We start from the raw sequence: 230,686 nt of genomic DNA, 5'->3' as shown, positions 1-230,686 counted from the left end.
GCACCCGTATTTTTTCGGTGCGGCCGACCCACGATCGCAAGCGGAGTCCAGCCGCAACCTCCGCGCTGATGCGCACGTTTTCGAACACCGTGAGTTCGGGAAAGATCTCGGTAATCTGGAACGTGCGGGCGATGCCGCTCGCGACGCGCCGATGCGCCGGGACAGCCGTGATGTCCTGTCCGTCGAACAGGATCGATCCCGTGGTCGGCGGGAAAAAGCCGCTGATGAGATTGAAGAAAGTGGTCTTGCCGGCGCCGTTCGGTCCGATGACGGCGCGCAATTCGCCTTCGTCGACGGTGAGCGAGACGTCGCGCACCGCAGCGAGGCTGCCGAAGCGCTTGCTCACGTGCCTGACTTCGAGAACGCTCATGAATCGCTCCTGCGCCGGACAAAGCCGAGCAGACCGCGGGGGAAGAACAGCACGATCGCGATGAACAGCATGCCGACGAACGACATCCAGTTGACGGTGATACTCGACAGATAGTCCTGCAGCACGACGAACACCGCGGCGCCGAGAAGCGGCCCCCACAGGCTGCGCATGCCGCCCATCACCGCCATCATCACGAAGTCGCCAGACTGGCTGAAATGCAGCCCGCGCGGATCGGCGAAATTGTTCAGGAGAGCATAGAGCGCACCGGCGAATCCCATGAAAAAGCAGGAGAGCGTGAAAGCGATCCAGATATGGCGATCGACGGGAATGCCGAGAAAGCGCGCGCGCCGTTCATTTTCGCGGATTGCGATCATCGTGCGCCCGAACGGGGAGCGCAGGATGAAGCCCATCAGACCCACTATCAGCGCGAGGCAAAACAGCACGAAGTAATAGAAGGCATTGGCATTCGAGAGGATGTCGATGGTGGTGATGCCAAGGTGAAGCGGAACGCGCGAGAATCCGCGCAAACCGTCGTCGCCGCCTGTCAACGAACTCCATTGGAATGCGATGTAGTAGAAGACCTGTCCGAAGGCGATGGTGACCATCGCGAAATAGACGCCGCGCCGCTTCGCGCAAAGCGCACCGAGCAGCGCGCCGGCGATCCCACCGAGCAGCGTTCCGCACAGAAGAGCGAGCAGCGTGCTCGGCGCAACGAATTTCAGCGCGAGGCCAGCGCCATACGCACCCAGCCCGAAATACGCGGCATGACCGAAGGACAGCACGCCGGTAAAGCCGAGCAGAAAGTTGACCGACATTGCGGCGAGACCCAGCACGAGCACCCGTGTGCCAAGCGCGGTGTAGCCGCCGAGCGGCGGCATCCAGTACGGGGCGAGCAACAGCACGGCCCAGATCGCCGCGAGCGTCAGCAGTTTGCGGTGCCTCGTCTGTCGCGCTTCGCTCATGTCAGCATGCCCTCCTCGCCGAGCAGGCCGCGTGGGCGCAACAGCAGCACGACGGCCATCATCACGTAGATGATCGCTTCGCTTGCCGCGGGCAGAAACACGGCCGTGATGCCGGAGGCGACGCCGATCAGCAAGCCGCCGAGCAGCGTGCCGGTGAGGCTGCCAACTCCGCCGACGATGATTGCAATGAAGCTTGGCATCAGGAGCCCCGTTCCCATCGTCGGCTCCAGGCCAAGCTGGCCGGCGGCGAGCACTCCGCTCAGACCGGCGAGAAAGGCGCCGACGGCGAAATTGAACGAGCGCAGCCTGCCCACGTTGATGCCGAGCGCTGCCACGGTTTCGAGGTCGAGGGTACCGGCGCGGATACGGATGCCGAGCCGGCTATAGCGTAGCAGGACGAAGAGCAGCGCCACTGTCACCGCCACCGTGGCGACCATGAAGAGGCGATAGCCGGTGATGAAGAAAAGCGTGTTGCTCAAGGGCTGGGACAGCACGGACGGAATGGTCACCGGTTTGCCTTGCGCGCCCCAGATGAAACGGGTGCCGTCCTCGAAGATGAAGGCAAGACCGAACGTCAGGAGCAGGCTGTAGAGCGGGTCACGCCCGTAGACTCGCCGGATCAGCAGCCGTTCGATGGCCAAACCGATCAGCGCGATGCACGGCGGCGCGATCAGCAGCGCGCCCCAGAAGCCTACGTAGGGCGTGATCGTATAGGCAACGTAGCCGCCGGCGACGAGGAATCCGCCGTGAGCGAAGTTGATGACATTGCTCAGGTTGAGAATGAGCGATAAGCCGAGAGCCATCAGCACGTAAAACGCGCCGATGATCAGCCCGTTGGTGACGTTGAACAGCAGCAGTTGAGTCATCGCCCACCATTCTTGTTATGACGCCCGACGATCCCGCCTGGGCGTTTGCGCTATCAGGAGGGCCACTGCAGCTTGCAGCCGGTTTCACTCTCGGGAGGTGCGGTCTTGTCACCCGCAACCACGCGTTCTACGCGGAACAGGTCTTCCGGGTCGCCGGCCGGCTGGGATAGCGCTTCGCCCACGAACGACGACGTCATCAGCTGGTGATCCCCCTTGCGGTAGTAGCACTTGTTCGGCTGCAACTTGACGTCGTCTGCCAATTCGAAGCCGCCTAGCGCTTCGGCGAGCTTTCTGGCGTCGAGCGTCTTTTCCTTGTTGGCGATGGCGGCAAGAGTATGCACCGATGTATAGCCGAACCAGTGACGCGCGGTGGGAACCTTGCCGCCGTTCACCTTGCGGATGTCGCTCACGAACTTCTCGACTCCCGGCACACCCGGCTGCTTCCAGTACCACTCGAACATCCAGATGCCGACACGCGCCTCCGGCGGCATCGCCTCGAGCGATTCGAGTTCCTGCTGCAGCCCGGCGACGTGAATATCCTTGCCGATCCCGAACTGGGCAATCTGCTTCAGGCAGTTGACCATGTCGGAGCCTTGCGGGAGTACGAGCAGGACGTCGGGATTCGCCGCGCGCGCCTTGATCAGATAGGCGGAGAAGTCAGTCGTGCCGAGCGGGGTGAGCTCGTTGCCGGTCATCGTGCCACCGAGCTTCTGCAGATCCGCGGCCGCGGCTTTCTGCAGCGTGTGGCCAAACGCGTAGTCCGGTGTGATGAAATGCCACTTCTTGCCGTACTTGGTGAACAGCAGGTTCGCGACGGCGTTCGCCTCCATGCTGGTCGTGTTGCAGACGCGATAGACGTTCCACTTGCAGTCGACGCCCGTGATCGTATCGGTGTGGCCGCCCGAAACGATATGCAGCACCTTCTTCTCATTGCTGACCTGGGAAATGGCCTGGGCGATACCGGAGTTCACGTCGCCGATGAGGAACGTGACCTGATCACGTTCGATCAGCTTGCGCGCCTTCTGCACGCCGGTGCCGACGTCGTTTGCCGAGTCTTCAACCATGAGCTCCACGGGCCGTCCCAGAATGCCGCCCTGGGCATTGATCTGCTGAACGGCAAGCCTCGCGCCCGTCACTTCATTCTGTGCTACCGCAGCATAAACGCCCGTCATCGGATCGACCATGCCGATTCGCAACGGAGCCTCGCCGCGTGCCTTGATGATGAAGGGCGCCGCCAACTGCAGTGCGGCTGTTGCAGCAGTCGCCTTGAGTACGGCGCGCCGACTGAAAGCGGGGACACGACTTGGTGTTGTCATAGGGTTCTCCCTCACCGTGATGTCGAATCTTTCTAACCGCTGAATGGTTGATCTGCGCGTGCGGAACACGAGCAATTCGATCTTGAACGCGTTCGAGAGAATCCACAATACGGCATTTTCCCATTCACAGATGCGCGACAGCGTGAAGCTCATTTGTTAGTAACGCTATCTATATCAATTGGAAGGTTGCGCTTTGTGTGAGCATCAGACGTTGGAAATCTGAATGCATGTACAACGAATTTCTTAAGGCGTTGAGCCCGGTAGCGGCCGCTCGTCACCCCCAGGCATTTCCCTGATTAACATTATTTCTATATTGTAGAAATATTGCTGAATTCCTATATCGGCCAAATATCGTATGGTGAATCAGCGCGCGCGGACCCAGCCCGAAGTCGAAACAGTCGACGAATCCCAGGGGAAGAACTCGAGCCTGGAACGCATGCTGTCGTTACTCGATCAGTTCACCGGGAGCAGCCCGGTGTGGTCCGCGGATGAACTCGCCGACGCGCTCGGTTTCACGCGCTCGGCCGTCTATCGCTACATCCGTGAGCTTTCCGCGTCAGGGCTGCTGGCACCGGTCGCGACCGGGCGTTACAGCCTGGGGCCGCGCATCATCCAGCTCAATCGGCAGTTGGAGGAGTCGGACCCGATGCTGGTCGCGATGCAAACCGTCGAAGCCGATCTGCCGCCCTTCGCCGCCGCGCAAAAGTGGCACCTGTGCCGGCTTTTCCGCGACCGTGTCGTCGCAATCGGCGAATACGGTCATCTCGACAAGGATGTGAGCTATCGACGCGGATGCCCGACGCCGCTCCTGCGCGGCGCGACATCGACAGCCGTGCTCGCTTGGCTGTCCGACCGGCAATTGATGCGCCTCTACCTAGAGAACCAGGAAGAGGCGCGAACCCCGACGCTCGGCGCGAGCTGGCCGGAATATCGAAAGGCGCTCGCCGGCATTCGCAAACAGGGCTATGCACTCGCGCTCGCCGAGTTGGACGAGGGCGTGTTCGCGATCGCCGCACCGGTCTTCGCAGCAGACGGCAAGGTGACCGGGAGCATCAGCGTGGTGCGCTCGCTCGACGATTACAGCGCGCAGCGTGTGCAGCAGGAAGGCGCGATGGTCGCCGATATCGGACGCCGCATTTCGGAGACCATCCAGCAGATGGCTGTCGCGCAACACAAGACTGCAACAACTAAAACGAGCCGCAAACGGCACAAGGAGACAAGATGAATACGCAACACGAGGCGGGCAATACCCGCAGGCTGGTCTTACATGACCTGATCAATGAACGGCGGTTATCGCGGTTTCAGGTGGTCACGTTCCTGCTTTGCTTTGCGATTCTGGTACTGGATGGCTACGACACGGTGGTGGTCGGTTACATCGCGCCCGCGTTGAAGGCTCACTTTGGCGCGGCTCCCGCGCAGCTCGCACCGATGTTCGGCGCGGGTCTGTTCGGCCTCACGCTCGGCTCTTTCATCTTCGGTCCGGTCGCGGATCGCTTCGGACGCAAGCCGACGCTCATCGCATCGATCACGGTGTTCGCGCTGTTCAGCCTGCTGTCCGCGAAGGCCGACTCGATCGGCATGCTGATCGCGCTGCGCTTCCTGACTGGCCTCGGGCTTGGCGGCGCGATGCCGAATGCGTATACGCTCGCGGCCGAATATTGCCCTGACCGTCTGCGCTCGACGCTGGTTGCGCCGATCGGCTGCGGTATCGCGGCGGGCGGCGCGCTGGGCGGGCTGTTCGCGCCGCGCATGATCGGCGCGTTCGGGTGGGAGTCGATGCTCGTGCTCGGCGGCGTGCTTCCGCTCCTGCTTGTCGTGGTGCTCGCGCGCTGGCTGCCCGAATCCGTGCGCTACCTGGTCGCTCGCGGCGGCAAGCAGGAGCAGGCCCGCGCGATTCTGAAAAGGATCGCGCCCGACGCCGATCTCGAGAACGTCACCATCACGCTTGAAGAGCGACGGGTGCAAGGCTTGCCGATCAAGCAATTACTCGGTCGCGGTATCGGCGGCGGCACGCTGCTGCTCTGGACCACCGCGTTCATGGCGCTGCTAGTCATCTATTTCCTCGGCAACTGGCTGCCGATCCTGATCCAGCAAAGCGGCGTGTCGTTCCATAACGCTTCGTTGATGACGGCGCTCTATCTGACCGGCAACAGCCTTGGCGCCATTCTGCTCGGCGTGCTGATGGATCGGATGAACCCGCAATATGTGCTGTGCGGCGCGTTCGTCTGTGCATCGATCAGTCTCGCATCGTTCGGCCATCTCTCCGGCATGCCCGGCCTTGCTTTGCTGGCGCTCTTCGTGACCGGGGTCGGCACCGGCGGCACGATGACCGGCACCAACATTCTGTCGGCGGGCTATTACGCGACCGCGAGCCGCGCGACAGGTGTGGCGTGGACGCTGGGCATGGGACGCGTCGGCTCGATTGTCGGCTCGATGATCGGCGGTGCGATGCTGGCCGCGCACTGGGAAGCAAAGATGATTTTCGGCGCTGTGGCGGTGCCGGTGGTTATCGCGGCGACCAGCGTTTTTGCGCTGGCCATCTACCGCTCGCGTCATCCCGCGAGGGCCACCGACTCCGCTCCCGTCCAGATCGGATCGGCCGCTCATTGAGCCGGCCATTGGAAAGAACATTCAACTATCAAAGGAACACGATGAAGCTGCCTCTCACCGTCGCGTGCTGGGACTACGACCGCACACGCGCACTCTTCGATGGCCGCATCGGGATCGAAGGCTGCGACCCGAACTATCTGCCGCTTCCTGTCGAGGAGACCTTCTTTCGCGCATTGCGATCGTCCGAATTCGATGTCGCAGAGCTATCGCTGAGCAGCTACACGATGTTGCGCTCGCGCGGGAAGTCGCCCTATACGGCGATTCCGGTGTTCCTGTCGCGGATGTTCCGTCATTCCGCGATCTACGTGCGGCGCGATCGCGGCATCACTGCGCCGCGCGACCTCATCGGTAAAACCCTTGGCGTGCCCGAGTTTCAGCTGACCGCGCCGGTGTGGGTGCGCGGCATTCTGGAGGACGAGTACGGCGTGCGATCGTCGGATATCCATTGGCGAACCGGCGGTGTCGAGGAGCCTGGACGTCACGAAAAGGTGGCGATGCAAAACAATGCAGGGATCGACATCCAGCCGATTCCGTCGGACGCCACGCTCAACCAGTGGCTCGTCGAAGGACGGATCGACGGCATCGTGGCGCCGCGCGCGCCGAGTGCGTTCATCAACGGCCACCCCGATATCGTGCGTCTGTTTCCCGACTTCCGCGCAACCGAGAAGTTCTATTACGCAAAAACGGGCATCTTTCCGATCATGCACGTCGTCGGCATTCACAATGAACTGGTCGAGCGTCATCCCTGGTTGGCCGCGAGCGTCTTCAAAGCGTTTACTCTGGCCAAGAACCACGCGCAGCGGGAACTGAGCGAACTCGCCGCGTTGAAGACGACGCTGCCCTGGCTTGCGAGTGAATACGAAGAGACCGTCGCCGTGCTTGGCAAAGACTTCTGGCGCTACGGTGTACCCGGCAATGAAGCCGTACTCAACGCATTCTTGCGCTATCACCATACGCAAGGACTGTCTGAACGGCTAATGACCATCGACGAACTGTTTGCGCCTTCCACGACAGCGCAGTTCGTGATTTGACGCCACACGCGGAGTGAGATTTCCGCGCCGGCGCAGGTATAACGCCGAGGAATTGCGCCGCCTTCCTGCGCGCGCTCCTCGGCGTCAGTTCACGCCGCTAGCTAGTGCTTACGATGCATCCAGCTCATATGGTGTGTGTCGAGCCACTGGCTCATGCTCTCTCCCGGGTGATCGCGCCTGTAGCGACGGGTCAATGCCAGGGCGATGACAGCGAGAACGACAATGCCAACCCAAAAGCTAATCACTGACTGAGTCATGGCAGCCTCCTTCTGGAATGCGACCATGCTCATATTCTAGTCATTGTTAGCCGATCTGGCGCTCCGTCAGAAACGCCCGAAATTCAATTTCCCACGTCGCGTCGCGCAAATCGATTTCGATGCCTGCGAGTCGTCTCAGTTCGCCGCTCAGGCACACCACGCGCAGCGATCGAGGCGGCACGCCTTGCTTGAAACAATGGCCGTCGGCGTCGAGAAGCAGACGCGGATGGTGCCGCAACCGCGCACTGGCAACCGAAATCGGATCCATGACATGCCGGCTCGATTCCCTCGGATAGACGAGCGCCAGATGGATGCCCGCCGCTGCGAGCTGTTCTCCCACGTCATGAAGGCGGTGAACCATCTGGAATCCTCGTTCGCCGCCACGCCCGACGCCCGCGACAACGAGGCCCCGGCTTCCCGCGATTTCCCGCAGCGTTACAGGGCGCCGATCTGGCAACAGTAACGCGCCATCCATCTCAAACATGTCGACATTCTCAGCGATATTGCCCCCAATTCCGATTAAAGGCGGTGAACGTCAAATTATAATCGAGGGGCAAGAGCATGTGTATTGCATTATAATAATGTGTGCGCTGCTGGACCGCTGGCACGGCGGCCGGCTCTGGCGAGGCGGATTGCTCGCCTGTTTTCTTACTGACTGACTCGAAATGTTCCAATGGAAGCTGCAATGAACGCTGCCCCTTCATGCCCGCAATGCGCAATGGAAAACACCTACCCGGACGGCACGCTGTATGTGTGCGCGGACTGCGGTCACGAATGGCCGGCGAACGCTGGCGCCGACGCGGGCGATGAACCCGCGGGTAACGTCGTCAAGGATGCCAACGGCAACGTGCTGTCGGACGGTGATTCGGTCGTGCTGATCAAGGATTTGCGCGTCAAGGGCTCGTCGATCACGCTGAAGATGGGCACCAAGGTGAAGAGCATCCGGATCGTCGGTGGCGATCACGAAATCGACTGCAAGACGGACGCCGGCAGCTTCATGCTCAAGGCCTGTTTCCTGAAGAAGGTCTGATTGGCTACCCGAGCATACTGAGAATGGCTGAGGATCGAACATCTTACGACGCGTTCGTCAAATTCCTGTCGACGCCAATCAGTGACGGGCAACCAGTTGTGCTGGAGACGCAGCACGCAGTGTCATTGCACTTCGATCACTTCGCCACTCAGAGCTTCATGTCGCTCAGGAATCCCGAGAGGCTCACGCTCGGCTATACACGCGCGATGATGGGGTTTTTGCTGCTGCATCCGGCACCCAGGCAAATCTGCATGATCGGGCTGGGCGGGGGATCGCTGGCGAAGTATTGCTATCGGCATCTGCCCGAGGTCGCGATCGAAGCAGTCGAGATCAGCCCCGAGGTGATTGCGCTGCGTGATGTGTTCAGGATTCCGGCGGACGACGCGCGGTTCAAGGTGGTGTGCGCCGACGGCGCGGACTACGTGACGCAGGACGACATCCGGACCGATGTCATCCTGCTTGACGCCTTTGTTTCGGAAGGGATGGCGAGCCGATGTGCGGACATCGCATTTTTCTCCGCCTGTCGCGAGCGCTTGACCGAGGCGGGCGTCCTCGTGATCAACTTCACGGACGATGATCCGGCGCTACCGCAGCACCTCGAGCGGCTGAAATCCGTATTCGGCGCTTCGTATACGATCGTTCGGTGCGGCGACGACAGCAACTTCGTCGCGTTCGCCTGGAAAAGCGCGCATCGTTTGCCATCCAGACGAGTCCTGTCCGAGCGCGCCCTCTCGTTTGCCTTTTCCGGCGAACTCAAGCTGTCCGCCACTGCCCGGCACCTGAAAGAAGGAGAGCGCCTCGATCCGAAGCGGCTGATCTGGCATGCGCAAGGGCAAGCGCACTGGGAAATCGGCGATTGATCGGCGCGAGGCCTCAGCCCGCGCTTCACTTCACCCGTTTGGTGAGCGGGCTCTTGGTCTTGTAGGTCACGCCGTGACGCTCGAGATATTCGCGGATCAGCTGCCGTACGACTTGTGATGGCGTCAGATCCTGCGCCGAGCAGAGCATTTCAAATGCTTCTTTCTTGGCGGGGTCGATCAGGACGGTCAGGCGTGCGGTTTTCGTTTCCATTGCGGGGACGGGTCGGCGAATATGCTAACCAAATTATAATGCATTTGCTTTCGACGGCACGGTGAGAAGGTGGCGCTTGGCCGCTTTCGCGGCAGGATTCGCCCCACCTCGCGTCAAATCATTGCCGACGGTCAAACCGATAGAGATAGGTCAGCACATCATCGACGACGGGCACGATCGCGAGTGTGACAAGTGCGCCGGCGAGCGGCACGGTCGCCACGTAGCCCACATGCTTGAAACCGATTGCACCGATCAGGCCGCCCACGAAGAACGACGCGAGCATCGTGCCGAGGATCTTCAACTTCGCGCGGTTGGCGATGACCGCGTGCGCGTCGGCAACGAGCGTCGATCGATTCCAGTAAAACAGCTTGCCCAGCTCGATGCCGAGGTCCGTCACGATGCCGGTCATGTGCGTCGTACGGATCTCCGCGCCCGACAGCTTCGTGATCATCGCATTCTGCAGACCCATGATGAAGCACAGCAGGATCACGGTGACGGGGACGAAGAACGCTTCCCAGAGCGCGAGGTGGCTGCCGAGCAGACCGAACAGGAGGAGCAGCGCGGCCTCGACCAGTAACGGCAGGACGTACTGGCTTTGCAGGCTTTGGCGGCGCCCCCAGTTGACGAGCACTGCCGAGCATCCCGCTCCGACGAGAAACGATGCCAGCGATCCGATGCCGGCCAACACAAGCCGGATGTCCCCGAGCGCCGCCTGGTCGGCGATCGCCGACACGATGCCGCTCATGTGGGACGTGTATTGCCTGACCGCGAGGAAGCCGCCGGCATTGGTGGCGCCGGCGACGAACGCAAGAGAAAACCCGAGCTGACGGTTTGCCGTCGCGCTGCGGTGTTTTCCCGTCAGGCTTCGAAAGTACTGCGCAGGCATAGGATCTTCACTCAATCGCTCGGAGCGGCAGCAAGGACAAGGCGGATAGGCGGTTCGCGCACCGCAGGGCCGCCCGATTTCCTCGAACATGTGGTTCACATGATAACGCCATTATCATGTCCTGTTATCCAGATTGGTCTTTCGATGCCATAATGCGCATGCAATGAGCCCGCGATACCGGGCTCATTCCAGGTTCCTCGTCCAATCAGAGCGTATTGGAGACATTCCGGATGGCACCCGTGACGGTGGTCCATTTCGTCCTGCTGATCGTGGCCGGCTGGCTCGCGATCGGCACGCTGGGTCTCGGGGTTCTACATCGCACGCGGTTCGTTGCGCACGGGCTGTTTCCGCTCGGTGCGCTGGGAGGGCTGCTGCTGGGTGCGGCGGGGCTCGCCGGCATCTTTGCCGAACCGACCACCACGGTGCTGCCGATCGGGCTGCCCGGCTTGCCATTCCACCTGCGCGTTGACGGTCTATCCGGCTATTTCCTGTTCGTGCTGGGCGTCGTCAGCGCGGGCGTCGGCGCCTTTTCCGCCGGTTATTTCCGTAGGGGCGAAGGGGCTGCGCCAGGGCTCATCTGTTTCGAGTACCACCTTTGTATCGCGAGCATCGCGCTCGTGCTCATTGCCGACGATGCGTACGTGTTCATGGTCGCCTGGGAGACGCTGACGCTGTCCGCGACGTTCCTCGTGATGACCAACCACCGGATCGGCGAGATCCGCCGCGCAGCCTACCTGTACTTCCTGATCTCCCACGTCGGCGCGCTCGCGCTGCTGCTTTGCTTCGGCATTCTGCAGGCGCGCACTGGCGACTACACGTTTGCCAACATGCGTGCGCAGTCGCCTGACGGGTTCTGGGCATCGCTCGCGTTCCTGTTCGCGCTGGTCGGATTCGGCGCCAAGGCGGGGCTGTTCCCACTCCACGTGTGGCTGCCGGACGCTCATCCCGCCGCGCCGTCACCCGTGTCGGCGCTGCTCAGCGGATTCGTGCTGAAGGTCGGTTTGTACGGACTGCTGCGCACCGTGTTCGACCTGCTGCACGTGCAGATCGCATGGTGGGGCGTGCTGCTGATCGTGCTCGGCGTCGGGACCGCGCTGCTCGGCGTCGTGTTCAGCACGATCCAGGTCGACATGAAGCGCCTGCTCGCGTATTCGTCGATCGACAACGTCGGTCTGATGATTGTCGCGCTCGGGCTCGCGGTGCTGTTTCGCGCGTATGGGATGACGGGCTTATCTGCGCTCGCGCTGACCGCGATGCTCTACCAGATCGTCGCGCATGCGGCATTCAAGAGCCTGCTGTTCCTCGGCACTGGGGCCGTGCTGCACGCCACCGGAGAGCGCAATCTTGGCAAGCTCGGCGGCCTGATCCGCTTCATGCCGTGGACCGCGTGGTGCGTGCTCGCGGGCGTCGCAGCCAGCGCTGGCTTGCCGCCCCTGAGCGGTTTCGTTGGTGAGTGGCTCCTGCTGCAGAGTTTCCTGTTCACACCCGCTTTGCCTGATTCGGTGCTTGCGATGACGGTTCCGATCGGGGCTGCGCTGATCGCGATGATCGCTGCGCTCGCCGGCTACACGATGGTCAAGTTCTTCGGCATCGTGTTCCTCGGACAGCCGAGAGAAGCCAAACTGAGCCGCGCACGCGATGCGAATGCATGGGAACGGTTTGCGTTCTGCTGGTTTGCGGCGGCCGGTGTGCTGCTCGGGCTGATGCCCGCGCAGGTCGTCAAGGTGCTGGACCGGGTCACGCGCGTGCTCGTCGGCGCCGGTATCGGCGCGGACAACCACGGTTGGCTGCTGTTCGTGCCCGTGAACGCCGCGCGGGCCAGTTACATGCCAGCCGTGTTCATGCTGTTTTTCATCGCCTGCTGCGGGCTCGCGTGGGTGCTGGTGCGGCGCTTCTACCACGGTCGACTGCGACGGGCAGTGCCGTGGAGTTGTGGATTCCCGTTCACGACCGCGCGGATGCAGGACACGGCGGAAGGGTTCGGACAGCCGATCCGGGAGATCTTCGCGCCGCTGCTGCGTATCGAACGGCAATTGCCGTCGCCGTTCGATACGCAGCCGGCCTACCGGGTCTCGGTCACTGATCGCACGTGGCCCGCGTTCTACGAGCGCGTCGCGGCGCTGACGCAACGCGCGGCAGAATGGGCGGGCCGTTTGCAGACGGGCAAGATCGCCGTGTACCTGACCTACAGCTTCGCCGTGCTAATCCTGCTCCTGATGCTGGTGAGACGATGGTGACCGTGTCCGGCGCGATATCGCAATCCCTCGAGATCGTGGTGGCGCTGGGCGCCGCGCCACTGCTCACGGGTTGGATCAACCAGTGCCGCGCCTGGTTGCAGAATCGGCGCGCACCCAGCATCTGGCAGCCGTACCGGATGCTCCACAAGCTGTTCAACAAGGAGTCCGTCGTCGCCTACGGCGCAAGTCCGGTGTTCCGTGGCGCCCCCTATGTCGTGTGGGCGGCGATGACGCTCGCCTGTGCGATCGTGCCGACGCTGTCGACCGAATTGCCGCTGTCGCCCGCCGCGGACGCGATCGCGCTCGTCGGCCTGTTTGCGCTCGCGCGCGTGGCGCTGTCGCTCGCGGCGATGGACGTCGGCACTGCGTTCGGCACGCTCGGCGCGCGTCGCGAAATGCTGATCGGTTTTCTGGCGGAGCCGGCGTTGCTGATGGTGTTGCTGTCGGCCTCGCTGATCACACAGTCGACGCTCCTCACGAGCATCGTCGCGACGCTCGGGCACAGCGAACTGACGATCTATCCGAGCCTCGCGTTCGCCGGCATCGCGTTCACGCTGGTGTCGCTCGCCGAGAACGCGCGGCTGCCCGTCGACAACCCGACCACCCACCTCGAGCTGACCATGATCCACGAGGCGCTGATCCTCGAATATTCGGGGCGGCACCTCGCGCTGATGGAGTGGGCGGCCAGCCTGAAGCTGTTTGCGTATTCATGCATCGGCCTCGCGCTCTTCATGCCGTGGGGGATCGCCGCAGCGGGTAATCCGCTTGCGCTGGTGCTCGCGGTGCCGGCACTCTTCATCAAGCTGATGGTGGGCGGGGCCGCGCTCGCCGTGGTCGAGACCGCCAACGCGAAGATGCGGATTTTCCGGGTACCGGAGTTCCTCGCGACCGCGTTTCTGCTTGCGGTGATCGGGATGCTCGTCCACCTGCTGCTGGGGGCGTGAATGTACGGCTACGCGACGCAACTGATCAATTTCCTCGCGGCGGTGCTGCTCATGTTGTCGTTCGCGATGCTGAGCCAGCGACGGATCCTGTCGCTGATCCACCTCTATACGCTGCAGGGTGTCGCGCTCGTTCTGGCAAATCTGATCCTCGGTTTCGTGGCGGGTGATCCGCACCTGTACGTGTCGGCCGGACTGACGCTGGTGCTGAAGGTCGGCGTCATTCCGTGGATCCTGTACCGGCTCGTGCGCAGGCTCGACATTCAGACAGACGTCGAGCCGCTCATCAACATTCCGACGACGCTGTTGATCGGCATCGTGCTCGTGATCGTCGCGTTCAACGTCGCATCGCCGATCAGCCAGCTCGCGACGTCGGCCGCGCGCGGCACGCTCGGGATTGCGCTCGCGTGCGTGTTGTTGTCGTTCATGGCGATGATCACGCGCGCGAAGGCGATTCCGCAGGTGATCGGCTTCCTGTCGATGGAGAACGGGCTGTTCTTCGCCGCGACGGCCGCGACCAACGGCATGCCGATGATCGTGGAACTCGGCATCGGTCTCGACGTGCTGGTCGGGATTCTGATCCTGGGCGTGTTCATGTTCCAGATCCGCGAGCAGTTCGACAGCCTGGACATCCATCACCTCGAGAAGCTCAAAGATGAATGACGCCCACGTCGTACTCGCCGTGCTCGGCATTCCGCCCGTGGCCGCCGCGTGTCTTGCGTGCGTGCGGCCCAGTCATGTCGCGCGCAACCTGAACGTCGGCTTCAGCTTACTGACGTTCGCGGCGACGCTCGTGCTCGCCGCACGCACCGTCGAGCACGGACCTTCGTTCGCGTTCGGACGCGCGTTCTTCGTCGATCCCCTCAACGTGTACCTCGTCGCGCTGACGGCGTTCGTCGGCTGGACGACGTCACTGTTCTCGCGACCGTACATGCAGATCGAGGAAGCCCGCGGCCGGATGACGGCGACGCGAATGCGGCTCTATCACAGCATGTACCAGCTCTTCATGTTCGCGATGCTGCTCGCGCTGCTGACCAATAACCTTGGCGTGCTGTGGGTCGCGATGGAGGCCGCCACGCTCGCGACCGTGCTGCTCGTCAGCGTCTATCGGACCGCCGCGAGCCTGGAGGCCGCCTGGAAGTACTTCATCCTGTGCGGTGTCGGCATCGCGCAGGCGTTGTTCGGCACGATCCTGCTGTACCTCGCCGCGAGCCGGCAACTGACTGATGGCGATGCGCTGCTGTGGACGAGCCTGGCCGCGGTCAGGACACACCTCGACCCGACCATCGTGTCGATCGCCTTCGTGTTCCTGCTCGTCGGCTACGGCACGAAAGTCGGACTCGTGCCGATGCACAACTGGCTGCCGGACGCACACGCCGAAGGCCCAACACCGATTTCGGCGGTGCTGTCCGGGCTTCTGCTGAACGTCGCGCTGTACGCGGTGCTGCGTTGCAAGGTGCTCGCGGACGGCGCGCCCGGCAATGGTCTGCCGGGGCGGTTGCTGGTCGGGTTCGGGCTCGTGTCGGTGCTGATTGCGTCGTTCTCGCTGTTCCGGCAGAAGGACGTCAAACGGCTGTTCTCGTATTCGTCGATCGAACACATGGGGCTGATGACGTTCGCGTTCGGGCTCGGCGGTCCGGTCGCGACGTTCGCCGGGCTACTGCACATGACCGTCCATTCCCTCGTCAAGTCGGCCATCTTCTTCACGGTTGGCCATGCGGCGCAGAAGGCAGGCACGCAGACGATCGACGGCATTCGCGGGTTGCTGCAGGTCAGCCCGACGGTCGGCTGGGGAATGATGCTCGGCGCGCTCGCGATTCTCGGCCTGCCGCCGTTTGGGGTATTTGCGAGCGAATTCCTGATCCTGACGACCGCGATGAACACGATACCGTGGACTGCGCCTTTGCTGCTGCTCGGCCTCGCCGTCGCATTCGCGGCGATCTTCGCGCGCGTCCAGCGAATGGTGTTCGGTGAAACGACCACAGCAAGACCGCTTGAGCATCGCCCCGCATCGCTGCCGGTATTCGTGCATCTAGGATTGGGGCTGATGCTTGGGCTCTATGTCCCACCATACCTGGCTATGTGGTATCGCCAGGCCGCGACCATGCTGGCGGGGTGAAGCATGCGACTCGAATCGATGCAACTTGCCGTCACCCGACTCACGCGCTGTGCGGGGCAGATTTCAGTGGGCATCGTTGACGCCGACGAATCGGGCTGGCTCGAGCTTGCGCGCACGGCGCGCTCAGAGCAGCGGCGCCTCATTGCAATGTGGGGCAGCGAAGCAGTCGAAGGCGCTTTTTCGATGAACGTTGCGTACGAATGCGAAGACGGCATTCTGTGGGTGCGCCTTGCGATCGGGCATAAGCAGGATGCCCGTGGGGACTATCCGGATCTCGTCCCCGTCTTCCCGTGCGCGATTCGCATGCAACGGGCGATCTTCGATCTGATCGGCCTGCGCGCGCAAGGCGCCGAGGACACACGTCCGTGGCTCAATCACGGCAACTGGCCCAGCGATTATTTCCCGCTGCAAAGGCAGGCGACGGGTGTCGAAGCATTCGAGTCGAGCGAGGCGGACTATCCTTTCGTGCAGGTTGCGGGCGATGGCGTGCACGAGATCGCGGTCGGGCCGATCCACGCCGGCATCATCGAGCCGGGGCATTTCCGGTTCTCGGTCGTCGGCGAGAAGGTGCTGCGCCTCGAAGAGCGTCTCGGCTACGTCCATCGCGGGGTCGAGCGGCTGTTCGAGGGTACTCCGGCGTCGCGCGGTCATCGGGTTGCCGCCAGAATTGCGGGCGATTCAACCGTCGCGTTCTCGTGGGCCTTTTGCATGGCGCTCGAGCAGGCCACCGGCACGACACTGTCGAAGCGGGCACTGTATCTGCGCGCGCTTCTGCTGGAACGCGAGCGCGTGGCCAACCACCTTGGCGACCTCGGCGCGCTCGGGAACGACGCCGGGTTCGGATTCGGACTCGCGCAGTTCTCCCGGCTCAAGGAGGACTGGATAAGGATGAATGCCCGCACATTCGGACATCGATATCTGATGGACCGGATCGTGCCGGGCGGTGTAGCGCTCGACGTTCGCCCCGAGGACGCGGCTGTCCTGGCGGAGCAATGCGAACAGATCGAACGCGAAGTCCACGTCATGCGCAAAGTCTACGAGGACCAGTCCGGGCTGCAGGATCGATTCCTCGGCACGGGAAAGTTGACCGCCGCAGTGGTCGAGCATTTCGGCGTGCGGGGCATGGCGGCCCGCGCAAGCGGTCGAACGTTTGACGTTCGCGCGAATTTGCGACCCGCTCCGTATGACGAACTGGCCGTCAAAGCGATCAGTGACGCGCGTGGCGACGTTGCCGCGCGCGTTGCCGTGCGCTTTGCCGAAATCGATGAATCCTTGCGCCTGATCCGCACGCTGCTGGCTGATCTTCCGGATGGCCCCATCGTTGTCGGCATGACGCCTGCAACGGCGACCGCGCGAGGGGTCGGCTGGGTGGAAGGGTGGCGAGGAGACGTGTTCGTCGCGCTCGACATCGCAGCGGGTGACGTCATCGCACGGTGCCATTGCCACGATCCGTCGTGGCAGAACTGGCCGGCGCTCGAGCACGCGATCATCGGCAATATCGTTCCCGATTTTCCGCTGATCAACAAGTCGTTCAACCTGAACTACGCGGGGCACGATCTCTGATGTGGCAACTCATCCGGCAATTCGCGCGCACCGATTTTCCCGACGAACCTGCGCCGGCGGCGGAAGACGCGTGGCACCACGAGGAGCGGCAGATTCGCCAGGACATTCTCGATCTGCTCGGGCGCGCGCTGTGCATCCGGCAGATCGACGCGGGCTCATGCAATGGGTGTGAGCTGGAGATCCACGCGCTGAACAACCCGTACTACAACATTGAAGGGCTCGGAATCAAGTTCGTCGCGAGCCCGAGGCATGCAGACCTGCTACTCGTGACCGGACCAGTGACGCTGAACATGCGGGCGGCGATGCTCGCCGCGTATGACGCGACACCCGCCCCGAAACTCGTCGTTGCGGCAGGCGAATGCGCGTGCACGGGAGGCATTTTTGCCGACAGTTACGCGGTGTGCGGCCCTGTTTCGTCGATCTTGCCGGTCGACGTGATGATCCCTGGATGTCCGCCGCCACCGGTTGATTTGCTGCGAGGCATCCTGGCAGCTTGCCGGGCGCGCTGAGCACGCACCACGCGGCAACGCGCGGAGGCTCCGCGCGCTACGGGTCTGGAGTGCTGGCACTTCTGTGCCGAGGCAGGGAATGTACTGAAGGTGGCGGACGCCACCTTGTATGAGGAAGTGTTGCGACGATCATTGGCTACCGTTCGCAGCTCGAATCGTCGAGCCCGGGCAACTTTATTGGGCGGTATGCGCTGCGCCGGCCTGCGTGGTGCCAGGTTGTGCCGATTCGGCCAAGGCGGCGCTCGCGCGGTTGCGGGACTCACTGACCGACTCGTTGCGTTGCTGCCGTGCCTCGCGTGCTTCGGCCCTGAACACCTTTCTGGCTTCCGCTCTCTGGGCACGTTGTTCGCGGTTGGCCTCGCGAATCTCCATTCGCTTCTGAACGATCGGATCGTTGTGTACAGTCGCCGGTGCAGAAGCGGCCTCGGCAACCTGGGGTGCCGCCGTGGCCGGCTGCTCGGCGAACGCAGCGCCGGAGGTCAGCAGCCCGAACGCGACGAAAGTTGCGGCGATTCCGTTGGTAAGACGACTCATGATCTTCTCTCCATTAAAGTAGGTGTACTGAATAACGATGACTGCCTTTGAAATTTGCGTGAGGTTGTCAGCCAGTTGAGGTTGCCTCCGGTACAGCGAGGCGCAGATGAATTCTTTCGGATTCGTCCTAGAACGGGAGTCATTCTAACGAACGTCCCGTTTATTTCAAATAGCTTTCAGTGCGTTTTTCCAGGGTAAACCCTCTATTGCGAGATAGCGTATCGCTGATGCGTCATCTCGTCATATTGACTGCGCGATGTCACCACGTGTACCGCAATCCGATGTCGCCCCAGACACCCTTGTGGCTACCCGTCGCCGAATCGTTGATCGAAAACTGGTAGCCGAACTGCCCGTACAGGCTCATGCGCGTGTCGAGCTTCGCGGTCACGCCCACGGCGAAGTCCATGCGCGTGGATTGCTGGGCGAGCGGTACATGGTCGACCCCCGAGTACGTCGTGGTCGCCCCCGCTCCCCAGTCGCGCCAGAGATTGGCGCGCACGTACGGCTGCCACAGCTGTCCGTTGGTGCGCTCGATGGTCCACTCCCCGAGCACGCCGAGCCGCCCGCTGACACCCGAGGTCGAGCCCGGATCGACCGGGCCCAGCCCGTCGTTGTCCTCCGAGAGCCCGACATGCTGCCAGATGATCTGCGCCTGGGGTTCGAGCACGAAGCCCGGCCCAAGCGGCAGACTGAACGGATAACCCGCTTCGAGCGACGTGGCGAACCCGGATCCTGAGATCGGCAGACGGGCGTTCTGTGTCGTCGCGTCGCCGTTGTAGTAGGTGCCCTGCAGGATCGCGTCGATGTACCATCCGCCCGGGCCGTAATGGGTCCAGTACGCGCCGCCCGAATACGCGTTGAGGTTCACCTTGCCGGTGTGGCTCAAGACATAGGCGGTCGCATCCGCGTTGGTGACGAGGCCGTCCACGTCGACGTTGCCGTTACCGTACGCGAAATAGACCCCGGCTGCGTCGCGGTGGCCGGGCAGGAAACTGCCGCGCCACACATCCAGGCCGGCCTGCACGCCAAGCACCTGGCCGTGCGCGCGGGCATCGGTATAGGTCTGGTAGCGGTTGTCGACCTGCTGGCCGAACATCCGGACCCAGGCCGAGTGGGCGAGCCCTGCGCTGCCCGTGCCGCCCCCGGCGTCGGTGAGCGTGTCGCCGATGCGCTCGTGCATCGTGCCGAGCATGGTGAGGCCCAGTTGCCGCGCGAGCGGTTGCACGACCGAGTAGGTGGCAATCTCCGGCCCCAGGATCGGGTACAAGCCTGGAGGCAGGACGGACGGCGGCGGATTGAGCGGAAGTTCTTCAACGTCCGGGAACGCAGGCTCTTCCGTCACCCCAGACTCCCCAGGGTGCCCAGGTTCCTCAGACTCCGGCTCAATGACCATATCCGAGCGCAGGAACCAGTCTTCGGGTTCGGAGCCGGCCATCCCTCCCCGAAAAAGATAGTAGGTGAACATGCCACCGCGCACTTCATGGGCGAGCGTGAATTTTTCTTCCTCCGTGCTGCCGCCGTTGATTGCCTCCACAACCGGGATGCCGTCGGATACCGTCAGCCCTCCAGGACCGCCAGAATTGGTGACCAGCATCCTGGTCGTACCGGTGGCCGTGCCTCCGTCGAGGATGAGCTTGTCCGAGGGCGCAAAGTCGCCGGCGAGGTAGGCGCTGAGGGCAATCGTGCCGTTCTGGCCGACATAGTTGTGCGCGATCGCCTCGGTTCCCGGATCGCCGGAGACGCGAATGAGGCCCGCATTGACAACGCTCGCCACGTGCTGGTTGAAGCCGCGCAGATCCATCGTTCCGCCAGACTCGACGGTGTAGTCCGAATTCTCGCTGAAGACGTTGGCGGCACCCGCCGCCAGGACGCCGCCGGCGACCGTGGTCGGGCCGCTATACGTGCTTGCGCCGGTCATCACCGTTTCGCCGCTCAGGACATTGACCGTGCCAGTGCCGGTAATGGCGGCAGGGAACACGTAGTTGCCACTCGTGTTGTTGTGGTTGAACACGAGCGTGCCCGTACCGGCGCCAAACGTCAGCGTGCGGGCATCGAGTGTGCCCGGCGTGACCGGTGCCGCGCCGGCGGGGGCGCCAATATTCAGCGTCCCGACAGAGCCGGCATTCTCCGCAACGGAGACGGCGTTCGCTACGACCTCTGCGCCGTTCTCAATGGTCAGCGTCCCCGGGCCAAACTGACCGACAGTGAGCGACGTGCCCGCGTTCAGCACCGAACCGGAGTCGGTAACCGTGACGGTGCCGGAACCTCCCTGAATCGGCGTGCTACAGAAAGATGTCAGTCCTGCGCCACACTGCCCCGCGATGAATGTGCCGCCACTGCCCGTCACGTTGACGGTTCCCTGATTAGAGACCGTCATCGTTCCATTACCCTGCCCACCCACGATCAGGTCGTTTTGCACGTTGAGGGTCGCGCCCGGACCGCTGACCTCGAGCGAACTCGACCCAGCGACGGCGCCAACGATGGTTCTCCCGCTGATCGTCACGGCGCCGTTGGACTGGATGTCCAGATCCGCGGGGCCCCTGGTGCCGACCACGAGAAGCGGTGAAGTGAGCAGTCCGCCGTTCGACACAGTGATGGTTCCTGTCGAAGCGGGCACGCTACCCGAGGCGCCGTTGAAGGTGAGATAGGTTCCGCTTCCGCTCGTGGCCATGCCGCCGTCGGTAATCGTCAGAGTGCCGACACTGCCAGGACTGACACCGACGCCTAGAAAGGTTCCAGCGCTGAGGCTGCTATTGGTTCCGCTCACAAGCGCAGTCGCAGTCGAGCTGCCCCCGATCTGCAGCGTGCCCCCCGGACTGGAGACCGCGCCGCCGTTGGTCACGTTAAGTTGCGCGGGGCCGCCGTTTCCAAGGACGAAGAAGCCCGTGTTCGTGTACTGAGACCCGTGGCCATCGACTGTGAGCACACCGCTGCTGCCCGAGTTGTAACCGACGTAGCTTTGAGAGAGGCCGGTGACAGTACCGCCGTTGCTCACCGTGAACGTTCCGGAGCCGTTAAAGCCGATGTAGTACTGGGATTGGGGGTTCGTCGTACTGATCGACCCGCCATTCACTTCGACGAGCCCGGTACTCCCAGCCGCCTGGCCGATATGGATACCGCTGAGTATGACGTTTGCACCGGCCGGAACGATGAATGTCCCGCCCGGAACTCCACCGACTGTCCCGCTATTGAATCCCGCAACGACGGTAGCAAACGACGACGTCCCGGCGGCCGCGGTCTCCGTGGCATTGCCGTCAATGTGAAGATTCGACTGAGCGAAGCCGACCCTGGGAACCAGCATCGCTCCGAAGACAAGGAGCACGACTTCAGCCCCGACTGATTTCCTGGCGTTTCTTCGGCGCCTGATGAACTTGTCAGATCCAGGTGCAGATCCGGGAGTCTCAATCATCCGGGTCAACTTCACCGTCAGTTGCCGTCGAGGCAACCAGCGAAACGGCAAAAGACTCGAATATGTCGCCTGGTTTGAACGCGTGAACGGTCTCATAACAACCCCACCGGACAACGGACTAATTCGAAACGCTGCAACTGAAATATGTTTGCCGAGATTGATTTGTCCTTCGCCAATCTCAAACAGGTGCGGTCCGAAGGAAAAATATATAAATTGATTTACTTCCTGTTTTGCGAAATTTTCTCTTCCGTTGATCCCCAGCGCCTTCTTGGGGCCCTTTTTTAAAGAGGATAATTAACGAACGGAGGCCGGCTTGAGAAAACAACTCGATAATGACCGCACCAAAACCTTGAATTCGGAGAAGCGGCTGGTAAAACCTCGGCCCCGAGTATGAGCGCTATAAGAAACCAGGCTTCAGTTCCAGGCTCGACCCCTTGTATTGCTTCAGGCGCACTCGAAACAGATTAATCAAGATGACGCTAAAATTCCAGTTTTAACCGTAAAGTGGACGTTTGATAACGGGAATTCGAAGGGCGAGACGACGGAATATGCATTTTACATAAAATAACCGAATTCCAAATCGGCACATGGAGTAATTTTTACGTAGCGGTGTGCGGATTTTCGTGGCCATCGCGTTTATAGAATTCCTTGGGCTTATTCAGGACGCGTGTGGCATTAGATAACGATTTTCACCCGCATCGCCCATGCGCGTATGCATGCATCGCAAGCGAATACTATGCGCATTATTTCGCCGGCAACCGTCGCAGCACATCGTTATGTTCCAGGTTGATCGCGCGGCACTCCTCATCGGCTTGCCGCATGGGTGCCGCGCAACCCGTGCGCCTGACGCGCCCGGTTCCGGCTCGTCTTCACGCAGCAATGATTCTTTCCTATGCTTGAAGCAACGGCGAGCCCGCCTGAACCGCCATCGCCGGGTCTTAGGGTTCTGTATGGCAACGTTGGGACTGCCGGACAAACAAACGGAGCATGGCGATGAAGCGGCGCGATTCACCCCAGCCGGTCACGATGTTCGAAGCACTGATTCCGATCGCTGGCCTCGTTTTTCTCGTCGGGGTGTCCTTCTACCTGTTCGGCGATGGCGGTGCGAACGGGCCGAACCAGGTGGCGCTCGTCGTGGCGGCCATGCTAGCCGTATTTGTGGGCTGGCGTCGTGGTCATTCGCTCGCGTCGCTGGGAGAGGCCGCGAATGCAAGCATCAGTTCCGGTATTGGCGCGATTCTCATCCTGTTGGCGGTCGGCGCGCTGATCGGCACGTGGGCGCTCTGCGGCACGATCGTCGCCATGGTCTATTACGGACTGAAGTTGCTGAGTCCGGACTACTTTTATGTCACGGCTTGTGGAATCTGCGCGTTGATCTCGTTCGCCATTGGGACATCGTGGACTGTCGCGGGCACGATCGGAATCGGCCTGATGGGCATTGCGCAGAGCATGGGTCTGAGCCCGGCCATCACGGCCGGTGCAGTGATTTCCGGCGCCTATTTCGGCGACAAGTCTTCGCCGCTTTCCGACTCCGCGAACCTTGCGGCCGCTGCCGCGGGCGTTGATCTGTATCACCACGTGCGTGAGACGCTGCTGACATCACTCGTCGCGATTGTCGTCACGCTGGCTGTGTTTTATCTGCTTGGCCGCCCCGGCGAATTCGATGCGAGCGCCGAGGTTGCTGCAATGCAGAGCGCGTTCTACATATCGCCGGTGCTGTTCCTGCCGCTCGTTCTTGTCGTCGCGCTGACGCTGTTCAGGCTGCCGCCTTTTACCACCATCTTTCTTGGTGCACTGGCGGGCGGCCTGGTTGCCGTTTTCGTCGAGCCCGGGCGAGTCATCGCATTTGCCTCAGCTCGAGAGGGCGTGCCGGTCCCGATCGCGCTGCTCAAAGGGGTCTGGCTGGCGCTTGCGAGCGGCTACAAGTCTACGACCGGAAATCCAGTGCTCGATACGCTCCTCACTCGCGGCGGTATGGACAGCATGTTGAATACCATCTGGCTGATCATCACGGCACTGGCATTCGGAGGGGTGGTCGAGAAGTGCGGGGTGATAGAACGCCTCATCACTCCGGTAGTCGGTTGGGCGAAGAGCGGTGGAGCGCTGGTCGGCTCCCTGGTCCTCGCGACCATTGCGACGAACATCGTCACGGCGGACCAGTTCATCGCAGTCGTGCTGCCCGCCCGGATGTTCAAAACTGCATTCGCGGCACGCGGCTACGCGCCCATCGTATTGTCGCGTTCCGTGGGTGATTCGGCCACGACCACGGGCTCGCTGATACCCTGGAACAGTTGCGGGGCGTACATGGCAGTGACCCTTGGCGTGTCGACACTCAGCTACGCACCCTTCGCCGTATTTTGCGTGTTAAGTCCACTGCTGACAGTGGCGATCGCCTTCGCGGGTATCCGCATGCCACGCGTGCCCCCAGCCCAAACCGAGACTTCAACGGGAGGCGGACCGCCAACTCCAGTTCATGGAGGCTCCAAACCAAATTGACGTGTTTTATCCCGCCAGTCGTCAGGCCTGCGCGCGCTCGGCGGATCTGCTGCCCGCGCGAGCGGGCGCTACCGGGAGCGCGATGCGTTTCCGGCCTATCGCAAGCCTTCTTCCGTCCGACGGTCCGGGCACGCAGTTTCGCCCAAAGTCGGCAATTACTGTAAGGAGCAGTCACGATGGAAATGCAACGCAACGCTCCCCGGATCGCGTCGGCCATGCTTGTCGCGGCGTTCGCGCTCGCTCAGGCAGGCAGCGCAGTGGCGCAGACCGCCGCTCCACAGGCCGCCAGCGAGATCCACACAACCGGCATGCCAGCGACGCAGCAGCAAGGCGACATATCGTTCGTGACGGGCGGAGTCGGTCACGACGAGTGGACTGCAATGCGGCAGGCACGCAGGCAGTGGCCGCTGTCGCTGCAGTTCACCGGTCCCGATGCGGGCTATCTGGCCGACGTCCAGGTGCAGATTGCCAAAGCTGGCGGCACGACCGTGCTTGATACCACTTCCAAGGGGCCGTACCTGTTCGTGCGGCTGCCTCAAGGGCGCTATACGGTCACTGCCACTTACAGCGGCGTGACCAGAAAGGAGACCGTGCACGTTCGCGGTAACGGCAGCGCGCGCGCGACCCTATCGTTTCCGGCCGGCGCCCACTGAGCGCGGTTCCCGGCGTCGCGTCGAAGGGCGCGCGCCGGGTTCATTGGGTAACACCGAACGACGAAACGTCAGTCGTCTCTCACATCCGCCTCGCCTTGGCGTTGACCGTGAAGTAACGGAACCCGATGGTAGTCCGGGCTTCAGGAGCCGCAGCGACGGAGTACCGGACACACTAAAAGTTGAACGGCGATGCGCATTCTCGTGATCGAAGACGAGCCGAAAACGGGTGCCTACCTGAAGAAGGGCTTCGAGGAATCCGGCTACGCGGTTGACGTTGCGCCGGACGGCGCGGAAGGCCTGATCCTCGCGAAGGAAGAGGCATATGACGTGATCGTGCTCGACGTGATGCTGCCTTCCATGGACGGCTGGACGGTGCTCAAGACGCTACGCGCCACGCACACTACGCCCGTGCTGTTCCTCACCGCGCGCGACGACGTCATCGACCGCGTAAAAGGCCTGGAGCTGGGGGGCGACGACTACCTCGTCAAGCCGTTCGCGTTCGTCGAACTGCTCGCGCGCGTGCGCACGCTCGCGAGGCGCGGCCCGCCGCGCGAAAGCGATGTGCTGACGCTTGGCGATCTCGAAGTCGACGTCACGCGCCGGCGCGTGAAGCGCGGCGCCGCGCGCATCGACCTCACGCCGAAGGAATTCTCGCTGCTGCAGCTGCTGGTGCGCCGCCAGGGCGAAGTGCTCACGCGCACGCAGATTGCCTCATACGTGTGGGACATGAACTTCGATAGCGACACGAACGTCGTGGAAGTCGCCATTCGCCGCCTGCGCGCCAAGATAGACGACGAATTTCCCGTCAAGCTGATCCACACGGTGCGCGGCGTGGGCTATGTAGCCGAAATCAGAGAGCCCGCCTGATGGCCGTGCGTTCGCTCACCGCCACCCTTGCGCTGAGTTTCGCCGGCACGACGCTGGCCGTGTTCGCGCTGGTAGGTAGCACGCTCTATTTCACGCTCGGCCGCGAGGTCAAGCGGCAGGACGATCTCGACATCGTCCTGATCTCGCGGCATACGCGCCGCCTCGCGCAGGAACTGCAGAGCGTGCAGGACGTGCGCGGGCACGCCGAGCGACTGACGAGCCAGGTGCTCGGCAATTCCCCGCTTTCCATGGAGATACTCGACGCCGCTGGCATGCAGCTGGTCGAGCACAACACGCAAGGCATCGCCGATGCGGCGTTTCCGCAGGCCGCGCTCGCGCGACGCCTCGGCTCCACGCAACGCATTACCGAAGGCGACGTGGTGGAGTGGCACAACGTGCGCGGCGTTCCGGTGCGCGGACTCGCCACGCAAGCGACGCTTACCGACGGGACGCCGGTTACGATCGTCGTCGCGCGTGACATGACCGACCGCTGGCTGCTGCTCGACCGTTATCGCGAGCGGCTTTACGCGTTCGGCTTCGCGGGCATGCTGCTCGCGTTCATCATGAGCTGGCTGCTGGTGCGCGAGTCGCTGCGCCCGCTGCGCGAGATGGCGGCGCGGGCCGCCACGGTCACGGTCGACCGGCTCGATACGCCCATCGAAATCGAGCACGCGCCGAGCGAGCTGCAAGCACTCACGAAATCGCTCAACGCGATGCTCGACCGTCTGCACGGCGGCTTCGAGCGCATGTCGCAATACACCGCGGATCTCGCGCATGACATGCGCACGCCGCTCGGCAACCTGCGCGGCGCGACCGAAGTCGCGCTGACGCGCACGCGCAGCACCGCCGAATACGAGGCGCTGCTCGAATCGAATCTGGAAGAGTGCGAACGGCTTTCCCGCATGATCGAGAACGTGATATTTCTTGCGCGCGCGGAGCACCCGCAGTTCATGACGACGCTCGCCGAGTTCGACGCCGGGGAGGCGCTCGCGCAGATTGCCGACTATTTCGAAGGTCTCGCGGACGAGGCGGGCGTCCATATTCGCGTCGAGGGCCGGGGGCGCCTGCGCGCGGACAAGGAGCTGTTCAGGCGCGCCGTCGGCAACCTGCTCGCCAATGCGTTGCGCTATACGCCGTGTGGCGGCGAGATCACGATGAGCGTTGGCGAGACGCAAGCGGCGGTCGAAGTCACCGTGACGAATCCGGGTGCGCCGATCGACGCGGACCTGTTGGAGCGCATCTTCGACCGCTTCTATCGCGCCGACGCTTCGCGGCACAACGAACCGCGCACCGGCGCTTCGGCCGGGCTCGGGCTTGCCATCGTGCGCACCATCATGGGCCTGCACGGCGGTTCGGCGCGCGCGGAAAGCGATGCGGCGGGCACGCGATTCATCCTGACGTTCGCGCGGCTCCAGGCGTCGCATTGAGGTTGGCCAAAGCCGCGCGATCCCATCCGCCGCCCAGCGCCTGGAGCAGACGCACGCTCGCATCGAGCCGTCGCCCCGCGATCTGCTCTTCGTTGCGCTCGTTCGTCAGCGCGATGCTCTGGGCCGTCACCACGTCGAGATAGTCCACCGCGCCCGCCTGGTACCGATTGGTCGTGAGTTTGAGCGAGAGTTGCGCGGCGGCCGTGGCGCGTTGCTGGCTGTCGGCTTCGCCGGCGAGCGTGTTCAGCGCGCTCAGGTTGTCTTCGACCTGCTGGAACGCCGTGAGCACGGTCTGCCGGTAGCCGGCCACCGCCGCTTCGTATTGCGCGTTCGCGCCCTTGAGCGTGGCGTCGCGACGGCCACCGTCGAACAGCGTGCCCGCGAGCTGCGAGCCGAGCGACCAGAAGAGGCTCGGTGCCGTGAGCCACGGCGCGAAGAACGTGCTTTCGAGCCCGGCCGACGCGGAGAGCGTGAGGTCCGGATAGAAGGCGGCACGCGCCTCGCCGATTCTCGCATTGGCGGCCGCCACGCGCCGCTCGGCCGCGGCGATGTCGGGACGTCTTTCGAGCAGCGCCGAGGGCACGCCCGCCGGAATCTGCGGCGTGACGACGGGCTCGACTTGCGCCGGCAGCACGAACGACGAGGCGGGCACACCGATCAGCGTCGCGATGGCGTGCTGGCGCTGCGCGCGTTGCACGTCGACGTCGCTGTCCGCCGTGCGCGCACTTTCGAGCTGCGTTTGCGCCTGAGCGACGGCAGAGGCGTCGATCGCGCCGTCGGCGAGCTGCTGTTGCACGATGCGTAGCGCGGCGGCGTAGGCCGTCACGGTGTCGTCGAGCAGTCTTTTCTGGCGATCCAGCGTGCGCAAATCGAAGTAGTCCGTAGCAAGCTGGGTCGCGACCGAAAGGCGCACCGACTCGAGATCGGCCGCGCTGGCTTGCGCGTTGGCATGCGCCTCGACGGTGGCGTCCTTCACGCGTCCGAAGAGGTCCGGCTCCCAGCTTGCCGTCACGCCCACCGAATAGTCGGGAACCGTCTTGCCCGCGAGCGAATGGTCGATGAGATTCTGCGAGGTGCGGTAACGCTGCGCCGCCACGCCAGCCGTGACGGTGGGGGCGTAGCCCGCGCGCTGGTAATCGATCATCGCGCGCGCGGCTTCGAGGTTGGCGACGGCCTGGCGAACGGTCTGGTTCGACACGTCGACGCGCGCTTCGAGCTGGTCGAGTTCGTTATCGCCGAAGAGCGTCCACCAGGGACCGCGCGGGTTGGCATCGGCGGGCGAAGCGAGCGCCCAGCCAGAGCTGGCCGATTGCGTCGCATAGTGAGCGGGCACTTCGACCGACGGCACGCTGTAATGCGGCAGCGTGGTGCACGCCGCGAGCGAGGCCAGTGTGCCTACGGCGACGATTTTTCGCAGTGAGGTGAAAGGGCTGTCGAACATGTCGGACCTCACCGCCTAAGCTTTGCTGCCCGCGACGGGCGTTGCCGCCACGCGCACGCTCTGGCCGCTGGCGATGGCGTCGCCGGGATTGTCGATCACCCGATCGGTTGCTGCGAGTCCCGTGGCGACCTCGACGTAGGTGCCGAAGTCGCGGCCTATGGTGACCTTGCGAAGCTGCACCTTGTCCTCGCCGTTCACCACGGCGATCGTCACGCCGTCGGGGCGGAACAGCAGCGCGCTTGCGGGCAGTTCGAGCGCGGGCGTCGCCGTGGTGAGCGCGAGATGCACCTGCGCGTAGGCGCCGGGCATCAATGCGCCGTCGTGATTGTCCACATCGACTTCCACGCGCAACGTGCGGCTCACTGGGTCGATCACGTTCGAGCTGCGCGCGACGCTAGCCTCGAAGCGGCGGCCTGGATACTGCTGCGTCGTCACCCACACCGACGTGCCGGGTGCGACGAGGCTCGCGTCGTCCTGGGGAACGTCGACGTAGATGCGCAGCCGGTCGGTTTGGGCGATGTGGAACAGCTCGCCCGGCATCGTGGCGAGGCCGGGTGTGCCGCCCGCCGTGACGAGCGCGCCGACCTGCACATTGCGCGCCGTGATGACGCCGTCGAAGGGCGCCGTCACGTGCTGGTACGAAACCAACTCCTGCAGACGCGCCACATTGGCCTGCGCCGCCTGGAGCGTGGCGAGCTTCGCGGCGGCGTCGCTCGTTTTCGCCTGCGCGTCCTGCTGCGAGACCGATTGCGTCTGCAGCATCGTTTGCCAGCGCTGTGACGTGCTGCTCGCGAAGCGATAGTTCGCCTCGGCAGTCGCTTCGTCGGCGCGCGCCTGCTGAAGCTGCGCGTCGAGCTCGGGGGTGTCGATCTCGGCGAGCGTCTGGCCGGCCTTCACGTGCGCGCCGATATCCGCGTACCAGTGCTGGACATAGCCGCTCGTGCGCGCATAGATCGACGCGTCGGCCCAGGACGTGATCGAGCCGGGCAGGAGCATATCCTGGGTCGTCGGCGCGCGCGTAGGTCCGAGGGTCGAGACGATCAGCTCACGTTGCGTCGCGAGCTGTTGTGCCTGGGCCGTGCGGGCTTCGAGGCGCGGCACGATGCCGGCGGTGAGCAACGCCACGGCGAGGCCGACGGCGATTGCTGTCCGACGTGCTGTGGATCCGGCGCGCACGGCTTGCTGTGCTTCGGCGTCGCGATCCTCGGACGGGATTTGCGGGTTCATCGGGGATCCTTATTCAACGAGAGCGGTTGCATCGGCGCGCGCGTCGTCCTTGGCCTCGCGCGCGGCGCGGCGCTTTGCGAGCCAGCCGTGCACCATGCCGAAGACCACGGGGACGAACACGAGGGTCGAAAGCGTGCCGATGGCGAGACCGCCGATCACGGCGCGCCCAAGCGGCGCGTTCTGCTCGCCGCCGTCGCCGAGACCGAGCGCCATCGGCAGCATGCCTATCAGCATGGCGAGCGCCGTCATCAGCACGGGGCGAAAGCGATTGAAGCCCGCGTCGAGCGCCGCGGCGAGCGGCGCCATACCGGCGGCGAGCGACTCGCGCGCCGTGTTGATGACCAGAATGCTGTTGGCCGTCGCGATGCCCACGCAGAGGATCGTGCCCGTCAGCGCCGGTACGCTGAGCGTGGTTTGCGTGACGAACAACATCCATGCGATGCCAGCCAGTGACCCCGGCAGGCCGCTCACGATGATGAGCGGATCGAGCCACGACTGGAAGTTCACGACCATCAGCAGGTAGACGAGCGCAATCGCGAACACGAGGCCTGCGGCGAGGCCGCTGAACGAGGCGTTCATCGACTGCACCTGGCCGCGCATGACGATCGACGAGCCCGGCGGCAACTGCGCCCGCGCGGCATCGACGAGGCGGTTCACGTCCGAGGCGACGCCACCCAGGTCGCGTCCCTGCGTCGACGCAAAAATGTCGAGCACGGGCTGCACGTTGTAGTGCGAGACGACCGCCTGCTGCGAGCTGCGCGAAACGGTTCCGAGCGTGCCTAGCTGGTTCTGCGGGTTGACCGACACCGCTTGCGTGGTCACCGGAATATTGGCGAGCGTTTGCAGCGAGTGGATGTCGTATTGCGGGACCTCGGCCATGAGCGGATAGCTCACGCCGTTCTTCGGATCGAGCCAGAAATTTGGCGTGGTCTGCGAGCTGCCGGAAAGCGCGATGAGCAGGTTCTGGGCAACGTCGCGCTGCGTGAGGCCGGCCTGCATGGCCTTGGTGCGATCGACGTTCACGTTGATCGTGGGCTCGTCGCCGGGCTGCTGGATGCGCGCGTCGACGAGCCCGCGCACGCCGCGCATTTCATCGAGCAGGTGGTTCCCGACGAGCCGGTTCTGCGCGAGCTTGTTGCCGACGATCTGCACATCGATGGGCGCGGGCAGGCCGAAGTTCAGGATCTGGCTGACGATGTCGGCGGGCAGGAACGCGAAAGTCACGCCCGGAAAGGCCGCGTCGAGCACATTGCGCAGCTTCGCGACGTATTGCGCGGTGGGCTTGTGCTTCGGTGCGAGCGTGATGAGGATGTCCGAGTCTTCGGGGCCGATTGGGTCCGAGGAATCGTAGGTGAGGTTGATGCCGCTGACCGGCACGCCGATGTTGTCGAGCACCGCGGCCTGTTCGGCGGGCGGAATGACGCTGCGGATTTTCGCTTCGACTTCATCAGTGATGCGGGCCGTTTCCTCGATGCGCGTGCCGGTGGGCGCACGCAGATGCAGGCGGATCTCGCCGGTATCGACCGCCGGAAAGAAGTCACGACCGGTGAACGGCAACAGCACGAGCGAGCCAAGACAGAGCGCGAGCCAGAGCACGACGAAGCGGCGGCGCTGCGCGATGGCGGCCTGCAAAAGCGCGCGATAGCCGTTGCGCAGGGCCTCGAAGCGCTTTTCGAAGCCCGCCTGGAAGCGCGTCAACGCACCGCTTATGCCGCGCTTAGGTGCAGTGTTCCGGGAGCGCGCGCGCAGCAGATACATCGCGAGCGTCGGAATCAGCGTGCGCGAGAAGAAGTATGAGGCGCACATGGCGAACACCACCGCCTCGGCCATCGGCACGAACAGATAGCGCGCGACGCCGGAGAGCAGGAACATCGGCACGAACACGATGCAGATCGCGAGGGTCGAGACGAACGTCGGCACGGCGATCTCGCCGGAGCCATTGAGGATGGCGTCGTGCAGCGGGGCGCCGCGTTCGAGATGGTGCGTGATGTTCTCGATTGCGACCGTGGCGTCGTCGACGAGTATGCCGACGGCCAGCGCGAGCCCGCCGAGCGTCATGATGTTGATGGTTTCGCCGAGCGTCGAAAGCGCGATGAGCGACGTGAGCACCGCAAGCGGAATCGTCACCGCAATGATGAGCGTGGCGCGCCAGCTGCCGAGAAAGAGCAGGATCATCGCGGCGGTGAGGCACGCGGCGATGAGCGCCTCACGCACCACACCCGTGATCGCCGACTTAACGAACACCGACTGATCGCCGAGCGGCGTGATCCTGAGCGCGTGAGGCAAGCCCGCTGCGATCTTCGGCAGCATCGCCTTGACCTGATCGATGATCGTGAGGGTCGAGGCGCTACCGGTCTTCTCCACCGTGAGCAGTGCGGCGCGCTTGCCGTCGGCGCGCACGATATTGGTTTGCGGCGCGTAACCGTCGATCACGTGCGCGACATCGCGCACGTACACCACACTGCCGTTCACGGTCTTGATGGGCAGATCGTTGAGCGCAGCCACCGTTTGCGTGCTGCCGTTCATCTCGACGTTGTACTCGCGCGAGCCGATTTTCGCGGTGCCGCCAGGCAAGATCAGGTTTTGCGCGTTGACGGCGTTCACGACGTCGATAGGCGCGAGCCCCTTCGCCTGGAGCGCCTTCGGGTCGAGTTGCACCATGATCTGTCGAATCTTGCCGCCGTAGGGCAGCGGCACGGCCGCGCCTTGCACCGTGGCGAGCTGCGTGCGGATGAAGCTGTTGCCGAGGTCGTAAAGCGACTGCTCGGGCAATGTCGTGCTGGACAGGCCCAGTTGCAGCACGGGCACCGTCGAGGCGTTGTACGTGATGATGTTGGGCGGCAGCGTGCCCGGCGGCAGGATGCGCAGAATCGACGCGGAATTCGAGGCCGCCTCGGCAATCGCGCGATTGATGTCCGCGCCCGGATGAAAGAACACCTTCACGACCGAAACGCCATTGAGTGACTGCGATTCGATGTGCTCGATGTCGTCCACGTCCGAGGTGAGGGCGCGCTCGTAGTTCGAGGTGATGCGCTGCGCCATGTCCTCGGCGGAGAAGCCGTTGTAGCTCCAGACGATGCTGACTACGGGAATGTTGATGTTCGGAAAAATGTCCGTGGGAGTGCGCATGACGGCGAGCGGGCCGAGGATGAAGAGCAGCACGGCGAGCACGATGAACGTGTAAGGCCGTCTGAGAGCCAGTTTGACGATCCACATGACTTGTCCGGGTTGAGGCAGGGAGGGCCGCGCCTGAGGCGGCGGGGTTGGAGCAAGTATCGGGATTGCGCGCTTACCCGGTGCTGTCCTCGATATTACGGATCTGTCATCTCTGGCGTGGCGCCCAGATAACGAACTCGTAATCAACGGGTCAGCTTTGGGTCAGCGCCGCGCGACCAGAATCCAGTCAACCTTCGCGACATCGCCGAGGGCGGCTGAAGCGGCATCACTTTCGATGCAGCGGCCATTCATCGAGAGGTGAACATCATGAAAGCACTCGTTTCCGCAATGCTCGTTGCCTGCGCGCTGGCCGCGCCCGTTGCCGCGTTCGCACAGACCGCCAACGCGCCGGTGACGCACGCCCAGGTAGTGGCCGATCTCGTTCGTTTGGAGCAGGCGGGTTATCGGCCTACGGCTTCGGATCCCTACTATCCTGCCGACATTCAACGTGCCGAGGCCATCGTCGCGCAACAGCAGGCTCAGAATGCTGCGCCGGGAAGTGCCGCCGTTGGCGGCGTGTCGATGAAGGGCAGCGCGGATTCGGGCGCGCCGGTTGCGGCCTACCCTGGCGAGCATTCAATTTATGCGGGGCACTAAGTGTGAGGGCGCGGCAGGTCTGACTACGAGGCCAGCTGCCGCGCTTTTTCCCTATGTCCCCGATGCGAAAAGACAAGGGGAATTGCGCCGATCGACTTGAGCGCGCAAGAGACCGTACGAAGCACTATGCTTAAGCACGGCACCGCGATTGGCACACCGCCGGAGACCACCGACGTTTGCATCGCCCGCCGGCTGTAGCAGCAGGGCCTTTTTATCATGCGCATCATTCAAACGTTGCTGTTCATCGCGGCGTTTTGCTCAGGCATGGCCGTCAATCCGTCGACGTGCCTCGCCGCCCCAGGTGCCGCGGCGCAGCCGGTCGCCTCGGCCGCCCTCCCGGCATCCCCAGCTACCCCCGCGTCGGCTCCCGGCGCGCGCCGTATCGATCTGGGCAATCAACCGCGGACGGGCGATTTCGACGCGATGCTCGACCGGCGTCTGATTCGTGTACTGGTTCCCTACAGTCGAACACTCTATATCAATGACCAAGGTCACGAGCGTGGGCTGACTGCCGGCCTCATGCGCGACTTCGAGCGCTATGTGAACAAGAAATACCAATCAACGCTCGGCAAGCGTCCGCTCACCGTGGTCATTATTCCGACAACTCGCGACCAGTTGCTCCCGGGGCTCATAGCGGGCCGAGGCGACATCGCCGCGGGCAATCTGACGGTCACCGAGACCCGCCTGAAGCAGGTCGACTTCGTGGCGCCGCGTGACCGGAAACCCGTACGCGAGGTGGTCGTGACCGGGCCCAAGTCGCCAGCCCTCGCGAAGCTCGACGATCTCAGCGGAAAGGCGGTCCATGTCCGACCCAGCAGCAGCTATTACGAGAGCCTGAAGGCGCTCAACGCGCGTTTTCTCAAGGAGCGCAAAGCCCCGGTGAAGCTCGTTCCGCTGCCCGATGCACTCGAGGACGAGGACGCGATGGAGATGCTCAATGTCGGGCTGCTCCAGATCCTCGTCGTAGACGACTGGAAGGCAAAGATATGGGCGCAGATACTGCCTGGAATCGTCGTGCACAACGACATCGCGGTGCGTGACGCAGGCTATACCGGTTGGGCGATCCGTTTGAAGAGCCCCCGGCTCCAGGAGGCGATCAGCGACTTCTACCTGAATTACGTGAAGAAGCAGAGTGTCACGGAAGTCCGTCTCCAGCAGGAAATGAAGCGCATCAAGCAGATCTCCAACAATGCGGACTCAGAGGATCTGAAACGGTTCAGGCAGACAATCGCCCTGTTCGAGAAATACGGCGCGCAGTACCACTTCGATCCACTGTTGCTTGCGGCACAGGGTTATCAGGAGTCCCAGCTAGACCAGAATGCGCGCAGTCACGTTGGTGCGATCGGGATCATGCAACTCATGCCAGCGACCGGCAAGGAACTCGCGGTCGGCGATATTCGAGTGGCGGAAGCCAATATCCATGCCGGAGCGAAGTATCTCGACGTCCTGATGTCCCGCTATTTTCCGGACGCACACTTCTCCGATAGGGACCGCTCGCTTTTCGCATTCGCGAGCTACAACGCAGGACCCGCAAACATCGCCAGGATGCGCAAGGAAGCGGCGGCGCGCGGTCTCGATCCCGACAAGTGGTTCAACAATGTCGAGATCATAGTCGCCGAGAAAATTGGCATCGAACCGACGACGTACGTGCGCAACGTATTCAAGTACTACGTTGCCTACCGGCTCGTGCAGGAGGCCGCCGCAACGCGTGAGCGCGCGCTCGGGCAAATGCGCAAGCCGGGCGGAACGTGACAGGCAGTCGAGACGAATCTTCTACGCGTGCACATAATTCGGACAACATATGTACGTTAGCGCACAGTGGTGATGCCTTTCCGGCAGTGATACTGGACGCTACCGCGCATGTGATCCGCGATACAAAAAGACCTGGACCCCGCATCAACACCTGGGCGACCCGAAGATGGCAGACAAGAGAAAACCATCGCAGATCAATAACAGAAAAATCGATAGTCTACTGATGAAATTCGGTAGGGTTGCATTCTCGTTGTTTGTATTCTTTGTTTCTCTGAATGCTTGCAATGCGATTTATGCAGTTCTGATTCAACACTTCCCGCGGAACAGCATAGATAAAATTACCAAGGACATCGCGGATGTTTTCAAGCTGCACACTCTTTTTTCGGATCTAAGCGTTGTTCTGCATCTGCAAGTCAATTCTTCGAATCTTATTATATCGACCATCATGTTCGTTCTCGCGTGGATCCGTTTCTGGCCACGCATTGCGTTCTTCGGCCTTTCCGGAAAAGACCGTGAGGTGCTGGGCGAGATCAACGAGCGCGCGAGAGAATCCTACTTCTTTCTGGATGAGGCTTTCGGTTTGGAGACGCAGCTCCCGAAGCAACTGGATTCTCCCCGGATTCGTCGCCAGCTGTGGCAAGCGGTGAGCGACCCTGTCCGGAGCCATGCGCTACGTACCAGGGCCGTGGAAATCGCCGGTTTGTTGATGAGCAGGGGCATGGCTTTCATCGGCGTGCTATCAGGCAAATTCGCCGCGTTTGCCACTCGCTGGTTTCGGTGGGATATCGGCCAGGTCGAGAAACATCGCGTCGCTTTGCGTGAGTGGCGTCCGCGGTGCCCGACCATGATGCTCGTGGATTTCTCGTCCGCTGATGATGCCAACGAGATCAAAAGCCAGATCGCCACGACCGAGGCGGAATATGCTTATCCGGTTCAGCTGTTCGGCTTCGGAGCCTGGCCTGATGTGCGCGCCGAACTGAATAGTCCCGGAGCGTTCCAGGTCAGTTACAGCGAAGAGGAGTTTGAAGCGCGTCAGTGGCTGGTCACCGAACTGAAGCACGGCGTCAGAGACTTGGTCACCCGGCAGAGGGAACATTGTGGCGTCCTTGCGCTAAGAGCCCCGATGGGCTGGGGAAAAACGGCCTTCTCGCTTGGCCTTGTCGACCAGTCCAGGCAGGGGACCAGAATCGTCAATTCGCGGGAATGGCTCGAGGCGCGTCAAGCGATATGGTCCCAGCCCGATGCTCTTCACGTCGACGGCTGGGCGTTCGCGCGACGGGAGCGCAATGAGCAGCGTAAGCTCAACCGTCTGAGCTTCGAGCTTCCTACGGTCGTGCTACAGCTTGACAAGTGCACCCGTGCGCGTCTGGGACCAGAATTGGAGCGCGCCAACGGGGAGGCCGAGGCGTCCGCATCCGCAATCATGGCGAACCTCATTCGTGACTGCTCGAATCTCTATAGGAAGAAACAGAAGGGCGATCCGGCTTTTGCACCAATCGTCTTACTGCTCGATGCCTTCGACGAACTTCATCTCGCCATCCAGGGCACCGACTCCAACGTTGAAAGTTTTCTACCAGGCGATCTGGCCACGGGTGTGGTACTAGTGCTGACGACGCGGGACTGGGTACTACGATCGGGTAACGAGATGGGTTTCGGCAAGTGGCCTTCAAAGAAGATCGATTTCTGGATTGAGGATAAGAAAGATCTAAGCGCCAAGGATCACGAATATCAGGACCATTGCAATGCTGACCTGAAAGGATTCATTGCAAGAAGGCTAAGAACCATCGACAAGGAATGCAACACGAGGCTGGAGGACAATCACGACTTATGCGAACACATTTTCGCGGCAGCGAAAGGGTACTTCATCGTCGCGGCTGGTCTGCTCTCACCCGACTCCGAGGCAAGTGAGCGGCCAGATGAACGCAAGGCCAGCTTTGAGGCGCGCATGAAGAGGTGGGACACCCAGCACAGCTATCGTGACGATCTGCCTTCCGGTCCGAGCGACTATTTCAAGCATCAGATCGAGGAGAAGATCAGGTATCTGGGGAGTACGCTGCCGAATTTGCCGGATGGAGGCCCCATCGAGGCGGAAGCTATCGCATGCCGCGTGAAAGCTCTCCTTTACCTGGCAGCATGGACAGACCAGCCTCTTCCATTCAACGCGTTTCTCGATGCGATCGAGTTGATGCACGAAGGCCTGCGAAACGGAGATGGTAAGGCTCGCGAGGCGTGGCGCAAGCTTTGGCACGAGGAGATTGAACCGAGCTGCGATCGTCCCATGCTGGACCGATATCTTCGCGGTCTGCGCGGCGTTCTGGTGACCCCTTCAATGCTGCGTCTCATCCCCCACAAAGGCCATCATTCCGGTTTCGCCCACCCTCAGATCCGCGAATCGCTAAGGGAGGAACTCTATGAAGGGCAACATGAAGACGAGCGCCGGGCGGTACGAGCGCATTGGTCCGCGCTGGCTAAACGTTATCTCGATTGCCCGGGTAGTGTGGCCACCGCAGATGAATTCGGCACGGATCTGAAAGCCTATCTGGATCGGTACGGCGTCAGTCACCTGATCGACGCGGGTGAACTGGCAGGGGCGATCAAGTTACACAACAAGCTGGCGGAGACGCTGCCCGAGGACTCGCCCGACCTCGCAGCGCAGGTGCGAGAGATAGCCACGGCCATCTCAGCCGCAGCGAACGAGGACGACAGTAGCGTGTCGGCCACCGAGGACGGCAGGCGAAAGGTGCGGCAGTGGTCCGAGCAGTTACCTCAAATCGAAGGCAAAGATCTATTCAACTTTCTGAAGCACCGGCTTTATTTGACCGGGTTGTACACGGCAGTGCTCATCACCCTGCTTAGATACAGTCATAGACCAGAAGGCTGGGGCGATCTCGCAACGTCGTTCGACGCCTGCGCCGCGAGCTCAGACCTCGTGCTGCGACACGATTGGGGGGAAGCGTTCGCCAGCGTCTGGCGCGACAGCAGCCGCCGCAAGGAAATCGAGGACGAACTCGAACGGATGCGGACCGAAAACGCCTCGCCGGAACAACCCGATCTGGTTGCTTACCTGCGTGAAATCGCGGGATATGCGCTGAAGCACCTATGGGGCGACGATACGCAGCCGGCCCAGGTGGACGCAGCGGATTCCACCCATGGTCTGGGACACTACAGAGCTGACGTGATTCGCGATTACGGTGGGGAAAAAGACGGCTATTCCTCGCCGACTGACCGCATGATCGCGACAGAATTGCTGCTTGCGCATGCGATCGCCCACGATGACGCCAACCCACTGACTGACCTGACAGATGAGCTGTTCCGTCCAAAGTGGGACTATCACCTTTGCGACGTGCTCGAACTCGGCTACGTCGTGGCCGCACGCAATGAAGAAAGTCTGCGACGATACCGGGAGTGCCCTGACGCGTTCCCTGGTCCCGAGGCGGTTCGTGAGCGGTGCTACGGTAACCACCGCAAGGTCCTGGACATGGGGTACAAGCTGCGGAACAGCGAATTCGCCAGCCGACACCCAGGCCTCGCGGAATTGTTCGAATCGGGTCCAGGCGGCGCCAGGTCGTACCAGATGCAGTTGCTGTCAGCTAATACGGACCTCGAAAGCCGGATCAAAAGCCTCGGTCACGACCTGGAGGAACTGTGCAGAAGCAAATCTCTCCCGCAAGACGGAGAGGGCTGCAACGGGCCGCTCGACGCGATCAAGGTCCTGCTGTCCCATCCGTTGTGGAACGTGACCGAGATCGTGACAACCGCGCTGACGGACATCTCTTGGGGGTGGCCGCCATCGGCGCAAGCCAGGCTGATCGATAACCTGCTCGACCCAGACAACTGGAAGGTGCGGTATGGCGCGGTGGACCTTGCATTCAACCTTGGCGAGAGGAGTGGATACGACTATGCACACTTTCTCCGCGTGGTGCTGGAGCTCCATGCACGCAATGAAGCACAGTGCCGCGTCGTGGGCCTCGTCACCGAGGAGGTATTGAGCTGGCTGAGCAATCCGTGGAGCGGGCCCGTTGCCCAGCGTTGGCTCGACAGCGACGATCACGACGCGGCTATGCTGCGCAGCGTGATCACCTCCTGGGTCAGCAAGCCAGCCGGCCTCACGCTGCCGGAAGGGTGGCAGCGTGACAGTTGGCAGCTCGAAAACATCTATCTCCTGTTCTCGATGCTCAAGGACAAAAACCCGCAGTTGATGAACAAACTGCTTCCGCGCGAGCAGGAAGACTGGAACCCGGTATTGCTCGGAGACGAGCTGTTCTACCAATTGGGGCACACGGCGTTCCTGCGCAGGATCGAATCCAACTGGACGGGGCCCGCGGTGGGCACGGGCGCGCTGTGACGGAGCGGCAGATGGGTCATTCAATCAGAGAGTTTCTCAACGATCTGCGCACGGACTTCAACACCGCGCCGACCTGCTACAAGGACAGTGCCGGCGACTTTGACACCACGCAATCTTGCCCGGCGTCCGTGGACGTTGCCGTAGTGGGTGGAGGGTTGCTCGGCCTGTCCACAGCACTCGAAATTGCTGCGGCCGGCCGCACGGTCGCGGTTCTCGAAGCGGGGACGATCGGCGGCGGGCAATCGATGCGCAGCGGTGGCCAACTGTGGCCCGGCTTTGACATCCCGCTGTCCGTACTGGTCGAGATGTTTGGTGAAACGACCGCAGCCGATGCATGGCATCGCGTGCACGACGCGCTTGATACTGTGCATCAGCGTGCCGCGACAGCCGGCGGTTGTGAGTTTCACCCCGGCCTGCTGCTCGTGAGCAAATCGGACTCGCAAGCCAGATGGATCGAAAAGGAAGCACGGCTGCTCGAGCGGCTCGGAATCGGCTGGGGCACCTATGTCGGCACCGGCGATTTGCGCGCAAAGCATATTAATTCTCCGCTCTACAACAACGCGCTCTATTTCCGCGGCGATGACATCGGACCGCAGTACGGCCACTTTAATCCACGCTCTTTCACGTCCGCCGTCGCTCGACTGGCTGGCGCCGCAGGCGCAGTACTCTGCGAGCAATGCCGGGCCACCGGCTTGAACCGCGATCCGGCCGGGGGATACTGCTTGCAAACCACCTCCGGTAGCGTTAAAGCCGCGCAAGTCGTCATCGCCACTGGAATCGGGGGGATTCGCGGCGCGGGTCTGCCGCGCGCCATTGTGCCCGTGCAGACGCTGATTCTTTGCACCCGGCTTATTAGCGCTGAACTTGCCGACGAGTTGTTACCGGGCGGCGCGTGCTTCTGCGATGCATCCGAGATAGCGATGAACTATGGACGGCTGATCGAAGCAGGCGACGGCAGCGGTCGATTCCGGCTCGCGTTCGGCGGCGCGGACGCGCTTGTCCAGTTCCAGTTGGCGCTGAATGTCCTTCGCATACGGCGGGAAATCAGCGTGGTCTTTCCCCAACTGGCGGGAATCGAGATCGAGTCGGCCTGGGGCGGACAATGTGACCTGAGCCGCAGCGGCCTGCCCATGTTGCTCACTCCTGAAGCAGGCCTGTACTATGCCGCTGGTTTCTCAGGGCAGGGAATGGTGACCACCACCTTATATGCATCGGCGATAGCACAGGCGGTGACGGGACGCTCACGCGAAGGTCTCGAGACCTTAGGTGCGCTCAACCCATCGCCCTATGCACGCAGCGCTCTGGTGGCGATGGGACAGGCGGCGTTCGCCACATTCAGGACGGCCCTGTCGGGATAGCCCGGCGCCGATGGGTCGGCCTCACGGAAGCGAGCGCATCGGTTCGGTCCTGAAGCTGTTGCAGGACTTGGCATAAAACCGAATCTGGTCGATATTCGCTCTGAATGGGGCAAAAAGGGAGGATCACTCATGCGCCTTGCTGATCACGTAAAGCCCATCAGCTACCTGAAAAGCGACGCAGCGCAGATCGTCAAGGATCTGACGGCTTCCGGCGAGCCGCTGCTCATCACACAGAATGGTGAAGCCAGGCTCGTCGTTCAGGACGTGCAAAGCTATGAGGACACACAGCAAACGCTGGCTTTCCTCAAGATTCTCGCTCTGGGTCAGAAGGACATCGAACAGGGGAAATTCAAGGATGCGGATGAGTTTCTCGCGGAACTCGACGACCTTGACCGGAAGGAACAGGCCGGCTGATGGCGCCGACGAAGTTCAAGCTCCTGATTCTCGACGAGGCGCAAGAGGATACAGAGGATCTGCGTTGGTACATCCTCAGGACATGCGTCCTTGCTGTCGGACGACTGCTCACTTTTCGGACTGCGCGACGACCGACGGCGTGTTCACGTTGTCGTCGCGCGTCGTGAACCCCCAAGTAAGGTCGAAGGGCGCGACGCTGCCCAGTTGCGTGACCTTCCCGATCGCACGCACTGTATAGTGCGTGCCAGTTCGAAGCGGTTCAAAGGGTGTACAGATGGCGGTGTTGCGCGCGACGTCCGCCGCAGTCAGCGGCGCGATCTTGCACTGCACCTTCTTGCCACGCTGGTCCCGCAACTCGAAGCTGCGCAGCTCGATGTGCGCATTCGGTCCGCCTGAGAGAGTGATGGGATAACCCAGGACTTGACCACGATATCGACCGTCGGCTCCCATGGGGTCAGGCTGCTCATTGTTCACCCATGCGGTGGGTACCAGGCGCTGACCGTCGTACGGCCAGGCGACAAGTTCTGTGTCGGCAAGGGCGCGAGCGATGTCCGCAAAATCGACGACGGTCACAGAACTGGATCCGACGATCGACGCTTCACCCGCGCGCGCCCAGTCAAACAGGATCGCGCCTCGATGATAGGGTGACGCAAAAATATCCTCGACCGGTGTCTCAACTGATCGAGGGCCGCCGAACACCGCGAGTACTTCACTCGCGCCATAAGCCGGCGTATGCAGCCGCACCCGCGTGATCACGTCCACGCCGGTGAAGCCGGGTCTACCTTCAATTTCGTCGTGGGTGCCAACCCGATTAAGGTCGAGATAGCGGGCGTGGGCAGCCGCAGCTTCGGCTAGCTTGTCGTCGACCGCAATAAGCGGCAAACCGGCCTCCTGGCGACGGGCATTCACATATTCAAGCGCCGTTGTTTCGCCAACCCGGATGGTGGCAGAGGGGCCGGGCGCATACCGCAACCGCACGATGGGGCCTTGGTAGGGCGGATCCGGGTTTTCGACTTGGACGACTTTCGTTGCGCACCCCGCAAGCGCGGTGATTGCAACGAAGCATGCGGCAATTGTTGTTCGGTGCATCAGGTTGTGCCGATAGTTCAGGTGCCAACCCGTATTTATCGGCGACACATGGCGAAAGTTGAGCTTGCTCCGCAGATCTGACGACCTGAGCAGAAGCGAGCGCATCTATTCAGTTCTGACGCGGACGGCCGCCCGCGCATTGTTCAGCCACGCTTGCCAGTCTTTTCAGGAGACGATGCTTTTTCCGAGGCGAAACCACACTTAAAATGCGAGACTTCAACCTCGCGTCGGCGTAGTCGTCCTCATGCAAATCAATACACCTTCAATACCCGCCTCCCTGGAAGGAAATTCAACGTCCGCGGGTCAATGGCTATCCGTCATTGCGGTAGCGGTCAGCGCGTTCGCGTTCGTGACGGCTGAGTTTTTGCCTGTGGGACTGTTGCCGCAGATCGCGCACGACCTTGGCGTGTCGCCCGGTGTCGCCGGTCTGACGGTCACCACGCCTGGCGTCATGGGCGCGATATTGGCGCCGACGCTCATCGTCAGCGCGGGCCGCATGGATCGCCGGTACGTTTTTCTGCTTCTCACCGCGGCACTGCTGATCGCGAACGTCGTCTGTGCAGCCGCACCGAACCTTGCCGTCATGCTGGCAGGGCGGGCATTGCTCGGCGGCGCGTTAGGCGGCTTCTGGACTCTGGCGACGGCGGCTGCCCCGCGACTCGTGCAGGCAAAGGATGCCGCAAAGGCGACCGCGACCATTCTGACCGGCGTGACCTGTGCAACCGTGATCGGTGTGCCGCTCGGGACATTTATCGCGTCGTTCGCATCGTGGCGAATGGCGTTCGCTGCCACCGCGGGGCTGGTGTCGCTTGCCTTATTGGCGCAGGCGTTTCTCGTGCCTTCGTTGCCGTCGGCGTCGGCGTTGCGGATCGCCGACTTCAGGACACTGCTTGGCCGGCCGCATACGAGGTTGAGCATGGTGATGGTCGCGCTTGTCTTTGGAGCGCACTTCTCGACCTACACGTATATTGCTCCGCTGCTCGAGCACGACTTCTCGTTGAGTGCCATCACGCTGTTGCTGTTCGGATTCGGCCTTATCGGCTTCTTCTCCAATGCGTTGACGTCGATGGTGATTTCGGACCATTTGAAGAAGTCTGTCGCCGCGATGGTTGTGCTCCTATTGGGCGCGATGTCTTCGATGTTGCTGCTGGAACGTTCGCCCATCGGCGAGACTGCAGGGATGCTGCTTTGGGGCATCGCGTTCGGAGCGCTCCCGCTTTGCTTCAGCGTATGGATTCAGCGCGGCACGACCGACCTGCCCGAAGCAGGGTCGGCCATGTTCGTCTGCATTATCCAGGTGGCGATTGCCGTGGGTTCGGCAGTGGGGGGCACGATTGTCGATCGGGCGGGTGTCCACGCTGACTTTACGCTGGGACTTGGACTCGCGCTGTTAGGCCTCGTGACACTGCAACGGCTTGCCGTGCTGGAGCGACCGTCCACGCCATCTTCTCTTGAATGCGCATGCGACCCGTCGGCTGACTGACGCAATCCCTCACACAGCCGCCTTCACGAATTTGGGTTGAAACGGGGCATTGAGCTGCACGTCGCCAGCGGCCTCGGTGCGTGCTGCGCTCGTCGACAGATAGCGCAGGCAGCACACGCGCAAAAACGATGCGAAATTCAACGGCTCTTCGCCGCGCAAGGCGAACAGTTCGTCGTGGAGCTTCACCGCGAACTGGGTCGTCGTCATGTTCTCGCGGTTGGCGATTTCCTGAAGCACATCCCAGAAGAGATTTTCGAGCCTCACCGTGGTTACGGCGCCATGAATGCGCAGAGCGCGCGTACGCGACTCATAGAGGATCGGATCAGCGTCGACATAGACATTGCACATTCGATTACCCTCCCTCTCAAGTGATGACGTCGCGGGGCGCGCCTCGCGCCCCTTCAATGCGTGATGCGCGTGCCGAGCAGGGCGAGGAACTGCGCGAGCCAGTTCACGTGCGAGGTCCACGCGGGCGCGGTCACGAAGTTCTCGTCGGTGATCGCGTCAGGCCAGTCGAGCGCCACGTACTGCGCGCCCGCGAGCTTGACTTCGGGCGCGCAGGCCGGATACGCCGAAATACGCCGGCCTTCGATCACGCCCGCCGCCACCAGCAGTTGCGCGCCGTGGCAGACGGCGGCAATCGGTTTTTTCGTTTCCGCGAAATGGCGCACGAATGCGATCACCTTGTCGTTGAGCCGCAGATATTCGGGTGCGCGACCGCCGGGCACGAGCAGCGCGTCGTAGGCCGCAGGATCCACCGACGCGAAGTCGGCGTTCAGCGTGAAGTTGTGGCCGCGCTTTTCCGTGTAGGTCTGATCGCCTTCGAAGTCGTGGATCGCGGTGCGAATCGCGTCGCCCGCGCGCTTGTCGGGCGCAACGACGTCCACCTTATGTCCGACCGCCGCAAGCGCCTGGAACGGCACCATCAGCTCGTAGTCTTCGACAAAATCACCTGCGATGATAAGAATCCGCTTGGACATGTTTCGTTTCCTCTCGAATCGGGTGGGGAACGGCAAGGCGGACGCGCTGTTGCTGCGCGCACAAGATGGCGGCCGCTGTGAAGCACTATAACGGGCGATGTGGTGGGGGAGGTAATACGCGGCTAAATGCCGACCAGGGATTTCACTGAGCTTCCACGCGCATGCGACGATGCCGCCGAAGCTGTCCGCGATCGGCGAACGCCGCCGATGCGGCGCAAGGTCCACTCAAGCGCGCAGATTGGACACGCATCGCTGCAGCACCTTGCGCAGCGTATCGACCGGGATTTCCGTCATTCCTTCCAGCATGGACGCCTCGAGCGCGTCGATCGCCGAATCGCATTCCTGCAGTACCCGACGCCCTTCGTCGGTCAGAAACAGATGAATCAGGCGACCGTGGGTAGGGTGCCCAACGCGTCCGACCCAACCGTTTGCTTCCATTGTCTTGACGACCTCGTTGGCCGATTGCGGCGTGATGAACGAGCGTTCAGCGAGTTTCGCGTTGGTCATGGCGCCGCTGGCGCTGATCACGGAGAGCGCGGTGAACTGAGGCAAGGTCAGCCCGAATTCGCCGAGAACATCGATAAAACTGCGTTTGAGCAATCGGTCCAGCTGGCCGACCACATAGGAAACACGGGCGGTTGGCGCACCTGCTTTCGTTGAACCGGCCTGTCTGGCAAGGGGCGTTCGCCGCTTCTCCGTTGTCTTGATCATTATTGGTTGCCTTAGGTGTTTCTACCGAGCACATCATATTCTACTTTCAATGTCAGGCGTCCTGAGACTAGACTCATCGTCAACCCACTGGCAGTTAAATCAAAGGTGAAGGAGACGTCATGTCGAGCATTGCTAATCGGTCGAGTGCCGCAGGTTCCAGTACTGCACTAACGTTGGCGCTGTGCCTTCTTGTCGCGGTACTGGAGGGCGTCGACCTGCAGTCCACCGGCGTTGCGGCGCCTCGAATGGCGCACGAGTTCGGCTTGTCGGTCAGCCAGTTAGGGTTGGCTTTCAGCGCCGGCATGTTCGGGCTTTTGCCGGGAGCCATGATCGGAGGAAGACTCGCCGACAGGATCGGCCGCAAGCGCGTTCTGATGATCTCGATGGCGGTATTCGGCATCTTCTCGATTGCGACCGCGCAAGTCTGGAGTTTCGAGAGTCTGCTGATCGCTCGCGTGCTGACGGGCATTGGACTCGGCGGCGCGATGCCGAACCTGATCGCGTTGTCCTCGGAGGCGGTCGATCAGCGTCACCGCAACATGGCGGTCAGCGTCATGTATTGCGGCATGCCGCTCGGCGGCGCGCTTGCCGCAATGATCGGCGTGCTGAGCCCGGGTGATACGGCGTGGCGTCATATCTTCTACGTAGGCGGCGCCGGACCGCTGATCATCATTCCTCTGCTGATGATGTTGCTGCCGGAGTCGCGTGAATTCGCGACCGGCTCGCGGGAAACGACGACAGCGGACAAGCCGCTTCTTTCGACGCGCGAAGTCCTGTTCGGCGAGGGACGCGCCGCGGCGACGATCGGCATCTGGATCAGTTTCCTGTGCACGCTGATCGTGCTTTACTTCCTGCTGAACTGGCTGCCTTCGTTGACCGTGGGGCGCGGCATGAGCCGCTCGCAGGCCGGCATCGCGCAGATTTTCTTCAACGTGGGCAGTGTGATCGGCGTGCTCGGCATCGGTGTGTTGATGGACCGGTTCAGGCAAGCCTTCAGCGCCGCGGCAATCTATGCCTGCATCGTCGGTGCATTGATCGCGCTTTCTCAAGTCGCCAGCATCGAGACGCTATCCGTTGCCGTGCTGTTTGCCGGCATGGGCGTCGTCGGTGCGCAGTCGATGCTGTATGCGCTGTCCGCCGCCAGCTATCCGACCAGCGTGCGTGGTACGGGTGTCGGCGCTGCGGTGGCGGTGGGACGCGTCGGCTCGATTGTCGGACCCGTTGCCGCCGGGCAATTGCTTTCGATGGGCAAGAGTTCTGCACTGGTCATCGGCGCGAGCGTGCCGGTGACGATCATCGCGGCGATTGCGGCACTGCTCGTCATCCACTCGAACGCCGCAAAGCGCTAAGTCGTCGTTGCTGGACCAGCGTGGCCCGGCGTTCTCGCGCCGGGCCATTTGTCATGCGTCATGCCTGGGCCCGCAGCCCCAGCAGCGTGACGGCGTTTTCTTTCAGAACGAGCGGCTTCACCTCGGGCTTGATGTCGAGCGTCTCGAAGTCTTCGAGCCAGCGGTCAGGACGGATCAGCGGGAAGTCGGACGCGAACAGCACCTTGTTGCGCAACAGCGTATTCGCATACTTGACCAGTTCGGGCGAGAAGTACTTCGGCGACCAGCCCGACAGATCGATATACACGTTCGGCTTGTGCAGCGCGATCGACAGCGCCTGCTCCTGCCACGGCCAGGACGGATGCGCGATCACGATCTTCATGTCGGGAAAGTCGACGGCGACATCGTCGAGGTAGATCGGCTCCGAATACTTGAGGCGCAAGCCACCGCCGCCGCGCATGCCCGAACCCATGCCCGAGTGACCACTGTGAAACACCGCCGGCAGGCCGTGCTCGGCAATCACTTCGTAGAGCGGGTATGCCATGCGGTCGTTGGCGAAAAAGCCCTGCATGGTGGGGTGAAACTTGAAACCACGCACGCCGTGCTCCTCGATTAGCCGCCGCGCTTCGCGCGCCCCGAACTTGCCTTTGTGCGGATCGATGCTCGCGAACGCAATCATGATGTCGGAGTTTTTCTGCGCGAACTCCGCGACCTCCTCATTCGAAATACGACGGCGCCCGATGTTCGCTTCGCAATCGACCGTAAACATCACGAACCCGATCTGGCGTTCCCGATAGTGCTCGATCGTTTCGGGAATGGTGGGGCGGCGCCCTTGTTTGAGGACGGTGCCGAAGTATTTGTCGGCTGCCTCGTCGAATTCTTTTGCAAACAGGTCGGGCGGTTGGCAGCACGACACCTCGGCGTGAACGTGGGTGTCGATGGCCTTCAGTTGATCGATGTTCAATTGCGTCTCCCAGGTGTAATTGAAGCTGACGCGGTCAGGCCGCGCGAAGATTGCGCACGCACGTCAACAGCAGGTTTTGCGGCATCTGTGAGCGGCAGCGTGCTTTCTCGTGGTCGTCGGCATAGGCGTTTAGGGGTTTCTACCAAGGTATGTATATTGTACTTTACTTATCAGGGCGCCTGATATTAAATTGAGCTCAAGCCGCGAGGGCGGCATTGATACGGAGATGCAGATGAGTTACGAAGGACGCTGGAACACGGTCAAGGTCACGGTGGAAGGCGGAATCGCCTGGGTCACGTTCAATCGTCCGGACAAGCGCAACGCGATGAGCCCGACGCTGAACAAGGAAATGATCGACGTTCTCGAGACGCTCGAACTCGATGCCGACGCCCAGGTTCTCGTGCTGACCGGTGAAGGCAGCGCGTGGACGGCCGGCATGGACCTGAAAGAATATTTCCGCGAAGTGGATGCGGGCCCGGACGTGCTGCAGGAGCGCATTCGCCGCGACGCGAGCCGCTGGCAATGGCAGTTGCTGCGCATGTACTCGAAGCCGACCATCGCGATGGTCAACGGCTGGTGCTTCGGCGGCGGCTTCTCTCCGCTCGTCGCCTGCGATCTCGCGATCGCCGCGGACGAAGCCGTGTTCGGCCTGTCCGAAATCAACTGGGGCATTCCGCCCGGCAACCTCGTGAGCAAGGCCATGGCCGATACTGTCGGTCATCGTGAAGCGCTGTACTACATCATGACGGGTGACACGTTCACGGGTCCGCAAGCCGCGAAGATGGGCCTCGTGAACAAGAGCGTGCCGCTCGCGCAACTGCGTGAGGAAACGATCGCTCTTGCGGCGAAACTGCTGAACAAGAACCCGGTCGTACTGCGCAACGCGAAGCACGGCTTCAAGCGCTCGCGCGAACTCACGTGGGAGCAGAACGAAGACTACCTGTACGCGAAACTCGACCAGGCGAACCATCGCGATCGGGAAGGCGGTCGCGAAGAGGGCTTGAAGCAGTTCCTCGACGACAAGAGCATCAAGCCGGGCCTCCAGGCCTACAAGCGCTAAGCGGCGCGCTTCAGCGGGACGGACCGAGGAGACGAACCTATGCATGAAACGAACCTGTTGATCGGCGGCGCGAAACGTGCCGCGTCGAATGGCAAGACCTTTGAGCGCATCAATCCGGCGACGGGCGCGGTTGCCACCCGTGCCGCGGCGGCCACTGTCGAAGACGCCGATGCAGCCGTCGCTGCCGCGGCGAGCGCGTTCCCGGCATGGGCGGCGCTCACGCCGACAGAACGCCGCAAACGCCTGCTCACCGCCGCCGACCGAATGGACGCGCGCACCGCCGAGTTCATCGCGATCGGTGCGGCCGAAACGGGCGCGATGGCGAACTGGTACGGCTTCAACGTGATGCTCGCGGCCAATATGCTGCGCGAAGCCGCGGCGATGACGACGCAGATCGACGGCGCGGTGATTCCATCGGACGTGCCGGGCAGCCTCGCGATGGCCGTGCGCCAGCCGTGCGGTGTCGTGCTTGGCATGGCGCCGTGGAACGCGCCCGTGATTCTCGCCACGCGTGCGCTGGCGATGCCGCTCGCGTGCGGCAACACGGTCGTGCTCAAGGCATCGGAAGGTTGTCCCGGCGTGCACGCGCTGATCGGCGAAGTGCTGAACGAGGCAGGTCTTGGCGAGGGCGTCGTGAACGTGCTCACGCATGCGCCGGAAGACGCGCCCGCGATCGTCGAGCGCCTCGTCGCCAATCCTGCCGTGAAGCGCGTGAATTTCACGGGTTCGACGCGGGTCGGCCGCATCGTCGCCGAGCTGTCGGCGCGCCATCTGAAACCCGCGCTGCTCGAACTGGGCGGCAAGGCACCGGTGCTCGTGCTCGACGACGCGGACCTCGACGCTGCCGTCGAAGGTATCGCGTTCGGCGCGTTCTTCAATCAAGGGCAGATCTGCATGTCGACGGAGCGCGTGATCGTCGATCGCAAGATCGCCGATGCGTTCGTCGAAAAGCTCGTCGCGAAAGCGCGCACGCTGAAGGCAGGCGATCCGACGCAGCCGGGCTCGATTCTCGGCACGCTGGAAAGCGAGGCGTCGGCGCGGCGCATCCGAGCGCTCGTCGAAGACGCCCGCGAAAAAGGTGCGAAGCTGCCGCTCGGTTGCGAGGTGAACGGCGCGATCATGCAGCCGGTGATCGTCGAAAACGTCACGCGCGAGATGAAGCTTTACGCCGACGAATCGTTCGGCCCCGTGGTGACGGTGCAGCGCGTGGACGGTGACGAAGAGGCGCTGACGGTCGCGAACGATAGCGAGTACGGCCTGGCGGCCGCCGTGTTCAGCCGCGATGTCGGGCGCGCGATGAACGTCGCGAAGCGCATCGAGTCGGGCATCTGTCACATCAACGGTCCGACCGTGCACGACGAAGCGCAGATGCCGTTCGGCGGCGTGAAATCGAGCGGATATGGACGCTTCGGCAGCAAGGCGTCGATTCCCGAGTTCACCGAGTTGCGCTGGATCACGGTGCAGACGAGCCCGCGTCACTACCCGATCTAGGCGTCGGCTTGCGGCCGCAACGATTGCGGCCGCCCCATCCTCGCATGAAAAAAGCGATGCCGTTTCTCCCTGCTGCGCAGGAACGGGAGAAACGGAACATACAGGAGACAAGTTTTGGAATCGGAGCACAGCCACGCAAGCGCCCTGGCGGCCGGATACCGGAGCGTTGCCATCGGAGCGCCTTCATCGCGTATCGAGAAACGCGGCGACTGCTGGTACCTCGAGACACTTGAGCCTCTGGGCCCGTTTCCCGAGCGCTTTACCGACCGCTTGCTGAGCGGCGCACGCGCACATCCCGACCGGCTGCTCGTCGCGCGACGCGATGCGAGCGGCGCGTGGCAAGGCATCACCTATGCACAGATGCTCGAGCGCGCGCGTGCGATCGGCCAGGCGCTGCTCGATCGCGACCTCAGCGCGGACCGCCCGTTGGTGATCCTGTCGGGTAACAGCGTCGAACACATGCAGCTCGCGCTCGGCGCGATGTGGGCGGGTATCGCTTACGCACCGGTGTCGCCGGCCTATTCGTTGATGTCGGGCGACTACGGCAAGCTGCGCCATGTCCTCGAACTGCTCAAACCCGGTCTGGTCTTCGCGGACGATATCGGCCCATACACCACCGCGCTCGATGCCGCGCTCGGCAGTGACGTCGAACGCGTCAGCGCAGCGCCCGCACCGGACGCGCCCAGGGTCACGCGCTTCGATGCGCTGCTCGACACCACGCCGCGCGACGTCGATGCGGCCAACGCGCGCGTGAATGGCGACACGATTGCGAAATTCCTCTTCACGTCCGGTTCGACGAATCTGCCGAAAGCCGTGCCGACGACGCATCGCATGCTGTGCGCAAACCAGCAGATGCTGCTCGAAACCTTTCCGCAGTTCGGCATCGAGCCGCCGGTCCTCGTCGACTGGTTGCCGTGGAATCACACGTTCGGCGGCAGCCACAACGTCGGCATCGTGCTGTACAACGGCGGCACGCTCTATATCGACGACGGCAAGCCCGTGGCCGGCAAATTCGACGAGACGCTGCGCAATCTGCGCGACGTCGCGCCGACCATCTACTTCAACGTGCCGAAGGGTTGGGAAGAACTGACCAGCGCGCTGGAAAAAGATGCGGCGCTGCGCGAGCGGTTTTTCTCGCGCGTGAAGATGTATTTCTTCGCGGGAGCCGGTCTTTCGCAGGCAGCGTGGGAGCGTCTCGAACGCGTCACGCTCGAGCATTGCGGGGAACGCATCCGCATCATGGCAGGGCTCGGTATGACCGAGACCGCACCGTCCTGTCTGTTCACGACAGGACCGGTATCGGGCGCCGGCTATATCGGCTTGCCGCCGCCGGGATGCCAGGCCAAGGTCGCGCCCGTCGATGGCAAATTCGAAGCGCGCTTTCGCGGCCCTCACGTGATGGATGGCTACTGGCGCGCGTCGCCGACGCTTCAAAGCAGCGTGTTCGACGACGAAGGCTACTACCGCACCGGCGACGCCGTGCGTTTCGTTGATCCAGGACGTCCCGAACTGGGCCTGATGTTCGATGGCCGCATCGCGGAAGACTTCAAGCTCGCCTCGGGGACGTTCGTGAGCGTCGGGCCGATGCGCGCGCGCATCATCAGCGAAGGGGCGCCCTACGTTCAGGATGCCGTCATCACGGGGATGAATCGTGACGAAGTGGGTGTGATGATTTTCCCGCGGCTCGACGCGTGCCGGTCATTGGCGGGCTTGCCCGCGGACGCCAGCACCGAGGACGTGCTCAACGCGGCCGCTGTGCGCGATTTTTTCAGTGAACTCGTGGCGCGGCTCAATCGGAGCGCAACGGGGAGTGCCTCGTTCATTGCCCGCATGCACCTGCTGAGCGCTCCACCGTCGCTCGATCTCGGTGAGATTACCGACAAAGGGTCTATCAATCAGCGCGCTGTGCTCCAGCACCGGGCCGCACTCGTGGAAGCGCTGCACGCGGCCGGCGCGGCCGACGCGACGGTCATCCAAGCGCGCAAAAGCAGCTAGTCCGGAAACAGGAAGAAATGACGTTGATTTATAAGGCACCGCTGCGCGATATGCGCTTCGTGATGGACGAATGGCTCGATGCCGCTGCGTGGTGGCGCGACGTGCCCGACTGGCAAGACCTCGACTCGCAGATGGCGCAGCAGGTGCTGGACGAGGCGGCGCGTTTCGTCGAGGAGCGCATCGCGCCGCTCAACGCGAGCGCGGATCTCGAGGGATGCCATTTCGACGCGGGCAAGGTGACGACGCCCGCGGGTTTTCGCGAGTCGTACGCGCAGTACGTCGAAGCGGGTTGGCCGACGTTGTCGCTCGATACCGAGCACGGCGGACAGGGCCTGCCGCAGCTTCTCGACGTTGCGCTTCAGGAAATGCTGGCGGGAGCCAACCATGCATGGTTGATGTCGCCCGGGCTGACGCACGGCGCGACTGCCTGCTTGCAAGCGTATGGCAGCGACCGCGTGAAAAGAGAGTTGCTGCCGAAAGTCGCGAGCGGTGAGTGGCTATCGACGATGTGTCTGACCGAGCCTCAGGCCGGCAGCGATGTCGGCCTGATCCGTTCGCGTGCGACAGAAGCACCCGGCACCGATGGATATTTCGTCGACGGCAGCAAGATCTTTATCAGCGGCGGCGCGCACGATCTGACGGAGAACATCGTTCATCTGGTGCTCGCCCGGTTGCCCGATGCGCCGCCCGGCACGAAAGGGCTTTCGCTTTTCGTCGTGCCGGAATGGCTCGAAGGCGGCGACGCCGGGCGCTCGCGCAATGGGGTCTATTGCGAAGGCATCGAGAAGAAAATGGGCCTGAAGGGGAGCCCGACCTGCACGATGCGTTTCGAACGCGCATTCGGTTGGCTCGTTGGTGAACCGCATCGCGGCCTTGCCTGCCTGTTCGTCATGATGAATGCGGCGCGCCTGCAGGTCGCGATGCAAGGCCTGGGGCATGCGCAGAGCGCGTGGCAAGGCGCGCATGCTTATGCGCAGGAACGCGTGCAGATGCGTGCGGTCAGCGTGCCGCCCGGTGCGACAGTCGCGCCGGGGCAGGCTTCGCCGATCGCGGTCCATCCGGCCATGCGGCGGATTCTGATGGAGTTGCGGGCGATCGCCGAGGGCGAGCGCGCGATCGGTTACTGGACCGCGCATTGGCTCGACATCGCCGCACGTCATGCCGACGCCGCCGAGCGGGAACAGGCCGCGCAGATCGCATCGCTGCTCACACCGATTGCGAAAGCGTTTTTTACGGCCAACGGCTTCGACGCTGCATCGAACGCGCTGCAGGTGTTCGGCGGCTATGGGTACATCCACGAGTACGGCATTGAGCAGACGTTGCGCGATAGCCGTGTGTCGATGTTGTACGAAGGCACCAACGAAATCCAGGCGATCGATCTGCTGGTTCGGAAGGTGCTGCCGGACGGTACGCGGGCCCTGGACGTACTGCTTCGCCACGTGCGCGCGGAAGCGGAGTTGTGCCGGGAGTCCGATCCGCTGGTTCGTTCCGCCGGCGTGAAGCTCGAAGAACTCGCGCAGAAGATCGAGCTGACGACACAGGCGATCAAGACACGCCAGACGCAAGACCCGGAGACGGCCTACCGGGTCGCGGACGACTATCTCGCGATGCTTGGCTGGATGCTGCTGGCGTTCGCGTGGGCGCGCACGCTGCGAATCGCGACGCCACAACGCGATACCGATGCGTTCTATGTGGAGAAGCAGGAGACTGGACGCTTCTTCTTCGACTATCCGTTGGCGGCTTTTGACTATCGCCGAAGCCTCGTTGAAGCCGGTTGCGAGGCAATGCTGCCGTATGTCTGAATTCCGAAGATGTATGCGGGCATCGTCAAGCTCGCGCTGCCCGGTAAAGTTGGCCTAAGCTTAGGCAATGAAATCGTGCCGAAGGGGACTGCCATGACTGAAGCTGCCGGAAACGCGACGAACACGCGTGTCGCGTGGATTGCCGGGGTGGGCGCGAGCGCCGGACTAGGGGCGGCCCTCGCGCGCCGTTTCGCTCGCGAGGGCCTGCGCGTCGCCGTGACGGGGCGCTCGCGCGATCGGCTCGATACGATCGTCGACGAAATCCGGCGTGCCGGAGGGCAGGCCGATGCGTTGCCCGGCGATGTCACGAGCGAGAGCGAGCTCGCCGCCATTGCGCGCCAACTGTCTGAGCACGGCACGCTCGAAGTGGCGATCTTCAACGCCGCCGGCGCAACGCGTGGGCCGACCCTCGAACTGAGCGTCGAGCAGTTCGAGACGGCATGGCGCGTCACGACGCTCGGCGGTTTCCTGTTCGCGCGAGCGTCGTTGCCATCGTTGCTGGCGGCCGGACGCGGTTCGCTGCTGTTCACGGGCGCCACGGCTTCGCTGCGCGGGCGGCCGCCGTTTGCCGCGTTCGCTGCTGCCAAAGCCGGCTTGCGCTCGCTCACGCAGAGCCTCGCGCGCGAGTTCGGGCCGCGCAATATTCATGTCGCGCACGTGGTGGTGGATGGTGGCATCGACGGCGAGCGTCTGCGTACGTTCGCGCCGCAATACGTGGCCGAACGCGGCCCGGACGGCCTGCTGAATCCTGACGACATCGCCGACGCGTACTGGTACCTGCATCAGCAGGGACGCAGTGCATGGTCGCAGGAAATCGATCTGCGGCCGTTCAACGAGTCGTTCTAGCGTGGTGAGCAACACCGCGCCGATCAATACCTCTCGGCCACATATTTGTACGGATGGTCCGGTTCCTTATAGCCGTCCGCCTTTTGCCGTTTCGGCAGCGTAATCTTCTTGCGCGCAGGCTGCTTATACGGAATTCTCTGCAGGATATCGCTGATGATGTTCAGCCGCGCGCGACGCTTGTCGTTTGAATTCGCTATGTACCACGAAGCAAAATCGGTGTCCGACGCCGCGAGCATCTCGTCGCGGGCCCGCGAGTAGTCATACCATCGGCTATAGGATTTCAGGTCCATCTCGGTCAGTTTCCAGATCTTGCGACCGTCGGTGATGCGCTCCTCGAGGCGGCGGGTCTGTTCCTCGGGGCTGACTTCCAGCCAGTATTTGAGCAGGATGATCCCGGAGTGGACGATCGCTCGCTCGACGAGCGGCACGGCCTTGAAGAAGCTCCGCACGTCCTCCTCGGAGCAGAAACCCATCACGCGCTCCACACCCGCGCGGTTGTACCAGCTTCGGTCGAAAATCACGATTTCGCCCGCGGCCGGCAAGTGCGGCACGTAGCGCTGGATATACATCTGGCTCTTTTCGCGTTCGCTCGGCGCAGGCAGCGCGACCACGCGGAACACGCGTGGACTGACGCGCTCGGTCAGCGCCTTGATCGTGCCGCCTTTACCCGCGCCGTCGCGTCCCTCGAAGACGATGCAAATCTTGCTGCCCGTTTGCACGACCCATTGCTGCAGCTTGACGAGCTCGACATGCAGATCGAAAAGCGCCTTGCGATACGCCTTGTACGACAGCGTCCGCTCTTCCTCGGGCGGCTCGTTTTCCGACTTTGTTCTGGCCATATTCGTCTCCCCAGCGCGTGCCTTTCCAGGGTATTTCGCAATGATCCATTCCCAAGGTAAAGCGGTGCGCGAAAAGGGGCCATACGACCTTGGTCCAATATCGTCGGCGCACGGCGCGCTGTAGGCTGTGGGCGTCTGCTCGCGCGTGCCCGATCCGACTGGCGTCGCCGTGCCCCATCGGTATGCCGGCGAAGCGCGCGGGTTCGATCAACGCTATCGCCGCGGGAGGCCTCATGGGTGCCACCGATCTGACGGAGCAGAAAAGCGTCGGCGACAGGGAGCGGGTTCTCGATGTCGTCGATCGCGTGTGCGAGCTGTGTTTCGGCCTCTTCATGGCGCTCACGTTCGTCGGCACCGTATCCGCGGTGGGCGCGGGTCTGGACGCGGGTCACAAGATGTTCTTCACCGCGCTTGGCTGCAATCTTGCATGGGGTCTCGCAGACGCGGTCATGTACCTCGTGCGTACGCTGGTGGCCCGCGGCAGGCGTGTGACGCTTGCGCATGCCGTGCGCAGCGAGCCGGATGCGGCCGCGGGCGTTCAGACGCTTCGCGATGCGATGGCGGGCTGGCTCAAACCACTGATCGGCGATACCGAGCTCGAGTCCATCCGCAGGCGTGTTACCGCGCGGCCCGATGTGCCGCAGCGCGCCGTGTTTGCGCTCGACGACTTCATCGGCGCGGTGGGCATCTTTCTGCTCGTGGTCGTCGCGACATTTCCGGTTGCGCTGCCGTTCCTGCTGATCGCGAACGTCGCGACGGCGTTGATCGTCTCCCGTGTATTGACCGTTGCGATGCTATTCGGCAGCGGCATGGCGCTGGGTCACTACGCGGGATTCAGCGGCTGGCAAGCCGGCCTTGCGATGGCGGCGCTCGGCATCCTGCTTACGATCGCGATTATCGCGCTCGGCGGATGATCAATGCCGATGAGGCCAGGCCGCGTCGCTGACATCGCTTTTCGTGCATCGACGTCCCGCTAGCTGTAAGACTAAAGTCCGATTCCGCAACTTCTGCAGCGTGACATCATGTAACTGCAAGCGTTGCAGTCGTCGCTCCAGTGGTCTTTGAGCCGATGCTTCCAGGGCTCGCGACGTGCGGCCATGGCGCTTCACGGTAGAGAAAAAAGATCGGGGCTTCCAGACATCAGGACTGGCGAATCGCACCGTAACCGGAACGGAGGTCGATAGTGAACAGACGGAACTTTGTGCACACGCTCGCGCTTTCAACCATGGCCGCGAGTCTGGCTTTGGCGGGTTGCACGACGACGGGAGGCAGCGGCGAGAGTCCCGCTACCGATGCCGCCAAACGGCAGGAGATCGACGCGGCCGTGGACGGTACGATGTCGAAACTGTTCAGTACGGTGCAAGGCTCGCACGAACTCGTATCGAAGGCGCAAGGCGTGCTGGTGTTTCCTTCGGTGAAGAAGGCGGCGTTCCTCGTCGGTGCTGAATACGGTGAAGGTGCGTTGCGCGTCGGTGGAAAGACGGTCGGCTATTACAGTACCGCCGCGGCTTCGTTCGGATTGCAGGCAGGCGCGCAGTCGACCGCCGTGATCTTCCTGTTCATGACGCAGAATTCGCTCGAGAAATTCCGCAATTCTGCGGGCTGGTCGGTGGGCGGCGATGTCTCGGTTTCGGTCGTGAAAGTCGGGGCTACCGGCACGATCGATACCACGTCGGCAACCTCCGAGGTCATTGCGATGGTCTTGACCAATGCGGGCCTGATGGCCGACGTGTCGCTGGCCGGCACCAAGGTCACGCGGATGAACCTGTAGCAGGGCGCGGCAAAGAGCGGCATTGAGTCGTCATTGTGCTGTCACCTGGCGGCACGACGCGGTGCGTCGTCGCTCTTTACAGCTTGCATCGGTATCCGTATTGAGCGCGACTGTTCCATCGCGTGATATCGCGGCTTCGTTACAGCGAAGCCGCGCGACACGCTTCGCATGTCCCCACCTACGGCGATCCCCATCGTCGTTCCCATCGACTGTCCCCGCGAAACGCTGCGAGCCCCATGCGGGCGCTCTCGCCGTTGTACTGCGTTGAGCGATGCGTCTGGCATAAATCTTTTTTGTTGCCGAAGAATGATAATGATTCGCACTGAAATAACAGGCGTTAAAATACGTCGGCTGCGGATAAATGAATCTGTTCACCGATGAATTAATGCGATCCGCGAATTAGCGTTGTCATATTTGCTGTTTTTGTGATTCGCGAAATATTTAAGGCCGTGCGTATTCATTTGAAAGCGCTACCATGGTGTGACATAGTACGTTTGCTAACGTTTTTTTCGCGCGAATGCGCCGACACGGATGCCACTCGCGATGAAATAATTAACCGCCTACCAAATACTGTCGTCAATTGGCGAGCAATGGCGGACAATGCATAAGTCTATTGAGTATTTTCCCGAGTAAACGGCACGAATCACGCTTGCCCGCCGGTAATTGATTACAGATAGCCTATACTGAGTTCCAGCCACCAGACGTGCGAAGTACTGATTGTGAAGTCAATTATGTGGTTCGAAGCCCAAAGATAAAGACGTCGCAGTTGTACAGAATCCGTTCGCACTGGACTTGGAGGTGCCAATGATAAATCTGATCATGCACGGCAGACACCTGGCGATTGGGGTAGCGGAAATTTTCACGACGCTGTACGCGCAACCGCGCGATGCGGTCCGGCACCACACTTCACAAGCCGACACCGCATGCACCGACGGTCCTCCACTATCCGGGCACGACCCTTCCAGACAGTCTTCACCCAGGCGTCACCGTTTTCAGCGCCTTCGCGGCATACCTGGCACGTCGAGCCGACAGAGGATCCGCGATACCCATGAGCCGCCGCAATCACGGCCGACATGGGAGCGTTATGTGGTCGCGTGCACGGCGTGGCTGCGAGGCGACTACGATCGCATTGCGCGACGCACGCTCAACACGAGAACCCCGCTGCGGGAGACGCTCGAAATGTTGCCGGTCCCGATCGTCACGGTCGATCAGCGGGACCAGATCATCTTCGTGAACGCGCGCGCTGCGCAACTGTTCGGCTATACGAGGGAAGAGCTGATCGGCGCGCCGGTCTCCAGGCTGTTTCCGACCGATGGTTTCAACGGCGATCGTCCAGAGCTCGGCGATCATGGCACGAAAATACAAATCCCCGGCGTTTCGACTACGCAGACATTGATGGCGCGGCGGCGCGACGGCGGCGGCTTTCACGCGCAGGCCGAAACCACGCGATGCCGCGTGCGCAATCAGGAATTGCGGATCGCCGCGATATCGGATTGCAGTGCCTGCGGCGAAGTCGATGGCAATACCAAAGAACTCGTGCATCTCTCCCGGGTTTCTTCATTGGGCGAACTGGCCGGATCGCTCGCGCACGAGCTGAAGCAGCCGCTTACCGCGATCCTGTTCAACGCACAGGCCGCGCGCAAATTCATGGATGCGGAGACGACCAACGTAGTGGAGCTGCGCGAAGCGCTCGAAGATATCGTCGCCGACGATTGCCGCGCCAACGACGTGCTGCAGAAAATCCGCGCCTTGGTACGCAAAGGCGATGTCGAATTGCAGTTGCTGGACATCGGCAACGTCGTGCGCGACGTCGAGATGCTCGTGCACAGCGATGCGTTGACGCGTGGCGTGCGTACGAGCTTCGACATCCCCGACAGTCTGACGCTGATTTGCGGCGACAAGGTGCAGCTTCAGCAAGTGATCCTGAACCTGCTGCTCAACGCTTTCGACGCGGTCAAGGATTGCCCTGCAGCGGACTGTGTCGTCGAAACAATGGTGCGCGAGCAGCCGGGCGGACTGGTACGGATAACGGTCAAGGATCGCGGGCAGGGCCTCGCCGTCGAAAGCATGGAGCGGATTTTCCGGCCGTTTTTCACTACCAAGCCGCAGGGGCTCGGCCTGGGTCTTTCCATCAGCCGTACGATCGTCACCGCGCACCGCGGCCAGTTGTGGGCGGAAAACAACGAGGGCAAAGGGGCGTCCTTTCACGTCGCGCTGCCCGTGGCGACTGATATCCGACAGGGACGGGCGCCCTGAACATCATGAACCAAACCACCACACGCGTATTTATCGTCGACGACGAGGACAGTGTGCGCAGCGCGCTCGCCCGATTGCTGCGCGCCTCGGGCTATCAGGTTGAATGCTTCGACAGTCCCGAAGCTTTTCTCGACCGGGCCGATCTGACGAGCATGCCGGCCTGCCTCGTTCTCGATCTGCAGATGCCGGGCATGACGGGACTCGAAGTGCAGCGCAAGCTCGATCAGCTTCTGCCGATCGTATTTCTGACCGGACATGGCGACATCAGTTCGAGCGTCGACGCGATGAAGGGCGGAGCGGTGGACTTCCTGCCCAAGCCGGTGCGCGACTCACTGTTGCTCGCCGCGGTGGATCGCGCGCTCGCGCGCGCGTGCGTCGAAAGCAGGCGGCGCCACGAACGCGAGGAAATCGAAGAGCGGATGCGGCATCTGACACGCCGCGAGCGCGAAGTCATGGAACTCGTCGTCACCGGCCGCCTGAACAAACAGGTTGCGAGCGATCTGGGCGCGGCCGAAAAGACCATCAAGATTCATCGGGCCCGCGTGATGGAGAAGATGAAAGCCCGATCGATCGTTGAACTCGTTCGACTGGTGCAGAAGGCCGGCGTTTGTACCGCCGACGAAGAATAATCGCCCGAATCGGGTGCGCATTCCCGCGTTGCCTCGCGACTCTGGTCGGCGCTGGGCGATACCGCTAGTGGACCAAAGTCTTATATCTCGTTTGGCTTTCGACCATTACGCTAAGACATCAGTGGTCTACTTTCCGGAGCGGCTGCGCGCTCGCGGCGTCATATGGTCAACCCAAACCAATTTGTTGCGGTGGTCGACGATGACGACTCGGTGTGCCGAGCCATCAAGCGTTTGCTGCACTCCGAAGGGATCAGGGCGGAGACGTTTTACAGCGGCGACGAGTTCTTGAATGCGCTTGCGGCTATTCCGTCGTATCGGCCTGCCTGCGTGATTCTGGATGTGCAGATGCCGGGCAGCAACGGCCTGGAAGTCCAGCGTCAGCTCGCGCAAATGGGTGTACCCGTCATCGTGATCACCGCCTACGACGATATCTCCGTACGCCAGACCGCGCTTGCGGCGGGCGCGGCCGCGTATCTGCGCAAGCCGTTCACCAGCGCGATCCTGTTCAAGGCGGTCGAGATGGCCATCGGCGGTCCGCCGACACCCTGAAGGCGCGCATTCTCGCCGGATGATATGAGACCAAGGTCCGATTGTCGCCGTTTCTGCGGGCCACCAAACTGAACTGAGCCAAGGCGTCGAACCGAACCGTTCGCGGCAGATGCCTGCCTTTGCGCGCGCCATTCGCTGCGCGCAGGGCTGCGGCGTTCAAGGAAAGAAGGGGGAGCGCACGTGATGAAATCAAGCCCGCTGTGTCTCGCGATTCTTCTCAGCACCGTAGCGTTGCAGGTCGGCGCGGCGGACTTCGACGGCAGCAAGCGGCTGATCTGCGCGACCATTGATGCGCACGCCTGCGATCCGGGCATCGCCTGCACGCGCTCGTTGCCCGCAGATGTCGGTGCGCCGCGATTCCTGACTCTCGACTTCGACAAACGCGTCGTCATTGGTCCCGCGCACACGACGCCGATGGTCTCAGTCAACAAGGATCCTAATCAGGTCCTCATCCTCGGCACGGAGATGGGCTTTGGCTGGACGCTGATCGTCGATGCGGTGGACGGTGAGATGACGTTGACGATCGCGAACAGAGACGACGCCTTCGTGCTGTTCGGCAATTGCACGCCCTTGTGATCTGGCGGAGTGCGCGATGAAAGCCGTCCCCGTGTCCTGTGTTTCGCCGCGGCCGGATTCTCGCGGCGCTCTCACGCTGCCCGTCGTCGTCGCGGCGCTGGCGCTGCTCACACTGCTCGCGTCGTGCAAGAAGGCTGCCGCGCCGCCGGTCGCCGCCGCGCCCGAAGTGACCGTGATGACGGTCGCGCAGCAGGACACGCCGGTCGACTTCGAATTCACCGCGCAGACGCAGAGTTCGCGTGAAGTCGAGATCCGCACGCGGGTGGACGGCTTCCTCGACAAGCGCCTGTACACCGAAGGCACGCTGGTCAAGACCGGACAAACGATGTTCCAGATGGACCGCAAGCCGTTCGAGGCCGCGCTGCAGACGGCGAAAGGGCAACTGGCCCAGCAGCAGGCGCGTCTCGAAGTCGCCAAGGCCAATCTCGCGCGCGTGGAGCCGTTGGCGGCGCAGAACGCGCTGAGCAAGAAGGATCTCGATGACGCGGTCGGCAACGAGAAGCAAAGTGCCGCCGCGGTGATCGCCGCGCAGGGCGAAGTCGACACCGCGCTCCTGAACCTCGGCTACACGACGATCAAGTCGCCGCTGAACGGCCTGTCGAGCTTCGCGCGGCAGCAGGATGGCAGCTATGTGACGGCAACCGCGAACGGCCTGCTGACCTACGTGTATCAGCTCGACCCGATGTGGGTGAACTTCAGCATCTCCGAGAATGAGATGCTGAAGTACCGGGACGACATCGCGGCGGGACTGTTGCGATTTCCCCCGCACAACGATTTCTCCGTGCATCTGATTCTCGCCGACGGCACACCCTATGCCGAGCAAGGCGAGATCGACTTCGCGAACCCGGCGTTCAACACGGAAACGGGGACCTTCCTCGTGCGCGCGACCTTCGCCAATCCGAAGGGCACCTTGCGCCCCGGCCAGTTCGTGCGGGCCCGCGTTTCCGGCGCGATCCGGCCCCACGCGACGCTGGTGCCGCAGCGCGCGGTATTGCAGGGGGCGAAGAGCCACTTCGTGTGGGTCGTCGGTAACGACTCGAAGGCGCATCAGCGGGTCGTCGAAGTCGGGGAGTGGCAGGGCGAAAACTGGTTCGTGTCGGATGGACTCAAGGCGGGCGAGCGGATCGTCGTCGATGGCGCGCTGCGCGTCACCGCGGATTCGTCGCTGAAGATCGTCAAAACGGTGCCGTCCGTCGTCGGGAGCGGCTCGGCGGCTGCGGCGGCGCCTGCCGCCGAGTGACGGGACAGTCCCATGAATATCTCGCGCTATTGCATCGACCGGCCGATTTTCGCGTCAGTCATCTCGATCGTCATCACGCTCGGCGGCGCCATTGCGATGTTCGCGCTGCCGGTCGCGCAATACCCCGACATCACACCGCCGCAGATCACGGTGTCCGCCACCTATCCGGGCGCCAGCGCCGAGGTGGTCGCGAACAACGTCGCCGCGCCGATCGAGCAGCAGGTCAACGGCGCGGACAACATGATCTACATGAACTCGTCGAGTTCGTCGACCGGCAATGTCACGCTCAACGTGTACTTCCAGATCGGCACGAACCCCGAACTGGCCCAGGTCGACGTGCAGAACCGCGTGAATCTCGCGCTGCCGCAACTGCCGCAATCGGTACAGGCGCAAGGCGTTCAGGTACAGAAAAAGTCGCAGGCGTTCATGATGGTGATCGCGGTCTATTCGCCCACCGACCGTTACGACGCGACCTATATCGCGAACTTCACGAACATCTACGTGCTCGACGCGATCAAGCGGATCCCCGGCGCGAACCAGTCGAGTATCTTCGGCACGCCAGACTACGCGATGCGGATCTGGCTGAAGCCCGACCGGATGGCGCAGCTGGGCGTGACGGCCGCCGACGTGCAACGGGTCGTCGCGAACCAGAACCAGCAGTTCGCGGTGGGCAGTATCGGACAGTCGCCGACCGGCTCAGCAGTTCAGCAGTCGTTCGCGGTCACGACCACGGGGCGCCTCGCCGAGCCTTCGCAGTTCGACAACATCATCGTGCGTGCCGCGAGCGGCGGCGCGGCGATCGTGCGGCTCAAGGACATCGGCCGTGCCGAGCTTGGCCAGAAAGACTACTCGATTCGCAGCCGCTTCCAGGGTAAGCCGGCCACCGTGCTCGCCGTGTATCAGCAGCCGGGCGCCAATGCGCTCGACGTGGCGAAGCAGGTGCGCGCGACACTCGCGGAGCTGAAGAAGTCGTTTCCCGAAGGCATGACCTACGAGATCGCGATGGACACGACCGAGTTCACGCGAGCGTCGATCTCGGACGTGATCCATACGTTCTTCGAAGCGCTGGTGCTCGTCGTGATCGTCGTGTTCGTATTCCTGCAAAGCCTTCGCGCGACGCTGATTCCGATCATCGCGGTGCCGGTGTCGATCGTCGGCACCTGCATGTTCATGCTGCTGCTGGGCTTCTCGATCAACATGCTGACCTTGTTCGGCATGGTGCTCGCGATCGGTATCGTCGTCGACGATGCGATCGTCGTGATCGAGAACGTCGAACGCAACATGACGGTGCACAAGCTCTCGCCGAAAGAGGCCGCGAAACAGGCGATGGACGAAGTCGCCGGGCCAGTCGTGGCGATCGTGCTGGTGTTGTGCGCGGTGTTCGTGCCGGTCGCGTTTCTCGGCGGCATCACCGGGCAGATGTACAAGCAGTTCGCGATCACGATCGCGATTTCGGTGGTGCTGTCCGGCATCGTCGCACTGACCTTGTCACCGGCGCTCGCCGCGTTGCTGCTGACTAGCTCGCACCACGAGAAGAAGGGCTTTTTCCGCTGGTTCGACAATCAGTTCGCCCGCATGACGTCGGGCTATACGCGCACGGTCAAGCTAATCATCAAGCGTTTCATCATGGGGCTCGTGTTCTTCGTCGCGATGATCGTGCTGGCGGTGCTGATGGTGCGCTCGATTCCGTCGGCGTTCCTGCCACCTGAGGACCAGGGCTATCTCCTCGGCGCGGTCATCATGCCGGACGCCGCGAGCCTCGACCGCACGGGTCGGGTATCGCAGATCATCACCGACTACTTCATGAAGCAGGAAGCGGTCGGCAGCATCACCACGATCGATGGTTTCAGCCTGCTCGACAGCCAGAACAAGAACAACGCGGGCACGTTCTTTGTCGGCCTGAAGAGCTTCGACGAACGCTACACGCGGGCCAACATCAGGACGCAGAATGCGCGCGCGGTGCTGCTCGACGCGTATCGCTACTTCGCGAACGTGCAGGAGGGCATCGTGCTGCCGGTGAACCCGCCGTCGATTCCGGGGCTCGGCACGACGGGCGGCACGGAGGTGTGGATTCAGAGCAAGGGGGACGCTTCCATCGCCCAGCTTGCGGGTGTGGCTGACCAGTTCGTCCAGAAAGCGCGGGCGCGCAAGGAGCTGACCCGCGTCACGACGACGTTCAATGCGGCGTCGCGGCAACTGCTGGTCGACGTGGATCGCGACAAGTCGGAGACGCTCGGCGTGCCGGTCGAAGACGTCTATAGCGCGATGCAGACGATGTTCGGCTCGCTGTACGTCTCGCAGTTCAACCGTTCGAGCCGGCTGTGGCAGGTGATTCTCCAGGCGGAGCCATCGTATCGCCTGAAGCCCACCGATCTCGACCAGATCTTCGTGCGCAGCACCAACGGCACGATGGTGCCGATCAAGTCGGTGGCGACCTACCGCTATGTGACGGGCCCAGACCTCGTCACGCGATTCAATAACTTCCCGGCCATCAAGATCACGGCGAATGCCGCGCCGGGCTTCAGCTCCGGGCAGGTGATCTCGACGCTGGAAGAACTCGCCGCGCAGATGCCGGACGGCTACGACATCGCGTGGAGCGGCGAGGCGTTCGAAGAACGCCAGTCGGGCGGCACCTCCGGGCTCGTGTTCGTGTTCGGTCTCGTGATGGTGTTCCTGATCCTCGCCGCGCAGTACGAGAAGTGGTCGTTACCGGTCGGTGTGCTGATGGCGGTGCCGTTCGCGCTGTTCGGCGCGCTGCTCGCGATCTTGCTGCGCGGTCTGTCCAACGACGTCTACTTCCAGATCGGCCTGACCATGCTGGTCGCGCTCGCGGCGAAGAACGCGATCCTGATCTTCGAATTCGCGGTGCTCAATCGCGAGACGGGCGCATCGGTATTCGACGCGACGATGACCGCGGCGGAAGAACGGCTGCGGCCGATCGTGATGACCTCGCTCGCGTTCATTCTCGGCTGCGTGCCGCTCGCAATCGCGACGGGCGCGTCGGCCAACAGCCGCCATTCGATCGGCACTGGCGTGATCGGCGGGATGCTGGGCGCGACGGCGATCGCCGTGTTCTTTATCCCGATGTTCTATTACCTGCTCGAATCGATGTCGTCGCGCTCGAAAGGAGGCACGAAGCCGACGCCGGGCGTCGAGCCTGGCGGACCCCCCGCGATGCCAGGGCCCGGCGCGTCGACCGGTGCGCCGTCCGCGCCGCGGGAAGGGGAGTGACATGCGCCGGACGGCACTCGCGCGATTGCTCGCATCCGTCCTGCTGCTCGGGCTGGGCGGATGCCTGCTCGGCCCCAATTACGAGCGCCCGGCGGTCGACGTGCCGGCCACCTATCGCTTTGGCCAGGGCGAGGCCGCGGGCATCGCGAATGCCACATGGTGGGAGCAGTTTCAGGACCCGGTGCTCGATCAGCTGATCGCCACCGCGCTGCAGGACAATCGTGATGTGAAGGTCGCGGCCGCGCGGGTCGACGAGTTTCGCGGACAGTTCGTGACGACGCGCTCCGCGTTGTTTCCGCAGCTCTCGGCAAGCGCCGACGCGTCGCGTCAACGGGCCTCGCAGGACGCAGGCGTGCCGATACCGAAAGGCGTGAACCCCGTCTATAACCAGTTCGACGCGTCGCTGGCGGTGTCCTGGGAAGTCGATCTGTTCGGCAAGGTGCGCCGCGAAACCGAGGCGGCGCGCGCGAATCTGCTTGCGAGCGAAGAGGGCCGCCGCGCGACCATCCTGACGCTGGTCGCCTCAGTCGCTTCGGCCTACATCAATCTGCGCAGTCTGGACCGGCAGCTCGAAATCGCGAAGGAGACCGTGGAGAGCCGCGCGGAATCGGTGCGTGTTTTCGAGGCGCGCTTCAAATATGGCGAGGTTTCGCAGATGGAACTCGCGCAAAGCCAGTCGGAATATGAAGCCGCGCGGGTCACGGTGCCGCAGATCGAACAACAGATCGGCCAGCAGGAAGACGCGCTGTCGGTGTTGATCGGCACGAATCCCGGCGCGATTCTGCGCGGGCGCGAACTGTCGCAGATGGGTACGCCGCAGATTCCCGAGGGGTTGCCGTCCGATCTGCTCGAACGCCGCCCCGACCTGCTGGAGGCCGAGCAGTCGCTGGTCGCGCAAAACGCGCTGATCGGCGCGGCGCGCGCGTTGTACTTCCCGTCGATTTCGTTGACCGGGCTGTTCGGTTCGGTCAGCGCGCAGTTCTCGAATCTGTTCACCGGTCCGGCGCGGGTGTGGTCGTTTGCCGGCAACATCACTCAGCCGATCTTCACGGCGGGAAACATCACGGGCCAGGTGCATCAGGCCGAGGCGCGTCAGCAGGAAGCACTGTACTCGTACGAAAAGGCGATCCAGGTGGCGTTCCAGGAGGTCGAGGACTCGCTCATCTCCGTGCAGAAGACCCATCAGGCACTCGATTCGCTAGGCAGCCAGGTCGAGGCGCTGCACACGTACGCGCACCTCGCACGGCAGCGTTACGAAGGCGGCTACACGAGCTACATCGAAGTGCTCGATGCGGAGCGCAGTCTGTTCAATGCGCAACTCAGCTATACGCAAACTCAGGGTGCCGAGCTGACCTCGTTCGTCACGCTCTACAAGGCGATGGGTGGCGGCTGGGTGACCGAGGCGGAAAAACTGACGGTGCCCCCGCCCGCGCCGCGAACGCCGCCTGGGATGGCGCCGGTCTCGCAGAACGCGCCCGCGCCAGGCGGACCTGCGGCCGCGGTGGAGGCGAGATGACTCGCAACGAGCTCATCGCGTGCGAAGAGTGCGACCTGCTTCAGCTCGGCGCGCCGCCCGCCGCAGGCCATGCTTTGCGTTGCCAGCGATGTCGCGCGGAACTCAGACGAGGACGCTCGAACGGGCCGGAGTATGCGCTCGCATTCACGTGCGCGTCCGCCGTGCTGCTCGTTATCTCGAACCTGTTTCCGATCGTCGGTCTGTCGCTGAACGGCCATGTCGTGCAGACGACGCTCGCGGGTGCGGTGCGCATGCTGTACGTGTTCGGAACGTGGCCGCTCGCATTGCTGGTCGGCCTCACGACGATCGTCACGCCGGTCCTGCAGACCGTGGCGATGCTCTGGCTGCTGCTGCCGCTGCACTTCGGGCGCATACCGTGGCACGCGGCCGAGGGCTTTCGTCTGTTTCAGCTCGCGCGGCCGTGGGGCATGACCGAGGTGCTGATCCTCGGTCTGCTGGTCGCGCTCGTCAAGCTCGCCCATATCGCGAGGGTGGTGCCGGGCACCGCGCTGTGGTCGTTCATCGCGCTGATGCTGCTGCTCGCGGCCGCGGCGGCGATGTTCGATCCGCACGAGGTGTGGACGCGCATCACGGCAATGCGTGGCGCGCACACATGGCAATTGCCGCCAATCCGCTTTCGCCGCAACGCCATCACGGCGTCGGCCTACGGACTCGCGCTGTGCGAAGAATGCGGCCTGCTGGTCAAGCAGCCCGGCGGCGCCGGCAAGCATGTCTGTCCGCGCTGCAAGGCGCCGTTGCATCTGCGCAAGCCGGCGAGCCTGTCGCGGACCTGGGCGTATCTGGTGGCCTCGATCGTCCTCTACATTCCGGCCAACGTGCTGCCCGTGATGGACACGAGCTCACTGTTCGGCACCCAGAAGGACACGATCATGAGCGGCGTGGTCTATCTGTGGGTGTCCGGCTCGTGGCCGCTTGCGCTGCTCGTGTTCATCGCGAGCATCGTCGTGCCGATGCTGAAGATTCTCGGCCTCGCGTATCTCGCGCTGTCGACGCAGCTTCGTTCGCAATGGCTGCCGGGGCAGCGCACGCGGATCTATCGCATGATCGAGCTGGTCGGGCGCTGGTCGATGCTCGATATCTATGTGATCACGATGCTGGTCGCGCTGGTGCAGTTTCAGGCGCTGGCGACGATCAAGGCCGGCCCGGCGGCGATCGCATTCGGCGCGGTCGTCGTGCTGACGCTGCTCGCCGCGATGTCGTTCGATCCGCGCCTGATGTGGGACGCGTTGGAGACAAACCGTGTCCACTCCGAATGAAGATCCCGAGCTGCCTGCCGCGGAGCCGGTGCCGCGCTCGCGCTTGCGGGTGCAACTGGTCTGGCTGGTGCCGATCGTCGCGATACTGATCGGCGGCTGGCTGGCGGTGAAGGCGGTGATCGAGCGCGGCGAGCAGATCACCATCAGCTTCAAGACGGGTGATGGTCTCGAAGCGGGCAAGACCAAGCTCAAGTTCAAGGACGTCGATATCGGCGTGGTCGAAGCGGTCTCGCTGTCGCCGGACCACAAGCGCGTGGTGGCCAAGGCCGAAGTCACGCGCGACGTGTCGGACCTGCTCGTCGACAACACGCGCTTCTGGGTCGTGCGTCCGCGCATTTCGGGCGGCACGGTGTCGGGACTCGGCACGCTGCTGTCGGGCTCGTATGTCGACGTCGATGTCGGTAATTCGAACAAGGCGCGCCGCAGTTTCGTCGGTCTCGAGGAGCCGCCCGTGATCGCGAGCGACGTGCCGGGACATGAGTACACACTGCACGGGATAGGACTTGGCTCACTCGACGTGGGTACGCCCGTGTTCTTCCGCAGAATTCAGGTGGGCCAGGTCGCGTCGTTCCATTTGGACCCCGACGGCCGCGGCGTCACGGTGAAGGTCTTCGTCAATGCGCCGTACGACCGGTTCGTGAGAACCGACACGCGCTTCTGGCACGCAAGTGGTGTCGACATGGCGTTCGACAGCAACGGCGTGCGCATCGAATCGCAGTCGATCGTGTCGATCATCATTGGCGGCGTCGCGTTCGAATCGCCGCCCGATTCGCAGGTTGAGACGAGCGCCGATACCAACACCCCGTTCGAGCTGTACACCACACGCGCCGAAGCGATGAAAATGCACGATCGCCTCGTCGACAAATTCGTGGTGAACTTCACGGATTCGGTCCGCGGTTTGACGGTCGGCGCGCCAGTCGATTTTCGCGGTATCGTGATCGGCGAAGTGACGGCGATCTATACCCGCTTCGACCCGAACGCCCGCCGTTTCAGCATTCCCGTCGAGATCAATCTCTATCCGGAGCGCTTCACGTCGCGCTATCAGAACGACGGCAACGGCGGACGGCTCACCAATGACCCACACGCTCTCGGGAACTACCTCGTCGAGCACGGATTTCGCTTCCAGTTGAGAAGCGGCAATCCGCTGACCGGCCAGCTCTATCTCGCGGCGGACTTTTTCCCCGATGCGCCGAAGGCGTCGATCGACTGGAGCAAGTCGCCGCCCGAAATACCCGCGGTCCCGCGCACGCTGCAATCGCTGCAGGACTCGATCACGCGTTTGCTGACCAAGCTCAACAACATACCGTTCGAGGACATCGGCAACGACGCGCGCTCGACCCTGCGCACGACCAACGCGATGATCGCGCAGCTCAACACGCAAGTCATGCCGAAAGCGCGCGATACGCTGAGTTCGGCGCAAACCACGCTTGACTCCGCGAATGCCGCGCTGCAGCCGGACTCGTCGCTGCAGCAATCGACGGAGGAGGCGATGCGTGAATTGACCCGCACCGCGGCCTCGCTGCGTACGCTGGCCGACTATTTGTCGCGACACCCGGAATCGCTCGTGCGCGGCAAGTCGGAGGACAAGAAGCCATGAGACATGCGACGCCCCGCTTCATCGCCCGCTTCATAGCCCGCCTCACGGCCCGCTGCACGGCCTGTCTGATGCTCGCGCTCGCCGGTGCTTTGCTCGGCGCCTGCAAGTCGCCAGCGACGAACTTCTACACGCTGAGTCCCGACGAATCGTTGAGCAGTACCGGTGCGAGCCGGCCGATCGCGGCGGTAATCGGTCCGGTAACGATACCCGCGGTGGTGGACCGGCCGCAGATCGTCACGCGGATCGGCGACAACGAGGTCGCGGTCAATGAGTTCGACCGCTGGGCGGAGCCGCTTGGTGGCGACATCGGCCGCGTGATCGCGGCCGATGTCGGCGCCCTGCTGAACTCGCAGGAGATTTCGTTGTACGATGCACTACGCGATCCGTCCGTCGTCTGGCATGTGCGGATCGACGTAATGCGCTTCGAATCCGTGCCCGGGCGCGACGTCACCGTCGACGTGCTCTGGGCCGTGCGCCCGCCGGGCAAGGGCCGTGCCGTCACCGGCCGATCGGTCGCGCACGAGGCCGTGTCCGGTCCGGGTTTCGAGCCGCTCATCGCCGCGCACGATCGCGCGCTCGCTTCGGTGAGCCGCGATATCGCTTCCGCTGTGCAGGCGCATCCGCCTGATTGACGTGTCGAGCACCTTTCAGGAGTCGCCCGATGGACGCTGAAACGCTGTTGTCACAAAGCCAGGATATCACTGCGAAAATCACCCACGTGCTGCAAAAGCGCACGCAAAATGCCCAGCGGCACCTGAACGAACGGGTCGTCGGCACGCTGGGGCTCGATCACGACGACAGCGTGCCCGCAAGCGCGGCGCCCGCGCCGTTCAACCCGCTCAACGCGTGGCAATACACCGTGGACGCCGCGCAGCGCTCGCTGCTCTTCTGGGACACGCTGTACCGGCGCGGCAACGAGTTCGTCGAACGCAGCGCCAGCGGTCCCGCGCCGGTGCTGCATTTCGATTACGACATGCTGCTCGACGGCCGCACATTCGAGCGGCCGGTCAACTATGCGCTGCTGCAACTTCGTCCGCTCGAAGGCGTGGGCGTCGACGTGCGCAAACGTCCGTATCTGATCATCGATCCGCGCGCGGGGCACGGCCCCGGTATCGGCGGCTTCAAGGACGATTCGCAGGCGGGCGTCGCGCTGCGCGCGGGCTATCCCGTCTACTTCGTGGTGTTCTTTCGCGATCCCGAGCCCGGCCAGACCCTGCTCGACGTGTGCAACGCCGAGCAGCGATTCGTGCGCAAGGTGCGCTCGCTGCATCCCGACAGCCCGAAGCCCGCGATCATCGGCAATTGCCAGGGCGGCTGGGCAGCGATGATGCTCGCCAGCTCCGACCCCGACGACACCGGCCCGATCGTCATCAACGGTGCGCCGATGTCGTACTGGGGCGGAGCCTGGAGCGAAGGCGAGGGCGACAATCCGATGCGCTACGCGGGCGGCATGCTGGGCGGCGCGTGGCTCGCGTCGTACGCGGCGGATCTCGGCAACGGCAAGTTCGACGGCGCGTATCTGGTGCAGAACTTCGAGAACCTGAACCCCGCCAACACGTTCTGGGACAAGTACTACCACCTGTACTCGAACATCGACACCGAGCCGCCGCGCTTTCTGGAATTCGAGCGCTGGTGGGGCAGCTACTACCTGATGAATCGCGAGGAGATCGAATGGATCACGAGCAACCTGTTCGTCGGCAACAAGCTGTGGTCGGGCGGGGTGAAGAACAGTGGCGGCCAGACGTTCGACCTGCGTGAAATCCGCTCACCGATCATCCTGTTCGCGTCGATGGGCGACAACATCACGCCGCCTCAACAGGCGTTCAACTGGGTGGCGGACCTGTACGGCAGCACCGAGGAGATCAAGGCGCGTGGTCAGGTGATCGTCGGTCTGACGCACCAAAGCATCGGTCATCTGGGCATTTTCGTGTCCGGCAAAGTCGCGAAAAAGGAGCACGCGCAGATCGTCTCCGTGCTCAACACCATCGAAACGTTTCCGCCGGGGCTCTACGGCATGACGATCGACGAGGTCCGGAACGCGGCCGGGGAGATCGAGTATGAGGTGGAATTTCATGAACGGCGGCTCGAAGACATATCCGCGCATTTCAACCGCTTTGGCCGCATCGACGAAAAGCCGTTCGAAGCGGTCGCCGAGGTGTCCGCGTTGAATCAGCGTATGTACGAACTGTTCGCGCAGCCGTTCGTGCAGGCGATGTCGAACGAAAGGGGCGCCAGCATGCTGCGCCAGTTTCATCCGCTGCGCTGGCAGCGCTGGGCCGTTTCCTCGATGAATCCGTGGCTTGGCTGGCTGCCGGCGGCCGCGCAGTCGGTTCGCGACAATCGCCAGCGGGCCGGCGCGGATAACCCGTGGAGCAAGCTCGAAGAGAGCGGCTCGCAAATGATCAGCGCGTCGCTCGATTATTTCCGCGACATGCGCGACGCGGCGACCGAGGCCAGCTTCTTCAGCGTGTACGCGAACATGTATGCGACGTTCCTCGGCAAGGCGCCCGCCGACGGTGCGCCCGCGCAAGCCGGCGCGATCAATCCGCGCGAGTTGCCGTTCGTGCGCACCGCGTTGCAGGCGATCGGCGACGGCGGCTACACGGAGGCGCTCGCGCGTGCGGCCTTCCTGCTGTCGCGCAAGGGCGAGTCGTTGCCGCTCTCACGCTTCGAGCTGCGCAAGGAGATCGCCGAAAGTTACACGGAGTACCTCCCCGACATCAGTTCCGACCACTGGCGGCGCATTCGGGGCGAGCAGGAAATCATCGTCAGCTTCGAACCGGACGAGGCAATTGCCACGCTGCCGAAGCTGCTCTCCCATAGCGAAGATCTCGAGCGCTTTCTGCAACTGCTCGACAAGCTGATGACCGACGAGCGCGTGTTGAACGCCCCGCCCGACGCCGCGCTCAAGACGGCGGTCGAACGTATCCGCGCGGTGCTGGGTTCGCGTGTGAGCCGCAAGCGCTCCGCGCGTTTGCCGGACGGGACCCGCACGTGAGCGGCCGGCACGCTGCGCAACCGGAGGTAAGCACGACGCAACCGTCGACACGGCGCGAACCTAACGCGCCGCACACACGAGGAATACGCCGATGGAAAAGCACGCAAAGTATGATCGTCTGATCGAATACAGCCGCACGCTGCCGCCATTACCGACCGCGGTTGCGCATCCGTGCGACGAGAGTTCGCTCAGAGGCGCGGTCGAAGCGGCCGAAATGGGACTGATCACGCCGCTGCTCGTCGGGCCGCGCGCGCGCATCGAAGCGATTGCCGCCGAACACGGCATCGACATCTCGGACTTCCCGATCGTCGATGCGCCGCATAGCCACGCCGGCGCCGCGCTGGCCGTGCAACTCGTGCGCGAAGGCAAGGCCGAGGCCCTGATGAAAGGCAGCCTGCACACCGACGAGCTGATGGCCGAGGTGATTCGCCGCGATACCGGCCTGCGCACCGCGCGGCGCGTCAGCCATTGCTTCGTGATGGACGTGCCCGCGTACGACCAGCCGTTGATCATCACGGACGCTGCGATCAACATCGCGCCTACGCTCGAAGAGAAGGTCGACATCCTGCAGAACGCGATCGACCTAGGGCACGCGCTGAAGTTGGAAGAAGTGCGCGTGGCGATCCTGTCCGCGACCGAGAGCGTCAATCCGAAAATTCCATCGACTGTCGAAGCAGCGGCGCTGTGCAAGATGGTGGACCGCAGGCAGATTACCGGCGGCCTCGTGGACGGTCCGCTCGCGCTCGACAACGCGATCAACATCGAAGCCACGCGCATCAAGCACATCGAGTCGCAGGTTGCCGGACGCGCCAATGTATTGATGGTGCCGGACCTCGAAGCGGGCAACATGCTCGCGAAAAGCCTGTCGTTTCTCGCCGGCGCGGACGCGGCCGGTATCGTGCTCGGCGCGCGTGTGCCGATCATTCTGACGAGTCGCGCGGATTCGGTGACGACGCGTCTCGCGTCGTGCGCGGTCGCGGCGATGGTGGCGAAGGCGCGGCGCGAAGCCGGCAAGGTGATCGGGTGACGCCATGGCGGATGTGATCCTCGTTCTGAACGCCGGTTCGTCAAGCCTCAAGTTCAGCGCCTTCGACGCGCAAAACGCGCAGCTCGAACTCATTCTGCGCGGCCAGATCGAAGCCCTCTACACGAGCCCGCGCTTTCGCGCGACAGATCGCGACGGCACTGCCAGTTCGTTCGAGTGGGGCGATGACTATCGCCTCGGTCATGAGGGCGCGATCGAATATCTGGGCGGCTTTCTGCGCGAGCACGGCGGCGGCCATCAGTTGATGGCGGTCGGGCATCGCGTCGTGCACGGCGGGCAGCGCTTTACCGGCCCCGTTATCGTGACCTCCGCCGTGCTTGACGAGCTGGACAGCCTGAGCCCGCTCGCGCCACTGCATCAGCCGCATAACCTGAAGCCGATCCGCATTCTCGCGCAACTGCGTCCCGACCTGACCCAGGTCGCGTGCTTCGACACCACGTTTCATCGCACCCAGACCGAGATCGCGCAGGCCTATGCGCTGCCTGCGTCGATTACCGCGCGCGGCGTGCGGCGTTACGGTTTTCACGGGCTCTCGTACGAATACATCGCGAGCGTGCTGCCGGACATCGCGCCGGCCGCGGCGGCGGGGCGTACCGTCGTCGCGCATCTGGGCAACGGCGCGAGCATGTGCGCGATGGTCGCGGGCAGGAGCGTGGCGAGCACGATGGGCTTTACGGCGGTGGACGGCCTGCCGATGGGCACGCGTTGCGGCAGCCTCGATCCCGGTGTGATGCTTTATCTGCTCGACGAGCTGAAGATGGATTCGCAGGCGATCGCGGACCTGATCTACAAAGGCTCGGGTCTGCTCGGTATGTCGGGCATCTCGGGCGACATGCGCGTGCTGCTCGACAGCGACGCCGCGCGCGCCCGCTTTGCCATCGACGTCTACACCTACCGTATCGGACGCGAACTAGGCAGTCTCGCCGCGGCGATGCAGGGTCTCGACGCGCTGGTGCTGACGGCCGGCATTGGCGAGCACGCCGTCGCGATCCGCGAGCGGATCGTGCGCGAAGCGGCGTGGCTCGGGGCCGAACTCGACGAGGCCGCCAATCGGGCGGGCGGCCCGCTGATCAGCCGCGCTTCGAGCAAGGTGCCGGTCTGGGTCGTACCCACCAATGAGGAACTGATGATCGCCCGCCATGCGCGCGCGATTGCCTAGGGTCTGTTTACAAACGGAACGCACGTGCGAATCCTGGAGGAGTTTCACCATGCCGATCGAGCAACCGCGTTTGATTCTGAAAGGAGCGAAGGCCCTCGTGACCGGCATCGCCAACGAGCATTCGATTGCCTACGGTTGCGCGAAAGCGTTTCACGAAGTTGGCGCGAGCGTGGCGCTCACCTATGCTAACGACAAGGCGAAACCCTATGTGGAGCCGATCGCCAAAGCACTCGATGCCGAGATATTCATGCCGCTCGACGTAACAGGCGAGGACGAAATGGAAGCCGTTTTCGAGCAGATCGAGAAAACGTGGGGACGGCTGGACATTCTCGTTCATGCCATTGCCTGGGCGCCGAAAGCGGATCTGCACGGCGGCTTGTTGCAATCGTCGCGCGAAGGCTTCCTGACCGCCATGGACATCTCCTGCCATTCGTTCGTGCGGATGGCGCGTCTTGCCGCGCCGCTGATGAAAGACGGCGGCACTATGCTGACGATGAGCTACTACGGCGCGGACAAGGTCGTACCGAACTACAACGTGATGGGCCCCGTCAAGGCGGCGCTCGAAGCCTGCGCGCGCTATCTGGCGTTCGAGCTGGGGCCGAAGGACATCCGCGTGCACGCGATTTCGCCGGGGCCGCTGAAGACCCGCGCCGCTTCGGGCCTGAAGGATTTCGAGCTGCTGCTCAACGAAGCGGTGCAGCGTGCACCGCTCGGCGAACTGGTCGACATCATGGACGTCGGCTATACCTGCGCGTTTCTGGCCACGTCATACGCGCGGCGGCTTTCCGGTTCGACGTTGTATGTCGACGGCGGATTGAACATCGTCGCTTAGAGGAGTAAGCATCATGGCTGAGCTCTTTCTTGGAAATGTCGAGGAAAGCGTCTCCGACGAAGAAATCGGCGAGTTCCTGATACGGTATGGCTTCCCGCGTTTCAGCTCGATCCAGCGGGTGCCCGGCACGGGTTCGCGTCCCGGCGCGGTGGTCGTCTTCGACGATGTGCCCACGGACGCACTGCGCGTTCTGCAAACGCGCGTCCATAATCTGTTCTGGAAGAACCACACGATCGTGGCGCAACTGCTGCCGGAGCACGACGAATCGTGACGGACAACGGGAGCCGGGCATGGGACTGCTGTCGCGGTGGCTGACCAAGCGCGCCGCGCCGGAAGAGAGCGACGATCCGCAGGCGAAGGCGATCGTCGAGCGGATCGTCGGGCTCTGTCCGTCGTTGCGGCTCGCGCGCAATTACGCGTCGCGCCTGCTGCCGGCCGTGCAACACACAACCGCCTATCTGGGCCGGCTCGTCGATGAAGTGCCGCCCGCGCGCGAAGCGAGCGCGGCGGCCTGGGCGACGGACCCGTATATCCACGCCTTTTTCGCCACGGCCGACGACGTGTGCCGGCCCTTTAGCCGCTCGCAGGCTCTGAACGAATTTTTCAGCGATCATCCCGCCGCTGATGAAGCCTTTGCCGTGCTCGGCATGGCGATCGACGAGCGGCATATTCTAGGTGTCGGGCAATACGGCGAGGAGACGCATACCGACATTGCGCAGACGACCATCAACTTCAGCGATCACCAGGTGCGCGTGTGCGGCGAATCCGAAGCCGCCTTGCGGCAGCAAATCGTGTTGCGGATCGTCGATCAACTGGTGCTCGAAGGCATTGGGAAAATCGAGGCCGACACCTCGCGGCAGGATGCACTGCAACGCGAACGGGCGATCCTGAACACGCGTCTGATGATTCTCGAACGGCAGGGGGCGGGCGTGCGCTCGTTGCTCGGCAGCGACGCGTCGTCGAACTACTCGGAAGTGGCCAAGCTGCAGGCGCTGATCGAGGAGAACGATCAGGCGATGGCGCAGTTGGGCCTGAAAACCGAAGCGCTGGAGCGGCATCTCGATGTGATTTGCGGCGTACTGGCAGCGCCGGATGCGCATGTCTACGTGTTGAAGAGCACGTTCAGGCTCGACTGGATGAACGTGGTCGTGGAAGAGGGGGATTCGCGGCGCGCGCACGAAGTAGAGTTTCGCCTTGCGCGTCTGCCGGCGAGTCCTGATGCGATACGGGTCTTCTCGACGGTGCGTTTCCGGCGCGCCGACTTTGCGCCCCCGGAGAGCAATCTGGCGCAAGCGCACCGCCTGATTTGACGGCGAGCCCGCCCGCTATTTGCCGGCGACCGGCTCCACGGAGATGGCCACTGCCTCGGTATAGACCACTTCCATCTGGTCGCCCTTCTTGATCAGCTTGAGCTGTTCGGGGTCCTGCACGACTACGTCCACCGAATTGCCTTGCGGGCCTTTCAGCGTGATCACGCTGCTCTGGTGATTGACGGCGGTGACGTTCGCCATGATCGTGACCTGACGTGCGGCCGCGCCGCCGGGCTTCGCGCCCGCCGGCGAGCGATCGAGCGTTGCCGTTTCGTTGGCGGTCAGCGGCGCGCTACCTTTCTTCAGCGTGATGGTCAGAGCCTGCGAATACTCGGCTTTGACCGTGTCGCCGACCCTGATCTGATCGAAGTTGCGTGCTTCCTCGCCGACCACGACCTGCACGACCTTACCCTTCGGATCCTTGAGCCAGACGGTGCGCGTTTCCGGCTCGATGCCGACGACCGTCGACGTCGTTTTGACCGTTTCCGACATGGTGACCTTGCCGGGCTCGCGCTTGACCACGACCGGCGCGTCCGTCTGAGCGAACCCCGTATTCGCGAGACACACGAGCGCCGCTGCGATGATGAGTTTGCCGACTGTCATGCTGTTCTCCTTGAAGGGTTCGAATAGATACCCGCTTGCGCGCTCAATTGACCGTGTAACCCCGGCCTGACATACACGCGGCGAATGCGCGATTGAACGTGTCCATCGAGCCCTGCGTTTGCGCCTGCGACTGTGCCGCGGCCGCGCGCCGGTTCTGTCGCGCGCGCGATCCGCCGACCATCGTGCCGGTCGCCGCGCCGATCGCCGCGCCCTTGCCGGCATCGCCCGCGATTGCGCCGATGACCGCGCCGCCGGCCGCGCCGCGCGCGGCGCCTTGCACGCGCTCGCCGCCCCCCACCGCGGGGCCGGATGGCGGGGGTGGCGCGTTGGCGACCGCAGTCGGATCGATGCCGGTATTGCTCTTTGCCCACGAATAGCAGGCGCCTTCGTCCTGCTGCTGTTGCTGCGGGCTTTGCCCTTTGGCCGGATAGGCGATCGGCCTCGATTGCGCCATGCCCTGCAGCGACAGGGACGCGGTCAACGCGGCGACAATGAAGTATTTCGTCGAACTATTCACGACAGCTCCTTGCGTGAGCACGCGCGGGTGCGAGTCACCGGCTGCCTGTTCGCTCAGGCATGAGGGCACAACCGGCACCCGTGAATGGAAGTTCTGGTGGGACCGGTTGCCGCGCGGTGGTTGCGCAGCAATGGCAGGTTCGCTTTCATCTTGGCGTTGCGGGCCTGTCACGCGCAATCGGACCAAGGTCGTATTTGCAACACCGCCCGTGGTTTCCAAACTGTAGTCATGCAATTGGTGCATGTGGTTTCCATTGCTTCGGACAACTGTCTGTCAAACATGGCGATCCGGAATTGCCGCGCGGCATGGCAATCCGGGAGGCGTTGACGAAGCGCGAGGGGAAGCATCGATGGACCGCGAATCGCGTGCTCATGCACGCATCATTCCGTTTGCAACGGCGGTCGACAGGCGGCGGCACATGCTCACGCTTTGCGACGAGCCGAGGCGCGCGCGACGTGTCAGCCGTGTGCTGAGCGCCGCGCTTCTGGCGTGCTGCGGCGCGTTCTCCATTTCGTTGTCGCTGGCACAGGCGCCGGCCGCGAACGCCCCGGCGAACGCCGCCCCGAACGCCCCCATTCCCGCGGCGACGCTCGACAAGCTCGTCGGGCCGATCGCGCTGTATCCGGACGATCTGGTCGCAATCATCCTCCCTGCCTCCACCTATCCCGTGGAAATCGTGCAGGCCGACCGCTTTCTCGATCAGTACAAGAACGACAAGTCGCTGAAGCTCAACGACGCGTGGCACGACCCGGTGAAGGCGCTGCTGAATTACCCCGACGTCGTCAAGAAGATGAGCACCGAACTCGACTGGACCATCGCTCTCGGCGAAGCCGTCGTGACCGATCAGGGCTCGGTGCTCGAAGCGATTCAGCGCTTCCGGCGGCAAACGCAGTCGGCGGGGCATCTGAAATCCGACGACAAGCAGGTCGTGGTCGTCGAGAAAGAAGTGATCAAGATCCAGCCGGCCGATCCGCAGGTCATCTACGTCCCGCAGTACAACCCGCAGACCATCGTCGTGGCCAGTGCGCCCGTGACCTACGCGTACGCGCCCACGCCGTATCCGGCCTATTACTATCCGTACGCGCCCGGCGCCGCGCTCGCGACAGGGCTGATCTGGGGCGCGGCACTTGGCGCCGCCTGGAACGGCGGACACTATGAAGCGCATTACGGAGGCGGCGGCAACAACAACATCAATATCAACCGCGAAAGAAACGTCGAGCGTGGCGACAGAAACGTCGAGCGCGGTGACAGAAACGTGGAGCGCGGCAACATCAACACGGGCGACATCAATCGTGGCGGCGGTCGCGGGCAGGGCGGGGGCACCTCCGCGTGGACCCCCGACAAGAAGCCGGGCCAGGTCAGCGGCGTCGCGGACCGCTCCGCGCGCGCGGAACGGGTCGGCGATCCACCCTCTCGCGGAGGGGGCGGGGGCGGCGGTGCTGGCGGCGGCAACTTCGGAGGTAGAGGTACCGGCGGCGCAGGCGGCGCGGGCGGCGCAGGCGCAAACTTCGCGGGCGGCGCAGGTGGCGCAGGAGGCGCGGGCGGGCAAGGGCGGCCGCAGGCGAGCCAGCGTCCGGCGGCTTCACCGAACACACGGCAAGCGGGTCCGAGCGCGGCGCAATCGCGCGGCGGCGATGCGTTCAGCGGCTACGGGTCGGCGCGCGACACGCAGGCCAACAGCGCGCGCGGCGCGGCAAGCCGTCAATCGGCCTCGACGCGCGGCGGCGGCTACTCAGGTGGCGGCGGATTTTCCGGCGGCGGCGGACGCGGCGGTGGCGGTGGCGGTGGTTTCACGCCACGGGCCGGCGGCGGCGGGCGCGGCGGCGGACGGCGATAAGGAGCAGCCATGAGTGGGCAGAGCATCACCGGAAAGCGCGCACGCGACGATTCGCGGCGACGTGTCGCGTCATCGTGCCGACTGTGCGCGATGGTGCTCGCGCTGTCGGTTCCGTTGGCCGCGTTCGCCGAAGGGCAGCGAACGTTCGCCACCCCGGAAGACGCGGTCGCTGCGCTGTCCAGCGCGCTGAAAACCGACGACGAAGCGTCACTCGTCGCGATCTTCGGCGAAAAGCACAAGAGCCTGGTGGTATCGCCGGATCAGGCGGAAAACGAGGCGAACTGGGCCACGGCGAGCAAGGAGCTCGAAGCCTATCGCGTGCTCGACGAGAGGGGGCCGGACAAGCGGATTCTGCTGGTCGGCGACGAGGCGTGGCCGATGCCGATACCGATCGTGAAAGAGGGTGGCAGCTGGCGCTTCGCCACGGAGCAGGGCGAAGAAGAGATGATCAATCGACGGATCGGCTCCAACGAGCGCGAAGCGATCAAGGTGCTGCACGCTTACATCGACGCGCAGCGTCAATACGCGTCGCGCGACCGCAACCACAACGGGCTGCTCGAATACGCGCAAAAACTGGCCAGCACGCCGGGCAAGCAGGACGGCCTCTACTGGCACACCGACGAAAACAGCGACGAGGAGGAGAGTCCGTTCGGTCCGCTCGTCGCCGCCAGTTCCGAATATCTGAAAGGCCACGCGGCGGGTGATCCTTACCGGGGCTACCAGTTCCGCATTCTGACGCGGCAAGGCAAGAGCGCGCCGGGCGGGGCGTTCAGCTATGTGATCAACGGCCACATGATCGCGGGCTTCGCGATGGTCGCTTATCCGGCGCAGTACGGCACGAGCGGCGTGATGACCTTCGTCGTCAACAACAACGGCGTGATCTACCAGAAGGACCGTGGCGAGCATGCGCCGCCCGTGACCGAGTTCAATCCGGATCACACGTGGCAGCGCGTCAAGGATCCGCTCTGAGCCGCTCCGGGTTGCGCACAAGCGCTTGCCGCACAGCGCGCCCGTGCTTCCGTCCAGTCTGCTTGCGTGCGTGAGGCACTACGTTGAACAACCCATCCCGCGTTACCGGCCTCGCGTCGTCCGCGCCGCCCGTACGCGGCTGGCGTGCCGCGTTTCCTCCCGCGCAGTGGCTGCGCAGCTATCAACCGCGATGGCTCGTGAAGGACGCGGTCGCCGGAGTGACGCTCGCGGCTTACGGCATTCCGGTATCGCTCGCGTATGCGTCGCTCGCCGGTCTGCCACCGCAATACGGCATCTACGGCTATCTGGTCGGCGGTCTCTGTTACGCGCTGTTCGGCTCGTCACGCCAGCTCGCGATCGGCCCGACCTCGGCGATCTCGATGCTCATCGGCGTGACGGTCGCGCCGATGGCCGGCGGCGACCCGGCGCGCTGGGCTTCGATCGCGGCGCTCACGGCCGTGTTGATCGCCTGCATGTGTGTGATCGGCTGGCTGCTGCGGTTGAGTTCGCTCGTCAGCTTCATCAGCGAGACGATCCTGCTCGGCTTCAAGGCGGGCGCCGCACTGACGATCGCGATGACCCAGTTGCCGAAGCTGTTCGGCGTGAAAGGCGGCGGCGAGTTTTTCTTCGAACGGATTGCCGTGCTGTGGGGGCAGATTCCGCTCACCAACGTCAGCGTGCTCGGGTTCGGCCTCGTTTGCATCGCATTGCTGCTGCTCGGCGAAAAGTTTCTGCCGGGGCGTCCGGTGGCGCTCGTCGTCGTTGCCGCTTCGATCGTCGTGTTGTCGGTCACGCCGCTGGCGAGTCGCGGATTCACGCTCGTGGGCGCGCTGCCTCAGGGCTTGCCTGAATTCCGTCTACCGGGGCTGCGGCTGCGCGATGTCGACGGCATCGTCCCGCTCGCGTTCGCGTGCCTGTTGCTGGCCTATGTCGAAAGCGTTTCGGCCGCGCGCGCACTCGCGCAGGTGCACGGCTACGAGATCGACGCTCGCCAGGAATTGCTGGGTCTCGGAGCGGCCAATCTGGCCGCGGGATTGTTCCAGGCCTTCCCGGTCGCGGGCGGGCTTTCGCAATCGACTGTGAACGACAAGGCCGGCGCGAAAAGCGCGCTTGCGCTGGTATTCGCATCGGTCGCGATCGGCTTCTGTCTGATGTTCCTCACCGGGCTGCTCGCAAATCTGCCGAACGTCGTGCTGGCAGCGATCGTGCTCGTGGCCGTGAAGGGCCTCGTCGATGTCGGCGAATTGCGTCATGTGTGGCGCGTGAGCCGCTTCGAATTCGCGATTTCGATGGTGGCGTTCGCGGCGGTGCTGTTGTTGGGCATCCTGAACGGCGTCATCGTCGCGGTGCTCGTGTCGATGCTGCTGATCATTCGTCGCGCCGCGCATCCGCATGTCGCGATGCTGGGGCGTATTCCCGGCACACAGTATTTCTCGGATCTCGAACGTCATGGCGAAAACGAGACGATTGCGCAGGTTCTGGCGGTGCGTGTCGAAGCGTCGCTGCTGTACTTCAACGTTGAGCATGTGCGCGAGACGATCTGGCGAATGATCGACGCCGCGCCCGAGCCGGTCCGGCTCGTGATCTGCGATCTGTCCGCGTCACCGGTCGTCGATCTGGCGGGCGCGCGCATGCTCAGGGCGCTGCAGGGGGCGCTTCAGGCAGCGGGCGCCGCGATGAAGGTCGTCGGCGCCCACGCGGAGGTGCGCGACATGCTGCGCGCCGAGGGACTCGAAATTCGTGTCGGCCACATCGGCCGGCGCAGTTCGGTCGCGGACCTCGTCGACGCGTTCCAGCAAAACAGCGATCTCGCGGACGGCGCGGACCGCAGTTGATATCGAGGAGATACCCATGTCACGTCAATTTCATCCCGGCGCGTGCGCATTCACGCGGTGGCTCGCGGCGGCGCTGCTCACAGGTCCCGTTCTGTGTCATGCCACGAACCTGAACTTCCTGAAAGACACGCCCATCACGTACATGCGTGACGCTGACCGTAAAGCGCTCAACAATGCGGCGCAAAAGGCACTCGATACCAAACAGGATGGCGAATCGCTCGACTGGAGCAATGCGGGCACCGGCAACCCTGTTTCGATCACGGGCACGGTGACGCCGCAGAGTACGACGAAGGACGGCGATCGAACCTGCCGGACCGTGACGCTCGTCGCGGTCGCGAAAGGACAGACCCAAAGCTGGATGCCGGTCGCCTGCAAAACGGGTAATGGGCTGTGGAAGGTTCTCAAGAAATAGGGAGGCACGCATCAATCAGCGCGCTGATCAGACGCCGTTTCGTGAGACCAAGGTCGTATTGTTATGCCGCCCCGGAAGAACCATTGTATGCACCGGAATGGAGCGATTCTGAAGGTCGGCTGACCTCTGGAAACAACCCGGCAGCCGCTACCCATTTACAACAGGCCCGCTCTCACATCGGTGCCGACGGGCGAACCGCAGACGAGGACGACCATGGAATGGCTCGTTACTACCTTACGACAATATCCCGAGATCGCGATATTCCTGTCGCTCGGCATCGGCTATTGGATCGGCGGCAAAAGCTACAAGGGTTTTAGTCTCGGTGCTGTCACCTCGACGCTGCTAGTCGCCATTGCAATCGGACAGCTGCACATCACCGTGTCGCCGAACGTCAAATCGGTGTTCTTTCTGATCTTCCTGTTCGCGGTGGGCTATGGCGTCGGACCACAGTTCGTGCGCGGCCTCGCGAAAGACGGCTTGCCGCAGGCGCTGTTCGCCGCCGTGCAGGCCGTGCTGTCTCTGGGCGCGACGATTGTCGCGGCGAAGATAGCGGGCTACGACCTGGGTTCCGCGGCTGGGCTCTTTGCCGGATCGCAGACGATCTCGGCTTCGATGGGGCTCGCGACGGACGCGATCAACCGGCTGTCGCTACCAGCAGACGAGACTAAAGCGCTGCTCAATGCGATGCCGACCGCGTACGCGGTCACCTACATATTCGGCACAGTCGGCTCCGCGGTGATTCTTGCGACGCTCGGACCGAGGCTGCTGCGCATCGACCTCGTGGCGGCCTGCAAGGAATACGAGGCGACGATGGGCGGCACGAAGGAAATGGGCGGCGAGGGCCAGGCGTGGCACCGCTACGAGCTGCGCGCCTACCGCGTTCTCGCGGATAGCCCGGCTTGCGGCCAGATGGTGAGCCAGGTCGAAGCATTGCAGCCGCAGAACACGCGCCTCTTTGTCGAACGGATCAGACGCGGCGGCAAGGTCGAAGAGGCGAAGCTCGACATGGTGCTGCAAGCCGACGATGTCGTTGCGATAGCGGGCCCGCGTGACCAGTTGGTCTCGGTGCTCGGGGCCGGCACCGGGACAGGCGATGACGGCGGCGATCACTCGGTCGCGGTGCGCCGCGCACGCGCGCTCGAAGTAGACGACCCCGAACTGCTCGCCGTACCCGCCGAGGGCGTGGACGTCTACGTGACGAGCAAGGTGGTGGATGGCAAGACATTGACGGAGCTTGCGGGCATGCCGCTCGCACGCGGCGTGTTTCTGCGCAGGATCAAGCGCGGGCCCACCGAAACGCAGATCCCGATTCTGCCGAACACGAAGCTGCATCGCGGCGACACCATCACGATCGTCGGGCGCACACAGGACACGAGTGCCGCCGCCAAAGTGCTCGGCGTGATCGACCGCGCGACCAATGTGACCGACGTCGCGTTCATGTCGCTCGCGATCACGGTCGGCGCGCTGGTGGGCGCGATCGTGATCAAGGCCGCGGGCGTTCCGATCACGCTGTCGACGGCCGGCGGCGCGTTGATCGCCGGTCTCGTGTTCGGCTGGCTGCGCGCCATTCATCCGACCTTCGGCCGGATTCCCGAGCCGACCGTGTGGTTCATGAATTCAGTGGGCCTCAATGTGTTCATTGCCGTGATCGGGCTGACGGCGGGGCCCGGCTTCGTCTCAGGCTTGCAGCACCTTGGCGTCGGCCTGTTTCTGTGGGGCATCTTCGCCACCACGGTGCCGCTGATCCTCGGCATGTTCATCGCACGCTTCATCTTCCACTTTCATCCGGCCATCCTGCTCGGCGTATGCGCCGGTTCGAGAACGACGACCGCGGCGCTCGGCATGGTCTGCGATGCCGCGCAAAGCCAGATCCCAGGGCTCGGCTATACGGTGACCTATGCGGTGGGCAATACGCTGCTGACGATCTGGGGCATGGTCGTCGTGATGATTCTGGCTTGACCCGGGGCGTCGCTGCCGGCGATGCCGTATCGGAGCACTGCGCGTGGAACACCGTGCGCACGACATGGTTCAGGAGGAAACATGAGCAAGCGGGACAAGCAGGACGCCGACAAAGCGAAGCTGGCGGCACTCAGTCCGTTCGAACTGAAAGACGAGTTGATCAAGGCGGCGGGAGGCGGTGCGGTCGAGCGGCCCGCGAACCTCGCGATGCTCAACGCCGGGCGCGGCAATCCCAACTTCGTCGCGACGATCCCGCGCCACGGGTTCTGGCAACTCGGCCTCTTTGCGATGCGCGAGTCCGAGCGGTCGTTTGCCTATATGCCCGAAGGCGTCGGCGGTTTCCCGAGGCGCGACGGGCTCGTCGAGCGCTTCGACCTGTTCGTGCGTGAGAACAAGGGCGTGCCGGGCATCGACTTTCTCGCGAGCGCAGTCTCGTACGTACGCGATCAGCTCGGACTGTCCGCGAACGACTTCCTGTACGAAATGTGCGAGGGCATTCTCGCGTCGAACTATCCGGTGCCCGACCGGATGCTGAAGCTCTCCGAGATCATCGTCGGCCAGTATCTGCGACGCGAGATGATCGGCAAGCATCCGTTCCTCGGCGAGTTCGACATCTTCGCGGTCGAAGGCGGCACTGCCGCGATGACCTACATCTTCAATACGATGCGGCAGAATCATCTGATCAAGGCAGGCGACACGATTGCGCTCGGCATGCCGATCTTTACGCCCTACATCGAGATCCCGGCGCTGAACGACTACCAGCTCAAAGTCGTCGCGGTGAACGCCCATGTCGAAGATGACTGGCAGTACTCGAAGAAGGAACTCGACAAGCTGCGCGATCCGAAAGTGAAGGCGTTCTTCCTCGTGAATCCGAGCAATCCGCCCTCGGTGCGGATCAGTGACGAGAGCCTGCAGTATGTCGCCGAGATCGTGAAGGAACGGCCCGATTTGATCCTGCTGACCGACGACGTGTATGGCACGTTTGCCGACGGGTTCGTGTCGCTGTTCGCGCTCGCGCCGAAGAACACCATCCTCGTGTATTCGTATTCGAAGTACTTCGGCGCGACCGGCTGGCGTCTCGGCGCGATCGCCACGCACCGCGACAATATCTTCGATCGGCTGATCGGCGAGTTGCCGAAGGACGTGAAGACAGAACTGCACCACCGCTACGAGTCGATCACGACCGAGCCCGACAAGCTGAAGTTCATCGACCGGCTCGTGGCCGATAGCCGCACGGTCGCGCTGAATCACACGGCAGGACTCTCGACGCCGCAGCAGGTGCAGATGGTGCTGTTCTCGCTGTTCTCGCTGATGGACACGCCCGACGCGTACAAGAATGCGCTGAAGCGTCTGATTCGCAGCCGTAAGCGCGCGCTGTACGACGGGATTGGCGTTACCTTCGACGACGTCGACATCAACCAGGTCGACTACTACACGATTCTCGACATGGAGTATCTCGGCGAGCGCGCTTACGGACGCGAGTTCGTCGAATGGCTGCTGAAAAATACCGAGCCGTCCGAGTTGCTGTTCAGACTCGCGCGGGAAGCGCGCGTGGTCTTGCTGCCGGGACGCGGCTTCGGCACGCAGCACCCGTCCGGCCGCGTGTCGCTTGCGAATCTGAACGAGGCCGATTACCGCAAGATCGGCCAGGCGATCCGCGCTTTGCTCAGCGATTACGTCGACCGCTACAACGCGGCGACCGGCAGCACCCTCGACAGGAGCAAGGTCCTGTAGATATCGAATCGGAGTCAGATTGAGGAGCAGAAGATGACGACGTCAATCGAAAAGATCACACCGTATGATGAGTTTAACTACGCGATTCCAGAAGACGAATTCCCCAGGGACGGCATGTCCGCGCGCGCGGCGGCGGCCATCGCCATCAGCTCGGAATGGACCGATGCGAACCCGATGCTGAACATGTCGTCGTTCGTCACGACGTGGGCCGAACCCGAAGCGGCGGAGACCGCGAAGCGCAACATCTTCAAGAACTATATCGACCATGACATGTACCCGCAGGCGTTCGCGATGGAAACGCGCATGGTCAAATGGCTGCATGAACTATGGAATGGGCCCAAGGGGGTCGAGCCGTACGGCACCGCGACCGTGGGTTCGTCGGAGGCCTGCATGCTGGCCGGTCTCGCGCACAAATGGAACTGGCGCAAGAGCAGGCAAGCGCAAGGCAAGGACGGCAGCAAGCCGAACATGGTCACGGGCGGCAACGTGCAGATCGTGTGGAAGAAATTCCTTCGCTACTTCGATGTCGAACCGCGCATCGTGCCGTTGACGCCAGGCAACTACCGGTTGACGGCCGAACATCTCGACAAGTACGTGGATGAAAACACGATCGCCGTCGTCGCCATCGCGGGGCAAACCTTCACCGGCGAGGACGACGATATCCAGGGCATTCACGACTGGCTCGACGACTACGAGAAGCGCACCGGCATTTCGATTCCGATGCATATCGACGGCGCGTCGGGCGGATTCGTCAATCCGTTCCTTTATCCCGACTACAAATGGGATTTCCGGCTGCCCCGCGTGCAGTCCATCAACGCATCGGGGCACAAATACGGGCTCGTGCCGCCGGGTCTCGGCTGGGTCGTGTTTCGCGAACGCAAGGTGTTCAATGAAGAGCTGGTTTTCTACGTGAACTATCTGGGCGGCGAAATGCCGACTGCGACGTTGAACTTCAGCCGCAATGCCTTCCAGGTGGCCGTGCAGTACTACATGTTCCTCAGGCACGGCTTCGAAGGCTATCGGAGGATCATGCAGCACACGCTCGATAACGCGATCGCGTTGCGGGCCGTTCTCGTCGAAAGCGGGTACTTCACGATGATGAACGAATCGCAGCGGATTCCGGTCGTGGCCGTGACGCTCGACAGCAAGATCAAAAACTTCAACGAGTTCGACGTCTCGAACAAGGTACGCGAAAAAGGCTGGGTGCTCTCGGCCTATTCGATGCCGCCCAACGCGGAATCGGTCAACAGCCTGCGGGTCGTGGTGAGGCCGCACGTGAACCGCACCGTGGCGGAACTGCTTGCCAACGATATCGTCAATGCGTGCAAATACCTCGAACAACATGGCGGCAACGCGACACCGCCCGAGTTGCACAAGCATCCAGCGGCGCAGGAGACGCCAACCAAATGCTGAGAGGCGCGGGCGGCGCTGGAGCGCCGCCCGCGAACTGTTTGCCCTGTTGATGCATAATTTGTCGAGCGTTTCGCGGCTCATGCACAAGGCAAACACATGGAACACTCTTACGCTAACGACGATACCGGCAACCTGATCCTGCTCGAGCACGTCAACCTGAAGATTCCCAACCAGATTCTCGCAACCGCCTTCTACGTCACCGGCCTTGGGCTCACGCGCGATCCGTTCGTGATGACCGGTGTCGACAACATGTGGATCAACATCGGTCGATCGCAGATTCACTTGCCGCACGGGGCAGCGCAACGTTTGCGCGGCAGTGTCGGTCTCGTGGTCGGCGATCTCGAAGCACTCGTGGCGCGTCTGCGCGCGGTCGAGCCACTGCTCGCCGGCACCGGGTTCGGATGGACGGAGCGCGCCGGCAGCATCGAAGTGACCTGTCCGTGGGGCAACCGCTACGAGTGTCTCGATCCGTCCAGCCGATCCGCGTCGGCTCCCTGGTCGGAAATCGATCTCGGCATCGCGTTCGTGAAGATGGACGTACCGGTCGGCAGCGCGTTGCCGATCGCGCGCTTTTACCGCGATATGTTCGATGCGACCGTCGATATCGAAGAGCAGCATGGATTGCATCGCGCGGTGATCGACGTCGGCACGCATCAGCAGCTGCTGTACGCGGAAACGACCGAGCCGATTCCTGAATACGACGGGCACCACATTGCCATTTACACCGCTGCTTTTTCGGGGCCGTACGAGCGCCTTGACGCAAAAGGCCTCGTATACGGAGAAGAACCACACCAATACCGGTTTGCCGACCTCCTCGATCTGTCTTCCGGGGAGCGTTGCTTCAGGCTCGAACACGAAGTGCGAAGCCTGCATCATCCGCTCTACGCGCGAGCGCTGGTGAACCGGAATCCGGAACAGACCAACCGGAACTATCTGAAAGGTGCCGATTCGCGAGGCGGCCGTTTCTGATCGGCGCAATGCGCGGCGGGGAGTGGGGCGCGAGCCCACGCGCATTCCCACTCCTGAAAGATTTAATCTAGAAAATCCACATCCCATCGCCTACCCTTAATCGAGCCGGTTTTCCGCGGACTCGTGCATCACTTCTCTCCGCTCTGCGAAGCCGACCCGTCCTGACAAAGCTGACAACGATTCGAAGTCGTACGCTTTTGCCGTCTGCGAGGGTTGCGCCATCGTGCTTTTTCACGCTGTCGTCCGCGTGGATCAATGCCGCACTCCTGCGCTGCAATTCATAGGAACAATAAAAAGCAAGGAGACGCTCATGTCATTCAACCGTATTCAAGGAATGGTCGGCCTGCCACTGCTCGCCATTGCCTTCGGCTTGCCGGTGGCCCACGCCGCCGACGAAGTGCAGAACACCTCGACCACCACCGCCGCGGCGATGCCCGCGAGGCTTCAGCCCGTGAGCCAGGATCAGCTCGATCGCGCCGGCGGCACGACGACAGCCTGGCTGCATCCGAACGGGTCGTACGCGCAGACGCGCTTTTATCCCGGCTCGCAGATCAACAGGACCAACGTCGCGAAGCTCAGGCCGGCGTTCATCTTCCAGACCGCCGTCGACGAGTCGATGGAAACGGCGCCGATTGTGCAGGACGGCGTGATGTTCCTGACCACGTCGTTCAATCACGTGTACGCGATCGACGCGACGACGGGCAAGGAGTTCTGGCATTACAAGCACAAGATGGGTCCGGTCACGACGTTCTGTTGCGGGCCCAACAATCGCGGCGTCGCGATCTCGGGCGACCGGCTCTATATGGGCACGCTCGACTCCAAGCTCGTCGCGCTCGACGCCAAAACCGGCAACGTGCTGTGGCAAAGCCAGATCGCCAATCCCGACGAGGGCTACTCGGAAACGATGGCGCCCACGGTCGTCGACGGCAAGGTGCTGATCGGCACGAACGGCGGCGAGTACGGCATTCGCGGTTTCGTGAAGGCGTATGACGCGAATTCCGGCCAGTTGCTGTGGACCTTCTACACGATTCCGGATAGCGGCCAGGAAGGCGTGTGGGCCACCAAAGACGCGACCGGCCGCGACGAGAAGCGCGACATCGCCGCGGAGAAGAAGCAGCTGGCCGACAAGGGCGGCGACTTCTACAAGACGCTCGGCGGCGGCGTCTGGATGACCCCTGCGGTCGACCGGAAGACGAATACGGTGTACTTCGTGGTCGGCAATCCGTCACCGGACCTGTACGGCGCGGTCCGGCCGGGAGACAACCTCTATACGGACTCGCTCGTCGCGATCGATCTCGACAGCGGCAAGTACAAATGGCACTACCAGTACGTGCCGCACGACGTCTGGGATCTCGACGCGGTGAGCCCGCCGGTCCTGATCGACGTGCGCGACAACGACGGCAAGATGATCCCCGGCATCGTCCATGCAGGCAAGACCGGTCACGTCTATGTGCATGATCGCGCGACCGGCCGTCTGATCCGCTTCTCGCAGGCGATGATTCCGCAGGAAAACATGTGGACCTTGCCAACCGCGGCCGGCGCGCGGATGCTGCCGGGCGCGAACGGCGGCGTCGAGTGGTCGCCGATCGCGTTCGATCCGCAAACGCGCCTCGTCTACGCGGCCAACCTGCATCAGCCGATGACGTATCAGGTCGAGGACGCCGCCTATCCGGGCGGCAGCAAACTGTGGCTCGGCGGCGCGTTCAAGAACATCCCGGGCGAGGAGCAATGGGGCAAGCTGTCGGCGGTGAACGTCGACACCGGCAAGGTCGCGTGGGACTACAAGACCGACCAGCCGCTGATCGGCGGCGTGCTCGCGACGGCGGGCGGTCTCGTGTTCAACGGCGAAGGCAACGGCCTGTTCCGCGCGTTCGATGCCGCCACCGGCAAGAAGCTGTGGGAGTACCAATGCGGCGCGGGTGTCAACGCACCGGCTGTGTCGTATACGGTGAACGGCAAGCAGTACATCGCGGTCGCGGCGGGCGGCAACACCCAGCTCGACTTCAAGCGCGGCAATAGCGTTGTCGTGTTCGCGGTGCCATGAGGCGGCCGGCGCTGCGGGGAGCGCCGGGGGTGGTGCGCGCTGCATGGGTGGCACTGCTGTGCGGCGGGTTGATCGCCGCATGGCTGCCGTCGGGTGCGCGCGCCGACGCCGAGGCGGGTAAGGTGAAAGCGCAGGTGTGCGTGGCCTGTCATGGGCCGATGGGGAATTCGGCCAACCCGGACTATCCGATTCTGGCCGGGCAAAACGCACGCTATCTATATCTGGAACTGAAGGACTTCAAGCAGGGACGGCGCGGCCATCCGCCCATGTCGCCGATGGCCGAGAACCTGTCGAGCGAGGACATGCAGGACCTCGCCGACTACTTCGCCGCGCAGACGCTCGTGCCGGTGCGGATCAAAGCGGATGGCGCGAGCATCGACGCAGGCCGCAAGAAGGCCGCCGAGGTGCTGTGCACGATGTGCCACCAGGGCGGCTTTTCCGGGCAGAACGAGATTCCGCGCGTTGCGGGTCAGCAGTATCAGTACATCGTCAAGCAGTTGCAGGACTTTCGCTCGCACACGCGTACTAACGATGCGGGCAACATGGCCAGCGTGACGCGCAATCTGACCGACGATGACATCCATCATCTGGCCGCCTATATCAACAATCTGCAGTAGCACGGGGACGACACCATGAGAGATAGGTTCATCCGGCCGCTTGCGACCGCCGTTCTGTTTGCCGCCGCATTCGGTGCTGGCGCACCCGCGCTCGCGCAGGACCAGGGGGAAATCAACCGCCAGCTGCTCGCGGCCGCGAAGGACGACGATCAGCAGTTGGTCGTGGCGGCGTTGCAGCGCGGCGCCGCGGTCGATGCGATGAACCGGATCGGCGACACCGCGCTCGTCACCGCGTGCAAGAAGGGCGATACGGCGATGGCGCGCACGCTGATCGAGCGCGGCGCGAACGTGCAGCATTCGAACGCGCCGGGCGACACGCCGTTGATGGCCGCCGCCTACGGCGGCTTCGACGAGATCGTCGCGCTGCTGCTCGCGCATGGCGCCGATCCGCTCGTGACGGATCGCGTCGGCAAGACCGCGATGGAATACGCGGCGGGGCAGGGGCAAACGAAGGTCGTCGCTCAGTTGCTCGATGCCGGCGTCGACGTGAACCGCACCTACAAGAACGATTTGACCGCGCTGATGTGGGCGGCGGGATACGATCGTGCGGAGACCGCCCAGTTGTTGCTCGCGCGCGGCGCGAACCGGTCGCTGAAGGATAACCGGGGGATGACGGCGAAAGATATCGCGGTGCAGACGAAGTCGGAGCGCGTGGCGGGCTTGCTGTCGACGAGTTAGGCGCTCGCGTCGGTGTTCTCGTTTGCATCGCCGGCCGGGCATAGCTGCGCCAGAATTGCAGGCAATGCCTCGAACGAATCAATCAGTGCGTCGCAGCACGGCATGCCCGTGCCGTTCGCGCTGCCATAGCCATAGCTCACGATAAAGACCGGCAGACCGGCGGCGCGCGCCGCCGCGATATCGACGGATGAATCGCCGACCAGCGCGCTATGTTCGGGCTCGACGTCGAGCAGCCGGCACGCGTGCCAAAGCGGCTCGGGCGACGGCTTCATGCTCGCCAGGGTGTCGCCCGCGACCAGCACGTCCAGATGAGCGGCAAGCCCCGTTTTCTCCAGCAGTGCTGCCGCCAGCGGTTGCGGCTTGTTGGTCACGCACGCGCAGCGGTATCCGTGTTGCCGCAACGCGCGCAACCCGGCCGTCACGCCAGGAAATACCCGGCCCAACGTCGCGTTGGTCACCGCATAGTGCGCCTCGAACACAGCCTGCGCGTGTTCGAGGCCGACGCGCTCTGCGAGACCCGCCGCGTCGAGCGAGCGTCGCACGAGCTTGCGCACGCCGTTGCCGATGAAGCCGGTCACCATGTCGAACGGCAGCGGTGCGGCGCCAAAGTCCTTCAGCATCAGGCCGACCGCCGCGACGATGTCCGGCGCGGTATCGACCATCGTGCCATCCAGATCGATCAGGACTGCGTGGCAATCGCGGTTCAATGCCATGACGCGTTCGCGCTCGATTGATCCGCGCTCGACGTGCTGCGCGAAGTCGCGTCGGGACGCCGCGCGGCATCTTCATGCCAGCGGCGCAGCGTCGCCAGATCCACCCAGCGATGCCATTCGCCGCGCACCATCTGAAGAATCGGCGCGAGCGGATCGCCGAGATGAGGCAGCACAGCAAGCGCGCCATCGAAGTCCTCATGCGCGGTAAACGCGGACGGCGTGACGACGACCGGCACCCGCGCGGCGCGAGCCGCCAACAAGCCGTTACGCGAGTCTTCGAAGGCGAGGCAGGCCGCGGGCTGCAAACCGAGCTGTTCGAGTACGTGTCGATAGACGTCGGGGGCGGGCTTTTTTGCCGACGTGGTGCTGGCGTCGCCGATCGCCGCGAAGCGATTGCGCCAGCTTGCGCCGAAATGCACTTGCAGCAGCGCGTCGAGATTGGCGGGCGTGGTGGTCGTCGCGATCGCCACGCGCAGGCCGGCCTCGTTTGCTTCGTCGAGCAGACGTGCGATGCCGGGTCGCAGCGGCACAGCGCCCTCGCGCATCCGCTCTGCGTAGTGGCGGGTCTTCAGCGCGTGCAGCGCGTCGACAGCCTCTCGCGCCCGTGGGCCCTCGGCTTCTTCGCACTCGATCGTGCGCCAGTAATGCAGCAGACGCTCCTTGCCGCCCGCCACGGTCAAAAGACGCGCATAGAGCGCCTCGTCCCAGAACCAGTCGAGGTGCGCTTGCGCGAACGCGGCGTTGAACGCGTGCCGATGAGCGGTCTCGGTGTCGGCGAGCGTGCCATCGACGTCGAAGATAAGGGCTTGCATCGTGCGGTCCTCGCGTGGATGGTGTGCCGTTCAGACACGCACCACGATAGCCGAGCCGACCGCCGATTCAAATTCAGAGATTCTTTCGCTGCCGATAAGCCGTGCTTTGTGTTCGCCGTGCAACCTCATTTGCCCAACTGCGGATCAGTCACGAAGCCCAGCCTGGTCAGTCCGCCGCGCTGCGCCGCCGACATCACGATCGCGACCCGCTCATATGGCACCTTGCGATCGGCGCGCAAATGCAGTTCCGGCTGCGGCGTCGCGAGAGCGGCCTGCGCGATGCGCGCGCGCAAGCCGTCGTCGCTCACGGGCTGACCGTCCCACAGGACCGTGCCGTCCGCCTGCACCGCGACGTCCACGTGCGCGGGCTTGACCGCTTCCGGCTGGCTGCTCGCGTGCGGCAGATCGATCCTGACCGCGTGCTGCAGCGCCGGGATGGTGACGAGAAAAATGATCAGCAGAACCAGCATCACGTCGACGAGCGGCGTCATGTTGATCTCGTTCATCAGACCTTGATCGTCGTCGTTGGAGAAAGGGCTCATTGCCATCCGAGGTCTCCGTCATGGGTCGGGTTCGTCGCGTTGGTGCCGCGCGGCACCACACGCATCTGCGGCCCGGCGCTCGACGGCAATTGCGCGCCGGTCACGAAGTACGCATGCAAGCCGTGCGCGAAACGCTTCAGGCGCGCGACGATCGAGCGGTTCGCGCGCGTCAGTCCGTTGTAGCCGAGCACGGCGGGAATCGCGACGAACAGGCCGAACGCCGTCATGATCAGCGATTCGCCGACCGGGCCGGCGACGTGATCGATCGAGGTCTGGCCGGTCTCGCCGATCACGATCAGCGCATGGTAGATGCCCCACACGGTGCCGAACAGCCCGACGAAAGGCGCGGTGCTGCCGATCGAGGCGAGGATCGCGAGGCCGCTTTGCAGACGCGCGATCGTCTCGTCCATCGTGTCCTGCAGACGCCGGGTGATCCAGTCCGACACGTCGATGCGGTCGTGCAGATGCTGCTGCGTCTGCCGATGGTGCGTCGCCGCTTCATGGCCTGCCAGCGCGAGCGCGAGCAGCGGGTTGTCGTGCGCGCTCGATTCCGGGTGGCCGAGGGCGCGCAGGCCGTCGTCGAAGCGATCCGCGCTCCAGAAGCGCGCGTCGCTCTGGCTGGTCACGCGCCTGAGGCGGAGCAGTTGCCACAGCTTCATGATGATCACGGTCCACGACAGCACCGACATGATCACGAGCACGCTCAGAATGCCGCGCGTGACGATATCACCCGAAGCCCAGACGTTTGCGAGTCCGTAATGTTGCATGGCGATTTCCTTCGTTGGTTGTCGCAGGTCGTGATTCGGTCACTCGGTCAGTCCGAACACGAACGACTGCGAGTACGCGGCGCGCACCGGCGTGCCGTTTTCGGTGTACGGCTGGCAGCCGCCCGCATGCACGGCGGCGAGCGCCGCGTCGTCGAGCCGCGTGGAGCCGCTGCTCGTTTGCAGCTGCGCCGTTTCGATGCGCCCGGTCAGCCCGACGACGAAACGCACGACGGCCGTGCCATGCTCGCCGCGCCGCTTCGAGATGTCGGGATAGTCGGGCTTCGGAATCGAGCAGTCGACGTGCGACACGTTGCGCGGCTCGGTCGATGCGGGCAGCGCCGGCTGAGCGGCCGGGGCCGATGCGGCCGACGGCACGGCGGCCGTTGGCGCGGCGGTCTGCAGCGCGGCCGATTGCGTGACGGGCTGCGCCGCGCTTTCGCGCGACGGCGACGGTATCGGCGCTTCCACACTGCGCGGTACCTGCGCGCGCGGCTGCGGCGCCGGTTTGACGCGCACGGCGGGGCGGGTGACGGGCGGCGTCGGCGGAACGATAGCGGCGGGTGTGGGCGGCGCGGGAGGTGCAACAACGGGAGCGGGAGGCTCGGGGCTCAACAGCAACGCGGTGATGGTCCGCGGCTCGACCGGATGCTCGACGATCCTGTTACGTGCGTTCAACGCGATAGCGAGCAGCACCAGATGCGCTGCGATCACGGCGCCCAGCACGATTGCCGCGCGACGGTAGCCGGCCGCGGCATGCGTGGGACTTCCCGGGTTCACCATGGCAACTTGAAGCATCAGCGCCACCTCCGGGTTCATTGTCCTACGCTGCTCCCGCTTTTAGAACCCACGACGGCCGGCGGCCCGCAATTCGGGAAAATCTCCCGCCTGATCCGCGTTGTCAAACAATCGCCCAGTGGGCTACCTTGAAACGATGGCGCGAACCATCGCGGCGCCGCGATTACAAAACGGAGCAAAACGATGCTGGAGACACGGATTTCCCCCCGCCCACCACGCCGTTCCCTCGCGCTGACATGCGCGGCGCTCGTGCTGGCCGCGAGCGCCGCGCATGCCTCGGCCGCGCCGCTCGCCTACGTGACGAGCGAGAAGGCCGGCGTCGGCGTGATCGATCTCGACCATATGACGCTCGCGCAGACCTTTCCGGTCGGCGCGGACGGCCCGCGCGGCCTGAGCCTGAATGCCGACGGCACGCGTTTGCTGGTCGCCAACAAGAACACGAACGACCTCGCGGTGATCGACACCGCCACCGGCAAGGTCGTCGAGCGCGTGAAGATCGGCAAAAACCCGGAATTCGTGCGGGTGCACAACGGCTATGCGTACGTGACGTACGAGCCCGGCGACGTCAGCGGCCCGCCGGGAGGCAAACCGGATGGCAAACCGGATTCGAACGCGGGCGGCAAACCCGGCGCGGACGACGACGACGCGAACAAGCCGCCGGCCGAAATCGCGATCGTCGACATGAAAGACTGGCGCGTGATCCGTTCGGTCACGAGCGGCCACGAAACCGAAGGCATCGAATTCTCGCGCGACGGCCAGATGATGCTGGTCGCCAACGAAGGCGACGATACGATCTCGGTCTACCACGCGCGCACCGGCGCGCCGATCCGGACCGTGAAGCTGGCGCCCGGCGGCCGGCCGCGAGGCATCCGGCTGTCGCCGGACGGCAAGCACTACGTGGTCACGCTGGAGTCGCTCAGCAAGTTCGTCGTGATCGACGCAAACACGTTCGATGTGCTCAAGACGGTCGATACGAAGCTTGGGCCCTATGGCGTCGCGTATGGCCCGGACGGTCAGCGGCTTTTTGTGGCTGCCGCGCGCGACCAGACGGTGCAGGTGTTCGACGGCCACACGTACGAACATATCGCCGATGTGCCGGTAGGCCAGCGCTGCTGGCATTTCAGCTTCACACCGGACGGCTCGAAGCTTCTGGTCGCGTGCGGGCGCTCCGGTGCGGTGTACGTGCTCGACGCGAAGAGCTATCAGCCGGTCAAGCAGATCGGTGATCTGCCGCTCGCGTGGGGCATCGTCACCTATCCGCGCAGCGACGGGTCGATCGAATCGCATTGATCATCGAGCCACTTCTGCCTGCCCGAGCACGGTAAAAGAAAGCCCCGCAGAAGCGGGGCCTATCACGCTTCAAGACTGCGTGCATTTAAAGAAATCGCATGGCTTCCATCACGATTAAATGTACAAACGTGAGTGAAACAGTCAAGACGATCCAGAACGCTAGCCCCCGCTTTTGCTTGCCGGCAAACGCCGCACTGGCAGCAAACACGATAGATGGACCTAAAACGACCGCGAATAGACCAAGAGCCTTTAGAGTAGACAGGCCACAGTGGTCTATCTCTGCGCAAACGCCCGGTTTAGGACGACATAGCGCGGGAAAGTAATTGCACATCTGAGCGTCGATAGCCGTGACAATCCAAAGGCTTGCAAAGCCTAGCAGAAAGAAACAAAAGGATAGGCTTGCCCGTCTAATCACTTGACTTCCCAGGACAGTATGCTGCTCGAGTTATGGAGATCGGAATAACCGTAGTCCGTGCCCGCTAGAAATGATTGGCGACCGAACACAAAACGCCCGACCGTCGCGAGTGTATCAGCCACGCCCGACATAGTTAGACGGTTCCCATTCCACAAGTCGATATGATTCCCGGCAGTAACGCCAGGACCATCTGAATCGCGATGCCAATAACCGTTAAAGAAGATGATTCCTGTCGTCCCGTGAATGTCTGTATCCCATGTTTTTGCGCTTAGTGAACGCGCCGCAGGACAGCCAGCAAACGGTATTTTATGCAGCCAATCGGCGACTTCCGCAGCGCGTAGCATATGCTTCGGGTGGTCAACATGACAGCGCGCGCCTTTGAATGAAAGTCCCTCAATTCCACAGCCGCGTAACGCTTCGCCAATTCTTGCCGCGCATTGATCGCGATATGGTCCTGAGCACGGATCGGATTTAGGGTAGGCGGACCATAGCTGATCGAACGTCAGTGCTTGCAAAGCTACTTTTTTAACAGAACCCTGTGTTGGGTTGGTATGGACGTGTGTTCTTTTGTTCGGCATTACTTCCATTCCTCATGTGCCAGGGCTTCATCGCCCCAATGGATTGTGTAGGTCGCGGCGGCGGCGGTGTCGATGCGGGGCAAGCGGCCGGAACTGTCAACCCTCCCGCATACGGTTCGCCCGTCTGCCGTTTTGATCAAGTACGGATAACCTTCCAGCGAAACGCGGGGCACGCGTGCTGACACCTGTTCGTCGTACCGTTTATGTGCGCGCCCGCGACAATTGCAGGCCGATGCGTAGCCCAGGGCCTCGGCCATTTGGTACCCGGTTGAATACGACCGAAGCCTGTCAAACGGAAACCATTCGCCGGTTTCGACGTTCAGAGCCATTGCGGACGGCATCGATGGGAAAGTGGAATATATTGAGTAGGTCACGCGGCAACACAGACATTCTTCCTCGTCCGTCATAAGATCCCAGGTGCTCTCCTGTCCTTGCTGTTCCATTCGACCTCTTCTGATTTGAGAAACGCCCGACCAATTGACTATCCAAACGGGTCACGGTCAACCGCCTTAATTTGGGATAGAGCCGTTTTGACAAACATTGACTCGTATGGGGCCGACAGCGACCTGATGAATCGTATTGAAGACCCCCGGCCGATGTTGGAGCCGTGGACGGAGCATGTGTGCGGCGTGGTGGACTGATTTCGGGGGCGGCCTCTGGCAGAACAGCGGGGTGCATCTCGAATACGGACAGGGACATAGGTATGTCGAGGATCTATTTAAAGTCGCTGCCGGAGTTGACAGCGCTCAGATAGTTACGTGCGACACGTTGTCTGTACATGGGCGATGGCCTAAAATCTTCACTGCCTTAGAGACGCAATATCGCCACGCTAAGCGCCGCTACTTCAACGCATACCTCATCCCCACCCAGAAGCTCCTCGGCGCCCCCGGTCCGACGAACTGCTCGTTCACCAGGTTGGCGCCATTGAACGAGCCGCCCTGTATTTCGGCCTCGCCGACCGGGTTGTCCTTGCCGTTTTTGGTCGTGATCGCCAGCGCGCCGCCGAGCGTCGTGGCCGCCGCGCGCGACCAGACGGTGCAAGTGTTCGACGGCCACACGTACGAACATATCGCCGATGTGCCGGTCGGCCAGCGCTGCTGGCATTTCAGCTTCACGCCGGACGGCTCGAAGCTTCTGGTCGCGTGCGGGCGCTCCGGTGCGGTCTACGTGCTCGACGCGAAGAGCTATCAGCCGGTCAAGCAGATCGGCGATCTGCCGCTCGCGTGGGGTATCGTCACCTATCCGCGCAGCGACGGGTCGATCGAATCGCATTGATCATCGAGCCACTTCTGCGTACCCGAGCACCCCGCGATCGAAAGTACGTGGGTTGCACGCCAGAACAAGAAAGCCGACGCGCGACGGTCGGCTTTTGTGCTCGTCGCGAAGCGAGCGCGCTATGGTTGTGATGGCTTGTCAATCGGTTCCTGGGTGACAGACATGTATTGCTTGATATCCGATTGACCGAGCGCAATCAGGTTGAGCATCGCGACGCCAAGCCGCCGGGCGAATTCGTCATCCAGCTTGAAATCATACTCATCGAAAAGGATCGGCATTTCGATTTTTCCGGCTACAAGCGGAGCCAGCTTCGCCCGATCCACGGTTTGCACCGTGAGCTTTTGGTGGTCTTCTGCGTACGTGAGAACCACAGAATACGGCGGATGCTTTGCCATCAATACTCTCTGCACAACAAGACAGATCACCTACGGCGCTGGCGTGACAGAAACGAACTGTTTCAACTCCGGTTTTTATTCAGCCAGCAGGCTCACAACGGCCGCGCAGAAACAGCGTGCGAACTCGTCGTCAATCTTGAAATTGAATTCTTCCAGCAGCACGGAAATATCCAGTTTCCCCTCGCACAAGGGACGTATTGCCGCTTCAGCGACAGCATTGCACACCAGCATTTTTTGCTCGGTATCGTAGTGAACGACGATCGAACTGGGGGTTCTTTGCTTGCTTATATTGGCCTCGTGTATCGCATGCAAACGTTATAGTGGTACCGCGCTTTTTCCAGGCACATTTCACGACATCTGATCAACGTATCCGGCGGCCAGGATTCGACAGCGGTCTATATGCTCGCACTGGAATCCGGGCGCCGGTTTCGGGCCAGTCTGCTGTGGTTCGGCTACTGCGTCGTGTGGCCTGGTGAGGTAGTGGTGCCAAACGGCTTCTGCATCGCGTTCATTGCGCTCCCCCTCTTTGACAAGCCACTCATCACGCGGCCGGGGCAACCGTCATATTCACGATGATTGAGGATACCCAGCGGCGTCAGCGCCGGAATACCTCTACGCGAGGCACCTCGTCAGAAAAAGCGGATTCCAGTGCCCATTCCTCGTAAGGCTTTGCACCAGAAAGATATTTCGGCAACTTCCTTGTCAGGTCATGCCACACGGAGTCGTCTTCAGGCACGGTCAGGGTGCGGCCGTCGTTCAACGCGAGGAGCAGCAGAATGGTATTCCCGCCCAACTGGTCTGAACGAGTGGCGACGATTTCGCGAATATCTTCCCAGGCAATAGAATGTTCGCCTTGCAGGTTCCTCACGATCATCCCCTTGTCGTTCAAGGACAGATCTATAGAAAATCTGCGCGATGGCAAGCGAGCCATCAGCCATGAATTAATCCGGCCAAATATCATGTGGCGATTCTATTTCCATTGGATTGAGGCGAGGCGCCAGATCTGCCCAGCGGCCTCCTTGCTGGCGTCGTGGCCGAACCATCCCCCCAGCACTCCACCAATAATACCCCCTAGCATGATTGCTCCGCCTTCCGCGATTTCTCCCACAACAGGAACCACCAGCGTTGGCGCAGCCCACGTTCCGGCCCACGCTGCGCCAGTAGCTGCACCCGCCCACATTCCACTCGTACCCAATGCCAGTCCGCCTATTGCGCCTGCAATTTCCTCGGTCGCTATCCGCGCCTTCTCGTTTGGCGGTGCCTTTTCAATGACCACGGCAATCGCGACAATTTCTATCACGATGCCAGCAGGACCAGCCCTCCGGCCTACGAATGCGATCCGGTTAACTACGGAGCGCGACTTGCCAACACTCAACAGGACGGCCTCAATACTTCCCTTCTTCAGGAGCAATCCGTCAAGGGTCGGCAGATTCTTCGATGCCTTCAGCGCCTCGGAGTAGAAGCGGCCAAACGGAGTCAAGCGCCTGCGCATTTCTAGAATCAGGCCGTTGCGCTGCACTTCGACCAGTCGAAAGGCTTCCTCGTAGGTAACATTTCCACGTTGAAGAAGCTTATTTGCCTGTTGCTGGATCAGAGCATTTGTCCGGTCATAGATGTGTCTCATATAGCCGTCCCATGTCATGTTGGCAGCTACAGGAAACTGGATATTGACTATTTCTGACGCCTTGACCGCGTAGCTGTGTCGCGCCTGATTCTGTGTGTTCTGTTCTGACATTGTTTTGTACGAGATGAGTAACGTCCGGCCGTCTGCGGGTCACATGACGGCGAACTGGTATCCCCCTGTCGCAGAGGCGCAAAAGATCCGTGCCTGTGGGGCAGCTGGCGCGCAACGAGAGACACGCAAATAGCCGATCGACACCAGAATTCCGAGACACGTGTTTCCGCAGTAATAACCGTCGACCATGCTGTCCGAGACCTGCGCCATCGTGTATGGGCGCATTCTGAAAATGATGCCGTGAGCTACGAAGGAAACGTACTCCGCCACGCTAAACACCGCTACTTCCACGCATACCTCATCCCCACCCAGAATCTCCTCGGCGCCCCGGTCCCACGAACTGCTCGTTCACCGGGTTCGCGCCATTGAACGTGCCGCCCGGTCCGGTAAAGAAGTTCTCCCCGAGCGCGCCGAAGCTCGCATAGCGCTTGTCGAGCAGGTTCGACACCGACGCGAACACCTGCAACTGCTTCGTCACCTGGTGAGAGGTATCCATATCGATCAGCAGATAGCCGGAGATCTTGCCGTTCGCGTCCTGGTTGTTTTCGTCGCCCTGCGCGTAGACGCTGCCGCGCCAGGTCAGGTTCGTGCCGATCCGCCATTTGGCGGTGGCCGCGTAGTCGAGCCGCAGTTTGACGGTCGTCGCGCGGATGCTCGGAATGTGATCGCCGGGCCGCACCGTGATATTGCCGTTGGCGTCGGCGCTCGAGTTGCTGGGACTGCTTTCGAACCACGTCGACTGGTAGGTCGCGTCGACGTAGCTATAGCTGCCGGTTTTGGAAAATAGATTACGATAGCCGCATGGAGCGCTCGACAAGATCGAATAATTAGCCGATTTACGCGCGTTTCCTGTGTAGGAAACCGCAATGTTTCCATGCGCGCGCAGGACCCTCTGCACCATTGATAGTTCTGGAATGCCTGTTGTATTGCATAGTGCGATGACGCGTGCGTTGTGGTAGCCGCATGCGATCATTTGATGGTTTGAACCCGACGTGGACGCGGAAAAAACGCCCTAGAAGGGCGGCCTTTTCAAGTGTGCCGAGCATGCTCAACAGCTCGGGGGTGCAAATGCCCTATCCAACCTGATGGTGGAGATGATCACCTACTGGGAGAGGCTCGCCGCCTATCGGTGAATGGTCAATACGCGAACCCTGTGGACTTCCCGTTCATTTGCCTTTTGATAATGCCTATTGTCAATGTCGTATTGCGATGCTGGAGCGGGGCCGACGGCGGCTGCGGCGGGGCAGTACGCATTATTGGCGAAAGCGCTGAAGCAGACGAAACATCAGGAAGCAATTGCCAATTTTTGTCAAAACGGATCTATCTTAAATTAAAACTGTTGACCGTGACTCCTTCGGATGGTTAATTCGTCGAGCGTTTTCTGGAAAATCAGATGAGGTCAAATGGAACCTCAGAAACAGGACGACACCGGGGGCGAGGAAGAATGCCTGCTTTGCCGTATCACATATTCAATCTACTCAAACTTTCCGCCGATGCCGTCCGCAATGGCGCTGAACGCCGAAACCGTCGAATGGTTTCCGTTCGATAGGCTAAAGTCGTATCCAAACGGTTACGCCATGGCCGAGGCCCTGGGTTACGCATGGGCGTGCGACTGTCGCGGACGCTCACGGAATCGCTTCAATCAGCGGTTCACGCTAACTGATACAGGAGGTAACGTACTCCCTGATACGTATTACACCGCCCGACTTCCATCGGGCGCACTTGTGCACGGCATTACCGATTCGCAGGGACGTACCAAGCGCTATCAAACGGAGGGCCCGCGATCCATTCACCTTTTTATTGGTCACAGGGAGGCGTAATGACTGATGCACTGGGAGCAGCACTGACAGACGCCAATCCCCATTCACTCGTAGTTCTTCAGTCGGATAGGCTTGGCAAGCCGTGGAAGATTTCCAATGACGGAATTGGCTTTATGGCGGTATGTGAAAGCGGTGTCTTGAATGGCAACTATAGAGGTATGCCCGTTGTCGATGGAATGATTCTAAAGGTTTACGTCGATAGCAAGGAGTATCCGACAGTTGCGTTCGGTCATAAAGTTATGCCCTCTGATCACTTGCACGTAGGTGATACGATTTCCGTAGAGCGTGCGCGAGAGTTTACAAGAAAAAATTTTTCAGAATGCGAGTCTGCGATTAATCGCCGTGTGCGTGTTCCATTACACCAATACGAATATGATGCTCTAGTAAGCATGGCTTACAACGCGGGCCCGGGAACGGGTATTGCTCAATTGGTCGATAAGGTTAACACTGGCAATTATGCGGCATTGCCTGCGTATATTCGCGTGTATCGGGCCCGAGGGATTGAGTGGCGGCGCGCCCTTGAAGCACGACTCTTTGGAACAGGAAATTATGATGCTCGACATGGCAGGGGTATCGACATTGAATAAATTTTGGAGGTGCTTCGTGCTAGTCATGGCGCTTTGTAACTTTCGGTCAATATTTGCCGATGAGGTGATCAACGATTCAAATTGCATGCAGTACCTGGGCGGTGGCGGATTCGGAGATTTTGATTGCTATGAGCACCATGCAAAATTCCTTGAAGTCGACAACAAGAAACTGGCAAATTCAATCAGATCCGCAAGTGGCATCAAAGGCGCGAGTAAGGTTGAGCTCGACCGGTACATGCGCGCACAAGATGAATCGGCGAAGGCTTGCGATCTAGCGCCTAAACTAGCATATGATTGGAATATTGAAGAACCGCCAAAAACACATGTGGATATGTACGATGTCATGGGGGCGCGTTGCCATTATTCAATTCGCAAGCAGCAAAACGAATTCCTGCGCGATCTCTATTCAATCAAAACGGGTTGACGGTCATAACTATGCGCGCACCAACCGCGTTTGATGCCTAATGGCTTCATGCTCGCGGGATCGAGTTCATGGCCGAAGTCGCCTATGCGCAGTCGTGGTGGCGCCGGGTCGCGTCGTGACGCGGCTTTGCGGTGGCCCGCTGAAGTGGAGCATGGTCGGAAAGAGCGAAGCCATGCGATCAGCCACGCTAAACGCCACTACTTCCACGCATACCTCATCCCCACCCAGAAGCTTCTCGGCGCCCCCGGTCCCACGAACTGCTCGTTCACCGTGTTCGCGCCATTGAACGTGCCGCCCGGTCCGGTAAAGAAGTTCTCCCCGAGCGCGCCGAAGCTCGCATAGCGCTTGTCGAGCAGGTTCGACACCGACGCGAACACCTGCAACTGCTTGGTCACCTGGTAAGCGGTGTCCATATCGATCAGCAGATAGCCGCAGATCATGCCGTTCACGTCCTGGTTGTTTTCGTCGCCCTGCGCGTAGACGCTGCCGCGCCAGGTCAGGTTCGTGCCGATCCGCCATTTGGCAGTGGCCGCGTAGTCGAGCCGCAGCTTGACTGTCGTTGCCGGAACGCTTGGGATGTGATCGCCGGGCCGCACCGTGATATTGCCGTTGGCGTCGGCGCTCGAGAGAACCCGGAATTCGTGCGGGTGCGCAATGGCTACGCTTGCGGACGCTCCGATGCGGTCTACGTGCTCGACGCAAAGAGAGATCAGCCGCTCAAGCAAATCGGCGATCTGCCGCTCGCGTGGGGCATCGTCACCTATCCGCGCAGCGACGGGTCGATCGAATCGCATTGAGCGAAGCGGTCGGACGAGCCGTTGCAGATCCGGGGTCCGTTAGCTTTGCTGAGTTCCTATCAACTTCCTGTCTTGTACCGCTGTACAAGAACGGGCCGTACAGAACGGCGCGCACCTGCGCCAGAGTGCGGATCGAGGGTTCGTTCAAATCAATGATCATCCGTCGATGATCACCTCCTGTGACGGGCTCGCCGCCTATCGGCGAACCGTCAATACGTACCCTGTGAGCCTCAGGCTCATTTGCCGTTGGACAGTGCTTATTGTCAATGTTTGTCAAAACCGTTCTATCGCAAATTAAAACTGTTGACCGTAACTCCTCTGAATGGTTAATTCGTCGGGTGTTTTCTGGAAAATCAGAAGAGCTCAAATGGAACAACAGAAACAGGGCGGCACCGGGGGCAAGGAAGAATGCCTGCTTTGCCGCGTGACATATTCAATATTTTCCAATTTCCCGCCAATGCCATCCGCAAAGGTGCTGAACGTCGAAACCGGCGAATTCTTTCCGCTGGATAGGCTTCGGTCATATTCAACCGGGTACAAAATGGCCGAAGCCCTGGGTTACGCATGGGCGTGCGATTGTCGCGGGCGCACACAACAAACGGACGGCGCGAGCATGGCAAGCGCGCTCTATGGCAGCAGCCCGCGCGTGTCGCAGAATCTCGGCAATGCACAGCCGTTCGTCTATCAGCCCGACATGCTGCACGGCGACGCTATGCAGCTCGCCGGCGCCGATGGTCGGCCCGGTAACAATCAGGCGCAGAACAGGCAATTTAAGGCAGTAGTCAAAGCGCTTGGACTGAACAAGGATCAGGCACGCCGCCTTCACTATGATATCCAGAAGGACGATCTCGAGTATCACGGCATGATGGAGCGTGCCTTGGAGCTGTTTGGAGACAAATTGGAATGATCGATACGAAAGAGCAGGTAGGACGTCACCTTTCCGCCTTGATCGGGCTTGACGTTAGCGGAGTGGCGCACGCGGCTGACATGCTTACCTTACAGTTCGGGCCGCTTCGGGAGGTAAGGACCAGCAGAGGCACCACCAAGTATCTGGGCGATTGGGCGCTGCATATTCAGTGTGACTGGCGCATCGAGCAGGGACACACGATCGTTGCGTCTTACTCGGACTTCGCAGCATCTGAAGAGAGTACGAGAGTGACAACACAACGAATCTGTGATCTCCTTGTGTCACAAGGTCCAACGGCTGTTTTGGATATCGAGGCAGGCGAGAACGGTGATGCCGTCATTTCGCTGGCGAGAGATATGCGGCTAGTCATTCTTGCGGATGCAATACCTGATGATGAGGACTGGCGCCTATTCCCCTCGAATCCCGATGCGAAGCATTTCGTGATCGAGGGTGGCAAGGTCGATCCCTGGTCCTTGTCGTGAGGCAAGGACTGGACACTGAGCGCCCTCTCAACGGGGCGGCAGCATGCATGCAGGTATCACGGCCACCTTTGGCAATGCATCGATGAACTGGTGTGTTAGGCACGCAAAACCTCACTACTTCCACGCATACCTCATCCCCACCCAGAAGCTTCTCGGCGCCCCCGGTCCCACGAACTGCTCGTTCACAGGGTTCACGCCATTGAACGTGCCGCCCGGTCCGGTAAAGAAGTTCTCCCCGAGCGCGCCGAAGCTCGCATAGCGCTTGTCGAGCAGGTTCGACACCGACGCGAACACCTGCAACTGCTTGGTCACCTGGTAAGCGGTGTCCATATCGATCAGCAGATAGCCGGAGATCTTGCCGTTCGCGTCCTGGTTGTTTTCGTCGCCCTGCGCGTAGACGCTGCCACGCCAGGTCAGGTTCGTGCCGATCCGCCATTTGGCGGTGGCCGCGTAGTCGAGCCGCAGTTTGACGGTCGTCGCGGGGATGCTCGGAATGTGATCGCCGGGCCGCACCGTGATATTGCCGTTCGCGTCGGCACTAGAGTTGTGGGGGCTGCTCTCGACCCACGTCGACTGATAGGTCGCGTCGACGTAGCTATAGCTGCCGGTCACGGTGAGCGGACCGTACTTCGTTTGTCCGGCCAGTTCGACGCCTTGCCGGCGCGTGCGGCCAACGTTCTGAAAAAACCCCTGCGAACTGCCCGCGCCATTGCTGCTGACGAACTGGATATCGTTGTCGAGCGTCGTGCTATAGGCGGCGGCGCTCCATGTCGTGTTGCCGCCGATCTTGCCCCGCGCGCCGACCTCATAGGTCTTCGAAATCACCGGCTGCAACGACGGATCGGAGATGAAGTCGTTCGGCAGCGAACACGGCGCGTTCGGATCGGCGCAAGCCAGCTCGATCGCGGTCGGCGAGCGCATGCCCTCGTTGTAGGTCGCGTAGGCGGTGAGTGCCGGCGTCGGGTTCCAGTTGACGCCGATCGCCGGGTTGAAGCGCGAGAACGTATGGTGGCCGTCGAGTTGCGGCTGCGTGCCGGTCTCGTCGCCGATCGTCGCGTCGGCCCAGTTATAGCGGCCTGACAGGGTCAGCGCCCACTGCGGCGTCAGCGACAGCGTGTCGGTCAGGTAGACGCCGTAGTTCGTGTTGTGCGTGTTCGCGTCGGTCTGCAGCTCGAAATTGCCGATGCCCACCGTCGCGCGCGAATCGGTGAACGCCGCGTCCTGCGACGACTGCGTGAAGCGCGAATCGGCGGCATCGACGGCCATGCCCGCGATGAACTGGTTCTTCATACCGCCGAGCTTGCCAAGCAGCGTCAGTTGCAGACTCGCGCCGTAGCTGTCGGTCGACACGGTCGACTGTACGTTGGTCGCCTGTAAGGTATCGACGGTGCCGTCTGCGTTGATCGTGCCGAAGTTGTTATTGACGTTGCTGCTGGTGTTGGCGTTGCGAAAGTGCCGGTAGTACGCGTTGCCGCTCAGCTCGACGTTGTCGTTGAAGTAATGATCGCCCGAGAGCGTCAGGTAGCCGACGCTGTTCTGATTCTGGTCGGGATACGTGTACGGTTGCGCGGGGTTGTTGAGGAACGAGCGCGGAATGGTTTGCGTGCCGTGCAGATCGTTGTCGGCGCCGCCGGCCGACATCGACAGCGTCGTATCGGCGTCGGTATAGCGCAGCTTGCCGAACACCTGGCGGATGCGGCTTTCGTTCTGCTGGGCCCAGCCGTTGTCGTTCGCGGCGTTGGCGGTGAAGTAGTAGTCGAGGTTCTGGCCGATCGTGCCGCCCTGTTCGATCTGCGCGGCCTTGCGTCCATACGAGCCGCCCTGTATTTCGGCCTCGCCGACCGGATTGTCCTTGCCGTTTTTCGTCGTGATCGCCAGCGCGCCGCCGAGCGTGTTGAAGCCGAAGGCCGGATTGGAGCCGGGAATCAGCTGTATCGTGTCGATCGCCTGTTGCGGCAGCAGGTCCCAGTTCACGACGTCGCCGAACGGTTCGTTCACGCGCACGCCGTCGACGAACACCGACAAGCCCTGCGGCGTGCCCAGCAGCGGCGAGGCCGTGAAGCCGCGATAGAACAGGTTCATCTGATACGGGTTGCCCTGTGCGTCGGAGATGGTGACGCTAGGCAGATTCGCCGCGAGGTAATCGCTGAGCGTCTGGCGGTTCTGCTGCTGGATATCCGCCGCGTGGACCGTCTGCACGTTGGCCGGCACCAGCGTGAGCGGCGTGCCGATGCCGAGCAGCGGCGTGGTGCCGACGATGACGATCGGCGCGAGGGTCGTGGTGGGTGTCGTGTTGCTGTTGGCGTTGTTCTCGACCGTGGCGGCAGGCGCGGAGTTCGGCGCCGGCGCCGACGCGGCGACTGGAGGCTGCGCCTGCGCCCATACGGTCGTGGACAGACCGGCGAGCGCGCCGCCGACGCAGAAGGTGATGCCGGCACGTCGCTGAAGGCGGCGTTTGCGGCGTGCTTGTGCTCGCATGCTCATCGTTGCTGTCTCCTGGCGGCTTGTTCCATGCGCGTGTCGCGCGTTGTTCGACGTTGGTGTAAAGCTTCGCATACGCGTCTGTAAGCGGCGCGGGAGCTTTTCCCGATCTGCCAGGGAAGCGTTCCCAAAACGACGCAAAAACCGCTGTGCGCGCCGGCGCTGAGTAGAATGCAAACGTCATGTCAAGCGAACCGATCCATTCATCTTCCGCTGGCCAAGCGCCGCCGCCGTCGACGATACGGCGCGATCTCCTGTGGGTCGTCGCCGTGACCGTGCTCGCGGCGGTGCTCGGCGCCGCGTTCGATCTCAGCGAGAAGGCCTACCGCTTCACGCGCGGCATGGAGCGCTTCCAGCTCGACGAATTGCCGGGCACGCTGCTCGTGCTGTCGATCGCGATGGCGTGGTTTGCGTGGCGCCGCTATCGCGACGCGCGCCGCGAAGCGCGCCATCGCCGCATGCTCGAGGAACAGGCCGAGGGCCTGCTCGCCGACAACCGGCGCCTTGCGAGTCGGGCGCTGCAGGCGCAGGAACTGGAGCGCCGCCATCTGGCGCGTGAGCTGCACGACGAGCTGGGTCAATACCTGAACGCGATCTCGCTCGACGCCGCGCGCGTTCGCGATCTATCGAGCGGGCGCGAGCCCGAGATTCATCGCATCGCGCTTGGCCTGATGCAGAGCGCGACGCATGTGTACCGCGAGATCGGCGACATGATCCGCCGCCTGCGGCCGATCGGTCTCGACGAATTCGGCTTGCCGGGCGCGCTCGAACATTGCGTCGATGGCTGGCGCCAGCGCTTGCCCGAGGCGTCGTTCTCGGTGACGATCGAAGGCGATTTCAGCGGCCTCAGCGATGCGTTGACGATCACGCTGTACCGGCTCGTGCAGGAAGGATTGACGAACGTGTCGAAGTTCGCGCGCCGCTCGCGCGTCGAACTGTTCATGGTGCGCGCGCCGCGTGAAGACAACGGCACGCAGATCGACGAGATCGTCGTCACGATGGCCGACGACGGCCCCGGCACCGATCTGACGCAGCCACGCACCGGGCTGGGATTGATCGGCATGCGCGAGCGCGTCGAGGCGCTCGGCGGCGAGTTTCATGTCGCAAGCGAGCCGCAGGGCGGTTTTCTGTTCTGCGCGCGTGTGCCCGCTCACGCGGGACTGGCCGAGCCCGTGAACTGAAGGCCGAGGCGGTTTGCCATCTGCGCGAGTTGCACGCCATTGTCGGCGCCGAACTTCTGGCGGATCACCGATTGATGGTTGGCCACCGTCTTCTGACTCAACCCCAGCTTCTCGGCGATGCTCGGCAATGTATAGCCCTGCACGAGCAGCCGCAGCACCTCGAACTCGCGCGCCGACAACTGACGCCCCGGCGGCCCTTCGTTGAACGCGGTGCGCAACGCGAGCGCCTGCGAGACGTCCGGACTCAGATAGCCGGCGCGCCGGGCAATGCTGCGCACCGCTTCGACCAGCACGTCCGGGGCGCTCGCCTTGGTCACGTAGCCGAGCGCACCCGCGTCAAGCGCGCGGCGCACGAAGATCGATTCCTCATGCACGCTGAAGATCAGCACGCGCGCGTCCGGCTCGCGCGCGAGCATGCGCCGCATCGCTTCGATGCCGCTCGCTCCCGGCAGCGAGACGTCCATCACGACCACGTTGGGACGCAGCGCACAGAAACGTTGATAGGCCTGCGCGGCGTCGCCGGCCTCGCCGCACACCGTGACGTCGGCGCTCAGTTCGAGCAGACGCCGGTAGCCTTCGCGCACGACCGCATGGTCGTCGACGAGCAGAACGGAGATGGTTTCGGCACTCATGGTTGTGCTCCGGGGGATGCTCGGTCGTCGCCGCCGGCGCCGGACTCGCGGGCAGCCGCCGCGAGCTTGCGCGAGTTGGCGTCGTTGCGGAACAGGATCGGCTGTTCGCGGACCGCTACTGTCGCCTCGGGTATCGCCGCGGCGCGTTGCACGATCTTGACCACGGTCTCGTGAAACGGCGACTTGTCGCACACGGGGTCGGCGTTGGCTGCGTCGCCGGTGAGCAGGTACGCCTGGCAGCGGCAACCGCCGAGGTCGCGTTCCTTTTCGTCGCAACTGCGGCACGGCTCCTTCATCCAGTGCAGACCGCGAAAGCTGTTGAACGCGTCGCTGTCGTACCAGATCTTGCGCAGCGGCATGTCCTTCACGTTCGGCAGCGTGAGGCCGGGCAGGCCGCGCGCCGCGTGACACGGCAGCGCGGCGCCGTCGGGCGCGACGCCGAGAAACACCGCGCCCCAGCCGTTCATGCAGCGCTTCGGGCGGCGCTCGAAGTAGTCGGGCACGACGAAGAAGATCTTGCAGCGCTCGCCATGCGTGCGGCGATAGCGAGCGACCACCGCTTCGGCTTCTTCGAGCTGCTCGCGCGTCGGCATCAGTTGCGCCTGGTTCTCGCGCGCCCAGCCGTAGTACTGCGTGTTCGCGAGCTCCAGATATTCGGCGCCGAGAGCCAGCGCCATCTCGATGATCTTGTCGACGTGCGGCAGGTTATAGCGATGTAGCACGCAGTTGAGCACCATCGGAAAACCGTGCCGTTTGAGCGCGGCGGCGACGCGTTGCTTCAGATCGAACGTGCGCGTGCTGCTCAGGAAGTCGTTCAACTGCTGCGTCGAATCCTGGAACGACAGCTGGATGTGATCGAGCCCGGCGGCCTTCAGGTCGCCAAGCCGCTGATCGGTGAGACCAACGCCCGAGGTGATCAGGTTCGTATAGAAGCCGAGCCTGTGCGCTTCTTCAACGAGCACTTCGACGTCGTCGCGCACCAGCGGCTCGCCGCCTGAAAAGCCGAGCTGCACCGCGCCGAGCGCGCGCGCCTCGCGCAACACGTCGATCCATTGTTCGGTGGTGAGCTCGCGGCTGTGATCGGTGTAGTCGATCGGGTTATAGCAGAACGCGCAATGCAGCGGGCAGCGATAGGTCAGCTCCGCGAGCAGCCACAGCGGTGGCGGCACCGCGGCGGCCGTGCTGTTGCCGTTCAGCGCGCCGGGTTGAGAGCCAGGTTGAGAAAGATCGGTCATCGCACTACTCCAGCCAGCCGCGTCCATGCGCGTCGACGATGAAGGCCCGCACCTCGCTGCCGATGCCGGTCGTGTTGAACGCCTGTTCCAGCTCGGTGATCAGCGTATCGACGTCGCGCGTGCCGTCGCAGCGTTTGAGGATTTCTCCCGCGCTTTGATTGAGCTTCACCATGCCCTCGGGGTACAGCAGCACGTGCGCGTTCTGCACGGGCTCCCATTGCAGGCGGAATGGCTTCGCGATTGCGAGCGGAGTGGCGGGTTCGCCGCGTGTCGAGTCGTTCATTGCGGAAACGCCTTCTCGATCGAGTCGAGCATGGTCCACAGAATGTCGAGCTTGAATTGGAGGATTTCTAGCGCCCGTTCCTGCTGATCGCGTCGCGTGAAATGCGCGAGCGTGACTTCGAGTCCGTGCTCCACGTCGCGCTGCGCGAGCGAAATGCGCGAGCGGAAATACGCGAGGCCCTCCGCTTCGATCCACGGATAGTGCTCGGGCCAGCTCGCGAGCCGGTCGCGATGCACCTGCGGCGCGAACATCTCGGTCAACGACGAGCATACCGCTTCCTGCCACGGCGCGCGGCGCGCGAAATTCACGTAGGCATCGACGGCGAAGCGCACGCCCGGCGTGACGTGTTCGAGCGACCAGAGTTCGTCGCGCGTGAGGCCGACCGCGTCACCGAGACGCGCCCAGGTTTCGATGCCGCCTTCCGCGTCGCCGTAGCCGTCGTGATCGAGAATGCGCTGCACCCAACGGCGGCGCGTCGCGCGATCCGGACAGTTCGACAGCACGGCCGCATCCTTCAGCGGAATGTTGATCTGATAGTAGAAACGGTTCGCGACCCAGCCGCGAATCTGCTCGCGCGAGCATCCGCCGCTATTCATCTTCACGTTGAACGGGTGGTGGATGTGATAGCCGGTGCCCTTCGCGCGCAACTGCGCCTCGAATTCTTCACGGCTCCAGGCGGGTCGGTCGGGGCCTTGTGTCTGGGCGGGACTCGCGTCGCGCGTTGGTGTCGTGTCGTAAGTGTCTTTCGCGTTCATGCCGTCTCCGTTTTATCGTCGTGTACAGCCGCGCCTCGTTACTGCATTTCTATGCGCACTTCAAAGCTCGAAGCTCATTCCGTCGTAGGCGACCTCGATCCCATGCTCGCCCAGCATGCGCCGCTCGGGGCCGTCTTCGATCAGGATCGGATTTGTGTTGTTGATATGGATCAGCACTTTGCGTTTCCCGCCGAGCGAATCCAGCGTTTCGATCATGCCGCCCGCGCCGCTCTGCGGCAGATGGCCCATATCCGCGCCGGTCTTCTTCGACAGACCGAGGCGGATCATTTCGTCGCCGGTCCATAGCGTGCCGTCGACGAGCAGCAGATCGGCCTCGCGCATCGCCGCGAGCACGTGCGGCTCGATCGCGCCGAGCCCCGGCGCGTAGAACACGCGCTGGCCCGATTGCAGGTTCGTCAGCACGAGCCCGATGTTGTCGCCGCGCTCGGGCGCTTCGCGATGCGGCGAATACGGCGGCGCCTTGCTCGACAGCGGCAGCGCATCGATCCGGATGCCGGGCAACGCATCGACGGCGAGCGGCGCGCCGTCGAGCGCGATGCGCCGATGCTCGACACCGCAGTAGTGCGAAAGGATCGGAGCGACCGGAAAGCCGGAGCGCAGGTCCTGCCAGACCGCATCGGTCGCGTAGAGCGGCAGCGGCGTGTCGCGCTCGCGCAGCATCAGGAGGCCGGTCACGTGGTCGATCTGCGCGTCGATCACGAGCACTGCGGCAATGCCGCTGTCGCGCGTGCGCCGCGCCGGCTGCAACTCGGGATGCGCGGCAATCTGCGCGAGCAGATCGGGCGATGCATTGACGAGCAGCCAGTCCTCGCCGTTCGCGCTGACCGCGATCGACGACTGCGTGCGGCGCGTCGCCTTCAGCGTGCCGCGGCGCACGCCGTCGCAATTGCGGCAATTGCAGTTCCACTGCGGAAAGCCGCCGCCCGCCGACGAGCCGAGTACCTTGATCTTCATGCCGCGTGACGCATGCTGCTGCGCCCCTCCTCGAAGGTGGGAATGAACATCGCGGCGAGCGCATGCGCGACGCGGGCGTGCAGCGCGGGGTCGCTCGCCAGGTGACCCGCCGCGCTCACGGACTCGACGCGCGCGGCGGGAACCGCGCGCGACAGGCGCCGCAGATTGCCGCGCGGACAGACTGGATCGCGCGCGCCATGCACGGCCGCGATCGGCACACCGGCCGCCGCCGCGCCGCGCGCGAGCGACAGCAAACGCGTTTCGCCGAGCCAGCAGCGATGCGCGAGGTAGTGCGCCTGAATCCGGTATTTGCCGATCAGTTTGCGGGCGTCGCGTTGGGAGTCGTGCGCTTTTCGCCGGGCTCCGCGTCGTTGGGCGGAGCCTCCCGGCGTTGCGCTTGCCAGCACCGCGTTTTCGTAGCCGCGCCAGGCTAGCGCGAGCGCGCGTTGCCGCGCTTCGTTCGCACCGTATTGCAAGGTGGCGCCGCAACGCGCAGGCAGCGTCGCGGATTGCGCGCTGCGAGCAGCGGCGCGCAGTCCTGACCACGCACGCGGCGCGCGCTTGCGTGACGTGATGAACAAACCGCGCACTTCGCGCGCGGAGGTCAGAAAGAGGCCGCGCAGCACGACGCCCGTCACCGACTGTGGACACTGCCCCGCATACGCAAGCGCGAGCGACGCGCCCCACGATCCGCCCAGCACGCCCCAGCGCGCGAAGCCGAGCCGCGCGCGAATCGCTTCGAGATCGGCGATCAGATAGTCAGTGCGGTTGTGGCGCACGCTGCCGTGCGGCGTCGATGCACCGGTGCCGCGCTGGTCGATCAGCACGACGCAAAAGCGCTTCAGATCGAACAGCCGCAGCGCGCCCGGCTGACTGCCGCTGCCCGGGCCGCCGTGCAGTACCGCTACCGGCACGCCGTCGCGCGCACCGGCAAGCGCATACCACACGCGATGACCGTCGCGCGTGCGCAGCGTATGCGTTTCGAGCGCAGCGGGTGCTGGCGCGTGGCGGGTCGAGCGGCGCGTCGTCATGGCAGCATCCTCGCGAGCAGGTTGTCGCGATCGATCCACTGATGCTTGAACGCACCCGCCACGTGCAGCACGATCAGCGCGATCAGCGCCAAGCCGATGGCATGGTGAAGCCCAAAGAACAGATCGCGCAGATGCGCGTCGTCCCAGCCCCACTTCGGCAGCGGCATGCCCCAGAAGCGCGTGCCGTAGGTGTTGAACGACGAGCCGAGATACCCGGCAAGCGGCATCGCCACCATGCCGATATATAAAAGACCCTGCGTAGTGCGCGCGGCGGCGCGTTGCCACGTTGGCATCGGCGGCAGCGGAGGCCGGTGAAGGACCGCCCGCGCGACGATGCGCAAAAGCACCAGCAGGAAAACCGTCAGTCCGAGCGACTTGTGCAGATTGATCAGCGTCGCTTTGACAGGCAAGCCCTTCGGCAATCCGACCATATAGAGCCCGAGCGCGAGCAGTCCGACGATGCCGAGCGCGATCAGCCAGTGCAGCGCGATCAGCAGGCTCGCATAGCGCGGGCCGCCAGCGCTCGCGTGTGCGTTGAGGTCGATAACAGACTTCGCGTTTGGAGAATCCGCTGTCGTCATGCCGTGTCTCCGTACCACTCATATTAGTGGGGCGTTTCTTCTTGCCGAACGTCGTTTCAGTCCTGATCGACATGGCGCGCGTCCTCACCCGGCGATCAGTATTTCGCCGCGACCGTCGACCGCGAGGTCGCCCGTAAAACGGACCGGCAAACGGTCCGCGCGCCACTGCGAAAACGGCGCGATTTCGGTCGCGAGACTGCGTATGAGCAATGACCAGAATACGTCGAAACCGTGGCCGCCGCCCGTGAATGTCGGTGGCGGCAGAGGCTCGGGCCGCTGCGCGAGCAGCAGCGTGCCGCGCCGCATTGCATAGGCATAGTGGGCACCCAGTTGCCCCGCCACGCCGACGGTGCCCGCCACCAGTCGCGACGCGGCAAAGTCGCCCGCATTGCCGCCGACCAGCACGAGGCCGCGGCGCATCCGGTCGGCGAGCCGCGCGCCCGCATTGCCGTGGATCGTCAGCGTGCCGCCGCTCATGCCTTCCATGTCGCCCGTCAGCGCGCCGGCGGCGAAATCGCCGCTGGCGCCGCGCACCGTCAGGCGCCCGCCCCGCATTTCGCAGCCCGTGAAGTGCCCTGCGTCGCCGTCGATTTCAAGTAAGCCGCCGCTCATCCGGAAGCCGCTGTAGTCGCCGACCGGGCCGCGCGCCACGAGCCGTCCGCCGTCCATCTGCGCGCCGAGCCGGTCGAGCCACGGCGCGGCGCTGTCGATCACCAGCGCGGCGATGTCGTCGCCGGCCGCGGGCGCGTCGGTCCGCGAAACCTCGAAGACGTCGCCGATCACGCAGCGCTCATTGCCGGCCGGCAGCACGATGCGCTCGATCTCGGCCACGCTCAGGCTCGCCAGCGCCACCGGTAACAACGCGGCCGCGTCGACGCGAAAGCCGGGCGGCGTCTTCACGCGCAACGTGGTCGTGCTCATGCGCGCTCCCCGCCGAGTCCGGCCGCCAGCTCATGCAAATGAAAGTGGTACGGCCCGAGCTTTCCGCCGTAGTTGCCCGCCGAGATGCGCAGCACGCCGGCCGCGCGGCCGAGTCCGGTGGCCGCGCCGATACCGGCTGTCATCGCGGCGCCGACATCGGCGCCGGTCAGACCGTCGATGACGATCTCCAGCACGCAGCCTACGTCCGCGCTCAATTCGCTGCGCGGCGCGAGGCCGATCAGGCTCGGACAGAACGCGTCGTTGGTCGACGCCGACGCGCCCGCGTATTTCGAGCCGACTTTCGAACCCGAGCGCACGATGCCGCCGGGAAACGGCATGATCACGTTCGGCAGCCGGCGCATCGCCGCGACGGCGGCTTCGGCGGCCGCGAGCGCGGCGTCGAGGTCGCGTGCGAGCAGCAGCAGGTTGCCGCCGCCGACGGCCTTGACCGTCGCCGCCGTGTCTTCGCAGACGAACTCGCCGTCCATCACCGGCACGCGCCAATAACGCGTGGGTCCGTTCCCCGCGTCGATCATCTTCGCGATCTGCCAGCCGTCGCCGAAAAAGCGCAGCCCGCTACCGAGCGGCGCCGGGTCCGACAGCGGCGCGCGGCTCGTGGCCGCATCGATGCCGCCGTAGACGGCCGTGCTCGGGCAGGTGAGCACGCACTGTCCGACGCGCCGCCCGATCTGTTTGGCGAGTTCTTTCGAGGACACCGCGAACAGCAGCACCGCGACGCCGGGCCGGCCGTCCGGCGTCGCATCGGGTGCGAGCGTGCGCTCGACGCCCGCCTCACAGCCGCAGCCGATCACCGAGGTCGCGAAGCCCGCCAGCGAGTTCGCCGCGTGCATCGCCCACGTTGGCGTGTGCGCGGTGATCACGAGCCGGGTCGCCTTCATCGGAAATGCTTCCGCGAAGGTCGCGTCGATCGCGGTGCCGTTGATGTCGAGCGGGGCGGGGGCGTTCATCGTGGCCGCGTCAGGTTAGACATTCGACGGACAACAGCCGCCCGCCGCGACAGCAGCGGCAGGCTTCGTCGTCGCTGATCGCGGCGTGCGCGAAGTTGCTCGCGAGATTCGCGTCGCTATACGCGCGCAGCGTCTTCTCGATACCGCGATCGAACTCGGGCGCGACGAAATGGATGCCGCCCGTCGGCGTCGCGACGAGCGTGCCGTCTCGCGCAACCAGCTCGCCGTCCTTGAACACATAGGCGGGCGACGTGAACATCCGCTCGCGGTCCGGCTCGTCGCGATAGACCGCGATGTCCGCCGCCGCGCCCGCGCCGAGATGGCCACGGTCGCGCAGGCCGAGCAGCCGCGCGGGACCGGCGCGCGTGATGATCGCGATCTCGTACAGCGAGAATTCGCGCTTGAGTTCGGGCAGCGTGCTCGCGACCTGCGCTTCGGGATGCAGCTTCGCAAGCTGCTCATCGCGAAACGGCTTGTCCATCAGCAGGCGGATCAGATGCGGATAGCTCGTGAACGGGCCGCCGTTCGGATGATCGGTGGTCATCGCGACGCGCCACGGGTCGTCGACGAGCAGAAAAATTTCGAGGCCGATGATCCATTGCAGCGCGTTCACATAGCTCTGCTCGCGATAGCGGAACGGCACGATGCCGCAGCCCGCGTCGCACTCGATGTCGCCCGCGATCCACTTGTGCGGCCGCGCGAGCGGCGCGTTGCGGAACTGCATCATCGTGTCACCCGAGGCCGTGACGGTCTGTCCGAAGATGATCTGGCCGACGTCGATCGACACGTTCGGCCGCGCGTTCACGGCTTCGGCAATCTGCCGCGCACCTGATGAAAACTTGCGCGACCCCTCGGTGCCATAGCTGTGAAACTGGATATGCGTTAGATGGATCGGCAGGCCGTCGGCGGCGTCCATCGTCGCGATCGTCGAGGCGAGGTTACCGGGCACGCCGAGATTGCTCGTGTGCACATGCAGCGGATGCGGCACGCGCAGCTCGGTCAGCGCGCGCGTGAGCGTACGCAGCACGTCGCGCGGCGTGATGCCGTAGTGCGTGTGCGGCTCGTCCACGTCGAGCGAGCGCTGGTTGAACTTGAACGCCGAGATGCCGCCAGGGTTCACCACCTTGACGCCGAGCGCCTTGCTCGCAGCGATCGTCCAGCCGACGTAATCGCGCAGACGTTCGAAGTCGTCGCGCGCGGCCAGCATCCGCAGGAACAGCTCGTCGTTGCCGAGCATCACGTAGGCGCCGTGGTCGATGATCGGCGTGTCGCCCATTTCGAGGTGCGTGTGGCGCGCGTTGGACGGCATCATCGCCGGCTCGAACGCGGCCGTGTAGCCCATTTCGGCATAGCGGTAGCCGGTCGCGAGCGTGCCCGGCGCGCAGACGCCGCACGACGGCAAACGCAGATAACGGCCGTTGTCGTCCTGCACCGCTTCGTAAGCGGGGGCGCGCGGCGCACCGGCGCCCGGCCCATCGGCGCGATGGTCCTCGGGCAGCAGCAGCCGCGACAGATTGGTCTTGCCGCCGCCGATATGCGAATGCAGATCGATGCCGCCCGCCATCACGATCATGCCGGTCGCGTCGTACTCGCGATCGGCGGGCGTCGTGGGCGGCACGCCGACGATGCGGCCGTCGCGGAAGGTCAGATCGCGGCGCTCGCCGTTGACGTTGTGGACCGGGTCGAACAGCGTGCCGCCCTTGAGCCGGACGAGGGTCATGGCTGGTCCTCGCGCGTACCCGAATGCGCGCTCAATTGCGCGCTCACTTGCTCGCTCAAGCGCGCGGCAATCGACGCCACCGGCTCCAGCGCAACACCACGTGCGGCGGTGAGCGGCATCACGACCGAAGCGTCGACGCGAAACAGATGCCCGCCGCTATCGATGCCCGGTGTCGCGACGGGCACGAACACGGTATTCGCGCCGCGTGTCTTCGCGGCTTGGGCGAGCGCCGGATGGCCGAGCACGATCAACGCAATCGCGGGATCGAGCGACGCGGGCCAGGCATGCGGCGCGAAGCTCGCGATCCACAACAGCGCATCCACTTCTCCATCGGCGAGCAGCCTCGCCGTGCGATAGCGGTACGGATCGTGATCGAGCGGCGCGGCGCCGGCGACGCGCGCCGGCATCGACACGCGCGTGCGCAGCGGCAAGCCGGACAGCCACGTGACGGTCTGATTGACCGTCAGCGCGCCGTCGTCGCCGCCGAGCGGGAGACACGCCGCGCGCGTCGTGCGATTCACGGTCTTCACAATCCGGTTCAGCGCTTCGATCAGCAGCGCTGCGTGCGGGGCGGGCAGTGCGGCCGGTTCGTAGACGAGCACCGTGTAGCGCGCGGCGGCGATGCGGGCCTGCAATGACGCGAGCGCGTCACTGGCGCTGCTGTCGCCGTGGCTCAGCGCGGCCGCGTCGCGTCCTTCGGCGAGTGCCGACCACAGCGCGAGCGTGTCGTAGGGATCGGCGTCCTCCAGCAGCGTGTCGATGCGCGTAGGCGCGAAATCGGCCGCCGCCGGGTCCGCCTCGCAGCCGACGAAGACAAGCTCGCGCGCGAGTTCGGTCTCCGCCAGTACCCGCGTGAAAAAGCGCGGATAGCGCCGCGACGGCTGACAGCCGAAGAACACCAGCAGGTCGGCGCGTGAGCGCACCTCGGAGAGCGTCGTGAAGAACGAGCCGCGGTCCTGCAGCGCGAGGGTCGCGGGCGTCAGCGCATCGCCATGCTGATGATCGAGGATCGCGCCGCAGGCGGCAGCGAGTGGATACAGCGCGCGGGTGCCGGCGACGTCGGTGGCGAGGCCGCCGAACAATGGGCGGCGCGCGTTCGCAAGCAACTGCGCGGCGCGCGCCAGCGCGGCATCGGTGTCCACTTCGTTGCCGTCGGCCACGCAAGCGCATTGCGCGTCCGCCGCGCCGTACTGGGCGAGTGCGTGAGCGAGCCGCGAACATTCAGTGTCCGGCACGGCGAGCGTGCCGTCGTCATGGGAGGCGGCGACCAGGTCGTCGCACAGCAAAGGGCAGAACGGGCAGATCCAGTCGCGTGTGAGCGTCGCGGCGCGTGCTGCGCTCGGGCTGGGGGGCGATGGATCGGTGGACGTGATAGGCATGGGGCACGTTTAGCAAGCTCCATGCCGATTTATTTGTCGACGCGTCGGCGGCGCGTGCGGCAGGCGCGCGTGATCGAGCGTCGGCGGGGGTGTTCCAGGGACTGTTGCGCCACACAAATTGTGTGCCGTTCTGGAGCAGAGTGTCACACGCGAACTGTCCAGCTTGTGTTCCGTTTACATAGAGCGCCGCCGGCTCGCGTGGCATGGAAATTGTATGGAAGGCCTACGCGGAATCGGATTGCGCGCAGTCGATCTGTCGATCGTGCAGCGCGGACGCAACGAGCCATGCGCTCGCGCCGGTGCTGGCCGCAGCCGCCATATCGTCGCGATTGCGGATGCCGCCCGCGCCGATCAGCGTGGTGTGCGCGGGAGCTTGCGCGCGCAGGCGTTCGAAGGTCGCGAGATCGGGTCCGGCGTAGCTGCCGACGTGATCGAGCGTCATCGCGATCACGCGCGACGGCCACCAGGCCGATGAGCCGTCGAGCGTGGTCGCGGCGAGCAGTTCGCCCGCGCGATGATCGAGCGACAGGATCGGCGCGTGGCCGGCGCGCTGCGCCGCGTGCAGTGCGTGGATGTCACGCAGCGACTCGGTGCCGAAGACCGGCACGAGGGTCGCGAGCTGGGAGCCGGCGGCATCGCTGTCGTGCTGGTTGTGGCGTTGAGCGAGCGCGTCGTCGATGCGCTCGAACAGCACGCGCATCGATGCGTAGTCCGTGAAACCCGCGTCGAGCCACAGCTCGATGCCGGGAAGCGCAGCGCGCAACGCGGCGAGCGTCGAGGCGTGCGCGCCGCGCCGCAGGATGGCGCCGAGATCGGCGATATAGAGCGTGGGCGCGCCGCTGGCTTCGAGCAGCGCGCGCGCGACGGCGAGCGGGTCGCTCGTTGGAGCGAGGCGGGACTGGATGGGCCGATAGGCGCTCCGCTCGCCGCGCACGGCGCGCACGACGTGGCCGTCGAGCAGATCGAGAACAGGTATCACCTGCATAGGGGCGCTTTCCTTTGACCAAGATCTTTGTCTACGAGTATCTCACCGGTGGCGGCATCGACCCCGAACTCGCCGGCGCGGGCAGTCTCGCCGATTTGAGCGCGCTGATCGTCGAAGGACGCGTGATGCGCGACGCGCTGGTCGCCGGTCTGCGCGAACTCGACGGCGTGCAGGTCACGTTCGCGACCTCGCGCTTCGAGACGCCGGGCGCGGGCGACGCTCATTGTATGGCCGCGCCCGGCGAATCGATGACGGCCTTCGTCGCGCGCGTGGCGCGCGAGCACGATTACGCGTGGGTCGTCGCGCCGGAGTGCGATGGCTTGCTGCTGCGCTTTCACGATGCGGTCGGCACGGCACGCTGGCTCGGCTGCGCGAAGGAAGCGATCCGGGTCGCGTCGAGCAAGAGTGCGACCGCGGCGTGTCTGGCCGCGCACGGCATCGTCACGACTCCGGCGCTCGAACCCGGCGACACGGACGCGCAGCACGGCGGCCGCTGGGTCGTCAAACCGGACGACGGCGCGGGCGGCCTCGACACGATCGTGTACGAGCGCTTCGCCGATGCCTGCGCGGAATACGACGCGCGCGCGGCCGCGGCGCGCAATCCGGTGCTGCAAGCGTGGGTCGAGGGCGAGCCGTTGAGCCTGTCGCTGATCTGCCGCGGCGACGCGACCAAGCTCCTCAGCATCAACCGTCAGCAGATCGGCCTGAGCGGTGGCGACGCGTCCGGTGGTGCCGCGCGGATCGTCGAATTCGACGGCGTGCTGGTCGATCAGATCGACCAGTACAGCGACATGGGCCGCGTGCTCGACACGCTCGCGCAACGCGTCGCGCGGGCCATCCCGGGTTTGCGCGGCTTCGTCGGCATCGACGTCGTGTGGCATCCGCAATGCGGGCCGGTCGTGATCGAAGTGAATCCGCGCCTGACAGTCGCTTATGCGGGGCTGTCGGCGGCGCGCGGCGGCGGCCTGACGCGCGCGCTGCTCGCCGCGCATGGCGTGCGCATCGAGCGCTGCGGCGCGCCGCGTGCGGATGCGCCGACGCTCGAGGTGCGTCCTTGAGCCCCGCCCGTTCCATCCCGACGGCGCGATTCGGCTGGGACGTCGGCGGCGCGCACGTGAAGGTGTCGCTCGTCGACGCCGGCGGCGCCGTGCTCGACGTCGCGCAATGGGCGTGTCCGCTATGGCAGGGACTCGACCATCTGCATCGCACGATCGACCTCGTTTGCGAGCGCTGGCCGCAGGCCCGCGCGGCGTCCTCGCACCATGCGGTGACGATGACGGGCGAGATGGTCGACCTGTTCGCGGATCGCGCCGCGGGCGTGCGCGCGATCGTCGCTGCGCTCGCGGAGCGGCTCGGCTCACCACTGCGGTTTTACGCCGGCGAGGCCGGCTGGCTGGCTGCCGCAGACTGCGCGGCCGGCTGGCGTCACGTCGCGTCGGCGAACTGGCTCGCGACCGCGAGCTGGGTCGCGACACGCATGACGAACGCAATCCTCATCGACATCGGCAGCACCACCACCGACATCATTCCGATCGTCGACGGCCGCGTCGCCGCGCTTGCCGCGACCGATGCGGGCCGGCTCGCGATTGGCGAACTCGTGTATCACGGCGTCGTGCGCACGCCGTTGTGCGGTATCGCGCATCGGATCGAATTTGGCGGCGCCATGCTCAACGTGATGAACGAATGGTTTGCGACGAGCGCCGACGTCTACCGGCTGACGGGCGAACTGGACCCGCTGTACGACGTGCAGCCGAGCGCCGACCAGGGGCCGAAGACGCAGGCGGCGAGCCGCGTGCGGCTCGCGCGCATGATCGGGCGCGACGCGCACGAAGCATCGGAGCTCGAATGGCTGGAGTTTGCGCGGCGTTGGCGTGCGCTGCAGCTACGCGAAATCGGCGCGAATCTGCTGCGTGTGGTCGCCGCGCATCCGGCGCTCACGGCCGCGCCGCTGGTGGGCGCGGGCTGCGGCCGCTTTCTCGTCGCCGCATTGGCGCGCGACGAGGCGCGCGGCTATATCGACTTCGGCGCGTTGGCGGGCGTGCCGCAGGCGTGCGCGGCGTGGGCGGCGACCTGCGCGCCGAGCGTGGCGGTCGCGCTGCTCGCGGCCTGAGGTGAAACGCACTAGTAGCGCAAGCAGGGGAAGGGGGACGATAAAGCGAGCGGGACAAGTTCGGTGATGAAAGCGGTTGCGCAACGACGCGACCCGGCCGGGCACTCAACCAGACGCGAGGGTAACAGTCATGTGGGTGGTCAAGATCGGAGGCAGCCTGAGTCACGACCCGTCGCTGCGCCACTGGCTCAGCGAGCTATGCGAAGTCGGCGGGGGACGCGTCGTCATCGTGCCCGGCGGCGGCGATTTTGCGGACAAGGTGCGCCAGTACCAGGGCGAATGGCATTTCGACGATCTTGCCGCGCACAACATGTGTCTGCTCGCGATGACGCAATACGCGCTGCTGATGCAGGGCGTCTCCCCCGAGCTGGTGATTGCGTCGAGCGAGGCGAAGATTCGCCGCACGCTGCGCGACGGCCATGTCGCCGTATGGGTGCCGACCGCGCTGATGCGCGACACGCCCGACGCGATGAGCAACTGGGACACGACCTCGGACAGCCTCGCCGCCTGGCTGTCGACGATGCTCAATGCGGAGCGCCTCGTGGTCGTCAAATCGTGCCCGATCGCCGCGGACGATCCGCTCGAGACGCTGGCCGCGGCGGGGGTGGTCGACCGCAAGTTCGTCGACTACGTGACCGATGCGAACTATGTGGTCGAACTCTTCGACAAGAGCAACGTCGCGTTGATGCGCGACCGCTTGCTGAACATTCCGGTGACTTGACCCTACGGCCGCGGCGCGTTCGTCGTGCCCGGCAACGGTGCGGCGCTATCGACGGGCAGCTCCCCAGCCGGCCGGTGCAACGCGCTCGCCCATTGCGCGACGCGCTCGGGATCGAGCCGCGAGCGGCGCCCGTCGGCGCACAACGCGGTGCGAAAGCCGGCCACGTCCGGCGCGAGCGCGCGGATCTGCGGCAGTTGCGCCCAGCCGAGCGCGCCCGCGATGCCCACCATCGCGCCGCGCTGGCGCGCGAGCCGCAACCAGCGCGCGAGCGTGTCGACATCGACGTGATCGAACAGCGTGCTGCCGTCCTTGATTGCGGTATCGAACATCAGGCCGGCGAAGCCGAGCGCCGCGGTCTGGCTGACCAGCTCGTCGTCCATGCCGCCGTCGCACAGCAGCACCGGCACGACGGTGGCCGGCAGATTCGCGAGCTGCTCGATGCAACGCAACGCGGCCGGCCCGCGCGCGACGCCGACCTTCACGTAATCGACGCCCGCATCGCTGACGTCGATCACGCGCGTCGCGATCTCGTCGAACGCGTCGGTCGGCACATCGCCAATCGCCGCGCTGATCGGCTTGACCGGGTAGCGCGCACGCAGCTGCCGCGCGATGTTGGTGATGGCGGCAATCGACAGGCCGCCGAGGGCGCCGTCGTTCGGCTCCTTCAGGTCGATCAGCTCGGCGCCGGCGCGTGCGGCGTCAAAAGCTTCGTCATCCGAGCGGACGCTCGCGAGCAAGGCGGTCATCGGTGTTCTCCGCGAGAAACGGGTTCAGTGATGGACGGAGGTGGCGGCGTGGTTGGCCGCCCCTTCGAGACTCGCGCGATAGCGCGCGATCGCGGCGACGAGCCAGGCCCATGCGGTGCGCTCGTTCTCGCCTGCGGTTTTGTCGATCGCGATCTGCAGATACGCCATTTCCCGATCGACCTTGTCAGCCGGCAGCATGAAGAGCCGGCTTACCAGAATCGCGCCTTCCACGACCGCCGACTGCGCGCGATTGAAGCCCGCGAACGGAGCGTGGTTTTCGCGGTGCACGCATTTCATCACCAGCACGGGGCGTTGTTCGTCGTCGCGCAGTTCGTCGAGTTCGAGCTCGGCGTGCGCGAGCGATTCGGTGAGGCGCACGCTCGCGACGCGGCTCGCCTGCACGGTCGGCCAGTCGGTCGCGCAATGTGTGACGCAGCCCGCGAAGATGCGCACGTCGGTGGTGAAGTTCAGCACTGCCGCGCGCGTCGCGACGATGTTGTCGAGCGTGACCGACGGACGGAAAGGCGCAAGGATGACGCGCTCGCCCTCGTAGCGCGCGCCCATCGGCGCGATATGAGGACGGCCATCGCACGCTGCCGTGGTGACGATCGTTTCGTGGATCATGGTTGGGAACGCGTGTCCCGACAGCGCCGGAAGGCCGGCCGTCAGCAGAGGTCAAACACAAACAGAAACCGCAAAGGGGCCGCGGCGTGCGGCCCGATTGCGGGCTTAACGCGTAGCGACATACATCACGATTTCAAAACCGAGGCGTACGTCGGTGTAGCTCGGGGTCGTCCATTGCATACGTGCTTCCTCCATGAGTTGAAACAACGTTGCGCCGCCGGCCCGGCGTGATGCCCGATGCCGACGGCAGCCGGCATCACGCAAGCTCCGTGCCTATGCGTGTGCCGACCGGCGCGGCGGGCTTGCATTCGCGAGGTAATACAGCGCCCGGCGAATTGCGCCGCGCCGCGGCGCCCGCGCGGCAGGCCAGACGCAAGCCGCCGCGTGGTGTGGCGAAAACGAAGCAAAGTGTTCCATCGCGATTCGCTAATCCGATTGCGCTGTCACGCCGTGCCCGCCTCGCACACCAACCCATTCTGCTCCCATTCCCTTTTCATGGCGTGAAAAAGAAACTAACGATGTGATAGCGATAACCGATCCGTTAAGTCTGCCAAATAAAATCGTGAATTCACCTTGGACGTGTCCGTGCCTACAGTGCAACTCATGCGCTTCGTTCTTCCGGCAGTGCGCTTGCCACCTTCGAGGACACGTCATGAACGATTTCAGTCAACCGCCGATCCAGCCCGAACCTCATGCGCGTGATCCGCACAATCCGCGCGAGCGGTACGCGGCAGGCGTGATGAAATACCGCGAGATGGGTTACTGGCAACCGGACTACGAACCGAAAGAGACCGACGTGATCGCGCTCTTTCGCATCACGCCGCAACCCGGCGTCGACCCCGAGGAAGCGGCGGCCGCGGTGGCCGGCGAATCGTCGACCGCGACATGGACGGTGGTGTGGACCGACCGGCTCACCGCCTGCGACATGTATCGCGCGAAGGCGTATCGCGTCGAACCGGTGCCGGTTTCTCGCGCCGACGAGCCGCAGTACTTCGCCTATATCGCCTATGAACTCGATCTGTTCGAAGAGGGTTCGGTCGCGAACCTGACCGCGTCGATCATCGGCAACGTGTTCGGCTTCAAGCCGCTCAAAGCACTGCGGCTCGAAGACATGCGCATCCCCGTCGCGTATCTGAAGACGTTTCAGGGACCGCCGACCGGCATCGTCGTCGAGCGCGAACGGCTCGACAAGTATGGACGGCCGCTGCTCGGCGCAACGGTCAAGCCGAAGCTCGGTCTCTCGGGCAAGAACTATGGACGTGTGGTCTACGAAGGCCTGCGCGGTGGCCTCGATTTCCTGAAGGACGACGAGAACATCAACTCGCAGGCGTTCATGCATTGGCGCGACCGCTTCCTGTTCGCGATGGACGCGGTGAACCGCGCCGAGGCGGAGACCGGCGAACTCAAAGGGCACTACCTGAACGTGACCGCCGGCACGATGGAGGACATGTACGAGCGCGCCGAATTCGCAAAGGAGCTCGGCTCGTGCATCGTGATGATCGACCTCGTGATCGGCTGGACCGCGATCCAGTCGATGTCGCGCTGGGCCCGCAAGAACGACATGATCCTGCATCTGCATCGCGCGGGGCATAGCACGTACACGCGGCAACGCAGCCACGGAATCTCGTTTCGCGTCATTGCCAAATGGCTGCGCATGGCGGGCGTCGATCACGCGCATGCGGGTACCGCGGTCGGCAAGCTCGAAGGCGATCCGCTCTCGGTGCAGGGCTACTACAACGTGTGCCGCGACGCGCACAACGCGGTCGATCTTTCGCGCGGCATCTTCTTCGATCAACCGTGGGCCGGCTTGCGCAAGGTGATGCCGGTCGCCTCGGGCGGGATTCACGCGGGGCAGATGCATCAGCTGCTCGACCTGTTCGGCGATGACGCGATCCTGCAGTTCGGCGGCGGCACGATCGGTCATCCGGCTGGTATCCAGGCCGGCGCGACCGCGAACCGCGTCGCGCTCGAAGCGATGGTGAAAGCGCGCAACGAGGGCCGCGACATTTTGCAGGAGGGGCCCTACGTGCTCGAAGCCGCCGCGCGCTGGTGCACGCCGCTCAAGCAGGCGCTCGATACCTGGCGCGATGTGACCTTCAACTACGCATCGACCGATACGCCCGATTTCGCCGCCACGCCGACGGCGGCCTAGTTGAGTTGCACTGAGCTTATCCCGCCAGCGCCTGAAGCGCGCATTCGCAACGCGGTGCAACGTCACCGCGCGGGGCACTGTTGACGCGGTTCTGAACGCGACATCCATCAACGAGGTTCGTCATGCGTATTACTCAAGGAACGTTTTCTTTTCTACCCGAGCTGACCGACGAGGAAATCGGCCTGCAGATCGACTACGCGCTGCGCCAGGGCTGGGCCTGTTCGGTCGAATACACCGACGACCCGCATCCGCGCAACACGTACTGGGAAATGTGGGGTCTGCCGATGTTCGATCTGCACGACGCGGCCGGTGTATTGCAGGAGGTCAGGGCTTGTCGCGAGGCGCGGCCGCAGCACTACATCAAGGTCAATGCCTTCGATTCGGTGCGCACCTTCGAGACGATGCGCCTGTCGTTCATCGTCAACCGGCCGGACGTGGAGCCGGGCTTCCGTCTGTTGCGCCAGGACGCGCAGGGGCGCACGCAGCGCTACAGCATGGCGGGCTACGCGGGCGACCGGCCGGCGGGCGAGCGTTACGGCGCGGCGGGCTGACCCGCCGCAAGGAGGAGCAATGACTGACGCCGCCATCGCGGACGCACTGCCCGCGTCCGCCGCACACCGCGACGCCGCCGCGCCCCACATCGACCTCGCGGCGCTGTATCGCGACTCGGGCATCGGCGAGGTGCTCGGCGAACTCGATCGCGACCTGGTCGGGCTCGCGCCCGTGAAGACGCGCATTCGCGAGGTCGCCGCGCATCTGCTGGTCGAACGCGCGCGTGCTTCGCTGGGCCTCGCGGGCGGCGCGCCGACCTTGCACATGTGCTTCTCCGGCAACCCCGGAACCGGCAAGACGACGGTCGCGCTGCGCATGGCCGAGGTGCTGCACCGGCTCGGCTACATTCGCCGCAATCATCTGGTCTCGGTGACGCGCGATGATCTGGTCGGCCAGTACATCGGCCACACCGCGCCGAAAACGCGCGACGTGCTCAAGCGCGCGATGGGCGGCGTGCTGTTCATCGACGAAGCGTATTACCTGTACCGCCCGGAGAACGAGCGCGACTACGGACAGGAAGCGATCGAAATCCTGCTGCAGACGATGGAGAACCAGCGCAGCGATCTGGTCGTGATTCTGGCCGGCTACGCGTCGCGCATGGAAGTGTTCTTCGCGAGCAATCCGGGTTTCCGCTCGCGCATCGCGCATCACATCACGTTTCCCGATTACACGGAAGCGGAACTGCTCGACATTGCCGAGCGCATGCTCGGCACCCTGCACTACCGCTTCGACGCCGCGTCGCGTCGCGCGTTCGCCGACTATCTGGCACGCCGCATCCGCCAGCCGAATTTCGCCAACGCGCGCTCGGTGCGCAATGCGCTCGACCGCGCGCGGCTGCGCCAGGCCAACCGCCTGTTCGCGACTGCGTTGCAAGGCGGCGAGCCGATCGACGCCGCCACGCTGACGCTGATCGCCGCCGCCGACGTGCGGGCGAGCCGCGTGTTCGACGAGCCGCCGGGCTGAATCACGACACCCTCCAGGGAGAACGCCATGCAGGACGGACGCACGACCCTTTCGAAGTTCCTGATCGACACGCTCGATCGCCCGCCATGTACGGAGCACACGCGGGACACGGCAGGACTCTCCGCGCTGCTGATCGACGTAGCGGCCGCCATCAAATCGATCTCGGCCATGCTGACGAGGGGCGCGCTCGGCGGCAACTACGGTTCCGCGCAGACCCTCAACACACACGGCGAGGAACAGAAGAAGCTCGACGTCTCGAGCAACGACATCTTCGTGCAGCAATGCGAGTGGGACGGCCTGCTGGCGGCGATGGTGTCCGAGGAAATGGAGCACGTCTACGCGATTCCGCCGGACTATCCGCGTGGCGAGTATCTGCTCGCGTTCGATCCGCTCGACGGCTCGTCGAATATCGACATCAACGGCGTGGTCGGCTCGATCTTCTCGGTGCTGCGCACGCGCGACCCGGCGGAGGATGCAACGAGCGAAGCCGCCTTCCTGCGGCCGGGCTGCGAACAGGTCGCGGCCGGCTACGCCGTGTACGGGCCATCGACGATGCTGGTGCTGTCGGTCGGCAACGGCACGCACGGCTTCACGCTGGAGCGCGACATCGGCAACTTCGTGCTCACGCATTCGAACATCAGGATTCCGGAAGAGACCGGCGAGTTCGCGATCAACGCGTCGAACGAGCGCTTCTGGGAGCCGCCCGTGCGCCGCTACGTGCAGGAGTGCAAGGACGGCCGCAGCGGCTGCCGCGCGCGCGACTTCAACATGCGCTGGATCGCCTCGATGGTCGCGGAAGTGCATCGCATCCTGATGCGCGGCGGCGTGTTCATGTATCCGCGCGATTCGAAAACGCCGGCGATGGAAGGGCGCCTGCGCCTGCTCTACGAAGCGAACCCGATGAGCTTTCTGGTCGAGCAGGCGGGCGGCCTCGCGATCACCGGCCGCGAGCGCATTCTCGATGTGAAGCCGCGCGCGCTGCATGGCCGCGTGCCGGTGATTCTCGGCTCGAAGAACGAGGTCGAGCGCATTGCGCGCTATCACGGCGAATACGACCGTGGCGAGGACAAGCCCTTCACGTCGCCGCTGTTCGGCACGCGCTCGCTGTTCCTGCCGGATTTCACGGCGTGACGGGCGACTGACGGCACGCACGGCGTACAGAACACAGTCATCCGGAGACAAACGCATGTCAATCAAACATCCGATCATCGCGGTGACCGGCTCCAGCGGCGCAGGCACCACCACCGTCATGAAGAGCTTCATGCATATCTTCAGGCGCGAGCACATCAATGCACAGATCGTCGAAGGCGATGCGTTCCATCGCTACGACCGCAACGGCATGCGCGCGGCGATGCAGGAGCGCGAACGCGACGGTGTGCCGAATTTCAGCCACTTCGGCCCCGAGGCGAATCTGCTCGAAGAACTCGAAACGCTGTTCACGCGCTACGGCGAAAACGGCAGCGGGCAGTTTCGCCGCTACGTGCACGACGCGGCCGAAGCGCAACTGTACAAGCAGGACGGCGGCACCTTCACGCCGTGGGAGGACGTCGCGCCCGGCACCGATCTGATGTTCTACGAAGGGCTGCATGGCGCGGCCGTGACCGACAAGGTCGATATCGCGCGGCATGCGGATCTGCTGATCGGCGTCGTGCCGATCATCAACCTCGAATGGATCCAGAAGCTGCACCGCGATCAGACGATGCGCGGCTATACGCACGAAGCGGTGGTCGACACGATCCTGCGGCGCATGCCCGACTACGTGAACTACATCTGCCCGCAGTTCTCGCGCACGCACGTGAACTTCCAGCGCGTGCCGACCGTGGACACCTCGAATCCGTTTACCGCCCGCGAGATTCCGCAGCCCGACGAGAGCTTCGTGGTGATCCGCTTCGCGCGGCCGAAGGGCATCGACTTCCAGTATCTGCTGACGATGCTGCACGACTCGTTCATGTCGCGCCCGAATGTGATCGTGGTGCCGGGCGGCAAGATGGGACTCGCGATGCAACTGATCTTCACGCCGATGATCCTGCAGCTGATCGACCGGCGCTCGCGCGCTTGAGCCGATTTCATTTCCTATCGAGGAGCATGCAATGCCCTTCATCACCCTGCGGCAACTGCTGGATCACGCGGCCGAACACGACTACGGCGTGCCCGCGTTCAACGTCAACAACATGGAGCAGATTCACGCGATCATGCGCGCGGCCGAGGCCACCGACAGCCCGGTGATCCTGCAGGCGTCGGCGGGTGCGCGCAAGTATGCTGGCGAGCCGTATCTGCGTCATCTGGTGCTCGCCGCGCTCGAAGCGCACCCGGACATTCCGCTCGTGCTGCATCAGGATCACGGTGCGAGCCCTGCGGTGTGCCACCAGGCGATCCGCTCGGGCTTCACGTCGGTGATGATGGACGGCTCGCTGCTGCCCGATCAGAAAACCCCCGCCGCGTACGACTACAACGTCGACGTGAGCCGGCGCGTGGTGGATGCCGCGCACGCGGTCGGCGTGTCGGTGGAGGGCGAACTGGGCTGTCTCGGCTCGCTCGAAACCGGCACAGCGGGTGAAGAGGACGGCGTTGGCGCGCAGGGCAAGCTGACGCGCGAGCACCTGCTGACCGATCCGGACGAAGCGCGGCGCTTCGTCGAGGCGACCGGCGTTGATGCGCTCGCGATCGCGATCGGCACTTCGCACGGCGCGTACAAGTTCAGCCGCGAGCCGACCGGCGACATCCTCGCGATCGACCGCATCGCCGACATCCATGCGCGCATTCCGGACACGCATCTGGTCATGCACGGTTCGTCGTCGGTGCCGCAGGAATGGCTCGCGGTGATCCGCGAATACGGCGGCGAGATTCCGACCACCTACGGCGTGCCCGTCGACGAAATCCGCCGTGGCATCTCGCAGGGCGTCCGCAAGGTCAATATCGACACCGACATCCGTCTTGCGATGAGCGGTGCGATGCGCAGATCGCTCGCCAATGCGCGCTCGGAGTTCGATCCGCGCGCGGCGTTGAAGGCCGCCACTGCGGCGGCGAGCGCGATCTGCGTCGAGCGCTTTGAGGCGTTCGGCTGCGCGGGGCAGGCGGCGCGCATCAAGCCACTGCCGCTCGACGCGATGGCGAGCCGTTATCACTAACGCCACGGGCACGGAGAACGCGATGCGCGAATTCCTGATTGCTCCGTCGCTGCTGTCGGCGGATTTTGCCCGGCTCGCCGACGAGCTTCGCGACGTGACGGCGGCCGGCGCGGACTGGATTCATCTGGACGTGATGGACAATCACTACGTGCCGAATCTGACGGTCGGGCCGCTGGTGTGCTCGGCGATCCGGCCGTACACGTCGCTGCCGTTCGACGTGCATCTGATGACCTCGCCGGTCGATCCACTCGTGACTGCGTTCGCCGAGGCGGGCGCGAACCTGATCAGCTTTCACCCGGAGGCGACGCTGCACGTGCATCGGACGATCGAACTGATCCGCTCGCACGGCGCGCGCGCGGGGCTCGCGCTGAATCCGGCGACGCCGCTCGCGGTGCTCGATCACGTGCTGGAGATGCTCGACGTCGTGCTGGTGATGTCGGTCAATCCGGGCTTCGGCGGTCAGGCGTTCATTCCCGCAACGCTCGACAAGCTGCGGCTGCTGCGCGAGCGTGTCGACAGGACAATGCAGCGCACCGGACGGCCTTTGCTGATCGAAGTAGACGGCGGCGTGAAGGCGTCGAACATCGCGCGTGTCGCCGAGGCGGGCGCCGATGTGTTCGTCGCGGGATCGGCCGTGTTTGGCGCGAGCGATCGCGCGCAGGCGATTCGCGGCATGCGCGGCGAACTGGCTAATGTCGACGAAGCCTCCGGCGTGGCCGCCATGCAGTGAGGGCGCTGCTTTGTCAGCGCTTTTTCATCGTCTCACCGGGCGCGCGCCATGAGCTGAGGTCTTCTTCAGGCCGGTCGAGCGCGCAGCCCCAGTCGAGCGGCTGGTCCTGATCGAAGCGCTTGCCCAGCCGCCACGCGATCTCCGCGCGCGCAAGCTGGACGCCCATATAGAACGCGTGGCCGCCGTCTTTCTCGAGATTCAGTTGCGGATAGAGCACGAATGGATCGTCGCCGCGCCGGTGGCCGTCGCGGTTGTACACGTGAATGCCGTCGGTGCTGACCTGCACGCGGAAATTCGGATCGCGCACGCCGCGTGCGAATTCGTCGATTTCTTCGGCGCTATACGGAAACGGGCGTTTCGCGTGGACGGTCGCGAGTTCGGTGCTGATGCCCTTCGGTAACACCTGCGCCGCGCGCGCGGCATGCATCACGCGGCGCGCGACATCGGCTTCGCGCAGCGCGCGCCGCGCATGCAGACTCACGGAAGTGGTGAGCACCGCCCCAATGCGCAATTCGGCCGCCATGCCGAGCAGCATCGCATTGATGCCGCTCGTGTCGGCCTCGGTCAGCTCGGTCACGTTGCCGATGCCCATCATGATCGCGATGTCGGGATAACGCTCGCGCAAGCGGACATAGCGCGCAATCGACGCGGCCAGCCCGAACGGAATCGGATCGAGAATCGGATCGGCGAGAAACGCGCGGCCGCGCGCGGATAGCGCGTCGATCGCGGCGTCGAGCGAGGCCGTGTCGCCGGGTTCTCGTGCGACGAGGATCGGAGTGGCTGGCACTTCGTCGGCGATCCACAAGCTGTCGATGTTCAGGCTCATCAGAAAGTCGGCGCCCGCGCGGCCGCCGCGCAATAGTTCGTCGTTGCGCATCGAATCGACGCTCACGCGGTAGCCTTCGGCCTTCAGCCGCCGCACCGCGTCTTCGAGATGCGGAAACGGCGTGTCCGGCAGACAGCCGATGTCGATCACGTCCGCGCCTTGACGCCTGTATTCGCGCGCCCGCGCGGCGATGCCGTCGAGGTCGAGGCGCGGCGCGTCGACGATCTCCGCGAAAATCTCGGTGTCGTAATGGCTCAGGTCGAACGGCTTCGCCTTGTGGCCAAAATACTCGGGCAAGTCCTTCACCTCCTCGGGGCCGCGTTCGAACGGCACGCCATAGTGCGCGCTCAACGCGTCGAGATCGCCGCGGCAGCGGCCCGGCACGATCACGCGCTGCGCGGCGAGCGGCGCGCTCACGCGGCGTTGGATCAGTTCAGCAGTCATCAACGCGGCGACCTGCAGGCCGATTTCGCGGACTTCCCAACTGAACGGCGTCGGCGCCATGCCGTTGAGCACGCGCAGCAGGCTCGGTTCGGCAAGCCGGCCGGTCAGGAAGAGGATGTGGTCCATGCGAGGTCGAGAGTCGCGAGGCGTTGGGCGAGCGCCGCTTCGAGTTCGTCGAGCGAGCGCACGAGCGTCGTATATTCGAAGCGCGCCAGACGCTCGACATTGTCGAGTTCGATCGCCCGTGGCCGCAGTTCGACCCATTCGTCCGGGCTATGCGTGATCACGCTCGGTTCGGTGTCGCATGCAAAGACGATGCCCGGGATGCATTGCTTGCCGGCCTGCGCGTACATGTTGGTCGGCAGCGTATCGGAGATGCCGTACGCGCATTTGGCGACCGTATTGCTGGTGGCGGGCGCGATCACGACCGTGTGATAAATGCCGTGATACAGCATGCCGACCGGCACGCCGCTTGCGCTGTTGTCGCGCAGCACGCGGAACGTTTCGCGCAGCTTATCGAGCGGCCAGCCATAGAGCGGCAGCACTTCCTCGGCCGCCGCGGACAGAAAGAGATCGACGCGCGGCAGGCGCCTCGCGAGCGCGATCGATTCTTCGAGCATGTGACCGGAGCCGGTCACGCACCACGCGAAGCGCGCATCCGGCTTGAAGTCGGCGAGATCGCGCGCGGCCTTGGGTGCCGGCTCGCTGGGGGACGACGACTGGGTCATGCGTCGAGATCGAGCGGCATACCGTCGGGCGGCGAGCCTTCGTGCGACAGCCGGATGTGCAGGCGGCGCATCTTCCGGTACAGCGTATTGCGGCTGATGCCGAGCGCCTTCGCGACGTTGCTGACGTTCCAGCGATGCTCGTCGAGCAGCGACAGCACCGTTTCGCGCTCGTTGAGCTGGATCGCGTTCAGCGAAGAAATGTCCGCCTCGTCGGCGAGATGCGCATCGATGTCCGCGCTGGCGAGGCGCAAGGCGGTGGGCATGTCGGCCGCCGACGTGCGCTGCGTGACTTCGGGCGGCAGATGCTCGCAACGGATCGGCTCACCGTCGGACAGCGCGACGGCCATCTGCAGGACGTGACGCAACTGACGGATGTTGCCGGGCCACGCGTAGGTCAAGAGCGCGTGTTCGGCTTCCGGCGTCAGCTCCGGCGGATCGTCGGTCTCGGCGGCAAGCAGATGATGGATCAGCGGCAGCTTGTCGACCCGCTCGCGCAGCGTCGGCAGATTCAGCTCGACACCTTTCAACCGGTAGTACAGGTCCTCGCGGAACTGCCCGCTTTGCACGAGTTCGAGCAGATTGCGGTGGCTCGCGCTGATCAGCTGGAAGTTGACCTTGACGGTGGTCTCGGCGCCGAGCGGCGTGACCTCGTGCTCCTCGATCACGCGCAGCAGGCGCGCCTGTAGCACGAGCGGCATGTCGCCGATCTCATCGAGAAACAGCGTGCCGCCGTTGGCCTGCACGATCTTGCCGCGCCGCCCTTCGCGTTGCGCGCCGGTAAACGCGCCCGCGCGATACCCGAACAGCTCGCTTTCAATCAGGTTCTCCGGCAACGACGCGCAGTTGACCGGCACGAACGGACCGTCCGCGTGCGGGCTGATGCTATGCAGCGCCTGCGCGAAGACTTCCTTGCCGGTGCCGGTCTGGCCGCGCAGCACGATCGGAATCTTGCGCTGGATCACGCGTGCGGCCAACTGGATCTGCGAGGCCATGCGCGGGTCGCCGAATTCTAGGTGCGCGATTTCGTCGAGTTTCGGCGACGGCGCGTGTTTTTCGTGTTTTTCGGCTGCGCTGCTGCGCACGGTGGGGTTGGTGATGAACAGGCTCGTCACCCGTCCGGTGGCGTTCTGTGGCGCCTGCGCGACGAGGAAAAAGCGGTTCGTCGCGTTCGCGCTGTAGACGGTGACCGGATGGAACGAGCCGCGAATGCTGCGCGCGATCATGTCTTCGAGCGACGCATTGAACGCTTCCTCGATGCGCCGGCCGCGCAGCTCGCTGAGCGAGCGGAAGCCGAGCTGGAACAGGGCGCTGCGATTCGCGGCGAGCACGGTGCTGTCGTCGCCGACGGCGAGCTTGCCGCCGTGCAGCGTGCCGACGAATTCAGGACGGCTGTGGAAATGGATCATGTTCGCGTGCCGGTAGCGCGAATCGATCAGACGATTTTCGATCATCTGCCGCGACATGCCGACCAGCACCAGCGAGTGCTGCTGCAGCAGCTTCGAGCGGCTCGTGACGTCGAGCACGCCGGCGATTTCGCCGCTGTCGTCGAAGATCGGCGCGGCCGAGCAGGTCAGCGACGTGTAGCGCGGATAGAAATGCTCGTGCTGACAGACGGCGATGCAGTCGCGCTCCGCGAGACACGTGCCCATTCCGTTGGTGCCGGCTTCGCGCTCGCTCCACAGCGCGCCGACGCGAAAGCCGTCGCCGGCGACCGCCTCGGCAAACGGCACGGACGACACCTGATGCACGATGACGCCGCCCGAATCGACGAGCACGACCGCGAGTTCGGGGTCGGCCAGTTGCTGATAGAGCGTGGTCATCTCGAGCTTCGAACACGCGATCAGATCGCCGAGCGCCTCCCGGCGGGCTCTGAGTTCGTAGTCGGTCAGCACCGGTGGTGGTACGAAATGCGCGGGGTCCAGCTGGAATTCGTTGATGCAGCGCGCCCACGATTGAGCGACGGATTCGCTTGTCGGCCGCGTGGTCAACTGATGGTTGACGACGTTAAGAACTTCCCGGACGTGCGAACTGCTGTCAGCGAGCAACGACATGGGATTTGTCTCCGATGCGCCATTTCGCCAGCGTGAGTGCTTCGCACGCCGCGAATGCCGCTTTATCAAGCCTGTCTGCCCTTGGTGGGGCGAAATCTCAGTTCGCCCGCACCCTCGCGGCCGGCCCTGCTACCAGGCGGGTATTTAAAACTGTACGCCCGATGCAAGATAGGTTCAACCGAAAGTGACACTGGGTTTACCTCACCGTGCCCGAAATTTGCTTTTCTCGATCCGGGCGCGTTAAACGGGTTGCATCTTGCGTGCCTGTCTCGGCTTCGGCACAGAGTGTGCCGCGCGGCGTTCTACTGTTCTACTGAATGTTTCGCTCTGCATCGCAGACTGTTCAATCCTGGGGCCGCGCCGCGGCGGAGGACATCATGGATCGTATCGATACTGTTCGCCTTGCCGCATTTTCCAGCCTCGGCGCGAATTCCAGCTCGCATGCCGATGCGTTGCCCGAGCGCCTCGACATCGTATTCATCGAGAACTTCGTCGGTCGGACGGTCATCGGTATCGATAGCAGCGAGCAGCATGTGGCGCAACCGGTGCGCGTGAATCTGGCCATCGGCGTGCCCGCGATCCGCGCGTGCACGACGGACCGGATCGAAGATACGGTCAACTACGCAGCCGTGCGCGAAGCGCTGCTCGCGCTGTTCGCCTCGCATCGCGTGCGGCTGCTGGAGGCGCTCGCCGAGACGATCGCGCAACTGCTGATCGCCGACTTCGGCGCGCACTGGGTCCGCGTGTCGCTCGCAAAACCGGCCAAATTCGCTGACCTCGCGGCGGTGGGCGTGCAGATCGAGCGGCGTCGCAGCGATGGATCGGCGGCGGGTGTGGGGGTCGCGCGTTACGCGTCGTTGGGGGAGGGGCTGGTGCCGAATTGAGCGGGCGCCGATGCGTAGGGCGCCACGCGCATTTCAGCCAGCGGTCATTTCACCGCCGTCGGCGTTTACTGTGGACCGAGTCCGCACGCGTGATACGCGCTGGTTTGCAGCGCGCGGAACTGCTTCGTTTGTGACTTCGCCTGGTCGACGCGGAATTCCGCGCCGCCCTCGCCGCCGAGCGTCGCGTACTTCGAGAAGGTCGCCTGGTCGACGAATTCGTCATACGGCAACGATGCAGCCATCTTGTCGATCACGCATGAGCACTTGTAGACGTTCGCGAAATCGTGGCCATTATCGTCCAGGCAAGTGAGCACGTATTCGACACGGCCCTCGGTCGGATAGTTGTAGCCGTCCGCCCACGCGAGCGGGGCGGCGAGCAGGAGCGAGATAAAAGCGAGAAGCGCGCGACATCTGATTGTCATTGATTGCCTCTGCGAGAGCATGGAGCCTGCTTCGCGAACCGCTGTGCGATGTGCGTCCCTTGCGGCCGCGAGGCGATAGGATGCGCGAGGAGGCGGGGCCGGCAACGTCGCCGCCAACGACACCGCTAGCGGCGCCGCGTCTCCTGCGCTTGCCTGCGCCGTCAGTTCGGCGCGAACGGGTGCGCGACGGTGCCCTTCTTCGCCACCACTTCAGCCGCGCTCGGATCGCCGGTGACCGCGCGCTTGATGGCCTCGCGGGTCGCCTGGTAGTTGAACTGCTGGATCTTCTTGTCGTCCTCGGCCTGCCAGTGGATGAAGACACCGACGCAGAGGAACAGATCGTCGGCCTCGTCCTGCGGGATCGTGCCGTCCTCGACGCTGTCGGCAACCGCGAGCGCGACCGCGTGCTGCGCCGGGCCGAACATCTGCACGGCCTGCTTGGCGCCCTTGATCGTCACCTTGTTGAACAGGATCGTATTGGGCTTCGTGATGAGATTGGGGGCGACGACGGCGAGCAGCGAAGTGAAGCCGTCCTTGTTGTTGGTGAGGGCGTTGCAGAACGCGGTCTCCGCAGCCGAACCTCGCGGTCCGATCAGCAAGTCGATGTGCGCGACCTCGTTGCCGTCGCCGACGAGCGACTCACCGATCATGACGCGGTTGATCTTGGCCATTCTGTTCCTCCAATGAGTAGGTATGGACCTGCTGATGAGGCGCCGCCTGCGACCGTCCAGAACAGCATCGCGAGGGCGGAGCGTGAATGCACGGCGGTACTAACTAACAGGTTCCGTGCCAGGCGAGGATGCGCTCTTGCTGGGGGTGCGCGCGAAGGGTTCGGCCCGGGCGATCCAGGGCTAGCCGTGCCGTTCGACACAGCGCGCGACGAACAGCGTGGCGACCGCGAGGTCCGCGCTGGTGCCGGGATTGATCGCGTGCGCCTTCAGTTCGGCATCCCAGGCATCGAGCTGTGAATCGCTCGCCGAGCCGCGCGCGGCGGCCGGCGTTTGGCGCCAGCGCGCGTGCTGCTGGCGTGCCACGAGCGTGACACTCTGCGCCAGCGCGAGGCCGTGCTTGCGCACAATGTGAGAGTCGGGCCAGCGGCCGAGGAACGCGAGAAACACATTGAGCATCGCGATTTCTTCAGCCGTTTCGGGCGTGCGCGCGGGGGCTTCGTGGTACGCGGCGAGACCCATGTCGAACAGGTCCGCGAATCCGTTTGCGTATTGCCGCGCGATGCTGTCGCGCTCGCTGGCGAGCCGCATCGCGTCACGCAGGCCGATCGTCGGGGGCGCGTGGACCGATTGCTCGGGCGCGTCGCCGAGGCCGCCGGGATTGGCAAGCGCGATCGCGCGGTAGGCCAGCCGAGCGTCTTCGAGGTCGAGGCGGCTCAACACGTCGCCGACGGCCGCGCGCCACGCTTGCGCCGATACCGGCGGGTCGCCGGTTGCGTCGAGGGCCGCGGCGAGCGGCGCGACGAGCAGCACGATGCCGAGGTTCGTATTGCAGCCGACAGCCGCCCGCGTGCGCGTCACCGCGTCGAGAATGCGCTGTCCGACCCGGGCGCCCGGCGCGAATAGCGCGTTGAGCGACGCGTCCGCGCTGGCCAGGAACTGCGCCGCGTGCATGCCGTGGCCGGGGCTTTTCGTACTCACGTTACCGGGTTTCGGCGTGGTGATATCGAGCGCGCAGGCTTCGAGGAAGGCCGCGCGCGCGTGCTCGAAGGGGGGCGCATGGGTGTCGGGCATGACGCTCACGCCCGGCGCTGCGGAGATTGGTCAGGCAATCCAGCACCCACTTGTTCGGCCTGCTCGTTCGCGCGCCGCTGCGCCGCGAGCTTGCGATCGAGCAGATCGTCGACGAGCGCGGCCGCGATATCGAACGGCACGACGGACTGCAAACCGCGCCACGCCGCCACGCCGTTGACTTCGAGCACGAGCGGCAGCGCGTCGTCGGCGGGGTTGGGGATCAGGTCCACCCCGGCGTAGTCGAGCCCGAGCGCGGCGGTTGCGCGCACGGCGGTCTGCGCGAGCGGGACCGTCAGTTCGGCGGGCTCGCAGCGCGCGCCTTGCGCGACGTTGTGAATCCAGCCCTTGCCGCCGCTGCGCCGCATCGCCGCGACCGCCTTGCCGCCGATCACTAGCACGCGCCAGTCGAAGCCGGGCCGGCCTGCGGCGACAAAGCGCTGCAGGTAAGCGACGTGCCGGTAACGCGCGAGCGAGGGCAACGGCGCGAGCAACCCGCCACGCGCGCCGAGCCGCTTGAGGCCGTGGCCTTGCGAGCCGAACAGCGGTTTGAGCACGACCTGACGGCCGGCGGCCGCTTCGCGCATCAGTACGCGTTGCGCGAACGCCGCGGATTCGCCGGCCCAGGTGGCCGGCGTCGGCACGCCCGAGCGATGCAGCAGGAAGCTCGTCATCGACTTGTCGACGCTGCGCTCGATCGCGCGCGCATCGTTGTAGACCGGCACGCCCGACTCGCGCAGCGCGTGCAGGATACCGAGCCGTAGTGTCACCTGCTCGAAGCTGCCGCCGGCGATGCCGCGCACGAACACGGCGTCCGGCAGCGTGTGGCCGAAGCCCGGCACGACGAGCCCGTGCGGCAGCCAGGTGGTGTCGATCCGGCAATCCGCGAGATCGACGCAACGCGCTTCGGCGCCGCGCGCGCGGAACGCTTTCTTCAGCCGGCCCGTGTGCCAGCCGGTTTCGTCGGTCATGACCGCGATGCGCAGGCCTGTGTGCGTCGCGCTGGCCGGCGTGAGGGGCGTGAGCATCATCGCGCGACGGACTGGCCGCCCCATTGTTTTTGCAGCAGGCCGGCGTCGAGTTGGCCGCCGTGATAGGTCGCGCCGCTTTCGAGGCTGCTGACCCACACCTCGGCGGGCGCGAACAGCGCGGGATCGATCTGGTAGAAGTCGAAGTTGACGGCCGTGAAAACGTCGGCGAATGGCCGGCCGTAGTCGCGCGAATTGACGGAGGGCAGGCTTTCGGCGAGACGGTGCGCGATCTCGTCGTGTTTCACAGTCAGATGCACGCGGCCGCCGTACAGGATCGCGTCGTTGGTGCGGCCCATCGCCTGAATGCCGTCGGGCGCGGGCGGCGGCAGCGGCGCCGAGCCTGTGCCCGCGACGATTTCATCGAGCGGCACGCCGAGCACGTGCACTTTGTGCAGCGCAACTTCGACGACGCGAGCGACGACCTGTACCGTACCCGCGACAGAGTGTGTCGGCGTGACGATCAGCGTCAGGTGTTCGGGCGCGAGGCCGCAGTCGCGCAGCACCTTGTCGATGACGACCTGCGGCGGCAGACGGTCCACTTCGAGCACCAGCGCGCCGCGTTCGTGGCGGTCGCGATAGCCGAGCTCGTCGAATAGCGGTTCCTTGACCGCGAGCGCGCGCGCGGGCCCCGAGCCGAGCGAAAAGAACTTCTTGCCGCCGGTCTGCTCCTTGGTCGCCGACAGGCTCCAACCCGCGTACTGGCTGCCGAGACACGCGAGCACCGGCGACGACGTGCTGACTTCGAGCATGGTCGGCCACAACGGCGCGGCGTCGAAGTTCGCGCGTACCGCGACGCGGCCGAGCCCACCCATGCAGATGCGCGCGATCAGCAGACCGGCGTCGAGACTGCCGCGCGCGTCGACGCCGGCGTCGGCGATCACGGTGCCCTCGGCCGAGCGAGTGAGCGCGACACCGAGGCGCGCCGCATGCTCGACGAGCCGCGCGACGAGGCGCTCGGAGAGCGCGTTCACGCTCGGCAGCGCGGCCGGCGCGCAAGGGTCAGGTATGGGCGTGGAGGCAGGCATGGTCGGGTTCATCGCAGGTTTCGATTCGTTGGACGACGCGTTCGTGCTGCGCATCGAGCTCGGCGCGCACCGCGTCCACCGACGCCGCGCGCACGTGCAGCGTGCAGACCGGTTGTCCTGCGTCGATGCGAGTACCGGGCATCGGCACGTCGCGGCATTGCGGGTCGTGCAGGCAGGCGTCGGAGAAGACTGGCGAGACGCTGAACGGCCGCTGCGCGAACAGCACCCGCTGGCCGGCGCGCCAGCGCGGCTCGCGCGACAGAGCGAGGCTCGCGGCCGATGGCGGGCGGCCGTGGCGGCACGCGTCGAGATGACACGCGAGCAGGCCGGCTGGCCATGCATCGGGCGACGCGGTTTCGTAGAGCGCCATCGTCGACGACGGGCGCGCGTTGATTTCGAGCACGTCGAACGTGGTGCCGTCGGAGAGAAAGTCGCAACTGTTGATGCCGACGAGACCGGTGCGCGCGCAGAGCGCGTCGAGCGCTTCCTGGATGCGCGCGGCGAGCGCTAGCGGCAAGTCGATTGGACCGACCGAGCCCGCATGCACGAAGCCGCGATCACCGATCGCGCAGGTGAGCTGCTCGGCGAAACCGATCAGATGCGCGCGGCCGTGCGCGCCAATGAAAAGCGCCGACAGCGAGCGGCCCTCGCCAAGGCGCTGGAAGTAGCCGCACGTGGAATCGGTGCCTGAGTCGAACGCCGTGGCGGGTTGGATATGTGTACCGCCGCAGCCGTCCGCGCGTTTGAACAGCCAGCCTTCAGCAATTTGGGGCCGCTCGAACGCCACGGCAGGATGCGCTATCCGCAACGCGTCGAGCAGCGCGAAGAAACGCCGGGGCTCACGCACGGCCGCGATCGCGTCGGCATCGTTGCCGAGATGGCGCGGCAAGCCGGATTCGCAGTGCAACCGGGGCATCAACGGTTCGAGCCCGCTACCGCCGACCCAGCCAAGCAAACCAGGCAGACGCGCGACACGTTCAAGAGCGTCGACGAGCCGCGCCCGATCGATCACGAGCGCGCCACCCTCTGCGCCAATGTCGAACCACAGCTCGGCGGCCTCGCGCGTGTCGCGGTCGCCGAAGATATCGAGCGCGGCGACGTGCAGCCCGGCGCGCGTCGCGGACTGCGCGAGCCAACGCGCGGACAAGCCGGCGACCGCGACGAACGGCGCCTGCGTGAGCGGCCGGTTCGGCTTCATCATGGCCGCTCTCAGCCGAGACCGGCCGCGACCGCGCGGGCCTCGTCGTACGCTTGTGGAAAGCCGAGGTAGACCGGCTTGCCGCCCGTGCGCATGCGCATGAAGAGGCGATGCTCGACCTGATACTTGACGTTGCCGATTGCCAGCGCGCCGATGCCGATTGCGCCCGCGTTCGGCACGCCGTCGATCGGCTTGCCGTCGTTCATCACGTTCACGCCGGCGATGCCTTCCGGCGGCACCGCATTGACATCGGCGGCGACGAGCAGGCGTTTCGCATGCGCGAGGTCGTCGCTGCTGACCACCTGCACGCCCGCCAGTGCGGTGGCGAGCACGATTTCCGCGTCGGCGAGCGCGCCGCGCAGTTCGTCCGTGGTCGTGGTGCTGATGCCGTTGGTGACGATGCCGAAACGCTTGTTGAGATCGGCGGAGGCACCGAGCGCGCGATTGCGGTCGTGGTGGCTGGCGATCGTCACGTCGGCGCCGCGCGACGCGGCGATCGCTGCCGCGATGCGCCCGACCGCGCCGGTTCCGCCGAGAATCAGCACGCGCTTGCCGCCCAGCTCCATGCCGTGCTGTTTGCCCAGATGCCGCTCGACCAGCGCGACGAGCGCGGCCGCGGTCGTGTACGAGCCGCTCGGATCGGCGAACACGGAGACTTCGAACGGCGGGACCATTGCTTTGCGTGCAAGGTCGAGCATGTCGGCGGCCTGCATCACGTCGCGTCCGCCGATGAAGATGCCGGTGCGCGACACCCCTTTCGGGCCGCGCGAGAAGATCGCGTCCTGAGTCAGGTTCGCGACCATCCCGGCGTCGACGTTGCAATACGGCACGATGACCTGATAGCCGGCGTCGGCGGCCATGTTGACGTCGAACGGACTCATCTGCGGCGTGGCCGTGAACATGTGCAGGATGTAGGGCCTTTCAATGGTTTCTGACATGGCAGGGGCTCGTTTCAGTGGCAATCTCGGGGACGGCGCAAGGCAAGGCCGCTCATCATGCGGCGTCGATGTGCGGCGCGCGCGCCTCGGCGCCGCGGATCGTCGCGCCGCTATTGCGGCCCGCGACGACGCTGCATTCGATATGCGGCAGCGCGCTCGCCACCGCGCGCGCGGTCGCGAGCGCGCCGTTGGCCTCGCGTGCGCTCGCGAGCACCGCGAAGCCCGTCGGGCCCCACGAGGTCTGGCCGATGCCGGCGGTGCGTTCGGCGGCGACCGCGCGCAGCACGCGCTCGACGTCGGGACTCGCGAACACGCCGCCTTGCGCGCTCGCGAAATATTCGCCGATGGTCTGCTGCATCTCGGTGAGGCCATGCGCGAACGCCGCGAAGTCTTGCTCGGCGGCACCGGGCAGGATCTGCAGCAGCACCAGATGGCACAGATGCGCGGCGAGCCGCTGCGGAAACGGCGCGAGCGACGCGAGCGCGCTGCGTTCCTCCGCACCGTGCAAACCCTCGCGGCTGTTGTCGCTGACGAGCAGCACGCGCCACTGCTGCGGAAACGGCTGGCGCGACAGCAGCGGCGGCGCGCTCTGGCTCAGATTGCCGGGCGGGCCGCCATCGAGCAGCAGGCCGCCGTACTCGAAGCCGAGAATGCCGATGCCGGAGCGTGCGCCGCGCCCGAGCAGGCCGGCGAGCTCGGCGCCCGTCGCCGGCTGGCCGGCGAGCCGCGCGAACGCGGTGCCGACGGCCAGCGCCAGTTGCGTACCGGAACCGAGGCCGGTGTGCGCGCGCGGCGCCTCCCGGACGTCGATCGCGAGCGTCGCGGGTCCATAGGCAGCCCGCAGCCGCGCGAGACACAGCGCGATTCGCTCGCGCTCGACCTCGTTCACCGCGCCGCCAATCTGCTCGCGCTCGGCGAGCTGCGCCTCGATCCGCGTGCCGTGTGTATCGATGACGAAACCCAGGCTGCCGAATGCGCGTCCTAGCGACGCATTCGGATCAAGAAAGCCCAGATGCAGCCGCGCGGGCGCATCGATCGTGACGGGGCCTCGGGGCGGGAGACGGCGAAGCTGAAGCGGCATCTCGAGTGTCCTCAGGTGTCCTTGCGGTTGTGCGAGACCGGGTTCGGCCGCGAGCCGCGCGCGCCGCGTCGCCGGTCCCGGCGGCCGTGCGCCCGGCGACCTCAAGCGAAAGCCGTACCAGGCGACGGGAACGGCTTGGCCGCAGGGTTCGGCCCGCTGGAACCTTCAAAAACACCCGCCGCGCGCCGCACCGTTTCGCCGCTGCATGGACGCTGTGTGACGCCGAAGGCGCACTGTGTCACGCGCTGTTTCATGCGGTGACGCTCGCGCGCGTCAAGCGCCTTGCGCGGGTTTCGGCGCGTCGTACTTGATATAGCGGAAGCGCTGATCGTCGGAGGGCGTGCCTTCGAGCGGGCCATCCTCGAGGCGGGGCTGCCAGTGGACCACCGATTCGATCTTCGTCGCGAGCGCGAAGTCCTTGTCCGTGATGCCCTTGGCGCTGTGCGTTTTCAGCTTCACGGTCACGAATGCGTACGAGACCGTCAGATCCGGGTGGTGCCACGCGGCTTCCGCGAGATGGCCAACTGTATTGACGACCATCAGCGTTCCCTTCCAGCCCTCGGTGCGGTATTTGCGCCGCAGCCAGCCATCCTCCAGGTACCAGTGTTGCAGCGGACCGACGAGGCGCTGCTGGATCTCTTCGTCAGAATAGACGTGCTCGGTATTTGCCATGGCGGTTGCTCCTCGAATGCGCGAATCGTTCGCCGAACGAAGCATCGTTGCAAGTGACAGGCCAGTGCTGCGGCGCAAGATTCGCAAAGGACACGATTCGTCTCACGCACGTGACACAGTATGTGCCGCATTGCGTGACGCAACCCCTTCAGCTTACCGCCGTGCAAGCTTCCGTGCGCAACGCCCGAGCACCGCGACACGTCGCGCGTGCGCAGTCGCGGGCCCGCGCGGGCAAAAGCGGCAAACGTTGCCGTTATTCCGGCATGGAATATGCGTTTGCCCTTAATGCGTCGCGAAGCCCGACATCGAATCGGGATAGCGCGTTAATCGTTACCTGCAATCGAGAAGGCGCGCACGATGCGAAGAGGTAGCGTGGGTCATTCGTGAGTTGAACCGCAGGACAATTCTGGAGGAGACATGAACTTACGCACTGTAGTTCTTGGGCTCGCGATCCTCGCATCCGCAGCCTTTGGCTCTCTGGCTGCGCAGGCCGATTCGCAGCTCGACGGGCTGATGAAAAACCCATCCAACTGGGCGTCCCAGGCGGGCGATTATGCAAATCACCGCTACAGCCCGCTCAAACAGATCAACGAGAACAACGCCGGCAAACTTCAGGTCGCATGGACCATGTCGACGGGCGTGCTGCGCGGCCATGAAGGCGCGCCGCTCGTGATCGGCGACACGATGTATATCCATTCCCCGTTTCCAAACAAAGTCATTGCGATCAACCTCAAGGATCAGACCTTCCTCTGGCAGTATCAGCCGAAGCAGGACGAACAGGTCGTCTCCGTGATGTGCTGCGACACGGTCAATCGCGGTCTCGCCTACGGCGACGGCAAGATCTTCCTGCAACAGGCCGACACCAAGCTCGTCGCGCTGAACGCGAAGACGGGCGAGGTGGTATGGACCGCGCAGAACGGCAATCCGAAAGCTGGTGAAACCAACACCAACGCGCCGCACGTATTCGGCGACAAGGTGCTGACCGGCATCTCGGGCGGCGAGTTCGGCGTGCGCGGGCGTCTGATCGCGTACGACATCAAGACCGGCAAACCGGTCTGGACCGCGTACAGCACGGGCCCCGACAATGAAATGCTGCTCGACCCGCAAAAGACGATGACATACACCAACGGCCAGATGGTGCCGGTGGGCGCGGATTCGTCGCTGAAGTCGTGGAAGGGCGATCAGTGGAAGCTCGGCGGCGGCACCACGTGGGGCTGGTATGCGTGGGATCCGAAACTCAACCTTGTTTACTACGGTACTGGCAATCCGGGCACATGGAACCCGACGCAACGTCCGGGCGACAACAAATGGTCGATGTCGATCTTCGCGCGCGACCTGAATACCGGCACGGCCAAATGGGTCTACCAGATGACGCCCCACGACGAATGGGACTATGACGGCGTCAACGAAATGATCCTGTCCGACCTGACGATCGGCGGCAAGAAGGTGCCCGCGATCGTGCACTTCGACCGTAACGGCTTCGGCTACACGCTCAATCGTGAAACCGGACAGTTGCTGGTCGCGCAGAAGTACGACCCGGCGGTGAACTGGGCCGATCGCGTCGATCTGCAAAGCGGCCTGCCGATTCGCAACGTGACGTACTCGACGCAGGCGGCCGGCTCTGATCACAACGTGAAGGGCATCTGCCCGGCGGCACTCGGTTCGAAGGACCAGCAACCTGCGGCGTTCGATCCGAATTCAAGCCTGTTCCTCGTGCCGACCAATCATGTTTGTATGGACTACGAGCCGTTCGAGGTCGACTACGTGTCGGGGCAGCCGTATGTCGGCGCCACGCTGTCGATGTATCCGGGCCCGAACGAGAACAACGCGATGGGCAACTTCATCGCGTGGGATGCGAGCAAGGGCAAGATCGTCTACTCGAAGCCGGAACGGTTCTCGGTGTGGTCGGGTGTGCTGGCGACCGGGGGCGGCATCGCGTTCTACGGCACGCTGGAAGGCTACATCAAGGCCGTGCGCATCAGGGACGGCAAGGAACTGTGGCGCTTCAAGACGCCGTCGGGAATCATCGGCAACGTCTTCACGTATGAGTATCAGGGCAAGCAGTACGTCGGCGTGTACTCGGGCATCGGCGGCTGGGCCGGCATCGGCATGGCAGCAGGTCTCGAGAAGCCGACCGAAGGTTTGGGCGCGGTCGGCGGCTATAAAGATCTCGCGAAGTACACCGCGCTGGGCGGCACGCTGTTCGTGTTCGCGATTCCTAACGAAAAGAGCTGAACCAACGGCTCAAATGAACGGCTGAACGAGCGGGGCGGCGTGCACAGGCATGGTCGCCCCGTCAGCCTCGCAAAATCAGTGAATCACCCCCAACCGCGCCCGTATGGTGGATGCGTTGATAAAGCGCATCCGGGCGAGGCTTATTTCCAGATGGAGACTTGTGCATGAAAGGCCGATCTATCCTGTTGCTCACCGTGCTGTCCGCAGCGTTTGTCGTTCTGCCCGTCGGATACGCTCAGAACAATCCGTCGATCGCTCAGGTCGCGTACAAGGTGGTCGACGGTTCCAAGGTCGACAGTAATACGCTGCAGGGCTGGAAGACGTGGCGCGCGCTTGCCTGCGAACGCTGCCACGGCGCGCAGCAGCAGGGACTCGTCGGACCGTCGCTGATCGACGCGTTCAAGACGCTCGACAAGGACGAGTTTCATCGCACGGTGTTCGGTGGACGGGTGGCCAAGGGCATGCCCGATTTCAGCACGAGCCAGATGATGCAGAAGAACTGGGAAAACCTCTACGCGTATCTGAAAGGACGCTCCGATGGACAGATCAAGCCGGGCGATCTGCAAGCCATCGACGCTAAATAAAGGCCGCGCCGTCACTGTTCCGGAGGTTCACGATGCGTGATAAGAGAAGCATGTCCGTGCATGTCAGCGTGATCGCCGCCGCGCTCTGCACCGCGGCGCTCGCGAGTGCCGCGGTCCGTGCGGACGGCGCGCTGCCGAACAACGACGGCGCGGACGGTGTGCTCAGAGTATGCGCGGACCCGAACAACATGCCCTTGTCCAACAACAAGGGCGAGGGCTACGAGAACCGCATCGCGGCCCAGATGGCGAGCGACTTCGGCTACAAGCTCGAATACACGTACTTTCCGCAGCGCATGGGCTTCGTGCGCCACACGTTGCGCGAGAAGGAAGAGGGCAGCGGCCGCTATCGCTGCGACCTGATCATCGGCGTGCCGAAGGGCTATGACATGACGTCGACGACGCAGCCCTATCTGCGGTCCACTTACGCGATGGTGCTGCCGAACCGCCCCGAGTTCGCCAGCATCAAGACGCCCGACGACCTGCTCAAGCTGCCGCCCGATCTGCTGCACAAGCTGCGCTTTGGCATCTTTTCGCAAACCCCCGCGGTGGATTGGCTGCTTGGCCACAATCTGATCGACCAGGCGGTGTCGTATCAGGTGCAAAGCGGCGATCCGGGCGTGTACCCCGGACAGATGATCGAACATGACCTGCAAGCGGGCAACGTCGACGTGGTGTTCCTGTGGGGGCCGATTGCCGGCTACTACGCGAAGCGCGCCGGCGACTCGGTCAGGCTCGTGCCGTTCCCGCCGCAACCCGGCATCCGCTTCGACTACACGATTTCGATGGGCGTGCGCTACGGCGAGAAGGAATGGAAGGACAAGGTGGATCAATGGATCGGCGCGAATCACGACAAGATCGACAGCATCCTCGCCACCTACCAGGTGCCGATGCTCAAACCGGTCGACGTGCAGGCGGCGAAGCCTGGCGACGCGTCGCAATGACGCGCGCGCGCGGCGCAGGGCTACGCGCGGCGCGCGCTGCGCTGACGTGGACGCTGTGCGTGCTGTGTCTCGCGCCTGCCGCCGCGCTCGCGGCGAACGCCGCGTCGGCGACGCCGGGCAGCGACGAGATCACGCCGGCCGAGCGGCTGATTTTTCTGACCGATCATCTGCACGGCGTCGCCGCGCAGACCGAGCTCGACTACGCACTGATCGATTCCGGGCAGCCGTCGCGTAGCAGCGACGTCGTCAAGGTGCTGGTTCTGAGCGCGGACAATGCGAAAGGCGACGCGCAGGTGTCCGATCACAGCGGCAGCGTGAACCTGCCGATTGGCGGGCTGCAATGCAATCCGGCGATCATCTATTTTCTCGAACACGATATCGCCGAGATGCAGGGTCTCACCGGCGGACAACGCCGCTATTTCCAGCAGCGGCTGCGTCTCGCGCTCGCCGCGGGGCCGCAGATCGAGAGCGTACCGAGCGAGGTCGGCGGCAAGCCCCTCAGCGCGCGGCGCGTCGTCGTGCAGCCCTATCTGAACGATCCGAACGGGGCGCGCTTCGCGCAATACACGGGCAAGCGCTACACGTTCCTGCTCGCCGAAGGCGTGCCGGGCCAGGTGGTGCAGATTCGCACCGACGTGCCGGGGCCCAACAACGATTTTGCGCATCCGGCGCACACGGAGACGTTGAGCTTTCAGTCCGCACTGAGCAAGCTGCCGGCGCCGGGCAAGGCGCCGGTGAAGCCGTCGAATGCGCCGCGCGCGAGCCGCTGAGGCGATAGTCCCCATGCAGAGCGCGAGTTTCGCGACGAACCGGGTCAAGCTGAATTTCGTTCGTACGCTGACCCTGCGGCAGTTGCAGATCTTCGTCGTCGCGAGCCGCTATACCAGTTTCGCGCGCGCGGCCGAGGAGCTGCATCTGACGCAGCCGGCGGTATCGATGCAGATTCATCAGCTGGAAGAAGCGGTCGGCCTGCCTCTGTTCGAGCGCGTCGCGCGCAAGCTCACGCTGACCGAAGCGGGCGAGGTGCTGACCCATCACGCGAGCCGCATTCTCGGCGAAATCAAGGACACCGAGGACGCGATGATGTCGCTGAAGTCGGCAGACAGCGGCTTGATCAACGTGGGCATCGTGAGTTCGGCGACCTACTTCGCGCCGAAACTGCTGGCGATGTACTCGCATCTGTATCCGAGGGTCGACGTGCACTTTTCAGTCGGCAATCGCGACGCGTTGCTGCGTATGTTGCAGGACAACGCGATCGATCTCGCGATCATGGGCCGTCCGCCGCCCGAACTCGACACGACGGCAGAGCCGCTCGCGAATCATCCGCAGGTCGTTATCGCGCCGCTGAGTCATCCGCTGTGCGGCGCGCGCCGCTTCGATCTGCAGGAGCTGCGCAATGACCTTTTCCTGTTGAGAGAACCCGGCTCGGGTACGCGGATGGCCGCCGAGGCGATGTTCCGGCAGCATCTGTTCACGCCCGCGAAAACCGTCACGCTCGGCAGCAACGAAACGATCAAGCAGGCGGTGATGGCGGGCATGGGCGTGAGTCTGATCTCGCTGCATACGTTGCAACTCGAGTTGCGCACCGGCGAGATCGCGCTGCTCGACGTGAACGGCACGCCGATCGAACGCACATGGCAGATCGTGCATCTGCGCTCGAAGCTGCTTTCGCCGACCAGCTTGATGTTCCGGCAGTTTCTGCTCGAGCATGCGGCGCTGCATCTGGAGCAGGAATATGCGGCGTTTGCGGGGGTGTTTGCGAAGGCGCCGGCCGGCGCGAAGCGATAGGGCACCAAGGTTATTACGACGGATACGACGATGCAATTGTCGCGAACCGACCCACGGCCACCGCTCGTGCCGCCACAGAGCCCGCTAGCAGTGCCGACTCATTGCAGAAACCCTGCGTTACGCAGCGCCTCCTCCGCGGCCTCATGGTCTTGAACTGACGTTCCGCCGGAAACACCGATGCCACCCACCAGACGCCCTTCATGGAAGAGTGGTACTCCACCGCCGACCGGCGTCAGGCGCGGATGGTGCGCCAGCGGGGCAACGGCGGGTTCGGCCATGTACTGATTCCATTGGTGCGTGGCCATGCCGAATGACGCGGCGGTCCATGCCTTGTCGATGGCGACGTCAACGGTCAGGAACGGGGCGGTATCCGCGCGCTCGAAAGCGCGCAGGTGGCCTCCTGCATCGGTAATCGCGATCGTCGCGGCGAACCCGCGCGCGGCACACGCGCGGCGTGCTTCTGCCAGCAGTGCCTGCGCGGCTTCCAGGCTGATCGTTGTCGTGCTGATGATTGGTGATGTCATGTTGATGCTCGTTGTTAGAAACGTTTAGCGGTTGGCGACGACGACCTTGCCGATCATGTTGCCCGCTTCGACCAGCGCGTGCGCTTCGATGAGGCTTGCGGCGTTGATGCCGTCAATGCGTCGGGTCAGCGTGTGCTTGAGGCGGCTCTGGTCAACCAGCTGCGCCGCGCGGCGCAGCAAGGCGTGTTGCCGTGCGAGGGTGTCGGTGGTGAACATCGCGCGGGTGAACATCAGCTCCCAGTGAATCGAGATGGATTTCCCCTTGAACGGTCCGATGTCCAGACCCACCGGGTCGTCGATGAGCGCGAACTGGCCTTCCGGGCGCAGCACGGCGGCGATTTGCGGCACATAGGCGGCGCTGTTGTTCAACCCGGCAACGTGGGTAACGTGCTCGATGCCGAGCGCGGCCAACTGGGGTGTCCAGGGCTGGTGGTGATCAAGCACGTAATGCGCGCCATGTGCCAGCACCCACTCGCGGGTTTCCGGCCGCGAAGCCGTGCCGATCACTGTCATGCCCGTAAGCTCGCGCGCCAGTTGGGTCAGAATCGAGCCGACGCCGCCAGCCGCTCCGATGACGAGCAGCACGTTGTCGTCGGTCGGGTCCGCTGCCTGAACACGCAGGCGGTCGAACAGCAGCTCCCACGCGGTGATCGTCGTCAGCGGCAACGACGCGGCCTCTGCGAAGTCCAGTGATGTCGGCATGGGGCCGACGATGCGTTCGTCCACGGCGTGCAGTTCGCTGTTGCAGCCGGCCCGCTTGATGTCACCGGCGTACCAGACACGGTCGCCTGGCTTGAAGCGCGTGGCCAGCGGACCGGTAGCGCGGACGATTCCTGCGGCGTCCCAGCCTGCGATGCGCGCACCACCTTCCGGAATATCTCCACCGCGCCGGATTTTGGTATCGACCGGGTTGACCGACACCGCTTTTACTTCCACTAGCAGATCGTGGTCGCGCAGCTCCGGCGCCGGCAGCTCGATATCCTGCAGCGCCTGCGGGTGGCTGATGGGATGGTTCTGATAGAAGCCAATGGCTTTCATACACGTGGTCTCCAAGGGTGTGTGAGACCATGTTATCTTTCGTCGATATGCGGATAAATACCCGCCGCGCCAAAATACTTTCAGCGTTTCAATGAAAATGATTCGACTCGATGACGTTCAGATCTTCGTGCACACGGTGGACTACGGCAGTTTCTCGGAGGCGGCGCGCCAACTGAATATCGCCCCCGCACATGCGAGTGCATCAGTGCAGCGGCTCGAAAAGGCGCTAGACACGCGCCTGTTCACGCGTTCGACGCGAAGCATGCAACTATCGGAGGCCGGGGAGCGTTATCTGCCGCATGCGCGGGTCATGATTGGTGCGCTGGAGCAAGGCGAACAGGCCCTGGCAAACGGCAGGGGGGCGCTGTCGGGGCCGCTGCGGCTGTCTGCTCCGTCTGACTTTGGTCGAAACCTGCTGTTGCCGTGGCTGGATGAATTCCAGCACCGGCACCCTGGTTTGTCGCTGCACCTGAAAATGAGCGACCGTGCGGCCGACCTCATCCGCCAGCCGCTAGATGCGGTCGTGCGCTACGGAGCGCTGCCTGATTCATCCCTGGTGGCCATGAAGCTGGTCGACAACAACCGACGCGCATTGTGCGCCGCACCTGCGTACATCGAACGGCATGGCACACCGGCTAAAGTTGACGACCTGCGGCGACACAACTGCCTTCGGTACGTCTGGAGCGAGCAGATACATGAACGCTGGCGCTTTACCCCGCCTGGTGGCGAACGCACCGTGGCAGTCACGGGTAATCGCATCAGCGACGATGCCGATGCAGTTCGTCGCTGGGCGATTGCGGGGGAAGGCCTTGTCTACAAGTCGCGATTGGACCTCATCGACGATCTGAAGTCAGGCCGACTGGTGGAGTTATTTCCCTCGGAGTATTGCGAGCCAGCGCCGCTGCACCTGATTTGCGCTCACCGTGCGCAACTGTCACCGGCGATTAACGAGTTACATGCCTTCCTGCGCGAGCGTTGCTCTGCGTTGCTTGCAACCTACCCATCGGGCGGCTCCCGATCTGCGTAACGAAGTTCGCCCTTTCATGGTCGGCGTCGGCACCGCCGATGGCACAGTGTGTACCCGGCTGTCGTGACAGCCTGCCAACTTTTCGCATTCGATTTAACTCGTTTGTCCCGTGCGCACGATCGGCATAAACCGTGCTTGAACGGAAGGCTGGCGAGTCTCGAAGGGCGTCGACGTCCGAGCGTCGCGCAATAAAACGCCAGCCACCATGGAAGGGGATCGCAGCGATGGTTTCTGGCGAACAGCTTCAGGACTGGCGTTCTCACGCACAGCAGATCGAAGACGAAGTCGCGAGAGTCGTCGTCGGTGAGCAGCAGATCCTGAGGCTCATCAACGTCGCGTTGTTCGCCCGCGGCCACGTGCTGCTAGAAGGCGGCGTCGGCGTCGGCAAGACGACCGTGTTGCGCGCGTTCGCGCGCGTGGTCGGCGGCGCTTTCGAGCGCGTCGAGGGCACGATCGATCTGATGCCGGGCGACCTCGTCTATCACACCTACGTCGATGCCGACGGCAAGCCACGCATCGAGCCGGGCCCGCTGCTGCGGCACGGCGAGCAACTGACGACCTTCTTCTTCAACGAGATCAATCGCGCGCGTCCGCAGGTGCAATCGCTGCTGCTGCGCGCGATGGCCGAGCGGTCCGTATGGGCGTTCGGCCGCGAGCACCGCTTTCCGCACATGACCGTGTTCGCCGACCGCAACAAGGTCGAGAAGGAAGAGACCTTCGAGCTCGCGTCGGCGGCGCGCGACCGCTTCCTGTTCGAGCTGAACATGCCGACGCCCGCCGACGCCGGCGCGCGACGCAGCCTCGTCTTCGACACGATGTTCCATGACGTCGACAGTCTGCTCGCGCGACTGACACCGTCGATCGTGCCGTGGGAGCAGTTGAACCGGATCGGCGCGGCGATCCAGCAGGGCGTGCAGGCGAGTGAGACGATCGAGCGCTACGTGCTCGACATCTGGCAGGCGACGGAAACGCCGCTGCAGTTTGGTATCGCGCTCGACGGCGTCGACATGCAACAGCTGATTCTCGCGGGCGCGAGTCCGCGTGGCATGAGCGCGCTCTTGCGGGCCGCGCGCGTGGTCGCGTGGCTCGCGGGACGCACGCATCTGATTCCGGAGGACATTCACGAAGTGCTGCTGCCGGCGCTGGGTCATCGCGTGTTCTTCACGCCGATCTATGAGCTGCGCCGCCAGGAACTGGCCGAAGCGCTGCTCGCGCGGATCGTCGCGAACGTCGCCGTGCCTCGCTGAACGCGGCGCGCGCAGCACGATGAACGGCACCGCCGAATTCCACTACCGTCTGCCGATGCGCGCGGCGGGCGCGCGGCCCGGTTCCCATCCCGGCTCGAGCTTCGGGGCCGGTCAGCAGTTCGCGATGCACGGCCGCCTGTTCGACTATCCGGACCCGCGCCGGCTCGATCTGCGTGCGAGCTTGCGCGCGGCGCGCGACGAGTGGCTCGTGCGGGTGCATTTGCAGCGCGTCGCGGTGCCGGTGCTGGCGATCGTCGACGTGTCGGCGTCGATGCAGTTCGGCACGCATCAAACGAAGCTGCGGGTCGCCGCCGATTTCGTCGAAGCGCTCGGCCATAGCGCGTTCCGGGTCGGCGATCGGCTCGGCATGCTGGCCTTCGATCGGGGCGAACGCGATGATCTGTTCATGCCGGCGCGCACGGGACGGGGTACCGGCACGCTGCTCGCGAGCATGCTGCGCGAATGCTCGAGCGATAGGGCCGAACCCGGGGCCGACCCAGCGGCCGTTCGTGCGGCGGGACCTCAGGCCAACGGCGCTTGCGTCGAAGCATTGCGGCGCTGCGCGATCCGCGTCGCCGGACGCAAGGCGCTCGTGTTCGTCGTGTCCGATTTCCACTGGCCGCTTTCGCAACTGCCGCCGGTACTCGACATGCTGGTGCATGCGTGCGTGGTGCCGATGGTCGTGTGGGACGAGGCTGAGATCACGCCGCCGCGCCACGCGTCGCTGCTGGCCGTCAACGATGCGGAGTCCGGCGAGGAGCGCCGGGTGTGGCTCTCGCGTGGCATGCGCGAGCGCTGGCGCGATGGCGTCGCGCGCCGTCGCGAGGAGCTCGGCGCGGTGTTCGGCGCGCGCGGCATGCGGCCGTTCTATGTCGAAGGCGGGTTCGATCCGGAAGCGATGTCGCGCTACTTTCTGGAGATGACGGCATGAGCGCGCGCGGCGTACGCAGTGGCCTCGAGCGGTGGGCGATGCTTCGCCGGGCGCCGCTTCGCGCGCTGATCGCGGCGGCGTTATGCGGCGCCGCGTGCGCGACGGTCAGCGCCGCCGCGCTGACCGCGCTGGTTCAGGAGCCGCGCGCGTTCGGCTATGTGCTCGGCGATGTGCTGACGCAGCGCGTTCTGCTGGAGGCCAACGGTCGGGACATCGGCGCGGTGACGCCGCCTTCGGTCGGACGCACGGGCGTGTGGCTCGAACGCCGGCCTGCGACGCTCGAGACCGATGCCAACGGCCGCAAGTGGATGGTGATCGCGTATCAGGTCGTCAACGCGCCGCAGACGCTCACGCAGATCACGTTGCCCGCGTTGACGTTGACGTCGGCGGCGGGCACGCAATTGCAGGTCGCCGAATGGCCGGCGAGCATCGGACCGTTGACGCCGCAGAGCGCGTTCGCCGCGGGGGATCTGCAGCCGCTGCGGCCCGATCGTCAGGTGCCGGTGTCCGGCACGGCGGGCTGGCGTCGGCAGATCGCGTGGGCGCTCGGCCTGCTGCTCGCGACCTTGCTCGCGTGGACGAGCTGGTGGTGGGCGCGCAACTGGCGCGAGTCGGCGCGGCTGCCGTTCGCGCGTGCATGGCGGCAGATGCAACGGTTGACGCCAGCCGCTTCGTCGAGCGAGGCGTGGGTCTGCCTGCATCGCGCGCTCAACGAAACGGCCGGCCAGGTCGTGCATGCGACTTCGCTCTCGGCGTTGCTGGCGCGCGCGCCGTATCTGCAACCGCTGCGCGCGCAGCTCGAACGTTTCTATCAGGTGTCGTCCGAGCGGTTTTTTGCGCCCGCGCCGAATCCGGCCGCGAATGGTGACGAAAGCGCCGGCGAGACCCCGGGCGAGTTTCCGCTGCACGCGCTGTGCCGTGCGTTGTATCGAGCCGAAAGGCGCCATCAGCGATGACCATGAACCTCGATTTCGACTTTCCGTGGATGCTGGTGCTGCTGCCGCTCGCCGCGCTGCCGCTGCTGCGGCGACGCAGCGATACGCTGGTGTTTTCGAGCGTCGCGTGGCTGCCCGCTGACGAGCTCGGGCGCGTGACCGGCTGGCTCACTCGCGGCGGCGCGGCGCTGGCGATCGCGGCGATCGTCGTCGGGCTGGCGGGGCCGGGGCGCTCGCAGTTGCAGGTGCTGCGCACGGGCAGCGGCGCACAGATCCTGATCCTGATGGACCGCAGCCAAAGCATGGACGAGCCGATGGGCAGCAAGGGCGTCGAGACGCCGCGCGGCGACTCCAAGAACCAGGCGGCGCGCGCCGCGTTGACGCGCTTCGTCGAGCAGCGCCCAAACGACCGGCTCGCGTTCATGATGTTCGGCACCAACCCCGTGCTGGCGATGCCGTTCACCTACAACCATCGCGTCATCGAGGCCGGGGTTGCGGCCACGGCGATCGGCCGTGGCATGCCGGACACCGAGCTCGATCGCGGCATGCTCGCGGCGATCGCGCAGTTCGACGGACGCCTGTCGTCGGGGCGCCGCGCGATCGTGCTCGTCTCGGACGGCGGCGCGCTGCTCGACGAACCGATGCGACAGCGCATCCAGGCGGGACTGCAACGCAACCAGATCGCGCTGTACTTCATCTACTTGCGCAGCAGCGTCTACAGCCCCGATCTGAACGCGACGCTGCCCGCCAACGAAACCTCGGCCGAAGCGCAACTGCATCGATTCTTTTTAACGCTCAGGACGCCTTACCGGCTGTTTCAGGCCGAAGACCCGAAGGCGATGATGGCGGCGATCGCCGAGATCAACCGGCAGCAGAACGCGTCGACCACCTTCATCGAGCATCTGCCTCGCCAGGACCTGAGCCGGTACTGTTTCGCGCTCGCGTTGTTCTGTTCGGCGCTGCTGGTGCTGCTGCACCTGTTGCAAGTCAGGAGCTGGGCATGAGGCGCACGCTGGTCCACACCCTGTTCGGCACCGTCGCGATCTGCTGCGCGGCCTGGGCCGCGTATGGTTTCGTACGTTTGCAGCAAACGGAGCGGGTCGATCAGGCCATTCTCGCGGTGAGCGCGTCGAACGCCGCTTCGCGCGACGAGCGTGGCGAGCGTGGCGACGATGAGGCGCGCGAGGTTCAGCTGGCCCGCGCGATAGCGCTGTCGAAAGCGGGCGCCTACGACGCGGCGGCGCGGCTTTACAACGGCCTGATCCCCGAGGGCAGCCCGCCCGACGAGGTCGGCCGCGCGGCGCTGTTCGATCTCGGCAACCTGTACCTGCGCGAAGGCGGGGGCGAAACCGCGCAGGCGGTCCAGTCGCTCGCGATGATCGGCGAGGCCAAGGCGCGCTACCGGCTCGCGCTGCGCGCGGCCCCCGACGATTGGGATGTGCGCTACAACCTCGAACGCGCGCTGTGGCTCGCGCCGGAAACGCAGTCGGTGCTTGCCGGGCCCGATGTGAAAGAGCAGCACAACGTCAAACTGCGCGATCCGTTGAGCCAGGACTTGCCATGAGCGGCGTTCCGCAAAAGCGCGGCTTGTCCCGGTTGCGTCAATGGTTGACGCCGCTCGCGCTCGTCGCGTTGATCGCGGCGGTCGCGATGCCGGAGCTCACGCTGCCGCGCAACACGTTTCACTACATCGTGACGTTCGATATCACGCAGAGCATGGACGTCGAGGACGTGGTCCTCGACGGCGCTCCGGTCAGCCGGCTCAAATTCGCCCAGGTGGCGATGCGCGAGGCGCTCGGGCGCTTGCCGTGCGGCTCGAAGGTGGGCTGGAGCGTGTTCACGGGGCAGCGGATTTTGCTGTTGATGTCGCCGGTCGAGGTATGCGGCAACTACGACGCGCTGCTGGTGTCGCTCGACGGCATCGACGGGCGCATGCGCTGGACCAACTGGAGCCGCATCGCCGAGGGTGGCGTCTATTCGGCCGTGCGCGTCGCGCAGCAGGTGGGCGGCGGCGCGGCCATCGCGTTCGTCACCGATGGGCAGGAGGCGCCGCCGGTGTCGCCGTCGCGCGCGCTGATGCAAGGCATCAACGCCGCGCGAATCAGGGGCTGGCTGATAGGCGTGGGCGGCGACCAGCCGGCAGCCATTCCGAAGAGCGACGCCGAGGGCAACCGGATCGGCTACTGGCAGGCCGACGATGTGATCCAGACGCCGCCGATGCCAGGCTCCACTGTGGAGGCGCCAATGCACGAGGAATTGTCCGAATTGAGAGGTGAGTACCTGGCATCGGTGGCAGGGCAGACTGGCCTCGACTACCGGCGTTTGCTGAGCGCGACTTCGTTCGGCGATGCGCTGCTCGATCCGCGCTTCGCGCGCCGCGAACCTGTGCCGACCGATCTGCGCTGGTGTCCCGCGCTGCTCGCGTTGCTGCTGTTCGTCGCGCGCTTCATGCCCGATGCCGTTCTCACAGGGCTGCGCGGCTGGCGAAAGCGCATTCGAACGATCGTTTTTCTCGTTGCGCCGTCATTCAATGGGCGGCCGAAAATGGCGGACTCGCGGGGCTTGCACCAGTAGCTTTTGCCGGTCTTCGATCGTTGAGAACGCTTTCAGGAATCGTTCCCAGTCGTTTCACATCAACTCCCCTCCGGCGTTGAGCCGCGAAGACGCACGCGCTCGCCGCATCACGCGAGATACCTCACACATTGACCTACCGGTTCGCGAATGACTGACTACAATGTCTGAATGCAAGCGACGCTGTAACACGCTCGGTTCGATTTGAGCGTTGTGTCCTGTGACGTTTCACTTCCTTCACGGGAGGCATGCCAATGACGTGCCAAAACGAGAGGATTGTCGGAGCGCTATTCGTCGTATTGAGCGGCTACGCGTTTGCGGGCGGCCCCACCGGCGATGTGCCCGAAGGGATGATGGTCGCCAACATCGTCGCGTCACCCGTCGAAGTGGTACCACCGATTCCCGAGCCGCGGCACTACCTCGAGCAGCAGCGCTATGCAATGCAGTATCAGGGGGACCAGGGCAAGCCGTTCTATGCGCAAATTGAGAATTTTTATAGCGTGGACGTGACGCGCGATGCGCGGCTCGGTACCCCGAAGGCGCTGGCATCGTCCGGACCGAAGTTCGCACCGGTGTCCGAACGAGACGCTCAGGCTGCCGCTCAGGATGCTTCGAATCCTCTGCATCTGGGGCCATCCACGGCACCGCAATTGTCCATCGTTCAGATGAACGGCTCAGTGCTGTCGATTGGCCAGTCACCGCAGCGGCGTCTGTCCTTGACGGTCAACGACTGGGTGTTCTCCGGAACCGCGCGCGTCGCGATTCTGCATTCGCACGATACGGGCGCGACGCTCATCGTCAAACATGGCTTCTGATTGACGCACGCGTTACGTCGACGAAAAACGCTCGCGGTACACCTGCGGCGCCACGCGCAGCTGACGCACGAAGCTGCAGCGCATCGTTTCCTCGCTGCCGAATCCGCATCGCGCCGCGATCCGTTTGATCGACCAGGATGTTTCGCTCAGCAAGCGCTGTGCCGCTTCGATGCGCAACTGTTCGACCGCGCGCGCCGGCGTGCGGCCCGTTTGCGCCTTGTAGTGGCGCATGAAGCTGCGCTCGCTCATATGAAGCCGTTGCGCGAGCGCGGGGACCGACAGGTCGGACGCGAGATGCGAGCTCATCCACGCATGCAATTCGCCGAAACGGTCGTCGGCATCTTGCAACGACAGCATCGCGCTGAACTGCGACTGACCACCCGGCCGCTTCAGAAACACGACGAGTTCGCGCGCGACGTCGAGTGCCAACGCACGTCCGTGATCTTCTTCGAGCATGGCAAGTGCGAGGTCGATGCCGGCAGTGACGCCCGCCGATGTCCAGATCGCGCCGTCGCGAATGAAGATCGGATCGGCTTCGACGCGCAGTTGCGGATACGCCTGCGCGAGTTCGTCGCAACGCCCCCAATGCGTGGCGACGCGCCTTCCGTCGAGCAGCCCCGCCTCGGCGAGCAGGAACGCGCCCGAGCAGACCGAGGCGACGCGTCTGCAATGCGGTGCCTGGCGCTGTGTCCAGCGGATCAGACGCGGGTCGGCCGATGCGTCGCGAATTCCCCAGCCGCCCGGAACGATCAGCGTATCGACCGGCCCTTTCGCCGAGCGTAGCGAACCGGCAAGCACCGCGATTCCCGACGACGACGTGACGGGCCCGGCTTCGGCTGCCACGACGCGTGGCGCGTAGAGTTGGTCGAGCCCGCGCTTCGCGACGAGTTCGTTGGCGGACGCAAAGACCTGGAGCGGACCGCTGACATCGAGCAGTTGCATGTTGGGGAAACCGAGCAGCACGATGGAGCGAAGAGTGCTAGACATGTCGTGACGAGCGTGGCGGAAAACAAGGGGTGAATGGCAGTATTGCCAAAGCTTACCCACATAGAATCGATTCGTCCACCTGGAAGAATTGGCAGATGGCGCGTTTCGACTTCTTATTCGATAAGGCATCCCTATGAACCTGAAAATCGGTTTTCTGGTGTTTCCGAAAGTACAGCAACTCGATCTGACTGGCCCGCATGAGGTGCTCGCGTCGGTGCCGGGCGCCACGACGCATCTGATCTGGAAGACGCGGGAGCCGGTGGTATCGAGCAGCGGGCTCGTGTTGACGCCGAACACGACGTACGAAAGCTGCCCGGCGCTCGACGTGATCTGTGTGCCCGGCGGAGGCGGCGTGACCGATCTGCTGCAGGACGCGCAAACGATCGATTTCGTTCGCCGACAGGCCGCGAGCGCGCGCTACGTGACGTCGGTCTGCACCGGCGCGTTGCTGCTTGGCGCGGCGGGTTTGCTGCGCGGGCGGCGCGCGACGACACACTGGGCGTTCCACTCGTTGCTGGAACCGCTCGGTGCGATACCGACGCGCGCGCGCGTGGTGCGCGACGGCAATCTGATTACAGGCGGCGGCGTGACGGCGGGCATCGACTTTGGGCTGACGCTGGCCGCAGAACTCGCGGGCATCGAAGAGGCGCAGGCCATCCAGCTCGAACTCGAATACGCGCCAGCGCCGCCGTTCGCTGCGGGCGATCCGGAGTTAGCGCCGCCAGCGGTGGTGGAATTGGTCCAGCGACGGTCGGCTGAAACGTTGGCGGCGCGGCGTCGGGTGGTGACGGAGATTGCACAGGGGCAGGCTTCGTAATGCTCGTGCCTTGCATGGGGACGCGGGCATTCCATTAAACTGTCTGGCTCCACCCGTTCTCGCCAGTCAGATCGATGCGATGAAGTACAACGAAATTGCCCTGGAGCACTCCCCATGCGCGTAGGCAAGCCCGTCAAGGCGCTGCCGCAGCCGTCGTGCGACTACTGCGGCAACCGCGCGTTGCTCGCGCATTACGGCGACGACGGCTACCCGTACCGCAGTGATCAGGGGCCTCTGTGGATTTGCACTGCCTGTCAGGCGTGGATCGGCGTCTATTCGCGCAGCAAGCGCAACGTGCCGCTCGGGCGGCTCGCCGACGCGACGTTGCGCGAGGCGAAGAGCAAGCTGCACGACGCGCTCGAACCGCTCGTCGCAGGAAAGGTGCGCCGCGATGGCGTCAACGCGTTCGAAGCCCGCGCGAAAGCGATCCGGTGGGTCGCGACCGAACTTGGCTTCGATCCCGTTCCGGCGAGTATTCACGCGTTCACGCCTGAACAGTGCGAACAGGCGCTGCGTTATGTCGAGGCTTTCGTCGAAGCCCGGCGTGCGAGATAGCGCGATACCCCCGAGCGATACGCTTCCTTTCATTCCTCTAAACACCACCCCGCCATACCGCCTTCCCGGCGCCTCTCCGCCCCCACCAAAAAGTGCCATTGAATCTACTTTTTGTGTAGGGACGCTGGTCCCGTCCTCCCATATTCTTACGCCATCGAGACGACACGTCGCCCGCTGCAATCCTTACCCCGCAGCCCGCGACGATCAATCCACAGGAGAGGATGTTGACCAAGAAAGTCCCGCTCAAGATCGCGATCGCTGAGCATCCGCATACGTCGGCTATCCGCAACGGATCCATCCGCATCGAGGGCGTCGACGCCGAGTTCGTCACCGTCAAGCCGCAAATCGGCGCGTTCCGCCGCATGGTGCGCGACGTTGAATTCGACGTTTGCGAACTCGCGCCGACCACCTACATCATCGCGCGTGCCTATGGCGCGCCGTTCGTCGGCTTGCCGATCTTCGTCGTGCGGCGTTTCCATCACGGCGGTTTGCTGGTGCGTCCTGACGCGGGAATCAACACGCCGAAGGATCTTGAAGGCAAGAAGGTCGGCGTGCGCGCGTATTCGGTCACGACCGGCGTGTGGACGCGTCAGGTGCTGATCGACGAGTTCGGTCTCGATTCTTCGAAGGTGACGTGGGTCGTCGACGACGAAGAACACGTCACGCAACTGAAGCTGCCGTCGAACGTCGTGCACGCACCGCAAGGCAGCTCGCTCGCGGAGATGATGGCCTCAGGTGAACTGTCCGCCGGTTTTGCCGCGGCTGCGGGTATTGGCCGCACCGGCGCGCCGACGGGCGGCTGGCAGGAAGTCGAGGCCGACTATCCCGATCTGCTGCCGAACGCGACCGAACTCGAAACCGAGTACTACGCGCGCACCGGTGTTTATCCGATGCACGGCACGATCGTCGTCAAGGACTCAGTGCTCGCCGAGCATCCGTGGATTGCTAGATCGCTATTCGATGCGTTCGCGCAGGCGAAGAAGGAATGGCTCGAACGTCTCGATGCCGGAGAAGCGACGAGCGCGAGCGACAAGAAGTATCTCGAACTGCGCAAGATCGTCGGTCACGATCCGCTGCCGTACGGTCTGCAGGAAAACCTGAAGACGATCGAAACGCTCGAAGCGACCGCGTTCAAGCAGGGTCTCACGCCGCGCCGCATGTCCATCGACGAATTGTTCGTCGATCCGTTGGCCCGCTAAGCCACCCAGGCGCTCAACGCCGACCCGACGATTCGAACGGAGACACCATGATTATCGATTGCCACGGTCATTTCACGACCGTCCCGGCTTCCTTTCGCGCTTGGCGCGCCAAACAGGTCGAGTTCGCGAACGACCCGGCCAACGCGCCGTCGCGTGACGGCGCCATTGTCAGCGACGACGAGATTCGCGAAGCGATCGGCAACGGACAGCTCAAATTGCAGCGCGAGCGCGGCAGCGACCTGACGCTGTTCTCGCCGATCGCGGGCCTGATGAGCCACCACCTCGGCAATGAGCGCACGAGCCTCGAGTGGGCCGAAGTCTCGAATGACCTCGTGTATCGCGTGACCGAACTCTATCCGGACAACTTCGCGCCGGTCTGCCAGTTGCCGCAATCGCCGGGCGTCGCGCCCGCGAATTCGATCGCCGAATTGCGCCGCTGCGTCGAGCAGCTCGGCTTCGTCGGCTGCAACCTGAATCCGGACCCGAGCGGCGGCTACTGGACCGGCAAGCCGATGACGGACCGCGAGTGGTATCCGCTGTACGAAGCGCTCGTCGATCTCGACGTGCCTGCGATGATTCACGTCGCCGCGTCGTGCAACCCGTGTTTCCACGGCACCGGCGCGCACTATCTGAACGCGGACACGTCGGTGTTCATGCAGATCCTGCAGTCGGACCTGTTCAAGGATTTCCCGACGCTGCGTCTCGTGATTCCGCACGGCGGCGGCGCGGTGCCGTATCACTGGGGCCGTTATCGCGGCATGTCGCTCGAAATGCGCGAGCGTCCTCTGGAAGGATTGCTGGACAACATTTTCTTCGACTCGTGCGTGTATCACCAGCCGGGCGTCGAACTGCTGACGAAGGTGATTCCCGCCGACAACGTGCTGTTCGGCTCGGAGATGATCGGCGCGGTGCGCGGCAAGGATCCGGCAACCGGTCATTACTTCGATGACACGAAGCGCTATATCGACGGCTGCGCCGCCCTGAGCGACGAGGATCGCCACAAGATCTTCGAAGGCAACGCACGGCGTGTCTATCCGCGTCTCGATGCGCGCCTCAAAGCGCGTGGCAAATAAGCGCGCGGCAAATAACGGCGCGAGCCGCATGTAACGAGCAAGATACCGAGGCCTTCATGACTTCCTCAATCGTTGATATTCACCCGCACATCATCTCCGACGACGAGAACCGCTATCCGCCCGCACCGTTGTTCGGCAAGCGCTCGGAGTGGTCGAAGGAACGGCCGACCACGGTCGAGACGCTGATCGCATCGATGGACGCGGCCGGCGTGGCAAAAGCAGCGGTGGTCCATTCGTCGACCACGTACGGTTTCGATAACAGCTACGTGGTCGACGGCTGCGCGCAATACGCGGACCGTCTGGTCGCGGTCGGTTCGGTCGATGTGCTGGACCCCGATGCGCCGGCGCGCATCCGCGCATGGGTCGAGCGCGGTCTCGCGGGCCTGCGTCTTTTCACCGGCGGCAGCACGAAGGAGTTCGACCCGAGCGAACTCGACGATCCGCGCTCGTTTCCCGCGTGGGAACTGTGCGGCGAACTCGGCCTGCCGATGTGCATCCAGACCGGCCCGATCGGCTTGCCGCAAGTCACCGCGCTCGCGCGGCGCTTCCCGACCGTGCGCATCATCCTCGATCACCTCGGTCGTCCCGAGGTTGCGGACGGCGCGCCGTACGCGAAAGCGCAGAGCCTGTTCGATCTCGCGCCGCTCGCGAACATCTATCTGAAGCTCACGCCGCGCATCTTCGGCGACGTGCAGAAAGAGAAGGCGAGCGCCGAGACGTTCTTCCCGCGCGTGGTCGAAGCGTTCGGCGCGCAACGGATGGCGTGGGGCTCGAATTATCCGACTTCGCCGGGCACGCTCGCGGAAATTCTCGCGACCGCACAGGCCGGTCTCGCATCGCTCAGCGATGCGGACCGCGAGTGGATCTTCGGCAAGACCGCGCGGCAGCTTTATCCGGCGCTCGCCTGAAGTTCAGCGGCGTGTCCGCGGCATTCAATCAAACTGAAGAGAACAAGCAGATGGAGACAGGCAAACCTGAACGTCGAGGAATCGCGAACCGCTGGGCCGTGCTTGCGCTTCTTGCGATCGGTGTGCTGATTTCGTTTGTCGATCGCACCAGCATTTCGTCGACGCTGGCCGACGCGGATTTCATTCGGCACTTCGCGCTGACCGATGTCGATCGCGGCTGGATCAACGCGGCGTTCTTCTGGTCGTATGGCCTGTTTCAGGTGCCGATGGGCTGGGTCGCGGACCGCTACGGCGTCAAATGGCCGTACGCGATCAGCTTCGCGCTGTGGTGCGCCGCGACCGCGTTGATGGGTGCGGTGACCGCGCTCGCGAGTCTGGTCGTGATGCGCCTGATCATCGGCATGGCCGAGGCGATCGTGATTCCCGCGAGCTATCGCTGGATTCGCAATAACTTCGATGAGAAGCACAGCGGCCTCGCGGTCGGCATTCTCGCGATGGGCAACAAGTTCGGCCCCGCACTCGGCGCACCGGTCGGCGCATGGTTCATCGTCAACTACTCGTGGCAGATGATGTTCATCGCGACGGGTCTCGTTGGTCTCATCTGGCTCGCGCCGTGGCTGCTGCTGGTGCGCAACGACCTGCCTTCGAAAGCGGAGCTCGTGGTCGCCAATCGCAGCGCGCGCGCCGTGAGCCTTGGCAGCATCCTCGCGAGCCCGGTCGTGTGGGGCGGCATGATCACGAACTTCTGCTACGGCTACTTCACGTTCTATTGCATGACGTGGATGCCGGCCTATCTGGTCGAACAGCGCGGTCTGTCGATTGGGCGCTCGGGACTCTTCACGTTTTTCAGCTTCGCCGGAATCGCGATCGTCGCGGCGCTCGCAGGGTCCGCGGCGGATCTGATCATCGCCCGGGGCAAGGATCCGATCGTGGTCCGCAAGGTTTTCACCGTGACCGGATTCGTCGGCGGCTGCACCGTACTGCTCGGGGCGTACGCGCCGACGCTGCAACTGGCGCTGTTCTGGAATGTGTTGTCGCTCTCGCTGTTGGGATTCGTCACGGCCAATAACCTGGTGCTGTCGCGCCTGACGTTGATTCCGAAGCAGGCAATCGGCCTCGTCACCGGCGTGCAGCAACTCGCGACCAGTCTCGCGGGCGGCGTGGCGGCGAGCCTGTCGGGCTGGCTGCTGCACGTGAGCGGAAGCTACGACCTGCCGATGATGGTGATCCTTGGATTCCTGGTCGTCGGCGCGATGGCCACGATCGTCCTGTACCGCCGCGAATGGTCGCCCAGATTGACCGAGGCGGCGAGCACGCTGCGGCAGGCCTGAACACTCACAGCACGGCCGGCACAGGCGGCCTCTGGACACATCAATTCACTGAGAAACATACATGGCGAAGATCGTATTCGGGATGGCGGTGCCGCACAGCGGCATGCTGGGCCAGGCGCCGGAAGACTGGCTCAAGAACGGGGAGCGCGATCGCAACAACCCGGAACTGTGGTATCGCAATCGCACATGGACGTACCCGGAACTCGAAGCGCATCGCGAAGCCGCCTTCGAGAACTATCTGACGCTCGAAGAACGCACTGCGCGTGCAGCGCGCTGCCGTACCGCGCTCGACGCGATGGCGGCCGCGTATCGCGAAGCGAAGATCGACGTCGCGATCATTCTCGGCAAGGACCAGAAGGAGATCTTCACCGACTTCTCGCCGTCGATCGCGATCTATAGCGGCGCGCAGGTGCACAACGGTCCGCCGCAGCGCCCGGTCTATGCACCCGATCATCACGTGACGCACGAGTGCCATCCGAAGCTCGCGACTTATCTGATCGAGTACTTCCAGAAAGAGAACTTCGATCTGACCGATCTGTTTGCGTGGCCCGACAACGTGTGGATGAAACCGCTGCCCGAGTATCCGGTGGTGCCGCATGCGTACAGCTTCGTGTATCACCAGATCATGGGCGACAACCCGCCGCCGCATGTGCCGGTCATCATGAACTGCTTTTATCCCCCGACGCAGCCGTCGATGTCGCGTTGCATCGAATTCGGCCGCGTGCTGCGCGACGCGCTCAATGCATGGCCGGACGATGTACGGGTGGGCATTTTCGCGTCGGGCGGTCTGTCGCACTTTGTCAACGACGAAGAGTTCGATCACCGCATCATGAAGATGCTGGCCGAGTACGACTACGACGGCCTCGCGGCGGTGGACAACCGCTCGTACCAGTCAGGCACGTCCGAAATCAAGCTGTACGTCAGCGTGATGAAGGCGGTGCAGGAAACCGGCGCGGAAATGACGCTGGTCGACTATGTGCCGTGCTGGCGCACGCCTGCCGGCACTGGCGAAGGCATGGGCTTCATGTACTGGAAAGCCGCCGACTGATCCGGCTTCACCCCCTAATTCACGAGAAAAAGACATCATGAGCGAAAACCGTCTCAACGGCATCATTCGCGCGTTCGAATCCGGCAAGCCCGCATTCACCGCATTTTCGAAGCTCGACAAGCAGACCGCGATCGACATGAGCGATGCGCCATATGACGGCATCGTGTTCGAAATGGAGCACAACCCGTACGACGTGTCCGCGCTCGGCGACGCATTGCAGTACATGCTCAACCGCAAGGCGATCGTCGAATCCGGTTCGGTCGCGCCGCGCGTGACGCCGATCGCGCGTATTCCGGCCAACGGCGCGGAGATGAACCAGGCGTTCGCCAAGCAGGTGCTCGATCGCGGTGTTTATGGCGTGGTGTGGCCGCACGTTGCGACGGTCGAGCAGGCGTATAACGCGGTCGCTTCGTGCCGCTATGCGCGGCCGAAAAACGCGCCGCTTTATGAGCCCAAAGGCGTGCGTGGCGACGGTCCCGCTACCGCAGCGCGCTACTGGGGCTTGAGTATGGCCGACTACTACAAAAAGGCAGACGTCTGGCCGCTCGCGCCAGAGGGCGAAATCCTCGTCGGCCTGATGTGCGAAAGCACCGAGGCAATCGAGAACCTCGACGACATTCTGTCGAACGTGCCCGGCATCGGTTTCATTCTGATCGGCGAGGGCGACCTGAGCCAGGAACTGGGTCATCCGCGCGATTACGAACACCCGATCGTGGTCGATGCGATGCGCCAGATCGTCGATACCTGCCACAAGCACAACGTGGTGGTCGGCAATCCGCACGTGAACGCGAAGAATCACAAGCGGCTGCTCGAAGAGGGCTACCGTTTCCTGATGTCGGCGCCGCTGCGCAGCTATGGCGTGGTCGGCATGGCGCGCGAGATGGCGGGGTATTGAATGAACGGAGCCGAAAGCCTCGTCGACACGCTGACGGATCGCGGTGTCGACATCTGTTTCGCGAATCCGGGCACGTCGGAGATGCACTTTCTGAAGGCGCTCGAAAATCCGCGCATGCGCAGCGTGCTGTGTCTTTTCGAGGGCGTCTGCACGGGCGCCGCGGACGGCTATTACCGGATGAAGGACACGCCCGCGTCGACGCTGCTGCATCTCGGCCCGGGTCTCGCAAATGGACTGGCCAATATTCACAATGCCAAACGCGCGTCGTCGGGCATGGTCAATATCGTCGGCGAGCATTCGGCCGCGCATCTGAAATACGATCCGCCGTTGATGTCCGATATCGAAGGCCTCGCTCGTCCGCTCAGTCACTGGGTGCGTCGCGTCGAGTCCTCGCGCGCGGTCGCGTGGGACGTGGCCGCTGCGGTGAGCAAGGCGAGCGAGTATCCGGGGCAAATCGCCACGCTGATTCTGCCCGGCGACGCATCGTGGCAGGACGCGGGCGAACGCGTGTCGCTGCCGGCGTTGCCGGTCGCGAGACCGGCAGCGCCGGACGCGGCGCGCGTCGATCACATCGCGCAGGTGCTGCGCTCAGGCGAGCCGACCCTTATCGTGCTGGCCGGCCGTTCGACGCGCGGCCGCGCGCTCGAACTCGCGGGCAAGCTGAAGGCGGCGACTGGCTGCCGGCTCGCCACGCAATTCTTTAGCGCGCGGATCGAACGCGGCGCGGGACGCGTGACGCTCGAACGGATTCCGTACGCGGTCAACGCGGCGGTCGATTACCTGAAGGGCTTTCGCCACATCATCACGGTCGAGACAACCGAGCCGATCGCGTTCTTCAGTTATCCGGACAAACCGAGTTTGCTGAAGTCGCCGGGCACGAGCGTGCATGCGCTCGCGGAAGTCGGCGAAGACGGCACGACGGCACTCGAGATGCTGGTCGAGGCTCTCGGCGCGACCGGCACGCAGGCGGTGCTGCAACAGCGTGCGGACGCCAGCGCGCCCACTGGCGCGCTGAACCCCGCGAGCATCGCGCAGGCGCTTGCCGCCGCGTTGCCGGAAGACTGCATCCTCGTCGACGAGTCGCTGACCACCGGGCGCGAGACGATGGGCCTGACCGTCGGCGCCGCGCGTCACGACCTGATCAACAACATGGGCGGCTCGATCGGCTACGGCACGCCGGTCGCAACCGGGGCCGCGCTCGCTTGCCCGGAGCGACGCGTGTTCTGCATGGTCGGCGATGGCAGCGCGATGTACACGATCCAGTCGTTGTGGACCCAGGCACGCGAAGGCCTGAACATCACGACGATCATCTTCGCCAACAACAGCTACGCGATCCTGAAGGCCGAGTACGCGAACATGGGCGCCGGCGCGCCGGGCGAGCGCGCGCTCGCGATGATCGACATCGACCGTCCGCGCATCGACTGGCTCGCGATGGCGAAGAGCATGGGCGTGCCGGCCGCCGCCGTCGACACGGCAGAAGCTTTCCACCAGGCCATGGCCGATTCCGTGCATGCGGCCGGCCCGTGTCTCATCGAGGTGAGACTGTAATTTCATTCAAGCATAAGGACCGACATTCATGACGACGCAAACCGCGGTGCCGACGCTGCGCACCAACCTGGCCGTGTATCCGGTGACGAAGGCGTTGAGAGACGGGCGCGTGAGCTCGGATCTCGTCACGCTCGACTTCTGCGGACCGACGCCCGCGCATAACGGCTTCAAGGCGATGGTGCGCGAGAACCAGTTCGATGCGGGCGAGCTCGCGATCGTCACGTTCCTGCAGGCAAAGGCCTACGGCAAGCCCTATGTGCTGCTGCCGGCGCCGATCTCAGGCCGTTTCCAGCATCATTGCGCGGGCTTCAACATCGACTTCGGGCATCTCGATCCGAAGGATATCGAAGGCAGGAAGGTCGGCGTGCGCACCTACACGCAGACCACCGCGCTGTGGATTCGCGGCATTCTGCGCCACGAATACGGCGTCGATCTCGACAAGGTCACGTGGATGACGCTCGGTGACGGCCACCTCGCCGAGTATCGCGATCCGAACAACTGCGTGCGCCTGCCGGCCGGTTCGTCGATTCCGGACCTGATGATGAACGGCGAGCTCGCCGCGGCGCTGCTCGGCGAAGACATGCCGAAGGATCCGCGCGTGCGCACGCTCGTGCCCGATGCGCAGAACGCGGCCAAAGCGTGGTTCGCGCGCGAAGGCGTGGTGCCGGTCAATCACATGTTCGTCGTGCACCAGGATCTGTCGAAGAAGCACCCGGAGGTCGTGCGCGAGTTGTACCGGATGATCGTCGAAAGTCGCGCGCAAACGGAAGGCGGTACGCCCGCCGTGTTTCCGCCGCTCGGTCTCGAACAGAACCGCAAGGGCCTGCAACTGGCGATCGACTGGGCGCTCGACCAGAAGATCCTGCCGCATCGTCTGTCGGTCGACGAATTGTTCGACGATGTGACGGGCAGTCTGGGTTGATGATGGGGTTCGCCGGCCGGCATACCGGTCCGGCGGTTTCAAGCTTGCTGTGATACTGACTAAAAAATGGAGACAAGTATTGTGCGTCCTTCGCTTCAGATAAAAAAGACAATCCTGGCCGGCCTCACCATTGCCGCCATCGCTGCTTTCGTGCCGGGGGCGGGCGCCGCGACCGCGACCAAAGGCGACCTGCTGATATACCGCATCGGCCCATCGACTTCGGAACTCTATGTCGCCAATGCCGACGGCAGCGACGAACACCGGCTGATTCAGTCCGATGGTTTCGACTATCACGGCTCCTTTTCGCCGGACGGCAAATGGATCGTGTTTACTTCGGAGCGCGATGGCCTCGGTCATGCCAGCCTCTACCGCGTGCGAGTCGACGGCACGGGGCTGCAGCGTCTGACTGACTCGATCGGGATCAGCGATGCCGCGGTCTTCAACCCGGCCGATCCGAATCTGATCGCGTTCGTGTCGTCGCGTCGTGGCAAGGATACCTGGGGTACCACGAATATCTGGACGCTGAACATCAAGACGGGCGCGCTGCATGACGTGACCGGCGATATCAAATTCGACCCGAACAAGCCGCACAGTTTCTTCCGGCCTTCCTGGTCGCCGGATGGCAAGTGGATCGCGCTGTCGTCCGATATCGGTACCGACTGGCGAGGCCACAATCTCCCGGTCGGCTGGGAGCGCACCCAGGAAAGCAGCATCTACGAGATTCATCCGGACGGTACTGGGTTCAAGCAGATCACTGCGCGCGCCGGCTATGCCGAGGGCTCGCCGTCGTGGTCCGCGGACGGCAAGCGTGTGGTGTTCTATGAAACCCCGGTCGAATCGACCTGGGGCGCACACCGTCCCGAGGCGATCGGCAAGGTCAGCACGCAGATCGTGCAGGTCGACGTGGCCACGGGCGAGCGCACGGATCTGACGAACACGCCGGGGTTCAAGGTGTTCCCGCAATTCGTGGGCGCGACCAACGTCGTCTATCACATCAAGAACGGCGCTCAGGAAGGCTTCTATACGACGGACGGACAGTCGCGTGCCACGGCGGGAAGCGGCATCCGCTCGCCGCATTACTCGGCCGACGGCCAGAAGGTCGTCTACGAGAAGGTGGTATATGGCAAGCCGTTCCACCCGAACGGCACGGCACTCTACAATTTCGATCCGCAATGGAACTACCGCTTCGTCGATGTATTCCCGCAGCTCTCGCGCGACGGCAAGTCCCTCGTGTACACGGAGAAGGCGGTCGGCTCGTCGATCGTGGTGTCGAATACCGACTTCACCGATGCGCGTCATATCTACGATCCGGCTACCAGCGGCGTCGATCCGAAGATGGTCAAGATGGGGCTGGCTGGCGCGTTCCAGCCGACCTGGTCGCCCGACAAGCAGTGGGTCGCCTTCGGCGTGGGCGGCTGGTTCTTCACGCGAGGCCACATGCCGGGCCAGATTATGCGCATCAAGGCTGACGGCAGCATGAATGGCAAGCCGGAGGTTCTGACCGACGGCAAGGAGAACGCGGGCTTCCCGAGCTATTCGCCGGACGGTACGAAGATCGTCTACCGCGTGTGGAGCGATACGGACAAGGGCCTGCGAGTTCTCGACCTGGAGACGCACAAGACCACGGCCCTGACCACCGAGCCGGACAATTTGCCAGGCTGGTCGCCGGACGGCAGGAAGATCGTCTTCACACGAAAGGAGATCAACCCGGACGACCCCAACAAGTTCCACTTCGACGTGTACACGATCAATCCGGACGGCACGGATGTGCAGCGCGTAACCCCGCAGGGTTCGAACCAGGCCCACGCGACCTGGACCTGGGACGGTCGCATTGCGTACAGCTCGGGCGAGTATGGTTTCCGCGATGAGCTTTCGCTGTACGACGAGACGTTCCAGCCCGATGGCCAGAACTGGGTGATGAACGCGGACGGCAGCGATCGGCATGCGATTACCGATACGGTCTGGGAGGATTCGATGCCGCTCTATATTCCGAAGCAGTAAGTCTGCTCGGAAGGCCGGAATGACAAGGCACTGCGCTTAGGCGCGGTGCCTTTTTTCATGGGCGGCCGTCACGTAGGAGGTTTGCTATTTCTTCACTACATCGCCTACGCACTCATTGCTGCCGGGGCACTCAAGGCTGATTGCCGCCGAGCAGTAAGGCGAAACTGACTCGGCGTTTGCCCCGTTTCTTTACGGAAAAAGCGGGTGAAATAAGCAGCATCCGTGAAGCCAAGCCCGAAAGCTATCTGCTCGACCGTCATATCTCCGAAAATGAGATCGCGCCTCGCTTCGACGATGATACGTTCCCGAATCAATTTGGTAGGACTCAATTCGAACGCCGAATAGCACATTGCACGAAGCTGCCCTGGCGACATTCCCATCTTCGACGCGTAATCCACCAGCGGCAGGTTCTTTCGAAAGTGTTCTTCGATTAATCCTCTGAACCGTTCCACCCGGCGAATATCGTTTCTCACCACATTGTCAGTGTGATCTTCATCCCGACTAGCCTCACGGGTGAGCAATAACATCAGAACGGTGAGCCAGGCTTCGGTGCCAGTGGCGTGACCCACTGCGTCGGACTCGGTTTCCCGCCTGAGTCCTTCGATCAGGCGACCAAGCTCATCTGTGGCCTGTGTAGGATCCGAAAACCGTATTACCCTTGGCGACGCCCACAGCGTGATGAATTGGTGGAGTTTTGAATTGATCTGCGTCAGGTACGCGATGTCAATGGTCACGACCCATCTTTCTACGTCGTCCTGATAGTCAAGACCGTGGACGCACTTCGGTGGCAAGAGTAGTGCGCAGGGACCATCGAACGGAACTTTCCTTCCCTCGAGATTCATGGTCCCGGATCCCGTGCACATAAAGATCACCTGACCATAGGCCGGATGCGCGTGAGGCTCGGTGCGCCAGCGGCCACGGTCAGTCACATGCCCCACATGCACAAACCAATTTTTCGTCCGGGCACGCTCAACGTAAAGCCGGACCTTCGGAACCGTCGTCTGCTTTTCTTGTGAGACCTGCCCGAGTCCGATCGCCGCGGTGCGCTCCGGCTTCATCTGCTACTCCAGGAGTTGAACGAGGAGGAAACAATAAATCCGCTCTGTTTTGGACGCAACTAACCCATTGATTTTTGTGCGAATTTACATATTGTGTCCAGATTGACACAATGCCAGCTATCCTGCGGAACGCGTTTTATTGGAAAATTGAGGTACGGCATTTGCGCTCAACTTGAAAGCATCCCGACCGGCACAAGGTGCGGCCTCGAGCGAGACCTACCGAAGCCGTGGTTCCCGGCGTTGCATAGAAGGCTGAAGCAGTAGCCTGCATCTGCGTACGAGGGACGAATTGACTCAAATCCACATCCTGCTCGTCGAGGACGACCGCGACATCAGCGAACCGCTGGCGGGTTTCTTGAAAGACAAAGGTTACGTCGTACACATTGCGGCCGACTCCCGCGCGGCTGACGCGATCCTGAATCTGGGCGGGATTGATCTGGCGCTGCTGGACGTCATGCTATCGGGAGAAGACGGGTTTGAACTGTGCCGGCGTATCCGTGCGAACGGCGGTCCGCGCGTCATCATGCTTACCGCGCTATCCGAGCCTACCGATAAGGTAATAGGTCTTGAACTCGGTGCCGACGACTATGTGACCAAGCCCTTCGATCTGCGTGAGCTACTAGCGAGGATTCGTGCAGTACTGCGTCGACCACAAGCACAGTTGACCGGGAAACCATCGTCTACCGAGCTGGTGATGCAGTTTTCCGATTTCACGTTCTATCCGTATCGGCGGATTTTGAAGTCATCGACAGGGTTGCGGGTGCCTCTGACCGGCGCCGAAACCGATCTTTTACTCGTCTTGTGCCAGAACCCCAGGAAGGTACTCTCCCGGGAGGCGCTGATCAGTCTGACGCGCGGCAAGAACTTCCCGATCGCGGAGCGATCCGTGGACCTCCTCATCAGCCGGTTGCGTCGCAAGTTGGCGGGCGGCAAGCAGTTGGACAACCCCATCTGCACGGTACGTACGGACGGATATGCCTTTCAGCTCGATGTGACGGTTGTTTGATGCGACGCTACCTCGGAACCACCCTTGGACAAATCGTGGCGATCGTTGCCTGCTCGTCCGCCGCGACTTTCCTGCTTTTCATGGCGATGGTGTTCTATCCCGGCGCTCCACCGAATCCTCCGTGGCCCTGGCAGACCACCTATCGTATTGCCGCTCTGGTCGAGATACTGAAAGGGCTACCTGAAGCCGAGCGCGACGGGGTAATCAAGGCGGCGGCACAGGGACAGGCTTTGAAGGCCCAACTGAATTCCATGCCTACGCGTTGCCTTGATTCGACACTTGATACGCGCAACCTGGAGTCGGCTTTGCGCGCTCAGTTGCCGACAATCTCCGGTATAACGGCGCGCTCGTGTGCCTTTGAAGATCAGCACCCCGACATTCAGGTGTTGGTGCCGTTCGGTCACGACACGCTCGAGATACGCACTGACCGGATTGGTCGGGGACCCCCGCGCTTCTCGTTTCCGATTTTCGGCGCGTTACTGTTCTTGTGCGTCTGCGTCACCATACTGTCTGTATGGGCGGTCTCGCGCGTGATCAGGCCATTGCGGCGCCTTTCGGCTCAAGCAGAAGCCTTCGGCCAGAATATCTCGATTGCCCCGATCGAGGAGGAGGGGCCCCTTGAGATCCGACGCGCCGCCCACGCTTTCAACCTGATGCAGGAACGCATTGCCAATTCGATTCAGAGCCGCACCCGAATGCTGGCTGCTATTAGTCATGATCTTCGAACGCCGCTTACGCGGATGCGACTGCAACTCGAAACCGGGCGGATCGCACGGGATAAGCTAATGAGAGACATTAGCCTGATGCAGACAATGGTCAACTCGGCGCTTGCTTTCCTCAGTGGCGATTCCGTAACTGAAGAAAAAGAATGGCTAGATTTGGGCGCATTACTCTCCACGTTGTGCGACGAGTATGAAGATTCAGGAGCAAGGATTCACTACGACGGTCCTGATCAAATTCCCTTTCTGTGTCGGCCAGCCGCAATTCAGCGGGTGATGACCAATCTGATCGAAAATGCGATCTGTTTCGGAGGGTTCGTGGCCGTGATCGCGTCGGTTCGAGGCGCGCACATCATGATCGACGTAAGCGACGACGGACCGGGCGTTCCTGATGAGAAGCTGACGGACGTGATGGAGCCATTCTTCCGTCTCGATTCCGCGCGAGCCGGCCGGCCGGGAAGCGTCGGCCTTGGCCTGTCCATTGTGAACGACATTGTCCGCGCGCATGGTGGAACTTTCAGGTTGTTCAACCGCAAGCCGTCGGGTTTGACGGCGCGAATCGAATTTCTCTAAGAAGGTACCGGAGGGAACCGAGCCTGCCAGCGCCTGTTCTCCAGGCCCGGGGGTGCGTGATGGGCCGGCGTACGCCCGGGCGCGGTCGCTTTCACGCAACCTACTCGCATAACCTCTCTGGAACCGTGACGATTCACCGCCACAGCCGACCTTGGCGACGAGCGTGAGCTCGCGCCTAGTTCAGCGCTGTAATCGTCACCCTTCACCATTCCGTCCGATTCTTAGGTTCGGGATAACCATCAATTCAATAAAAAGTACTGGTGAAGCGCAATTTTATCCAACGCGGTGGAAGTTCATCCAGAGATAGTATGCGCACAAAGACGAAAACACCCCGGCGAAATCTCGTCGAGGGTTACGCGGCCACATCGAGACGTATGCGCACACATAAAAACCCGCACCGGCATCACGCTGGTGAAATGAAGGGGTTATAGATGAACTCAAGCAATTCCTCGAAGAAAAGAAAATCTTCCTCGACCCTGAGTCGTCGCAGTCGCGTTGGCGCTGCGCGGTGCATACCTGTACTCGGGAAAAAGATCGGATATTGACACCAACACCTGTTCAATTCTGACCTCAAGGAAAAGTCGTAGCCGGTAGGCGTCCGGCTGTAAAGCGGATCGAGCCTCGGGAACCAAGAAAAATAATTGCTCGAACACCGGATGCAGGAGCCTCTATTTTTGGAGAAGGTGGTATGAAACATATCAAGGAGACTATATGAAACGGAATCTCGAACAAAGCCCGAAGAGCGGTGCGTTGCGTTTGACGAAGCTCGCAGCGTGCATAGCCACATGCATGACTTTCGGATTGGGCTTCTCCGGCTGCAGTGGAGGGTCCGTCGCATCGACAGCTGCAAGCGCGAAAACCACGACCAGCGCTGACGACGACATCTTGAGCGTCTCAACGATCGCTTCCGTAGACCTGGACGGACCTAAGGTCCAGGCAATCGTCGTCAAATACAAGGACACGCTGAAAGCGGGCTCGGTGAACCTGAATACCTACGACGCCTACACTTATGCAAACCTTGCGCAGATTTACGACGATTCCACAGCGGCCACGCGGAATGGTTTGACTGGGCAGTATCCGGACTTCGCGCAAGAAACTGGCACTCCTGGCGCCCCCACATATGTCTATGTGAACTCGACGCCGACGATTGACTCGACGAATCACACGGGCGCCGCCAGCGGCAACTATGTCATCATCGAACTGAACACCAATTATCTGCTGGCTAACGCCGTCCCTTACTGGAGAGCAGGTGTGGCAGGTGGCGTAGTGCAGAAAGCCGCCGTGAGCTTGAGCGACAGTTCCACCATCAGCGCCAGCGCCACGGTGAAAAGCAATTACGTGTCGGACTATTTCTATAACTTCGCCCCAGACGGCAGTGACAACTCCGTCTACCTGGACACAGTTCTGGATGATACTTCCTATGCTATCAACGGCATCTCGGGCTATAAGCTCTATACAGACGCCGTGACGCCGTCCTATTCGGGGACCACTGCTAACGGCGTTGCAATAACATACCCAAATGCGACCATACTTTCCATGGTTGCGGGTACCCCGTTTCAGGCTACCAACTGCTTCAGCGAGTATGATGGCCAGTACCATGACGTCAGCCTGAAGTACAGCCTCTTCGTCCCCTCCGACTACGATGCGAGCAAGAAGTACATGGTCGTACTGCACATCGAAGATGCCGGCGGCTTGGGCGACGACCCGCTGATCAGCCTGACAGAGGCACAGGAGGCGGCAAACTATGCTTCAGACAGGGTGCAGGCGCTGGCTAAGGCTCAGGGTTACGCCGGACTGATCGTCGTCATTCCGCAGATACCTAACTCAGGTCAGAGTGTGGCCGATAACCTGACGGGCAACGAATACCTGCCCGCGACCTGGCAGCTGATGGACTACATTACGTCCAAATATAATATCGATAAGGATCGCATATACGCGTCCGGTCAGTCCATGGGCGGGATGCAGCTACTGGATATGGCAGCCCAGCGCGATAACTACTTCGCGGGTATCTGGGCGATCGCCTCGCAGTGGGGCAACAACTACAACAAGAGCGCCAGCTATAACGGCAAGACATACTATACGTATCCCACCGACGGAACGATTATTACCAACCCGAATTGGCAGAACTGGTACTACTCGATTTCCGATGACAATATCCTGGCCACCAACATGACTGGCGATGCCACAGCCACCGGATATTGGAATCAGGCCCAGACTCTCTTTACCACGCTTGGCGGCGTAACCATCCCGTATGCGACCTGGGACCCCACGACCACGTCCGAAACGCAGGAGAACGCCTTGCTGCAGTCTCTGTTGGCGACGTCCAGCAAGTTGGGTATCTACTGGGATGCGCTGGCTAATGGCAGCCATAAGATGACCTGGGTCTACGCCAACGGCATTACCGATAGCTATGACTGGCTCCTAAGCCAGACCAAACAGACCGAGGATGCCCGCGGCAAGCTGAATCTCAACGGCGCTTACTCGAGTGGACTCGGCACCGTCGGCTACAACAGCATCACCTATTGATCGATAGTACTGGTGGTCATGTAGGAGCCACAGGGCGGTAACAAAAGGTCTTTCAAAACCAGGCAGCGTTCAGATTCCTCGCGAATTTGAACGCTGCATTTCTTGTTGGAGGCAGCTTTGAATCTAACCGGACATTCATGGGGCTGCTCGAGATAGAGACTGCGTTCATTCGCCTGCGCCACTGCGCATTCCAGCGCTGCTTCGGGACGCTATTTGCCTGGGCAAATCAATCGTCCCGTTGACCTTCGGTACCCATTTGCGTTGCAGAAGAACCAGCGTACTCGTCGCTCCGGTCAACAGAAACACGAAGATCGCCATCATCGGCCACTTATAGCTGCCGCCAATATGCAGCAGCCATCCCGAAAGACTGGCCGACACGCCACCCGCGAGACTCGCGGCCACCTGCTGCAAGCCGGTATTCAATCCGACCGCCTGCTTCGGAATCAACGTCAGCTTGCACAGCGCGAGCGTATTGGCGGTGACGAGCCCGAGCAGCGACAGCGAGAGCACGTTCCAGAACAAGGCCATCTGCAAAGACGGGGCATATGCACCGAGCAGAACCGTCGTCCCACCGATAAACCCGGCGACGATAAAGCATTTGCGTACGATCACCGCATCGTGCCCGCGCGCGATCAGACGATCCGCGCCCCATCCGGCCAGCGCCGCGACGATCGCGATGCCGGCAAAGCTGAAGAACGTATAGAGCCCGGATTTCTCGAGCGACAAGCCGCGCTGCTCGACCAGATACGCGGGCATCCACGTCATGCAATAGAACGCGAAATAGCTGTAGCAGAAGTTATTGACGAGTCCGCCCCATACGACCGGGCTCACCAGAAGATTCTTCAGCGGCACCGACGCAGCGCGTTGTTTCGCCATCGCGAGCTCTGCGCGCGACGGAAAGTCGTTTCTCACCATCGATAGCCAAGGCAGCAGCCAGATCAAACCGATCAGGCCAGTCGCGATGAACATTCCCTGCCAAGAATGATTGACGATGATCCACGCAGCGATCGGCGCGCCGAGTGCCGGGCCCATCTTGCCGCCGATCGAAAAGATGCCGAGCGCGGTGCCTTTCTGCGTTTCCGCGAAGTTGTCGGCGAGATAGCGATAGGTGGCCGGTACGACGACGGACTCGGCAACGCCGATCAGAAGCCGCATGACGATCAGCGCGGCCAGCGTCGTCACCAGGCCGGTCGCGGCCGCGGCGATGCACCACAGCACGAAGCAGATCGCGTACGGCCATTTGACTCCGTAGCGGTCGACGATCCAGCCCATCGGCATCTGCATGAGACCGTAAGACCAGAACACCGCCGAATTGAGCCAGCCGCGTTGGACGCTCGTCAGAGCAAACTCGTGGACGAAATGCTTGTCCGCGAGCGCGGCGGACAGACTCGTTCGATCGACAAAGGAAATCAGAAGGCCCAGTGCGAGCAGCACGAGAATGGCCCACGGATTTTCGGCGGCGGACGGTTGCGCTTGTATGTCTTCCATTGCTCTTTCTCTTCTCGATTGAAAAAACGTACCCCTGAAACGAACATCGGCGGCCCGCTATGCTGGGCCGCCGATGCTTGATTCAAGTCAACCGGAACTGCTGGTCAGAAGTGGATTTCAGCCACGAACATTGGGACGGAAGTTTGGGTCGTCCCGGGTTGCGCGGAGGCTGGCGTCCCATACATGTTGTGCCAGTATTCGTAGCCGAGACCCGTATAGACGGTGCGCGGATGACCGGCGAACGATCCGACGTCCACCAGCAGATTGACGCGGGTCAGGAACTCGGTGGTGGTCTGGACGCCGAAACCGTCTTTGCCTTTAGGTCCGGTGACGCTTGCGAAGCCTTTGAAGACCAGCGGAACCGGGCCGATACGGAACGGATAGAGCCAGGAACTTTCGAAGTGCACGGCCGGGTTGAAATTCACGTCCACGTTCGCGATGCCATTGTGGTTACTCTCGGTGCGAACGCCGAGTGTCATGTTCCAGAAGCCGTGCGGTATGGAAAACTCGATGGTGGGCCCGGCAACGAACATGCGGGCCCGTTCGCCGAAGGAATCGTTCTTCGCGCCGAATTCATAGCCGATGGTCAGGCCGAAGTCGCGGATGAATCCATAGGAAAACGACCTGCCGAACACCTTGCTGGCACTGAGCGAGACCCGGCCAACGCTGTAGACCTCCTGCGCGCCACCGGAGCCCGGCGTCGGATAACCGTATTGGTTAGTCGGACCCGCCTCCGGATTCGCCATGCTGGAGACCAGGTAGTCGACGTTGAACGCATAACTACCGTATTTAAAGCCGCCCGTGGTCGTCAGAAAACCGATGTTCTGCGTGATTTTGGCGGGTGCCCCGGATGCGGTTGTCACGCCCGGATAGTGGAAATTGGAACCGACGCGATAGCCGATATACGTGTCATTCCACGAGGTCGGTGCGGCGAACTCTGGCGGCGGTGAGAGCGGTGCGGTCAAGGTGCTGACCTGGGACAGCGTTACCGGTGCAGCCGGCGAGTTCTGTGGGGCGGTAGCGGCGTTGCTGTTCGTCTGAGCAAGCTGTACTGCTTGAGTGTCTCCCTGTGCCGTCGGCGATGTATCCGCTGCGTACGCCATGCCAGTGAAGCAGCCGAAGAAGGCGATACCTAACAGCGGCACACCGATAGCTGTGGTCTTTTTCATGTCTCTTCCATATTTGTTGATACGCAAGATTCGGTCGATTCTCGACTCTCGATTTTTTCGTACCGTCGACGGTTGATTCCGGTAGTCAACGAAGTGATACCTGCCGCGGTGGGATGGAATGTATGCGATGCGCGCGCGAATGCCTTTACACAAAAATGAGATTCGCTGGCACTTTTTAATCTGAGAGAACTGCATTCGGGTAAGTCTCAGGTCGCAGTTGATTTGAGTCGATGGGTCGACGGCGGATTCTCCCGACTTCGCGCAATCCCCTCACACTCTATGTCGTGCTCGACAATGGCCTCGCCTATCAAAGTTCAAGCGGCAACCATTCAGCGGTCCGAGCAGTACCCGGCGGACTCTTCGCGACACGCTTCGGCTTTACATCAGGGGCGGCCTCGTACACTAGTTCTGAGGCCATGGCAGAAACTGATGCGCTGGCGGAAATGATTAGAAAAAATTCGCCAGTTTTCGCAGGCCGTTCGACGGTGCTAGGATGGTGCCCCAATGCCGGAGCGCTTCCTGTGTAATCAGGGTAATTCTCAGGCCACGGCAGCCACTGATTTTCCGCAGCGGGCCGCGAATGCCATGAAAGCCGCGAGCGCAAACGAATCGGCCGTCAAGGAGACCGTATGACACACAGCGCCGTGGCGAAACACCAGCCCAGAACGATCGCGAAGGCGAAACTGACTACCGTGCCGAAGGTCCGCCTGTACGTCGAACGCGCTGAAGTGAGGAACTGGTTCGTGCACGTCGGACATGTGACCGACCGCGGTCGCTGGCGCACCGAGCCGCACGCGCATCCCGCTTACGGTCAGGTGATTTTCGTGCGCAGCGGGCGCGGCGTGATGAATCTGGAGGGCGAGAGCGTACCGTTCGAAGCCCCTTGCGCGTTGCTGCTGCCGACCGAATGCGTGCATGGTCTCGACTACGAAGTCGACGTGGACCGCTGGATCGTCACGATCGAGGTCGCGTATCTGACGCAGGTCAACGCGAAGCTGCGCGGATTCATCACGCTGTGGGAGGCGCCGCGAGTGATTCCGCTCGCTGCTGGCCCCGATGCGGGCATGGAGTTCTACAGCCTCATCAACAGCCTGAAACAGGAAGCGGAATCCGACGAGGTCGGTCACGTGGTCGGCACCGAAGCGCTGCTGACCACGCTGCTGCTGAAGCTCGCGCGCGCCACGCCGCTCGAGCAGACCACGAGCGATAGCACGACGCGCAACGACATGCGTCAGGTGGACCGCTTCCGCAAGCTGATCGAGGAGCATTACCGCGAGAATCTGACTCTGCAGGATTACGCGTCGAAGATGGCCGTGTCGCTCGTGCAGTTGCGCGCGGCGTGTGCGTCCGCGGCCGAGCAGAGTCCGACCAAGATGATTCACGCGCGCATCATCACCGAAGCCAAGCGCAATCTGATTTTCGGCGACATGTCGGTCGAGCAGATCGCGTTCGGGCTCGGTTTCGCCGATGCCGCTTACTTCACGCGCTTCTTCCGCAGGGAAGTGGGCCAGGCGCCGAGCCAGTTCCGCGTCGCGGCGCGCCAGCAGCCGAATCGGTAACGCGTGCCGCGCGAGGGCACGCTTCAATAAGTCCAGGCGAATCGGTGTTTTGTGCAGGGACGGCCAGCGGCGATTCGACTACGCTTGGCCGGATTGCTCACATTGCCTGCGTCTCTACGTTCATCGAATATGACCCGGTTGTTCCAGCAGAATCGCGCCGCCCGCCGCGCGCTGACGGCGGCATGCGTCGTGCTGACGTCGTCGGCGGGCATGGTCGGCGCTCCGCTGCGCGCTGCTGAGTTGCCCGCGGCCGTACACACCGAACTCGTTTATGTCGGCACGCTGCACAAGCAGATCAGCGCGCTGCGGTTCGATACCGCTAGCGGCGCACTGACCGCGCTCGGGCCCGTCGCAGAAGGGCCGAAATCGACGTGGGTCGCTGCGTCGCCGCAAGCGCCGGTACTCTACGCGGTCGACGACGACAGCACCAAAGAAGGCAGCATCACCGCATACGCGGTCGATCACGACAACGGCTCGCCGAGCACGCTCGGCGTGGTGCCGACGGGCGGACGCGGTACCACGTTCCTGCGCTTCGACGCACCGTCGATGACCTTGCTCGGCGCGAATTACAACAGCGGCTCGGTGTCGAGTGTTGCGGTCAATGCGGACGGCAGCGTCGGACCGCTCGTGTCCACGCTCGCGGAGAGCGGCTTCGGCCCGAACCGCCGTCAGGCGAGCGCGCATGCGCACGGTATCGCAATCGATCCATCCGGGCGCTATGCGCTCGTTGCCGATCTCGGTGCGGACCGGGTGTTCGTCTATCACTTCGATCGCGCGACGCATTCGCTGTCGCAGGACGACGCCACGCGCTCAGCCAGCTTCGTCGCGCCGCCGGGCAGCGGTCCGCGCCACCTCGAGTTCTCCGCGAACGGGCAGTTCGTTTATCTGTTGACCGAGTTGAGCGCGCAAGTACTGGTGTTTCGCTGGGATGCCGCGCAAGGCACGCTGACGCTCGTGCAATCATTGCAGATCAGCACTGTCGGATTCGACGGCGTGAAAAGCGGCGCCGAAATCGCGCTCGGCCGCGATGGGCGTTTCGTCTATGTGGAGAATCGCGGGGAAAACGCGCTGGCCGTCTACCGCGTGGATGCGCAGACGGGCGAGCTCTCGCTCGTGCAGCGCATCGCATCGGGGGGCGATAAGCCGTGGGGTTTCGGCATCGATGCGTCCGGCCGATGGCTGCTCGTCGCGAATCAGCGCAGCGGCAAGGTCAACGTCTTCAGCATCGATGCGTCATCGGGCAGGCTGGCCGATACCGGGCAATCGGCCGACGTGACCGACCCGTCGAGCGTTGCGTTCGTGAAGTAGTAGCCCGCTACATCTCCAGCAGCACATCGCGCAGCGCATTCAACGACGCATCGCGCAGATTCCTCGGCCGCTGCAACGTACTCGACAGTTCGCGCGCGATGAGGCCGGATGCACGATTCCCGGCGTTGGCAGGATAGCTTGCGCCGTGGCTCGCCCGGTCATCGGATCGCGCTTGCGTTCGGGTGAAAATTTCCGGTTGCTTACATCGCTGCCGTGGACTACAAAATTAAGGTTAAGCGCTGGCTCGGTTCTTGACGGGCCTGAGCTTCCGCTTGGAACCGTCCAGAACGACAGGGAGAGTGCCGTCATGGGAATGCGCCCCGATCCTACCTTTCATGCATCGCCGAAACTCGCGATGGATGCGCCGGCCGAAGAATACGCGTACACGGTGCTGCTAAGTCCGGATTTCTCGCAGCCCGACGCGCTCGCCGTGATCGACGTGAAGCCCGGCTCGCCGACCTATAGCCAGGTGGTCCACACGGTGCCGGTGCCGAACAAGGGCGACGAATTCCATCACTTCGGCTGGAACGCGTGTTCGTCCGCGCTATCGCCGTTGACGGGCCATGCGTTTCTGGAGCGGCGCTATCTGATCATTCCGGGCATGCGGTCCTCGCGCATCTACATCGTCGATACGAAGCCGCATCCGACTCAGGCGAAGATTCACAAGATCATCGAGCCGGAGGAGATTTTCCGCAAGACCGGCTATTCGCGTCCGCACACCGTGCATTGCGGACCGGAAGGCATCTACGTGAGCACGCTCGGCGGGGCGGGCAAGGACGGCACCGATGGGCCGCCGGGAATATTTATCATCGATTGCCAAACATTCGAAGTGCTGGGACGCTGGGAAATCGAGCGCGGCTCCCAGGAAAAGCACTACGACTTCTGGTGGAATCTGCCGCGCGATTACATGGTGTCGACCGAATGGGCGCTGCCGCCGCAATTCGAAAACGGCATCGTGCCCGAAGACCTGCTCGCGAACAAATACGGCCACCGCGTGCACTTCTGGGATCTGCGCGCAAGACGCAACGTGCAGACGCTCGACCTTGGCGCGAATCATCAGATGGCGCTCGAAGTGCGGCCCGCGCACGATCCGAGCCGTGAGTACGGTTTTATCGGCGTCGTGGTCGATACGACCAATCTGGAAGGGTCGATCTGGACATGGTGGCGCGAAGACGGGCGCTTTCACATCGAAAAGACCGCGACCATTGCGCCGGAGCCCGCGCCCGCCGACGAATTGCCGCCGCTGCTGCAAGCTTTCGGCGCGGTGCCGCCCCTCGTCACCGACATCGATCTTTCGATCGACGATAAATTCCTCTATGTGTCCTGCTGGGGCACTGGCGAGATGCGCCAGTACGACGTGACCGAACCGCGCAAGCCGAAGTTGACAGGCTCGGTGCGTATCGGTGGTATCGAACGCTGCGCGCCGCATCCGAACGGCAAGACTTTCGCGGGCGGTCCGCAGATGGTCGAGATCAGCCGCGACGGCAAGCGTGTCTACTGGACCAACTCGCTCTATTCGACGTGGGACGACCAGTTCTACCCGGATGGTGTGCCCGCCGCGCAAGTGATGGCGTACGCCGATCCGAACGGCGGTCTCAAGCTCGCCGAAGATTACTTCGTCGAGTTTCCCGCCGGCTATCGCGCGCACCAGATCCGCCTCGAAGGCGGCGACTGCTCGACCGATTCGTTCTGCTATCCCTCGGTGGGCGTTTGAGCGGCGCGGTGTCGCCGCAAGCGGCACTGTGGCTGGCCGTTGTCGCGAGCGGTGTGTATCACGGGCTCAATCCGGCGATGGGATGGCCGCTCGCGGTATCGAACGCGCTGATGCAGCGACGCGCGCGAGCGCTGCTCGTCGCACTTCTTTATCTCGCGGCAGGGCACGCGCTCGCCATCCTGCTGATGATGCTGCCGTTCGCGATGCTCGCGGGCGTGCTCGCATGGCAGCGTCAAATCCAGATCGGCGCGAGCCTGCTCGTGATCGGCTTCGGTCTGACGTTGCTGATGCGCCGGCGTCATCCGCGGGTGCTGGCGAGAATTCCGCCGTCGCGGCTCGCGCTGTGGTCGTTTGCGGTGGCGATCGCGCACGGGGCCGCCTTGATGCTGGTGCCGATCTATCTCGGACTGTGCCGCGCCAACGACATGGACAGTGCCCACAAAGCCGCGCAAACGTTGATCGAAACCAGTCTGCGCATGGCGCTGTCGGTCTCCGCGGTGCACGCGGCCGCGATGACCGTAACCGGCGGCGTGCTCGCGTGGCTCGTTTATCGCTACCTGGGGCTCAGGTTCGTGTCGCGCAGCTGGTTCAATCTGGATGCGGTGTGGGCGTCGAGTCTGATTCTGGTGGGAGGCGTGTCGCTGGCGTTGAATGCGGCGGTGGCGGGTTAGTTCGAATTCGCGTCGTCGCTCGCACTGCGCAGCGGCGCGCGGCTTTGATCGTTATTCAGATGAACGAACTTTCTCAGCAGCCTCAATAGCTCGTGCGCATCTTCTTCTCCCATTCCGTCGAGCAGGCCGTGATTGAGCGCGTTGACGCCGGGGATCAATTCGTCGAGCAACTGTTCTCCGGCCGGCGTCAGCAATAAACGACGCTGACGGCGCGGCAGAACTTCGCGCACGATCCAGCCTTTCGCTTCGAGTCGCACCGCAATATCGGCGGTGGTCGACGTGTCGAGGCCGACCCGCTGCGCAAGCGTGACCTGATCGAGTCCGGGCAATTCCTGCAGCATTCTGAGCACCGCATATTGCACGGGCGTCACCTCGCGTCCGACCAGATCATGAAACATGGACACGGAAATCTGATGCGCGCGTCGGATCAGATGGCCAGGCTGGTCGTACAGTGCGATGCTGATCGCGGTAGTGCTGGTATCTGTTGTAGTGGCCATATATGTTCTGAAAGCCGCGCGCATTTTCTCTGCTAATGGAAATGCAGAAACGGCCTTCGTGTTACCCGATTGAAAGTTAGCCTAGGGGAAAACCTTCATTTAATCATTAAAGGCACATTGAGTACACTGAATCACAATGAGTGCACGGAATGAGTCGCACGAATAACAAGGAGTGAGACTGACATGTTCCCAAAGAATGCGTGGTACGTCGCCTGTATGCCCGATGAAGTCGCGGATAAGCCGCTCGGCCGTCAGATCTGTGGCGAGCCGATGGTTTTCTATCGCAACGCGCAAGGCGCCGTGATGGCGCTCGAAGACTTCTGCCCGCATCGCGGCGCGCCGCTGTCCCTTGGTTTCGTGCGCGACGGCACGCTCGTGTGCGGCTATCACGGCCTCGAAATGGGCTGTCAGGGCAAGGCGACCGGCATGCCGGGTCAACGCGTCAACGGCTTTCCTTCGATTCGCGGCTATCCGGTGATCGAGCGCTACGGTTTCGTCTGGGTGTGGCCCGGCGATGCGGCGCAGGCCGATGCCGGCAAACTGCATCATCTGGAGTGGGCGGAGAGTGCCGAATGGGCCTATGGCGGCGGGCTTTATCACATCCGCTGCGACTACCGGCTGATGATCGACAACCTGATGGATCTGACGCACGAGACCTATGTGCACGCGAACAGCATCGGGCAAAAGGAAATCGACGAAGCTGCGCCGAAAACCGTGGCCGAAGGCGATACCGTGCGCACGAGCCGTTTCATGGAAAACGTCGCGGCGCCTCCGTTCTGGAAGATGGCCTTGCGCGGTAATGGCCTCGCCGACGACGTGCCCGTCGATCGTTGGCAGATCTGCCACTTCACGCCGCCGAGTCACGTGCTGATCGAGGTCGGCGTCGCGCATGCCGGGCATGGCGGCTATCACGCGCCGGCCGACAGGAAGGCGTCGTCGATCGTGGTGGACTTCATCACGCCGGAAACGGAAACGTCGATCTGGTATTTCTGGGGCATGGCACGCAATTTCCGTCCCGACGATGCCGCGCTGACCGCCAGCATCCGCGAAGGGCAGGGCAAGATCTTCAGCGAAGATCTGGAGATGCTCGAACGTCAGCAGCAGAACTTGTTGCGTTGGCCCGAGCGCAATCTGCTGAAGCTCAATATCGATGCGGGCGGCGTGATGTCGCGTCGCGTGATCGATCGGCTCGTCGAGCAGGAACGCGCGCAGACCGGCGCGCCGCAAGCTGAAGTGACGCGCGTGATTCCAGTGCGGACGGCGACATGAATCATCCCGTCCTGAATGTCGTGGTTGCGCGCCGGCGCGACGAAGCGCTCGGTATCACGAGTTTTGAACTCGCGAGCGAAAACGGTCAACCGTTGCCCGCTTTCGACGCCGGTTCGCATGTCGACGTGCATTTACCCAATGGGCTCGTGCGGCAGTACTCCCTGTGCAATGATCCGCGCGAAACGCATCGCTATCTGATCGCGGTGCTGCGTGATGAAGCGGGACGCGGCGGATCGAAAGCCGTGCATGATCTGGTCCGCGAAGGCGACCGCCTGCAGATCAGCGCGCCGCGCAATCATTTCGCGCTCGCTGACGATGCAGCACATCATCTGCTGCTCGCGGGCGGTATCGGTGTCACGCCGATTCTCTGCATGGCCGAGCGGCTTGCCGCCACGGGCGCGTCGTTCGAGATGCACTATTGCACGCGTTCGAAGGAACGCACGGCGTTCGTAGAGCGCCTCGCGCAGGCTGGCTTTGCGAAGTCGGTCCAGCTTCATCACGATGACGATCCGGGGGGATCGACGTTCGATATCGAGCAGGCGCTGAGCGATGCGCCGGCCGGCACGCATCTCTATGTGTGCGGTCCGCGCGGCTTCATGGACTTCGTGCTCGAGACCGCGCGCGCCAGGGGCTGGCCGGAAAACAGGCTGCACTACGAGTTCTTCGGCGCACCCGCGAATCAGGCAGCGACGGGCGGCAGCTTTCAGGTGCGCATCGCGACCAGCGGCGCAACCATCGACGTACCGCCGGAATGTACGGTCGTCCAGGCGCTGGCCGCGCATGGCGTCGAGGTCATCACGTCGTGCGAACAGGGGGTGTGCGGCACCTGTCTGACGCGGGTGCTGTCCGGCGAGCCGGATCATCGGGATTCGTATCTGACCGACGAGGAACGCGCGGCGAACGATCAGTTCCTGCCGTGCTGCTCGCGCGCGAAATCGCCGCTACTGGTGCTCGATCTGTGAGCTTTTGCGGTACGACGGGCGTGCTGCCCGTCGTACCGCTCATTGCGCTTTCGCATCAGACGAACTCAGCGTGCGGACACTCAACGCAGGATCGTGCGCAATCGATTCTTCCGAGAAGGGGATAAGCGTCCAGCGTTGTGCTGCGTAATCGCGCGTACCGTCGGCGTAGTGCGCAGACGCCGGATCGTCCGATTCGGACGGCGCGAGCAGCGTGTGCGCGATCACCTGAGCGCCGGCGAACGACACGATCTGCAAGTACGTATCGCCCATTGGCTTGACGTTCATCGAATAGCCACTCTCATCGAACGGGTGCGCGGCGCACGCCGCGGTGAAATAGCCGCCCGCATCGCAACCACCGAATAGTGGAATGCGCTCGGCGTTGCGTTGCACGTAGAGTGCCGCGCTGCGCGGCGCATCGATCGCGATGCCGGCGCGTTGCAGGGCCGCGAGCGCGTCATGGAGCGCGGCGGCGAGCTTCGCGGGATCGGCGGTGATGCCCGCGGGCGTGGTTAATGGCTTCGCGGGATCGAACGGCACCGCGTATAGCTGCGCGGGCGGAATCGTTAGTAGACGCCGCCACAGTTCGTCCCACAAGGTCGCACCCACTGCGCCGGCCGCTGCCGTATCGTCCCATGCGGCGAGTACTTTGCACGCCGCGCGCTGTTCGTCGGCGTTCGGATCGGCCGGCAGGGCCGCGAGCGCTTCGCTGCTGCACAGAAGGTCGAGCACTGGTTGCTTGAACAGCAACGCCGACATCGAGCGGCTATCGAGTGCCGCGTGGCCGAGCGCATCCGCGGAAACGCCATGCGGATCGGTCTGCAATTGCGCGGCAATCGTATGACCGAGACGTGTGCGCAGCGTCTGCGGCGCGCTGGTCGCGCCGATGATCTTCGCGTAGCCGGTCAGTGGAGCGGCCGGGTTACTGAGCCAGTAACTGTCGTTGAAATTGCCGACATAGTCGCGCCGCAACAGCGACGGCATTTGCGCGACCGGCAACGCATGATGCTGCACGGCTGCGGCCTCGTCGCGCCAGTCGCAGTCGCCGCGCGAACCGTCGAGGACCGGCACGCCGGGCATCATCTGAGCGAGTGCCTTGCCGACCGGCGGCGTGCAGCGCTGCGCGAGGTCGTCGGGCACGTCCGGGATCGCGCCGATATCCGCGTACCAGACGCGCGGATCGTCGCGGCCGATCGCGATCGTGTTGACCCACGGCATGGCCGCGTTCTTCTTCTGGATGCGAATGAAATCATCGAGCGAAGTCGCCTGATTCCATTCGAGGAAGTTTTCAAACGCGCGGAAGTTGTCGACGTTGATATCGCGTAACGCGAACGCTTGCTGCGCATTCCACGCGAGCGCGGGCGACATCGCGCGGAGATTGACGAGCGGACCGTAGCGCGAGCGGTACAGCGTGCGCGACACGGTATGCAGCGAACCGTCGTCGGCGCGCACTTCGACGCTTACGCGCGTTGGTGTCATCGCTTCGGTCTTGCCATCGACCTGATATTGGGTCGGCGCGCCAGGCACGAGCGTCAGCTCGAAGAGGCCGAAGCGCTTCGCGGTGGACACGGTGTGCGTCCACGCGACGTTGTCGTTGAAGCCGATCATGACCAGCGGCACGCCCAGAAAAGACACGCCACTGACGTTCAGCCTGCCTGGAATAGTGAGCTGAGCCTGGTAGAAGCGATCGGGGCCGGTCCAGAACCAGTGCGGATTGCCGAGCAGCAGCGCGCTGCCGATGTGCGTCGCGTCCGCGCCGAACGCGAGCGCGTTGCTGCCGATGCCTGCGTGGCCGCCGAATTCAGCGAGCGGTGTATCGACATGGCCGTCATCGGGCAATGCGCTGTGCGGCGGCACCGGCGTGGCCTGCGGCGGTTGCGCGGTCGCGATCGCATGGACGAAGCGCGCTTCGCCACCAGCCAGATTCGCCGCGTACTGACGCCGATAGATATCCGCGTTGCTAATCCTGCCGAGCCACGGCTCCGCGCGGCAATCCGCATGCGCACCCGGAAAATCACCGTGCGCGAGATCGGCGACGTAGCGGTTATAGCCGGCGACGAAGCCGTCGATCAGCGCGCGCATGTCGTCCGTCTGGCTTCTGCGGTAGCGCGCGATGGCGGCATCGTCGGCGATGAAACGGAAGAAGAAGTCCGAGTTGAGATTGTCGGACTCGCCGAACGTCGCGCCTGACGCGGGGCGCGCGTTCGCGCCGAAGAAGCGAGAGCGTTCGCCGCGATAGGTGACGAAGCTTTCGGCCATCGTGCACAGATTGTCTTGTGCCTGTACGTAGCCGTATCCGTAGCCGAGGCTGCCCCAGTCGTCGGCCTTGATGTGCGGAATGCCGAGCGCCGTGCGGCGGATCTCGGCGCGATAGGGGCCGGCATGCGTGACGCTGTCGGTATCCGGGCTCGCGCAGCTTTGCAGCGCGGCGGCGACGGGCAGGGTAATGAGCAGCGCGGCGACGCGGCGCTGCAGGGAGACGTTCGAACGCATGGCTTTCGTGATTGGGCGGACGTTGAGCGGTGACTGGCGTGTCGACCGCGCTTCGCTATGCAAGGTTCCCGTTGCAGTCGCCCGTGCCGTTGGCGGCGCTGAAAAGCATCTTCAGCTTCGCGTTGACGGCGATCAACTCCTGCACCGGCGCTGCCGCGAGTTGCTCATCGAAGAGCGTGAGAACCTGACCGAGTAGCGCGTACGCGTCGTGATCGACGGCGCAGATGCCGGTTTCGAGTCCCGCCTGCCGGCAGCGCAGAATCACGCCCTCGGCGTCGCGGAACAGTTCGGGTACGGCCAGACCAAAGCCGCGCTGATTCAGCAGCATCGCCATGTAAATGGCCTGCGCCATGCTGCCGACATGATATTGATTAGCGACGCCGCTGCGTAATGCCTCGAGCGTCATGTGATAGTCGAGCGAGATTTCGCCTGCTTTGGCAGGCACGAGTGGCCGCAGCATCGCCTTCGGGCGCGTGCGTGGCGACTTCGCATGTGCATCGCGAGGAGGGCTCGCTTTTCTGGCCATAAGCTCACTGAGGCGCCGGCTCGCGGCGGGCCGCGATACCATCGCGGAACCTGAAAACGTCGAGAACGGAAAACGGCTGCGCCGCGTACAACGCGGCGCCGTTCCCGTTAGCCCATATGCAGACCGCCGTTCAGCGAGAAATCCGCCCCGGTCGCGAAGCCCGCCTGATCCGAAGCGATCCACGCGACGATCGACGCGATTTCTTCCGGCGCGCCGAGACGCCGCACCGGAATCGTCGCGACGATTTTTTCCAGCACTTCCGGACGGATGGCCTTGACCATGTCGGTGCCGATATAGCCCGGCGACACGGTGTTGACCGTCACGTTCTTGGTAGCCACTTCCTGGGCGAGCGCCATCGTGAAGCCGTGAATACCGGCCTTGGCGGTAGAGTAGTTGGTTTGCCCGAACTGGCCTTTCTGGCCGTTGACCGACGAGATGTTGATGATGCGCCCAAAGCCTCGCTCGACCATGCCCTCGATGACCTGCTTGGTCACGTTGAAGAGGCTCGTGAGATTGGTGTCGATCACTGCTTGCCAATCTTCGTACGTCATCTTGCGGAACATGCCGTCGCGCGTGATGCCCGCGTTGTTGACGAGCACGTCGATTTCGCCGACTTCCGTCCTGACCTTCCCGAATGCTTTCACCGTGGATTCCCAATCCGCGACGTTCCCCTCCGAGGCGATGAAGTTATAGCCGAGCGCCTTCTGTTCTTCCAGCCATCGGGCTTTGCGCGCCGAGTTCGGGCCGCAACCCGCGATGACCGTGTAGCTTTCTTTATGCAGGCGCTGGCAGATGGCGGTTCCGATGCCACCCATGCCGCCGGTTACGTAGGCAATGCGATTTGCCATAAGTCCTCCTTCTTGTTTGGGGTGAGTAGGAGCAAGTTTGAATGGAGGATGGAGACATTATTGGCAGCCGCCATCAGGCGGGACGATGGGCATTTTTACCTAGGGGTTAACTGCCAAATCTGACATCGAGAACACGTCGGCGCGGCGCACACGCGGCACCGCCTTCCGATTTGCCCCCAATCCCTTGCCTGCGCGCCATCTTCCTCTTACCCTTAGCGTTAGCTTCAGATATCTGCCCCGGACTCAGTTAAACCGACTGCTTGTCCCGTCATCGATCCGGGGCGCGGAGCTGTCCAACGTTCCTGCGTCTATTCGCGTGATCATCAAAGGCACATCAGGATGACTGATTATCTGGCTGACGTCGATTCCGTGCGCTTGAACCTCGTTGGGATCATCGGACTGTTGATTGGCGGTCTCGCGCTGTTTCTTCTCGGTCTGGAGTTCCTGACCGGCGGCCTGAAGGCGATCGCGGGATCAAGACTGCAGTCGCTGATCGGCGTCCTGACCGCGAACCGGTTTCGCGGCGTGTTGGCAGGGGCCGTCGTGACCGCGCTGCTCAACTCGTCGACCATCACGACGGTGCTGATGGTCGGCTTCGTGTCCGCCGGGCTGATGACGCTAACCCAGTCGGTGCCGATGATCATGGGCGCGAACATCGGCTCGACGATCACCGCGCAGATCATCGCGTTCGACGTGTCGCGTCTGACGCCATTCATGCTGGCGGTCGGCTTTGCGCTGCACGCGTTCGGCCCGCGCGAGCGGCTGCGGCAGATCGGCGGCGTCGTGATGGGGCTCGGGCTGCTGTTCCTGGGCATCCAGCTGATGGGCGAGTCCACGCATCCGCTGCGCACGTACCAGCCGTTCATCGACGCGATGCAGGATATGCGCAATCCGCTCTTCGGCATCATCGTGGGGGCGGTCTTCACCGCGATCGTGCAAAGCTCGGCGGCGACGCTCGCGGTCGTGATTGCGTTGAGCGGCCAGGGCTTGATGCCGCTCGAAGCCGCCATCACGCTGATTCTCGGCGCGAATGTCGGCACCTGCGGCACGGCATTGCTTGCCTCGATCGGCAAGACACCGGAGGCGGTGCAGGTCGGCGTCGTGCATCTGATATTCAATGTCCTCGGCGTCGCGATCGCGCTCTTCCTCATTCCGCAGATGGCGCAGTTCGTGCGCTGGGTATCGCCGTCGCATCCGGAGCTCGAAGGCCTCGCGCGCCTCGCGGCCGAGGCGCCGCGTCAGGTAGCCAATGTGCATACGCTCTTCAGCGTGGCGAACACGCTCGTGCTGATCTGGTTTACCGATCCGATTGCGCGGCTCGCGCAACTGGTCGTGCCGAAGCGCGCGAAGGCAGCCAAACCCGCGGGCGATCCGCAGTATCTCGACGAGTCGTCGTTGACGGTGCCCTCGCTTGCACTGCAACGTGTGCGTATCGAACTGACCCGGCTTGGCGCACAGGTGCTCCACGTCGTGCAACGCGGCTCGCAGATGGTGTCGACCGGCACGATGGAAGAGATCAATCACTTGCTCGACCAGGATAAGGAAACCGACCGGCTCGCCTTCGAGATCCTTCAATATATCGGTCGCTTGTCGCTCGTGGAGCACTCGGCGGACGAAGGTCAGCAGATGGTCGGCTACACGCAGGTCACGAGCCATCTCGAGAGCATCAGCGGCATTGTCGGCACGACGTTGATGATGGTCGGGCAGCAGCGGATGACGCAGCCGATCAATTTGCTGCGCCTGCGCGATGTGGCAACCACGGAGTTTTCGGAGGCGGTGATCCGCAATCTCGAGCAGGCGATCCGCACGATCGAGGCGCCCGATCCGGGAGTGGTCGCGAAGGTCGTCGATGCGAAAGCCGGCATCGATAAGCTCGCGGCGACCACGCGTCAGGTCGTGCTCGCGAAGCTTCAGCTGGCGGACAAGACCGACGTGGTCACATTCCGGATCGCCATGGATCTGATCGAGCAGGGCCGGCAGATCGCTCACTTTGCGCGAGCCATTGCGAAAATTGGGGCAGCGCTTCAAGAGAGTCAATAGCGCGCGAGCCAGGGTCAGCGATCAATCTATTCGCGCGGAACTGATCGCCAGCACACGAACGTTCGCATTGCGCGAGCGATAAGCTTCTCGCGTGTCATCCTCGTGACACACGCTTACGGAGAGTGGGATTTGCCCGCCTTCACTGCGCGGGCTTTTTTCGTTTCGCGCGGGTTGTGGTATTAGTACCTAAGCGGTCGTGGTAAGTCGATTGTGTGGTGCCCCACAGTAGCTTGCACAATATGCAACGCGTGAGACGATTTAACACACGCCGTGCCCGGAATTTGATAGCCTGTGTCGTAGCAAAGCCTTGAACTCTAGGAGGGCTTCACCATGATAAGGTGGCTTGCCAACTGGGCTTCACAACACGCTCCTACTCCCGAGAAACAGGCCGAGCGTGCGCTGAACAACCTGCGCATGGAACTGTTTCAGGCCGAACAGCTCGTGCTCGACGCACAGTTGCGTGCCGACTACTACCGGGCTCGCCTGACCTTTCTCGAAGAAGTCACGAGAAAGGGAATTGAACAGGTATCGGACGAACGCAAGGGTCCGCTGGAGTCTACGCACCCGCTGCGGCCGGGGCTCAAGCTCACCGCGGCGCAATAGCCGCGTCTACTCCATCGCAATGTGTTCCGTCACCCGCATTCGATATGCGGTTTGCCCGGTTGATCGCATCGACCGGGCAGCCGCGTCCGGATGACGGACTCTTACTACGCTTCGCTTATTGCGAAATGCGTGATTCGTCCTGCTTAACTTGCCAGGTCGGGCGGCAGCTTGCCGCCGTTCGCCGCGAGCGCCTGCATCACCTGCTTGTGCAGCCAGACGTTCATGCTCGCGGAGTCGTTCATGTCCCCGTTGTACTTCAATTCCTGCGCAAGCTGCTTGCGGTGTTCGAGACTGCTGTCGACACCTAGCGCTTTCATCGTGTCGACGATCGACGTGCGCCAGTTCAGCGTCTGTCCGCTTTCGCTGACGAGTTGATCCATCACGGCGGCCACGTCGACGTCGGTCAGCGGTGCGGGCGCGGCGGGAGCGTCGGGTGTCGCGGCTTGAGCGGCGGCCGGGTCAGGGGTCGGTTCCGTCGCGGGGGGAGGTTGGTCCGGCTTCGCTTTGCCGAACAGCTTGTGGACGATGTCGCCGAAAATGCTCATTTCCAAAATCTCCGCGGTTGAATGACGAATGCGAGCGGGAGCGCTCGCAGGACACGCCCCCGTTATGCTACGCGTCTACCACGGTGAAATCGTAATAAATTGTCAGAGCGTAGTCATTCGGCGTGCTCACAGTCGAACTGGAAAAATGGCGTGAAGGGCGGGTTCGCCCTTCACGCCATTCACGATGACTTCCCGAATCAGAAGTGGGTATGCAAGCCGATGCGTGCGATTGCCTGCGTCTGTCCGCTCGATGCGCCGTCCGAGGAGTTCATGCCGTTGATCTGCGCGAAGCCGCCCGAGCTTGCCCGCTGATACACACCCATCACATAGACGCTGGTGCGCTTTGAGAGCGAGTAGTCGGCGATCGCCGCGACCTGGTGCGCGTGATTGTTGTCAACGACCGAGTTGCCCTTCATGTACATATACGACGCGCCCGTGGCGAGTGCCGGCGTGAAGTGGTACTGCACGCCGACCGAGCCTTCATAGACCGAGCCGCCGTTCGCGGAGTTGTGCACGGTCGTGAAGAGCGCATTGGTGAACCACGAGCCGAACGCATAGTGCGCGCCAAGACCCCAGTTGCGCACGCTGACCTGCGGCGAACCCGCGGTGAAGTACTTCACGTTCGTATAGGCCGCGTTGGCGCCGAATGAATTCGCCGCGTAGTTGAGCGCGAAGCTGGTCGAATTGCCCGCGCCAACGGAACCCGCGACGTTGCCGAAGCCATACATCGCGCCCGCGCTGAATCCGCCGAACACCGGGGTCAGGTATTTGACGGAGTTATTGATGCTCGAGCCCGCCATGCGGTCCCAGTTGAAGGCGCCGGTCGGGTTCTGCGGCAGAGCGAGCTTCTGGAACGGACCCGCGCGGAAGGCGTAGAAGTGGCCCGAAACGTCAGCGGGATCGTTGTGACCGCCGAAGAGCGAGTCCGTCATGAAGTCGTACTGATTACCCAGCGTGAGCTTGCCGAGCCGATCGTTGACGAGCCCCACGTACGAAGTCCGGCTGAACAGACTCGAATTGGGCATGAATTGCCCGTTGTTCAGCTGGTACTGGTTCACGAGCTCGAAGACGGCCTTGGTGCCGCCGCCGAGATCTTCCGTGCCTCTCATACCCCACAGGTTCGGGCCGTTGACGCCGTCGTCCATCTTGACGTTGCTCTTGCCCCCCTGATTACTCACGTACGTAACGCCCGTGTCCATGAGGCCGAAGAGCGTGACGCTGCTTTGCGCATATGCTGCCGTCGACATCAAGGTGCCCGCGAGAATGGCGAGAGCGATCTGCGTCTTTTTCATCTAAATGATCTCCTGTTTTATTTAGTCATGCCAAGCGAAGTAATCTGGGTGTGCCGCGCTGTTGGTTCACGTAGATCCCAGTGGGTCCTCGTGATGCAAAACAGGTCGGGCACTGGTGAACGGGGCTCAATATAGTCGGCGCAATGTTTCTGAGGAAGTGGCTTGAACTGCTCAAAAAAACGGATTGATTGAACAGCAGGCTGTCAGACATCGCGGGGTTTACGCGAACTTGCGACGCGGCGCGTTGATTGCGCCATTTCGGAGTTTGTGTCGCAGGTCATTGAAAAATATAAGTTTTATGTTCCCGCCGTGTCGATACGATATTTGTATTTTGTAAGCAAAGATATGAGTGGTTGTAATAATAGGAAGGATCGCGACGAAGGGCTGATAAATAAAACAGAAAGCTCTTCGCGTTAGTTCGCAAAGCGTTTTGGAATAGCGTTGGGTTCGCGCCACAACATGGCAATGGGAATAGAAGCAGTACTTTGCGGAGGTTCTTTGCAACATCACTTCGCGACACGATTCAAGACTCATCACTGCCGAACGGTGCATTTCAATTTCTTTCTTTTCGCATCTAAAAAAATTATCGCCTGACATTGCGCGAAATGCAGGCGCGAGTGTGAGTCGATTGTCTAGGCTACCCGTAAGTCCTTGTTCCATAGGATCAAGCGTGCCGGCGAGCGTCAACACGATGCGCGTGCGAGCGCATCAAAGAGCCGTCGATATCGTTGATCCTTGTGGTTAACCCGCGATTTCTTGTCATTCACCGTCTGGTTAACGTCGCGGCAAAACCCGACGACCCTGTGCGATTGCGCGGCCGCGGTCTGAAAAACGAAGACGTTTCTGAGAGCCGAAGTACTAAAAGAGGAGATATGAATCCATGAAGGTGAAAAAGACATGCGTCACTCAATGTGGCCGCGTGATGCGCGCCGCGAGCGCACGCACGCGTCCGATAGTCGAGCGCCAAAAACATACAGGGGAACAAGTATGAGAACACTGCAGTCTCTGAAGTTGCTGTCGCGTATCAAGGCGCGTAGCGTTTCGTTGCTGACGCTCGCCGGCGTTTGCGCGACGGCCGCGATCGTCGCCGCATGCGGCGGTGGTAGCAGCACGCTCACGTATACGCCGTTGTCGGTCGTGCAGCCTGTGGTCGATTGCTCGAAGCTCGCTTCGATCGACATCACCGACATCGGTGGCGCGGGTAGCTCGATTACGTCGGCAACTGTGACCAACGCAACGGTCAACGGCGCGACGGTCGCATTCTGTACGGTGAAGGGCACGCTCGCTCCGTCGAACACGTTCGAAGTCGCGCTGCCGGTCAGCACGTGGACGCAACGTTTCGCGGAACTCGGTTGCGGCGGTCTGTGCGGCAACCTGAGCGACCCGACCCAGCAAAGCTCGTTCAGCTTCTCGTATCAGTGCCCGCTCGTGCAGAAGGGCGGCTTCGTGACGGCGGCGACCGACATGGGTCACTCGGGCAGTGATTCCACCTGGACCACGGATTCGCAAAAGCAGGCTGACTTTGCGTACCGCGGTCAGCACATCACGACGCTCGCGGCGAAGAAGCTGATTCAGGCTTACTACGGACAGGCGCAGAAGTACTCGTACTTCATCGGCTGCTCGGACGGCGGCCGCGAAGCTCTGATGGCCGCGCAACGTTACCCGACCGACTACAACGGTATCGTCGCCGGCGCACCGGCTGCGCACTTCCAGATCCAGAACTCGCTGTATCACGGCTGGAGCGTGAAGTCGCAAAGCACGACCGGCGACAGCGGGGGCAATGCGATCCTGTACGCCGACAAGGCTACGCTGCTGCACACGGCTGTCGTTGCCGCATGCGGCGGCACCAGCGGCGCGGCCGACGGCCTGCTGGCCGATCCGCGTGTCTGCCATTTCGACCCGGCAACGATCCAGTGCGCGAACGGTGCGACCGACACGAGCAGCTGCCTGACCGCAGCTGAAGTCACGGCCGCCAAGGCCATCTACAGTGGTCCGACCGACGCAACGACCGGTGAGTACATGCTGGCCGGCTCGCCGCAGTACGGTTCGGAAGCGAACTGGATTGGCGTGGAAGTGCCGAAGACGAACTCGACCGCCGGAGCGGTGCCCGTCACGAGCCTGTTCAGCTATTCGATCGTGACCGGCGCGTACAACCTGATCTTCACCGGTTCGCCGACGATGCCGACCATCGACACCTTCGGCTTTACGGACGCAAGCTTCTATCCGACCTACCTGAAGGCAAACCATCCGTTCATCGATGCGACGAATCCGGACCTGTCCGCATTCAACGCTGCCGGCGGCAAGCTGATCCTGTGGCACGGTTGGGCTGACCAGCACATCTCGCCGCTCTTCACGATCCAGTACTACGAAGCGATGCAGAACACGCTGGGCGCGTCCACAGTCGACCAGTTCGCGCGTCTGTACCTGATCCCGGGTGTCGGTCACTGCGGCGGTGGCGAAGGCAACCCGAACATCGACCTCGTGACCTCAGTCACCAACTGGGTCGAGCAGTCCAAGGCGCCGACTTCCGTGATGACGTATCAAACCGACTCGTCGAGCAACGTGACGGCTTCGCGCCCGGTCTATCCGTACCCGGCGGTCGCGAAGTACACCGGTTCCGGCGACTGGCACGACGGCGCGAACTACACGCAAGGCGCACCGCTCTACACGGCAGCCTCGCGTACGTGGGCCGGCTCGAGCTTCTACACGCCTTATACGGCGGCGACGCGCGGTGTCGCGGCGCCGTAAGGCGGGTCGCTCTGCGCGCTAACTGAGTACGAACCGGCCTCGCAAAGGCCGGCTCATCCCGAAGCGGAATGGCCGTTGCGCGGTCATTCCGCTTTTTCGTTTGGGCCCTTTATTCGCGGGGGCAATAGCAATGTCGGTGCGGCGCATCCCCGTCGATCGGCAAAAGCGGGGCGTCTCACGGCCGTTCTATGCGACTTCGTTCGCGCTCCATCTGTTCTGTTTATGACGGTGTGCAAGAAACGGCATTCGGGAGGCCCGCTTTCAGGGGCCACAGGCCTGGCTTGAGCGCTTATCCGGCGTGGCTTTGGGCGAATCGCCCCGGCGTCGCCGGTGCTATGCGGAACGGCGAAAATGCGGATACTCGCGTCCGCCCTATGGTTAACCCGTGCTTTGGCCCGCGAATCGCGAAACGTACCGTCACGCCAGTTGTTCGAGTAAGGCGTGCGGGGGTTCATCGCCATGATGCGCGATGAGACCGATGAAGGAGACAGGAGAGTTTTATGACGGGTGCTACCAGCGGTAACAGGATTGATATCAAGGCGTTCATCGACGAACGGCCGATTTCGCTCTACCAGTGGTTATTGGTAGCGCTGTGTTTTCTGATCGTGACCGCCGACGGCATGGACGTCGCGATCATGGGTTTCGTCGCGCCGTCCATCATTCATGATTGGGCGATTTCGCGTCCTGCGTTCGGGCTCGTGATGAGCGCGGCGCCGATCGGTCTCGTGATCGGCGCATTGTTCGCGGGTCCGGCATCGGACCGCATCGGCCGCAAGTGGGTGCTGATTACGTCGGTGTTCCTGTTCGGCGTGTTCACGATCGCGACCGCGTTCACGCAATCGCCGATGCAGATGGCAACGCTGCGTCTGCTGACCGGTATCGGCCTCGGCGCCGCGATGCCGAACTCGACGACGCTGCTCTCCGAGTACGCACCGCAACGCAAGCGCGCCTTGCTGATCACGGTGATGTTCACAGGCTTCAATCTCGGCTCGGCATTGATCGGCTTCGCGGCCGGCTGGCTGATCCCGGTTCATGGCTGGCGCTCGGTGCTGATTTTCGGCGGCGCGCTGCCGCTCGTGCTGATCCCGTTCCAGATCTGGTTGCTGCCTGAGTCGGCCCGTCTGCTCGCGGTGCGTGGCGCGCCGTCGGAGCGCATTGGCAAGGTGCTCGGCCGGGTGTGCGGCGCGCGCTTTGCAGGCAATGAAGTGTTCGTGTCGAACGAACCGCCGCTGCCGACGCGCAAGCCGATCGGCGTGCTGTTCTCGCAGGGTTTCGGCTCGATGACGATCGCGCTGTGGGTCACGTATTTCATGGGCCTGCTCGTGATCTATCTGCTGACCGGCTGGCTGCCGACGCTGATGAAGGATGCCGGTCTGTCGGTCTCGACCGCGGCCAACATCACGGCAATGTTCCAGATCGGCGGCACGATCGGCGCGGTCCTGGTCGGCTGGATCATGGACAAGTCGCGTCCCGCGCCGGTCATCAGCGCCGCGTATGTCGGTGGCGCACTGTGCGTGCTCGCGCTCGGCTATATCGGCGCGCTGTCGTCGTCGCTCGCCTTGCTCGTGTTCGCCGCAGGCTTCTGCATGAGCGGCGCGCAAACCGGTCTGAACGCATTTGCCCCTGGCCGCTACCCGACCGTTGCGCGTGCGACCGGTGTGAGCTGGATGCTCGGCATGGGGCGCTTCGGCAGCATCTTCGGCTCGGCGATCGGCGGCGCGCTGCTGGGTCTCGGTTGGCAATTCGGCGCGATCCTGGCGATGCTCGCGATCCCCGCCGCTCTGGCTGCGATCGCCATCCTGGTGAGCCAACGCGTGGGCGGCGGCGCAGCAGCAGCGCAGCCGAATACCGCGCATTAACGCTTGCAGGAAAGCGGCGCGCGAGCGTTGCGCGCGCGCCGCTGGTTTAAATTCATCTACTGAGGAATCACGGTGATCATCGACATTCACGGCCACTACACCACCGCGCCCAAAGCGCTGGAGACGTGGCGTAACCGCCAGATCGCGGGCATCAAGAATCCGTCCGAGATGCCGAAGGTGTCGGAATTGCAGATCAGCGACGACGAGCTGCGCGAGTCGATCGAAAGCAACCAGTTGAAACTGATGCGTGAGCGCGGCCTCGATCTGACGATCTTCAGTCCGCGCGCGAGCTTTATGGCGCACCACATCGGCGACTTTGAAATCTCGAGCACGTGGGCCGCGATCTGCAACGAACTGTGCTATCGCGTGAGCCAGCTGTTTCCCGAGAACTTCGTGCCGGCCGCGATGCTGCCGCAAAGTCCGGGTGTCGATCCGGCCACCTGTATTCCTGAACTCGTCAAATGCGTCGAGCAGTACGGCAATGTCGCGATCAACCTGAATCCCGATCCGTCGGGCGGCCACTGGACCAGCCCGCCGCTGTCCGACCGCTCCTGGTACCCGATCTACGAGAAGATGGTCGAGTACGACATTCCCGCGATGATTCACGTGAGCACGAGCTGCAATGCGTGCTTCCACACCACCGGTTCGCACTACCTGAACGCGGATACCACCGCGTTCATGCAATGCCTGACCTCGGACCTGTTCCGCGATTTCCCGACGCTGCGTTTCGTGATTCCGCACGGCGGCGGCGCGGTGCCGTATCACTGGGGACGCTTCCGCGGTCTCGCGCAGGAGATGAAGAAGCCCTTGCTGAAGGACCATCTGCTGAACAATGTGTTCTTCGACACCTGTGTCTATCATCAGCCGGGCATCGATCTGCTCACGCGCGTGATTCCCGTGGACAACATCCTGTTCGCGAGCGAGATGATCGGCGCGGTGCGCGGCATCGATCCGGAGACCGGTCACTATTTCGACGACACGAAGCGCTATATCGAAGCGGCGCACGTCGACATGGAAGAGCGCCACAAGATCTATGAAGGTAACGCGCGGCGCGTTTATCCGCGTCTCGATGCGTTGCTGAAAACGAAGGGGCTGTAATCATGTATGAAATCGGAGTCGTCTATCGCAACATCCAGCGCGCGGATGCGGACGTGGCCGCCAAACTCGGCGCGCTCGGTTCGGCCACCGTGCACGAGGCCATGGGCCGCACGGGGTTGCTGAAACCTTATATGCGCCCGATCTATACCGGCGCGCGCGCGAGCGGCACGGCCGTCACGGTGCTGCTGCAGCCGGGCGACAACTGGATGCTGCACGTCGCGGCCGAACAGATCCGGCCCGGCGATGTCGTCGTCGCGGGCGTCACCGCGGAGAGCACCGACGGTTACTTCGGCGATCTGCTCGCCACCAGCTTCCAGGCGCGCGGCGCGCATGCGTTGATCATCGACGCGGGCGTGCGCGACGTCAGCGTGCTGACCGAAATGAACTTCCCGGTCTGGAGCAAGGCGATTTCCGCGAAGGGCTGCGTCAAGGCGACGCTCGGCTCGGTGAACATTCCGGTCGTGTGCGCGGGTGCACTGGTCACGCCGGGCGACGTCGTCGTCGCCGATGACGATGGCGTGGTCGTGGTGCCTGCGGCCGCCGCGCCAGCGGTGCTCGAAAAAGCCGCGGCGCGCGAGGCCAACGAAGCCGCGAAGCGCGCGAAGCTCGCCTCCGGCGTGCTCGGTCTCGACATGTACAACATGCGCGGGCCGCTCGAGCAGGCCGGGCTGCGTTACAAGGACTGACGGGCGTGGTCGCAGTGATCAACGGTCAAGCCGCGCGCGCGCCGATCACCGGCATTTCATCGATGGCCACGCGCCAGGTGCTGGCCGAACTCGCCGCGTCGTTCGAGCGGCGCACGGGACAGGCGATCGCGATCGAATCGGTCGGCGGCGTCGATGCGGCCCGCCGTGTTGAGGATGGCGAAGTATTCGATATCGTCATCCTCGCCGCCGACGCGATCGAGCGGCTCGTGGCGGCAGGCTGCGTCGATACGGCGAGCCGCGTCGCGCTGGCGCGCTCGGGCATCGCAGTCGCGGTCGCGGCCGGAGCAGCGCATCCGGACATCGCAACCGAAGCGGCGCTGCGCGACGCGATTCTCGGCGCGCGCAGCATCGGCTACTCGACGGGGCCCAGCGGCACGTATCTGCTGAAGCTGTTCGAACGGTGGGGCATTGCCGGGCAGATCGATTCGCGTATCGTGAAGGCGCCGCCGGGTGTGCCGGTCGGCACGCTCGTTGCGTGTGGAGAAGTCGCGCTGGGTTTTCAACAGATGAGCGAGTTGATTCACGTGCCGGGCATCGATCTGCTCGGCGAGCTTCCGGCCGCCGTCCAGTCCACCACGACTTTCACCGCCGCGATCTGTACGCTGGCGCGCCAGCGTGAAGCGGCGCAGGCGTGGCTGGCGTTTCTGGCATCGCGCGAGGCCGACGGCGCAAAGCTGCAAAACGGCATGTCGCCGGCTTGATGGTGGAGTCCAAGCGCCAGCAATGAAAGCGCGTTCAAACCATCAGCTTGCCCCACTCGAAATCGACACTGTCCGGCGTGAAGGGCAGCACGCCCGCGCCGGGTGTAAACGTCAGTTCGCCGAAGTAAACGAGATTGTCGGGCGCATACAGGTCGACCCGCACGTAGTCAAAGTCTTCGCATAGTCGGGCCGCGACATCCAGCACGGCCTGCAGATGCCGCGGGCGCGGAGCAGGTGCCGCGCTGCGCTTGTAGTCGCCGATCGCGATATCGAGGTGATTCCATTCGATGTCATACACGTCGCCGTGCGTCGCGTTACCGAACCGATCCGAGATCACGAGGATATAGATGATCGGCCGCCCGGGCCGGCCGTTGAAGCAGTGCAGCTTGAAATCCGCCGGAATCTGGCCGCGTTGGTCAAGCAGCAGTTGCTCGAAGAAAATGCGCGGCTCGATCATCTCGTAGTGCCGCTCACGCCCAACGCAATAGAAGTCGGTGTGCAGCCATTGGTCGGCGAGCTTCTTGAGCTTCTCGAACGAGGTTTCCGACTTATTTGTCACCAATTCGACGAAGCTGCTGCCATGATTGGCTTTCATCACGAAAGCATCGGGCAATGCATCGAACACTTCGGGCGTGAATGCATCGGGCGCTGCGATCAACGGTATCAGATGCTTGTCGCCGATTTTCCTTGCGATATAGTCCCGCACCAGCAGCTTGTCGCTCAGGCAGACATAGCGAGGATCAGGGTGAAGATTGCGTTGCAGGATCTTCTCGTTGAACGTGACGGGACGAATCAGATGCGGATAGCGGCCAATGCATTTGTGATGTAACAGGCTTAGGAAAAGGGCGTCGGGCAACAGCGTCTTCGCCGCTTCCTTGATCTTTCTCCCAGTAGTTGGTGATTGCGGGGCCGACGAATGCGCACCCGTGTGACGCGCCGGCCGCTCGACGAGCGAAGCCACGGCGGTGTCATCAGTCTGTAAGGAAGCCTGACTTTCCGACGCGATAGTCGCGTCCTTCACATCCCGCCCGGCGGATTTGAAGATCGACATGTTCTGATCCCGTGACGGTCGAGTCGAGAAGTCGTCTCCGGAGTAACAGGGGAATCGAAATCAAAGCGTCAGTGGCGTCTGCCGCAACATCTCGGTCGCGGCGCTCCAGCTTTCCTCCGGCGTTAGCCAGCGTTCATCCGCGTCCGCGTGCTGGTGCGCGCGGAATTGCGTCGGCGACATCCCATAGCGTTCCTTGAATAGCCGCCCGAGCCGATTGCCGTCGCCCATTCCGCAGCGGCGCGCTATCTTGTCGACCGGTAAATCGGTGTTCTTCAGCATCGAGCGAACGATGTCGAAGCGGGTGCGCAGCAGATATTCGAGCGGCGTCATGCCAAACTCGCATTTGAAGCGGCGCTGGAAATTGCGCTTGCTCATTGCCACCGATTCGGCGGCCTGCGCAACCGAAATAGGCTTGCTGTAGTTTTCCTTGATCCAGCGCGCCGATTCGCGAATCTTCTCGGTCGTCGTCGTGATGTTGCCGTCATCGAGCTCCGAGCGGCTTTTCTCGGCGTAACCGGTTTGCAGAATTCGGCCGATCTTGCGGGCCGTGTCGGTATTGATGTCGCGTTCTATCTGCGCGAGCGCGAGATCAGTGGGCGTCACATTGCTTTGCGTGCGCGCGGCGTCGCCGCTGTCGTCGAACAGAAACATCGGCACGATCGATTGCAGCGGGTCGTTGCAGACGACGGCGAGATTCGCCCCCTGCTGCATGCCGAACGACGCGATCGATCCCTGCAGCGAGATCCACGACAGAAAGTGGTCATTCGATTCCGCCACTTCGGTGACGTCGCGGCACGCCACGAAGAACGCGTGGAAATCGGCGAGGCAGTAGCGTTCGAGGCCTTGCGTCCAGATCGATATGCCGGACGAGCTGGTCACGAGACCACCGCCGTCGGACACCACGGTAAACCGGTATGGCGCCTCTTCGCCAGCCGCTCTCTTGAACTCATTGGCAAGCCGAAACGCGTCGCCTATCGCGCCGGTGCTTGCCATCGAACAATCCTGAAAAACGAACAGACCAATGTGCTTCATCACGCTAGCTTCTCCAGACGAGAATCTACGCATTGAGATTAGCGCATCGAATTGGGCGAGACGAGCTTGGCTGGCATGCGCGGGTGTTTTGGCGTAATCGTCCGGATCGAAGAAATTCTTACCGGGTTATTCGTTAGGACAATTGATATTAATTAACATTATACGGAAGTTTTTTCTTGTTCAATTAGCGCGATTCTTGCGGGTGAAACGCTCGACGATCTGCGGAATGCGCCGAGTGGCATGGGTTCGGCGCGATAAGAGGGATAACAACGGCATTCTTTGCACATAAACCGTGCAATTCGGGTTCGGTCGCGATGTACGGCGCCTGCCGTATAGATCTGTTACAGCAATTGCAGATAGCAACAAGGCTTTCCGGTTTGTGTTTCATTTGTAAAAGGCTCCGCATTATCGGCCAATAACACACTACTTTGGGCCGTGCGCGAATGCCTCGATCCTTTGCGGACTATGCTTCACCGCAACATCGAGAGAGAAATTGTCAATCGCGGATTCGTGAATGGCGGGCTTCGCATTCCCTGATTCGTGAGAAGAACAATCGGCACTGCCGCGGTGGATATGCAACGAGTGTGTAGCCTCCCGTGGTTCGAGAGGTCCCGAACACGGCTCCCCGACCTAACCCGACACAGCACGCCGCTTCGCCGTGCTGCCAGCCAATCCAGGGCTTATCCGGCCGGCGGCATTGATGATGACGTGGCGACGCAAAGCGATCTCCGATCGTTTTGTTCATCAACCTGCAAGGATCAGACCGGTGGATTACTATCCGCAAAACTCGCTCTATCCCGCTGTTGATTCCGAGCGCAGGCAGCTCAGCGCCAGCGGGATGCTAACGCTAATGCGCGACCACGTCTGGGAGATCGTGGTGACGACGGTCGTGGTCCTCACGCTGGCCGTGGCGTATCTGTTAATCGCTACCCCGATCTATTCCGCCGACGTAATCGTTCGCGTGGACCCACCCGAGCCGAATGCGCTCGGACTCGCGTTGCAGAACCAGGAACTGATGCCGCCGCCATCGCCGTCGCCGGTCACCGAAATGGCCGTCATGGAGAGCCGTTCGGTCTTGCAGCCGGTCATCGACCAGTTCCGTTTCGACATTTCGGTCAAACCGCTCAAGTTTCCGGTGCTCGGCGACATCGCCGAAAAATTCGCGACGCCGGGTGAGCCCGCCGCGCCGTGGCTGGGGCTCAAATCGTTTGCATGGGGCGGCGAGCGTGTGCAGATCGCCGCGCTCGACGTGCCGCGCGAACTCGAGGAAGAGAAGCTGACGTTGACCGCGCTCGAGAACGGCGCCTACGAATTGCACGGCCCGTCCGGCGAGTTGCTCGCGAGAGGCGTGGTGGGCACGCCGCTCAATCAGAACGGCGTAGCCATGCTCGTGAAGGAACTCGACGCCCGGCCGGGCACGAAATTCGAGGTGATTCGCTGGAACGAGCTGGACGCGATCAAGCGCTTCTCGAACCTCGTCAAGATCGGCGACAAGGTGAAGGACTCCGGGCTGCTGCAAATACAGTATCGCGACAAGAGCCCGGATAAAGCCGCAGCCGTCGCCAACGCATTGGGGCAGCAATACCTCGCATCCGCGGTGGCGAGCCGGCAATCGAACGATACCCAGACGCTCGCATTCATCAACGGTGAACTACCGCGTCTACTCGCCGATCTGCGAAAAGCCGAGGAAGCGCTGAAGAACTTCCGTTCGAGCTCGCAGTCGATGCAGCCGACCAACGAGGCGCAAGCCTATTTGCAGGGCGGCCTCGATCTCGACAAGCAGATCGCGACGCTGCAATTGCAGCGCACGCAATTGCTCGAGCGCTTTACGGAACAGAGCCGCTGGGTGCAGAACGTCGACGAGCAACTGGCGCAATTGAAAGAAGCGAAGGCGAAATTCTCCGATCATTTCAACGGTATGCCAGCGTCGGAACGCGCGAGCGTCGATCTGATCCGCGCTCAGAAGGTAGCGGAAACGGTTTATCTCGGCATGGTGCAGAAGGCCGAGCAATTGCAGGTACGCCGCGCCAGCACGACGGGCGGAGCGCATATTCTCGATCAGGCGATCAGACCGCATATTCCCGTTATGCCTCAGCCGGTTCTCGTGCTCGGGGGCGCGTTGGTACTCGGAATCGCGTCCGGCGTCGTGATGGTATTCATGCGCCGGCATGTAATGACCGGCGTGACGGATCCACGCTACGTCGAGCGTCAGATGAGCGTGCCGGTGTTCGGCGAGATCCTGTTCAGCCATCAGCAACTGCTGCTCGATCGCGACGCGATGAACGTGGGGCGCAAATCGCTGCCGGGAGTGACCGCGCGTGCCCATCCCCCGATGCCGAAGAGCCTGCTCGACATTCAGCTTGAGCACGGCGACCAGACCAGGATTCTCGCCGCGCGCTTTCCGCACGACACGTCGGTGGAAGCGCTGCGCAGCGTACGGACCGCCGTCACGCGCGATCTCGCGCACGCGCGCAACAACATCGTGATGATCATCGGGCCCACGCCGTCCGCCGGCAAGAGCTTCGTTGCCGCGAATCTGGCGATCCTGCACGCGGAAATCGGTTCGCGCGTGGTACTGATCGATGCCGATATGCGGCGCGGTCATCTCGCCTCGCTATTCAACGAGAGCAATCGCGGCGGTCTTTCGGAAGTACTGGCGGAACGGTTGCCGCTGCGCAATGCATTGCGCTCGACCGGTATCGAAGGATTGACGTTCCTGTCATGCGGCGTGCGCCCGGAGAACCCCGCCGCGCTGCTGATGAAGCCGCGGCTGAAAGAGGTGCTCGATCGGCTGTCGGACCAGTTCGATCTGGTGATCATCGATACGCCGCCCTTCCTCGCCGTCACCGACGCGTCGATCATCGCGAACGAGGCAGGCGCGTCGCTGCTGGTATTGCGCTCGGGCATGCAAAGCGAGGATGAAATCGCCGACGCGATCAGAAAGGTGGAGCGCGCAGAAGGGCGCATTGCGGGTGCGGTGTTCAACGGCATTCCGCTGCGTCGAAGCACGAAGAATTACGGCTACGAGACGAACTATGCCAGCGATTTCGGCGAGACCGACGTTGCGCCACGAGCGCGGCATGGCGCCTGAGCGTGTAGATCTTTCAAAGGGGTAAAGCATGCTCGCGATGGCGTAAAACGGAGAACCAGATGGCCTTTGCAATCAACGGAAAGTTTACTTCGCAGCCCGTCACGGGGGTCCAGCGCGTTGCCTATGAACTGACGAGGGCCATGCAGATGCGCGCCGTGCCGGGCGACGAACCCGAAGTGTTCGTGCCACCAAACGTGGTCGAACCAGGCTCGCTGCTCAAACGGCAGCGGCGCTTTCCCTGGTTGCGCGGCACTTTGTGGGAGCAGATCACGCTGCCGATCGCCGCGCGCGGCGTCACCTTGCTGAATCTGTGCAATACGAATCCGTTGTTCAAGCACGGTCAGATCGTCATGGTTCACGACATGGCAGTCTATGACGTGCCGCAAGGCTTCTCGAGGAGATTCCGCATCTGGTATCGGGTCTGTTTCGCGCTATTGCCGCGCACGCATCCGATTGTTCTGACGGTGTCGACGTTCTCGAAGTCGCGTATCTGCCATCATCTGAAGATCGACGAATCGCGTGTGAAAGTGGTGGCGCCCGGCGCGGATCATCTCGACCGGATCGTCGCTGACCCCTCGGTGCTGCAACGGCTTGAATTGTGTAAGGACGCTTATTGCGTGATGGTCGGCAGTCTCGACCCGCGCAAGAATCTGCAAGGCATGCTCGATGCGATCGAGCGGCTCGGACATCTGAGCGAGGTCAAATTCGTCATTGTGGGCAGGAAGAATCCGCGCATCTTCAGCAGCGCGGGCCCGGAGCATCCGGTGCATTCGCGCCAGGTCGTGTGGGCGGGTTTCGTGTCGGATGAGGAGTTGAAGGCGCTGTATCAGAACGCCGGCTGCCTGGTGTTTCCGTCGTTGTACGAAGGATTCGGCTTGCCGCCTCTCGAAGCCATGTATTGCGGCTGCCCGGTGATCGCGTCGGCTTGCACGTCGATACCAGAAGCGTGCGGAGGCGCCGCGATGTATTGCGACCCGACTTCCGCGGACGACATCGCCGCGAAGATCACGCAGATGATGAGCGACGCGGACCTGCGCCAACGTCACCGAAGCGCGGGGCTGCTGCATGCGCGCGAGTTTCGCTGGGAGCGCTCGGCGCAAAAAGTGCTCGAAATCCTTTACATCCAGACTGGCGAACGGCTGGCCGAACTGACGCCGCGCGCGTCGGCGAGCTAGCGATGGGTGGGTACGAACATGGATCGCGTGAAGACACGTGCTGGCAGAAGACGTGCATTGCGGACAATCGCCGCGCTGGCGGCGGGTGCCGCCGCGCCGATGTCAAATATCAGACCCGCTCTTGCGCTGATACCGGATGCAGCGCCCCCGTGCGGGCGCGCCCGCAGGATGACAGAGCTGATTGGCACGAACGGCTGGTCGGGCTCGGCGACCGATCTCCAGATCTGGAACGAGGCCGCGGGCGAATTGTCCGGCGGATTGCCGCAGGCGACGTTCTGGCACGGCCCGGAATTCAGCACGGATCAAAAGCGCGCGAAGCCGTACGAGCGCGCGATGCAGGACTACATCGAGCGCATTCATATTCCGGCCGCACGCATCATTCGCAGTTACCACGCGTATGTGGTTTATGGAGGCTGGCCGGACCAGGGTGGGCTCGCGAACTTCCAGCGCTGGCTCGAATACCGAAGCCCGGCATTGAATGAGCGAATGCTCGATTGGGTCGACTACATCGACACGCATTATTTGCCTGTGGCGGATCTGGAATCGCTGTATCAGCAATACGTGAAGAACGGTCCCGCGCGCGGCATCTGGCAGACAGAGATCGGCAACGAGTACATGAAGGATCCGCACTACCTGCCGCGTTATTTCTTCGATCTGGCGGTGTGGGCGCTTGGTAGAAACTGGGACGATCCGGACAAGTACCTGTCGATGATCTATCACTGGGACGGCTATGAACCGTTTCGTCTCACGCATCGCGGTCCGCCTGAACGAACCTGCAACGTTTCCGGTCGAACCTTGATCGTGCTGCGCCAAACCGCGGGTGGGCATCTGGCGAGTTTTTCAAAACCGCTGCAAGGCGGTCCTGGAGTGGCTGCAAATGCTCTGCTTTCGGGCAACGAACTCGTGATACAGGTGAGTAGCAGCGCGGGCTGGCAGGGCATTGCAATCGGCGGGCTGCAGGCGCTGCGCTCTCGCACGGTCAAGGCCGATTTCATCGATGCGCTCAGTGGCGAGGCGAGCGCACCGGGCAATGTTGCATTGAGTTGGGACAACGAACTGATGCAGGTCCGATTCAAGGTGCCCGACCAGGTGAACGGCGCTGGCAATTATCCGCCTGGAAATCTGGCTTATCTCGTGCTGCGTCGCGTGGCGCAGGGAGTGGCATAGCGATAGTTCGTGAGCTTGACGGTCGCCGGGAGCCGGCGGATCGAACCTGACGGATAGCGTTGACACATGATGAAACCGGTCACCATTGCGATTTGCAATTACAACTACGAGCGCTTTCTGACCGCTGCGATCGACTCTGCACTCGCGCAGGAGTATCCCGCGACCAAGGTCATGGTCGTCGACGATGGTTCGACCGACGGTTCGCGCACGATCATTGAAAGCTATGGCAACCGCGTGCTGTTTCTCAGCAAGAAAAATGGCGGTCAGGTGTCCGCCTACAATCATGCGATCGCGTCGCTCGACACCGAGTATGTGATTTTTCTCGATTCCGACGACGTGCTGTACCCATCAGCGGTCTCCGAAGTCATGCGCTTTTTCGAGTACGGTACGTGGGCCAAGGTGCAATTCCGGCTCGACGTGATGGACAACGAAGGTGCGTTGACGGGCGCCTACGTGCCGCATAGCGAGCCGCCCCAGGAATGCGGCGAGCTGCTGCGTTGCGGTTGGCTCTATCCGTCGCCACCCGCGTCGGGCAATGCTTACCGGGCGAGTGCGCTCAGGCAGATCTTTCCGGTCCCTGAAGAGGGCGTGAATCGCTATGGCGCTGACTTTTACGCCATCTATGGCGTTGCGCTGACCGGTCCCATCGCGACCGTGCCGAAGTCGCTAGGCGGTTATCGGGTACATAACGCGGGCAGTGAAACGGTGGCGTTCGCGAACTCGGAACAACTGACGAAAGCGCCACGCGCATTCAACATGCGCTGGGCCATCCTGCGCAACATTGCCAAGATCCGGCTCGACATCGAACTGCCGACGACGTTTCTCGACTTCTCGCATGAGAAAGCGACATTCTGTTCTTCCATTTATCGCGCGACGCTATTCAGGCGCTGGCACTGGATGCTGCTCGATTCAGGCCGCTATCTGCATACGATTGTCGCGAATCCGTTCTGGAGCCTGAAGAAAAAACTCGGCACGCTCGTATTGTCGAGTCTGTGTCTCGTGCCTTACTCGCCGCTATCGGATTTCGCGGTGCGTTATATCGCGAACCCGCTTGCGCGCCGTCGCGTCTCAGGACGCTGAGGGCGAAGGAGGACGGCATGGATAGACGTGCAAGCGCCAATGTAATCGCCTTTGTCTATGGCGGCTATTTGATGAGGTACGTGTACCTCATCATCGTCGTGCCGTTCTATGGAAGAGTGCTGGGTGTGGCCGAGTACGGCCGCGTACTTGCGTCGATGTCGCTGATGAACGTGATATGGATGCTCGTCACCTTCGGCCTCACGTTCGTCGGCATACGCGAGGTGTCGAAAGCGCAGTCGGCGCTCGAATGCAATGCGATCTACTCGCTGCATGTCAGCGCGCGGCTGTTGCTCGGCGTGATCGGCGCGGGCATCGGCGTCGTTGCGACCTTGAGCTCGCCGGTATTGTCGGAGCGGCCTCTCATCGGCCTGCTCGCGACCTTGCTCGGCGTCGTGTCGGCACTGAATCTCGGCTGGCTATTTCAGGGGCGGCATTACTTTCGCACGCCGATCATGATCGAAGTGTTCGGCTTCGCGCTGAGCCTCGTGCTGGTTCTGACGCTCGTCAGAGGACCGGAAGACGCCGTATGGGTGCTGGCGAGTCTGCTGATTGCGGGTATCGCGTCGTTGATCATTTCGTACGGTTTGACGACATGGCAGCTCGGGTTGCCGCGTCTTACGTTTTCCGGCGTCGTGCCGCTCGTGCGCAGTTCGGCGATGCTGTTCTGCTATTCGTCCGGCTCCGTCGTGCTTACGGCATCATCCACGTATTTGCTGACCCTGTTGTCGACGCCCGCGCAGGTCGGCTATTTCGGCGCGGCGGAGCGCTTCGCGACGATTGGACTCAGCCTGATGGGCCCCGCGGGGCAGGTCTTTATTCCGACGATAACGCGACAACTCGCACAGGGCGACAAGGAAGGCGCGCATGTCACGACGCGTCGCGGCGCCATGCTGCTGCTCGGCTACAGCCTACTCTTGCTGTTCGGCGCATTGACGCTCTCACCTTTCCTGTTGCCGCTGATTCTCGGGGCCGCGTTCGAGCCGAGTGCGCATGTGTTGCAGGTCTTCGCATGGATGTTTCCGTTTGCGGCTTTCAACGAACTCGTCGCGTTCTATGTATTCGTGCCGCGCAAAAGGGACAGGATGCTCGCGATTGCCGGCGTAGTTTCGGGCCTGGTCAATCTCGCGATTGCGCTCGTTCTCGCGCCGCGCTTCGGCGCGATGGGCATGGCGTCTGCTCGGGTGATCGGCGAAGCGATGCTGTCGGCGACGCTGCTCGGCGTCATGATTCGCCTCGAGCTGGTTAGCCTGTTGCCTGGGGCCGAGCGGGCGCTCGAGCGGGTGCGGGTGGTATGCGGACTTCGTACGCAGACGGGTGGCGCGAAGGACGATTGAAGCGGTGCGTGAGTGGGCGGGGGTTTGGTTGGATCGTCACAGGAGCTCGAAGTGAAAGTCGCTATTGTTCACGATTGGCTGGTGGTGTCCGGCGGCGCCGAGAAAGTATTGAAGAACATCATCGAGTGCTTCCCGGATGCGGACGTCTTTTCGATTGTCGATTTTCTCGAAGACCGCGACTGCGTGAAGGGGAAGTCCGTCAACACGTCGTTTATCCAGAAGATGCCGTTCGCGCGAAGCCGTTACCGCGCCTATCTACCGTTGATGCCGATTGCAATCGAGCAGGTCGATCTGTCCGGCTACGATCTCGTCATTTCGAGCTCGCACGCGGTCGCGAAAGGCGTGTTGACCGGGCCGTACCAGGTGCACATCAGCTACATTCATTCGCCGATCCGCTATGCGTGGGATCTGCAACATCAGTACCTGCGCGAATCTCATCTGGACACGGGACTGCGCTCCGCGTTGGCGCGCGTGCTGCTTCATTACATTCGCGGCTGGGATTCGCGTTCCGCGAACGGTGTCGATCATCTGGTCGCGAATTCGCAGTTCATTGCACGGCGCATCAGAAAGGCCTATCAGCGGGAATCAACGGTGATCTATCCGCCGGTCGATCTGGCGAATATGTCCATTGGTACGGAGAAAGAGGATTTTTACGTGACGGCGTCGCGGATGGTGCCTTATAAGCGTATTGATCTGATCGTCCAGGCCTTTTCGCAAACACCCGATCGCAGGCTCGTCGTGATCGGCGATGGTCCCGAGATGAAAAAGATCCGGTCGGTGGCCGGGGAGAACGTCGAGATTCTCGGGCATCAGCCGTCCGACGTGCTGATCGATCATTTGCGGCGGGCACGTGCCTTCGTGTTCGCGGCGGAAGAAGACTTCGGCATTTCCGTGGTCGAAGCGCAGGCTTGCGGTACACCGGTGATCGCGTTCGGCCGTGGCGGCGTGCTTGAATCGGTCGTGGGTTTGCCGCTCGAACGGGCCACCGGGGTTTTCTTCGGCGAGCAAACCACCGCGTCGTTGCTTGAAGCCGTCGGCCGGTTCGAAAGCAATGCAGGCTTGTTCGACGCGCGCGCCTGCCGCAAGAATGCCGAGCGCTTCTCATCGGAGAACTTCAAGAAGGCGCTGATGAGCTTCGTCGATACGCGGCTTCCGTATGCGTGCATCGAACAGTTTCTTCCGTATGCACAGAGTCAGCCGCAGCCGGCCGAAGAACGTCATCTGGCCGACGTTACGCCCTGAGTAGGGCGCTGGGACAGGGGCTGTGCGGCCCGCTGACCCGCCACGCCTGCGTTGCGCGATCCGCGCGGGTCAGGCCTGAATGCGGTAACCGCGAGCGGACGCGCGGCGAGCAGCAGTGAGATGACCAGAGTCAGAATCAGCACGTTCGACGGCGTGACCAGCCGATGCTCGGTTGCCGACATCACGAGCAGGCAAACCGACGAAATCTCCACGAAGCGGAACGCCGCGAAATGGCGTCCCCCCTCGACCAACGCGGCAAACGCCGCACCCTGCTTGCTCCACTCGACGAGTTTCCAGTAAAACGCGAGGATCAGCGCGAGGCCCACCACGCCGAGCTCGGCGAGGATATTCAGGTACGAGTTGTGAGCATGCGAATCGCTGTGCTCGATCACGACATCGGACGGCACGGCGAACAGATGGAAGTACGAGGTGAGGCTGCCGATATGGTCGTCGAAGGAGCCAAAGCCGAGACCGACGATCGGGCTCTGTTCGAAATACGCGAGCGCTCGCGGCCACAGCCACTCATAGCGAATGTTGAGGTTGGCGAGCTTGGCGTCCCGATTGTGAATCGAGAACGTATAGCCCATGTAGTCGACGGTCGGCTCGGTATGATAAATCGCCACCGCGAACGACGCGACCAGCATCACGGCGATCATCGACCCGAGCATCCAGCGCTTGCGGCCAAAGTACAGATACGGCAGCACGGCCGCGGCGCCGAGCAGCGAGCCGCGACTATAGGTGGAAAACAGCATCAGCGCATTACAGGCGAGCAGCGCGATCAGCAGCCTGCTGCGCTTTTGCAGGTAGCAGGCCACGCCGAGACAGAACAGCATCGCGAAGAAGCCACCGGCCGCATTACGGGCAATGAAGTAGCTGCCGAAGCTGTCGTCGGGGTTGGTGAAGATGCTGAGCAGACCGTTCTCGACGATGTAGTACGCGTACATCGGCAGGTTGGTCAGGACAGCGAACATGAAAAACGCGCGCAGTACCTTGTTCATATCCCAGCGGTGCGCATATAAGCAACCGGCAAAAATGGGCGCATAGGAGACGAAAAAGTTGCCGTCGCGCCGATAGAAATCGAATTCAAGAAACGACTGCGGATCGTAGAACAGCGTCGAGACGATCGCAAGCGCGGTGAAAGCCGTAAGCGGCGCCATGAACGCGGGGTAACTGCGGCCATAAAAGCGCCACGCGCACAACAGCAGCGGGACAAAGCCGATCGCACTGATGGGCACCAGATTCGTGACCGTCAGAAAAAGTGCGAGTAGCGAAATATAGGCCATTGCAACTCCGGAAAAACGGACGGCGCGCCGGTCGGGGATGTGCCCATGCGCTGGATGATGGCCGGATTGGGAAAAGCGGAGACGCACGGTGTGGCCGCATGGGATCATATCGTACGACCTTGACATGAATGCCACGGGACATTCATTAAACGGTAGCACGTGTCACCGCTTGTTTTCAACCGTGCGCATCCCCTGCAATAGAGGTGCAAGCTCGTTCGCAAGCTTGCGAAAAGGTGTCCGCGAGCGCCGCCAAAACTTCCTCGCTTCGCGCCAGGTGCGCTGCAATGAAATATGGCCTCACTATGATTGAACTCATCGCGACACGACGTCGCCCCGATCCGATGCACGTCGTTGCCGCGTTCGTTCTTGCATTTCAATCGTTTTCCGGTCGTCGTTGTCGAGCAGACCACTGCGATCCGGCCAGTCAGTTTCCGTACTTCCCGATCGAGCCGGATTCGGCGTCGGTGCATGCGTCTTTTCACTGCGAACTGAACGACTGGTCTGATCCGTCTGACGCGGACGTCCCGATCAATAAATCATATGAGACGGTGTTTGTGTGAATCGCGACGCACCGCGTTATGCGGTGTCGTTCAGGGAGATGCGTTCCCGAGCGGGTTTCAATGCGAAGGAGTGAGCGATGGGCAAGGTTACGGCAGCAGCAGCCGCGACGGATGTCGAAACGAAACGGCAGGACTCTGCCGAGGCGGGGTATCCGCTGCTCGTGCAGGTGATTCTCGCTGGTGGTTCCGGCACCCGCTTGTGGCCGGTGTCGCGCGAACAGTTTCCCAAGCAGCTGATCGACGTGATCGGCAACCAGACTTTGTTGCAGGCAACGATGGGGCGCATGGCCGGTTTTGAAGGCGCATGGAACGTCGCGGCCGATCCCGTGATTGTCTGCGGCACCGAGCATTATTTCGCCACTTATGAGCAGGCACGCGAAATCGGCGTGAATGCGCGGATCGTGGTCGAGCCCGCGCGTCGTGATACCGCGCCGGCCCTCACGCTTGCCGCGCTGACGGCACGCGCTCAGGACGAGGACGCAATCCTGGTGGCAATGCCCGCCGACCATGCGATAGCGAATCTCGAAGGGCTTCATCACGCGCTCGACATTGCGGCGACGCATGCGCGCGACGGCGCGATCGTCACGCTAGGCGTACCGCCGGAACGACCCGACACGGGCTTCGGTTATATCCGCCTCGGCGATGTGTTACCCGATGGTGCGCGGCGCATCGAGCGCTTCGTCGAGAAGCCCGCGGCGGAACTCGCGGCCCAGTACGTCGCATCGGGCAATTACTGGTGGAATAGCGGCATCTTTGTCGTGCGTGCGTCGGTGTGGTTATCCATCATCGAGCAGTTCCAGCCGGACATGCATACGGCTTGTGTCGATGCGTGGCGCGACGCGAAGAAGACCGAAGAATGCATCATGCCGGAGGCCGACGCGTTTTTGCGTTCTCCATCCGACTCGATCGACTATGCGGTAATGGAGCAGCTCGGCAAACCGGAGTCGGCGGGTTCCGGCGTGGTGGTGCCGCTCGAAGCGGGCTGGTCCGATCTCGGCTCGTGGGATGCGGTATGGCAAGCGATGGAGAAGGATGACTGCGGTAACGCCGCGAGCGGCCGCGTGCTGTTCGAAGGGGCCACCGCGACTTACGCACGCTCGCAAGGAGGCAGGCTTCTCGCCTGCGTCGGTACCAGCAACATGATCGTGATCGATACCGACGACGCGGTGCTCGTGGCGGATCGATCGCATGTGCAGGACGTCAAGGAACTCGTGACGCGGATCAGGCGCGAGAAATCGCCGGAAGCCGATGCGCACAGAAAAGTCCGCCGCCCGTGGGGCTTTTACGACTCGATCGATCATGGCGAGCGCTTTCAGGTGAAGCGTATCGTCGTGATGCCGGGCGGGCGCCTGTCGTTACAGATGCATCATCATCGCGCCGAGCACTGGGTGGTCGTGTGCGGAACGGCACTCGTCACGCGTGGAGAAGAGCAGTTTCTTCTCGGCGAAAACCAGTCGACCTATATCCCGCTGGGTGTGCTTCATCGGCTCGAAAATCCGGGTCGCGTGCCGCTGCAGATCATCGAAGTACAGTCCGGCGCTTATCTCGGCGAAGACGACATCGTCCGTTTCGACGACAAGTACGGGCGTTGCGGCTGATGCGACGGGGTCGACCTGATACCAGCTATGAGGGGGCTGTGATGCGATCGCTGACTGGTCTACTGGCGAGAGCGTTCGATGTCGCGATGATCGTGGCGGGTGCCTTCGCGGCCTCGCAGATCCGCTTCGACGGCGGCTCGCAGCGGAGCTTCTACCTCGCGTTCGTCGCGTTTGGCGCCGCATTTGCTCTCGCGGTGTTTCCGGTGTTCGGTGTTTACGAATCGTGGCGCGGGCGCTCGAAAAGAGCGCTCGCGGGCCACGTGGCGCTCGGTTGGATCGTCGTGCAGACCTGCGCGATGGTGCTGATGTTCTCGCTGCACCGGATCGACTTCGTGTCGCGGCTCTGGTTCGTCTATTGGACCGGTATCTCGGGCGCCGCGATGATGGCCGGCCGGATGGTAACGCATGCGCTGCTCGGCCGCATGCGTCATGCGGGGATGAACTTGCAGCAGGTCGCGGTGGCGGCATGCGGCGACCATTGCGATGAGATCATCCGGAAGATCGAGATGTCGCCGGCCGCCGGTTTCCGCGCGAACGCGTTGTATAACCTGCATCCGGGCTGCTGTATTCCGTCGCGCTCGTCGGTACAGGTCTTCGAAGAACAGGGTGCGTTCGCTCGCTACGTGCGGGAACACCAGATCGGCGAAGTATGGCTGGCACTGCCGCTCACCGAGGAGCGCGCGATTCTTAATCTGGCCGCTGAGTTTCGCAACGACCTGATCAACGTGCGCTTCATGCCCGATGTGCGCACGCTTGCGCTATTCGAAGGCAGCATGACCGAGTTGCTCGGCTTGCCGACGATCAATCTCGCCGCGTCGCCGCTGCCGCCGAATGCGTTGGTGCAGAAAGAGCTGTTCGACCGTCTGTTCGCGATGGTCGCGTTGATTGCGATCTCGCCGATTCTGCTGGTCTGTGCGATTGCCGTGAAACTGAGTTCACGCGGGCCGGTGTTCTTCAGGCAGCGGCGCAAAGGGGCCGACGGCCGCGTATTTACGATCTACAAGTTCCGCACGATGCGGCTGCACGAACAGAAACCGGGCATTCTCGAACAGGCCACGCGCGACGATCCACGCGTCACGACCGTTGGCGCGTTCCTGCGCCGCACGAGTCTCGACGAACTGCCGCAGTTCTTCAACGTGCTACGAGGTGATATGTCGGTGGTGGGGCCGCGTCCTCATGCGCTCGAACACGACGATCTCTATCAGAACATCGTTTCGGGTTATATCCACCGTTATCGGATCAAACCTGGCATTACCGGCTGGGCGCAGATCAACGGATATCGCGGCGAGACCGATCGCCTCGAAAAGATGCAAGGCCGCGTCGCGCACGATCTGTATTACCTGCAAAACTGGTCGTTCTGGCTCGACGTGAGGATCATCCTGGCCACGATTTTCAAGGGGCTTCATCATCCGAACGCTTACTGAGCATGATGCTATCCGGCGTTGAAGAAGTAGTCAGGCGCTCCGCGAAGCGGGTCTCGCTGTACCGGTTTCACCTTGACCACGGCGCACAGGCGAGAAAGATATTGCAGGTGCTCGAAGACAGACACGGCAAGGCCAACCCGGCGAATCTGCGGCTCGCGGACGCCTATGCGCGCGATGTATTCGGCGACCCTGTCTACGCGCCGTGGCTGCGCGTGTACACCGCGTTTTGCGACACATTCAAGGAAGGATGGATCCCGGACAACTACTACGCCATCGTCGTCGTGCCGAAGTTGAAAGGCTTGTACGGGAAGATCTCGGACCTGAAGCCGATCTCGCAACAGCTTTTCGGCGGCGACGCATTGCCCGATATCGCGTACTTCGCCAATGGGCTGTTCTTCACGGACAAAAGCGTCGTGGTCCCCGATCGCGAATTGAAAGAAGTCGTGTTCGAGCATGCCGAGCGCGTGATCTTCAAGCTCGACGGCTCGAAGCAGGGCAATGGCGTCCATTTCTTCGACAAGGCGAGTTTCGATCCCGCGCGCATCCGGGCGCTTGGCAACGGTGTGATTCAGGCATTCATCGTTCAGCACCCTCTGTTCAGCGCATTTGCTTCGAAGCCCGTGGCAACGCTGCGCCTCACGACCGTGGTGGACGACAGCGGCTGCATCTCCCTTCGGTCCTGTTACCTGAGGCTCGGCAGAGCAGACGATACGCACATCCAGAGCCGGCGGCAAATCTGTGTGGCGGTCAAGCTCGAAACCGGCGAACTGTACGACGAAGGTTATGCGAACTGGGGTGCTGTCACGGCGCATCCGGATTCGGGCGTGCGCTTTGCCGGCGTCAGGATTCCGCAGTTCGAGCAATGTGTCGCCCTGGTGCTGCGGCTGCACCGGAAGATTCCATTCGCGCGCTGTGTCGGCTGGGACGTCACGGTCGATGCGAACGAGCGCGTGCAGGTGATGGAGTGGAACGGCGGGCACAACGACGTGAAGTTCAGCGAGGCGACGCAGGGCCCGTGCTTTTCGGATCTGAAATGGGAACGGCTTGGGTCCGTGCGTTGAGTTTTTCTCGGTAGTTGAAGCGGCTGAAACAGGCAGCGGGAGACGCGACGTGAGCGAACAGTTATGGTGCGTCCACATCGAAGGACTCAACGACTTCATTGCCGTCGATTCGGAGGAGGCGGCGCGGCACGAGGCGTCGGAGATCAATGCGTATATCGATCGTGCGGACAGGAGCTCGCATGCCGCGCGCTTGCGCGCGGTGGTGGTCGAATGGCCGTTCAGCGCGGAGGGTCACGCGAGGGCGCTCGATAGCGATTGGTACGATCTGCAGCGTATGCCGCACCGGCAGCAGGCCGGGACTCAATCAGCGGGCGGTGTGCTGTCGAAGCTCGCGCGCCGCGTCAGAGAGCTGCTGAGCGTCGCGCGCGCGGGCGGCAAGGGCGACGCATGAGCCGCGGCTATGGCAACCCGCGTCATGCGGACAGCGGCACGTCTTCTATCAGGTCAGCGTTCACCGCGCGAATCCTTCGATCGACAAAATACCCACCACCTTCGACGTAGCGCAAGTACAGTCGCCCGCACGTCGTGCATTGCCACACGCCGCAGCGGTTGTACGGGAAATAGCGCGGCGCGATCGGCGCATCGGCCGACCAGTAGCTCATTTTATTGGGCAGATATTCGCTGAAAGTCGGCTCGGGATCGTCTTCCGGCATCAGCGTGCCGATTTCCTCGAACAGCGTTTCGTCCAGCGATAGCGGCTGCGATTGCCAGCCGTCGAGGGGAGTGCGCGTGCATTCGCAAGGTGCGCTGGCGCGCTGTTGCGCGGCACGCGCGAGTTCGAGAAGGGTTACAGCGTTCAGGTAGTGCGCCATGGGGCCGATAGCAGAAGGTTCATGAGCCGTTCATCATCCGGTCGCGTTGCATGTTGACCCAGCCGCGCTCGAACGTGCCGTTGGCAATCGACGCGAGCGCCGCCGCTTCTTTGGCTTGCTGACGTCGCGCGCCTTCGATGACCGCGTCGACGTCGGCCGGCGCAATGGCGAGCAGACCGTCTTCATCGCCGACGATGATATCGCCCGGATTCACGACCATGCCGCCCACCGTGACCGGCACGTTGATTTCGCCGGGACCGTTCTTGTACGGGCCGCGATGCGTGACGCCGCGCGCATACACCGGAAAATCGTGCTGCCGCAGCGCGCCGACGTCGCGAATCGCACCGTCGATCACGAGACCGCGCACGCCAAGGCTTTCCGCATACGTCGCCATGATCTCGCCCATCAGCGCCTGCGTGAGGTCGCCCGCGCCATCGATCACGAGCACGTCGCCGGGGCGGCAGAATTCGAACGCGCGATGAATCGCGAGATTGTCGCCGGGGCGGGTATGGATCGTCAATGCGGTGCCGGCCAACGGCTTCGGCCGATGATACGGCCGTAAGCCAATCGCGCCGCTCGCGCGCGCCATGTTGTCGCTGAGCAGCGACACCGCGAGTTCGCGCAAGGCGTCGAGCGTAGCTGGACTCGCCTGCGGCGCACACGGAAATTCACGCCATCCCACTGGGTTCATACGGTGGCTCCTCGTACGGCGAATTGTCGATCGAGTTGACGCGGCAACCGTGCATAGACGCTGCGCGCATTGTCTTCGTAGATGCGTTGGCGATCCGCGTCGCTGAGCCATTCGATCGCATCGATGTAGCGGCGCGTGTCGTCGTAGTAATGGCCGGTGCGCGGATCGATGCCTTGCACCGCGCCGATCGTCTCCGACGCGAACAGAATGTTCCCGACCGGAATGACCTTCGCGAGCAGTTCGGCGCCGGGCTGGTGATAGACGCAGGTATCGAAGTACACGTTCTTCAGCAGATGCTCTTCGAGCAGCCGCCTCTTCATGTCCTGCGCGAGGCCGCGATAACGTCCCCAGTGATACGGCACGGCGCCGCCGCCGTGTGGAATGATGAAGCGCAGGGTCGGGAAGTCGGCGAACAGATCGCCCTGCAACAGCTGCATGAAGGCGGACGTGTCGCCATTGATGTAATGCGCGCCGGTCGCATGAAAGTTCGGATTGCACGACGACGACACGTGAATCATGGCCGGTACGTCGAGGTCGACCATCGCTTCATACAGCGGATACCAGCTGCGATCCGTGAGCGGTAAGCCGCTCCAGTGCCCGCCGGACGGATCAGGATTCAGATTGCAGCCGACAAAACCGAGCTCCTCGACACAGCGCCGCAATTCGCCGATGGAATTGGCGGGCGCCACGCCGGGCGCTTGCGGTAACTGGCACACACCGACGAAGTTGTGCGGAAACAGCTCGCACACGCGATGCACGAGGTCGTTGCATTCGCTCGACCATTGCGCGTTCGCTTCGGCGCCGGCGAGATGATGGCCCATGCCGGCCGCGCGTGGCGAGAAGATCGTCAGATCGGTGCCGCGCTCGCGCTGCACGCGCAATTGGCCGTTTTCGATGCTGTCGCGAATCTCGTCGTCGCTGATGAAAGGCCGCGGCGGTGGTGTAAGGCCGTCCCGCAGCGCGGCGATCTGCTGCTTTCGCCACGCTTCGTGCTGCGCCGGAGAGGTCGTGTAATGACCGTGGCAATCGATAATCATGGGTGCGTCGATCCTCTGCGATGACATGCGTTTCTAGCGATGGGGCAGGCTCAGGCTGGCGGCGCGGCATCGCCGGTCGCGAGGCCGGCGGTTTCGTCTTCGGCGGGCGTCACGCGCATCACGAGCGCGATGATCGTGGCGATGACGAGGAACGCGGCGATCGTCAGCAACGCGAGCTTGAAGTTGCCGGTCGCGTTGCGCACGAGCCCGATGCTCCACGGCCCGACGAGTCCGCCGAACTGCGCGATCGTGTTGATCAGAGCGATGGTCGCGGCGCCGGCCGCGCCGGTCCTGAACGACGATGCGAGACTCCAGAACAGCGGATTGCCCGCATAGATGAAGAGACCTGTCACGCACAGCAGCAGATAGGCGATGACCGGACTCGGTGCGTACGCGCTGCCGGCAATGGCGAGCGCGCTCATGCCGTACACGAAAGCGAGGTGCTTCTTGCGGTCGCCGGAGCGGTCGGAACTGCGGCTGATCAGGAAGGTGCCGAGCACGCCGAGCAGCGGCGGCGCGGCCGACAGAAAACCGACCTCGATATTGCTCAACTCGCCGAGGCTTTTGACGATTTGCGGCAGCCACAGAAAGAGGCCATAAATGCCGACTAGCGCGCAACCGAACAGACAGGCGAGACTCCAGACGCGGATATCGCTCGCGACGCGCAGCAGCGGGACATGCCGGCTGCCGCCGACGGCTTCGCGCTCGGCGGCGAGCGTCGATTCGAGCCAGTGCTTTTCGTCCGGGGTGAGCCAGTTTGCGTCGGCCGGGCGCTCGGTCAGGATGCGCAGCGTCAGCAGACCCAGCAGCATCGCGGGTATGCCTTCGAGGATGAACATCCATTGCCAGCCGGCGAGGCCGAGAATGCCGTTGGCGTAGGTCATCAGCGCGGTCGAGATCGGACCGCCGAGCACCGCGGAAAACGAGCCGGCGACGATATAGCCGCCGACCGCGCGCGCCCGGTAGCGCACCGGAAACCATTTCGTCAGATAAACGGCAATGCCGGGCAGAAAGCCCGCTTCCATCACGCCGAGCAGAAAGCGCAGCACGTAGAAGCTCGTATCGTTGAACACGAAGGCGGTGGCTGCGGCGACCGCGCCCCACGTCAGCAGAATGCGCGCGATCCACACGCGGGCGCCGACACGATGCAAGATCAGGTTACTCGGTACTTCGAGCAGCATGTAGCCGACGAAGAAAATGCTACCGGCGAAACCGAATACCGCTGGACTGAAGCCCAGCTGCTTGTTCATATCGAGCGCGGCGAAGCCGATATTGATCCGGTCCAGATAGTTGATGAACATCATCGCGAAGAGCATGGGCATCAGGCGCCCGTACACTTTGCGCATCGTCGTGGCTTCGTCGAATGCGGTCATGCATGTCTCCATGCAGCGACGGGCGTGCCGTCATTGCGTTTTGTCGTATGTGCGCCTGGTGCAGCGGCCAGTCAATGATAGGAACGCACGGACGAGGAGTCCAAGACCGCTTGCTTATGCTTGTATAAGGTTTTTCTTATAGCGCTAGTCGATCGGCGGCGGCAGGCAGTCGAGGAAAGCGCGCAGATGCGGCGAGGCGTCGTCGGTGCGGAAGGTGGCGGCGAGCGTCGTGCGATACGACGAGCCCGGCCCGGACAGATGGCGAAACACGACGTCGGCGCGGCCGTGCCGCGCCACCGATTCGCCGACGATCGTGACGCCGAGACCCGCCGCGACGAGCGCGATGGCCGTCTGAATTTCGTAAGCCTCGTGGGCGATCATCGGCGTCACGCCGGCATCGCGATAGAGCGATTGGACCGAGTGTTTGAACTGCGCGTTCTGATGCCTGGGATACAGAATCAATGGCGTATCGGCGAGATCGGCAATGCGCAGGGTCTTGCGTGCGGCGAGTGGATGACCCGCTTCGAGCGCGACGACGACGCGCTCGCGCAGCAGCGTGAGCGACGTGCAGCCTTCCACGGTCACCGGTTGCCGGCCAATGCCGATATGGATGCGCATGTCGCGCAACGCATCGGTCTGCTCTTCGGTCAGCATTTCGAACAGCTTCAGTTCGACCTGGGGATAGGCCTTATGGAACTTCTTCAACGCGGGCGGCAGCACGCTGTACATCGACGATCGCGTGAAGCCGATGCTGAGCCAGCCACGCCGGCCGACGCCGATCTCCTGCGCGGCGACCGTCATCTGTTCGAGCGAGCCGAGGATCTGACGTGCCTCGGTGCAAAGATAATGGCCGGCCTCGGTCAGCATTAGCGGCCGTCGAGCGCGGTCGACCAGTTGCGTGCCGAGCCGTTCCTCCAGCGAGCGGATCTGTTGGCTCAGCGCGGGTTGCGCGATATGCAGCCGCTCTGCGGCGCGGCTGAAGTTCAGTTCCTCCGCGAGAATGACGAAGCACTGTAGGGCCCTTAGGTTCATGTCGGTGTTCCTGGCTGCGGAAGAGCGAGCATAACCCGTGGGGGGAGGGCGGTAATACAGGACGAACCCGCCATGGTGGTGGCGGGTCCGGGATCATGGTTTCGGTGGCAGCGGGGCGAAATGTTCCCCGTCACGTTGATTGGTGGTGACGTAGCCATCCCGCTTGCGAATCTTCAGAAAGAACAGCACCGGCGCCGTGGCCGGATCGCCACCGCATTCGGGCGTATGTTTCTCGTGAACGCCGACCATGAAATGGCGCTTCTCGTCTGAGACGTCGAATAGCAGGCATTGAGTTCGGTCGGAGGATAGATGGTGGCTTTGGGTCACTTCCGCTGCCCTGTCGGCTGCCTGATCCGCTGTGGCGATTGCTTGCCCTGATGCCATTGCGTGCGCGTTGGCGAGGAGCAGCGCAAAGGTCACCAATCGTGTCCTCACGGTTCTGCCTGTTTTACCGAACATCATAATGATCGAGATGGCGTGAGTGAATGATGCTGATCAATTTTGCGCCGTACTGCGGGTCGGTTGCGTAGTGGTTGCGAGCTATTTCAGTCGCAAATCCGATGCTGTCAATGTGCATGAATGCGGAACGGAAACGCGCGCTGTGTTTGAGCATATTGGCGTAGTCGTCCGCGGCATCGGCATAGCTGCTATACGCCCTGAACGTGTCAGTCGTCGCGACGGATACACCGTTCACGGTTTCGTGCGTACTAAACGTTGTACTTTGTCCGTTCGGGGAGCGGCCTTTGATACCAAAGTATGCGTTGCCTTTCACAGTTCTTCCCCAGTTACTTTCCAGCGCGGATTGTGCCAGGACCACACCGGCTGGTACTCCATATTTGCGCTGGATAGCCTGCGC

206 protein-coding genes and 3 pseudogenes (2 of these 209 cut by a window edge) are annotated in these 230,686 nt (G+C 63.1%); 126 read left to right on the top strand and 83 right to left on the bottom strand.

Annotated elements, in window-relative coordinates; translation table 11 throughout:
* The 4 genes in view from L0U81_RS25355 to L0U81_RS25340 are tightly spaced (at most 53 nt apart) and all read right to left on the bottom strand, a layout consistent with a single transcriptional unit that may run on beyond the window.
* Positions 1 to 370 carry the 5' end (the start) of an ABC transporter ATP-binding protein gene (locus L0U81_RS25355; protein ID WP_233806968.1) on the bottom strand. The gene continues 380 nt to the left of window position 1, outside the view, so the window shows 370 of its 750 coding nt (coding positions 1–370); its start codon is at positions 368 to 370; the stop codon falls past the left edge of the window.
* On the bottom strand, positions 367 to 1,332 hold the full coding sequence (locus L0U81_RS25350; RefSeq protein ID WP_233806966.1) for a branched-chain amino acid ABC transporter permease: 966 nt from the start codon (positions 1,330 to 1,332) through the stop codon (positions 367 to 369). The genes L0U81_RS25355 and L0U81_RS25350 overlap by 4 nt, the downstream gene beginning before the upstream one ends.
* Positions 1,329 to 2,198, bottom strand: coding sequence for a branched-chain amino acid ABC transporter permease (locus L0U81_RS25345; protein WP_233806964.1), 870 nt, complete (start codon positions 2,196 to 2,198; stop codon positions 1,329 to 1,331). The genes L0U81_RS25350 and L0U81_RS25345 overlap by 4 nt, the downstream gene beginning before the upstream one ends.
* A 53-nt stretch (positions 2,199 to 2,251) precedes the next feature.
* Positions 2,252 to 3,514, bottom strand: a complete 1,263-nt coding sequence (locus tag L0U81_RS25340; RefSeq protein WP_233806962.1) for an ABC transporter substrate-binding protein — start codon at positions 3,512 to 3,514, stop codon at positions 2,252 to 2,254.
* Between the two features lie 355 nt (positions 3,515 to 3,869).
* On the opposite strand from L0U81_RS25340, the gene L0U81_RS25335 reads away from it, so the two are divergent.
* From L0U81_RS25335 to L0U81_RS25325, 3 genes are read left to right on the top strand one after another with little or no spacing between them, the layout of a single operon-like run.
* Positions 3,870 to 4,739 carry an IclR family transcriptional regulator gene (locus L0U81_RS25335; protein WP_233806960.1) on the top strand — a complete coding sequence of 290 codons (870 nt, stop codon included), beginning with the start codon at positions 3,870 to 3,872 and terminating at the stop codon, positions 4,737 to 4,739.
* Positions 4,736 to 6,124, top strand: a complete 1,389-nt coding sequence (locus tag L0U81_RS25330) for an MFS transporter (protein ID WP_233806958.1) — start codon at positions 4,736 to 4,738, stop codon at positions 6,122 to 6,124. Before L0U81_RS25335 ends, L0U81_RS25330 begins: the two co-directional genes overlap by 4 nt.
* A gap of 41 nt (positions 6,125 to 6,165) precedes the next feature.
* The gene (locus L0U81_RS25325) at positions 6,166 to 7,155 is read left to right on the top strand and encodes an ABC transporter substrate-binding protein (protein ID WP_233806956.1); all 990 of its coding nucleotides are present in this window, start codon (positions 6,166 to 6,168) and stop codon (positions 7,153 to 7,155) included.
* A gap of 303 nt (positions 7,156 to 7,458) precedes the next feature.
* Here the strand turns inward: L0U81_RS25325 and L0U81_RS25320 are convergent, their stop codons facing one another.
* Positions 7,459 to 7,887, bottom strand: coding sequence for a hypothetical protein (locus tag L0U81_RS25320; protein WP_233806954.1), 429 nt, complete (start codon positions 7,885 to 7,887; stop codon positions 7,459 to 7,461).
* A 210-nt stretch (positions 7,888 to 8,097) separates the two neighbouring features.
* On the opposite strand from L0U81_RS25320, the gene L0U81_RS25315 reads away from it, so the two are divergent.
* Positions 8,098 to 8,442, top strand: a complete 345-nt coding sequence (locus L0U81_RS25315) for a zinc ribbon domain-containing protein YjdM (protein ID WP_233806952.1) — start codon at positions 8,098 to 8,100, stop codon at positions 8,440 to 8,442.
* 23 nt (positions 8,443 to 8,465) lie between these two features.
* Positions 8,466 to 9,302 (top strand): spermidine synthase, encoded by an 837-nt coding sequence (locus tag L0U81_RS25310; protein WP_233806951.1) that lies wholly within the window; start codon positions 8,466 to 8,468, stop codon positions 9,300 to 9,302.
* A gap of 25 nt (positions 9,303 to 9,327) precedes the next feature.
* Here L0U81_RS25310 and L0U81_RS25305 read toward each other — a convergent pair whose 3' ends face one another.
* Positions 9,328 to 9,513: a ribbon-helix-helix domain-containing protein gene (locus L0U81_RS25305; RefSeq protein WP_230562120.1), complete on the bottom strand. Its 186-nt coding sequence runs from the start codon at positions 9,511 to 9,513 to the stop codon at positions 9,328 to 9,330.
* Positions 9,514 to 9,631: 118 nt separating this feature from the next.
* Complete coding sequence (locus tag L0U81_RS25300; protein WP_233806949.1) at positions 9,632 to 10,399, bottom strand: YoaK family protein; 768 nt, start codon at positions 10,397 to 10,399, stop codon at positions 9,632 to 9,634.
* A gap of 230 nt (positions 10,400 to 10,629) precedes the next feature.
* Here L0U81_RS25300 and hyfB point away from each other — a divergent pair, with 230 nt between their 5' ends.
* Genes hyfB through L0U81_RS25270 form a run of 6 tightly spaced genes read left to right on the top strand, consistent with a single transcriptional unit; the run spans position 10,630 to position 17,768 of the window.
* A complete protein-coding gene (gene hyfB, locus L0U81_RS25295; protein ID WP_233806947.1) occupies positions 10,630 to 12,636 on the top strand; it encodes a hydrogenase 4 subunit B in 2,007 nt (668 codons plus the stop codon).
* Positions 12,630 to 13,580 carry a respiratory chain complex I subunit 1 family protein gene (locus L0U81_RS25290; protein ID WP_233806945.1) on the top strand — a complete coding sequence of 317 codons (951 nt, stop codon included), beginning with the start codon at positions 12,630 to 12,632 and terminating at the stop codon, positions 13,578 to 13,580. Before hyfB ends, L0U81_RS25290 begins: the two co-directional genes overlap by 7 nt.
* Positions 13,581 to 14,240, top strand: coding sequence for a formate hydrogenlyase (locus L0U81_RS25285; RefSeq protein ID WP_233806943.1), 660 nt, complete (start codon positions 13,581 to 13,583; stop codon positions 14,238 to 14,240).
* The gene (locus tag L0U81_RS25280; RefSeq protein WP_233806941.1) at positions 14,233 to 15,696 is read left to right on the top strand and encodes a hydrogenase 4 subunit F; all 1,464 of its coding nucleotides are present in this window, start codon (positions 14,233 to 14,235) and stop codon (positions 15,694 to 15,696) included. The genes L0U81_RS25285 and L0U81_RS25280 overlap by 8 nt, the downstream gene beginning before the upstream one ends.
* 3 nt (positions 15,697 to 15,699) lie before the next feature.
* Positions 15,700 to 17,259 carry a hydrogenase large subunit gene (locus tag L0U81_RS25275; protein WP_233806933.1) on the top strand — a complete coding sequence of 520 codons (1,560 nt, stop codon included), beginning with the start codon at positions 15,700 to 15,702 and terminating at the stop codon, positions 17,257 to 17,259.
* A complete protein-coding gene (locus L0U81_RS25270; protein WP_233806931.1) occupies positions 17,259 to 17,768 on the top strand; it encodes an NADH-quinone oxidoreductase subunit B family protein in 510 nt (169 codons plus the stop codon). The genes L0U81_RS25275 and L0U81_RS25270 overlap by 1 nt, the downstream gene beginning before the upstream one ends.
* Positions 17,769 to 17,942: 174 nt before the next feature.
* Here the strand turns inward: L0U81_RS25270 and L0U81_RS25265 are convergent, their stop codons facing one another.
* A complete protein-coding gene (locus L0U81_RS25265; RefSeq protein ID WP_233806923.1) occupies positions 17,943 to 18,302 on the bottom strand; it encodes a hypothetical protein in 360 nt (119 codons plus the stop codon).
* A 259-nt stretch (positions 18,303 to 18,561) separates the two neighbouring features.
* Complete coding sequence (locus L0U81_RS25260; protein ID WP_233806921.1) at positions 18,562 to 21,711, bottom strand: autotransporter outer membrane beta-barrel domain-containing protein; 3,150 nt, start codon at positions 21,709 to 21,711, stop codon at positions 18,562 to 18,564.
* Between the two features lie 993 nt (positions 21,712 to 22,704).
* Between L0U81_RS25260 and L0U81_RS25255 the strand changes: the two genes are divergently transcribed.
* From L0U81_RS25255 to L0U81_RS25240, 4 genes are all read left to right on the top strand, one after another.
* Positions 22,705 to 24,207: a Na+/H+ antiporter NhaC family protein gene (locus tag L0U81_RS25255; protein ID WP_233806919.1), complete on the top strand. Its 1,503-nt coding sequence runs from the start codon at positions 22,705 to 22,707 to the stop codon at positions 24,205 to 24,207.
* Between the two features lie 176 nt (positions 24,208 to 24,383).
* Positions 24,384 to 24,860: a carboxypeptidase-like regulatory domain-containing protein gene (locus tag L0U81_RS25250; RefSeq protein ID WP_233806917.1), complete on the top strand. Its 477-nt coding sequence runs from the start codon at positions 24,384 to 24,386 to the stop codon at positions 24,858 to 24,860.
* Positions 24,861 to 25,049: 189 nt separating this feature from the next.
* Positions 25,050 to 25,727: a heavy metal response regulator transcription factor gene (locus tag L0U81_RS25245; RefSeq protein WP_233806915.1), complete on the top strand. Its 678-nt coding sequence runs from the start codon at positions 25,050 to 25,052 to the stop codon at positions 25,725 to 25,727.
* Positions 25,727 to 27,154, top strand: a complete 1,428-nt coding sequence (locus L0U81_RS25240) for a heavy metal sensor histidine kinase (RefSeq protein ID WP_233806913.1) — start codon at positions 25,727 to 25,729, stop codon at positions 27,152 to 27,154. The genes L0U81_RS25245 and L0U81_RS25240 overlap by 1 nt, the downstream gene beginning before the upstream one ends.
* Here L0U81_RS25240 and L0U81_RS25235 read toward each other — a convergent pair.
* The 3 genes from L0U81_RS25235 to L0U81_RS25225 are packed head-to-tail and all read right to left on the bottom strand — an operon-like array spanning position 27,117 to position 33,038.
* Entirely contained in the window at positions 27,117 to 28,595 is a 1,479-nt protein-coding gene (locus L0U81_RS25235) for an efflux transporter outer membrane subunit (protein WP_233806911.1), read from the bottom strand. The two genes, L0U81_RS25240 and L0U81_RS25235, sit on opposite strands and share 38 nt — an antisense overlap.
* 15 nt (positions 28,596 to 28,610) lie before the next feature.
* Positions 28,611 to 29,822, bottom strand: coding sequence for an efflux RND transporter periplasmic adaptor subunit (locus L0U81_RS25230; RefSeq protein WP_233806910.1), 1,212 nt, complete (start codon positions 29,820 to 29,822; stop codon positions 28,611 to 28,613).
* Between the two features lie 9 nt (positions 29,823 to 29,831).
* Positions 29,832 to 33,038, bottom strand: a complete 3,207-nt coding sequence (locus L0U81_RS25225; RefSeq protein ID WP_233806908.1) for an efflux RND transporter permease subunit — start codon at positions 33,036 to 33,038, stop codon at positions 29,832 to 29,834.
* Positions 33,039 to 33,305: 267 nt separating this feature from the next.
* Here L0U81_RS25225 and L0U81_RS25220 point away from each other — a divergent pair, with 267 nt between their 5' ends.
* From L0U81_RS25220 to L0U81_RS25200, 5 genes are all read left to right on the top strand, one after another.
* On the top strand, positions 33,306 to 33,635 hold the full coding sequence (locus L0U81_RS25220; RefSeq protein WP_233806906.1) for a DUF4148 domain-containing protein: 330 nt from the start codon (positions 33,306 to 33,308) through the stop codon (positions 33,633 to 33,635).
* A 216-nt stretch (positions 33,636 to 33,851) separates the two neighbouring features.
* A complete protein-coding gene (locus L0U81_RS25215; protein ID WP_233806904.1) occupies positions 33,852 to 35,387 on the top strand; it encodes a transglycosylase SLT domain-containing protein in 1,536 nt (511 codons plus the stop codon).
* Positions 35,388 to 35,553: 166 nt separating this feature from the next.
* Positions 35,554 to 39,732, top strand: coding sequence for a hypothetical protein (locus tag L0U81_RS25210; RefSeq protein WP_233806902.1), 4,179 nt, complete (start codon positions 35,554 to 35,556; stop codon positions 39,730 to 39,732).
* Positions 39,733 to 39,743: 11 nt separating this feature from the next.
* Positions 39,744 to 41,090 (top strand): NAD(P)/FAD-dependent oxidoreductase, encoded by a 1,347-nt coding sequence (locus tag L0U81_RS25205; protein ID WP_233806900.1) that lies wholly within the window; start codon positions 39,744 to 39,746, stop codon positions 41,088 to 41,090.
* Positions 41,091 to 41,219: 129 nt separating this feature from the next.
* Positions 41,220 to 41,504: a type II toxin-antitoxin system Phd/YefM family antitoxin gene (locus L0U81_RS25200; RefSeq protein ID WP_233806898.1), complete on the top strand. Its 285-nt coding sequence runs from the start codon at positions 41,220 to 41,222 to the stop codon at positions 41,502 to 41,504.
* 108 nt (positions 41,505 to 41,612) lie between these two features.
* Here L0U81_RS25200 and L0U81_RS25195 read toward each other — a convergent pair whose 3' ends face one another.
* Complete coding sequence (locus L0U81_RS25195) at positions 41,613 to 42,698, bottom strand: CAP domain-containing protein (protein ID WP_233806897.1); 1,086 nt, start codon at positions 42,696 to 42,698, stop codon at positions 41,613 to 41,615.
* A 139-nt stretch (positions 42,699 to 42,837) separates the two neighbouring features.
* On the opposite strand from L0U81_RS25195, the gene L0U81_RS25190 reads away from it, so the two are divergent.
* Complete coding sequence (locus L0U81_RS25190) at positions 42,838 to 44,076, top strand: MFS transporter (protein WP_233806896.1); 1,239 nt, start codon at positions 42,838 to 42,840, stop codon at positions 44,074 to 44,076.
* Positions 44,077 to 44,085: 9 nt separating this feature from the next.
* Here the strand turns inward: L0U81_RS25190 and L0U81_RS25185 are convergent, their stop codons facing one another.
* The 3 genes from L0U81_RS25185 to L0U81_RS25175 all read right to left on the bottom strand — a co-directional run bounded on the left by L0U81_RS25185 (position 44,086) and on the right by L0U81_RS25175 (position 45,767).
* A complete protein-coding gene (locus L0U81_RS25185; protein ID WP_233807949.1) occupies positions 44,086 to 44,424 on the bottom strand; it encodes a ribbon-helix-helix domain-containing protein in 339 nt (112 codons plus the stop codon).
* A 53-nt stretch (positions 44,425 to 44,477) separates the two neighbouring features.
* Entirely contained in the window at positions 44,478 to 45,056 is a 579-nt protein-coding gene (locus L0U81_RS25180; RefSeq protein ID WP_233806895.1) for a DJ-1/PfpI family protein, read from the bottom strand.
* 225 nt (positions 45,057 to 45,281) lie between these two features.
* A complete protein-coding gene (locus L0U81_RS25175; RefSeq protein WP_233806894.1) occupies positions 45,282 to 45,767 on the bottom strand; it encodes a MarR family winged helix-turn-helix transcriptional regulator in 486 nt (161 codons plus the stop codon).
* Positions 45,768 to 45,886: 119 nt separating this feature from the next.
* Here L0U81_RS25175 and mhpT point away from each other — a divergent pair, with 119 nt between their 5' ends.
* Complete coding sequence (gene mhpT / locus L0U81_RS25170) at positions 45,887 to 47,116, top strand: 3-(3-hydroxy-phenyl)propionate transporter MhpT (protein ID WP_233806893.1); 1,230 nt, start codon at positions 45,887 to 45,889, stop codon at positions 47,114 to 47,116.
* Positions 47,117 to 47,174: 58 nt separating this feature from the next.
* On the opposite strand, the gene L0U81_RS25165 is transcribed toward mhpT, so the two are convergent.
* Positions 47,175 to 48,059: an amidohydrolase family protein gene (locus tag L0U81_RS25165; RefSeq protein ID WP_233806892.1), complete on the bottom strand. Its 885-nt coding sequence runs from the start codon at positions 48,057 to 48,059 to the stop codon at positions 47,175 to 47,177.
* Between the two features lie 232 nt (positions 48,060 to 48,291).
* On the opposite strand from L0U81_RS25165, the gene L0U81_RS25160 reads away from it, so the two are divergent.
* The 5 genes from L0U81_RS25160 to L0U81_RS25140 all read left to right on the top strand — a co-directional run bounded on the left by L0U81_RS25160 (position 48,292) and on the right by L0U81_RS25140 (position 55,253).
* Positions 48,292 to 49,119 (top strand): p-hydroxycinnamoyl CoA hydratase/lyase, encoded by an 828-nt coding sequence (locus L0U81_RS25160; RefSeq protein ID WP_233806891.1) that lies wholly within the window; start codon positions 48,292 to 48,294, stop codon positions 49,117 to 49,119.
* A gap of 39 nt (positions 49,120 to 49,158) precedes the next feature.
* A complete protein-coding gene (locus tag L0U81_RS25155; RefSeq protein WP_233806890.1) occupies positions 49,159 to 50,610 on the top strand; it encodes an aldehyde dehydrogenase in 1,452 nt (483 codons plus the stop codon).
* 114 nt (positions 50,611 to 50,724) lie between these two features.
* Positions 50,725 to 52,605: a feruloyl-CoA synthase gene (locus tag L0U81_RS25150; protein ID WP_233806888.1), complete on the top strand. Its 1,881-nt coding sequence runs from the start codon at positions 50,725 to 50,727 to the stop codon at positions 52,603 to 52,605.
* 17 nt (positions 52,606 to 52,622) lie between these two features.
* On the top strand, positions 52,623 to 54,407 hold the full coding sequence (locus tag L0U81_RS25145; RefSeq protein ID WP_233806886.1) for an acyl-CoA dehydrogenase family protein: 1,785 nt from the start codon (positions 52,623 to 52,625) through the stop codon (positions 54,405 to 54,407).
* Positions 54,408 to 54,500: 93 nt separating this feature from the next.
* Positions 54,501 to 55,253, top strand: coding sequence for an SDR family NAD(P)-dependent oxidoreductase (locus L0U81_RS25140; RefSeq protein ID WP_233806884.1), 753 nt, complete (start codon positions 54,501 to 54,503; stop codon positions 55,251 to 55,253).
* Positions 55,254 to 55,276: 23 nt separating this feature from the next.
* On the opposite strand, the gene ppk2 is transcribed toward L0U81_RS25140, so the two are convergent.
* Positions 55,277 to 56,092, bottom strand: coding sequence for a polyphosphate kinase 2 (gene ppk2, locus L0U81_RS25135; protein ID WP_233806882.1), 816 nt, complete (start codon positions 56,090 to 56,092; stop codon positions 55,277 to 55,279).
* Positions 56,093 to 56,325: 233 nt separating this feature from the next.
* Here ppk2 and L0U81_RS25130 point away from each other — a divergent pair, with 233 nt between their 5' ends.
* The 18 genes from L0U81_RS25130 to L0U81_RS25045 all read left to right on the top strand — a co-directional run bounded on the left by L0U81_RS25130 (position 56,326) and on the right by L0U81_RS25045 (position 78,078).
* The gene (locus tag L0U81_RS25130; RefSeq protein WP_233806880.1) at positions 56,326 to 57,006 is read left to right on the top strand and encodes a hypothetical protein; all 681 of its coding nucleotides are present in this window, start codon (positions 56,326 to 56,328) and stop codon (positions 57,004 to 57,006) included.
* Positions 57,007 to 57,275: 269 nt separating this feature from the next.
* A complete protein-coding gene (locus tag L0U81_RS25125; RefSeq protein ID WP_442793449.1) occupies positions 57,276 to 57,863 on the top strand; it encodes a BPSL1445 family SYLF domain-containing lipoprotein in 588 nt (195 codons plus the stop codon).
* 1,086 nt (positions 57,864 to 58,949) lie between these two features.
* On the top strand, positions 58,950 to 60,119 hold the full coding sequence (locus tag L0U81_RS25120; RefSeq protein WP_233806878.1) for an ATP-binding protein: 1,170 nt from the start codon (positions 58,950 to 58,952) through the stop codon (positions 60,117 to 60,119).
* A 5-nt stretch (positions 60,120 to 60,124) separates the two neighbouring features.
* The gene (locus L0U81_RS25115; protein WP_233806876.1) at positions 60,125 to 60,748 is read left to right on the top strand and encodes a response regulator transcription factor; all 624 of its coding nucleotides are present in this window, start codon (positions 60,125 to 60,127) and stop codon (positions 60,746 to 60,748) included.
* A 162-nt stretch (positions 60,749 to 60,910) separates the two neighbouring features.
* On the top strand, positions 60,911 to 61,297 hold the full coding sequence (locus L0U81_RS25110) for a response regulator transcription factor (protein WP_233806874.1): 387 nt from the start codon (positions 60,911 to 60,913) through the stop codon (positions 61,295 to 61,297).
* A 183-nt stretch (positions 61,298 to 61,480) separates the two neighbouring features.
* Complete coding sequence (locus L0U81_RS25105) at positions 61,481 to 61,873, top strand: hypothetical protein (RefSeq protein WP_233806872.1); 393 nt, start codon at positions 61,481 to 61,483, stop codon at positions 61,871 to 61,873.
* A 16-nt stretch (positions 61,874 to 61,889) separates the two neighbouring features.
* Positions 61,890 to 63,113: an efflux RND transporter periplasmic adaptor subunit gene (locus L0U81_RS25100; RefSeq protein WP_233806870.1), complete on the top strand. Its 1,224-nt coding sequence runs from the start codon at positions 61,890 to 61,892 to the stop codon at positions 63,111 to 63,113.
* Positions 63,114 to 63,125: 12 nt separating this feature from the next.
* Positions 63,126 to 66,344 (top strand): efflux RND transporter permease subunit, encoded by a 3,219-nt coding sequence (locus L0U81_RS25095; protein ID WP_233806868.1) that lies wholly within the window; start codon positions 63,126 to 63,128, stop codon positions 66,342 to 66,344.
* A gap of 1 nt (position 66,345) precedes the next feature.
* The gene (locus L0U81_RS25090; protein WP_233806866.1) at positions 66,346 to 67,860 is read left to right on the top strand and encodes an efflux transporter outer membrane subunit; all 1,515 of its coding nucleotides are present in this window, start codon (positions 66,346 to 66,348) and stop codon (positions 67,858 to 67,860) included.
* A complete protein-coding gene (locus L0U81_RS25085) occupies positions 67,857 to 69,137 on the top strand; it encodes a paraquat-inducible protein A (protein ID WP_233806864.1) in 1,281 nt (426 codons plus the stop codon). The genes L0U81_RS25090 and L0U81_RS25085 overlap by 4 nt, the downstream gene beginning before the upstream one ends.
* Positions 69,121 to 70,734, top strand: a complete 1,614-nt coding sequence (locus L0U81_RS25080) for a PqiB family protein (RefSeq protein ID WP_233806862.1) — start codon at positions 69,121 to 69,123, stop codon at positions 70,732 to 70,734. The genes L0U81_RS25085 and L0U81_RS25080 overlap by 17 nt, the downstream gene beginning before the upstream one ends.
* Positions 70,735 to 70,802: 68 nt before the next feature.
* Entirely contained in the window at positions 70,803 to 71,366 is a 564-nt protein-coding gene (locus L0U81_RS25075; protein ID WP_233807946.1) for a PqiC family protein, read from the top strand.
* 29 nt (positions 71,367 to 71,395) lie between these two features.
* Complete coding sequence (locus L0U81_RS25070; RefSeq protein ID WP_233806853.1) at positions 71,396 to 73,732, top strand: DUF3141 domain-containing protein; 2,337 nt, start codon at positions 71,396 to 71,398, stop codon at positions 73,730 to 73,732.
* 91 nt (positions 73,733 to 73,823) lie between these two features.
* A complete protein-coding gene (locus tag L0U81_RS25065) occupies positions 73,824 to 74,759 on the top strand; it encodes a phosphate acetyltransferase (RefSeq protein WP_233806851.1) in 936 nt (311 codons plus the stop codon).
* Positions 74,760 to 74,763: 4 nt separating this feature from the next.
* The gene (locus L0U81_RS25060) at positions 74,764 to 75,936 is read left to right on the top strand and encodes an acetate/propionate family kinase (protein WP_233806849.1); all 1,173 of its coding nucleotides are present in this window, start codon (positions 74,764 to 74,766) and stop codon (positions 75,934 to 75,936) included.
* Positions 75,937 to 75,985: 49 nt separating this feature from the next.
* Entirely contained in the window at positions 75,986 to 76,768 is a 783-nt protein-coding gene (fabI, locus tag L0U81_RS25055; RefSeq protein WP_233806847.1) for an enoyl-ACP reductase FabI, read from the top strand.
* A 13-nt stretch (positions 76,769 to 76,781) separates the two neighbouring features.
* Positions 76,782 to 77,039, top strand: coding sequence for an RNA recognition motif domain-containing protein (locus tag L0U81_RS25050; RefSeq protein ID WP_233806845.1), 258 nt, complete (start codon positions 76,782 to 76,784; stop codon positions 77,037 to 77,039).
* Positions 77,040 to 77,058: 19 nt separating this feature from the next.
* Positions 77,059 to 78,078: a hypothetical protein gene (locus L0U81_RS25045; RefSeq protein ID WP_233806842.1), complete on the top strand. Its 1,020-nt coding sequence runs from the start codon at positions 77,059 to 77,061 to the stop codon at positions 78,076 to 78,078.
* A gap of 15 nt (positions 78,079 to 78,093) precedes the next feature.
* On the opposite strand, the gene L0U81_RS25040 is transcribed toward L0U81_RS25045, so the two are convergent.
* Positions 78,094 to 78,681 (bottom strand): hypothetical protein, encoded by a 588-nt coding sequence (locus tag L0U81_RS25040; protein ID WP_233806834.1) that lies wholly within the window; start codon positions 78,679 to 78,681, stop codon positions 78,094 to 78,096.
* A 43-nt stretch (positions 78,682 to 78,724) separates the two neighbouring features.
* Positions 78,725 to 79,198, bottom strand: a complete 474-nt coding sequence (locus L0U81_RS25035; protein WP_233806832.1) for a glycine zipper family protein — start codon at positions 79,196 to 79,198, stop codon at positions 78,725 to 78,727.
* A 349-nt stretch (positions 79,199 to 79,547) separates the two neighbouring features.
* On the opposite strand from L0U81_RS25035, the gene L0U81_RS25030 reads away from it, so the two are divergent.
* The 11 genes from L0U81_RS25030 to L0U81_RS24980 all read left to right on the top strand — a co-directional run bounded on the left by L0U81_RS25030 (position 79,548) and on the right by L0U81_RS24980 (position 93,665).
* A complete protein-coding gene (locus tag L0U81_RS25030) occupies positions 79,548 to 81,035 on the top strand; it encodes a DUF3300 domain-containing protein (RefSeq protein WP_233806829.1) in 1,488 nt (495 codons plus the stop codon).
* Positions 81,036 to 81,044: 9 nt separating this feature from the next.
* Positions 81,045 to 82,004, top strand: coding sequence for a DUF2950 domain-containing protein (locus L0U81_RS25025; RefSeq protein WP_233806827.1), 960 nt, complete (start codon positions 81,045 to 81,047; stop codon positions 82,002 to 82,004).
* Between the two features lie 83 nt (positions 82,005 to 82,087).
* Complete coding sequence (locus L0U81_RS25020; protein ID WP_233806825.1) at positions 82,088 to 83,839, top strand: SulP family inorganic anion transporter; 1,752 nt, start codon at positions 82,088 to 82,090, stop codon at positions 83,837 to 83,839.
* 16 nt (positions 83,840 to 83,855) lie between these two features.
* The gene (locus tag L0U81_RS25015; protein WP_233806823.1) at positions 83,856 to 84,251 is read left to right on the top strand and encodes an RT0821/Lpp0805 family surface protein; all 396 of its coding nucleotides are present in this window, start codon (positions 83,856 to 83,858) and stop codon (positions 84,249 to 84,251) included.
* Positions 84,252 to 84,464: 213 nt separating this feature from the next.
* Positions 84,465 to 86,210, top strand: a complete 1,746-nt coding sequence (gene aspT, locus L0U81_RS25010; protein WP_233806821.1) for an aspartate-alanine antiporter — start codon at positions 84,465 to 84,467, stop codon at positions 86,208 to 86,210.
* An 81-nt stretch (positions 86,211 to 86,291) separates the two neighbouring features.
* Positions 86,292 to 87,944 carry a bifunctional aspartate transaminase/aspartate 4-decarboxylase gene (locus L0U81_RS25005; protein WP_233806819.1) on the top strand — a complete coding sequence of 551 codons (1,653 nt, stop codon included), beginning with the start codon at positions 86,292 to 86,294 and terminating at the stop codon, positions 87,942 to 87,944.
* A 33-nt stretch (positions 87,945 to 87,977) separates the two neighbouring features.
* The gene (locus L0U81_RS25000) at positions 87,978 to 89,357 is read left to right on the top strand and encodes a glutamate decarboxylase (protein ID WP_233806817.1); all 1,380 of its coding nucleotides are present in this window, start codon (positions 87,978 to 87,980) and stop codon (positions 89,355 to 89,357) included.
* A 96-nt stretch (positions 89,358 to 89,453) separates the two neighbouring features.
* Positions 89,454 to 90,326 carry a VOC family protein gene (locus L0U81_RS24995; RefSeq protein ID WP_233806809.1) on the top strand — a complete coding sequence of 291 codons (873 nt, stop codon included), beginning with the start codon at positions 89,454 to 89,456 and terminating at the stop codon, positions 90,324 to 90,326.
* 310 nt (positions 90,327 to 90,636) lie between these two features.
* Positions 90,637 to 92,370, top strand: a complete 1,734-nt coding sequence (locus L0U81_RS24990) for a pyrroloquinoline quinone-dependent dehydrogenase (RefSeq protein ID WP_233806807.1) — start codon at positions 90,637 to 90,639, stop codon at positions 92,368 to 92,370.
* A complete protein-coding gene (locus L0U81_RS24985) occupies positions 92,367 to 92,987 on the top strand; it encodes a c-type cytochrome (protein WP_233806805.1) in 621 nt (206 codons plus the stop codon). Before L0U81_RS24990 ends, L0U81_RS24985 begins: the two co-directional genes overlap by 4 nt.
* 15 nt (positions 92,988 to 93,002) lie before the next feature.
* Complete coding sequence (locus L0U81_RS24980; RefSeq protein WP_233806803.1) at positions 93,003 to 93,665, top strand: ankyrin repeat domain-containing protein; 663 nt, start codon at positions 93,003 to 93,005, stop codon at positions 93,663 to 93,665.
* Here the strand turns inward: L0U81_RS24980 and gph are convergent.
* From gph to L0U81_RS24955, 5 genes are all read right to left on the bottom strand, one after another.
* Positions 93,662 to 94,378 (bottom strand): phosphoglycolate phosphatase, encoded by a 717-nt coding sequence (gph, locus tag L0U81_RS24975; RefSeq protein WP_233806801.1) that lies wholly within the window; start codon positions 94,376 to 94,378, stop codon positions 93,662 to 93,664. The two genes, L0U81_RS24980 and gph, sit on opposite strands and share 4 nt — an antisense overlap.
* Positions 94,369 to 95,190, bottom strand: a complete 822-nt coding sequence (locus L0U81_RS24970; RefSeq protein WP_233806799.1) for an HAD family hydrolase — start codon at positions 95,188 to 95,190, stop codon at positions 94,369 to 94,371. Before L0U81_RS24970 ends, gph begins: the two co-directional genes overlap by 10 nt.
* 125 nt (positions 95,191 to 95,315) lie before the next feature.
* The gene (locus tag L0U81_RS24965) at positions 95,316 to 95,738 is read right to left on the bottom strand and encodes an ExbD/TolR family protein (protein ID WP_233806797.1); all 423 of its coding nucleotides are present in this window, start codon (positions 95,736 to 95,738) and stop codon (positions 95,316 to 95,318) included.
* The gene (locus tag L0U81_RS24960; RefSeq protein WP_233806795.1) at positions 95,729 to 96,499 is read right to left on the bottom strand and encodes a MotA/TolQ/ExbB proton channel family protein; all 771 of its coding nucleotides are present in this window, start codon (positions 96,497 to 96,499) and stop codon (positions 95,729 to 95,731) included. The genes L0U81_RS24965 and L0U81_RS24960 overlap by 10 nt, the downstream gene beginning before the upstream one ends.
* A 39-nt stretch (positions 96,500 to 96,538) precedes the next feature.
* On the bottom strand, positions 96,539 to 97,294 hold the full coding sequence (locus tag L0U81_RS24955) for an energy transducer TonB (RefSeq protein ID WP_442793448.1): 756 nt from the start codon (positions 97,292 to 97,294) through the stop codon (positions 96,539 to 96,541).
* Positions 97,295 to 97,477: 183 nt separating this feature from the next.
* Between L0U81_RS24955 and L0U81_RS24950 the strand changes: the two genes are divergently transcribed.
* Complete coding sequence (locus L0U81_RS24950) at positions 97,478 to 98,584, top strand: YVTN family beta-propeller repeat protein (protein WP_233806792.1); 1,107 nt, start codon at positions 97,478 to 97,480, stop codon at positions 98,582 to 98,584.
* Positions 98,585 to 98,995: 411 nt separating this feature from the next.
* Here L0U81_RS24950 and L0U81_RS24945 read toward each other — a convergent pair whose 3' ends face one another.
* Both L0U81_RS24945 and L0U81_RS24940 read right to left on the bottom strand, forming a co-directional pair.
* Positions 98,996 to 99,577 carry a T6SS effector amidase Tae4 family protein gene (locus L0U81_RS24945; RefSeq protein WP_233806790.1) on the bottom strand — a complete coding sequence of 194 codons (582 nt, stop codon included), beginning with the start codon at positions 99,575 to 99,577 and terminating at the stop codon, positions 98,996 to 98,998.
* Positions 99,577 to 100,020, bottom strand: coding sequence for a hypothetical protein (locus L0U81_RS24940; protein WP_233806788.1), 444 nt, complete (start codon positions 100,018 to 100,020; stop codon positions 99,577 to 99,579). The genes L0U81_RS24945 and L0U81_RS24940 overlap by 1 nt, the downstream gene beginning before the upstream one ends.
* A 568-nt stretch (positions 100,021 to 100,588) precedes the next feature.
* Here L0U81_RS24940 and L0U81_RS24935 point away from each other — a divergent pair.
* Positions 100,589 to 100,852: pseudogene (locus tag L0U81_RS24935) on the top strand (hypothetical protein); the annotation flags it as partial.
* Positions 100,853 to 100,971: 119 nt separating this feature from the next.
* On the opposite strand, the gene L0U81_RS24930 reads toward L0U81_RS24935, so the two are convergent.
* The 5 genes and pseudogenes from L0U81_RS24930 to L0U81_RS24910 all read right to left on the bottom strand — a co-directional run.
* Positions 100,972 to 101,247, bottom strand: a complete 276-nt coding sequence (locus tag L0U81_RS24930; RefSeq protein ID WP_233806786.1) for a hypothetical protein — start codon at positions 101,245 to 101,247, stop codon at positions 100,972 to 100,974.
* Positions 101,248 to 101,322: 75 nt separating this feature from the next.
* A complete protein-coding gene (locus tag L0U81_RS24925) occupies positions 101,323 to 101,478 on the bottom strand; it encodes a hypothetical protein (RefSeq protein WP_233806784.1) in 156 nt (51 codons plus the stop codon).
* Positions 101,479 to 101,842: 364 nt separating this feature from the next.
* Positions 101,843 to 102,136, bottom strand: coding sequence for a PH domain-containing protein (locus tag L0U81_RS24920; protein WP_233806782.1), 294 nt, complete (start codon positions 102,134 to 102,136; stop codon positions 101,843 to 101,845).
* A gap of 81 nt (positions 102,137 to 102,217) precedes the next feature.
* Entirely contained in the window at positions 102,218 to 102,982 is a 765-nt protein-coding gene (locus L0U81_RS24915) for a hypothetical protein (protein ID WP_233806780.1), read from the bottom strand.
* A 281-nt stretch (positions 102,983 to 103,263) separates the two neighbouring features.
* Positions 103,264 to 103,757 (bottom strand): annotated as a pseudogene (locus tag L0U81_RS24910) (TonB-dependent receptor domain-containing protein); the annotation flags it as partial.
* Positions 103,758 to 104,801: 1,044 nt separating this feature from the next.
* On the opposite strand from L0U81_RS24910, the gene L0U81_RS24900 reads away from it, so the two are divergent.
* Both L0U81_RS24900 and L0U81_RS24895 read left to right on the top strand, forming a co-directional pair.
* Positions 104,802 to 105,389, top strand: a complete 588-nt coding sequence (locus L0U81_RS24900; RefSeq protein WP_233806776.1) for a lysozyme — start codon at positions 104,802 to 104,804, stop codon at positions 105,387 to 105,389.
* 16 nt (positions 105,390 to 105,405) lie between these two features.
* Entirely contained in the window at positions 105,406 to 105,813 is a 408-nt protein-coding gene (locus tag L0U81_RS24895; RefSeq protein WP_233806775.1) for a hypothetical protein, read from the top strand.
* Between the two features lie 197 nt (positions 105,814 to 106,010).
* Here the strand turns inward: L0U81_RS24895 and L0U81_RS24890 are convergent.
* Positions 106,011 to 106,439: pseudogene (locus L0U81_RS24890) on the bottom strand (TonB-dependent receptor domain-containing protein); the annotation flags it as partial.
* Between the two features lie 21 nt (positions 106,440 to 106,460).
* Between L0U81_RS24890 and L0U81_RS24885 the strand changes: the two are divergent.
* The 3 genes from L0U81_RS24885 to L0U81_RS24875 all read left to right on the top strand — a co-directional run bounded on the left by L0U81_RS24885 (position 106,461) and on the right by L0U81_RS24875 (position 107,999).
* Entirely contained in the window at positions 106,461 to 106,610 is a 150-nt protein-coding gene (locus L0U81_RS24885; RefSeq protein ID WP_233807974.1) for a hypothetical protein, read from the top strand.
* A 367-nt stretch (positions 106,611 to 106,977) separates the two neighbouring features.
* Entirely contained in the window at positions 106,978 to 107,517 is a 540-nt protein-coding gene (locus L0U81_RS33730; protein ID WP_326489855.1) for a hypothetical protein, read from the top strand.
* On the top strand, positions 107,514 to 107,999 hold the full coding sequence (locus tag L0U81_RS24875) for a hypothetical protein (protein ID WP_233806772.1): 486 nt from the start codon (positions 107,514 to 107,516) through the stop codon (positions 107,997 to 107,999). The genes L0U81_RS33730 and L0U81_RS24875 overlap by 4 nt, the downstream gene beginning before the upstream one ends.
* A 114-nt stretch (positions 108,000 to 108,113) precedes the next feature.
* On the opposite strand, the gene L0U81_RS24870 is transcribed toward L0U81_RS24875, so the two are convergent.
* Positions 108,114 to 110,483: a TonB-dependent receptor gene (locus tag L0U81_RS24870; protein ID WP_233806771.1), complete on the bottom strand. Its 2,370-nt coding sequence runs from the start codon at positions 110,481 to 110,483 to the stop codon at positions 108,114 to 108,116.
* 179 nt (positions 110,484 to 110,662) lie between these two features.
* On the opposite strand from L0U81_RS24870, the gene L0U81_RS24865 reads away from it, so the two are divergent.
* Complete coding sequence (locus L0U81_RS24865) at positions 110,663 to 111,661, top strand: histidine kinase (protein ID WP_233806769.1); 999 nt, start codon at positions 110,663 to 110,665, stop codon at positions 111,659 to 111,661.
* Here the strand turns inward: L0U81_RS24865 and L0U81_RS24860 are convergent.
* The 12 genes from L0U81_RS24860 to L0U81_RS24805 all read right to left on the bottom strand — a co-directional run bounded on the left by L0U81_RS24860 (position 111,631) and on the right by L0U81_RS24805 (position 123,126).
* Positions 111,631 to 112,293 carry a response regulator gene (locus L0U81_RS24860; protein ID WP_233806767.1) on the bottom strand — a complete coding sequence of 221 codons (663 nt, stop codon included), beginning with the start codon at positions 112,291 to 112,293 and terminating at the stop codon, positions 111,631 to 111,633. The two genes, L0U81_RS24865 and L0U81_RS24860, sit on opposite strands and share 31 nt — an antisense overlap.
* On the bottom strand, positions 112,290 to 113,528 hold the full coding sequence (gene pqqE / locus L0U81_RS24855; protein ID WP_233806758.1) for a pyrroloquinoline quinone biosynthesis protein PqqE: 1,239 nt from the start codon (positions 113,526 to 113,528) through the stop codon (positions 112,290 to 112,292). The genes L0U81_RS24860 and pqqE overlap by 4 nt, the downstream gene beginning before the upstream one ends.
* Before the next feature lie 4 nt (positions 113,529 to 113,532).
* Positions 113,533 to 113,811 carry a pyrroloquinoline quinone biosynthesis peptide chaperone PqqD gene (gene pqqD / locus L0U81_RS24850; RefSeq protein WP_233806756.1) on the bottom strand — a complete coding sequence of 93 codons (279 nt, stop codon included), beginning with the start codon at positions 113,809 to 113,811 and terminating at the stop codon, positions 113,533 to 113,535.
* Positions 113,808 to 114,566 carry a pyrroloquinoline-quinone synthase PqqC gene (gene pqqC, locus L0U81_RS24845; RefSeq protein ID WP_233806754.1) on the bottom strand — a complete coding sequence of 253 codons (759 nt, stop codon included), beginning with the start codon at positions 114,564 to 114,566 and terminating at the stop codon, positions 113,808 to 113,810. Before pqqC ends, pqqD begins: the two co-directional genes overlap by 4 nt.
* Before the next feature lie 60 nt (positions 114,567 to 114,626).
* Positions 114,627 to 115,541 (bottom strand): pyrroloquinoline quinone biosynthesis protein PqqB, encoded by a 915-nt coding sequence (gene pqqB, locus L0U81_RS24840; RefSeq protein WP_233806753.1) that lies wholly within the window; start codon positions 115,539 to 115,541, stop codon positions 114,627 to 114,629.
* The gene (locus tag L0U81_RS24835; RefSeq protein ID WP_233806751.1) at positions 115,538 to 116,572 is read right to left on the bottom strand and encodes an alpha/beta fold hydrolase; all 1,035 of its coding nucleotides are present in this window, start codon (positions 116,570 to 116,572) and stop codon (positions 115,538 to 115,540) included. Before L0U81_RS24835 ends, pqqB begins: the two co-directional genes overlap by 4 nt.
* Complete coding sequence (locus L0U81_RS24830; protein WP_233806749.1) at positions 116,569 to 117,153, bottom strand: cytochrome b; 585 nt, start codon at positions 117,151 to 117,153, stop codon at positions 116,569 to 116,571. The genes L0U81_RS24835 and L0U81_RS24830 overlap by 4 nt, the downstream gene beginning before the upstream one ends.
* 84 nt (positions 117,154 to 117,237) lie before the next feature.
* Complete coding sequence (locus L0U81_RS24825; protein ID WP_233806747.1) at positions 117,238 to 118,074, bottom strand: formylmethanofuran dehydrogenase subunit C; 837 nt, start codon at positions 118,072 to 118,074, stop codon at positions 117,238 to 117,240.
* Positions 118,071 to 119,042, bottom strand: coding sequence for a formylmethanofuran--tetrahydromethanopterin N-formyltransferase (gene fhcD / locus L0U81_RS24820; RefSeq protein ID WP_233806745.1), 972 nt, complete (start codon positions 119,040 to 119,042; stop codon positions 118,071 to 118,073). Before fhcD ends, L0U81_RS24825 begins: the two co-directional genes overlap by 4 nt.
* 10 nt (positions 119,043 to 119,052) lie before the next feature.
* Positions 119,053 to 120,762: a formylmethanofuran dehydrogenase subunit A gene (locus L0U81_RS24815; RefSeq protein WP_233806735.1), complete on the bottom strand. Its 1,710-nt coding sequence runs from the start codon at positions 120,760 to 120,762 to the stop codon at positions 119,053 to 119,055.
* Entirely contained in the window at positions 120,759 to 122,141 is a 1,383-nt protein-coding gene (locus tag L0U81_RS24810) for a formylmethanofuran dehydrogenase (RefSeq protein WP_233806733.1), read from the bottom strand. The genes L0U81_RS24815 and L0U81_RS24810 overlap by 4 nt, the downstream gene beginning before the upstream one ends.
* A gap of 223 nt (positions 122,142 to 122,364) precedes the next feature.
* Positions 122,365 to 123,126: a HisA/HisF-related TIM barrel protein gene (locus tag L0U81_RS24805; protein WP_233806731.1), complete on the bottom strand. Its 762-nt coding sequence runs from the start codon at positions 123,124 to 123,126 to the stop codon at positions 122,365 to 122,367.
* A gap of 14 nt (positions 123,127 to 123,140) precedes the next feature.
* On the opposite strand from L0U81_RS24805, the gene L0U81_RS24800 reads away from it, so the two are divergent.
* From L0U81_RS24800 to L0U81_RS24790, 3 genes are all read left to right on the top strand, one after another.
* Entirely contained in the window at positions 123,141 to 124,184 is a 1,044-nt protein-coding gene (locus L0U81_RS24800; RefSeq protein ID WP_233806721.1) for an ATP-grasp domain-containing protein, read from the top strand.
* Positions 124,181 to 125,236 carry a hydantoinase/oxoprolinase family protein gene (locus L0U81_RS24795; protein WP_233806719.1) on the top strand — a complete coding sequence of 352 codons (1,056 nt, stop codon included), beginning with the start codon at positions 124,181 to 124,183 and terminating at the stop codon, positions 125,234 to 125,236. The genes L0U81_RS24800 and L0U81_RS24795 overlap by 4 nt, the downstream gene beginning before the upstream one ends.
* Before the next feature lie 130 nt (positions 125,237 to 125,366).
* On the top strand, positions 125,367 to 125,957 hold the full coding sequence (locus L0U81_RS24790) for an amino acid kinase family protein (protein ID WP_233806717.1): 591 nt from the start codon (positions 125,367 to 125,369) through the stop codon (positions 125,955 to 125,957).
* Between the two features lie 2 nt (positions 125,958 to 125,959).
* Here L0U81_RS24790 and L0U81_RS24785 read toward each other — a convergent pair whose 3' ends face one another.
* From L0U81_RS24785 to pqqA, 3 genes are all read right to left on the bottom strand, one after another.
* The gene (locus L0U81_RS24785) at positions 125,960 to 126,703 is read right to left on the bottom strand and encodes a (5-formylfuran-3-yl)methyl phosphate synthase (RefSeq protein ID WP_233806715.1); all 744 of its coding nucleotides are present in this window, start codon (positions 126,701 to 126,703) and stop codon (positions 125,960 to 125,962) included.
* Between the two features lie 24 nt (positions 126,704 to 126,727).
* A complete protein-coding gene (locus L0U81_RS24780; RefSeq protein WP_233806713.1) occupies positions 126,728 to 127,327 on the bottom strand; it encodes a DUF447 domain-containing protein in 600 nt (199 codons plus the stop codon).
* 105 nt (positions 127,328 to 127,432) lie between these two features.
* Positions 127,433 to 127,507, bottom strand: coding sequence for a pyrroloquinoline quinone precursor peptide PqqA (gene pqqA, locus L0U81_RS24775; RefSeq protein ID WP_113062024.1), 75 nt, complete (start codon positions 127,505 to 127,507; stop codon positions 127,433 to 127,435).
* 472 nt (positions 127,508 to 127,979) lie between these two features.
* On the opposite strand from pqqA, the gene L0U81_RS24770 reads away from it, so the two are divergent.
* From L0U81_RS24770 to rpe, 7 genes are all read left to right on the top strand, one after another.
* Entirely contained in the window at positions 127,980 to 129,479 is a 1,500-nt protein-coding gene (locus tag L0U81_RS24770; RefSeq protein WP_233806711.1) for a form I ribulose bisphosphate carboxylase large subunit, read from the top strand.
* Positions 129,480 to 129,601: 122 nt separating this feature from the next.
* Positions 129,602 to 130,030: a ribulose bisphosphate carboxylase small subunit gene (locus L0U81_RS24765; RefSeq protein ID WP_233806703.1), complete on the top strand. Its 429-nt coding sequence runs from the start codon at positions 129,602 to 129,604 to the stop codon at positions 130,028 to 130,030.
* Between the two features lie 19 nt (positions 130,031 to 130,049).
* Positions 130,050 to 130,994, top strand: a complete 945-nt coding sequence (cbbX, locus tag L0U81_RS24760; RefSeq protein WP_233806694.1) for a CbbX protein — start codon at positions 130,050 to 130,052, stop codon at positions 130,992 to 130,994.
* 27 nt (positions 130,995 to 131,021) lie between these two features.
* A complete protein-coding gene (locus L0U81_RS24755; protein WP_233806678.1) occupies positions 131,022 to 132,125 on the top strand; it encodes a class 1 fructose-bisphosphatase in 1,104 nt (367 codons plus the stop codon).
* A 55-nt stretch (positions 132,126 to 132,180) separates the two neighbouring features.
* Positions 132,181 to 133,053 carry a phosphoribulokinase gene (locus tag L0U81_RS24750; protein ID WP_233806676.1) on the top strand — a complete coding sequence of 291 codons (873 nt, stop codon included), beginning with the start codon at positions 132,181 to 132,183 and terminating at the stop codon, positions 133,051 to 133,053.
* Positions 133,054 to 133,084: 31 nt separating this feature from the next.
* Positions 133,085 to 134,122 carry a class II fructose-bisphosphate aldolase gene (fba, locus tag L0U81_RS24745; RefSeq protein WP_233806673.1) on the top strand — a complete coding sequence of 346 codons (1,038 nt, stop codon included), beginning with the start codon at positions 133,085 to 133,087 and terminating at the stop codon, positions 134,120 to 134,122.
* A 22-nt stretch (positions 134,123 to 134,144) separates the two neighbouring features.
* Complete coding sequence (rpe, locus tag L0U81_RS24740; RefSeq protein ID WP_233806665.1) at positions 134,145 to 134,852, top strand: ribulose-phosphate 3-epimerase; 708 nt, start codon at positions 134,145 to 134,147, stop codon at positions 134,850 to 134,852.
* A gap of 13 nt (positions 134,853 to 134,865) precedes the next feature.
* On the opposite strand, the gene L0U81_RS24735 is transcribed toward rpe, so the two are convergent.
* The 3 genes from L0U81_RS24735 to L0U81_RS24725 are packed head-to-tail and all read right to left on the bottom strand — an operon-like array spanning position 134,866 to position 138,901.
* On the bottom strand, positions 134,866 to 136,248 hold the full coding sequence (locus L0U81_RS24735; protein ID WP_233806663.1) for a DUF6513 domain-containing protein: 1,383 nt from the start codon (positions 136,246 to 136,248) through the stop codon (positions 134,866 to 134,868).
* Positions 136,227 to 136,850, bottom strand: coding sequence for a flavoprotein (locus tag L0U81_RS24730; RefSeq protein ID WP_233806661.1), 624 nt, complete (start codon positions 136,848 to 136,850; stop codon positions 136,227 to 136,229). Before L0U81_RS24730 ends, L0U81_RS24735 begins: the two co-directional genes overlap by 22 nt.
* A complete protein-coding gene (locus L0U81_RS24725) occupies positions 136,847 to 138,901 on the bottom strand; it encodes a sigma-54-dependent Fis family transcriptional regulator (RefSeq protein ID WP_233806659.1) in 2,055 nt (684 codons plus the stop codon). Before L0U81_RS24725 ends, L0U81_RS24730 begins: the two co-directional genes overlap by 4 nt.
* Positions 138,902 to 139,278: 377 nt before the next feature.
* Here L0U81_RS24725 and L0U81_RS24720 point away from each other — a divergent pair, with 377 nt between their 5' ends.
* Positions 139,279 to 139,785: a dihydroneopterin aldolase gene (locus tag L0U81_RS24720; RefSeq protein WP_233806657.1), complete on the top strand. Its 507-nt coding sequence runs from the start codon at positions 139,279 to 139,281 to the stop codon at positions 139,783 to 139,785.
* Between the two features lie 65 nt (positions 139,786 to 139,850).
* Here L0U81_RS24720 and L0U81_RS24715 read toward each other — a convergent pair whose 3' ends face one another.
* The 9 genes from L0U81_RS24715 to L0U81_RS24675 all read right to left on the bottom strand — a co-directional run bounded on the left by L0U81_RS24715 (position 139,851) and on the right by L0U81_RS24675 (position 147,891).
* On the bottom strand, positions 139,851 to 140,207 hold the full coding sequence (locus tag L0U81_RS24715) for a hypothetical protein (protein WP_233806656.1): 357 nt from the start codon (positions 140,205 to 140,207) through the stop codon (positions 139,851 to 139,853).
* Positions 140,208 to 140,368: 161 nt separating this feature from the next.
* On the bottom strand, positions 140,369 to 140,878 hold the full coding sequence (fae, locus tag L0U81_RS24710; protein ID WP_233806654.1) for a formaldehyde-activating enzyme: 510 nt from the start codon (positions 140,876 to 140,878) through the stop codon (positions 140,369 to 140,371).
* Positions 140,879 to 141,058: 180 nt separating this feature from the next.
* Entirely contained in the window at positions 141,059 to 141,949 is an 891-nt protein-coding gene (locus L0U81_RS24705; protein ID WP_233806653.1) for a triphosphoribosyl-dephospho-CoA synthase, read from the bottom strand.
* 5 nt (positions 141,950 to 141,954) lie between these two features.
* The gene (locus L0U81_RS24700; protein ID WP_233807945.1) at positions 141,955 to 142,977 is read right to left on the bottom strand and encodes an ATP-grasp domain-containing protein; all 1,023 of its coding nucleotides are present in this window, start codon (positions 142,975 to 142,977) and stop codon (positions 141,955 to 141,957) included.
* Entirely contained in the window at positions 142,974 to 144,014 is a 1,041-nt protein-coding gene (gene mch, locus L0U81_RS24695; RefSeq protein ID WP_233806651.1) for a methenyltetrahydromethanopterin cyclohydrolase, read from the bottom strand. The genes L0U81_RS24700 and mch overlap by 4 nt, the downstream gene beginning before the upstream one ends.
* The gene (locus L0U81_RS24690) at positions 143,977 to 145,200 is read right to left on the bottom strand and encodes an ATP-grasp domain-containing protein (RefSeq protein WP_233807939.1); all 1,224 of its coding nucleotides are present in this window, start codon (positions 145,198 to 145,200) and stop codon (positions 143,977 to 143,979) included. Before L0U81_RS24690 ends, mch begins: the two co-directional genes overlap by 38 nt.
* Positions 145,201 to 145,211: 11 nt before the next feature.
* On the bottom strand, positions 145,212 to 146,138 hold the full coding sequence (locus L0U81_RS24685; protein WP_233806641.1) for an NAD(P)-dependent methylenetetrahydromethanopterin dehydrogenase: 927 nt from the start codon (positions 146,136 to 146,138) through the stop codon (positions 145,212 to 145,214).
* A 55-nt stretch (positions 146,139 to 146,193) separates the two neighbouring features.
* Positions 146,194 to 147,219: a beta-ribofuranosylaminobenzene 5'-phosphate synthase family protein gene (locus L0U81_RS24680; RefSeq protein WP_233806639.1), complete on the bottom strand. Its 1,026-nt coding sequence runs from the start codon at positions 147,217 to 147,219 to the stop codon at positions 146,194 to 146,196.
* A gap of 273 nt (positions 147,220 to 147,492) precedes the next feature.
* Positions 147,493 to 147,891, bottom strand: coding sequence for a 4a-hydroxytetrahydrobiopterin dehydratase (locus L0U81_RS24675; RefSeq protein WP_233806637.1), 399 nt, complete (start codon positions 147,889 to 147,891; stop codon positions 147,493 to 147,495).
* A 417-nt stretch (positions 147,892 to 148,308) separates the two neighbouring features.
* Between L0U81_RS24675 and L0U81_RS24670 the strand changes: the two genes are divergently transcribed.
* The 5 genes from L0U81_RS24670 to L0U81_RS24650 all read left to right on the top strand — a co-directional run bounded on the left by L0U81_RS24670 (position 148,309) and on the right by L0U81_RS24650 (position 153,439).
* Positions 148,309 to 150,126: a methanol/ethanol family PQQ-dependent dehydrogenase gene (locus L0U81_RS24670; protein WP_233806636.1), complete on the top strand. Its 1,818-nt coding sequence runs from the start codon at positions 148,309 to 148,311 to the stop codon at positions 150,124 to 150,126.
* Positions 150,127 to 150,290: 164 nt separating this feature from the next.
* Entirely contained in the window at positions 150,291 to 150,710 is a 420-nt protein-coding gene (locus tag L0U81_RS24665) for a c-type cytochrome (protein WP_233806634.1), read from the top strand.
* A gap of 32 nt (positions 150,711 to 150,742) precedes the next feature.
* A complete protein-coding gene (locus tag L0U81_RS24660; RefSeq protein WP_233806632.1) occupies positions 150,743 to 151,651 on the top strand; it encodes a substrate-binding domain-containing protein in 909 nt (302 codons plus the stop codon).
* On the top strand, positions 151,648 to 152,421 hold the full coding sequence (locus L0U81_RS24655) for a hypothetical protein (protein WP_233806630.1): 774 nt from the start codon (positions 151,648 to 151,650) through the stop codon (positions 152,419 to 152,421). The genes L0U81_RS24660 and L0U81_RS24655 overlap by 4 nt, the downstream gene beginning before the upstream one ends.
* A 13-nt stretch (positions 152,422 to 152,434) precedes the next feature.
* Positions 152,435 to 153,439 carry a LysR family transcriptional regulator gene (locus L0U81_RS24650; protein WP_233806628.1) on the top strand — a complete coding sequence of 335 codons (1,005 nt, stop codon included), beginning with the start codon at positions 152,435 to 152,437 and terminating at the stop codon, positions 153,437 to 153,439.
* 98 nt (positions 153,440 to 153,537) lie between these two features.
* On the opposite strand, the gene L0U81_RS24645 is transcribed toward L0U81_RS24650, so the two are convergent.
* Positions 153,538 to 153,963 carry a GlcG/HbpS family heme-binding protein gene (locus L0U81_RS24645; RefSeq protein WP_233806626.1) on the bottom strand — a complete coding sequence of 142 codons (426 nt, stop codon included), beginning with the start codon at positions 153,961 to 153,963 and terminating at the stop codon, positions 153,538 to 153,540.
* 24 nt (positions 153,964 to 153,987) lie between these two features.
* On the bottom strand, positions 153,988 to 155,001 hold the full coding sequence (locus tag L0U81_RS24640) for a zinc-binding alcohol dehydrogenase family protein (protein WP_233806624.1): 1,014 nt from the start codon (positions 154,999 to 155,001) through the stop codon (positions 153,988 to 153,990).
* A gap of 97 nt (positions 155,002 to 155,098) precedes the next feature.
* Here L0U81_RS24640 and L0U81_RS24635 point away from each other — a divergent pair, with 97 nt between their 5' ends.
* The 8 genes from L0U81_RS24635 to L0U81_RS24600 all read left to right on the top strand — a co-directional run bounded on the left by L0U81_RS24635 (position 155,099) and on the right by L0U81_RS24600 (position 162,527).
* The gene (locus L0U81_RS24635; RefSeq protein ID WP_233807938.1) at positions 155,099 to 156,028 is read left to right on the top strand and encodes a LysR family transcriptional regulator; all 930 of its coding nucleotides are present in this window, start codon (positions 155,099 to 155,101) and stop codon (positions 156,026 to 156,028) included.
* Between the two features lie 224 nt (positions 156,029 to 156,252).
* Positions 156,253 to 157,275: an AAA family ATPase gene (locus L0U81_RS24630; RefSeq protein ID WP_233806623.1), complete on the top strand. Its 1,023-nt coding sequence runs from the start codon at positions 156,253 to 156,255 to the stop codon at positions 157,273 to 157,275.
* Between the two features lie 19 nt (positions 157,276 to 157,294).
* Entirely contained in the window at positions 157,295 to 158,206 is a 912-nt protein-coding gene (locus L0U81_RS24625; protein WP_233806621.1) for a DUF58 domain-containing protein, read from the top strand.
* Positions 158,203 to 159,162, top strand: coding sequence for a calcium incorporation protein MxaA (locus L0U81_RS24620; RefSeq protein ID WP_233806619.1), 960 nt, complete (start codon positions 158,203 to 158,205; stop codon positions 159,160 to 159,162). The genes L0U81_RS24625 and L0U81_RS24620 overlap by 4 nt, the downstream gene beginning before the upstream one ends.
* A complete protein-coding gene (locus tag L0U81_RS24615) occupies positions 159,159 to 160,145 on the top strand; it encodes a vWA domain-containing protein (protein WP_233806617.1) in 987 nt (328 codons plus the stop codon). Before L0U81_RS24620 ends, L0U81_RS24615 begins: the two co-directional genes overlap by 4 nt.
* Complete coding sequence (locus L0U81_RS24610) at positions 160,142 to 160,705, top strand: tetratricopeptide repeat protein (protein WP_233806615.1); 564 nt, start codon at positions 160,142 to 160,144, stop codon at positions 160,703 to 160,705. The genes L0U81_RS24615 and L0U81_RS24610 overlap by 4 nt, the downstream gene beginning before the upstream one ends.
* On the top strand, positions 160,702 to 161,715 hold the full coding sequence (locus L0U81_RS24605) for an MxaL protein (RefSeq protein ID WP_233806613.1): 1,014 nt from the start codon (positions 160,702 to 160,704) through the stop codon (positions 161,713 to 161,715). Before L0U81_RS24610 ends, L0U81_RS24605 begins: the two co-directional genes overlap by 4 nt.
* Positions 161,716 to 161,966: 251 nt before the next feature.
* A complete protein-coding gene (locus L0U81_RS24600) occupies positions 161,967 to 162,527 on the top strand; it encodes a hypothetical protein (protein ID WP_233806611.1) in 561 nt (186 codons plus the stop codon).
* A 12-nt stretch (positions 162,528 to 162,539) separates the two neighbouring features.
* Here the strand turns inward: L0U81_RS24600 and L0U81_RS24595 are convergent, their stop codons facing one another.
* Positions 162,540 to 163,514 (bottom strand): GlxA family transcriptional regulator, encoded by a 975-nt coding sequence (locus L0U81_RS24595; RefSeq protein WP_233806609.1) that lies wholly within the window; start codon positions 163,512 to 163,514, stop codon positions 162,540 to 162,542.
* A 133-nt stretch (positions 163,515 to 163,647) separates the two neighbouring features.
* Between L0U81_RS24595 and L0U81_RS24590 the strand changes: the two genes are divergently transcribed.
* The 11 genes from L0U81_RS24590 (at position 163,648) to L0U81_RS24540 (ending at position 175,811) form a co-directional block, all read left to right on the top strand.
* Positions 163,648 to 164,331 (top strand): DJ-1/PfpI family protein, encoded by a 684-nt coding sequence (locus L0U81_RS24590; RefSeq protein WP_233806607.1) that lies wholly within the window; start codon positions 163,648 to 163,650, stop codon positions 164,329 to 164,331.
* A 114-nt stretch (positions 164,332 to 164,445) separates the two neighbouring features.
* On the top strand, positions 164,446 to 164,886 hold the full coding sequence (locus L0U81_RS24585; protein WP_233806605.1) for a zinc-finger-containing protein: 441 nt from the start codon (positions 164,446 to 164,448) through the stop codon (positions 164,884 to 164,886).
* A gap of 221 nt (positions 164,887 to 165,107) precedes the next feature.
* Positions 165,108 to 166,085, top strand: a complete 978-nt coding sequence (locus L0U81_RS24580; RefSeq protein ID WP_233806603.1) for an ABC transporter substrate-binding protein — start codon at positions 165,108 to 165,110, stop codon at positions 166,083 to 166,085.
* Positions 166,086 to 166,132: 47 nt separating this feature from the next.
* A complete protein-coding gene (locus L0U81_RS24575) occupies positions 166,133 to 167,158 on the top strand; it encodes an amidohydrolase family protein (RefSeq protein WP_233806601.1) in 1,026 nt (341 codons plus the stop codon).
* Between the two features lie 56 nt (positions 167,159 to 167,214).
* Positions 167,215 to 168,066 (top strand): amidohydrolase family protein, encoded by an 852-nt coding sequence (locus L0U81_RS24570; protein ID WP_233806600.1) that lies wholly within the window; start codon positions 167,215 to 167,217, stop codon positions 168,064 to 168,066.
* A gap of 50 nt (positions 168,067 to 168,116) precedes the next feature.
* Complete coding sequence (locus tag L0U81_RS24565; protein ID WP_233806598.1) at positions 168,117 to 169,397, top strand: MFS transporter; 1,281 nt, start codon at positions 168,117 to 168,119, stop codon at positions 169,395 to 169,397.
* Between the two features lie 61 nt (positions 169,398 to 169,458).
* Positions 169,459 to 170,445, top strand: a complete 987-nt coding sequence (locus tag L0U81_RS24560; RefSeq protein ID WP_233806596.1) for a protocatechuate 3,4-dioxygenase — start codon at positions 169,459 to 169,461, stop codon at positions 170,443 to 170,445.
* 37 nt (positions 170,446 to 170,482) lie between these two features.
* Positions 170,483 to 171,340, top strand: coding sequence for an HpcH/HpaI aldolase family protein (locus tag L0U81_RS24555; protein WP_233806594.1), 858 nt, complete (start codon positions 170,483 to 170,485; stop codon positions 171,338 to 171,340).
* Entirely contained in the window at positions 171,341 to 172,888 is a 1,548-nt protein-coding gene (locus L0U81_RS24550) for an acetolactate synthase large subunit (RefSeq protein ID WP_233806592.1), read from the top strand.
* A gap of 28 nt (positions 172,889 to 172,916) precedes the next feature.
* On the top strand, positions 172,917 to 173,810 hold the full coding sequence (locus L0U81_RS24545) for a phosphate ABC transporter substrate-binding protein (RefSeq protein ID WP_233806590.1): 894 nt from the start codon (positions 172,917 to 172,919) through the stop codon (positions 173,808 to 173,810).
* A gap of 66 nt (positions 173,811 to 173,876) precedes the next feature.
* Positions 173,877 to 175,811, top strand: a complete 1,935-nt coding sequence (locus L0U81_RS24540; RefSeq protein ID WP_233806588.1) for a hypothetical protein — start codon at positions 173,877 to 173,879, stop codon at positions 175,809 to 175,811.
* Between the two features lie 104 nt (positions 175,812 to 175,915).
* Here L0U81_RS24540 and L0U81_RS24535 read toward each other — a convergent pair whose 3' ends face one another.
* Positions 175,916 to 176,869, bottom strand: coding sequence for a helix-turn-helix domain-containing protein (locus L0U81_RS24535; protein ID WP_233806586.1), 954 nt, complete (start codon positions 176,867 to 176,869; stop codon positions 175,916 to 175,918).
* Between the two features lie 289 nt (positions 176,870 to 177,158).
* On the opposite strand from L0U81_RS24535, the gene L0U81_RS24530 reads away from it, so the two are divergent.
* The 3 genes from L0U81_RS24530 (at position 177,159) to L0U81_RS24520 (ending at position 181,693) form a co-directional block, all read left to right on the top strand.
* The gene (locus tag L0U81_RS24530; protein ID WP_233806584.1) at positions 177,159 to 177,875 is read left to right on the top strand and encodes a response regulator transcription factor; all 717 of its coding nucleotides are present in this window, start codon (positions 177,159 to 177,161) and stop codon (positions 177,873 to 177,875) included.
* Between the two features lie 35 nt (positions 177,876 to 177,910).
* On the top strand, positions 177,911 to 179,167 hold the full coding sequence (locus tag L0U81_RS24525) for an ATP-binding protein (protein ID WP_233806582.1): 1,257 nt from the start codon (positions 177,911 to 177,913) through the stop codon (positions 179,165 to 179,167).
* Between the two features lie 711 nt (positions 179,168 to 179,878).
* Entirely contained in the window at positions 179,879 to 181,693 is a 1,815-nt protein-coding gene (locus L0U81_RS24520) for a prolyl oligopeptidase family serine peptidase (protein WP_233806580.1), read from the top strand.
* Positions 181,694 to 181,858: 165 nt separating this feature from the next.
* On the opposite strand, the gene L0U81_RS24515 is transcribed toward L0U81_RS24520, so the two are convergent.
* Both L0U81_RS24515 and L0U81_RS24510 read right to left on the bottom strand, forming a co-directional pair.
* Positions 181,859 to 183,181 (bottom strand): MFS transporter, encoded by a 1,323-nt coding sequence (locus tag L0U81_RS24515; protein ID WP_233806579.1) that lies wholly within the window; start codon positions 183,179 to 183,181, stop codon positions 181,859 to 181,861.
* Positions 183,182 to 183,285: 104 nt separating this feature from the next.
* A complete protein-coding gene (locus L0U81_RS24510; RefSeq protein WP_233806577.1) occupies positions 183,286 to 184,350 on the bottom strand; it encodes a hypothetical protein in 1,065 nt (354 codons plus the stop codon).
* Positions 184,351 to 184,979: 629 nt separating this feature from the next.
* Here L0U81_RS24510 and L0U81_RS24505 point away from each other — a divergent pair.
* The 4 genes from L0U81_RS24505 (at position 184,980) to L0U81_RS24490 (ending at position 189,602) form a co-directional block, all read left to right on the top strand.
* Positions 184,980 to 185,909, top strand: coding sequence for a helix-turn-helix domain-containing protein (locus tag L0U81_RS24505; RefSeq protein WP_233806575.1), 930 nt, complete (start codon positions 184,980 to 184,982; stop codon positions 185,907 to 185,909).
* Positions 185,910 to 186,038: 129 nt separating this feature from the next.
* Positions 186,039 to 187,217: a lactonase family protein gene (locus L0U81_RS24500; protein ID WP_233806573.1), complete on the top strand. Its 1,179-nt coding sequence runs from the start codon at positions 186,039 to 186,041 to the stop codon at positions 187,215 to 187,217.
* A gap of 307 nt (positions 187,218 to 187,524) precedes the next feature.
* Positions 187,525 to 188,931: a selenium-binding family protein gene (locus L0U81_RS24495; RefSeq protein ID WP_233806571.1), complete on the top strand. Its 1,407-nt coding sequence runs from the start codon at positions 187,525 to 187,527 to the stop codon at positions 188,929 to 188,931.
* A gap of 8 nt (positions 188,932 to 188,939) precedes the next feature.
* Entirely contained in the window at positions 188,940 to 189,602 is a 663-nt protein-coding gene (locus L0U81_RS24490; protein ID WP_233806569.1) for a hypothetical protein, read from the top strand.
* On the opposite strand, the gene L0U81_RS24485 is transcribed toward L0U81_RS24490, so the two are convergent.
* Positions 189,599 to 190,099: a MarR family winged helix-turn-helix transcriptional regulator gene (locus tag L0U81_RS24485; protein WP_233806567.1), complete on the bottom strand. Its 501-nt coding sequence runs from the start codon at positions 190,097 to 190,099 to the stop codon at positions 189,599 to 189,601. The genes L0U81_RS24490 and L0U81_RS24485 overlap by 4 nt on opposite strands.
* Positions 190,100 to 190,282: 183 nt before the next feature.
* Between L0U81_RS24485 and L0U81_RS24480 the strand changes: the two genes are divergently transcribed.
* Complete coding sequence (locus L0U81_RS24480; RefSeq protein WP_233806565.1) at positions 190,283 to 191,368, top strand: aromatic ring-hydroxylating oxygenase subunit alpha; 1,086 nt, start codon at positions 190,283 to 190,285, stop codon at positions 191,366 to 191,368.
* A complete protein-coding gene (locus tag L0U81_RS24475; protein ID WP_233806564.1) occupies positions 191,365 to 192,330 on the top strand; it encodes a PDR/VanB family oxidoreductase in 966 nt (321 codons plus the stop codon). Before L0U81_RS24480 ends, L0U81_RS24475 begins: the two co-directional genes overlap by 4 nt.
* Before the next feature lie 39 nt (positions 192,331 to 192,369).
* On the opposite strand, the gene L0U81_RS24470 is transcribed toward L0U81_RS24475, so the two are convergent.
* From L0U81_RS24470 to L0U81_RS24460, 3 genes are all read right to left on the bottom strand, one after another.
* A complete protein-coding gene (locus L0U81_RS24470; RefSeq protein ID WP_233806556.1) occupies positions 192,370 to 194,820 on the bottom strand; it encodes a penicillin acylase family protein in 2,451 nt (816 codons plus the stop codon).
* Positions 194,821 to 194,875: 55 nt separating this feature from the next.
* The gene (locus L0U81_RS24465; RefSeq protein ID WP_233806554.1) at positions 194,876 to 195,265 is read right to left on the bottom strand and encodes a Fis family transcriptional regulator; all 390 of its coding nucleotides are present in this window, start codon (positions 195,263 to 195,265) and stop codon (positions 194,876 to 194,878) included.
* Between the two features lie 188 nt (positions 195,266 to 195,453).
* Positions 195,454 to 196,194, bottom strand: coding sequence for a 3-ketoacyl-ACP reductase (locus L0U81_RS24460; protein ID WP_233806552.1), 741 nt, complete (start codon positions 196,192 to 196,194; stop codon positions 195,454 to 195,456).
* 339 nt (positions 196,195 to 196,533) lie between these two features.
* Between L0U81_RS24460 and L0U81_RS24455 the strand changes: the two genes are divergently transcribed.
* Together L0U81_RS24455 and L0U81_RS24450 are read left to right on the top strand one after the other, a co-directional pair.
* On the top strand, positions 196,534 to 198,234 hold the full coding sequence (locus tag L0U81_RS24455; RefSeq protein ID WP_233806550.1) for a Na/Pi cotransporter family protein: 1,701 nt from the start codon (positions 196,534 to 196,536) through the stop codon (positions 198,232 to 198,234).
* Positions 198,235 to 198,564: 330 nt separating this feature from the next.
* Complete coding sequence (locus tag L0U81_RS24450) at positions 198,565 to 198,837, top strand: hypothetical protein (RefSeq protein WP_233806548.1); 273 nt, start codon at positions 198,565 to 198,567, stop codon at positions 198,835 to 198,837.
* A gap of 143 nt (positions 198,838 to 198,980) precedes the next feature.
* Here L0U81_RS24450 and L0U81_RS24445 read toward each other — a convergent pair whose 3' ends face one another.
* Both L0U81_RS24445 and L0U81_RS24440 read right to left on the bottom strand, forming a co-directional pair.
* Positions 198,981 to 199,382, bottom strand: a complete 402-nt coding sequence (locus L0U81_RS24445; protein ID WP_233806546.1) for a DUF3597 domain-containing protein — start codon at positions 199,380 to 199,382, stop codon at positions 198,981 to 198,983.
* Between the two features lie 197 nt (positions 199,383 to 199,579).
* Positions 199,580 to 200,674 carry a porin gene (locus L0U81_RS24440; protein WP_233806544.1) on the bottom strand — a complete coding sequence of 365 codons (1,095 nt, stop codon included), beginning with the start codon at positions 200,672 to 200,674 and terminating at the stop codon, positions 199,580 to 199,582.
* 987 nt (positions 200,675 to 201,661) lie between these two features.
* On the opposite strand from L0U81_RS24440, the gene L0U81_RS24435 reads away from it, so the two are divergent.
* The 5 genes from L0U81_RS24435 (at position 201,662) to L0U81_RS24415 (ending at position 207,787) form a co-directional block, all read left to right on the top strand.
* Positions 201,662 to 203,422 carry a tannase/feruloyl esterase family alpha/beta hydrolase gene (locus L0U81_RS24435; protein WP_233806542.1) on the top strand — a complete coding sequence of 587 codons (1,761 nt, stop codon included), beginning with the start codon at positions 201,662 to 201,664 and terminating at the stop codon, positions 203,420 to 203,422.
* A 500-nt stretch (positions 203,423 to 203,922) separates the two neighbouring features.
* Positions 203,923 to 205,281: an MFS transporter gene (locus L0U81_RS24430; RefSeq protein WP_233806540.1), complete on the top strand. Its 1,359-nt coding sequence runs from the start codon at positions 203,923 to 203,925 to the stop codon at positions 205,279 to 205,281.
* Positions 205,282 to 205,353: 72 nt separating this feature from the next.
* On the top strand, positions 205,354 to 206,379 hold the full coding sequence (locus L0U81_RS24425) for an amidohydrolase family protein (RefSeq protein ID WP_233806538.1): 1,026 nt from the start codon (positions 205,354 to 205,356) through the stop codon (positions 206,377 to 206,379).
* Between the two features lie 2 nt (positions 206,380 to 206,381).
* Positions 206,382 to 207,065 (top strand): 4-carboxy-4-hydroxy-2-oxoadipate aldolase/oxaloacetate decarboxylase, encoded by a 684-nt coding sequence (ligK, locus tag L0U81_RS24420; protein ID WP_233806536.1) that lies wholly within the window; start codon positions 206,382 to 206,384, stop codon positions 207,063 to 207,065.
* 5 nt (positions 207,066 to 207,070) lie between these two features.
* Positions 207,071 to 207,787, top strand: a complete 717-nt coding sequence (locus L0U81_RS24415; protein WP_233806534.1) for a substrate-binding domain-containing protein — start codon at positions 207,071 to 207,073, stop codon at positions 207,785 to 207,787.
* Positions 207,788 to 207,821: 34 nt separating this feature from the next.
* On the opposite strand, the gene L0U81_RS24410 is transcribed toward L0U81_RS24415, so the two are convergent.
* Complete coding sequence (locus tag L0U81_RS24410; RefSeq protein WP_233806532.1) at positions 207,822 to 208,838, bottom strand: ATP-grasp fold amidoligase family protein; 1,017 nt, start codon at positions 208,836 to 208,838, stop codon at positions 207,822 to 207,824.
* A 60-nt stretch (positions 208,839 to 208,898) separates the two neighbouring features.
* On the bottom strand, positions 208,899 to 209,870 hold the full coding sequence (locus tag L0U81_RS24405) for a GlxA family transcriptional regulator (RefSeq protein ID WP_233807937.1): 972 nt from the start codon (positions 209,868 to 209,870) through the stop codon (positions 208,899 to 208,901).
* Between the two features lie 838 nt (positions 209,871 to 210,708).
* Here L0U81_RS24405 and L0U81_RS24400 point away from each other — a divergent pair.
* The 6 genes from L0U81_RS24400 (at position 210,709) to L0U81_RS24375 (ending at position 218,959) form a co-directional block, all read left to right on the top strand.
* A complete protein-coding gene (locus L0U81_RS24400; RefSeq protein ID WP_233807935.1) occupies positions 210,709 to 212,961 on the top strand; it encodes a polysaccharide biosynthesis tyrosine autokinase in 2,253 nt (750 codons plus the stop codon).
* A gap of 59 nt (positions 212,962 to 213,020) precedes the next feature.
* Positions 213,021 to 214,136 (top strand): glycosyltransferase family 4 protein, encoded by a 1,116-nt coding sequence (locus L0U81_RS24395; RefSeq protein WP_233806530.1) that lies wholly within the window; start codon positions 213,021 to 213,023, stop codon positions 214,134 to 214,136.
* An 18-nt stretch (positions 214,137 to 214,154) separates the two neighbouring features.
* A complete protein-coding gene (locus tag L0U81_RS24390) occupies positions 214,155 to 215,303 on the top strand; it encodes a hypothetical protein (RefSeq protein ID WP_233806528.1) in 1,149 nt (382 codons plus the stop codon).
* 69 nt (positions 215,304 to 215,372) lie between these two features.
* Positions 215,373 to 216,383 (top strand): glycosyltransferase family 2 protein, encoded by a 1,011-nt coding sequence (locus L0U81_RS24385; RefSeq protein WP_233807931.1) that lies wholly within the window; start codon positions 215,373 to 215,375, stop codon positions 216,381 to 216,383.
* Positions 216,384 to 216,400: 17 nt separating this feature from the next.
* Positions 216,401 to 217,717, top strand: coding sequence for a lipopolysaccharide biosynthesis protein (locus tag L0U81_RS24380; RefSeq protein ID WP_233806525.1), 1,317 nt, complete (start codon positions 216,401 to 216,403; stop codon positions 217,715 to 217,717).
* Between the two features lie 51 nt (positions 217,718 to 217,768).
* Entirely contained in the window at positions 217,769 to 218,959 is a 1,191-nt protein-coding gene (locus L0U81_RS24375; protein ID WP_233806516.1) for a glycosyltransferase family 4 protein, read from the top strand.
* On the opposite strand, the gene L0U81_RS24370 is transcribed toward L0U81_RS24375, so the two are convergent.
* Positions 218,935 to 220,242 (bottom strand): O-antigen ligase family protein, encoded by a 1,308-nt coding sequence (locus L0U81_RS24370; protein WP_233806507.1) that lies wholly within the window; start codon positions 220,240 to 220,242, stop codon positions 218,935 to 218,937. The genes L0U81_RS24375 and L0U81_RS24370 overlap by 25 nt on opposite strands.
* Positions 220,243 to 220,526: 284 nt before the next feature.
* On the opposite strand from L0U81_RS24370, the gene L0U81_RS24365 reads away from it, so the two are divergent.
* From L0U81_RS24365 to L0U81_RS24345, 5 genes are all read left to right on the top strand, one after another.
* Entirely contained in the window at positions 220,527 to 220,802 is a 276-nt protein-coding gene (locus L0U81_RS24365) for a hypothetical protein (RefSeq protein WP_233806499.1), read from the top strand.
* 77 nt (positions 220,803 to 220,879) lie between these two features.
* Entirely contained in the window at positions 220,880 to 222,400 is a 1,521-nt protein-coding gene (locus tag L0U81_RS24360; RefSeq protein ID WP_233806491.1) for a mannose-1-phosphate guanylyltransferase/mannose-6-phosphate isomerase, read from the top strand.
* 41 nt (positions 222,401 to 222,441) lie between these two features.
* Positions 222,442 to 223,824, top strand: coding sequence for an undecaprenyl-phosphate glucose phosphotransferase (locus L0U81_RS24355; RefSeq protein WP_233806489.1), 1,383 nt, complete (start codon positions 222,442 to 222,444; stop codon positions 223,822 to 223,824).
* A 2-nt stretch (positions 223,825 to 223,826) separates the two neighbouring features.
* Positions 223,827 to 224,885 (top strand): sugar-transfer associated ATP-grasp domain-containing protein, encoded by a 1,059-nt coding sequence (locus L0U81_RS24350; RefSeq protein ID WP_233806487.1) that lies wholly within the window; start codon positions 223,827 to 223,829, stop codon positions 224,883 to 224,885.
* A 49-nt stretch (positions 224,886 to 224,934) separates the two neighbouring features.
* On the top strand, positions 224,935 to 225,276 hold the full coding sequence (locus L0U81_RS24345) for a hypothetical protein (protein ID WP_233806479.1): 342 nt from the start codon (positions 224,935 to 224,937) through the stop codon (positions 225,274 to 225,276).
* Positions 225,277 to 225,298: 22 nt separating this feature from the next.
* Here L0U81_RS24345 and L0U81_RS24340 read toward each other — a convergent pair whose 3' ends face one another.
* The 7 genes from L0U81_RS24340 to L0U81_RS24310 form a co-directional block, all read right to left on the bottom strand.
* Positions 225,299 to 225,697, bottom strand: coding sequence for a hypothetical protein (locus tag L0U81_RS24340; RefSeq protein WP_233806477.1), 399 nt, complete (start codon positions 225,695 to 225,697; stop codon positions 225,299 to 225,301).
* A 19-nt stretch (positions 225,698 to 225,716) separates the two neighbouring features.
* Entirely contained in the window at positions 225,717 to 226,388 is a 672-nt protein-coding gene (locus L0U81_RS24335) for an RraA family protein (RefSeq protein ID WP_233806475.1), read from the bottom strand.
* Complete coding sequence (locus tag L0U81_RS24330; protein WP_233806473.1) at positions 226,385 to 227,425, bottom strand: amidohydrolase family protein; 1,041 nt, start codon at positions 227,423 to 227,425, stop codon at positions 226,385 to 226,387. The genes L0U81_RS24335 and L0U81_RS24330 overlap by 4 nt, the downstream gene beginning before the upstream one ends.
* A gap of 50 nt (positions 227,426 to 227,475) precedes the next feature.
* Positions 227,476 to 228,798, bottom strand: a complete 1,323-nt coding sequence (locus L0U81_RS24325) for an MFS transporter (RefSeq protein ID WP_233806471.1) — start codon at positions 228,796 to 228,798, stop codon at positions 227,476 to 227,478.
* A gap of 144 nt (positions 228,799 to 228,942) precedes the next feature.
* A complete protein-coding gene (locus L0U81_RS24320) occupies positions 228,943 to 229,830 on the bottom strand; it encodes a LysR family transcriptional regulator (RefSeq protein WP_233806470.1) in 888 nt (295 codons plus the stop codon).
* A 93-nt stretch (positions 229,831 to 229,923) separates the two neighbouring features.
* A complete protein-coding gene (locus L0U81_RS24315) occupies positions 229,924 to 230,250 on the bottom strand; it encodes a hypothetical protein (RefSeq protein ID WP_233806461.1) in 327 nt (108 codons plus the stop codon).
* A gap of 28 nt (positions 230,251 to 230,278) precedes the next feature.
* Positions 230,279 to 230,686, bottom strand: the 3' portion of a protein-coding gene (locus L0U81_RS24310) for a glycoside hydrolase family 73 protein (protein WP_233806459.1). 75 nt of this gene lie beyond the right edge of the window; only the last 408 of its 483 coding nucleotides appear in the window; its start codon lies beyond the right edge, outside the window; the stop codon is at positions 230,279 to 230,281.

The organism is Paraburkholderia sp. HP33-1 (assembly GCF_021390595.1).
Classification (GTDB): Bacteria; Pseudomonadota; Gammaproteobacteria; order Burkholderiales; family Burkholderiaceae; genus Paraburkholderia.
Note: the sequence above shows the minus strand (reverse complement) of the source record. Positions and strands in the feature narration are given on the sequence as shown.

Coding starts and splice junctions, on each gene's coding strand:
- L0U81_RS25350 (WP_233806966.1), bottom strand. CDS start 1,332: ATGAGCGAAGCGCGACAGACGAGGCACCGCAAACTGCTGACGCTCGCG.
- L0U81_RS25345 (WP_233806964.1), bottom strand. CDS start 2,198: ATGACTCAACTGCTGCTGTTCAACGTCACCAACGGGCTGATCATCGGC.
- L0U81_RS25340 (WP_233806962.1), bottom strand. CDS start 3,514: ATGACAACACCAAGTCGTGTCCCCGCTTTCAGTCGGCGCGCCGTACTC.
- L0U81_RS25335 (WP_233806960.1), top strand. CDS start 3,870: ATGGTGAATCAGCGCGCGCGGACCCAGCCCGAAGTCGAAACAGTCGAC.
- L0U81_RS25330 (WP_233806958.1), top strand. CDS start 4,736: ATGAATACGCAACACGAGGCGGGCAATACCCGCAGGCTGGTCTTACAT.
- L0U81_RS25325 (WP_233806956.1), top strand. CDS start 6,166: ATGAAGCTGCCTCTCACCGTCGCGTGCTGGGACTACGACCGCACACGC.
- L0U81_RS25320 (WP_233806954.1), bottom strand. CDS start 7,887: ATGGATGGCGCGTTACTGTTGCCAGATCGGCGCCCTGTAACGCTGCGG.
- L0U81_RS25315 (WP_233806952.1), top strand. CDS start 8,098: ATGAACGCTGCCCCTTCATGCCCGCAATGCGCAATGGAAAACACCTAC.
- L0U81_RS25310 (WP_233806951.1), top strand. CDS start 8,466: ATGGCTGAGGATCGAACATCTTACGACGCGTTCGTCAAATTCCTGTCG.
- L0U81_RS25305 (WP_230562120.1), bottom strand. CDS start 9,513: ATGGAAACGAAAACCGCACGCCTGACCGTCCTGATCGACCCCGCCAAG.
- L0U81_RS25300 (WP_233806949.1), bottom strand. CDS start 10,399: ATGCCTGCGCAGTACTTTCGAAGCCTGACGGGAAAACACCGCAGCGCG.
- hyfB (WP_233806947.1), top strand. CDS start 10,630: ATGGCACCCGTGACGGTGGTCCATTTCGTCCTGCTGATCGTGGCCGGC.
- L0U81_RS25290 (WP_233806945.1), top strand. CDS start 12,630: ATGGTGACCGTGTCCGGCGCGATATCGCAATCCCTCGAGATCGTGGTG.
- L0U81_RS25285 (WP_233806943.1), top strand. CDS start 13,581: ATGTACGGCTACGCGACGCAACTGATCAATTTCCTCGCGGCGGTGCTG.
- L0U81_RS25280 (WP_233806941.1), top strand. CDS start 14,233: ATGAATGACGCCCACGTCGTACTCGCCGTGCTCGGCATTCCGCCCGTG.
- L0U81_RS25275 (WP_233806933.1), top strand. CDS start 15,700: ATGCGACTCGAATCGATGCAACTTGCCGTCACCCGACTCACGCGCTGT.
- L0U81_RS25270 (WP_233806931.1), top strand. CDS start 17,259: ATGTGGCAACTCATCCGGCAATTCGCGCGCACCGATTTTCCCGACGAA.
- L0U81_RS25265 (WP_233806923.1), bottom strand. CDS start 18,302: ATGAGTCGTCTTACCAACGGAATCGCCGCAACTTTCGTCGCGTTCGGG.
- L0U81_RS25260 (WP_233806921.1), bottom strand. CDS start 21,711: ATGATTGAGACTCCCGGATCTGCACCTGGATCTGACAAGTTCATCAGG.
- L0U81_RS25255 (WP_233806919.1), top strand. CDS start 22,705: ATGAAGCGGCGCGATTCACCCCAGCCGGTCACGATGTTCGAAGCACTG.
- L0U81_RS25250 (WP_233806917.1), top strand. CDS start 24,384: ATGGAAATGCAACGCAACGCTCCCCGGATCGCGTCGGCCATGCTTGTC.
- L0U81_RS25245 (WP_233806915.1), top strand. CDS start 25,050: ATGCGCATTCTCGTGATCGAAGACGAGCCGAAAACGGGTGCCTACCTG.
- L0U81_RS25240 (WP_233806913.1), top strand. CDS start 25,727: ATGGCCGTGCGTTCGCTCACCGCCACCCTTGCGCTGAGTTTCGCCGGC.
- L0U81_RS25235 (WP_233806911.1), bottom strand. CDS start 28,595: ATGTTCGACAGCCCTTTCACCTCACTGCGAAAAATCGTCGCCGTAGGC.
- L0U81_RS25230 (WP_233806910.1), bottom strand. CDS start 29,822: ATGAACCCGCAAATCCCGTCCGAGGATCGCGACGCCGAAGCACAGCAA.
- L0U81_RS25225 (WP_233806908.1), bottom strand. CDS start 33,038: ATGTGGATCGTCAAACTGGCTCTCAGACGGCCTTACACGTTCATCGTG.
- L0U81_RS25220 (WP_233806906.1), top strand. CDS start 33,306: ATGAAAGCACTCGTTTCCGCAATGCTCGTTGCCTGCGCGCTGGCCGCG.
- L0U81_RS25215 (WP_233806904.1), top strand. CDS start 33,852: ATGCGCATCATTCAAACGTTGCTGTTCATCGCGGCGTTTTGCTCAGGC.
- L0U81_RS25210 (WP_233806902.1), top strand. CDS start 35,554: ATGGCAGACAAGAGAAAACCATCGCAGATCAATAACAGAAAAATCGAT.
- L0U81_RS25205 (WP_233806900.1), top strand. CDS start 39,744: ATGGGTCATTCAATCAGAGAGTTTCTCAACGATCTGCGCACGGACTTC.
- L0U81_RS25200 (WP_233806898.1), top strand. CDS start 41,220: ATGCGCCTTGCTGATCACGTAAAGCCCATCAGCTACCTGAAAAGCGAC.
- L0U81_RS25195 (WP_233806897.1), bottom strand. CDS start 42,698: ATGCGCTCGCTTCTGCTCAGGTCGTCAGATCTGCGGAGCAAGCTCAAC.
- L0U81_RS25190 (WP_233806896.1), top strand. CDS start 42,838: ATGCAAATCAATACACCTTCAATACCCGCCTCCCTGGAAGGAAATTCA.
- L0U81_RS25185 (WP_233807949.1), bottom strand. CDS start 44,424: ATGTGCAATGTCTATGTCGACGCTGATCCGATCCTCTATGAGTCGCGT.
- L0U81_RS25180 (WP_233806895.1), bottom strand. CDS start 45,056: ATGTCCAAGCGGATTCTTATCATCGCAGGTGATTTTGTCGAAGACTAC.
- L0U81_RS25175 (WP_233806894.1), bottom strand. CDS start 45,767: ATGATCAAGACAACGGAGAAGCGGCGAACGCCCCTTGCCAGACAGGCC.
- mhpT (WP_233806893.1), top strand. CDS start 45,887: ATGTCGAGCATTGCTAATCGGTCGAGTGCCGCAGGTTCCAGTACTGCA.
- L0U81_RS25160 (WP_233806891.1), top strand. CDS start 48,292: ATGAGTTACGAAGGACGCTGGAACACGGTCAAGGTCACGGTGGAAGGC.
- L0U81_RS25155 (WP_233806890.1), top strand. CDS start 49,159: ATGCATGAAACGAACCTGTTGATCGGCGGCGCGAAACGTGCCGCGTCG.
- L0U81_RS25145 (WP_233806886.1), top strand. CDS start 52,623: ATGACGTTGATTTATAAGGCACCGCTGCGCGATATGCGCTTCGTGATG.
- L0U81_RS25140 (WP_233806884.1), top strand. CDS start 54,501: ATGACTGAAGCTGCCGGAAACGCGACGAACACGCGTGTCGCGTGGATT.
- ppk2 (WP_233806882.1), bottom strand. CDS start 56,092: ATGGCCAGAACAAAGTCGGAAAACGAGCCGCCCGAGGAAGAGCGGACG.
- L0U81_RS25130 (WP_233806880.1), top strand. CDS start 56,326: ATGGGTGCCACCGATCTGACGGAGCAGAAAAGCGTCGGCGACAGGGAG.
- L0U81_RS25115 (WP_233806876.1), top strand. CDS start 60,125: ATGAACCAAACCACCACACGCGTATTTATCGTCGACGACGAGGACAGT.
- L0U81_RS25110 (WP_233806874.1), top strand. CDS start 60,911: ATGGTCAACCCAAACCAATTTGTTGCGGTGGTCGACGATGACGACTCG.
- L0U81_RS25105 (WP_233806872.1), top strand. CDS start 61,481: ATGAAATCAAGCCCGCTGTGTCTCGCGATTCTTCTCAGCACCGTAGCG.
- L0U81_RS25100 (WP_233806870.1), top strand. CDS start 61,890: ATGAAAGCCGTCCCCGTGTCCTGTGTTTCGCCGCGGCCGGATTCTCGC.
- L0U81_RS25095 (WP_233806868.1), top strand. CDS start 63,126: ATGAATATCTCGCGCTATTGCATCGACCGGCCGATTTTCGCGTCAGTC.
- L0U81_RS25090 (WP_233806866.1), top strand. CDS start 66,346: ATGCGCCGGACGGCACTCGCGCGATTGCTCGCATCCGTCCTGCTGCTC.
- L0U81_RS25085 (WP_233806864.1), top strand. CDS start 67,857: ATGACTCGCAACGAGCTCATCGCGTGCGAAGAGTGCGACCTGCTTCAG.
- L0U81_RS25075 (WP_233807946.1), top strand. CDS start 70,803: ATGCTCGCGCTCGCCGGTGCTTTGCTCGGCGCCTGCAAGTCGCCAGCG.
- L0U81_RS25070 (WP_233806853.1), top strand. CDS start 71,396: ATGGACGCTGAAACGCTGTTGTCACAAAGCCAGGATATCACTGCGAAA.
- L0U81_RS25065 (WP_233806851.1), top strand. CDS start 73,824: ATGGAAAAGCACGCAAAGTATGATCGTCTGATCGAATACAGCCGCACG.
- L0U81_RS25060 (WP_233806849.1), top strand. CDS start 74,764: ATGGCGGATGTGATCCTCGTTCTGAACGCCGGTTCGTCAAGCCTCAAG.
- fabI (WP_233806847.1), top strand. CDS start 75,986: ATGCCGATCGAGCAACCGCGTTTGATTCTGAAAGGAGCGAAGGCCCTC.
- L0U81_RS25050 (WP_233806845.1), top strand. CDS start 76,782: ATGGCTGAGCTCTTTCTTGGAAATGTCGAGGAAAGCGTCTCCGACGAA.
- L0U81_RS25045 (WP_233806842.1), top strand. CDS start 77,059: ATGGGACTGCTGTCGCGGTGGCTGACCAAGCGCGCCGCGCCGGAAGAG.
- L0U81_RS25040 (WP_233806834.1), bottom strand. CDS start 78,681: ATGACAGTCGGCAAACTCATCATCGCAGCGGCGCTCGTGTGTCTCGCG.
- L0U81_RS25030 (WP_233806829.1), top strand. CDS start 79,548: ATGGACCGCGAATCGCGTGCTCATGCACGCATCATTCCGTTTGCAACG.
- L0U81_RS25025 (WP_233806827.1), top strand. CDS start 81,045: ATGAGTGGGCAGAGCATCACCGGAAAGCGCGCACGCGACGATTCGCGG.
- L0U81_RS25015 (WP_233806823.1), top strand. CDS start 83,856: ATGTCACGTCAATTTCATCCCGGCGCGTGCGCATTCACGCGGTGGCTC.
- aspT (WP_233806821.1), top strand. CDS start 84,465: ATGGAATGGCTCGTTACTACCTTACGACAATATCCCGAGATCGCGATA.
- L0U81_RS25005 (WP_233806819.1), top strand. CDS start 86,292: ATGAGCAAGCGGGACAAGCAGGACGCCGACAAAGCGAAGCTGGCGGCA.
- L0U81_RS25000 (WP_233806817.1), top strand. CDS start 87,978: ATGACGACGTCAATCGAAAAGATCACACCGTATGATGAGTTTAACTAC.
- L0U81_RS24995 (WP_233806809.1), top strand. CDS start 89,454: ATGGAACACTCTTACGCTAACGACGATACCGGCAACCTGATCCTGCTC.
- L0U81_RS24990 (WP_233806807.1), top strand. CDS start 90,637: ATGTCATTCAACCGTATTCAAGGAATGGTCGGCCTGCCACTGCTCGCC.
- L0U81_RS24985 (WP_233806805.1), top strand. CDS start 92,367: ATGAGGCGGCCGGCGCTGCGGGGAGCGCCGGGGGTGGTGCGCGCTGCA.
- L0U81_RS24980 (WP_233806803.1), top strand. CDS start 93,003: ATGAGAGATAGGTTCATCCGGCCGCTTGCGACCGCCGTTCTGTTTGCC.
- gph (WP_233806801.1), bottom strand. CDS start 94,378: ATGGCATTGAACCGCGATTGCCACGCAGTCCTGATCGATCTGGATGGC.
- L0U81_RS24970 (WP_233806799.1), bottom strand. CDS start 95,190: ATGCAAGCCCTTATCTTCGACGTCGATGGCACGCTCGCCGACACCGAG.
- L0U81_RS24965 (WP_233806797.1), bottom strand. CDS start 95,738: ATGGCAATGAGCCCTTTCTCCAACGACGACGATCAAGGTCTGATGAAC.
- L0U81_RS24960 (WP_233806795.1), bottom strand. CDS start 96,499: ATGCAACATTACGGACTCGCAAACGTCTGGGCTTCGGGTGATATCGTC.
- L0U81_RS24955 (WP_442793448.1), bottom strand. CDS start 97,294: ATGCTTCAAGTTGCCATGGTGAACCCGGGAAGTCCCACGCATGCCGCG.
- L0U81_RS24950 (WP_233806792.1), top strand. CDS start 97,478: ATGCTGGAGACACGGATTTCCCCCCGCCCACCACGCCGTTCCCTCGCG.
- L0U81_RS24945 (WP_233806790.1), bottom strand. CDS start 99,577: ATGCCGAACAAAAGAACACACGTCCATACCAACCCAACACAGGGTTCT.
- L0U81_RS24940 (WP_233806788.1), bottom strand. CDS start 100,020: ATGGAACAGCAAGGACAGGAGAGCACCTGGGATCTTATGACGGACGAG.
- L0U81_RS24930 (WP_233806786.1), bottom strand. CDS start 101,247: ATGGCAAAGCATCCGCCGTATTCTGTGGTTCTCACGTACGCAGAAGAC.
- L0U81_RS24925 (WP_233806784.1), bottom strand. CDS start 101,478: ATGCTGGTGTGCAATGCTGTCGCTGAAGCGGCAATACGTCCCTTGTGC.
- L0U81_RS24915 (WP_233806780.1), bottom strand. CDS start 102,982: ATGTCAGAACAGAACACACAGAATCAGGCGCGACACAGCTACGCGGTC.
- L0U81_RS24900 (WP_233806776.1), top strand. CDS start 104,802: ATGACTGATGCACTGGGAGCAGCACTGACAGACGCCAATCCCCATTCA.
- L0U81_RS33730 (WP_326489855.1), top strand. CDS start 106,978: ATGGAACAACAGAAACAGGGCGGCACCGGGGGCAAGGAAGAATGCCTG.
- L0U81_RS24875 (WP_233806772.1), top strand. CDS start 107,514: ATGATCGATACGAAAGAGCAGGTAGGACGTCACCTTTCCGCCTTGATC.
- L0U81_RS24870 (WP_233806771.1), bottom strand. CDS start 110,483: ATGAGCATGCGAGCACAAGCACGCCGCAAACGCCGCCTTCAGCGACGT.
- L0U81_RS24865 (WP_233806769.1), top strand. CDS start 110,663: ATGTCAAGCGAACCGATCCATTCATCTTCCGCTGGCCAAGCGCCGCCG.
- L0U81_RS24860 (WP_233806767.1), bottom strand. CDS start 112,293: ATGAGTGCCGAAACCATCTCCGTTCTGCTCGTCGACGACCATGCGGTC.
- pqqE (WP_233806758.1), bottom strand. CDS start 113,528: ATGACCGATCTTTCTCAACCTGGCTCTCAACCCGGCGCGCTGAACGGC.
- pqqD (WP_233806756.1), bottom strand. CDS start 113,811: ATGAACGACTCGACACGCGGCGAACCCGCCACTCCGCTCGCAATCGCG.
- pqqC (WP_233806754.1), bottom strand. CDS start 114,566: ATGAACGCGAAAGACACTTACGACACGACACCAACGCGCGACGCGAGT.
- pqqB (WP_233806753.1), bottom strand. CDS start 115,541: ATGAAGATCAAGGTACTCGGCTCGTCGGCGGGCGGCGGCTTTCCGCAG.
- L0U81_RS24835 (WP_233806751.1), bottom strand. CDS start 116,572: ATGACGACGCGCCGCTCGACCCGCCACGCGCCAGCACCCGCTGCGCTC.
- L0U81_RS24830 (WP_233806749.1), bottom strand. CDS start 117,153: ATGACGACAGCGGATTCTCCAAACGCGAAGTCTGTTATCGACCTCAAC.
- L0U81_RS24825 (WP_233806747.1), bottom strand. CDS start 118,074: ATGAGCACGACCACGTTGCGCGTGAAGACGCCGCCCGGCTTTCGCGTC.
- fhcD (WP_233806745.1), bottom strand. CDS start 119,042: ATGAACGCCCCCGCCCCGCTCGACATCAACGGCACCGCGATCGACGCG.
- L0U81_RS24815 (WP_233806735.1), bottom strand. CDS start 120,762: ATGACCCTCGTCCGGCTCAAGGGCGGCACGCTGTTCGACCCGGTCCAC.
- L0U81_RS24810 (WP_233806733.1), bottom strand. CDS start 122,141: ATGCCTATCACGTCCACCGATCCATCGCCCCCCAGCCCGAGCGCAGCA.
- L0U81_RS24805 (WP_233806731.1), bottom strand. CDS start 123,126: ATGCAGGTGATACCTGTTCTCGATCTGCTCGACGGCCACGTCGTGCGC.
- L0U81_RS24790 (WP_233806717.1), top strand. CDS start 125,367: ATGTGGGTGGTCAAGATCGGAGGCAGCCTGAGTCACGACCCGTCGCTG.
- L0U81_RS24785 (WP_233806715.1), bottom strand. CDS start 126,703: ATGACCGCCTTGCTCGCGAGCGTCCGCTCGGATGACGAAGCTTTTGAC.
- L0U81_RS24780 (WP_233806713.1), bottom strand. CDS start 127,327: ATGATCCACGAAACGATCGTCACCACGGCAGCGTGCGATGGCCGTCCT.
- L0U81_RS24770 (WP_233806711.1), top strand. CDS start 127,980: ATGAACGATTTCAGTCAACCGCCGATCCAGCCCGAACCTCATGCGCGT.
- L0U81_RS24765 (WP_233806703.1), top strand. CDS start 129,602: ATGCGTATTACTCAAGGAACGTTTTCTTTTCTACCCGAGCTGACCGAC.
- cbbX (WP_233806694.1), top strand. CDS start 130,050: ATGACTGACGCCGCCATCGCGGACGCACTGCCCGCGTCCGCCGCACAC.
- L0U81_RS24755 (WP_233806678.1), top strand. CDS start 131,022: ATGCAGGACGGACGCACGACCCTTTCGAAGTTCCTGATCGACACGCTC.
- L0U81_RS24750 (WP_233806676.1), top strand. CDS start 132,181: ATGTCAATCAAACATCCGATCATCGCGGTGACCGGCTCCAGCGGCGCA.
- fba (WP_233806673.1), top strand. CDS start 133,085: ATGCCCTTCATCACCCTGCGGCAACTGCTGGATCACGCGGCCGAACAC.
- rpe (WP_233806665.1), top strand. CDS start 134,145: ATGCGCGAATTCCTGATTGCTCCGTCGCTGCTGTCGGCGGATTTTGCC.
- L0U81_RS24735 (WP_233806663.1), bottom strand. CDS start 136,248: ATGGACCACATCCTCTTCCTGACCGGCCGGCTTGCCGAACCGAGCCTG.
- L0U81_RS24730 (WP_233806661.1), bottom strand. CDS start 136,850: ATGACCCAGTCGTCGTCCCCCAGCGAGCCGGCACCCAAGGCCGCGCGC.
- L0U81_RS24725 (WP_233806659.1), bottom strand. CDS start 138,901: ATGTCGTTGCTCGCTGACAGCAGTTCGCACGTCCGGGAAGTTCTTAAC.
- L0U81_RS24720 (WP_233806657.1), top strand. CDS start 139,279: ATGGATCGTATCGATACTGTTCGCCTTGCCGCATTTTCCAGCCTCGGC.
- L0U81_RS24715 (WP_233806656.1), bottom strand. CDS start 140,207: ATGACAATCAGATGTCGCGCGCTTCTCGCTTTTATCTCGCTCCTGCTC.
- fae (WP_233806654.1), bottom strand. CDS start 140,878: ATGGCCAAGATCAACCGCGTCATGATCGGTGAGTCGCTCGTCGGCGAC.
- L0U81_RS24705 (WP_233806653.1), bottom strand. CDS start 141,949: ATGCCCGACACCCATGCGCCCCCCTTCGAGCACGCGCGCGCGGCCTTC.
- L0U81_RS24700 (WP_233807945.1), bottom strand. CDS start 142,977: ATGATGCTCACGCCCCTCACGCCGGCCAGCGCGACGCACACAGGCCTG.
- mch (WP_233806651.1), bottom strand. CDS start 144,014: ATGAACCCGACCATGCCTGCCTCCACGCCCATACCTGACCCTTGCGCG.
- L0U81_RS24690 (WP_233807939.1), bottom strand. CDS start 145,200: ATGAAGCCGAACCGGCCGCTCACGCAGGCGCCGTTCGTCGCGGTCGCC.
- L0U81_RS24685 (WP_233806641.1), bottom strand. CDS start 146,138: ATGTCAGAAACCATTGAAAGGCCCTACATCCTGCACATGTTCACGGCC.
- L0U81_RS24680 (WP_233806639.1), bottom strand. CDS start 147,219: ATGCCGCTTCAGCTTCGCCGTCTCCCGCCCCGAGGCCCCGTCACGATC.
- L0U81_RS24675 (WP_233806637.1), bottom strand. CDS start 147,891: ATGGCAAATACCGAGCACGTCTATTCTGACGAAGAGATCCAGCAGCGC.
- L0U81_RS24670 (WP_233806636.1), top strand. CDS start 148,309: ATGAACTTACGCACTGTAGTTCTTGGGCTCGCGATCCTCGCATCCGCA.
- L0U81_RS24665 (WP_233806634.1), top strand. CDS start 150,291: ATGAAAGGCCGATCTATCCTGTTGCTCACCGTGCTGTCCGCAGCGTTT.
- L0U81_RS24660 (WP_233806632.1), top strand. CDS start 150,743: ATGCGTGATAAGAGAAGCATGTCCGTGCATGTCAGCGTGATCGCCGCC.
- L0U81_RS24655 (WP_233806630.1), top strand. CDS start 151,648: ATGACGCGCGCGCGCGGCGCAGGGCTACGCGCGGCGCGCGCTGCGCTG.
- L0U81_RS24650 (WP_233806628.1), top strand. CDS start 152,435: ATGCAGAGCGCGAGTTTCGCGACGAACCGGGTCAAGCTGAATTTCGTT.
- L0U81_RS24645 (WP_233806626.1), bottom strand. CDS start 153,963: ATGACATCACCAATCATCAGCACGACAACGATCAGCCTGGAAGCCGCG.
- L0U81_RS24640 (WP_233806624.1), bottom strand. CDS start 155,001: ATGAAAGCCATTGGCTTCTATCAGAACCATCCCATCAGCCACCCGCAG.
- L0U81_RS24635 (WP_233807938.1), top strand. CDS start 155,099: ATGATTCGACTCGATGACGTTCAGATCTTCGTGCACACGGTGGACTAC.
- L0U81_RS24630 (WP_233806623.1), top strand. CDS start 156,253: ATGGTTTCTGGCGAACAGCTTCAGGACTGGCGTTCTCACGCACAGCAG.
- L0U81_RS24625 (WP_233806621.1), top strand. CDS start 157,295: ATGAACGGCACCGCCGAATTCCACTACCGTCTGCCGATGCGCGCGGCG.
- L0U81_RS24620 (WP_233806619.1), top strand. CDS start 158,203: ATGAGCGCGCGCGGCGTACGCAGTGGCCTCGAGCGGTGGGCGATGCTT.
- L0U81_RS24615 (WP_233806617.1), top strand. CDS start 159,159: ATGACCATGAACCTCGATTTCGACTTTCCGTGGATGCTGGTGCTGCTG.
- L0U81_RS24610 (WP_233806615.1), top strand. CDS start 160,142: ATGAGGCGCACGCTGGTCCACACCCTGTTCGGCACCGTCGCGATCTGC.
- L0U81_RS24605 (WP_233806613.1), top strand. CDS start 160,702: ATGAGCGGCGTTCCGCAAAAGCGCGGCTTGTCCCGGTTGCGTCAATGG.
- L0U81_RS24600 (WP_233806611.1), top strand. CDS start 161,967: ATGACGTGCCAAAACGAGAGGATTGTCGGAGCGCTATTCGTCGTATTG.
- L0U81_RS24595 (WP_233806609.1), bottom strand. CDS start 163,514: ATGTCTAGCACTCTTCGCTCCATCGTGCTGCTCGGTTTCCCCAACATG.
- L0U81_RS24590 (WP_233806607.1), top strand. CDS start 163,648: ATGAACCTGAAAATCGGTTTTCTGGTGTTTCCGAAAGTACAGCAACTC.
- L0U81_RS24585 (WP_233806605.1), top strand. CDS start 164,446: ATGCGCGTAGGCAAGCCCGTCAAGGCGCTGCCGCAGCCGTCGTGCGAC.
- L0U81_RS24580 (WP_233806603.1), top strand. CDS start 165,108: ATGTTGACCAAGAAAGTCCCGCTCAAGATCGCGATCGCTGAGCATCCG.
- L0U81_RS24575 (WP_233806601.1), top strand. CDS start 166,133: ATGATTATCGATTGCCACGGTCATTTCACGACCGTCCCGGCTTCCTTT.
- L0U81_RS24570 (WP_233806600.1), top strand. CDS start 167,215: ATGACTTCCTCAATCGTTGATATTCACCCGCACATCATCTCCGACGAC.
- L0U81_RS24565 (WP_233806598.1), top strand. CDS start 168,117: ATGGAGACAGGCAAACCTGAACGTCGAGGAATCGCGAACCGCTGGGCC.
- L0U81_RS24560 (WP_233806596.1), top strand. CDS start 169,459: ATGGCGAAGATCGTATTCGGGATGGCGGTGCCGCACAGCGGCATGCTG.
- L0U81_RS24555 (WP_233806594.1), top strand. CDS start 170,483: ATGAGCGAAAACCGTCTCAACGGCATCATTCGCGCGTTCGAATCCGGC.
- L0U81_RS24550 (WP_233806592.1), top strand. CDS start 171,341: ATGAACGGAGCCGAAAGCCTCGTCGACACGCTGACGGATCGCGGTGTC.
- L0U81_RS24545 (WP_233806590.1), top strand. CDS start 172,917: ATGACGACGCAAACCGCGGTGCCGACGCTGCGCACCAACCTGGCCGTG.
- L0U81_RS24540 (WP_233806588.1), top strand. CDS start 173,877: ATGGAGACAAGTATTGTGCGTCCTTCGCTTCAGATAAAAAAGACAATC.
- L0U81_RS24535 (WP_233806586.1), bottom strand. CDS start 176,869: ATGAAGCCGGAGCGCACCGCGGCGATCGGACTCGGGCAGGTCTCACAA.
- L0U81_RS24520 (WP_233806580.1), top strand. CDS start 179,879: ATGAAACGGAATCTCGAACAAAGCCCGAAGAGCGGTGCGTTGCGTTTG.
- L0U81_RS24515 (WP_233806579.1), bottom strand. CDS start 183,181: ATGGAAGACATACAAGCGCAACCGTCCGCCGCCGAAAATCCGTGGGCC.
- L0U81_RS24510 (WP_233806577.1), bottom strand. CDS start 184,350: ATGAAAAAGACCACAGCTATCGGTGTGCCGCTGTTAGGTATCGCCTTC.
- L0U81_RS24505 (WP_233806575.1), top strand. CDS start 184,980: ATGACACACAGCGCCGTGGCGAAACACCAGCCCAGAACGATCGCGAAG.
- L0U81_RS24500 (WP_233806573.1), top strand. CDS start 186,039: ATGACCCGGTTGTTCCAGCAGAATCGCGCCGCCCGCCGCGCGCTGACG.
- L0U81_RS24495 (WP_233806571.1), top strand. CDS start 187,525: ATGGGAATGCGCCCCGATCCTACCTTTCATGCATCGCCGAAACTCGCG.
- L0U81_RS24485 (WP_233806567.1), bottom strand. CDS start 190,099: ATGGCCACTACAACAGATACCAGCACTACCGCGATCAGCATCGCACTG.
- L0U81_RS24480 (WP_233806565.1), top strand. CDS start 190,283: ATGTTCCCAAAGAATGCGTGGTACGTCGCCTGTATGCCCGATGAAGTC.
- L0U81_RS24475 (WP_233806564.1), top strand. CDS start 191,365: ATGAATCATCCCGTCCTGAATGTCGTGGTTGCGCGCCGGCGCGACGAA.
- L0U81_RS24470 (WP_233806556.1), bottom strand. CDS start 194,820: ATGCGTTCGAACGTCTCCCTGCAGCGCCGCGTCGCCGCGCTGCTCATT.
- L0U81_RS24460 (WP_233806552.1), bottom strand. CDS start 196,194: ATGGCAAATCGCATTGCCTACGTAACCGGCGGCATGGGTGGCATCGGA.
- L0U81_RS24455 (WP_233806550.1), top strand. CDS start 196,534: ATGACTGATTATCTGGCTGACGTCGATTCCGTGCGCTTGAACCTCGTT.
- L0U81_RS24450 (WP_233806548.1), top strand. CDS start 198,565: ATGATAAGGTGGCTTGCCAACTGGGCTTCACAACACGCTCCTACTCCC.
- L0U81_RS24445 (WP_233806546.1), bottom strand. CDS start 199,382: ATGAGCATTTTCGGCGACATCGTCCACAAGCTGTTCGGCAAAGCGAAG.
- L0U81_RS24440 (WP_233806544.1), bottom strand. CDS start 200,674: ATGAAAAAGACGCAGATCGCTCTCGCCATTCTCGCGGGCACCTTGATG.
- L0U81_RS24435 (WP_233806542.1), top strand. CDS start 201,662: ATGAGAACACTGCAGTCTCTGAAGTTGCTGTCGCGTATCAAGGCGCGT.
- L0U81_RS24430 (WP_233806540.1), top strand. CDS start 203,923: ATGACGGGTGCTACCAGCGGTAACAGGATTGATATCAAGGCGTTCATC.
- ligK (WP_233806536.1), top strand. CDS start 206,382: ATGTATGAAATCGGAGTCGTCTATCGCAACATCCAGCGCGCGGATGCG.
- L0U81_RS24410 (WP_233806532.1), bottom strand. CDS start 208,838: ATGTCGATCTTCAAATCCGCCGGGCGGGATGTGAAGGACGCGACTATC.
- L0U81_RS24405 (WP_233807937.1), bottom strand. CDS start 209,870: ATGAAGCACATTGGTCTGTTCGTTTTTCAGGATTGTTCGATGGCAAGC.
- L0U81_RS24400 (WP_233807935.1), top strand. CDS start 210,709: ATGCTAACGCTAATGCGCGACCACGTCTGGGAGATCGTGGTGACGACG.
- L0U81_RS24395 (WP_233806530.1), top strand. CDS start 213,021: ATGGCCTTTGCAATCAACGGAAAGTTTACTTCGCAGCCCGTCACGGGG.
- L0U81_RS24390 (WP_233806528.1), top strand. CDS start 214,155: ATGGATCGCGTGAAGACACGTGCTGGCAGAAGACGTGCATTGCGGACA.
- L0U81_RS24385 (WP_233807931.1), top strand. CDS start 215,373: ATGAAACCGGTCACCATTGCGATTTGCAATTACAACTACGAGCGCTTT.
- L0U81_RS24380 (WP_233806525.1), top strand. CDS start 216,401: ATGGATAGACGTGCAAGCGCCAATGTAATCGCCTTTGTCTATGGCGGC.
- L0U81_RS24370 (WP_233806507.1), bottom strand. CDS start 220,242: ATGGCCTATATTTCGCTACTCGCACTTTTTCTGACGGTCACGAATCTG.
- L0U81_RS24365 (WP_233806499.1), top strand. CDS start 220,527: ATGAAATATGGCCTCACTATGATTGAACTCATCGCGACACGACGTCGC.
- L0U81_RS24360 (WP_233806491.1), top strand. CDS start 220,880: ATGGGCAAGGTTACGGCAGCAGCAGCCGCGACGGATGTCGAAACGAAA.
- L0U81_RS24355 (WP_233806489.1), top strand. CDS start 222,442: ATGCGATCGCTGACTGGTCTACTGGCGAGAGCGTTCGATGTCGCGATG.
- L0U81_RS24350 (WP_233806487.1), top strand. CDS start 223,827: ATGATGCTATCCGGCGTTGAAGAAGTAGTCAGGCGCTCCGCGAAGCGG.
- L0U81_RS24340 (WP_233806477.1), bottom strand. CDS start 225,697: ATGGCGCACTACCTGAACGCTGTAACCCTTCTCGAACTCGCGCGTGCC.
- L0U81_RS24335 (WP_233806475.1), bottom strand. CDS start 226,388: ATGAACCCAGTGGGATGGCGTGAATTTCCGTGTGCGCCGCAGGCGAGT.
- L0U81_RS24330 (WP_233806473.1), bottom strand. CDS start 227,425: ATGATTATCGATTGCCACGGTCATTACACGACCTCTCCGGCGCAGCAC.
- L0U81_RS24325 (WP_233806471.1), bottom strand. CDS start 228,798: ATGACCGCATTCGACGAAGCCACGACGATGCGCAAAGTGTACGGGCGC.
- L0U81_RS24320 (WP_233806470.1), bottom strand. CDS start 229,830: ATGAACCTAAGGGCCCTACAGTGCTTCGTCATTCTCGCGGAGGAACTG.